The organism is Lacibacter sp. (assembly GCF_057361365.1).
This window is the reverse complement of record NZ_JBMQSG010000005.1, coordinates 114,447-320,487: the sequence shown is the minus strand read 5'-3', so window position 1 is coordinate 320,487 and position 206,041 is coordinate 114,447. Positions and strand designations below refer to the sequence as shown.

Here is a 206,041-nt window from a genome sequence, read left to right as displayed (position 1 = left end):
TAGGTTTTATGGATTGGCCATTCTTTTTTGCGTTGCTTGGTTTCATTCTCAGCTTCGGTTTTCTTTATTCAGTGTTTGCTATTTTAATGGAAGTTCTTACCTATAATCAATACCGAAAGCGAAAAGAGATTTTCAGTTTAATACTTACTGCTTTTCTTGAGCCTTTTATCTTTCACCCATTTGTTGTTTGGAGCGCAGTACGGGGAAATATTGATCTTATCCGAAAGAAAAAATCATGGGGTGAAATGACAAGACAAGGATTTGCCGGAAAGAAAAAAAATTAGAATCTTCTTCCATAGCCAACTGATCCATAGAGTTGATTACCGAAAGTAGATGGCAGGTATTCATCCCGTGAATAACCAAGCGCAAACTGCAGAATATTTTTTTGCTGCATCGATTTCTTAATCCCCACAACAATCCGGTTGGAGTGTAATTGTTGGTTCGTAGTAAACTGAATATTTCTTGTTTCATCGGGCGATACTCCCGTACCATATTGCAGCCAGGCATAATCGTTCATTTCACCAAAATACCTGCGTGCTGTAAATAGCCCTGCGAAGTTGAAACCGTTATTATCGCTCAGGAAACTTCTTGCCTGTAAAAACCAATTGCCGGTGTAATAACCAACACCTGCAACGCCGATCCATAAATTCTTATCAAAGTATAGATAACGAAAACCTCCTTCAAGTTCGATACTTTTCGGAATATTTACATACAACGAATAACCTGCACGAAACTTTGGAAAAACGGGCATGTCTGCTGAATAGCCAACACCTACATAACTATAAACGTTCTTTGAGAATTTGGGATATGCTTCCAGTTCGCCTTGCCAGCCATTTTGTGAAAGCCGGTTTGCATAATTCAAGCGGCCAAGGATAGCTGCTTTTTTTGTTTCGTGTTTGTATTCAAGCCCGGTAATATGCCAGTCGCTGGCAAATTGTTTATCAAAATGAAAATATTCATACTGAACTGTGAGCGTGTTCTTAAAAACGATGCTATCTGCTTGTTGCGAAGCAGCGACGAAAGGTAGCAGCAAAACCAAAAAGGCAAATGAATAGTTTCTCATACACTTACGGAATAAATAAAGATAAATCTTATCCTGTTACTGCTGTGTAGTAGAAAATAGAAAAGCTTTATTGAATCAATTCTGCTCAATATACTCTTGTAACCTGGCAGTATTCAGAATCTGCGTTTTCTTGCCATCGGTGGCAATTGCTTTTTCTGCTGTGAGTTCATTCATGATCCTGAACAGCGATTCATAAGTAGTACCGGTATAAGAAGCAAGATCCTGTCGGCTGATGGCAAGATTGAGATAGCCATCTTTATCTTTTCCGAATTTATTCTGCAGGTAAAGCAATGCATTGGCAATACGTCCCTTTACATTCATGTGTGCAAGGTTGCGCATACGTTTTTCTGATTCTTTCAGCTCAGCTGCAAAAAACATTAATAAGTTGTATTGAAAATCGGGATTGGTACGCAGCGTACTGTTGAAAAAAGAAAGATCGATATAGCAAACATCAGTTGGCTCCATTGCTGTTCCTGACACAGGATAAACAGTATCGGCACCCAAACCACGGTGACCAACAATATCACCATCTCTTGCAATACGAAGAATAAGTTCCTTCTCATCACTCCAGCGTTTATGCACCTTTACCAGTCCTTTGCTGATAAAGTACATGCCTGTTACTTCTTCGCCTTCAATAAAGAGTTGTTCGCCTTTTTTAAAATGAAAACTTTTGCGGTTGGCATCAAGTGCAGGTAGCCAATCGTGTTGGCATTGTTTGCACATGGTACAGCTTTTCAGGTCGCAGTTCTTTTTGTTTTGCTTCATTCTTTGGTTTTCGTGTTTGCTGCTGCAAAGTAACAGTAAACAGTGGTTGGGTACGTCACAAAAATCGCTTTTGGAAAAGCTGTCCGTTCGTTTGTTCGCTTATAGCAGATGAAAGTAAAGATGGATGAAGTTTTACCACTTCACCAACAATGATGATGGCCGGGTTGCTCATCTCTTCATAACTGGCTTTGAAAAAAATATCTTTCACTGTGCCAATTACTATCTTTTCGTCTTTTGTTGTACCGTTCTGAATGATGGCAACAGGTGTGTCTGCTTTACCATGACTTCGGAAAATATCCATGATGGCTTCCAGTTTACTCATGGCCATTAATATAATAACGGTGGCGCTTGACTGAGCCGCCAATTGTATATCGGTTGATATTTCACCGGAACGGGTAGTGCCGGTTGTTACCCAAAAACTTTCATTAATACCACGACAGGTAAGAGGGATCATTTGCGAAGCAGGCACTGCAATGGCACTTGAAATACCGGGTATCACTTCAACATCCATTCCAGCTAGTCTTGCAGTTTCAATTTCTTCCTGGGCACGACCAAAAACAAACGGGTCGCCACCTTTTAAGCGGACCACGGTTTTATATTTCTGTCCATATTCTACTATCAATGTATTGATTTCTTCCTGCGACAGAGCGTGGCAGCCATACCGCTTCCCAACAAAACGCTTGATGCAGGAAGGGGAGGCATAATCCAGCAGCGCCTCGCTGGCAAGGGCATCATATAATATTACATCGGCCCGTTCCAAAGCACGTATAGATTTTATTGTAATAAGTTCCGGATCGCCTGGTCCGGCACCAATTAAGAGCAATTTAGCCTGAGTCATAAAAATTAAATTAAAATATATGTGACTGAAATCATGTTTCGTTTAATAAAAATACAAAAAATAGGCTTAATTTCATGACAGAAATCATTTAATAGACTACTGAGTGTTCATTTTGCCATAAAAAATATTAAATGATTAAATATTTTAATACGATTGTTTGCTACCATTATTGTTACACTTAAACAGTAAGATTATGAAAGTGGTAGTAATTGGAAACGGCATGGTGGGTTACAAGTTTTGCGAAAAGCTTGTAAAAAAGAACGCAGCCGGTAATATCTCCATCGTGGTTTTTGGAGAAGAAGTAAGACCCGCTTACGACAGGGTTCATCTTAGTGAGTATTTCGCTGGTAAGTCTGCCGACGATCTTTCCCTCGCCCCAAAGGAATGGTATAGTGAAAACGGTATTGTGCTGCATCTTTCTGATCCGGTGGTTTCTATCGACCGGGAAAAGAAAACGGTGTTCTCACACGCCGGTCTCACTGAGTCGTACGATTATCTCATTCTTGCTACCGGTTCGGCAGCATTTGTTCCTCCCATTCCCGGTGTAGAAAAAGAAGGTGTATTCATCTACCGCACAATTGAAGATCTGGAGCTGATGACTGATTGGGCGAAGAAGTCGAAGAAGGGTGCAGTGATCGGCGGTGGTTTGCTGGGACTGGAAGCTGCTAAAGCCATGCTCGATCTTGGTGTTACGGATACGCAGGTGATAGAATTTGCTCCACGTCTTATGCCTCGTCAAATTGATGACGCAGGTTCAAGATTATTAAAATCAAAATTAGAAGACCTCGGTCTTACAATTCATACATCAAAAAACACCACTGCTATTAATGGTGACGATGCGATTAGCAGCATGAGTTTTTCTGATGCCTCTTCATTTGATGTGGACATGCTCGTGATCTCTGCTGGTATTAAACCAAGAGATGAATTAGCAAAAGCTGCTTCATTGGAAGTTGGTCCACGTGGAGGAATTACCGTTAACGACAGCTTGCAAACATCCGACCCTTTCATTTTTGCTATTGGTGAATGTGCCTTACATAAAGGAATGATCTATGGTTTGGTTGCTCCCGGTTATGAAATGGCCGAAGTTGTAGTAACTAAATTAACTGGAGGTGAAAAATCATTTACCGGTTTTGATATGAGCACGAAACTGAAACTGATTGGTGTTGATGTTGCCAGCTTTGGTGATCCGTTTGTGAGTGGCGATGGTATAAGAAGTATTGTATTTGATGATAGCGTGAAAGGTGTTTACAAACGTATTAATGTAAGTGCCGACGGGAAAGAATTATTAGGTGGAATTTTAGTAGGCGATGCTGAGCAATACAATATGTTGTTGCAAACCTGCAAAAACAAAGTGGTGTTGCCTCCAAATACAGAAGATGTTATTCTTGGTGCAAGAGGTGGTGAAGGTGACGGTGGTGCAGGTGTAACAAGTTTACCTGACGATGCAGTGATCTGCAGTTGCGAAGCGGTAACAAAAGGAGCAATTTGCGAATCAGTTGTATTGGGTTACGAAACTGTTGATGGCATTAAGAAATGTACCAAAGCAGGAACAGGTTGTGGTGGTTGTGTGCCAATGGTGAAAGATCTGATGATCCATACCATGAAAACACAAGGCAAGGTTGTTCGTAATGTATTGTGCGAACACTTTGATTACAGTCGCCAGGAATTATTTGATCTCATCAAAATAAATGATCTGCGTACTTACGACGCAGTACTGGATAAATTTGGTAAAGGTGATGGCTGTGAATTATGTAAACCACCAGTTGCATCTATTCTTGCAAGTTTGTGGAATGAAGTGATCCTGAAAAAAGGAAATGATACAGCACAGGATAGTAATGATCGCTTCCTTGCAAATATTCAAAAGGGTGGAACGTATTCTGTAGTTCCTCGTATTCCCGGTGGAGAAATTACACCTGATAAATTAATTGTGATAGGACAGGTTGCGAAGAAATATAATCTCTATACAAAAATTACCGGCGGTCAACGTATTGATCTGTTTGGTGCACATCTGAGTGATCTTCCAAATATCTGGGAAGAATTAATTGAAGCCGGTTTTGAAAGCGGACATGCTTACGGTAAAAGTTTACGTACAGTAAAAAGTTGCGTAGGTAGTACTTGGTGCCGATTTGGATTGCATGATAGTGTAAGTTTTGCGATCAGAGTTGAAGAACGTTATCGTGGTCTCCGTTCACCACATAAATTAAAAGGTGGTGTGAGTGGATGTATACGTGAGTGTGCCGAAGCACAGAGTAAGGACTTTGGTATTATCGCTACAGAAAAAGGCTGGAACCTCTATGTGTGTGGCAACGGTGGTAGTAAACCTCAACATGCATTGTTACTTGCTTCCGATATTGATGAAGAAACATGTGTGAAATATCTCGATCGTTTCTTAATGTTTTATGTAAAAACTGCTGATCCGTTAACACGTACAGCTACATGGTTAAATAAGATGGAAGGTGGTATTGATTATCTGCGTTCAGTTGTTGTGCATGATGCATTAGGCATGAATGCGGAGTGGGAAGCTGCGATGGAAAACCATGTAAACACTTATGAGTGTGAATGGAAAGCTGCGATTGAAACGCCTGAATTACGCAAACGCTTTAATCACTTTGTAAATGCACCTGAAGTGAAAGATCCAACAGTGGTGTTTGATCCAATGCGTGAACAGAAGCGTGCGAAAGAATGGAAATAAAGATTTTTGGTTTTGAATAATACGGTTGCCGCCATATAGAAAATTGCTTTTAACCTCCGAATAATACTCCAAACGAATTTTCGATGATTGATTGCTAAGGCCCCAATGGCCACTTTTCTGCGATTGCCTGCATATAAAAAAAGGAAGCTCTAGTCTGTTGTGTAAACACTTGTTTCATCAGCAGGTATTATTAACTCCTTTAAGTACTAAATATATGATCGCAGAAAAAACAATTACCTGGTTTGCTGCCTGCAGAGTATCAGATGTTCCTGCAAACGGTGGCGTGTGTGTAAAATACAACGACACACAGATTGCACTTTTCCATTTTACACGGAGAGATGAGTGGTATGCCACACAAAACGAATGCCCGCATCGTCAGCAAATGGCGTTGAGCCGTGGTATGATCGGTACACAAAACGAAGAACCGAAAGTTGCCTGCCCCTTTCACAAAAAAACATTTTCATTGGTTACAGGCGAATGCCTGAGTGGCGATGAATGCGCTATTAAAACCTACGAGGTGAAAGTGGAAGAGGGCATGGTCTACATCGGCATTGAAGATTAATAAAACATTATTTCAAAACCAAAACTGAAGAATAAATGAAGAGAAAGTAAACTAATTATTCAGCAAAGCTGAAAAAAATAGCCCGGCAGATGGCAGTCTAACCGGGCCGTATGATTCCAGGATTTATCACCTTAAAATCGACCAAAATTAACATGAAAAATTTTAAAACAACACGAATAATCTTTTTAAGCTTGATGCTACTCGCTTATTGCACAACAAAGGCACAGTTTACATTATCAGGCCAGCTCCGCACACGTACTGAAGTGCGTAACGGTTTGGGCAACCTTGTATTGAAAGGTTCGAAACCCGCCGTGTTCACTTCACAACGTACAAGATTGAATTTTGGCTATAAATGGGACAGGTTAACTTTTGGTGTGGCGGTACAGGATGTTCGTGTTTGGGGACAGGATGCATCTACTATTTCAAATGCAGATGGTAACCGTTTTATGCTGCACGAAGGTTGGGCAGATCTTACATTGTTCAACGTTGCAGATACTACCATCAGAGCAAAAGGTATTGACCTGATGAGCCTCAAAGTAGGTCGCCAGGAATTAATTTATGATGATGTTCGTTTGATCGGCAACTTAGATTGGTTGCAACAAGCCCGCCGTCATGATATGGCATTGTTGAAAACAGTTCACAAAGGATGGCAGATCGACATCGGTTATGCGTTCAATCAAAACACAGATGCATTTGGATATACAGGAACAGGTTATGTTCCATCCAATGTACCTGCTTATGTAAAAAACTCATTGGGTACGTTAGTTCCAACACCTGCAGGTATGTTACCAATGGCAACAGCGGGCAGTGCAAGTAATAACAGCAGCAAAACAGGTGCGCCTGTCTGGATGAATCCTCCCACAACAAATGGTGGCAACCAGGATTACAAATCATTTGCAAGTTTGTATATCAGCAAAAAAATTAAGCAGACTAAATTCTCTACTCTTTTCTTCAATGATAATTTCGGTAAGTACAAACTTGATTCAGCAGGCAGTGACGCCACAGGTTATGTATATGGTCGTCGTTTTGTTTCATCAGGCGCATCAGATGCGTTCAATTATAAAGGAACCAATCAACGTTATACGTATGGTTTAATGATCAACCAAACAATGGGTAATGCATCCGGTTTTGGAAAGATCGCATTCCAGGGAGCATTCTATGCGCAAAGTGGTAAGAACCGTGATGGCGTGAAAATGAAAGAAGCCTATCACTATGCATTGTCTGCAACTTATCAAAAAGGAAAGATCAGCGTAACACCGGGTTATGAATTCTTAAGTGGTAACGATGCAACAACTGCAACAGATGAAAAGTTTGATCCATTATATGGTACACCACATCGTCATTGGGGTTACATGGATTACTTCTATGTTGGTACAGGTTCACCGGCAGGTGGTTTAAAAAATCCTTACCTCAAAGTGAAATACACAGGCACGACTTTAACAGCCGGCGTTGATTTTCACTTGTTCTCTATTGACAAAAACATGAAGAGAGCTGATGGCTCCTTCATTGGAAAAGATCTTGGTAACGAACTTGATTTCCAGTTGAACTACAACATGAACAAGTTCACCAATATAGAATTGGGTTATTCAATCATGAAAGCAACCGGCAGCATGGCTATTGCAAAAGCACAGGCAACAACTGATGCAGCAGCAGCTAATTACAGGAAAACAGGCAATTGGTTTTATGCGATGATTCGTTTCTCGCCTGATTTCTTTTACGCAAAGCCGGTAGCAATTAAACAGTAATGATGTGATGAATGAACAGAAGAGGTAATGATTAATAACACTTAAAACGACAAACAAATGAAACTCTCAATAAAAAAACTGGTTCTTTTTTCAGCAATGGCGCTGTTGCTTACAGGCATGTTCGCCTTTAAGCTTTCTACGCCTTCACGTAAAATAAAATTGGGGTTTATTCCTCTTACCGATTGCGCACCGCTGGTAGTGGCAAAAGAACTCGGACTCTTTGCGAAGTATGGAGTGGATGTGGAACTTGAAAAACAAGCATCATGGGCAGTGGTACGTGATAAACTTCTGAATGGTGAATTGGATGGTGCACATTGTTTATTCTCAATGCCACTTTCAGTTTATACAGGTGTTGGTGGTAAAGCAGGTTCAGAAATGAAAATCGCCATGGTGTTAAATAACAATGGACAGGCAATCACCTTATCAAAAGATTTTTGCGGACAGGTTGGTTTTAAACAAGTGAACAAAGCCGCTGCTGCAGTTAAAACAATACAGGGAAGAAAGGAAGTAACCTTCGCCCAAACATTCCCCGGCGGCACGCATGATATCTGGTTACGTTACTGGATGTCGGCTGCAGGTATCAATCAAAAATCAGTTGGTATCATTACCATTCCTCCTCCGCAAATGGTAGCGAACATGCGTGTTGATAATATGGAAGGGTATTGTGTGGGTGAACCATGGAATGGTGTTGCAGCTGCACAGAACATCGGCTTCACACATATTTCAACACAGGATCTCTGGAAGAATCATCCTGAAAAAGCATTGGTTGTGAACTCAGCTTTTGCTTCAGCTAACAGAGAAGATCTGAAGAAAATAATGAAAGCAATTGTTGAAGCGTGTAAGTGGCTCGATGTAATGAGCAACAGATCAAAGGCTGCTTCATGGCTTTCCAAACCAAATTATGTAAACGCTCCTTTGCAGGTAATTGAAGCAAGATTGAAAGGTTCATACGATCTCGGTTGCGAGTTGGGTGTTCAAAAGTATAAAGATGATTACATGACGTTTTATAACAATGGTATTGTAAACATGCCGAAGAAATCATACACAGCATGGTTTCTTGCACAGTACGTTCGTTTTGGTTATTTAAAAACTGAACCGAATTACAAAGCCATTGCAGAAAAGTTGGTGTTGGACGATCTGTTTGCAGAAGTAGCAAAAGAAATGGGTATACCGGTGCAAACTGATATGCAGGTGATCAAAACAAATTTTGATGTGGCATTTGATCCAAACAATGTATCGGCTTATTTGAAGACAACAAAACATTAAAAAAGGTGAGTGGTCAGTGGTGAGTTGGTAGTAATGAATCACCGCTGACGATCACAATAAAATATTTACGATGAAAAATTTCTTTTCCATAAAAACGCTTCTTTCAGCGGTCTACTTTTTAGGTGGGCTTGCGCTGATGGGTGGTATATGGGAATTAATTGCAGCTATCACTAAACATGAGATCCCAACACCGGCAATGACTTGGGAAGTGTTTAAGGAAGTCATGCAAAATCCCATGCAGAACGATCCTGATTATAAAGGCATCGGTGTAAAATTGATCAGCTCGCTAAGCCGTGTAGGAATTGGTTTTGGGTTTGGCAGTTTATTCGCTATCCCAATTGGTTTAATCATGGGTTCAAATAAAATTACCATGAACATCATTAATCCAATGGTGCAGATCCTTCGTCCTGTTTCGCCATTGGCATGGTTCCCGTTGGGTCTTGCCATTTTCCAGGATTCACCACAGGCCAGCATCTTTATGATCTTCATTTGCTCATTGTGGCCAACACTGATCAATACAGCATTTGGTGTATCACATATTCCGCAGGATCATAAAAATGTTGGAAAAGCATTTGGTTTCTCCCGCTGGAAATACATTACAAAAATTGTGTTGCCTTATACATTCCCACACATCTTAACCGGTTTGCGTTTGTCAATTGGTGTGGCATGGATGGTGATTGTAGCAGGAGAGATGTTGTCTGGTGGTATGGGGCTTGGATATTTTGTTTGGGAAGAAGGATTTAATGGTGGCAGTGTTGCAAAGATCCTAGTAGCCATCATCATCATTGGTATTGTTGGGTTATTGCTCGACAGAATTTTTATGGCTTTGCAAAAGCGTTTCAGCTTCGCAGCATAAAACTTAAAACGGATGTTTATGAATAAGAAAAATATAACAACAGCTTTACTGGTAGCAGTGATCGTTGGAACTATTCTGAATATAATAAACAGCTATGAGGTGATCATGAACGGAACATTTACAGGTAAGAACATGCTCAGGATCATGCTTACTTACATTACACCGTTTTGTGTGTCGCTTTATTCATCAATAAAAGCTACAAAGCAAAAAGCATGAACGGTGTGATAACAGAAAACGAAATTTTAAATTCTTAACTGAAAAGTTATGGCAACAACATTAGAACTAAGCCCACGGGTGGTTGAAATAAGCAAGACAGATACTGCTGAGGCAAGCAGTATTGAAATAAATAATGTAACCGTAAGCTTTAAAACACCAACAGGTGTTTATACAGCTGTAAAAGAAATTTCATTGAACGTAAGGAAAGGAGAGATCGTTGCACTCATCGGTCACTCGGGCTGTGGTAAATCAACACTCATGGGCACGATCAGTGGCATGGTGAAACCAACATCAGGTGAAGTGATTGCCAATGGAAATGTAGTTTCAAAACCCGGCCCCGACAGAGGCATTGTTTTTCAAAACTATTCCTTGCTTCCCTGGTTGAGTGTTTATAGTAATATCTACGAAGCTGTTGACGCAGCGTTGAAAGATAAATCAGCAGCAGAGAAGAAAGCATTGGTTGAAAAGAATTTGAAGATGGTGAATCTCTGGTCGCACAAAGACAAACTGCCCGGGCATTTGTCAGGTGGTATGAAACAACGTGTGGCTATTGCACGTGCATTCGCCATCAACCCTAGTATTCTTTTGCTTGATGAACCATTTGGTGCATTGGATGCTTTGACCAAAAGTAATATGCATGTAGAGTTATTGAAACTCTGGAATCTTGATAACAGGGAAAAAACAATTGTGATCGTTACACATGATGTGGAAGAAGCAATTTTCTTAAGCGATCGTGTAGTGGTGATGAACAATGGTCCGGCTGCAACTATAAAAGAAATTGTAGATGTGCCGTTGCCAAGACCAAGAAATAAGAAAGACATTGTTCATGATGAATGTTATATGGCCATTCATGACAGGTTATTAAGCCTGCTGATCGATAAATTTTCAATCAACGATATACATTAATTCATTCTAACACTTAAACAACAGCTGATGTCTCAAGCAACATTACAACAACCACTAAGCAAACTCAATATCTTTTCATTGAGTGGTGTACAAATGAGAACCTTCCATATTACATGGCTTACATTTTTTGTTTGCTTTTTTGGATGGTTTGGTTTGGCTCCTTTAATGCCAACTATTAAAGAAGACCTGCATTTAGATAAGTCACAAATCGGAAACATTGTGATTGCATCTGTGTCAGGAACCATCATTGCTCGTTTGCTCATTGGTCGTTTGTGCGATACCTGGGGGCCACGCAAAACATACACTGTGTTGTTGTTGCTTGGCGCAATTCCGGTATTGGGTGTTGGTTTGGCGCAATCGTACACGTCGTTTTTGTTATTCCGTTTAGCGATCAGCGTAATTGGTGCGTCATTCGTGATTACACAGTTTCATACATCCATGATGTTTGCGCCAAATATTAAAGGCACAGCAAATGCAGTTGCTGGTGGTTGGGGTAATCTTGGTGGTGGTATCACCAACATGGTGATGCCGTTGATCTTTGCAGCCATTGTTGGTTTTGGTTATACCAAAGGAGAAGCATGGCGTTATGCGATGATCGTTCCCGGTGTAATGATGTTGGTTGTTGCATTTTTGTATTTCCGTTATACAAAAGATACACCTGCCGGTAACTACGATGAAATTCAACGTGAAGTAAAAGTAAAAACCAAAACTGATTACAGCGTTTTGAAAGACTGGAGAGTTTGGTCACTTGCATTAGCATATTCTGTTTGTTTTGGAATGGAAATTACATTCGACAATATTGCGGCACTTCACTTTGTGCAGGAGTTTAAATTATCACAAAGCAGTGCAGGTTTTTGGGCCGGTGTGTTTGGTTTCATGAACATTTTTGCACGTGCACTCGGCGGCATCTTTGCAGATAAGGTTGGCAGAAAATATGGCATGCGTGGTAAAGGATTATTACTTGCTGCTGTATTGTTGCTTGAAGGTGCAGGATTGATGTTGTTTGCGCAAGCCGGTTCATTTACGATGGCTATCATCTCCATGATCTCTTTTGCATTGTTTTTGAAAATGGCGAATGGTGCAACATATGCTATTACTCCCTTTGTAAATGAAAAGAATGTTGGTTTGGTGAGTGGTATTGTTGGTGCAGGTGGTAATGTCGGCGGTATGTTGTTTGGCTTCCTGTTTAAAAGTAAAAACATTACATACGTTGATGCATTCGGTTATATCGGTATGATCGTAATGGGTGTATCGTTATTGGTATTGGTAACAAGATTTACGAAGAAAGAAAAAGTGGCAGAATTGAATGTGGCGTTGGAGAACGCAGCGTGATGATTTATTAAAGATTGTCTGCAAATAAAAAAGTAGCGTGAAGGAAACGAATGAACATACTATGGATCTAAACAGCGCAGGAAGTACTGCAGCTAACCTTACCACCTGTTGTTATTGTGGTGTGGGTTGCGGTATTGTTACCAGTAAAGATAAATTGGGTCGTTTGCATGTGGAAGGCGATAAGAACCATCCCGTAAACAAGGGTATGCTTTGCAGCAAGGGAATGAACCTGCATTATACTGTGAATGATCGTACAGATCGTTTGCTTTATCCCGAGATGCGTTACAACCGTAACCAGCCCCGTCAACGGGTTACATGGGATACAGCATTGGAACGCACTGCAAAAGTGTTTGCAACATTAATTGAAAAGTATGGTCCTGATTCGGTTGCATTTTATGCATCGGGACAATGTTTAACAGAAGAGTATTATGTGATCAATAAACTCATCAAAGGATTTATTGGCAGTAATAATATCGATACCAACTCCCGTCTTTGCATGAGCAGTGCGGTAGTTGGTTATAAAATGAGTTTGGGTGAAGACAGTGTGCCGGTGAGTTATGATGATCTTGAATTAGCTGATGTAATTTTTGTAGCCGGTGCAAATCCTGCCTGGTGTCATCCCATTTTATGGAGAAGAGTTGAAGCTGCCCGTGAAAAAAATCCCGATCTAAAAATCATCGTCAGCGATCCACGCAAAACACAAACCTGTTCTATTGCCAATGTGCATCTTCAATTAAATCCTGGAACGGATGTAACACTGCATCATGCAATAGGTCGTGTATTGATCGAGAACGGCGATATTGATCTTGACTTCATTGCTAATCATGCAGAAGGCTTTGAAAAATACCGTGACACTGTATTTGAACGCACCATTGCTGAAGCAGCGATCATTTGTGGTGTTGCTGAAAAAGATATTCGTTTAGCAGCTTCTTATATTGGTAAAGCGAAAGGTTTTATTACCATGTGGACGATGGGCTTGAACCAAAGTGTAATTGGTGTGAACAAAAACCTTTCACTCATCAACTTAAATTTAATTACTGGACATATAGGAAAACCAGGCTCTGGTCCGTTATCGTTAACAGGTCAGCCAAATGCGATGGGTGGAAGAGAAGTAGGTGGCTTGTCGAATTTATTACCTGCCCATCGTGACCTGTTAAACCCTGAACATCGTGCTGCAGTAGAAAATTTCTGGGGTGTTGCTCCGGGAACGATCGCTGCTAAACCAGGTCTCACTGCTACAGAAATGTTTGAAGCGTTGAATGATGGACGATTAAAAGCCATCTGGATACTTTGCACCAATCCGCTGATCAGTTTGCCTGATGTGCGCATGGCAGAAGAAGGATTGAAGAAAGCAAAGTTTGTGGTAGTACAAGACGTCAGCAATCGCCCCGAGACAATCAGGTATGCCGATGTGCTGTTACCTGCAGCGTCATGGACTGAAAAAGAAGGAACCATGACGAATGCAGAGCGGCGCATCAGCTATCTGAATAAAATTATAGATGCACCGGGTGAAGCGTTGCCCGATGCTGAGATCATTTGCCGCTTTGCAAAAAAGATGGGCTTCAACGGTTTTGATTACAACAGCTTCGCCGAAATTTTTGCAGAACATGTTGCACTCACTGCAGGTACCAATATCGACATGAGTGGATTGAGTTATGAAATTCTGAAAGAGAAACGTTCAGTGCAATGGCCTTATACTTCTTCATCGGAAAGTTATGGCACCAAACGCTTATTTACTGATCGTAAGTTTCATACGCCTTCGCAAAGAGCCATCATTCACTCCTTCAATGATGAGAATCAATCAGAAAAATTAAGCCCTGATTTTCCATTGGTGTTAACAACAGGTCGCATCCGTGATCAGTGGCATACCATGAGCAAAACAGGGAAAGTAAATAAACTCAACAAGCATATTTCAGAATCGTTTTTAGAAATTAATCCTGATGATGCAGCTGAACGCTCCATTAAAGAAAATGATCTGGTGGAGATTTTTAATGGCAGAGGTAATGTAAGGGTGAAAGCAAAATTCACAACCGATATTAAGAAAGGTGTTGTGTTCTTGCCGATGCATTGGGGTAAAGTATTGAACAGCGATTTGAACAGGGCGAATAATCTTACTAATAATTTGGTTGATCCCAAAAGTAAAGAGCCCGATTTTAAATTCTCTGCTGTTGAAGTGAAACTTCATAAGAAAGCAAAACAAAAAATTATTGTGGTGGGTGCAGGTGCAGGCGCCTGTGGTTTTGTACGGAGCTATCGCATGATCAATACAGATGATGAAATAGAAATTTTCAGCAAAGAAGATTTCCCGTTTTACAATCGTGTATTGCTGCCTGATTATATCAGCGGTACGTTGCAATGGCAAAACCTGGTGAAGATGACTGATGCAGAAGAATATGATTACAATATCAAACTGCATCGTGGTGTAAGTATTGCTGAAATTAACAGGGAACAAAAAACAGTAACTGATAACAAAGGAAATATTCATCAGTACGATGTGTTGTTATTGGCAACAGGCAGCCGTGCAGCAATGTTGCGTGATGTGCCTGCGATGCAGGGCATCTTTACCATGCGTAGCAGAACCGATGCGGATAACTTCAAGTATCATGTTGATCCTGCGAAAGGAAAAGTAGTGATTGTTGGTGGTGGTTTGCTGGGGATTGAATTGGCGGCATCACTTCGTGAAGTGGGAGTGGAAGTAACCATTGTGCAACGTATCTCCCGTTTGATGGATCGCCAGCTTGATCCGTTGGGAAGTCAGTTGCTGCACGAAGAGTTAACGGATAAAGGTGTTGATATTTATTATAACGATGAGATTGAACGTTTCCTTGGCGATACAACGGTTACAGGTATTCGTTTAAAGAGTGGTTTGCTTATCGATTGCCAGGCAATTGTGATCGCTATCGGTACTGTGCCGAATATTGAAATTGCAAAAGCAGCTGGTATTGAGTGCAAGCGTGGAGTAGTGGTTGATGAATATCTGCAAACAAATGATCCATCTGTATTTGCTATTGGTGAAATTGCAGAGTTCAAAGGTTTTCTCTATGGCATTACTGCTGCGGCTGAACAACAGGCAGAAATTGTTGCACGCTATTTAGGTGGCGATATTTCCAATTACTATTCAGGTTCATTGCTCATGAATATTTTGAAAATGCATGGCACGGAGCTTTGTTCATTGGGTGAAGTGGAATGTCCGGATGATCCTGCTTATGAAGAAGTGGTGTTTATTGATAAGGCCAAACGCTATTACAAAAAATGTATCATTCACAATGATCGTTTGATCGGTGCCATTTTAATTGGTGATAAGAGTGAGTTCCTTGAATACCGAAACCTCATTGAACAGAAAATGGAGTTGAGTGAAAAACGGTTACAGTTATTACGTTCAGGTAAAGCGCCGGAACCTGTCATTGGTAAACTGGTGTGCAGTTGTAATAATGTGGGTGAAGGAAATCTCATCAACAAAATAAAAGAAGGTTGTAAAGATCATTTGCAATTATGCCAACTCACCGGAGCAGGTATGGGTTGCGGTAGTTGCAGACCGGAAGTAAAAACGATCCTTGAAAACAATCTTCATTCAAACCTAAAAGAAACAGCGCTGGTAGAAAAATGAAAAACAGTTCAACCATAAAGATCAATTTCCGTGGCGGTATTATATCGCCCGGTGATCTGTACAATATACTGGTCGCTGCTACCAAAGTGGGCATTCGTCATGTGAGTTTTGGTTTGCGTCAGCAATTGCTGATCAGTGTTGGTATTGAAGACAGGCAAACATTTTTGGATGAATTGGATATGATCGATATTGCATACGAAGTGGGGAATGTCCAATATCCAAACATTTTGAGTTCATATCCTGCAGAAGAAATTTTCATCAACAATACCTGGCTGAGCGAAGGTGTGTACAAAGATATTTTTGATGGCATCGACTATCAGCCAACATTAAAAATCAATGTAAGCGACAGTAACCAGAGTTTTACGCCGATGCTCACCGGTAATATCAACTGGGTGGCTGCAAAAGAGTCTGCACATTTCTGGCATTTGTTCATTCGTTTCCCCAAGACAAATGTTATTTACGAATGGGATCACTTGGTGTACACGAATGATGTTGCAAAAGTGTCGAAGGAAATTGAAGAGATCATTCTCCATCACCGTGATCGGTTCTCTGACAATACCGAAGCGCAAGGCGAAACATTAATGAAGCTGGTGCACACAGATCGTTACATTACGAAGCCTGTTGAAAAGCCCGTTCAGTTGCCGGCATTTAATCTACCATACTACGAAGGTTTCAACAAGTATAACAACAATAAATACTGGATGGGTGTGTACAGGAGAGATGAGTTGTTCAGTGTTGATTTCCTGAAAGAAGTGTGCAAGCTTTGTTTGGAGACCAAGATCGGGCAATTGTGCTCAACGCCATGGAAAAGTATTATTGTAAAAGGAATTGATGAAAAAGATAAACTTAAGTGGAGTTTGTTGCTGGATAAATATCACCTCAATGTGCGCCATGCAGCCAACGAATTGAATTTCCAGGTGGAAGATGATTGCAGTGAAGGATTGGCGTTGAAAAACTTTTTGGTGAAACAATTGAATAATGAAGACACACGCACATTTGGTCTTTGCTTTGGTATTAAAACAAGAAGCAAGAGCGAAGTGTTCAGTAGTATACTGGTGAAACGCAAACCCTTGTTGAAACTATTCGGTTGGGAATTGTTGTATGTGTACGATATTCTTTGTGCGAATGATTTCAACCCGAATGCACGTACGGGATTTGTGTTCAGCAGCAACAATCCGAAATTTTTACTCTCTGAACAATTGCGTCGTTCAGTCAATGCATTTTACCAGAACCGTGAAGGCAAGCTTGCACTTGTTGAGAAAGTGTTGCCTGTTAAAAAAGAGGTGGAGAAGAAACCCGCCGCACAATATGTTCATCAATGTACTGATTGCTTAACAGTGTATGATGAAACAGTGGGCGAACCTGAAAATAATATTGCAGCAGGAGTAAAATTCGAATCACTACCCACAGATTATTGTTGCCCTTTATGTGATGCAGGCAAAGAAAGCTTTACAAAAATTGAAAAATCGAAACTGGGTTTACAAACCGTTTAACTCAGCATGTGCATTAAAATTGCGGAAGCAGGTTTTCTGTGCATCGTTCAATTGAATGCTGAACACAGTCAAATGGTCAAGCATAAATTTCATGCTGTGCCTTGTTAAAGATCCGTTTTGTAGCATGTCGAAAATAGTGGCAAGTCCTTTTGCAGTATAGATGGCACATAATGGTTCAGGTTCATGATCGTTCATAAACACATACGCATCATAACCTGGGTTTTGTTTATAAGCAGCAGAAAGTTCTTTGATCAATAGTGGTTCCATTAACGGCATGTCGCAGGCAAATACAAACAGGTCTTCTGTGTTAAACTGCAAATGCGCACTCAACACACCCAGCAATGGCCCATGCAATTGTAACGTAGCAGCATCAACAAACAGATCATCTGCAGCAAACACTTCTGCATAATCATTTAACTGTTGCCTGTTCACAGAAAGTTTTACAGGAATACCTAGTATGCTGAGTTTATCAACAGCAGTTTGCGCCCATGTGTTTGCTTCGAGCTTTAATAACCCTTTGTCGCTGCCCATTCGTGAGCTTTGTCCGCCGCAAAGTATAATACCCGTCATAGCAAAAATGAATTAGAGTGAACTCTGGTGATGAGGTTTTGTATCAGCATGCCCAAGACTTTTACCCGGACTTACAATATCTCTCACCACCTGCTTCAATTCTTTGATCTCAGGAAAACCGCCATAAGTTTTACGGTTGAAAATTTCTTTTCCATCAATGGAGATATGAAAATCGCCGCTTACTTCACTTGGTTGCAGTGTAACGCCCTTCAATTCATTTTCAAAAGTCGTGAGTAATTCCTGTGCGATATAAGCAGAACGCAAGAGCCAATGACATTTCGGACAGTATTCAATGACAATAACAGGTTTCATTTAGTATAGTTGATTGTTAAGGATAAAAGAGCATTATAAAATTACTGTTATTTTATTCGGGTAAAAATTATTCTTTGCAGTAAAACCAAAGCTGGTAGTCGTTTGCAAATACTGTAATTTTAGGCATGCTTTCGATCAGTCGTTTATATGTGTATCCCGTTAAATCGCTTGGTGGACTTGAGCTCAGCTCGGCCACTTTAACCGACCGTGGGTTTGAGTACGACAGGCGATGGATGTTGGTGGGAGAAGACAACCGGTTTCTAACACAACGAGAATTTCCACGCATGGCTTTGTTGCGTACAGCTATTGATGCAAATGAATTGATCGTGTCTGAAAAAGGAAACAACACAGACAGGATTCATCTCAATTTAAATCCAACAGGCAGCGGCCTGGTAACTGTGCAGATTTGGGATGATGTGTGTGAAGCAATTGAAATGAGCAAAGAGATCAATGATTGGTTTTCGCACAAACTGACGATGCCCTGTAAGCTGGTGTATATGCCTGATGAAAGCAAACGCAAAGTTGATGATGATTATATCATGAACAACGATATCACTGGTTTCTCTGATGCCTTTCCGGTGTTAATGATTGGCCAGGCTTCATTAGATGATCTCAACAGCCGTTTGGAGATACCTGTGCCAATGAATCGTTTTCGTCCGAACATTGTTTTCACAGGGGGTGATCCTTACCAGGAAGATACCATGCGTCATTTTCAGATCAACGGGATCGACATGTTTGCAGTAAAGCCCTGCGCAAGATGCGTGGTAACAACCACCGACCAGGAAACAGGCGTAACAGCAAAAGAACCGTTGAAAACATTGGCAACCTATCGCACGGGAAATAACAAAGTATATTTTGGTCAGAATATTTTATATAAACAGCAGGGAATAATTACAGTGGGAGATGAGTTGAAAGTGGTGGAAACAAAAGAAGCATTGCAGTTGAATGCCTGATCATATCTCAATAAAAAGAATAACATGTTGATCGATCAATATAACAGGGTGCATAATTATTTACGGATATCGTTAACCGATAACTGCAATCTACGTTGCTTCTATTGCATGCCGGAAGAAGAATACGAGTTTACGAAGCAGGCAAACCTGATGCAGGCCGATGAAATTGAATCACTGGCAAAAACATTTGTACAACTCGGTGTTAATAAAATTCGCTTAACCGGTGGTGAACCGTTGGTGCGAAAAGATGCAGCGGACATTATTCTTCGCTTAGCAAAGTTGCCCGTTAAACTTACACTCACCACCAACGGTACAAGATTGCATGAGTTTGTCGATGTGCTGGAACAAGCAGGTGTGCGTTCGCTCAATGTAAGTCTTGATACGTTACAGGCTGCCACTTTTCAACATCTTACAAGAAGAGATCAGTTTCAAAAAGTGATAGATAATATTCAATTACTCATCAATCGCAACTTTCATGTAAAAGTAAATGTGGTGGTGATGAAAGGGTTGAACGATGGCGAGATCAACGATTTTATTGCATGGACAAAAGATACGCCTGTGCATGTTCGCTTTATTGAGTTTATGCCATTCAGCGGTAACCAATGGACAAGCAACCAGGTATTCACCTGGCAACAGATTTTACAGGTAGTAGAGCAACAATATTCATTTTTTCCCCTGAAGAATGAAGAACACGATACAGCGAAAGGCTACATCGTTCCAGGTCATACAGGAACTTTTTCTGTCATCAGCACCATGAGTGCTCCTTTCTGCAGCAGTTGCAACCGCATGCGTTTAACAGCAGATGGTAAAATGAAAAACTGTTTGTTTGCAGAAAAAGAAATGGATCTGCTTGCTGCATTACGCAGAGGTGAAGATGTAACTGAACTCATCAAACAAAATATTGTCTCCAAAGCAAAAGAACTGGGTGGACAATTCACCGCAGACTTTGAACACATCAACGCAGAAACCATTCATAACAGAAGTATGATTGGGATTGGAGGCTAGAAGAACGGTGGTAATTAAACTTTATCTCTTGCTTCAACATTCGTATTTACCAACGAATTCTGTCAGGCTTTGGGGAATTTATTGCTCACCTTTTATTTTGAAGCATAATTGAAGCTGTTATTATTTAGCCGACCTTAGGAATTCTTCTTACAGTTTATTGGCACAATCTTTAAAATAGTTAAGGTGCTGGTTTATTTCCATCAGTAAAAAAATCATTATGGGTTGGATGTATATTATCGGTGGTGTTTATCTCCTTATACTGCTGGCTGTTTGCCTTCGTATTATTTATGAAACACGGAGTGCTACCAAAACAATGGCCTACCTGCTTTTAGCAGTTTTTCTCCCCGTAGCTGGCATTATCTTCTATTTGTTGTTTGGTGTTAACTTTTGGAAAACAAAAGCGTACAGCAGTAAATCGAAAGAGGATGAAAAGTTGTTGAAACATTTGAAGAAGGAGATGAAAATATATGATAGTGAAACAGTTCTTCCCGCAGAATTGCCGGATGAAAGCAGGGAACTTGCAATGATGCTGCAAAAGGAACTTCGCAGCCCACTCACCAGAAGAAACAAATTGAAACTGTTGATAAACGGCGAAGAGAAATTTCCTGAAGTGCTGGAAGCGATCCGTAATGCGAAACACCATATTCATATTCAGTATTACATTTTCGCACAGGATAATATTGGTGAACAAATTGAAGAGCTGCTGATAAAAAAAGCAACTGAAGGTGTACGGGTACGTTTTATCTATGATGATTTTGGAAGCCCGAATATTAAAAAGAGGATTGAAGAAAGAATGCGAAAAGCAGGCATTGAGATTTATCCTTTTCAAAAAGTAATGTTTTACCTGTTAGCAAACCGGTTAAATTACAGAAATCATCGAAAGACGTTGATCATAGACGGGCAAACTGCTTTTACGGGTGGAATAAATGTGTGTGATAAATATATCAATAACGGACAACAGAAATTATTCTGGCGTGATACTCATCTTCGGATCGATGGGCCGGGTGTTTTTTATTTACAATATCTTTTTTTAACGGACTGGAAATTTTGTTGTAATAAGGATGTAGCACTTGACGAATTTCAATTCCAGGCCCCGGCAACACACAAGGAAGACAGCTTTCTGCAGGTTGCAGCCAGTGGTCCTGAGTCAAAACAACCTTCTGTATTGTTTTCGTTATTGCAAGCCATCTTCCTGGCGAAAAAGGAAATTCTTATTACCACTCCCTATTTTATTCCCGGCGATAGCATTTTGGAAGCATTAAAGATTGCAGCCTTAAGCGGGCTTTCCGTTAAATTATTAGTACCGGGTGTATGTGATTCTAAACTGGTTAATGCAGCGTCAAAATCTTATTATGAAGATTTGCTTTGCGCCGGTGTTGAAGTGTATGTATACCAAAAAGGATTTGTACATGCCAAAACATTGGTTGCGGATGGTCACCTTTCTATTATCGGAACAGCAAATATGGATTACAGAAGTTTTGAATTAAATTTTGAAGCAAATGTGTTGATATACGATCGGCCATTTGCACAAGAGTTAAGATCTGTTTTTTACAAAGACCTTGAAGAAGCGGAGCAAATTGACAAAGATGAATGGTGCAAGCGGCCGGCTCATGTACAATTGCCTGAAAGACTAGCCAGATTGTTTTCACATGTTTTGTAATCTTACATCCTCAAATTCTGTGCTCTTAATTCAGCGTCCTGTATTCATTTGGCGATACGCCTGTTTTTTGTTTGAACAATCGTGTAAAATGCTGCGGATATTTAAATCCTAATTCATACGCTATTTCACTGACTGTTTTACTGTGATCAAATATTTTTTCTTTGGCGATATCGATCATCTTCGATTGAATATATTCCTGCGCTGTTTTACCTGTTTCTTTTTTGATGAGGTCGCCAAAATAATTGGCCGACAAATTCAATTCACCTGCACAATAGGCAACAGACGGCAAGCCGATAGTTTGTGGTTTATCCGACTGGAAATATTCATTCACTAAATTTTCAAATTTCTCCAGGATGCCTTTATGCGGATTGTCCCTTGTAATAAATTGACGATCATAAAAACGGAGACAATAATCTAAAAACAATTCAATATTCGATACAATCAATCGCTTACTGTGTTTATCGATACTTTGCTCCAGTTCGTATTCAATTTTTGAAAAGCAATCGAGAATGATTTTTCGTTCACGTTCAGATAAATGCAATGCTTCGTTCGATTGGTAGCCAAAAAAACTATAATCCTGGATATGCCTTCCTAACGATGTGCCGTGTATCAGATCGGGATGAAAGATCAGTCCATAACCTTTGGGTTGATATGTTTCGCCGTTGCTCTTTGCGCCTGCGATCTGTCCCGGTGCAATAAAAACCAATGTGCCTTCCTGATAATCGTACGTATGCCGGCCATATACCAAATCGCCGCATACCACATCTTTTAAAATGATTGTATAAAAACCGAAATACATCAGGGAACCTTGCCGTGGGGCCGCTTTTGAAAAATCAACCACACTCACCAGCGGATGTCTGGTTTCGTTATTGTTGAAAACATTATAATCGTTGATGGTTTCAAATCTTCGCATCTCATTCATAGCAAAACATTTTACGCTATTAAAGTTACAGCTTTCCTTATCTGTTACCCAAACACCACTTACAAAACAGTAATCTTGGTAGGTGAAACAGTAATCTGTATACCCAACAAGCGTTTTAATGGGTGACCTTTACAGCATAAGTAAAGATTGCATCACGCAAAAAATATGCGGATTAAAACTGTCATCATGAAAAAATTATTATTTGGTTGTACGCTGCTTTTATCAACCGTCTTGTTTGCACAAAACAACACAACATCTGGTCCGCTCGTACAAACTGCTTCAGGCATTGTACGTGGTGTTACAGAAGGAAAGGTCTCCAGCTTTAAAGGAATTCCATACGCAGCAGCACCGGTAGGTGAATATAGATGGCGACCGCCACAACCTGTAAAACCATGGAAGGGAGTTCGGGATGCCAGTAAATTTTGTGCAGATTGTCCGCAGGCGGCATTTCCAAGAGGTGCCGATTCAATCGCAAAAACATCAGCAGAAGATTGTCTTTTTCTCAATATATGGACACCTGCAGGAACTAAGAAAGATGCGAAACTTCCTGTGATGGTGTGGATCCATGGTGGTGCATTCGTTTTTGGAAGTGGCGCACTCAACGATTTTTCCGGATCGTCATTCACTGATAATGGAGTTATACTGGTGAGTATAAATTATCGCCTGGGCCGACTCGGCTTTTTTGCTTTTCCTGCACTTGGTGTTGAGCATCCGCAGGAGTTTAAAGGAAACTATGGTTACATGGATCAGATCGCTGCACTTAAATGGGTACAAACGAATATTGCTTCATTCGGTGGCAACCCGGGTAATGTGACCATTTTCGGTGAATCTGCAGGTGGCGTATCAGTTCATTCACTCCTCACAATTCCATCTGCAAAAGGTCTCTTTCATAAAGCGATTATTGAATCAGGTGGTGGCAGAGATGGTGTTTTGACCGGCAGACCAATACAGAAAGAGAATGCAGATACTTATTATCCCGTATCGGCAGAAACCATCGGCGTAAACTTTGCAAAAAGATATGGAATAGAGGGGACCGATGCGATTTCATTAGCTAAACTTCGGGGTTTAACCGTTGCACAAATTGTTGATGGAGGACAGGAAAGCAATGGCCCCGGTGGACCAGCTACTTATTCCGGACCTATACTCGATGGTAAGTTGGTTGTTGAAACGGCAGAGAGCGCTTATAAAGCAGGCAGACAGCCAAAAGTGCCGATTATCATTGGATCGAACAATGCAGAAGTGCCGGCAGGTTTTGTGAATGCACGCACAAAAGATGAACTATTAAATTTATTCGGCAGCATGAAAGCAGAAGCAAGTAAAGTGTATGATCCTGATGGTACTACCGAATTTGCAAAGATACTCACGTTTGTGAACACAGATAAAGTGTGGGCAGAACCGGCCAGGTTTACTGCTACTGCTTTTACTGCCAAAAAAACACCAGCCTTTGTTTATCTTTTTTCATACGTATCACCTTCCATGCAACAGATGATGCGTTATGGTGCAGCGCATGCATCTGAAATTCCTTATGTGTTCAATAACCTGAGAAGTAGAAACGGCGCAACTATTCCTGCTAAAGATTATGAAGTGGCAAAAATGATGAACAGCTATTGGACCAATTTCGCAAAAACAGGCAATCCCAATGGAAAAGGATTGCAGCAATGGCCTGTATATAATGCTGAAAAAAATGAGATACTCGAATTTCGATCTGATGGCTCAGCCGTAGGCGCAAAAGATCCCAATAAGGCTAGGCTTGATGTAATTGAAAAAGCAGTTACATCAGGTAATTTAAAATAATTGATTGTTGCAGAAGGCAATTGCTGGTATCAGGAATCTTGGTAGATAAATCAGTAACCTGTATACCATAAAAGTGTAGAAATAGTAAAACCTTTGCAGGACATAAAATAAAGAATTATGCAAATGCTGAGATTGAATAACGGAGTTGAAATGCCCGTTTTAGGATTTGGTGTTTTCCAGGTAACAGACCTGGCAGAATGTGAACGAAGTGTGGTGGATGCTATTGAAACCGGTTATCGTTTAATTGATACGGCTGCATCTTATAGAAATGAAGAAGCAGTTGGCAAAGCAATCAAACTAAGCGGCGTAGCAAGGGAAGAGTTGTTTATTACCACAAAAGTATGGATACAATCAAACGGATATGAAGGAACAAAAAAGTCATTTGAACGTTCGTTGAAACAATTGCAAACTGATTACCTCGATTTATACCTCATGCATCAACCAATGGGTGATGTGTATGGAACATGGAGAGCAATGCAGGACTTGTACAAGCAAGGAAAAGTGCGGGCAATTGGAGTTAGTAATTTTCATCCCGACAGACTGATTGATCTGATTGTTCACAACGAAATTGTTCCCGCTGTCAATCAGATTGAAACGCATCCTTTTCATCAGCAAATTGAAACACAAGTATTCCTGCAGGAAAATAATGTACAGATCGAATCATGGGGACCTTTTGCTGAAGGCAAGAATAATATTTTTCAGAATGAACTGCTTGCTTCTATCGGCAGCAAATACAATAAAACCATTGCACAGGTAATTCTTCGCTGGCTCACGCAAAGAGGAGTAGTGGCTATTCCGAAATCGGTTCGTAAAGAAAGAATGGAAGAGAATTTCAACATCTTTGATTTTGATCTGAGTTTCGATGATATGGAAGCAATCAAATCGTTGGATACAAAAACAAGCAGCTTCTTCGACCACCGTGACCCTGCGATGGTAAAGTTTTTAGGTACACGTACAATTGAAGAATAATCACTATAAAATTAAATCATATGCAAAAGAGAATATTAGGAAATAGCGGATTGGAAGTTTCTGCATTGGGTTTGGGTTGCATGGGCATCAGCTTTGGTTATGGTAACGTGATGGATAAACAGGAAGCAATTAAACTGATACGTGCCGCTTACGAAAAAGGAGTTACGTTTTTCGATACGGCTGAAATTTATGGCCCCTTCACGAATGAAGAATTGGTGGGTGAGGCGTTAGAACCATTCCGGAAAGACGTTGTAATTGCAACAAAGTTTGGATTCAAGACAGGAACAACGCCAGGTGTGGATAGCCGTCCTGAAAATATAAGGGCTGTAGCAGAAGCATCATTGAAACGGTTAAGAACAGATGTGATTGATTTGTTTTATCAGCATCGGGTTGATCCGTCAGTTCCTATTGAAGATGTGGCAGGTACGATGAAGGAATTAATAAAAGAAGGGAAGGTGAAACATTTTGGATTGTCTGAAGCAGGTGTGCATACAATTCGTAAAGCACATGCAGTACAACCGGTAACTGCATTGCAAAGTGAATATTCATTATGGTGGCGTGAACCTGAAGAGGAAATATTGCCAACATTGGAAGAATTAGGTATTGGCTTTGTTCCTTTCAGTCCCTTAGGTAAAGGATTTCTTACAGGTAAGATTGATGAGAATACAACATTTGGTGCAACTGATTTCAGAAACACAGTACCCCGTTTTTCAGAAGAGAACAGAAAGGCGAACTACGCTTTGATCGATCTGCTTGGCAACATTGCGAAGAATATGAATGCAACTCCTGCACAAATTGCTTTAGCATGGTTGTTGGTACAAAAGCCATGGATCGTTCCTATTCCAGGTACAACAAAATTGCATCGCCTGGAAGAAAATATTGCATCAACTGATGTTGTACTCAGTGAGGAAAATTTGAGCGAAATAAGTAATGCGCTTTCAAGAATCACAGTTCAGGGTAACCGTTATGGTGAACAGTCGCAAAAGCTCATCAACCGATAAATGATGTTATGAGCATTCACTTTCATGTGATCGATATTTAAGGGACTAAGTATTCAAATGAAAGAAAGAAGAACATATTTTGTATTGATTTTAGCAACCTGTTTGCTTTTGTGCGGTTGTACAACAGCGCAAACTCCATCGACTGAACTTGACAAGGTGCTGAAAAATAAAAACGTGTTGATCGTTTACTTATCAAGAACAAAAAACACAAAAGCAGTAGCAGAGATCATACACAAACATACAGGTGGCACATTGGTTGAATTGGTGTTAGAAAATCCTTATCCGGAGAATTACAAAGCAATTGTAGAACAGGTGGCAAATGAAAATGCGACCGGATTTCTGCCACCACTGAAAACTAAGATCGACAGTATCCATAAATACAATGTAGTATTTATTGGATTTCCCACTTGGGGAATGCAGTTACCGCCACCCATGAAAAGTTTTTTGACTCAGTATGATCTAAGCGGAAAAACAGTTATCCCGTTTAATACAAATACTGGATATGGTGTGGGAAGTAGTTTTGAAACTGTAAAAAAATTATGCAGGAACAGCAAAGTCTTGGAAGGGTTCTCTACAAAAGGTGGAATTGAAAGAGACGGTGTTTTGTTTGTAATGGAAGGTGACAAGGAAAAGCAGGTAGAGGCTGAATTAACGAGGTGGTTAGAAAAAACGCTGAAAGCGTTGTAAGTATCAATTTGTAAATATTTAAATACAACAATATGAAATTAACGATGCTCGTTTTATGTTTTTTGTTTGCAACTATGCAATACTGTACTGCGCAACAAACAAAACCAATTCCTTCAGCTGCAGAGCAACAGCTGATTGATCTTTCCAAACAAAAATGGCAATGGATGTCAGATAAGAATGCAGATTCGTTATCGATTCTCTTTCATGAAAAATCCATGTTTGTACACATGGGCGGAACCTGGGGAAAGCAACAGGAAATTAATGTGATTAAAAGCGGCGGCATCTGGTACAAGCAAGCGGAAGTATACTCCGTGTCTGTAAACATCATCGGCAATACAGCAATCCTGTTAAACGATATCGACTTAGTAGCGGTTGTTGGAGGAAACGAAGTAATCAATCCTTTTATGGTAACGGAAGTATATATCAAAGAAAATGGAAAATGGACGATGGGTTCGCTTACATTTTCAAAGTTGATGCGACCTGTTAAAATGACGGGCACTAACAAATAACCGACAGATTTAAATCAATATTTTAAAACTGTCAACTGTAGAAAATATATTATTGAATCAATAAAAAATAGCTGTATGAAAGGATCAATTGCGTTAATCTGTTTTTTACTCATCACGTTTACGATGGGTTGTTCATCTCAAAAAAACAGTTCTTCTGCTGCGGGTAATGCAAACTCTCAGCAGGAAATACTCAATCTGTCAAAAGAGAAATGGCAGTGGATGGCAGATAAGAATGTAGATAAGCTGACTTCACTTTTTCATGATCAATCGAAATTTGTGCACATGAGTGGCACATGGAAAAAAGCCGAGGAACTGGAGATCATTAAAACAGGAAGCATCTGGTATAAAAAAGCTGATGTGCATGATGTTGCAGTTGAAATGGTAGATGATGTTGCCATAGTCTGGAGTCGTATTACACTCACGGCAGTTGTTCGTGGTGCAGATGCCGTAACTGAATTTACAGTTACCGAAGTTTATAAAAAACAAAGTGCAAGCTGGAAACTATTAGCGTTAACGTTTAGCAGTGTAAGAGACACTCATCAAATTAAGCATTAGAAGTAATTGATCACAAAAGAAACTTGTATGCGCACAATTAACTCTTTCATAGTTCTGGTATTGTTTGCCTCATCTATTATAAAGGTGAGTGCTAAACCATTGGTGCATACAAATGAACACCTGGATAAGAAGCAGCAGAGCATTGTTATCATTTCATCTCTTACCGCAAAAGGAAACCTGGTACAATTACAGAAAGCTTTGCACGATGGATTAGACGCTGGTTTAACTGTAAATCAAATCAAAGAAGTTATTGTTCATCTATATGCATACTGTGGATTCCCACGCAGCATAAGAGGTTTGCAGACTTTTATGGAAGTGCTTAAAGAACGAAAAACAAAAGGTATTACTGATAAAACAGGAAACAATGCTTCACCCATCGCTAATGACAGCAGCAAATACGAACGTGGCAAAAAGATTTTAGGAGAACTTACGAACACAAAACAACCTGATTCACTTAGCGGTTATTCTGCCTTTGCGCCGGTAATTGATACTTTTCTGAAAGAGCATTTGTTTGCAGATATTTTCGAACGGGATGTTTTAACCTATGCTCAACGGGAGCTGGTAACCATTTCGGTACTCAGTGCCATTGGAAATGCAGAACCCATGTTGAAATCGCATTTATCCATTTCTCTCAATGTGGGGCTATCTCCTCAACATTTACATGAATTCGTCAACATCATTTCAGTAACCATCGGTAAAAAAGAAGGGGATACTGCAGGAAAAGTGTTGGAGGAAGTGTTGAAAAAGTAATGGTGGAGTTTTAAATTTTTTAGCAATGAAAAAAATCGCATCTATATTTTTAGTAACAATGTCAATGGTAGCTACAATTAAAATCAAAGCACAGACTACTCAGCAAGTGAAACAGCAAAATCCTTTTACACTTGTGTACGATGCTGCGATTACAAAAAATGAAAAAGGAAAAGTAAATATTCATCCTGTTACCTATAAACTGAACGGGATCGATATTGCTGCAAATATTTATACGCCTGCCAATTACGATTCGTTAAAAAAATACCCGGCAATAGTGGTAGCACATCCTAATGGCGGTATAAAAGAACAGACGGCGGGATTATATGGTCAACGTTTGGCAGAAGCAGGTTATATAACGATTGTTGCGGATGCTGCATGCCAGGGAGCAAGCGGCGGTACTCCCCGTCATACAGATAAACCATCAAGTCGTATTGAAGATATTCATGGCATGGCTGATTTTATTTCGCAATACGCAGGCGTTGATGCAAACCGTTTAGGTGTTCTTGGTATTTGTGGAGGTGGTGGTTACACGTTAAAAGCAGCTCAATCAGATAAACGGTTTAAAGCAGTAGCAACACTCAGCATGTTCAATTCAGGCGAAGTAAGACGTAATGGTTTTCAGAATTCACAGATAGGTACTATCCAGGAGCGTTTACAGAAAGCATCTGACGCACGTGCGCAGGAAGCTGCAGGTGGTGAAATAATGTATGCTGGTGTGGCAAGTGTTACCGATGAAGAGATTGCGAAGACCTCAACTGATCTGTATCGTGAAGGGTTTGTGTATTATTACAGAACGCATGCCCATACAAACTCTACTTTTTTATACACGATGAGTAGCCTGCTTGATTTGATGACCTGGGATGCCATTACGAATATGGAATTAATTGATCAACCCTTATTAATGATAGCCGGCAGCAAAGCTGATACAAAATATATGACTGATGAAGCATTTAAAAAAGCAACCAATGCAAAAAGCAAAGAATTGTTTTTAATTGATGGAGCAACTCATATACAAACCTATTGGAAGCCGGAGTATGTATCACAAGCCGTAAATAAATTGCTGAGTTTTTATCAATCCAATCTTTAATGCCTGCAACATGAAACTTAATCTTAGTTATATACTGCCGCTATTATTATTCGCTTTCGCAGCATGTAAGAACAAAGAGGAAATGAATCACTCAAAGAACGAAAACACACTTGTTTTTCCGAAAGGGGAAAAAATTACGAATGATAATTTTACAGGCAATGCCTATTTACAAATGCTTGTTGCTGCCGACAGTCTTAATGCCATAGCAGTGGGTAATGTTACTTTCGAACCGGGTGCCAGGAGCAAATGGCATTTACATCCGGCCGGACAAATATTATTGGTAACTGATGGCGTAGGTTATTACCAGGAAAAAGGTCAACCTAAAAAAATACTTCGCAAAGGAGATGCGGTAAAATGCCCGCCAGATGTACCACATTGGCACGGAGCAAGTGCCGACAGTGCTTTTGTTCAACTTGCCATCACCGGGAGAGAAAAAGGTGAAACAGTTTGGCTGCAGGCCGTAACAAACGAAGAGTATCACAGTAATAACAGGTAAGAAAACCTTCAATCAATTTCCGTTAATCTTCCTAAATCAGTCATTCATGTAATTGAAATGGTTTTATGCTTTCATGTTTTGAAGAATAACTAATTTCCCTGAAAGTATTCTATTTATGAAAGATGCGCCATCGGAAATTGATGTGCAATTTATTGAGTCGGATGAACCACCTACCGGTTTAGGAGAACCGGGATTGCCGCCTGTGGCACCAGCGCTTGCCCATGCAATCTTTGCAGCAACGGGGAAACGATTACGCAAGTTGCCATTTGCTGAACAGTTAGGTTAAATGAACTTCAACTCATGCTTAATCAGTAATAATGGTAGGCAAATCAGTAATCTGTATACTAATCAAACAGAAAAAATAAAGAATTTAGTGCGTGTGTGTTATTGGATCATTTCAGCCTTTGTTTTACAGTTCGGCTGAATTCCCTGATTACACATTCAACAAATCAATTTTCAACAACGAACATAGAACAGGTTGCATGTTGTAATTGAACAGCCTATTGCTTTAAAAAGTAGTTAACTTTCATAAACGTATTTCGCTATGCCAGTAATTAGTTTGAACATAAAGCATAAAACTTTTTCGATTGGTGTGGATATTGCGGTATTCAGGCTATCATGCAGCACTTGCAGCTAAGAGAGGCAATTAAAACCACAGCTAAACAAAAAAAGATACGACGACGCAATTATAAATTTTAAAGTCATCAACAATGGGAAAGTTCAAAACCGATTATAACAGAAGAACATTTTTAAAATCATCCTTTCTTGCAGGTGGTGGATTGATGATAAGCTTTAGCGGATTGGCAGAATTCAGCCTCGATGATAAAATAAATCCCGCCGACTTGCCTGAACAATGGAATGAAATAACCGGCTATATCAAAATTACCCCCGATAATATCATAAAAATTCTGAATCCTAATCCGGAGTTTGGTCAGAATGTGATGACCTCTCTACCCATGATCGTAGCTGAAGAGCTGGATGTAAACTGGGAAAAGGTTGTGATAGAAATGGGGTATCATGACAATGTAAAACTGGGTCCACAGTTTACAGGTGGAAGTAATTCTGTGCGCATGTATTGGAAGCCATTGCGTGAAGCAGGTGCAGCTGCACGCCAGATGTTGATAACCGCTGCTGCAGAAACATGGTCTGTTCCTGCTGAAGAAATAACAACGAAAGCAGGAATGCTGTATCATGAAAAAACGGGCAAGTCGGGAACCTATGGCGAATTTGCATCAAAAGCATCGGGTATTCCAATACCCAAAGGAATGAAGCTAAAAGATCCAAAGGATTTCAAGATCGTTCGTAACTCAAAGAAAAATGTGGAGGGTGCAAAAATTGTAACCGGCAAACCTCTTTTTGGAATAGATTATAAAGTGGATGGCATGTTGATCGCAATGATTGAACATCCACCGGCTTTCGGGATGAAACTAAAATCGTTTGATGCAGCTCAATCGTTGAAAATGCCTGGCATCAAAGATGTGTTTAGTATGAAATTGTATGCAGATGATTTTGAGCAAGGTGGTTTCGATACCCGATCATTCAATGATCTGTTAGTGGTTGTTGGTAATACAACATGGGAAGTGATGAATGCCCGCAAGAAATTAATTGTTCAATGGGAACCGGCAGGTGATACGAAGAATACGATGGCAGGTAGGGGTGGGAAAAGAGAAGTTGTTGTTCCGGGCGAACTTGAAACTACGAGTAAGCAGTTCGAAAAAATGAAAGAATATGCAAAGAAGCCTGCTCAACTATTAAGAAAAGACGGAGATCCAGAAACAGCTTTTAAAAATGCAGCTCAAGTTATAGAACGCACCTACAACGCACCGTTCTTAGCACATAACTGTATGGAGCCAATGAATTTTTTCGCTCATGTTACTGATGAAAAAGCTTTAGTGGCCGGACCTTTGCAAGCACCCGGTTGGAGTGAACCTACTCTTGCAAAATTGTTGAACCTGCCAGCCGACAAGATCGAGATACAGATGACACGTATGGGTGGAGGCTTTGGTCTCAGGGCATATGGACATTATATCTATGAAGCAGCGCTTATCTCTAAAAAAGTAAAAGCTCCTGTAAAACTTGTTTACAGCAGGGAAGATGATATGACGTACGGCATCTATCGCCCCATGTACACAGCTACTTACCGTGCTGCGTTGGATGCAAATAAAAACCTGATTGCATTTCATATAAAAGGTGGTGGTATTCCCGAACATGCAATTCATGCAAACCGATTTCCTGCAGGTGCAGTTGATAACTATTTAGCAGAGAGTTGGGAGATACCTTCCAATATCACCATTGGTGCCTTTCGTGCACCACGATCAAACTTTAATGCGGCTGCAGAACAATCTTTCCTTGATGAAATAGCAGAAGCAATGGGCAAAGATCCAATTGATCTCCGGTTAGAAATGTTGAAGCGTGCAAAAGAGAATCCTGTTGGTAAAAACAATGAGTACGATGCCGATCGATATGCAAGTGTTTTAAAATTAGTAAAAGAAAAATCAGGATGGGGTAAGCCGGAAAATAAAAAGTACAGTCGTGGTGTTGCTGCTTATTTCTGTCACGCTTCTTACGTTGCACATGTGGTGGATATCGTAAAGAGAGATGGACAACCTTATGTTGAACGGGTGTTCAGTGCAGTGGATTGTGGAATAGTTGTAAATCCGGATGCAGCAATCAATATGATCCAGGGTGCTGTTGTTGATGGAATTGGAAATGCTCTTTACGGAGGGTTAACGCATAAAGATGGTGTTACGGAACAAAATAATTTCCATCGGTATAGAATTATACGAATGCATGAAGTGCCAAAAAAGATCGACGTTCATTTTGTACAGAATGATATTGATCCAACCGGATTAGGCGAACCACCTTTTCCTCCTGTATTTGGAGCAGTAGCAAATGCATTGTATAAAAGCACAGGTAACCGGTTTTATGATCAGCCCTATATTTCGCAATTGAACAAAAACAGCAAGGCTTAATTAAAACTATTCATCATTATTTATCTTACAAGTATGATCACATTAACTATTAATAAGAAAAACTACAATGTAGATGTAGATCCTGAAACACCTTTGCTATGGGTGCTTAGAGATACCATTGGTCTTGTGGGAACGAAGTATGGTTGTGGTGTTGCACAATGTGGTGCATGTGTTGTTCATTTGAATGGTGAAGCAGTTCGTTCATGTGTTACAAAAGTGAGCCGGGCAGTTGGACAAAAAGTAGTGACCATCGAAGGCTTGTCAGAGAAAAATGATCATCCTTTACAAAAAGCGTGGATTGAATTAGATGTTTCTCAATGTGGGTATTGCCAGGCTGGACAGATAATGTCGGCAGCAGTTCTTTTGAAAGAAAATAAAAATCCAACTGAAAAAGATATTGATGCGGCAATGTCTGGTAACATTTGTCGCTGCGGAACCTATCTGCGAATTCGCAGTGCCATTCAATTGGCAGCAGATATTCAACAGAAAGGGAAATAAGATCGGTTACGATTAAATTAATTTTTTATGAAGCAGCATATGGAGTTTAAAACACGCTATTTTCTTCCTGTAAAAAAGATAAGTGTTGTAGGAATTATTCTTTTAGTGATCATCGTCACTAGTTTCAGACTAAAAAATGAACCAGCAAAGAATGAGTTCTTCAAGAAGGATAGTGCAACATCTGTAAAAGCTTTTATGGATGTGTATAAAGTTTTGATGAGCCCCCGTTGTATGAACTGTCATCCCGCAGGTGATGTTCCATTACAGGGAGACGATAGTCACATACATGCGATGCTACCGCAAAGAGGTAAAGATGGCAAAGGTATTTATGCGATGAAATGTGGTAATTGTCATCAACCAACAAATCTAGAAGGATTAAACAAACCTCCGGGAAATCCAAACTGGCATTTACCTCCTGCAACCATGAAAATGGTTTTCCAGGGAAGAACAGCAAGCCAGTTAGCAAAACAAATAGTGAATCCAAAAATAAATGGAAACAAAACATTGCAGCAGTTAATTGAACATGCTGATGATAGTTTGGTAAAATGGGGATGGGACCCTGGTGAAGGACGTACTGTACCACCGCTAAGCCACGAAGAATTTAAAAAAGCATGGATCACCTGGATCAAAACAGGTGCTTATGCTCCAGGCAAAAAATAATTCCGTCTTTTAAATAAATGACAAAAGAAATTACTGATATAATAAAAGCATTTAAAACAGCAGAGCAGGCAGGCCGACAAACCGCACTTGCTACTGTTGTGTATGTGGAGGGTTCTTCTTACAGGCGGCCTGGTGCCCGTATGCTGGTGGAAGAAGATGGACGAATGACCGGTGCTATCAGCGGAGGATGTTTGGAAGGCGATGCATTACGGAAAGCATTGCTGGCTATTCATCAACAACAAAACAAACTTGTTACGTATAATACATTGGATGAAGAAGATGTTGAGTTTGGTGTGCAGTTAGGCTGCAATGGTATTGTTCATATATTATTTGAACCGATTGATCCACAGGATGCAAATAATCCAATTGCATTGCTGGAGCGTTCGCAGTTGTACAGAAGAGAAACTGTTTTGGTCACCTTGTTTTCATTGAACAACTTTCATGCTCATCAACCCGGTACTTGTTTTTTTCTTGATGCAGAAACTTCATACAGCAAATTAGATGAGGCGGGATTAAAAGCAATTGTGCATGAAGATGCATCTGCTGTATTGAATGCAGGTTCATCGTTCATCAAAGAATACAGTGCGTTTGAATTGACTGCCTTTGTTGAATTGCTGCGGCCATCCATTTCATTGATCATTGTTGGTGCAGGTAATGACGCATTTCCTTTAGTTGAAATGACGAAGGTGTTGGGTTGGCAGATAACAGTTGCAGACGGACGATCAACCCATGCGAATGCACAACGTTTCCCTAACGTACATCAACTGCTTACCGGAAAACCCGAAGAGATCATCAAACAACTTGTGATAGATGAATGGACGGTGTTTTTGTTGATGACGCACAATTACAAGTATGATTTGGCAATGATGAAACTGTTGTTGCAAATCAACTGCAGGTACATCGGTACACTCGGGCCAAAGAAAAGGTTAGAACGAATGTTTGCCGAGTTAAGCGATGAAGGCATTACTATTACAGACGAACAACGTGCAATGATCCATGGCCCTATTGGACTCGACATTGGTGCAGAAGCTGCCGAAGAAATTGCATTGTCTGTGCTGGCAGAAATAAAAGCGGTGTTTGCTGAACGCACAGGAGGGTTTTTGAAAAACCGTTCAGTTAGTATTCATGCACGCAATGAATTGGAAGTACAGAAATTAAGCAGCAATGGCAGATGAGCAAATGCATACAAATAATACAGGCGTCATTATACTCGCTGCAGGCGCATCTTCACGATTAGGTTCTCCCAAACAATTATTAAGTTTTTCAGGTGCAACATTATTGCAACACTCCATTGAAGCAGCTCAATCATCTGACGCTTCCTCCGTTATTGTTATTTTAGGTGCTAATGCAGATCTAATTAAAGCTGAAATCAATCTTACAACAGCACATGTGGTTGTAAATACTAATTGGAACGAAGGAATGGCTTCGACAATTCATTTTGGTTTACAAACGTTGGTTGAAATGCAACCGCAAACTGACGCTGTAATTTTTATGGTGGCCGATCAGCCATTTGTAACAGCAGAGTTATTAAATAATTTGATGGAATTGAACAGAAAAGAAAGGAGTAGCATTGTTGCAAGTAAATATGGAACTACTTTTGGAACGCCTGTTTTATTTACCAAACCTTTCTTTCCGGAACTGATGGAGTTAACTGGTGATGTGGGAGCAAAGAGCCTGGTTCGAACGTATATGAACGAAGCTGCTTTTGTTTCTTTTCCGAAAGGAGAGATTGATATTGATACGGTGGAAGATTATAAAAATCTTTCGAACGGATAATTCAAAGTACGCTCCGTCTGACGTCCTCGTCTGACGGAAAATTCAGCAAACAATGATTACTGTAACAGAAGCAAAACATATTATTTCGAATAACGTAACAGCCTTAAAACCTGTTGCGCTTCCGTTATTACAGGCAAGAGGGAAAGTGTTGGCTACAGATGTGTTTGCAACAGTTGATATTCCTGCGTTTCCACAATCAGCGATGGATGGCTATGCATTTGCATTTGATGATCTGCAAAAAGAATTAGTGATTGCAGGAGAGATGGCCGCAGGCAGTTCTTCATCGGTTGAAGTTGCAGAAGGAAAGGCTATCCGCATTTTCACTGGCGCACCTGTTCCCGAAGGTGCAGATACAGTTGTGATGCAGGAAAAAGTAAAAACAGAAAACGGCGTATTGATCATTGAAGATGATAAACTGCAACGCAACAGTAATGTTCGTCCGGTAGGCTCAGAAATAAAAGCAGGTGAACTCGCTTTGCCAAAAGGAAGTTTGCTTACTGCAGCTGCCATTGGTTTTTTAGCAGGCATCGGCATCACCGAAGTTGAAATAATTCCTGATCCTGTCATCAGCATCATTCTTACCGGCAACGAATTACAGGAACCGGGCAAACCATTGTCGTACGGACAAGTGTACGAATCCAATTCGTTTGGTTTAACAGCAGCATTGGAATCGCTGCATATTCCTGTTCATCGCATGTATAAAGCAGCAGATGATATAGAAGTATTAACTGCAATCCTGCAACAGGCATTGCATGAAAGTGATCTTGTATTACTTACTGGTGGCGTAAGTGTGGGTGATTATGATTTTGTATTGCAGGCTGCAGAAAGATGTGGAGTAACGAAACAGTTTCATAAAATAAAACAACGTCCCGGTAAACCATTGTTCTTTGGTACAAAAGAAAATAAACTTGTATTTGGTTTACCTGGTAACCCATCATCCGTACTTACTTGCTTTTATGAGTATGTTACAGAAGCATTAGCTCATCAAACAAAACGTCCGTTGCAATTGAAAGCAGTGCAAACCACGCTGGCAAAGGATTGCATCAAACCACCGGGACTTACACATTTTCAGAAAGCATACTACGACGGACAAACTGTGTTACCCTTAACAGCGCAGGAATCGTACAAACTAAATTCATTTGCAACAGCCAATTGTTTACTGGTGCTGGAAGGAGAGAAGGAAGAGTACAAAGCAAACGATCCTGTAACCATTCATCTTTTACCTGTTTAAGTACAATGGATTTTATTTATCTGTTTTATATTCTACTATTCCTGGTTGCATTTTTATATGCATCCGTCGGGCATGGTGGTGCCAGCGGTTATTTGGCATTGATGGCTATCTTCAGCATTGCGCCCGATGTAATGAAACCCACAGCGTTACTGTTGAATTTATTTGTATCGCTTACATCCTTCATACAGTTTTATCGTGGTGGCTATTTCCGGATGAAATTATTTCTGCCTTTTGCATTGGCATCGGTGCCATTTGCTTTTATTGGTGGACTAATTACGATTGATGCTTCTATTTATAAACAGATACTTGGCTGGTTATTGTTGTTGCCTGTGATGCGTTTTTTGTTCTTCAGCAATATCCAGGTCGAAGAACAAAAGAAATATTCATTACTGCTTGTAATTGCAATCGGCGTAACCATCGGTTTTTTGTCAGGGTTGATTGGTATCGGCGGAGGTATTATTTTATCGCCTGTTTTATTATTGCTGAGATGGGCTGATATGAAACAAACAGCAGCCATCAGCGCCCTGTTCATTTTTGTTAATTCACTTTCAGGATTAGCTGGACAGTTAACGAAAGGCATCCATTTTACAACAGACATGTACTTATATGTCGTCATTGCTTTTGTCGGCGGTTTAGCCGGTGCTTATTTCGGCGCTGTTAAAATGAAACAGGTTGTTTTAAAATATACGCTTGCAACGGTCTTATTGGTGGCTGCAGTAAAATTGATTGTTACAAGTATTTAAACAAGGAAGGAATAAATTTGCAGTAAATGATCACTGTTTTATTTTTTGGAAAACTGGCAGAAATAGCAGGCCCAAAAGCCGAACTGCCGCTTATTGCTTCAACCGATGCATTGTTGGAGCAATTGCGTTTACAATATCCTTTGCTTGCTTCCGAAAAGTTTATTGTAGCTGTTGATAAGAAAACGATCACCGGAAATACAACACTCAACGATCATTGCACCGTGGCTTTACTGCCGCCATTTTCTGGAGGATAAACATGAACAGCGACCGCATATATGAACGTTACCAACGCCAGCTGATCCTGAAAGGATTTGGTGCAGAAGCACAACAGAAACTGTTGTCGGCTTCTGTATTGGTGATTGGTGCAGGTGGATTGGGTTGCCCTGTGCTGCAGTATCTTGTTGCAGCAGGTGTTGGCAGCATTGGCATAGTGGATGATGATGTTGTTGCTCTTTCAAATCTGCATCGGCAGGTTTTGTACAATGTGCAGATGGTTGGGAAGTCGAAAGCAGTTTGTGCAGTGGAAGTATTGAAGCAATTGAATCCGCAAGTGAAGTTTACAGTTTACAACGAACGGTTAACAAACAAAAATGCTGCTGCTATTCTTGCAACTTTTGATGTAATTGTTGATGGCTCTGATAATTTCGCTACCCGTTATCTGGTGAATGATACTTGTGTGTTGCTGAAGAAGCCATTGGTGTACGGTGCTATTTCACAATACGAAGGACAGGTTGCAGTATTCAATGTTGAACATAAAAATGAACATTCAGCTAATTACCGAGATCTGTTTCCGCATCCTCCAAAAGAAGGAGAAGTTTTAAACTGTGCAGAAGCAGGTGTGTTGGGCGTATTGCCCGGTATCATCGGCAGCATGATGGCGAATGAAACTATTAAGCTGATTACAGGAACTGGTTTATTACTATCAAACAAACTGTTGACGTATAATACACTCAACAATCAAACCTATGAACTGGAGTTGAGCAAAGCTTTAGAAACAGCATCACTGATTCCATCTTCAATAGAAGCACTGCAGCAAACCGATTATGAATGGTTGTGCAACAATTCAGTTGCTGTAAATGAAATTGATATCGCTGCATTTAATGAAATGATCGCAGAAGCAAAATCGGCAATTGTTGATGTGCGGGAGAAGGATGAAGAACCTGTTGTAACAGAATTCAGCCATATGCAGATTTCGTTAAGCCAGTTACTACAACATGCAAGCTGGTTAACGGAAGATACAATTGTTGTCTTTTGTTTATCGGGCAAACGAAGTGCGGCAGCGGCCAAACAGCTGACAGATTTATTTGGCGACTCGAAAAAGATCTATAGTTTAAAAGGCGGTATTCAGCAATGGATGCAGCAACAAAAACAAACCATGTAATGGAACGTAAGCCTAAAAATATATTTACGCAAGGTGCAATTTCTACTGCATTTATTGCAGACAGTATTGCCAAACATAGCAGTAAAACAAATATTGGAGGTCACAGTATTTTCTTAGGACAGGTTAGAGCCGACGTAATAGATGAAAAGAAAGTAGCAGCGATTGAATACACAACGTATGAAGAACTGGCTTTAGAAAAAATGCACATCATTCGAGAAGAAACGTTTGCGAAGTATGAACTCACCTGCATGCATGTGCATCATAGCTTAGGTAAGGTTGCAGCAGGAGAGATCTGTTTGTTTGTGTTTACATCATCTGCACATCGTCGCCCCGCAATTGACGCTTGCAATGAAGTTGTGGAACGCATCAAAACAGAACTGCCGGTTTGGGGAAAGGAATTATTTGAAGACGAATCACATCAATGGAAAGTAAATCAATAAGCAATGGTCGATATCACACATAAATCAACAACCTTGCGGGAAGCAATTGCATCAGCAACTCTTACAGTTTCCAAACAGGAAACCATTGCTGCTATTCAAAACAAAACTGTTCCTAAAGGCGATGTGTTTGAATTTTCACGTGCAGCAGGTTTACTCGCCATCAAAAAAACAAGCGATGTAATTCCTGATTGTCATCCGTTGCCTGTTGAGTTTGCATCCGTTAAACATGAAATAGATGGATTAAGCATCCGCATTTTTGTTGAGGTACATACCATTTATAAAACAGGAGTGGAAGTGGAAGCCATGCACGGTGCAGCCATCACCGCATTAACGATGTACGATATGCTGAAGCCATTGGATAAAGGCGTTGAGATTTCTTCTATCAAACTGGAAAGCAAGAAAGGTGGTAAAACAGATTTCAAAGATGAACTGAAAGACAGCATCCGTACAGCAGTAATTGTTTGTTCCGATTCTGTTGCAGCAGGTACAAAAGAAGATAGCAGCGGCAAAGCTATTCTGCAAAAACTGCAACAGCATCAACTGAAAACATCGGTGTATGAAATTATCCCCGATGAGTTCGATGCGATTCAAAGCAAAGCCAAACAATACAGCGAAGAAGGATATAATTTAATTCTTTTCACCGGTGGTACAGGTCTTTCGCCGAGAGATATTACACCGGAAGCTATTCAACCATTACTCGATCGGGAAATACCCGGTATGATGGAAGCAGCACGCAACTATGGTCAGCAACGCACACCGTATGCAATGCTGTCGAGAGGTGTAGCAGGTTTCATTAACAACTCACTTATCATTACTTTACCCGGCTCAACCAAAGGTGCAGCAGAAACAATGGATGCATTGTTTCCTTATGCGTTGCATTTGTTTCGTGTGGCAAAGGGCATGCGTCATGAGTAAGAAATAGGCTTTACGTTGCCCGCAACAGCCCGTTTATGCCTGTTTTTGCCGGAATAAATGTCATTTTAACCAATAAAAAATGACGTTGGGTGTCACAACTTTTTTTCGCTCAAATCCTTTGCAGGTAAGACTTTCAGAAAAATAAAATCCTATTTGCCGTCATAAAAACATGCGCATCTTGATTTGATGGCTAACCGCCGGTCCGATAATTTTACATCATCAAATCAGCAGAAAAGCAGCAAAAAGAAGAACAGCAGCTGATTTGAAAGCTCTACAGACAAATTATTAGAACTCTTTTTTTATATGGCAAGCAATCGTTAACGGTCAACTGTTTCTACAGATGACCTTTTTCTTTTTATAGACCTTTTCTTTTTTGTTTGTCGTCCATCTCCTGCAGCAAACAACCAAATTGAAACTTTTCCAACAAACCTATTTATAGAATAAGTTTGCATCAGGTATGCTGCAATCAACGGCACACGCTTTTACTTCATGAATTCAAAATATATTGCTGCAGGTATTGGATTTGCGTTATTATGGTCATCGGCAGCAGCGGCTACAAAAATTGCCTTACAATCAGCTCAGCCATTTGTAATAGCAACAGCACGTTTTTTTATAGCGGGAATAGTGATGTTGTTTCTTGCGCATTTCATCTGGCGTAAACGCTTACCACAAAAAAAAGAATGGATCTTTCTTGCAGTATATGGTTTGCTCAACATCAGTCTTTACCTCGGATTATATGTGGTGGCAATGCAGGAAGTTTCCGCAGGTTTGGGGAGCATGGCGGTAGCTGTAAATCCCGTGCTCATCAGCATTCTTTCTGCTTCCTTATTCGATCATAAAATGGGAGTGAAACATTGGCTTAGTTTATTGCTTTGTAGTGCAGGAGTTGTTGTAGCTGCATGGCCTTTGTTACAAAGCAGTTTTGCAACAGTAAATGGTATTCTCATCATGTTGGTGAGTATGCTGGCTTATTCTGCAGGCGCCATTTATTTTGCCCGCACAAAATGGAACGATCTGCATATACTTACGATCAACGGATGGCAAACATTAATCGGTGGTGCCTTCCTTCTCCCGGTATTGGCATTCACTTATAAAAGCGAGCTCAACCATTTCGATTTTCATTATTTAGGTGGTGTTTTATGGCTGGCTGTTCCTGTATCAATTGGAGCTGTTCAATTATGGCTATGGTTGTTGAAACGTAATGCAGTTACCGCTTCCTACTGGTTGTTTCTTTGTCCCGTTTTCGGGTTTATTATTGCGGCCATCAGTTTAAAAGAACCCATCACCCTGTTCACAGCTGCCGGCGTATTACTGGTAACAATCGGACTTTACCTGGTGCAGAAGAAAGGCGCAGCTGTAAAAAATTAGTAAAGGGTCCCCCAAATTATTACTGAACCCTCAACTTCCTTTTCAATCCGGCAAGGTTGTTTGGTATTTCCTGATGAAGCAAAAGAGTCTAAAATTTACACGATCACCCCACTCTTCACAGAAAAAAATAAAAACTTCTATAATTTTTTTAAGAAGTTTCAAAAGTTTCCCTACTTTAGTTCTGCTGTTTAAAGCGATTGCCCCCAAATGCTGCTTAAAAATAACCGTTACAAAAGACAGATCCAGAAGCATCTCTACTTTGAGAAAGAGCTTTCCTGCGCTGATCTGAGTCTGTTAACAGATAAAAGTCTTCCCCTAACAACGAGGGTATTGAACGAGTTAATTGAAGATGGAGCCGTAGTTGAATCTGGTTATGCCAGCTCCACAGGTGGCCGTCGGCCGTTGGTGTATTCGCTTAAAGCCGATATGCTTTATATTGTTTCGGTAGCCATGGATCAGTTGGTTACACGCATTGCAATTCTCGATATGCAGAATAAGTATGTGTTGGAGCCACTGCGCATCGAACTTCCGTTAAGCAATAACCCAAAGGCATTAACCGAACTTACCCAACACATCAACAGTTATATTCTTGCTTCCGGTATTTCTAAAGAATCCATTGCAGGTATTGGCATTGGTATGCCCGGTTTTGTTGATGTTACCAAGGGCATCAATCATTCGTTTCTAAAAACCGATGGTAACAGCAGCATTGTGAGCTTAGTTGAAGCTGCGGTGGGTGTACCCGTATTTATTGATAATGATTCCAGTTTAATAGCATTAGCCGAATTAAAATTTGGCGCAGCCCGTAGCAAACAAAATGTGATGGTGATAAATGTGGGCTGGGGTATTGGCTTGGGTATGATCATGAAGGGAGAACTCTTTCGTGGCAACAATGGTTTTGCTGGCGAGTTCAGTCATATTCCTCTTTTTACCAATAATAAAATGTGTTCGTGCGGTAAAAGCGGATGTCTTGAAACAGAATCATCATTATTTATTGTTACTGAAAAAGCCATTAAAGGTTTACAGGACGGAAAAGTGTCAAGGCTAAAAAACCTGAAGCTTGAACATGCAGAAGATTCATCAAAAGAAATTATGGATGCTGCTGTAAAAGGCGATAAATATGCCATTGAATTACTGTCGGAAGCCGGCTATAACATCGGTCGTGGTATCGCAATTCTTATTCATTTGCTTAATCCAGAACTGATCATATTAAGTGGTCGTGGTTCTGTGGGAGGAAAAGTATGGTTGGCGCCCATACAGCAAGCGATCAATGAACATTGTATTCCGAAAATTGCAGAGAATACACAATTGGAAATTTCATCATTGGGATTCCAGGCTGAACTGATTGGTGCTGCTTCGTTGGTCATGGATCATTTTGATGCTGTTGACAAACGTAAAACCAAAAGTACAGGTAGTGAAATAAAACTATAAATACACCTTGTTTAAACATCCATTATCCCTTTGTCTTTTTTATTTTTTAAACCCAATAAACAAACTGCAATGAAAATGTTGCTAAAACGATTGCTGCTGTATGCTGTAGCAGCGATGTGCTTTATCGAGGTAAATGCACAGGAAAAAAGATCGGTTACGGGTACGGTTCGGGATGTAGAAGGTAATCCTGTTCCAGCCGCAACTGTTACTGAAAAAGGAACCTCCAATTCTGTTACAACAGATTTAAAAGGTGTGTTCTCGATTAATGTTGCATCTTCTGCAACGCTCGTCATCTCTTCAGTTGGCTTTAGTGATCTGGAAGTAAAAGCCACTTCAACTAGCATAAGTGTTGAGCTGCAATCTGCATCGAAAGAATTGCAGGGTGTAGTGGTAACAGCTCTTGGCATCAAACGTCAGAAAAAGTCGCTGGGTTATGCAGTGCAGGAAGTGAAAGGCAGCACGCTTGTTGATGCACGTGAACCAAATCTTGCTAATACACTCACTGGTGTGGTTGCAGGTTTACAGGTTGTGCGTTCAAGTAATGGTCCCGCCGGTTCATCAAAGATTATCCTGCGTGGTAGTAATTCTCTTACAGGGTCAAACCAACCATTGATTGTGGTTGATGGTGTACCTGTTGATAATTTCACCGGTGGCAGCAATACCGATTACTGGAATCCTTCGTTGGATTATGGTAATGGTTTGGCGGATTTAAACCCCAGCGATATTGAATCGATCACTGTATTGAAAGGACAAACAGCCGCTGCGTTGTACGGTTCACGTGCAGGTAACGGTGCTATTCTTGTTACAACCAAAACAGGTAAGAAACAAGCTGGTCTTGGAATGTCGTTCTCAACAACGCTGGGTTTTGAAAGTGTATTCACAAATCCAGAAATGCAGAGTGTGTTTGGACAGGGAAATAACGGAACTTTCGATGCAACGACAGGTGCAAACTGGGGACCAAAGATCACTGGTCAACAGGTAACGAACTGGAATGGCAAACCTGAAAGTCTTGCTTATCAAAACAACGTTAATAATTTCTACGATAAAGGTTTCAACCAAAACTATAACCTCACTTTCCAGCAACAGTTCAACAATATTTCGATATACAGCTCTTTCAACCGTTATGAAGATAAGAGCATGATACCTGGTGCAAAACTGCTGCGTCATAACTTTACTACCCGTAGTGTAGCAAAATTTGGCAGAGGCGATAAGTGGACAGCTGATATGAAAGTGCAATACTCCAACACAATGGCTCAAAACCGACCATTGGCTGGTAACAACACAAACAACGTTGCAAGATTGTTGTATACTTTCCCCATTTCGCTTGACATTACTCAGTTTAAAGCCGGCACCGATCAATACGATAATATGATTTGGTGGAATAATGCAGGTTCAACTGTAAATCCCTATTGGAGAAGTAAGAATGCCTTGAACCAGGATAGCCGTGACCGTTTTATCCTTACTGGTTCATTAAAATACGATATCGCAAAATGGTTAAGTGCTGAAGTAAAAACAGGGGTTGATATGTACACCAATAATTACATTACAAAAGTAAGAGCTGGTAGTCCTATTGCAACCAATGGCCGTTATGGTACAGGGAAATCGGTTTTTTCTGAAGCAAACTACAGCGGTATGTTAACAGCTAAGAAAGATAATTTGATTTCGAAGCTTAGTGCAAATGCCATGATTGGTGGTAATCTTATGCTCCGTAAAGGTTCAGGTATTGATGGTTCTGCAAATCTTGTTGTACCAAACCTGTTCTCCTTAGGCAATGCGGTTGGTAATCCTTCAATTTCAGAATGGATAAGCGAAAAACGTATCAACTCTGTGTTTGGAACGGCAGGTGTTAACTGGGATGAATATCTCTACCTTGATGCGACTTTCCGTAACGACTGGTCTTCTGCACTAATAAAAGCGAACCGTTCATATTTCTATCCCTCAGTAAGTGCTGCAGTTGTGGTTTCTGAGCTGCTTGAGAGAAAGAATGTAAATATGCCATCATGGTTTAACTACGCAAAGATCAGGGGATCATATGCTTCAGTAGGTAATGATATGGATCCTTATCAACTCTACAATTCTTATTGGATCGGTCGTGATCCGAATAATGCTACTACTGCAGGTCGTAACAATATATTGTTTGACGAGAACGTAGTGAATGAGCTCATTAAATCAAAAGAAATTGGTGCTGAATTGAAATTCCTCGGTAGCCGTGTAACAGTTGATTTCTCTTTGTATAAAAACAATGCAACAAACCAGTTGATCAATTTGCCGCTTGATGCAACAAGTGGATATAATTTTAAGAAGATCAATGCCGGTAACATTCAGAACAAAGGTTACGAGATCATGGTTGATGCACGTGTGATCAACAAATCAGATTTCATTTGGAATGTTTCAGCAAACTTTTCTCACAACGATAACTCTATTATCGATATTCTGAAAGATTCAGGAGTAACAAAATATCAGTTGGGTGGCTTTGATAACATGTCCATTACCGCAACTGCAGGTGAAAAATACGGGGCTATCTATGGTACAACGTTTAAGCGTGTAACAGATGATAAGAGTCCTTACTATGGTCAGCTTATCCTTAATGGTACAACAGGTTTACCACAGCTTGGAGAATCAAATGTGTTCCTCGGTAATCAACAGGCTTTTGGTTTATTAGGTGTTACCAACACATTCGGTTACAAAGGCATTACGCTTTCGTTCCTTGTTGATGCACGTTTTGGCGGTAAAATGTTCTCTTCAACCTTAGCGGCTATGCAGGCAAACGGTAGTGCAGCTGAAACTGTTGTAAATGGTGCAAGAGAAAATTTTGTAGTTCAAGGTGTAGTACCTGATGGTGCTGGTTACAAAGCAAATACCATTTCTGTAACTCCGCAGAACTATTGGACAGCTGTTTCAACCACAGGTAATCTTGGAATTATTGAAGCTAACATTTACGATGCAAGCAACGTTCGTTTAAGAAATGTGCAACTCTCTTATCAATTGCCAAAATCATTCTTGTCGAAAGCTCGTATTCAAAAAGCAACTGTGGGTGTTTCATGCAACAACGTATGGCTCATTTCAAGTCATATGAAAGGATTAGATCCTGAATCAGTTTTTGCAACAGGTACAAATGCATTAGGTTTTGAAAATGCAAGTCCACCCACATCAAGAACAATCTTGTTTAACCTCACACTCAATTTCTAATTCGATCAAACGATTAATATGAAAAAAATATTTATCACAACAGGAATGATGCTGGCGATGGCTGCAACCATCCCTTCCTGTAAAAAATTCGATAGCCTTACAGTAAGTCCTACTGCAGCTACATCTGAGCAGGTGCAGGTAGAATACTTGCTTACCAACTCAATCGTAGGTGCACAAATGGATCCGCATATTGCAGAGCGTGTATTTGTACTCTACTGGCGCAACGCATCTCATCAACAATTGGGTAGTACCATTGCTATAGGTAGTGACGATGATGGATGGTCAAGCGATTATTACCGTTACATTTCTGAATGGTTAAATAATGCAAATGCAGCCATCCAGGTGGCAAATGAAAAAATTGCAGCCGGCAACATCAAACCTTATACAAATAACCTGTTGCAGATGTCACGCATCTGGAGAGCTTATTTGATGAGTGAAATGTCTGATAACTTCGGTCCTATTCCAATCAACGGTTTCCAGGGTACAAACCCAACTTTCTCTGATGTAAAATCGGTTTACTATTTCTTGCTGGATGAGTTGAAAGATGCATCCGCAAAATTAGAAACAAGTGTTACTGCAAAACCGTCAGATGCAAACGGCGATCCTGCTTATGGTTACAGTTATGCAAAATGGAAAAAGTATGCTAACTCAATGCGCATGCGTTTGGCTATGCGGTTGAGCGAAGTGGATGTGGCCAAAGCAAAAGCAGAATTTGAAGCCGCAGCAACAGGTAGCGACTTTATCGCATCTGCTGCAGATTTCTTCCAGGTGCAGGAAAAAGAGGGTTGGGATCCGTTAACAGGTGTAATGAGTCGTGAGTGGAATGCACAGATCCTTTCTGCTTCTTTGAATAATCTTTATACGGGTTTAGGCGGTATTCAATCATCAGCTCAGCTGGCGGCTTCTTATCTTCCTTCAATTAAACCAGCCAATTATGTTGGGTTACGTTTGGTGGATCATTTTCCAACAACAACCAACAATCCCGTTGCTCCTTATTGGATGGATGGATTACCAAACACAATTGACCCAAGAGCATACAAAGCTTTTGCAATTCCCGGTGATTTTACTGATCCTGGATTTTGTTTCTATCCTTCATATGCTACTGACGCAAGTATAACTAACCGCACATTAGCTGCCGGTGGTGCATCAAATGTTGCCGTGAATATAAATGCAACCAATACATTTAATGGTTACAATGGTGGCGATTGGGGTGCAAAGGGTGGAAGAAATACTGTGAGAGCATGGGCTGGTGCAATGCCTCGTTTAAAACAACCATTTAGAAACAGTAAGAACAAGCGCATTTTCTTTGCTTCATGGGAAACTTACTTTTTACTTGCAGAGGCTGCAGTAAAAGGATGGAGTGTTCCAATGAGCGGACAAGCTGCATACGAAAAAGGTATTGAAGAAAGTTTTGCATACTGGGGTGTAAGTTCAAACTTCGCTGCGTATAAAGCATCAACTGATTACAACAGATGCGGCACATCAGTAAGCTGGACGCACACTGCGGAACCTGCAGCGAGTTACACCGCAAACTATGTAGATGGTTATACAAACACACCTGGTACTGCAACTATTCTTTATCCTGTAAATACCATGTATAAAAATGGTACAGTTAAGAATGACCAGTTGAATAAAATCATCACACAAAAATACATTGCACAAAACCCATGGTTGCCACTAGAGTCATGGAGCGATCACAGAAGGCTTGGACTTCCTTTCCTGGAAAATCCATGTGTTGAAAGTGGATCATTGCCTAACAACCCTGCATTAACTTCAGCTACTTATATGACCAATGCAGCAAACTTCTTCCCTCAACGATTGAAATATCCTTCTGGTTTGAAGAACAGCAATGCTAAAGGTTATACACAGGCTGTTGCTGCGCTGGGTGGTGCAGATAATTTGTTTACATCACTTTGGTGGGCAAAAAAATAAAACATAGCTTGAATCTATAGGTAAGATGTAAATTTTTTAAGGAATTACTATAGGTCATCGCCAAAAGGAAGACCAGCTGAATGGTTGGTCTTCCTTTTAAAAATCTATAAATAAAAAGCATGCAACGAATCCGGGTTACATATTATGTATTGTGGCTTTTGATTGGTGCTTCTGCACAAATAGGGTATGCTCAACACAAAGAATATTATCCCGATCCTGACACTGCCATTCAACGCAGGTTGGAAGAATGGAGAGATCTGAAGTTTGGATTGCTCATGCATTGGGGAACTTACAGTCAGTGGGGTATTGTGGAGAGCTGGAGTATTTGTCCTGAAGATTTGGGATGGGCTACTGGTGCAAGAAAAAAAGGTGTTGCAGATAATTACTTTGACTATGTAAAAGCGTATGAAAAACTGCAAACAACATTTAATCCAGTAAAATTCAATCCTGAAAAATGGGCTGCGGCTGCGAAAGATGCGGGCATGAAGTACATGGTGTTTACAACAAAACATCATGATGGGTTTACAATGTTCGATTCGAAGTTTACTGATTACAAGATCACGGATAAAGCAACGCCGTTTTCGAGTAATCCAAGAAGTAATATTACAAAGGAAGTGTTCAACGCATTTCGTAAAGAGCATATGTGGATCGGCGCTTATTTCTCAAAGCCTGATTGGCATACAGATTATTATTGGTGGAAGCAATTTCCACAGAGCGACCGTAACCCAAGTTATTCCGTTCAGAAATATCCTGAGCAATGGGAAAAATTTACAGATTTTACACATAATCAGATTAACGAACTGGTAAGTGATTATGGCAAAGTAGATATTCTTTGGCTTGATGGTGGTTGGGTGAGAAAGAAAACAGATGAAGAAGTAAAAACAGAAATGTTTGAAGTGTACGAAGGCAGCAGATGGGCTCGCAATCCGCAAAGCCAGGATATTAATATGCCTGAGCTTGTAAAGAAAGTGCGTGCAAAACAACCAAAACTTATTGTGGTAGACAGGGCTGTGCCGGGAGAACAACAAAATTATTTAACGCCTGAACAACATATTCCTGAAAACGGATTGCCTTATCCATGGGAAACATGTATGACGATGGCGAACAGCTGGAGCTATGTTCCAAATGACCAATACAAACCAACAAATGAAATAATTGAAAAGCTGGTTGATATTGTAAGCAAAGGAGGAAATTATTTATTGAACATTGGGCCAAGTCCCGAAGGCGAATTTGATCCTGTTGCTTACGACCGCTTAAAAGAAATAGGAGTGTGGATGAAGTTGAATGGTAATGCCATTTACGGTACACGTATGTACAAAATGTTTGGCGAGGGAGATAATATTCGTTTCACACAAAGCAAAGATGGAAAAATATTGAATGTTTTCCTATTCAACTATCCGCAAGGGAATGTGCATATCAAGAATATTTCACTCAACACGAAGTCAACTGTTAAGTTGATAGGTAGTAGCCAGAAGTTGAAATGGAAAACTGGTAGCGAAGGATTGGATATAACATTACCGGCTTCGTTAAAATCCGTGACAGATCATGTGTGGGTATTGCAGGTGCAGTTATAAATTACTTGTACGCAATCAGTATATCGAACTCATTCCTATGGAATAGTCAATTCTCATAATCAGTAGTTTTAGCATACAAAACTATACGGCCGGCCATTCCTGGCTGGCCTCTTTTTTAAAACCTGTATGCGTTGGCCAATTATTTTTTATGAACAGAAAATTTTTGTTTTCGCTTCTACTCGGTTTTTTTGTTTTCGGAACAGCATTATCACAATCTACTGCTCAAAAAATATTACTGCACCAAAACTGGCAATTTAGCCAGCAGAACAAAAACAAATGGTATGCTGCCAAAGTTCCCGGCACAATACATACAGATCTTCTCTACAATAAACTTATTCCCGATCCTTATTACAGGGACAATGAAAAGAAACTTCAATGGATCGGCGAAACAAATTGGGAATACAAAACATCCTTTCAAACAAGTGCTGCTGTTTTACAAAAGAAAAATATTGAACTGGTATTTGATGGATTGGATACGTATGCTGATGTGTATCTCAATGGCCAACTTCTTTTTTCTGCTGATAACATGTTTCGCCAGTGGAAAGCTGATGTGAAAAAATTACTCAAACCCAACAATACGTTATTGATCCGTTTTGCATCTGCAAAAAACAAAGTTGATTCGATTGCAAAATCGAAGCTGCCATTTGTATTGCCCGACAATGCAAGAACCTATGCCCGCAAAGCACAATATCATTTCGGTTGGGATTGGGGGCCGACATTTATTACCTGTGGTATCTGGAAAAACGCATACCTCGAAGCGTTTAATGAACGAGCTGCAGAAAAACAGTTTACTGCAGTCAATAAAGTTGAACTGGTGCAGGAGCCTGATCAATACGGTAAAACATTTTATTTTAAAATTGATGGCAAGCCGGTATATATGAAAGGAGCGAATTATATTCCTTCCGATATGTTTACTTCACGCTTAACAAAAGAAGACTATCGTAAAATTTTAATGCTGGCAAAAGATGCCAACATGAATATGCTGCGTATATGGGGCGGTGGTATTTATGAAGACGATGTGTTTTACGATTTGTGCGATGAACTGGGGATTTACATCTGGCAGGATTTTATGTTTGCCGGCGCAATGGTACCCGGCGATGAAATTTTTTTCAACAATGTTAAAGAAGAAATCAAATATCAAATAAAGCGTTTGCGTCATCATAAATCAATTGTGGTGTGGTGTGGAAATAATGAAGTGGATGAAGCATGGCATCAGTGGGGATGGCAAAAGCAATTCAGTTTGCATGGACAGGATTCTGCAAGAGTTTGGAATGATTATGTGCGTTTGTTTCGTGATAGCATTGCGGCATGGGTAAATGAGTTTGATGGCACAAGACCGTATGTGAGTACATCACCAACAAATGGATGGGGCCGTGCAAAAAGTATTACAGAAGGCGATAGCCATTACTGGGGTGTTTGGTGGGGACTGGAGCCGGTAGAAATTTTTGAGCAAAAGACCGGTCGATTCGTAAGCGAATACGGCATGCAGGCGATGCCCAACTATAGCAGCATTGAAAAGTTTACGTTGCCGCAGGATCGTTTTCTGTTTTCAGATGTCATCAATCATCATCAGAAAGCCGGTAATGGCTTTCTGAAAATTCAATCGTACCTGCATCGTTATTTTATCGATTCAACCAAATTGAAACAACTCTCATTACAAGATTATACTTATCTCACACAATGTTTGCAGTACTACAGTTTTAGAAATGCAATTGCTATTCATCGCAGCAAAGAACCTTACAACATGGGTACGTTGTTGTGGCAGTTGAACGATTGCTGGCCGGTTGCCAGCTGGAGCATTACCGATTACAGTCGTGAACCAAAGGCTGCATGGTATGCAGTAAAAGAAGCGTATCGTGATGATGTAAAACCGGTAAGAGACAGTGTGTATCCAAAAGATCTTAAGTTAAAGAAACCTTCGTTTACAATCAGGCATGAAGGGGAAAACCTGTTCAGCATTTTAAGCAATGTGGATGCGAAATATGTGTACCTGTACAAACAGCAATTTTTTTTTGATATCGACGATAATTATTTTGATTTGAAAGCAGGTGTAAAAAAATATCTAGATGTGAAGAACAGGTATTTCTCAACAAAAGAAATTCCAACGATCAAAATCAAGTCGCTTTTTGATGTGTTAGGAAAACGATAAAGAAAAATTAGTCAGTTAAAATATATTGTGATGAAGAAATTATTGCTTGTGGTTGTATTGCTTGCTTCGGTAAAAACGCATGCTCAGCAAAAAACAGATGCTGTGGCTATTAAAGAGAAGATGCAGTGGTTTGCCGATGCCAAGCTGGGTATTTTTATTCATGCAGGTATTTATGCGGTAAACGGCATTGACGAGTCTTGGAGCTTTCACAACAAAAAGATCAGCTATGCCGATTATATGAAACAGCTGAAGGGATTTACGTTGAAGAATTATGATCCTGCTGCATGGGCCGATCTCATACAGGAAAGCGGTGCAAGATATTCGGTGATCACCACCAAGCATCACGATGGTGTTGCGATGTACGATACGAAAATGAACAAGCTGAGTAGTGTACAGGCAACACCTGCAAAAAAAGATATGATCAAGCCGTTCTTTGAAGAGCTGCGCAAACGCAACATCAAATGCGGTGCTTATTTTTCATTGCTCGACTGGAGCCACCCTGATTATCCCGGTTTTTTAAACGACAGTAGTCGTTACAAAATCGCCAATGATTATGATCGCTGGAATCGCTACCGTTCTTTTTTTCAAGGGCAGATCAAAGAGATCAACACCATGTTCAAACCCGATCTCTGGTGGTTTGATGGTGATTGGGAACGCAGTGCAGAAGAATGGGAATCGCAAAAAGTAAGAAACTTGATTTTAGCAGGCAATGCCAATGCAATTATCAATGGTCGCTTACAAGGCTATGGTGATTACGAAACACCTGAACAGAATTTTCCGGTAACAAGACCCAAGTTCAACTGGTGGGAATTGTGCATGACCACCAATGATAACTGGGGCTTTCATCATGATAACAACTGGAAAACGCCTTATGAAGTAATCAGCATTTTTGTTGATGCAGTTTCAAATGGTGGTAATCTGTTGCTTGATATGGGACCAATGGAAGATGGAACCATCCCTGCTGAACAGGTGAATGTGTTGAAAGAACTGGGTGCATGGAACAAACGTAACGGTGAAGCGATCTTCAATACCATTGGTGGTATTCCGATGGGACATTTTTATGGTCCAACAACATTATCGAAAGATTCCTCAACGTTGTATTTATTCCTGCACGGAAGTTCGGGTGGTAATATCATGATCAAAGGACTGGATAATAAAATTCAGGACATCGCTGTGCTGGGCAGTAATACAAAACTCACACACAAGATCGTTGGCAAAATTTCATGGAGCCATGTGCCCGGTCTTGTATATGTAAATGTTCCGCAAAATGCATTGGACAAGTACATCACTGTTGTAAAAGTAAAACTCGATAAGCCGGTGAAGCTTTATCGTGGACAGGGAGGTTTTAATTAAGAATCGTGAATGAAACCCTGTCAGCGGTTGAAAACCCTGACGGCGGTTGAGTTGAGTTTAAAATTGTTTTATGAAAAGGAAAATTATTCTCTTTAGTTTATTAGTAGCAAGTCTTTATGGTTTTTCTCAAACAAATTATGCAAAGCTTGTTAATCCGTTTATTGGTACAGGTGGGCATGGGCACACGTATCCCGGTGCAAGCATGCCGTTTGGTATGATGCAATTAAGTCCGGATACAAGATTGGAAGGATGGGATGGCTGTGGTGGTTATCATTACAGCGACAGTATTATGTATGGATTTTCGCACACACATTTAAGCGGCACCGGTATTGCCGATTACTGCGATGTGTTGCTGATGCCGTTTACAGGTGAAGTGAAATGGAAGAACAGTGAGTACGCATCAACCTTCTCACACAAAAGCGAAAAGGCACATGCAGGTTATTACGAAGTGTTGTTGAAGAAACACAACATCAATGCGGCACTCACTACATCTTTTCGTTCAGGTATGCATCAGTATACATTTGATGCAGCTGCAACAGAAGGTAAAGTGTTACTCGATCTAAAACACAGGGATGAAGTACTGGAATCATCTTTTGACATAGTCAACGAATATGAAGTAAGAGGTATGCGCCGCAGCAAAAGCTGGGCAACTAATCAGATACTTTACTTCCACATGAAATTTGAAAAACCGATCAAAGAGTTTGGCATTGCGTTGAACGATGTGTTGCAAAACAACATCCGTTCTGCCAGCGGTAAAAACATCAAAGCCTATTTCAGCTTTGATGTAAGCAGCGATAAAGCTGTGCAGGTGAAAGTTGGTATTTCAGGCGTAAGCATGGAAAACGCAAAGCTTAATCTCGACACTGAAATTCCACATTGGAATTTTGCAACGGTAAGGCAACAGGCAGAAGATGAGTGGAATAAAGAGCTGGGTAAGATTGAAGTGAAAGGTGGTAGCAAGGATCAACAGGTGGCTTTTTATACAGCGCTTTATCATGCTTCACTTGCACCGAATATTTATACTGATGTCAACGGCGAATACCGTGGTACAGACTTGAACGTGCACAAAGCTGATGGATTTACTAATTACTCCGTGTTTTCGTTATGGGATACACATCGAGCCTTGCATCCGTTGATGTCGATCATTAATCAAAAAAGAACAGCCGACTGGATCAATACATTTTTAGCACAATACAAACAAGGCGGCATGTTGCCTGTGTGGGAGCTGAGTGGTAATGAAACCTTTTGTATGATCGGTTATCATTCTGTACCCGTTATTGTAGATGCGTATCAAAAAGGAATCAAAGGGTTTGATACGAAGCTGGCATTGGAAGCAATGACGAGCTATGCAGAAAGCAGCCGTTATGGGTTAACGCAATACGGTAGACAAGGTTTTGTAAGCAATGATTACGATCATGAAAGTGCATCGAAGACAGTGGAGTATGCCTATGATGATTGGTGCATTGCTGAATTTGCCAAATGGATCGGTAGTGAAGACGTCGCTAAAAAGTATGCAGCACGTGCATTGAACTATCGGAATCTCTTCGATCCTGCAACGTATCATATTCGTGGTAAAGTGCAGAGCTTTTGGTTTTCGCCATTCAATGCAACGGAAGTCAATAACTTTTTTACGGAAGGGAACTCATGGCATTATTCGTTTTCTGCACAACAGGATATTGATGGCTTGATCAAATTATACGGCGGCAAAGAAAATTTCTTACGCAAGCTGGAAGAATTATTTACAACAAAGCAAGCTATGAGTGGCAGAGACCAGCAAGATGTGACGGGACTCATTGGCCAATATGCACATGGCAACGAACCAAGTCACCACATGGCTTATTTGTTCAACTATGCAGGCAAGCCCTGGCGCACGCAGGAACTCATTCATAAAATCTGTACAGAGTTTTATCCCAACAATCCCGATGGTTTGATTGGTAACGAAGATTGCGGGCAAATGAGTGCTTGGTTTGTTTTGAGTGCAATGGGTATTTATCAACCAACACCCGGCAGTGGTGTGTATGTATTGGGTACGCCGTTGTTTGATGAAGTGAAAATTCATTTAGAGAATGGCAAAACGTTTTCCATCACTGCAAAGAACAGAACAGCGAAAAACTTCTATGTAAACAATGTACTGTTGAACGGTAAAGCACATGCAGCTACGTTTATCAGGAATACAGATGTGGAGAATGGTGGTGAATTGATTTTTGAAATGAGTGCAACGGCCAACAAAACACGTGGCAGCAACAAAGCAGATATTCCTTCATCGAAAGTAAATGATGAACAGTTTGTTGCTGTTCCGTTCTTTCAGATGAATACGAATAAATTCAAGAATAGTGTGTCGGTTACACTGAAACATCTTGATCCGAAAGTTGAGATATATTATGCAATTGTAAATGGAGAAGCAAAGCCTAAGTTTATCCGTTACGAAAAGCCGTTTGCGATTACTGAAACTGCAAATGTAGAATTGTTTGCAAGCAAGAATGGCAAACAGAGCGGACGAATTGCACAGAAGTTTTACAAAGTGCCCGGCGACAGAAGTGTTACTGTGCTGAGTGAAGTGCATCCCATGTACACTGCAGGAGGTAAAGATGCATTGATCGATGGAATTGTTGGTGATGCCAACTGGAAAACAGGCGACTGGCAAAGCTATTATGCAAAAGATTTTGTGGCGATCATCGATCTGCAAAAAGTAAGACCCGTAAAATATGTTGGCATCAATGTGTTGCAGGAAGTAAGTCCGTGGATCGTTTACCCGAAAGAAGTGGTATTTGAGATCAGCAACGATGGTAAAACCTATAAACCTTTAACAACGGTTGTCAATAAAATTTCAACAGATTCAAAAGGGCCGGAAGTACAACAGCTGGGCACCAATGTAACTGCAACCGCACGTTACATTCGTGTGCGTGCAAAAACAGGCGGACAGTTACCTCCATGGCATGAAAGTGCAGGATCGCCTACGCACATTTTCATTGATGAAGTAATTGTGAAATAAATTCAAACCACAACTATCATATCGAGTGGTATATAATTTTGTTTGAACATCCGTTCAACCGTTTGCACTGTTTCAGCTATTGCTAAGCAAACCGTTTTATTTACATTTATCAGAATAATAAAAAGAAGTTATGCGTATTGCGTTCGGTATTTTTTTGCTATTGGTAATTGCTTCTGCACAGGCACAAAAAGTGGAGAACATCATTATTGTTACAACCGACGGCTTACGTTGGCAGGAGGTTTACAGTGGAATGGATTCAGCTATTGCCAACAATAAAAAGTTTCATCGTGGCGACAGCGATTATATCTATAAACATTACTGGGCTGCACCAGCAGAAGAGCGTCGTGCCAAACTGATGCCATTTGTATGGAGTACTATTTCAACAAAGGGACAATTGTACGGCAATCGCAAGTATAACAACTATGTAAACAATGCCAATCCTTATTGGTTTAGTTATCCCGGTTATAGTGAAATCATGACAGGCTATGCAGATACAGCGATCAACTCCAATGATTATAAACCGAATCCTCATGTAACATTACTCGAGTTCCTACATCAGCAACCAAAGTATAAAAATAAAGTAGCGGCGTTTGGTGCATGGGAAGCATTTGATCGTATTTTAAATGAAGAGCGTAGTGGCATTCCTGTGGCTTCGGCTTTTGATACCATTGTTGGGAAGAATCTTACAACAGAGCAAAAGCAAGTGAACCGCATGCTTGTCGATTCTTACAAACCATGGCATGAAGATGAATGTTTGGATGTGTTTACGCATTATGCTGCATTGTCAACATTAAAAGCTGCAAAGCCAAAGGTGTTATACATTGCTTATGGCGAAACAGATGAGTGGGCGCATGCAGGTCAATACCGTTCTTATCTTGATGCTGCTCACCAGGTAGATGCATGGATCAAACAACTATGGGAGTTTGTGCAAAGCAATCCCGACTATCGTAATAAGACTGCTATTTTTATTACTACTGATCATGGCCGTGGCGATGCAATAAAAGCAGAATGGACAAGCCACGGTAGTTCCATTAAAGATGCTTCTGAAATTTGGTTTGCTGTGATGGCTCCGGGTGTAGCGGCTAAAGGTGAAGTGAAGGTCAATCAGCAATTTTATCAACAACAGTTCGCACAAACGATTGCAAAACTTCTGGGAATAACCTACAAAGCAAAGCATCCGGTTGCTGATGCAATAAATGAAGTGCAGAAATAATTTCTATTCGAAAATGCGTGCGAAATGATTCTCCAGGTGGTTACGCATGCCATTCCGGAATTGTTCAGGTGTTCCGTGTTCTAATATTTCCACCAACTCTTTGTGCGACACGAACGTTTTCAATGCTGTTTGTTTTTTCAGCAAACCACTGTTATGTACATAATCAAACACAGGTAATAACATCTTCTGGAATTTTTTCATTGTCTCGTTACCTGTTATCTCGTACAACTTCCCGTGAAAGGCAATTTCATGTTCAACATTAAATAAATGATCTTGTGCAGCTGGCGGTTCGTTGGCAACAATTTGTTTTAATTCTTTTATATCGTCTTTTGTTATACGGTGAAAAAGAAAATCTGCCATACCAATTTCCAGCACCAAACGAATTTCGAACACTTCCTTTAATGTGCCTGGGTCGAGTATGTGTGGGTTCATACTCTTACTAAGGTTTCCGAATATATCGGGACTTGTAATAACTGCACCTTTCTTTTTCTTCGACTCGATTAATCCCATCATCCGCAAACGAAGTAAGGCTTCACGGATAACCGTACGACTCACACCAAGCGCCTCTGCCAGCTCAATTTCTTTGGGAATGCTATCGCCAACTTTTAGCTTTTGTTGCTGTAAAAGTTCCACCAGGTTGGCTTCCACTTTATCCACCAGGCTGCTGGTTTCAATGGTTTTCAAATGGCCGTTCAGAAGTGTTTTCGACATATTATGTAGTACTTAATGTTGTAAAATTAGACAAAATCAGTTCATCGTTTCCAGAATTTCCTTTGATTACTAATCACTTAAAAATACAGAAAAGATTTTTTTGTTGGATTCAGTTAAATGCTGTTAACTTTATTATGTCATACATAATACAAAAATAAACAAATCTTGCTGTATGAGATCATTATTGCTGCTAGGGTTAATGCTGATAGGCTCTCTCCTTTCAATTGAGGCATCAGCTCAAACTGTAAAAATTTCAGGGTTAGTGTTATCAAAGGATGATAATGCCGCTGTACCCGATGTTTCGGTTACCGTAAAAGGAAAAGGAACCGGAACCAAAACAGGAGCCGATGGTCGTTTTAGTATTGATGCCGCTATTGGCGATGTGCTTGTCTTTTCTTCTGTAAGTTTTATTGCACAGGAAGTAAAAGTTGAAACTGCTGGTGACCTCACAATTGCTCTTTCACCATCTGCTTCAAAGATGGATGAAGTGGTGGTAGTGGGTTATAGCACACAAAAAAGATCAAAGATCACAGGATCTGTAAGCAAGCTTGACCCAAAGGTGCTGCAAACAGGTGTACGATCAAATCCTGCTTCTGCATTGGCCGGAACTATTCCGGGTTTGCGTGTGCAGCAAACATCCGGTCGTCCGGGTGCAGTGCCCAGCATTGTGTTGCGTGGTGGTACTAATTACAATGGCACAGGTTCGCCATTGATTTTGGTTGATGGACTCATCCGTGCTGGTTTCTTTGAAGTAAACCAGGAAGACATTGAATCAATGGAAGTATTAAAAGATGCTGCTGCAACTGCTATCTATGGTGCACGTGCGAACAATGGTGTAATTCTCATCACTACCAAAAAAGGTAAAGCAGGTACATCAAAAATTACAGTAGGTTCAAAAGTGGGTGTTAACCGTTTGAATTTGCCGTTTGAATTTTTGAATGCGAGAGATTATCTCTACTATTCAAGAAATGCAGTGAAGACGTCAGGTGTTTATGATGCTTCACGTTTATCTCAATTAACTGCTGCTGGCCCGTTTGGTACTGGTAACAGTTATCTTGACGGAAGCGGTAATGTTATTGATGGAAACGTAAACTCACTTGGTGTTTGGAGTACAATGAAGCTCAATAATACCAATCGCCATAAACTCAACGATGGTTGGGAAACAATGATCGATCCTGTTAACGGAACCGATACACTCATCTTCCGCAACTTTAATTATAAAGATTACGCTTTGCGTGATTATAGTTTAACGCAGGATCATAACGTATCGATGAGTGGCGGTAATGACAAAGGAAAATATTACGCAGGCTTTGGTATGTACGATGAAAAAGGTTTGCCGATTAATACATTCTATCGTCGTTTCACATTTGTGTTGAACAGCGAATACAAAATTCGTCCGTGGTTGACTTCGTTTTCAGGTTTAAACTTTGCAAATGCAAAATGGCGTGATCCTGTTACCAATTCAGAAGGTAACTATCTTTCACGTTCATTGGGTGCGCCTCCAACTATGCGTGGCTGGAACGAGAAAGGTGAATTGCTTGTTGGTCGTGATGTAGGCGATGGTAATCCATTGGTGAATGATGCGAAATTCATTCGTAATAACAACAGTGATAAGTTTACACTTTCACAAGGATTCAGGATTGATCTCTTGAAAAATCTTTGGCTGAAAACAAGTGCCAACCTATTTTATGATGAAGGTTTCAACGAAAGTTTTAACAGGGATTACCTGCAAAGCCCTGGTAATATTAATCGTACACGTTCTTCATCTGCATCGTTTGGCCGTAGCATCAGTCAAACTTATAATGCAGTATTAAATTACAACGGTAGCTTTGGTGACCATGACCTCGATGTTGTTGCCGGTTCTGAATACTACGATATTTATTCGTATGGTGTTTCTGCATCAGGTTCACAAGCTCCTTCAGATGATTTTCTAGATCTGCAATACGTTCGTCGTGATGCAACAGTGCAACCTTCAACAGATTCTTATCATTCAAGAGAACGAATTCTCGGGTTCTTTGGAACAAGTACTTATCAATACAAATCAAAATATCTTTTAACTGCAACAGTACGTGCTGATGCTTACTCAAAGCTGCTTGATAATCGTTGGGGCACTTTCCCCGGCGTGTCAGTTGGTTGGAATTTGCACAAAGAAAATTTCTTTGATGTAAAATGGATCAATGCATTAAAGCTACGTGCAAGCTATGGACAGAATGGTAACGTGAGTGGCATCAGTGCTTATGGTTTACAGGGTGGTTACAGTGTGAACCGTTACAACACGTCAACCGGTTATCTTTTCTCAACACCTCCATTCCCTGATCTTTTGTGGGAACGTTCATCAACTTTTGAAACGGGTGTTGAAGGAAATATTCTTGGCAAGCTCGATTTCACTGTTGCTTATTACAAGCGTATCACATCAAATAAAATTTCGAGCTTCAATTTGCCTGCAACATCCGGTATTACCAGTTTAACAACTAATAACGGTAGCATGCAAAACCAGGGTGTGGAAGTGGATGCAAATTATTCCATCATTCGTAAAAAAGATTGGCAGGTTGATGTGGCTGCAAACTTTGCTTACAATGCAAACAAAGTATTGAAACTTCCAAACAACGGTTTAGAAAATAACAGGCAGGGTGGTTTCCAGATATGGGATCCTTCACAAAAAAGAATGGTGTGGGTTGGTGGCACACAGGAAGGACAAGATCCGAACGTTGCATATGCTTATGTGGCTGATGGATTGTATCGCTCACAAGCCGACCTTGACGCACATGCAAACCGTGTTGATCTGAATGGTGCAAAAGTTCTGTTAGGTACAGGAAAGTATGCAGCGCTTACAACAGCACAACGTGCCAATTATTTTCCTGTAGCGTTGGGTGATGTTAGATGGAAAGACATCGACAACAACGATACAATTGATTTTCGTGATCGTGTTTATATGGGTCGCACCGTTCCTCGTTTTACCGGCGGCTTCTCAGCTTCTGCACGTTGGAAAGGATTATCAGTAAGTGCACGTTTCGATTATGCGTTGGGCTTTGTTGCATATGATGGTCCACGTGCATGGTTCATGGGTAACGCACAAGGTACATTCAACACCATTAAAGATGTATATGATACATGGACACCAACAAATGTGAATGCTAAATACCCAACTTACTATTGGGCCGATCAGTTGTTTAAAAATAATGTGCTGCGTGAATCAAGCATGTTCTATAAGAAAGGCGACTACCTCGCATTGCGTGAGATCAACATCAACTATGCATTGCCACAACGTTGGGCAGGGGCTATCAAAAGCCAGGGGGTCAATCTATCGCTTACAATGCAGAATGTGGCATACTTAAGCAAAGCAACATTGTATTCTCCTGAATCGGGAAGCATTGCTAACTCAGCAGCAGGTGCTGGTGGTTATCCGCTACCACGCATTATCATATTTGGTGCACAGGTAACTTTTTAATTCATTTCAATAGTTATAAAGATGAAAAAGATTTTAAATGGTTTGTTCTTGCTTGCAACTATCGTTTCGATGAATGCCTGCAAAAAATTAGATCTGGCGCCGGAAGATTATTACGCCAGTGGAAACTTCTGGAAAACAGCTGCACAGGTTGATGGTGCAATGGTTGGTTTGCATAACCAGTTAAGAAGTTTTCAGTTTACGTTTTTCAATTTAGCTGAATTGCGTGGAGGTGTATTTAAAGATGCAACAGGTGCAACTGGTACATCATCACTCAACTCTGCAGCAATTATTCGCCAGGATCTGCGTGAATCTGCACCAGGTATTTCAAGTTGGGCTGGTTTGTATGGTCCTATCTTCCAGGTAAACCTGTTTATCTACAATGTAGAGAAAGCAGAATTTTTACCTGAAGCTGATAAAAAATATTATCTCGGGCAAGCATATGGTCTTCGTGCATATTATTATTTTCATTTGTATCGTACCTATGGTCGTGTGCCGGTGGCAACAGAACCAAAAGTGTTGACCAATACTCCAACTTCTGCAGAGCAGGCATATCTTGCCCGAACAAAAACAGAAAAAGAAACATTGGATTTTATTAAAGCAGATGTAGAGAAATCTGTAACGAACTTTAATGCAAACTATACAACAAAGTTTAGTAAAGCAATGTGGAGTTTGCTGGCAACACAAATGTTGAAAGCAGAAGTGTATTTGTGGAGTGCAAAAGTAAAGATCGATGGTGCTGCTCCAACAACTACAACAGCTGATCTTGCAACTGCACGTTCAGCTGTGGAAGATGTAATTGCACGTACGTCTAAGATCAACAGTTTTGCAGATGTGTTTAAATATTCAAACAAGGGCAACAACGAAGTGATCTTCGCATTACGTTTCCAGGTAGGTGAAGCAACAAACAACTACGGACAGTTCATTTATGCGCAAACAGATCCGATGAGCAGCTTTGTTACTGTAGGTGGTGCGCCTTTAACTTCTGACCAGGCTGGTGCATCAGCTGCCGATCCATTGAAAGTTGCAGGTGGTGGTACGATCATCCGTTACGAATACAAATATGATCTGTTTGCGAAATATGATACCGCAACCGATCTGCGTGCAAGAGCAACCTTCTTTGATTTCTATCGTACACCAACATCAACTGCAACCAACAAATTTGTAAACCTGCGTAAATTCTTAGGAACAATGGATGGCACCAACAGGAGTTTTGCAGATGATGTGCCGGTATATCGTTGGGCAGAAGCATTGTTGATCCTTGCAGAAATTAAGAACAAGCAAGGACAAGATCCTTCAACTGAGATCAATGCAGTTCGTCAGCGTGCTTACGGAACTAATCCGTACCCTGTGTATGCAAATGCAAGTTTCGAAGCAAATGAAATTGCCATCTTTGAAGAAAGAGGAAAAGAATTTGTGGCTGAAGGAAAACGTTGGTACGATCTGCGCCGAATGCAGGATGCAACAGGTGATCCGCTTGCATTCAGAACGGATCTGCCATTGGTGGGTGTGCTTACAAAAGCAACACAGGAGTATAAATTGTTATGGCCCATCGATAGAACAACACTCAACCAGGATCCAACACTTGAACAAAATCCAGGTTACCCAGGCACGTAATTCAACAATCGTTTAGTTAGTAATAATCAGCAGTTAGTTTATCCGGGAGTATTCCTGCTCCCGGTTTTAAAATCTTTTGTAAATTTTATAACTCAACCGGGTATATGAATAGAAAATATTTAGAAGGATTGATTGCCGCACCATTTACTCCCATGCAGAAAAATGGTTCGATTAATGTTTCAATCATTCCCGCATATTATCAAATGTTGAAAGCAAACGGCGTGAAAGGTGCGTTCATATGCGGATCAACAGGCGAAGGTGTTTCTTTATCATTAATTGAAAAGAAAGCCGTGGCAGAAGCATGGGCTGCCGTAACAAAAGACGATGCGGATTTTATTGTAATGCCTTTGCTGGGCGGTACTTGCTTAACCGATTGTAAAGAACTGGCATTGCATGCACAAGAAATTGGTTTGGATGCAATTTCGTTTACAGCACCTTTTTATTTTAAACCGGCATCGGTTGAAATACTTGCAAACTGTTGTAAAGAGATCGCAGCCGTTGTTCCTGATATGCCGTTTTATTATTATCATATTCCGGTGTTGACAGGTGTGGGTTTCCCAATGCTTGAATTACTAAAAGCTGTGGATGAACTGATCCCCAACTTCGCAGGCATTAAGTACACGCATGAAGATTTTATGGATTTTCTTTCCTGTATGAATTTTAAAGATGGCAAGTATGATATGCTGTGGGGCAGAGATGAGAATATGTTGCCTGCATTGGCATTGGGTACAAAAGCATCGGTAGGAAGCACTTTTAATTATGCAGCACCTTTGTATTACGATCTGATCGATGCATTTAATAGTGGCGATTTGAAAACGGCAAATGCACTACAGCAAAAGTCGATTGATATGATTACATTGTTAGGAAAGTATGGTGGCATTGCAACAGGTAAAGCCTATATGAAATTGCTGGGTATCGATTGCGGCGAGTTTCGTTTACCTGTAAAAAATATGACTGCAACAGAATTTGAATTATTTAAGAAAGACGTTGAGCAAATAGGATTCAATAATTTTTCATCACGCTTACAAACAGCAGTGAATGTATAGATCATAATGGGTCGCTTACACATACCGGTTTTTTTCTCTCTCATGTTTTTTACTGCAACGATATATGCACAGAAAAAACAGGAGCTGAAACTGCAATGGACGATTGCAGCTGAGCTGCCTGTTGACAAAAACGAACAAAGTTCATTAGGCTTTGCCGGAATGGTTGCAGGTGTGTATAAGAATAAATTGATTGTTGCAGGTGGTGCAAACTTCCCTGACACAATGCCATGGAATGGCGGGAAGAAAATGTATTACGATGATGTGTATGTGTATGCAAAGAAGGGAAGTGGTTTTGTATTGCAGCAGAAAACTAAATTATCTTTTTTAATTGCTTATGCTGCAAGCTGCACCACAGAAAAAGGAATTGTAGTTGCAGGTGGTGAAAATGAAAATGGTTTAAGTAGGAAAGCATACCTGCTTAGGATTAGAAACAATGATGTCATTGTGAATTCATTGCCTGATCTTCCCATTGCTTTAACCAACGCTGCTGTTACTTCATTTCAAAATAAAATTTACCTGGCGGGTGGTGAAACTGCAACTGAGGCAAGCAATGCATTCATGGTTTTGGATATAGCTGATCTTTCAGCAGGATGGCAAAAATTGCCTCAGCTTCCAAAACCGCTTTCGCATACTGTATTACTTACACACAATAATAAAATTTACCTCGCAGGTGGCCGTAAGAAGAACAGCAACGGCATCAGCGATCTTTACAGCTCCGTTTTTGAATTCAATATCCTCACTAATCAATGGACAGAAAAACAACCGTTACCTTATGCATTAAGTGCAGGTACGGGTGCGGTCTATCAAAATAAATTATTGTTGTTTGGTGGTGATAAGGGAGCAACCTTCCATCGCACAGAAGAATTGATTGCTGCCATCATCAGCAGCAGCAATGAAAACGAGAAACAACGTTTAACGGAAGAAAAAGCAAAACTACAGGCAAGTCATCCCGGCTTTAGTAGCGAAGTGTTGGCATATGATATTGCAAACAATACATGGCAAAGCATCAGCAACATTCCTTATGCAACACCTGTAACAACCACAGCCGTGCAATGGAATGATTGTTTTATTATACCAAGTGGTGAAATAAAAGCAGGTGTACGTTCACCATATATCTTACGTGTAAAACCAACATCTAAATAATGAAGAACTCGAAATCATATCCATGGATCGTTGTTGGTTTGCTTTGGGTAGTAGCCTTGCTCAATTATATGGACAGGCAAATGCTCAGTACCATGAAGCCATCGATGATGCTGGATATTGAAGAGTTGCAAACGGCCACCAACTTCGGCAGACTCATGGCTATCTTTTTATGGATCTACGGTTTTATGAGTCCTGTTGCAGGTATGATCGCTGATCGCATCAATCGTAAATGGCTCATAGTTGTAAGCTTGTTTGTGTGGAGTGCTGTTACATTGGCAATGGGTTATGCAGAAAATTTCAATCAACTCTATTGGCTTCGTGCAGTCATGGGCGTTAGTGAAGCCTTGTATATTCCCGCCGGCCTCTCACTAATAGCCGATTACCATAGCGATAAAACAAGATCTCTTGCCATCGGTATTCACATGACCGGTTTGTATATGGGCCAGGCATTGGGCGGCTTTGGTGCAACCATTGCATCAGCATTCTCCTGGAAAACTGCTTTTCATACCTTTGGATTGATCGGTATTTGTTATGCAGCTGTGCTAATGCTCTTCCTGCATGAAAAGAAAGTGCGTAACAAAACAGAGAATGCAATTGAAAAACCTTCCATTACAAAAGGACTTGCATTACTCTTCAGCAATATTTCTTTCTGGATCATCTTATTATATTTCGCAGTGCCAAGTTTACCCGGCTGGGGCGTAAAGAACTGGCTACCTACTTTGTTTGCAGAAAGTTTGCAAATCGATATGTCAAAAGCAGGCCCGCTTTCAACCATCACCATTGCAGCTTCCTCTTTTATCGGTGTCATCATCGGAGGAATTTTGTCTGATCGTTGGGTTCAAAAAAATATTCGTGGCCGTATATACACCAGTGCTGTCGGATTAGGGTTAACCATTCCTGCATTGTTGTTCATAGGCTTTGGTCATTCATTGTTCAGTGTTATTGGTGCAGCATTTTGTTTTGGATTTGGTTTTGGGATGTTCGATGCGAACAATATGCCCATACTTTGTCAATTCGTATCATCGAAGTACAGGGCAACAGCATATGGTTTGATGAATATGGTGGGCGTATTTGCAGGCGCATTCATTACTGATTGGTTGGGTAAATCAACCGATGCAGGAAACCTGGGAAAAGATTTTGCAATGCTCAGCGGTATTGTTGCATTCGCTTTAATTATACAGTTGTTGTTTTTAAAACCAAAAGCAACAGCTGTAACAGAAGAATAACTAATCATCAGTTTTAAAATAAAAAAATGAAACGATTTTGTTTGAGTGTTTTTTGTTTGTTGATTACAGCTACGGTTGTATTGGCGCAAACTGCACCGGTTACCGTATTTGAATCAGGAAAAGAAGGACATAAGAGTTACCGTATTCCTGCTATTGTTTCGTTGAAAGATGGGACCTTGCTTGCATTTGCAGAAGGCCGTGTAAACAGTGCAGGCGATTTTGGTGACATCAATATTGTACTGAAACGCAGCACAGATCATGGGAAAACATGGACAGCTATCCAAACTGTTGTGAACTATGATAATCTGCAGGCAGGCAATCCTGCGCCTGTTGTTGATGAAACAGATCCCTTGTATCCGAAGGGAAGAGTGTTCTTGTTTTACAACACCGGTAACAATCACGAAGGTGAAGTACGCAAAGGAAAAGGTTTGCGTGAAGTGTGGTTCAAAACATCAACTGACGGGGGTGTAACATGGAGTGAAGCAGTTAACATTACCACACAAGTACATCGTCCGAAACAACCGGCTACAAATGCTGCTTATAATTTTAATGAAGACTGGAGAAGTTATGCCAATACTCCTGGTCATGCAATGCAGTTCAGTACTGGTTTGTACAAAGGACGGATTTTTGTTGCAGCAAATCATTCTGCAGGTGAACCCTTGAAGCAGGCAGAAGATTACAAAGCACATGGTTTTTATACCGATGATCATGGAAAAACATTTCATTTAAGTGAAACAGTTGATCGTGTTGGCGGTAATGAAGCAATGGCAACGCAGATTTCCGGTAGCCGTTTAATGATGAATATTCGTAACCAGAAAGGCGATGTGCGTGCAAGATTAATTGCTATCAGTAAAGATGGTGGCGCAAAGTGGGATAGTGTTTATTTTGATAACAACTTACCCGATCCTGTTTGCCAGGGAAGTATTTTAACTGTTGGTAAAAAGAAAGGGAAACATATTGTTGCATTCTGCAATGCAGCCGATACAAGGAGCAGGGATAATCTTACACTACGCATCAGCTACAACGATGGCATTACCTGGAAGAAAAGTATTGTGATTGATTCAACAGGTAAACGGGATAATACGGCTTACTCTGATATCGTCAGTATTTCGAAAAGGAAGATCGGTATCCTCTACGAAAAAGATAATTACGCAAAGATCATTTTCACAATTGTAAAGTGGAATTGATTGGTCGAAAGAAATAAGAACGCAACATGGTTTACACAACAAACGATTTAGCTGCTCTTCGTGATTTTTATCAAAAGCAGTTACTCAACGATACTGTTCCATTCTGGTTTCCCCGTTCATTCGATCAGGAGCATGGAGGTTTTTTATTGATGCGTGACGCAGATGGTTCACTCATTGATCATGATAAAGCAGTGTGGATACAAGGCAGGGCTACATGGCTGTTATCAACTTTGTATAATACGGTTGAGAGAAAGCAGGAGTGGCTCGATGGTGCTAAACTCGGGTATGAATTTCTCAACAAACATTGCTTTGATGTTGATGGGCAAATGTTCTTTCATGTAACACGTGATGGTCAACCCATCCGCAAACGTCGTTATTTCTTTTCAGAAACATTTTATGTGATTGCCGCAGCTGCTTATGCCAAAGCAAGCGGCAGTGAGGAAGCGGCAAACAATGCAAGAAGAGTATTTGGTGAATGCATTGCTTATGCAAGTGGCGAAAAGAAACTGGAGCCAAAGTTCATCGGTACAAGACCAGCAAAAGGAATTGGTGTGCCGATGATCATGATGAATACGGCACAACAGTTAAGAGAGTTGATCGGTGATGAGCGTTGCGATGAATGGATCAGCAAATGGATCACAGATATTGAAACTTACTTCGTAAAGGACGATATTAAATGTGTGATGGAACAGGTGGCTCCTGATGGCAGCATCATTGATCATATTGATGGACGAACACTCAATCCCGGTCATGCCATTGAAGGTGCATGGTTTATTTTACATGAAGCCAAACATCGCAATAACGATCAGCATCTCATTGCACTTGGTTGTAAGATGCTTGATTATATGTGGGAGCGTGGTTGGGATAAAGAACATGGCGGCATTTTATATTTCCGGGATGTGTACAACAAACCTGTGCAGGAATATTGGCAGGATATGAAATTCTGGTGGCCGCACAACGAAGTAATCATTGCCACATTGCTCGCTTACTTAATGACGGGCAATGAACAATATGCCCAATGGCATAAGCTTGTGCATGATTATGCGTACAGTCATTTTCACGACAAAGAGCACGGGGAATGGTTTGGTTACCTGCATCGTGATGGAAGCATTGCACAAACAGCTAAAGGAAATTTATTCAAAGGTCCGTTTCACCTGCCACGGCAGGAATGGTATTGCATGCAATTATTGAACGAACACCTGCAAATAAGCAAAGATCTTGCGCATACGGTTGAGCATTCAGCAAACAGAAATAATGCATAGTTTCATTCTGCAATTTTTAATTGTTCTCATCAATGAAAAGATTGTCATTCAGTTTACTTTTTTTATTTCCCATTGTTGCCACCGCTCAGTTTTCGGTGGCAACAGTTTTTTCAAGCAATATGGTGTTGCAAAGAGATGAGCCCATTGCTGTGTGGGGCAAAGCTGCACCCGGAGCTAAAGTTGAGGTAAGCATTTCTGCAAATAAGAAAATAATTGTTGCAGCTGCTGATTCTTTCTGGATCGTTTATTTACCGAAGCAGCCTGCAAGTTTTCAAGCACAGTCATTACACATCAGCAGTGGTGATACTGCAGTGCATTTCAATAATATTTTAATGGGAGATGTATGGCTTTGTATTGGGCAGAGTAATATGGAATGGCCAATGCAAAGGGAGCAACATTACCAAAAGGAAAAAAACATGCAACTCGCACAGCTTCGTTTTTACAATCCATGTTATGCAGGAAAAAATATTTTCGGCACTGCATTTACTGATTCTGTTGTCCGGCGGTTGAATGTGCAGCATTTTTACAATGGCAATTGGCAGCCATGCAATAGTGAATCAATCAAAACAATGAGTGCGGTGGCTTATTATTTTGGTAAGCGTATTGTAACGGAAGCAAATGTTCCGGTTGGTTTGATCAATTTATCAATCGGCGGAGCGCCGCTTGAAACATTTATCGATGCTGCTGCATTATTGCAAAACAGAAAGTTTGCAGCAAAAGTAAAAGGCGATTGGTTGTTAAATGAAACCTTACCAGTTTGGGTTAAGGAAAGAGGACAACAAAATGTTGGTTCGAAAAATAATGTACCAACTGATGCAAGCGGTAAAGCTCATGCATATAAACCGGGCTTTGCTTATAAAGCAGGAGTAGAACCTTTGCTTCGCTTAGCGATCAAAGGTGTTCTCAATTATCAGGGCGAAAGCAATGCGCAGGAAATAGAAAGGGTTGAAGAGTATCCTGCGTTGAGTGCATTATTGATAGATGATTACCGTAAAAAATGGAAGCGTAATCTGCCGTATTATTTCGTGCAGTTGTCATCAATTGATACTGTTCATTACAAAGGGCATCTGTGGCCGCAGTTCCGGAATGAACAACGGAAGATGCTATCGCTTATAGCCAACAGTGGGATGGCTGTTTGCAGTGATGTGGGTGCGGCAAATGATGTGCATCCCCCCAATAAAAAAACAGTTGGGGAGCGTTTGGCAAGATGGGCTTTGCATCAAACCTATGGCAAAAAAGAAATCGTTCCTTCAGGTCCGTTGCCAGTGAAAGCAATTTATAAAAACGGGCAGGTGATTATTTCTTTTCAGTATGCAGAAGGTTTGCAAGCAAAAGACAATGAAAGCGTGAAAGGTTTCTCCATTAATGGAAAAGAATTATCTGAAGTACTCATTCATAATAAACAGGTGTTAGTGAAATTGAAACAAAAGCCTGCCTATATTTATTATGGCTGGCAACCATTCAGCAAAGGAAATTTGCAGAATGCTGAACAACTGCCTGCTTCCACCTTTAAACTAAAAGTTGAATGAATAAGTTTTTGATTGCTTCAGGTGTTTTTATTTTTTCAGTACTTGTAAGTGCAGCACAACGTAACGATGTAACTATCCGCTTTAATGCCCCCGCTACACATTTTACTGAAAGTCTGCCTTTAGGTAATGGCCGGCTTGGTGCAATGATGTTTGGCGGTACAAAGAAAGAACGGGTTGCGTTGAACGAAATTTCGTTGTGGAGTGGTGGTCCGCAGGATGCGGATAATGAAAATGCGTACCAGTTTTTAAAGCCGATCCAGGATTATTTACTGGCGGGTGATAACAAAGCAGCACAGGATCTGTTGCAAAAAAAATTTATTTCAAAAGGAAAAGGCTCGGGACACGGTCGTGGTGCTAATGAAAAATATGGTGCTTATCAAACCATGGGCGATCTGTTCATTAGCTGGAAAGACAGTAATGCTGCTGTAACAAATTACAAACGTGTGCTTGATATTGAAAAAGCAGTGGCTACCACAACCTTTACTCGTAATGCTGCAACGTTTACTGAAGAGATCTTTACTGATTTTGTTAATGATATTACCTGGGTGCGTTTATCATCAACCAAAAGGAATAGCATCAATGTTGTTTTGTCGCTCTACCGGAAAGAAAATGTAGAATACAAAACAAAGAAGAACACTTTGGCGATGATGGGACAATTGCCATCTGGTGCAGATAAAGGAATGCAGTTTGTAACTGTTGCTCAGCCAACTGTAAAAGATGGAACAATCAAACAGGAAGGCAATCAATTAGGAATTGAAAATGCATCAGAGTGCTGGATCAAAATTTCATCGGCAACCAATTACGATTATGCAACAGGTACTCTTTCTAATGAAGATATTTTCGAAAAAGTATTTACTTACATTGAAAAGACAAAACAACTTACTTACACTGCAGCGCAACAAAAAAGTACAGCAGCTTATCAGCAACTCTTTAACCGTTGCCGTTGGACGACGCCCGATAGTAAACCTGCAACTTCGTTAACTACCAATCAACGTTTGATCAATTACAACAAGGGTGAAGAAGATCTGCAACTGCCTGTTTTGTATTTCAACTTCGGAAGATATTTGTTGATCGGTTCTTCTCGTCCGGGTTTGTTGCCTGCAAATCTGCAAGGACTTTGGGCTGTGGAATATCAAACACCATGGAACGGCGATTATCATCTCAACATCAACATACAAATGAATTACTGGCCGGCAGAGTTAACCAATCTTGGTTCACTTGCTGAGCCGATGCATCGTTTTACTTCTTCGCTTGTTGCGAACGGAACAAAAACTGCAAAGGCCTATTACAATGCAAACGGTTGGGTGGCGCATGTAATCAGTAATCCGTGGTTTTTTACATCACCGGGCGAAGGTGCAAGTTGGGGTTCTACACTTACAGGCGGTGCATGGTTGTGCGAACATATTTGGGAGCATTACCGATTTACAAAAGATACTGCCTTCTTAAAAAAATATTACCCGGTATTAAAAGGTGCTGCACAGTTTTTACAATCTATTTTAATTAAAGAACCAACTCATGGCTGGTTGGTAACAGCACCATCAAACTCTCCCGAACATGCGTATAAAATGCCCAATGGTTTTGTAGGCAATACTTGCATGGGGCCAACAATGGATATGCAGATAAGCAGAGAATTGTTCAATGCGTGTATCAACGCTTCAACTATTTTAAATACCGATCAGAAATGGCGGAATGAATTAGAAAATACAGTAGAGCAATTAGCGCCCAATCAAATTGGTGCAAAAGGTGATTTGAATGAGTGGGTGAATGATTGGGAAGATGCAGAGCCGCATCATCGTCATGTGTCGCACTTATATGGTTTACATCCTTACGATGAAATTTCAATCAGGAAAACTCCGGCACTGGCAGAAGCTGTAAAGCAAACATTGTTGCAACGTGGCGATGCTGGCACAGGGTGGAGCATGGCATGGAAAGTAAATTTCTGGGCTCGCCTGCACGATGGTGAACATGCATTGCAACTCTTCAAACAATTGGTAAAACCTGTTGCCGGAGATGATGGTATTAAGATGAGTGGTGGCGGAACATATTCGAATTTGTTTTGTGCACATCCGCCATTCCAGATCGATGGCAATTTTGGCGCAACAGCCGGGTTAGCAGAAATGTTGCTGCAAAGTAATGAAGAAGAAATAGAATTACTGCCTGCTTTGCCAGCTGCATGGCTCACAGGAACAATAAAAGGTTTGTGCGCAAGAAATGGTTTTGACGTAAGTATGGATTGGGAAAATGGAAAGTTGGTTTCTTGTTCATTGATATCAAAAGCGGGAAATGATGTTACGGTATTGTATAAAGGGAAAAGTATTCGCCTGAAAACGACGAAAGGAAAGACCTACAGGTTTATGTTGAACGATTTTAAATAGAGAATTGTAATGAAGAGATTGTTGTTTGCTGTTGCTTTGTTATTATATATTCAGTCGAATGCGCAGGTGAAGTTGCCGACACTGCATGATAGTTTGTTCTCCACTTATTATCATCAACGGGTGACGTTCTTTAAATCAATGCCGCAAACAAAAGATGAAATTATTTTCCTTGGTAATAGTATTACTGATGGATCAGAGTGGGCACAACTGTTCAACGATGTGCGGATGAAGAACCACGGTATCAGCGGCGATGTAACGGCGGGTATATTGCATCGCTTACCTGTTGTTACGAATAGAAAACCTGCAAAGATCTTTTTGCTCATTGGCACAAACGATCTTGCAAGGAATATCAGCAGCGATAGTTTGCTGAAGAATATGTTGCTCATCGCTGATTACATAAAACAACAATCGCCTAAAACAAAATTGTATGTGCAGAGTATTCTACCGGTGAACGAAGTATATGGCAAATTTGCAGGACATACAAAGAATACTGAACTCATTAAGAAAGTAAATGGGCAGTTGAAGATAAATGCTGCGGCTCATCATTATGAATATGTTGATCTGCACAGTGCGTTCAGTAACGAAAACGGAAAACTGAAACCTGAATTAAGCAACGATGGTTTGCATCTGATGGGCAATGCATACCTGTTATGGAAGCACATCATCTATCCGTATGTGTACGATATGCAGCCAAAACCTGCATTGATTCCGCAGCCTCAGCAATTACAATGGAAGCAGGGAGCGTTTACTTTGTACAACTGTAAAACAATTGTAGTGAAGGATAAAAGGCTGCTGAACGAAGCAATGCAACTGCAGCAATATCTTCAATCGATCGGTTGGGAAATGAAGTTGGCAGAAAAAGTAACTACAGACGAATCGTTTATTGAAATAGGATTAGGAAAAGTGAAGTCAGCACAACATGAAAACGAAGCTTATCAACTGGATGTAAATGAAACAAGCATTAAGCTTATCGCCAATACTGTACATGGTATTTTCAATGGCATTCAAACATTGAAGCAATTGTTGCGCAGCGGAACGATGATCGATGCAGTGAGTATTACTGACTGGCCTGCCTTCAGCTGGCGTGGTTATATGATCGATGTGGGAAGGAATTATATGTCGATTGCTTTACTGAAACAGCAGATTGATGTAATGGCTGCCAACAAATTCAACATTTTTCATTTTCATGCAACAGAAGATATTGCCTGGCGCATTGCCAGCAAACGATATCCGCAACTTACTGCGCCTGAACACCTGCTGCGGAACAAGGGCATGTACTACAGCGAAGCAGAGATCAAAGACTTGATCAACTATTGCAAAGAACGCCATATCACATTTGTTCCCGAGATCGATATGCCCGGCCATAGTGCAGCCTTTAAACGTGCGATGAAAACCGATATGCAGAGTGACAGTGGGTTAATCATTGTAAAAAATATTCTCAAAGATTTTATTACCACTTATGATGTGCCCTACATTCATATTGGTGCAGATGAGGTAAAGATCACTAACAAAAACTTTGTTCCCGAAGTAACAGCCTACATCGAAAGTTTTGGCAGGAAAGTGATCGGCTGGCAACCCGGTGGTAATTTCAGCAACAGTACCATTCGTCAACTGTGGATGGATGACAACGCACATCTTTCTTCCAATAATCAAATTCAGTTTATTGATTCGAGGCATCTGTACCTGAATCATATGGATCCGCTGGAAGCTGTTACAACCATCTTCAACCGGAAAATAGCAGACAAAGAAAAAGGCGATGCCACAACACTCGGCGGCACCATTTGTATGTGGCACGACAGGGCAGTAAGTAAAGAAGAAGATGTACTCAACATGAATCCTGTTTATCCTTCGATGCTTGCATTTGCTGAACGTAGCTGGCAGGGTGGAGGTGTTGATGGTTGGGTAGCAAACATCGGCGAACCAAATACTGCAAGCGCAAATGCATTTGCTGCATTTGAAAATCGTTTGCTCGATCATCAGCAACAATATTTTTACAATCTTTCATTTCCTTACACAAAACAGTCGCATCTTGTTTGGAAATTGTTCGGGCCATTTGATAACAAGGGTGATTTGTCCAAACAGTTTGCAGCGGAGCAAAAAGGTTTTGATGCGAATACAACAAAACCAACATTTGAACAAGTCGGGGCAACAGTAGTACTTCGTCATTGGTGGGCATCATTGATCAAAGGTGCAATACCCAACGCAGAAGACAGCAGTACCTGGTATGCCACAACAAAAATCTGGAGCGATGAAGATGGTGAACAACCATTCTGGATCGGCTTTAATAATTTATCACGCTCTCCTGCAACGGATGCGCCGCCAGCAAATGCTTGGGATAATAAACAAAGTTCAGTGTGGGTAAACGGCCAATTAATTCCTCCACCGAAATGGAAACATGCGGGACAAAAAGGAAACAGCGAATTGCCATTGGCAGATGAAGGTTATGAATATCGTACACCGACAATAATTTTTTTAAAAAAAGGTTGGAACACCGTATTGATCAAAGCACCAGCTGGGAGCTTTAAAGGGAAAGACTGGCAGAATCCTGTGAAATGGATGTTTACGTTTGCACCTCTTCAATTTTAAGCAGGAAATCAACAAATGATCACTCACAAATCAACAATGATTTAGCGGTTGTAAGTAATTGCATATTTTTGATGCAATTACTGATACGTGAAGAGACTGTCGAAGCTTAATTTTTACTCCATTCTGTTACTTGCTTGTGTGCTTGCCATAGCAGAGGTATTTGCACTTCCACCCATTACCCGATTAGGTATTGAAAAAGGACTTTCCAATAATTCAGTGCGGGTTGTATACCAGGATAAAAAAGGGTTTATCTGGCTGGGTACGTATGATGGTTTAAATCGATACGATGGAAGTGAGTTTAAAGTTTTCAGGAATAAACTGAACGATAGCACATCGTTGCCACATAATTATATTTACTCCATCCACGAAGATGCAGATAATAATTTATGGATCGGATCGGGGCAGGGTATTGTTAAGTATAATCAAACCTATTCAAATTTTTCTCCGCTATATGGCTATCCCTATTTAGCAAAGCAACCAGTGAAAATTTCCATCAATGCAACCTCCATAAAATCGGGGCAGGATGGTTCGTTGTTACTTGCAACAAATGGCTGGGGATTGATGATCAAAAAGAAAGAAGATCAGTATGCAAGGGAAGTTCCGTTACTGATAGGTAATCAAAAATTGAATGGCTATAATGTAAGAGATATTCTTGTTGATAAGGAAAAGGTATGGGTATTTGTTTCGGGCAGAGGCTTATGTTTGTACGATGCAAAGCTTGGCCAGGTTGTATTGGTCAGTACGGATGTTAAGCAAGCTAATTGTATGTTGCAAAACAAAGCAGGCCAGATCTGGATTGGTGGTGAAAGTGGTTTGCATTTGTTTGATCCCAATGCAAAAAAATATATACGGAGTTACACTGGCCGCAACAACGAGTTAAGTTCGCAGGATGTCATTACAATTTGTTTCGATAAGCAAGATCAACTGTGGATAGGTACCGATGGTGGTGCTATCAGCATTCTAAATACTACAACAAATACTTTCTCTTACATCAATTCAGGTGATGAAAAAGACCAGGTATCAAGCGAAGCGGTTTATTCTATTATCCGGGACAAGGAAAACCGCATGTGGATTGGCACAATCAAAGGCGGCTGTAATGTATTTGATGAGCAGAAGAATAATTTTATTACAATAACAAGTGATCCGCACAAATCAAATACACTGTCGATCAATTTCATTTATTCTTTTTTTGAAGATAAAGCTGGCGATATTTTTATTGGTACAGAAGGTGGTGGACTAAGCATCTGGAATCGTTCTTCAAATACATTTAGAAATTATCGTCATCAATCAGCAAATCCATCTTCCATCAGTCACAATATTGTGTCAAGCATTCTGCAGGATCATACAGGCGCATTATGGATGGCAACGTATGGCGGCGGCATCAATCGTTTTAACAAAGCATCCGGGAGCTTTGAACGTTTTCGTTGCATTAATAATATAACTGGTGAAGAAAATCGAAATGCCTGGTTGTTGTACGAGGATAAAGCAAAAACACTTTGGGCTACTACATTTATTAATGGGCCGCTTTATTATTTTGATCGCACTGCTAATCGCTTTGTTGTGTTCGATCAGCAGGTGAATGATCTTGTTTCAATATTAGAAGATAGTAAAGGGCAGCTATGGGGCGGCAACACTGTTTCATTTATTCGTATCGATCGAAAAAACAAGCAGCATAAATTCTATAATCTCGGTAAACCTGTCCGTGCAATTTTTGAAGACAGTAAAAAGAATTTATGGATTGGACTTGAAGGTGGCGGATTGGTTTTGTTTGACGAGGCAAAAGGAGTTATTATAAAACGTTATTCATCAGCCGATGGTTTAAGTAATAATGCTGTGTTGAACATTGAAGAAGATGCAAAAGGTTTTTTATGGCTTAGTACATTTAATGGTCTTTCAAAATTCGATCCTGCAAATAGTAGCTTCAAAAATTTTTATGAAAGCGATGGATTGCAAAGTAGTCAGTTTTCTTACAATGCTTCTTATAAATTACGTTCAGGTGAAATGTTATTTGGCGGCATAAGTGGTTTTAATGTTTTTGTTCCCGAAAAAATTTCAAGTCGCACATTTACGCCACCGCTGCAAATCACGAATATCCTCATCAATAATAAAACCGTAGCTGAAGTTAGCGACTATATAAAGGAAGGGAAAAATTCAGACGTTTCTGAGTTGCGTGTTCCATTTAAAGAAGCTGTGTTGTTGTTTGAGTTTACAGCATTGGAATATACATCGCCGGAAAAAATTTCTTACGCTTACTTTCTTAAAGGCTGGGATAAGGATTGGAACTATTCCGGCAATATCCGCAATATCAACTATAATAATATCAGCGAAGGAAATTATAAGCTGCATATTAAAAATACAAATGCCAACGGTGATTGGAATACAAATGAAACTGTTTTGTCCATCACCATTTTGCCACCCTGGTACAGGAGTATTCTTGCTTATATCATGTATGCGTTGATCGCCGGATCGATTATTTACTTGTCTTATCGCTACCGTATTCAGCAAACTGATCTGAAGTATAAAGTGAAGATCGCACAGCTTAATGCAGAAAAAGAAAAAGAAGTGAATGAAAAACGCCAGTCGTTCTTCACAAATATTACGCATGAATTCCGAACGCCTTTAACACTTATCATCAACCCGATAAAAGATCTGTTGAAGCGTGATGAGAATAAAGATGAGAAAGATGAATTGAATGCGGTGTATCGTAATGCCCGCCGTTTATTAAGTTTAGTTGACCAGTTGCTTCTGTTCAGAAAAACAGAAAGTGAAACCGGGAAGCTGCAAGTGACCGCCATCAATTTTTACGACCTTGCACACGATGCGTATTTGTATTTTAAACAACAGGCCAAAACACGACAGATCGATTACAAATTTGAATGCAGCAATCAATCATTAGAATTGTTTGCCGATAAACCGAAACTGGAGATCGTATTATATAATATACTGTCCAACGCATTTAAGTATACACCCGATAAAGGAAAGATCACATTTAGAATTGAAGAGAAGGGTGATAAAATTGTAAGTAGCGTATCAGATAGTGGCCAAGGCGTTCCTGCTCATATTGGTAATAAAATATTTGATAAGTTTTACCAGGTGAGTGAAGATAATGTTCCAACAAAGCCGGGATTTGGGATTGGGCTTTACCTCGTAAAGCAATTGGTGGAAGAGCATCACGGTCATATTCATTATACCAGTAAAGAGGGTGAAGGCACCAGCTTTGTTATTGAACTGAAAAAAGGGAAGGCGCATTTCGGAAATCTGGCCATACAAGATCATATTGCTGCTCAGGAAAACACATTGTTGGATGAGATCAGTGCAGGAATGGAACCCATTGTTGCAGAAAAGAAAATTGGCAGCGATGGACTTGAATCGGTGGTGAGCGAAAGACTTTCGATTCTCATTACCGATGATAATGAACAGCTCCGAACTTACCTGGCGCAGGTGTTCAAAGGAAGTTTTATTGTTTATGAAGCGAAGAGTGGCGAAGAAGGATTGAAAATGGCAAAGCAAATATTGCCCGATGTGATCATCAGTGATATGGTAATGGAAACGATGTCGGGTATCGATTTTTGCAAGATTGTAAAAGAAACCCCGGCACTTAGTCATATACCTTTTATATTAATAACAGGAAGTTTCTCGCCTGAATCGAAGTTGAAGGGCATTGAGGCAGGCGCCGATGATTATATTACCAAGCCTTTTGAAAAGGATATGTTGGTGGCGAGGGTACAAAGCCTCATCAAAAAACAGGAAAATCTTCAGAAATACTTTTACAACGAGATCACCCACCAGCAAAACACGCTCAATATTTCAGGTGAGTACAAGGAATTCCTGGAAGCCTGTATAGCAGCCGTTGAAAAAAATCTCGATCGGGACGAGTTCAATATTCAAACCCTGGCAGCGGAAATGGGCATGAGTCATAGCAAACTTTACAAAAAGATCAAAACCATTTCTGGCCAAAGCGCCAACGCTTTTATCCGGTTCATCCGGTTGCGCAAGGCTGCCGAGCTCTTCATTAATTCCGACTACAATGTGAACGAAACGGCATTTTATGTGGGCATCAAAGACATCAAATACTTCCGGGAGCAATTTGCAAAAACCTTCGGCATGAAGCCATCGGAGTACATTGAAAAGTACCGGAAAAGCCTCGGAAAGAATTATAAGCTTAACGAAAAAGTAAAAAAAGATTAGCCTGGATCTCACACAATAGGCCAAAGTAATTTTCGTCATTTACCCCCATTTTTCAGTCTGAAATCCGAATTTACCCCCTTTTTATACCATAGAATCCCCCTTTTACCCCCTTCACAGCAGGTAATTTTAGCCTCAGCTATTTTCTAAAACTGATTGCTAATTAATTAACTGCCGTATGAGATTGTTAAATTCTAAATCTCCGGGTTTTGTCCGGAACCATCGAGAGCGATGCTCCACCGCTTTGCCCATTTTCTCTCATTTACTTTTTCATAAGCCCTTAAACCCTTCGATTATGCCAATGTTACCAAAACGGGCGACACTGCTATGCACATGCCTATCGCTGATAAGCATGGGAACTTTTGCCCAGACTGCTGAGAAAAAAGACAGCCTTCCAAAACAGCCGCCGGTACAATTGATCTACAGTACGGCAAGGCCTCACTTAACTGCAGCTTCAACTGAAGCGCTCTATTCGAAAGACATTTTAAAGTCGCCGGTGACCAGTGTAAAAAGTACACTAACAGGTCGCATGGCCGGCCTTTATTCCTTCCAGGGTTCTGGTCAGCCAGGTGCCGATGGAGCCTCGCTTTCACTTCGTGGCTTTGATCCGCTGGTGATCATTGATGGAGTGGTAGCCAATCTTTCCATCTTTAACCTCGATGATGTTGAAAGTGTAACGCTGCAAAAAGATGCACTCAGCACGGCCATGATGGGTGTTCGGGGAAGTAATGGTGCTTTGCTCATCACCACGAAAAAAGGCAAACCGCAAACTCAAAGCATTTCATTCACGGCACAAACAAGTTTTCAAAAACCGCTGGGGGCGCCGAAAACATTGAATGCTTTTGATTATGCTACCTTATATAATGAAGCGCTCAGCAATGATGGTTTGCCATTACGTTACACACAAGCGGATATTGATGCATTTAAAAATGGTACAGATACTTACGGCCATCCGGATGTTAACTGGAGAGAGCAGGTAATAAAGTCAAGTTCACGTTTCGATCGCTATTCATTAAATGCTTCGGGTGGTAATGGTTTTGCACGTTATTATGTTTCATTGGAACATGTAAATCAAACAGGATTTTTTGTAACCTCCGATATTAATAAGTATAACACCAACAACAATTTTAAAACCTATGTTATCCGCAGCAATGTTGATATCAATGTAAATAAGTCATTGACTGGTGGTATTTATTTATTAGGACGTATCCTCAGCGGTTCAGAACCTGGTTCAACAACTGGTTCGATCTTAGGCGCATTGGTCAACACACCTAACAATGCGTATCCTGTTTACAACGCAAATGGATCTTTTGGCGGTAATAACCAATTTCAGAATAATATTCTGGCGCAAACCATTGGTTCGGGTTATCGCTTAAACTACAAGCGTGATATGCTGGCCAACTTCTACCTCAAACAAAAACTTGATGGTATTACGCCTGGGTTATGGGTACAGGTGAAAACAGCTTTTAATGCCAATTTATCTGAAGATATAAACCGCAGCAAAACATATGCTGTGTATCAAATGATCACCACAACAAATCCTATTAGTTATAATTTATATGGTGTTAATGGTGCGCAGGCAAATGGTAATGGTATTGTTTACCAGGGCCGCAGCAATTATGCAGAGTTGTCGGCAGGTTATGACAAAGTGTTTGGCGAAAAGCACGGTGTAAATGCGTTGGTGCTTGCTAATAACGATAACAGTGTTAGCGGTGGCGATCTTCCTTATACCATCAGTGGTATTTCAGGTCGATTTGCTTACAACTTCAAAGAGAAATATGTTTTGGAAGCTGCATTTGGTTATAACGGGTCGAATCGTTATCCGCCGCAAGGTGATTTCAAACGTGCTTTCTTCCCTGCTGTTGGTTTAGCATGGAATATGGATCGGGAGAAATTTATGTTGCAACAGAATTTCATCAGTCGTTTTAAATTATATGGTTCGTTAGGAAAAACAGGTTGGGATGATCCTGGTTACTTCACGTATTACCAACGTTTCTTTGATGCAAGCAGCGTGTACTTTGGTACTTCTGCCGGTTCGCAAACGGCTATCACCGAACAGCCTTTGGCAAATCCGAATATTGATTTTGAAAAGTCAACAAAGTTCAATGCAGGTGTTGATGCTGCTTTCTTACATGATCGTTTAACATTCTCCGCTGAATATTTTAATAATAAGTATTACGATCTGTTGCAGATTCGTGGACGCAGCACAACTATTCTTGGAAACGATTATCCAAGAGAAAATATTGGTACAAACCGTTACACCGGTGCTGAGTTTAAATTAGGCTGGCAGGAAAAAACCAGCAGCGGTTTACAATACTTCGCATTAGTGAATACAAGTTTGATCCGCAGCAAAGTAATTTTTACCGATGAAGTTTTTCGTCCTTACTACTGGATGAAGCGTACAGGCTGGCCTGTTGGTCAAACTTTTGGTTATATCGCTGATGGATTTTTTCAAACGCAACAAGAGATTAACAGCCGTGCAACAACTGTTGGCTATACACCACAATTAGGTGATATTAAATACAAGGATCTGAACAAAGATGGTGTTATTGATCAGTTGGATGTAACACAGATCGGCCGCAAGTTTGCTCCGTTGCTGTTCTTTGGTTTATCACTTGGTGTTGAATACAAAGGATTTGATTTTAGTGCACTTGTTCAGGGCGTAACTAATCGTGATGTATACGTTGGTGGTTCAAGCATCTGGGCATTTCAGAACAATGGTTTTGGACAGGCTTATGAAAATAATCTTAACCGTTGGACACCGGCCACAGCTGCAACGGCAACTTATCCCCGTTTAAATATTGGTAGTAACGGTAACAACCATGCGCAATCATCTTTCTGGTTACGCAATGGCGATTACGTTCGTTTAAAACAAATTGAATTGGGCTATAGCGTTCCGCAGGCATGGTTAACACGCATCAAGCTCGATCAGATTCGCCTGTTTGCAAGAGGATTTAACCTGTTCACATTAAAATCGAAGGAGTTGGATGATCGTGATCCCGAAGTGATCAGCGCATTCAGTTACCCCATGCAACGCCTGTTCAACTTTGGTATAAACATTAAACTGTAACACACTGCTATATGAAACTAAGAAACATAATTTTTAAAAGTGCTCTTTGCGGTTTGCTGCTGGTGATGCTATTTACCAACAGTTGCAAAAAAATTGAAACGGTACCCAAAGACTGGTTTGGTTCTGATCTTGTGTTCGATACATTAGATCGTCTCGGTACAGTTGCTGCATTTAACCTGAATGATCTTTACAATTATATTCCCGGCGGCTTCAACCGCATTGGTGGCGATTTTTTAGATGCTGCAAGTGGCGATGCAATTCCCAGTCGTAACAATACATTGGTTGAATATTATACTAACCGTCGTGTAAGTGTGGTGAGTAATCCTGATCCTTATTGGTCCAATAGTTATGCAGGTATACGCCGCACAAATATTTTCATGCAAAACATCAACAAGGTTCCTATTGTTGAAACCGATCAAACAACAATAACTAATGCTAAGCTTACACGCCAGTATTGGAGAGCTGAAGCACGTTTTATTCGTGTGCTGATGTATTTTGAATTATTAAAACGTTATGGTGGCGTTCCGCTCATTGGAGATAAAATTTTTACGCTGGATGATAACTTACAAATACCACGTAATACGTTTGAACAAGTTGTCAGTTACATAGTAAGTGAGTGCGATGTTGTAAAAGATAGTTTACGCAAAGAAGCCATAGCAGATGGTGATTGGGGACGTGTACCACGGGGTGCAGCCATTGCATTAAAATGCCGTGTGTTGCTGTATGCAGCAAGTCCTTTATATAACGGAGGTGGTATTGAAACCGACCCCGTGAAAAAAGCACTGGGGGGTTACGTAAGTTACGATGCCAACCGCTGGAATGCGGTGATTGCAGCTGCTGAAGAATTACGTAACCTGAATTACTATAAACTCAATGATGCAGGTACTCCCAACTTCTTTGCTGCAACATTTACAACAAAGAAGAATGCAGAGATCATTCTTGCAAAACAAAGTGCTAACAGCACCAATTTAGAAAATTCACAGGCACCTGTTGGTTTTGCTGGTACAGCAACAAGCCAGGGCTTAACAAGTCCCACACAAAATCTGGTTGATGCCTTTTCAATGTTGAATGGACAACAACCTTTTAATGCTGATGGAACGATCAATGTGGCATCAGGCTATAGTGCAACCGCTCCTTACACAAATCGTGATCCCCGTTTGGATGTAACGGTGTTTCGCAATGGTTACAGTTGGTTAGGTCGTACCGTAGAAACATTTGAAGGCGGCCGTGATAAACCAAATACTTCTACAACGGCAGTGCAAACCAAAACAGGTTATTACCTGCGTAAGTTCCTTGGCAACTTTCCAACCGGTTCTACTTATTCAAACCAAAGCCACAACTTTCCGTTGTTCCGTTATGCAGAAACATTGTTGAATTATGCAGAAGCATTAAATGAAGTTGGTCGTGTGGAAGATGCGGTAACGCAAATTGGTTTGATCCGGAAAAGAGCGGGCATTACTGCTGGCGCCAATTCAAGATATGGAATCAGGGTAAGCATTACACAAGATGAAATGCGTCAACTCATCCGTAATGAACGCCGCATCGAATTAGCATTTGAAGAACATCGCTTCTGGGATATACGCCGTTGGAAAACTGGAGCTGTTGACCTGGCCACACCTGTTTATGGAATGCGTATTACTTCATCAGGAAGTACGTTTACGTATCAGAAGGTTCAGGTTGGTACACTTCTGTTCGATCAGAAATTGTATCACATGCCCATTCCTTATGATGAGATGATCAAAAACCTTGCACTCATTCAAAATGAAGGATGGTAATCATTCAAACTAACAGCTTAAACTAAGAACAATGAAAAAAATATTTTATATACTCTTTATTCAACTGCTTGCCATGGCGCAATTGCAGGCGCAGAGCAGAGTTGTTACAGGTGTGGTTACAGATACCGCCGGCCCAATCGTTGGCGCAAGTGTTGTTGAAAAAAACCTCAGTAGCAACGGTACCGTAACCGATGCTAATGGCCGGTTTTCGATTACGCTGAAAGGAAAAAGTAACATGCTTATTATCACAGGTGTTGGTTATTCTGAAATGCAGGTAAATGTTGCCAACCGTTCTGATGTTAGTGTTACGCTTTCTTCAGATGCCGGTGGATTGGAAGATGTAGTAATTGTGGGTTATGCCAAGCAAAAGAAAGTAACCTCAACAGGATCGGTGAGTAGCGTGGCAGGTAAAGAACTAAGAGAAAATCCTTCAGCAAGTTTGCAGAATACATTAGCAGGTCGTTTGCCGGGTTTCTTTTCTGTCCAGCCATCGGGAAGGCCAGGTGCTGATGGCGCACAGTTTTTTATTCGTGGACAAAGCTCATATAATGGCGGAGCAAATTCACCCTTGATCATTGTTGATGATATCGAATTCAGTTATGATCAGTTTGCAAGACTTGATCCAAATGAAATTGAATCATTGAGTATTTTAAAAGATGCATCTACTACTGCAGTGTATGGTGTTAAAGGTGCAAATGGTGTGGTGGTGATTACAACAAGAAGGGGTAAAATAGGTGCACCTAAAATTTCTGCACGTTTAGAAACAAGTTTGCAACAGCCTACACGTATTCCAAAATACCTGAACGCATACGAAACAGTTTCTTTATACAACCAGGCGCAGATGAATGATAATAAAGTAAACCCTGTTGTTGGCTTTACTCCACGTTTTTCACAAACCGATCTGGATCATTATAAAAACGGAACCGATCCTTATGGTCATCCTTCTGTTGATTGGTACAGTACATTGTTTAAACAATTCAGTAAACAATACAGGGCCAACTTCGATATCAGCGGTGGTACGGAACGTGTAAAATATTTCGTTTCGCTTGGTGGATTGTTTCAGGATGGTATGGTGAAAAATTTCAGCAAATCCCAAGATGTAAATGGTAATTATTATCATATGCGTTACAACTATCGTAGTAACCTCGATATTAAAGTAACAAACAGCACCGATCTGCGTCTTGATCTTTACGGAAACATTGGCGAGATCAATACCCCAAATGTGGGAAGTCCCTTTGGTTATAACGATGTGTTTTATGAATACAGTAGTTTCTATTCGTTAGCACCATTTGCATACCCGGTTTACAATCCTAACGGAACCTATGGTTACAGCACATGGCAGGTGAATGGTGGTTATAACAATACTGCTTATAACACAAATAACATTGTAGGTCGTTTAACGATGTATGGTTATAACCGCAATTATGAAAACAACATCAACTTAATTACAACAGCTACTCAAAAACTTCACTTCATTACAAAAGGTCTTACGTTTAAAACGACAATAGCTTATACAAGTAATTATGGTTATTCGAGAAGTATGACAAGGGACCAATTCCCTTCCTTCATTCCTGCTTATGATGCAGCAACATCAACTTACACTTACGCACCAAGAGATCCTAACATCTATCGTGTGCGTCGCTTCTTCAGCGGCTATAGTGCAGGGTCAACCATTCGTACATTAACAGTGCAGGGTATTTTCAATTACGACAGAACATTTGGCAAACATCATCTTTATGGTCTTGCACTTGTGAGCCAGGGAACTGATCTTCGCTCAAGTTCTAATGCAGTTTATAATTTTATTCCAAATAACTATCGTGGTTTTACTGGTCGTATTGGTTATAACTATAAAGAGAAGTACCTGTTTGAATTTAACTCAGCTTATAACGGATCAGATCGTTTTGCAAAGGACAATCGTTTTGGATTGTTCCCCGCTGTATCTGCCGGTTGGAATATTTCGAAAGAAGACTTTCTTAAAGATGCAATGCGTAATGTAAACAACCTGAAACTACGTGCGTCTTATGGGTTGGTTGGTAACGACAAACTGGGAAGTGGGTTTAGCTATTATTACTTACCAACATGGAGCAATTCAGGTTCTATCAACTTTGGAACAGTAAGTAACAACTTTAATGGCATTCGTGAAGGTACACTTGGTAACGACCAGGTTACCTGGGAAAAAGAAAAGAAACTGGATATTGGTTTAGACTTTGGCCTGTTCGGTAATAAATTCTTTGGTACAATTGAATACTTTAAAAATCAACGTTACGATATCTTAACAACACGTGGAACTGTATCGGCAGTGATCGGTCAGGGTTTGCCACCGGTAAATCTTGGTATTGTTGATAACGCAGGTTACGAAATTGAACTGAATTACAACGGACGCATTGGCAACGATTTTCAGTATCGGTTAAAAGCAACTTACTCTGTTGCAAAAAATAAAATTATTTTCCAGGATGAGCCAACATTCGCCAATGCTTACCAGGCTTACACAGGTCATAGCATCGGCATGCAACGTGTGTATCGTTGGATAGGTTATTACAAGGATAGTGCAGATGTTGCCAACAGTCCTAAAACTGCACAGCAGGCTTATCCCGGCGATTTGAAATATGCTGATCTGAATAAAGATGGTAAGATCGATGGTTTCGACCAGGAAGTAACCGGTTATTCAAATGTGCCTAATACAACTTATGGATTCCAGCTGGGCTTTACTTACAAAGGATTTTCTGTAAATACATTTTTCCAGGGAGCAATGAATTTTAATGTAAGAGCAGTGGCTGAAGCTATTCGTCCATTCTCATCGAACCTGCAGGAAATTCATAAATATTCATGGACACCTGAGTTAGGAGATAATGCACGCTTCCCAAGATTAACGTTAGGTGCAGGTGTAAGTGATGCGCTTGGTTTTCCATCAACGTTTTATTTTATCTCGGGGAATTACCTGCGTTTGAAAACAGCTGAGATTGCTTACACAATTCCACAAAAATGGATAAAGCGTTTAAAGGTGGAAAATATTCGTGTTTATTCAAATGGTTACAATCTGTTTACATGGACAAAGCTTGATAAGTTGTACGAGTTCGATCCGGAGATCAGCACTAATACTGATCGTACGATCTATCCTCCGCAGCGTACAGTGAACTTTGGTGTAAGTATTACTTTTTAATTCAATCCGAAATCATTAAGATATGAAGAAGATATTTTGTTTAATTGTTTTGCTCGCAGGCTTACAGGCTTGTAAAAAGCAAAATGCATTTCTCGATGGGCAGGCGATCACTCTCAGTGAAGAACTTGTATTTACCGATAGTGCAAGAACCATGGCTTTTTTAACGGGCATCTATTCCGACATTGCTTTTAGTTTTAACAAAGGCCGTTGGGATTCGCATGGTAATACGGAACAGGCAACCGATGACGCTGAGTATACATTGTCAGGCGTTGCACAAATTGCAGTGATTTTGTACAACGGTTCTATTTCTCCCACAACGTACAATACAAGAGGTATTGTTGGTGATTTTTGGACTACGCCTTATACCAATATCAGGAGAGTGAATCTTATGTTGGCAAAACTTTCATCAACTCCCTTGTCGGCATCAATGCAATCAAGAGTGAAAGGAGAGATCATGTTTTTACGTGCATGGTATTACACGCAATTATTGATCGCCTATGGTGGTGTGCCTGTTGTTGGTGATAAAGTGTATGCAAAAGACGATCTTATTAATTTGCCGAGAGAAACCTTCGCAAATACAGTAAAATATATTTCGGAAGAATTGGATAAAGCGGCTGCATTGTTACCAGCTGTTTATGCTGATGATATTGATTATGGTCGTGTAACAAAAGGTGCCTGCCTTGCACTAAAGTCAAGAGCATTATTGTATGCTGCGAGTCCTTTGTTCAATGGCGGCTGTATCATTCCAGGTCATCCTGCTGAAGCTCTTGTAAGTTATCCTGCCGCAAGTAGTTCGCATTGGCAAGCTGCTGCAGATGCCGCACAGGCTGTTATTAACACGGGTACTTATTCATTAATGGTTGATAATGCTACCAAACCTGGTTATGGTTTTTATAATGTGTTCCTGCAACGTGTAAACCCTGAATACATTTTTGGATACTACCGCCCGGCTAACAGGGACTTTGAAGGTTTTTATAATCCACGCACAAGAGGTGGAAGCACCAACCGTTCACTGCCCACGCAGGATCTTGTTGATTGTTTTCCTATGAAGAATGGATTACAACCTTTAAATGCAGATGGAACTGTGAATGCTGCATCAGGTTACAGCCCAACAAACCCTTATGTTAACCGTGATCCCCGTTTTAATAATTCAATTATCTACAACGGTTCAAATTATTTCAATGCAACGGGTGGTCTTTCGCCTGTGTATACATTTGTAAATGGAACAGGAACAATACCTGCGCCGGTTGCAACACAAGATGCATTTGATGTAGGTACAACCACTGGTTATTTCAGTCGTAAAATGTGCGACTCAATGATCAGTGCAAACAGTAGTGCTAATACAAACAGGGCATGGCCATTGATTCGCTATGCGGAAGTTTTATTGAACTATGCAGAAGCAATTAATGAAGCAGGACAAACTGCATTGGCATATCCAAAGCTTGTTGAGTTGCGTCAGCGTGCAGGTATTGATCCGGGTGCGAATAACATGTATGGTTTGAAAGAAAACATGACCAAAGAAGAAATGCGGGAAGTGGTGCGTAATGAACGCCGGATTGAATTGGCATTTGAAGATCATCGCTGGCACGATATACGTCGTTGGAAAATTGCAATGGTTACGAATAACCAGTTTAACAAAGTGATGAAGATTACCAAGAATTCAAATGGTACATACACTTACGAACGTAGGGAGTCAATCCGTCGTCATAACTTCCGTCCTGAAATGTATTTGATGCCATTGCCCGATGCAGAAATTAATAAGATGCCGGCTATGTTGCAAAACCCTGGTTGGTAAAATTTAATTCAGATGAAGTTTAAGAATTACCTGTTACTGTTTCTTTTTGTTCAACTTAATTGCTTTGCAAATGCACAATCAACTGCAGTAAAGATTGTGAATGTGGGCGAAGGCTGGGCAGGTAATTCTGTTAATACGGTTGTGTTTCGTAAGAATTCGTTGGTAACACATAAAGACATTCAGTTTATCAGTTATTATGATGCTGATGGTTTTGTGGTATTGGGCAAACGAAAATTGGGTGAACAAACCTGGCAATTGAAACGAACTGCATACAAAGGCAATATTAAAGATGCACATAACAGCATCAGCATTGCAGTTGATGGTAAAGGTTATTTGCACATGGCATGGGATCATCACAATCATCCTTTGCGATATGTACGAAGCAAAGAACCATTGTCACTTGAGTTAACGGAGAAAATGCAAATGACAGGCAAGGATGAAAGCAAACTGAGTTATCCTGAATTTTATCATTTGCCCAATGGCGATCTGTTATTCTTTTATCGTGATGGCGGATCGGGCAATGGCAATTTGATGATGAACAGGTATGATGTTGCGACACAACAATGGAGTCGTGTGCAAACAAACCTGATTGATGGTGAAGGAAAGCGTAATGCTTACTGGCAGGCATGTGTTGATGCAAAAGGAGCCATTCATGTATCGTGGGTGTGGAGAGAAAGTCCGGATGTGGCAAGCAACCATGATATGAGTTATGCGCTGTCGAAAGATGGTGGACGTACATGGCAAAAATCAACCGGTGAAGTTTACCAATTGCCGATACGCATGTCAACAGCAGAAGTTGTTTGTACAATTCCGCAAGGCAGTGAACTTATTAATCAAACATCCATGACAACGGATCCGGATGGTAATGCTGTTATTGCTAGTTACTGGAAAGGAAAAAACAATGTGCCGCAGTACAAGATCATCAGCAGGTCTGCAAAAGGATGGATTGTAACTGATCTTGGTTTTCGCTCTACTGATTTTAGTTTGAGTGGTGCCGGTACCAAACAAATACCGATTGCAAGACCGCAGGTGTTATGCGCAGGTAGCGGAAAGAAAAAACAGATCGTTCTGGTTTTTCGTGATGCAGAACGTAGCAATAAAGTTTCTGTTGCATGTGGTACAGGGCAGCAAAAATCAAACTGGAAAATATTCGATCTTACCACTAATGGAGTAGGAGCATGGGAGCCAACGTTCGATACTGAATTGTGGAAAGTAAAACAACAGTTGCATTTGTTTGTGCAACAGGTTACTCAGGCCGATGCTGAAGGCGTGGTGAATACAAATCCACAAATGGTACAGGTAATTGAATGGCGTTTAAAAAAATAATGTAGCTGCATGAAAAAAGTAATTCATAATAGAGGTTTGATGATTGCTGTTGGATTGGTGCTCACCATCAGTTCCTGCAGTTCAACAAAGCAAGCTGCGAAAACAGTAGTAAAGGCTGTTGTGTTAAACAGCATTGAAAAAGCAAATACATATTGGCAAACAACAAACCCTGTGCATGGTCGTGCATTTTGGGATAATGCTGCTTATCACACAGGCAACATGGAAGCCTATGCATTAACAAAAAACGAAACCTATAAAAATTATTCAGAAGCATGGGCCATCAAAAACGAATGGAAGGGGGCAAAGAGTACGAACAAAGCAGAATGGAAATTCAATTATGGCGAGAAAGATGATTATGTATTGTTTGGCGATTGGCAGATCTGTTTTCAAACTTATATCGACTTGCATAACCTGCAACCAAACGAACAGAAAGTTGCACGTGCAAAAGAAGTGATGAGCTACCAGGTAAGCACCGCTGAAAATAAATACTGGTGGTGGGCCGATGGTTTGTACATGGTAATGCCGGTAATGACGAAGATGTACAAACTCACCGGTGATAAAATTTATCTCGACAAGCTGTATGAGTATTACTCTTATGCCAACAGCATTATGTACGATGCAGAAGAAAAGATCTATTACCGTGATGCGAAATATGTTTTTCCAAAACATAAAACTGCCAGTGGTAAAAAAGATTTTTGGGCACGTGGCAACGGTTGGGTGTTTGCAGGTTTAGCGAAAGTATTGCAGGACTTGCCGAAAGATGATGCGCATTACAATGAGTACGTTGAGAAATTCAAAGGCATGGCTGCTACTTTAAAAAATTACCAGCAGGCAGAAGGACATTGGACAAGAAGCCTGGTGGATACTGCACAGTCGCCGGGTTACGAAACAAGCGGCACTGCATTTTTCACCTACGCCTATTTGTGGGGAATGAACAATGGTTACTTAGATAAAGCAACATATAAAACAACTGCATTAAAAGGCTGGAACTATTTGCAAACAATAGCACTGCAGCCCGATGGAAAAGTTGGTTATGTGCAACCAATAGGTGAGCGAGCCATTCCCGGACAGGTAGTCGATAAAAACTCTACGGCAAACTTTGGCGTTGGCGCATTCCTGCTTGCTGCCTGCGAAATGGTTCGCTTTACAGAGAAAAGAAAATAACAAGAGAAATTTCATATCAGCAGTTAATCGTACACCGGCTGTTTCTACAGCTGGTTTTTTCTTGTGTTGTATGAACTGATATGCCTGCTGAAGTCAAACAGGTGATGGCGGTCAGGAATATCTACCCGAAAAGTCGACTAATGCAAAACCGCTACAGAAATCAGGAAAATTAAGGTGAAGAATATGAGTTTGCCCCCTAAATCCTATCATTTATCCCCCCTGGAAAACTCCCACTTGCTCCCAAATTTGAATGTTGATTTTTTCAACAATGATTGTTAAGACGTGAAAGATCTCTCTTTTTTTAACTCTTAAAATTGCTGTCATATGGCACAAAACTACTGCTCCTTTTTCCGGGCTGCCTTCCGGGAAAATAGTCTAAGGCATCTTTTTACACTGCTCTTATTATGTACACTTCCGTTTTGTTTATCTGCGCAGGACAAAACTGTAAGCGGCGTAATTACTAATTCAGAAACCGGTGAACCTGTTGCTGCGGCCACCGTAGCCGTAAAAGGCAAAAACACTTCGGTTATTTCTGATGCGCAAGGTTCTTTTAAAATTAAGGCCGATGCAGGTGATGTACTCCACATCTCCAGTGTTGGATATTCCGACCTCGAAGTGGCGGTTCCAGCTCAGGATGAAGTAGTGCAAATCAGGCTTGTTGCATCAAACAAACAACTCAACGAAGTTGTGGTTGTAGGTTACGGTACAAAAAAACGTTCTGATGTTACCGGCTCGGTTGTGTCAGTTCCTAAAAGTCGTTTGGAAAGATTGCCTGTTACAAACGTGTTGCATGCAATTGAAGGTTCTGTTGCCGGTGTTAACATCAGCCAGGGTTCATCAGTTCCCGGTAGCTCGGCTGGTATTTTGGTACGTGGACAAAATTCTATCTCGGCAAATACATCACCACTTATTGTTGTTGATGGAATCCCTTTCAACAAATCGGGCGGTATTACTAATGATATCAATCCAAACGATATTGCTTCTATTGAAGTATTGAAAGATGCATCTGCCACCGCCATCTATGGTATGAATGGTTCAAACGGTGTAATTCTCATCACTACAAAAAGAGGTACCACCGGAAAACCTGTTATTCGTTATAGCGGTTACACAGGTGTCGATAATGTTGTGCAAACGCTTACACCATTAAGTCCTGAACAATACGTACAGAAGTATACTGATTATAAAACGCAGGTTCCTACTGCGCCACAAACAGTATTGTGGAATGCGTATGAAATTGCCAATTACAACGCAGGTAAATCTGTTGATTGGTTAAATGAAGTAAAAAGACAAGGTGTTATCCAGGATCATAACTTAAGTATTTCCGGGGGTACTAAAGAATTTAAGTATTTCCTCTCTGGTGAATATTTGAAACAACTCGGTGCGGTAAAAGGTTACCAATACCACCGTGCAAGTGTGCGTTCAAATATGGATATCAACCTTACTGATTATTTATCAGTGGGCACATCATTATTTTATGCCAACAATAATTACGATGGCGGAAGAGCAAACTTTTACCTGGCTGCAGCCATGAGTCCTTATGGAACACTTCGCAATGCAGCAGGCAATTATGAAATTTTCCCCATGAATCCTGAACTCTTGTATGAAAATCCGTTGCTGGGTTTGAATACAGAAAGGGTCGACAGAAGCAATAACCTGAACGGGAATGCATATGCCGAAATTAAGTTCAATGGTGTATTGCAAGGTTTAAAGTACAGGTTGAATGTTGGTACAAATTATATTACAACACGTGCCGGTTCTTACCGTGGACGTAATGCAAATAATACAATTGGTAGTGCAAGTACTTCAAGTTCCGAAACCAATAGCTGGGTAGTAGAAAATATATTGACCTATGCGAAAAATTTCGGTGTGCACCATTTTGATTTCACCGGGTTGTATAGTGCACAGCAAAGAAGATATTTTACATCAAGCGCAGGTGCCACTAATTTCATTAACGACGAACTGGCTTTTTATAATCTTGGCGCAGGTGCAACCCAAACTGCAGGTTCATACCAGGATAAGTACAACATTGCCTCCCAAATGGCAAGGATCAACTATACTTATAACAGTAAGTATTTGTTAACCGTAACTGCCCGCCGTGATGGTTCATCGGTAATGGGTGCTAACACAACAAAATATGGTGTGTTCCCTTCTGTTGCCCTTGCATGGAATATTTCAAATGAAGATTTCATGGGTAAAGCAAAATTCATCAACAACCTCAAACTTCGCACATCATACGGACACACAGGTAACGAAGCCATTGGTGTTTACGGAACGGTTACCACCGATGCATCTGTTCGTTATCCTTTCAACGGTACAAGTACCATTGGTGTGTTGGCAAGTAATCTGGGTAATGCTAACCTGCATTGGGAAACATCTAAAACATTCAACGTAGGTGTTGATTTTGGGTTGCTGAATAATCGTATTAACGGCTCTGTTGATTTTTATAATACAAGAACAAGTGATATCATCCTACGTCGTAACCTTCCTATCATTACTGGTTACAGCAATATCTTCGACAATCTTGGTATTACGCAAAACAGAGGTGTTGATATCGTCATCAATTCAGATAATATTTCTACGAAGGATTTCAAATGGCAAACCACTGCCAACTTCGCCACCAATAAAAACAAGCTCATTGATTTGTATGGCGATAAAAAAGATGATCTTGGCAACAGGTGGTTTATTGGTCAGCCAATTGGTGTGATCTATGATTATAAAATGGCCGGTGTATGGCAGGTTGGTGAAGATCCAACAGGATGGGATGCTGGTGCAAAACCTGGCGACTTGAAATTTGCTGATACCAATGGCGATAAAAAAATAGATGGCAACGACCGTATCATACTTGGTCAAACTGCACCTAAATGGACAGGTGGTTTAATTAATACATTCTCTTATAAAAATTTAAGTCTTACCGTTTTCATTCAAACAGTACAGGGTGCTATTAAAAATAATGTTACCCTTACGTATGCTGATGAAGCAGGGCGTATGAATATTCCTGTTGAAACGGGATACTGGACAGCTGCAAACAAAAGCAATACAAGACCATCGCTTGGTTATACAAATACAAAAGGGTATGGGTATGCATCTGATAACAGCTTTACAAGAATAAAAGACGTTTCACTCAGCTACACATTTGGTAAGAATGTATTGGATAAGATCAAACTCGGAAGTTTAACCGCTTACGTGAGTGGCAGAAATCTTTACACGTTTACAAACTGGATAGGTTGGGATCCTGAACACAACTATTCGTTCAGAGGTTCAGGCGACTGGACAAATAACTATCCCATTACAAGACAGTTTGTATTTGGTTTAAATGTAACACTCCGTTAATTGATCATTTAAAACTATTACGATGAAAAAAACATATTTAATTATATCGTCTGTTATTGCAGGCTGCCTGTTGATGTTAAGCTCCTGCAAGAAAACATATTTAGATGAAGAAGTGTTTTCGGCCTATTCGCCGCAAACCTTAAATGACTCATTAGGCTTTGAAGCATCAGTGATTGGTTTGCATAATCATTTAAGTACTTTCTTTAGTTACAGCGATCCGCAGGGATGGCCAAGTGTGTGGCATGCAGGAACAGATATTGCATTGGTGCCACCAACACAGAGACAAGGAATTGAAATTCCTTATTATGACTACACCCAGTTGATACCCACTGATGGTGCAGCTTCATTTACATGGGGCTGGGCATACCGTATGATCAATAATGCAAACATTATCATCAAAACAATTGAAAGCGGAAACATTGGTGCAATGACGGCAGCCAATAAGAATAGTGTAAATGCAGAAGCAAAATTTTTCAGAGCCTATGCTTATAATATTCTGGCAACTTGTTTTGGGAGAGTTCCATTGGTAACAGAACCATTAACAGCTCCTAAAACAGATTTTGTACGTACGTCACTTGATAGCGTAAACAATCTTATTATCGAAGATCTTGTGTATGCGGGTGCCAATTTACCTGAGCCTGGTGCAGTAAGTTCAAAATTAAATGCAAACGGCAAGCCTATTGCACGTGCGAATAAATACCAGGCAATGCAGTTGCTGGCAGAAGTTTATTTAAGAGCCAACAAACCTGCTTTAGCAGAAGCACAATGTGATTTAATTATCAATAGCGGAAAATTTGCGTTGTCAAATAGTCGTTACGGTATTAAAGCTTCACAACCCGGCGATGCTTTCAGTGATATGTTTTGGTACGGCAATCAACGCAGGTCGCAAGGCAACAAAGAAGCCATTTGGGTGATGGAATTTGAAAACCCTGCTACAGTAGTTGGAGGAATTACTAATAACCCCCAACAGCGTCGTAATTGGGGAGCTGCCTATTACCAGATAAGTGGTATGATCATTTGTGATTCATTGGGTGGTCGTGGTATTGCCCGTATGCGATTAACAAATTGGGTTGTATATGATCTGTATGAAGCAAACGATATGCGCAACTCACAGTTTAATCTGCGCAGGAAGTTTTATTACAACGATGCAACTAAATCTAACTATGGTCAACAGATTCCTTATGTAGGTGCCGATACCGTGTTTAAAATTTGCCCGCACACTACAAAATGGTTCCAATACGATCCGAACGATGTGTTTGGTTTTGCCATGATCAAAGATTTTATCCTGATGCGTTTGGGCGAAACTTATTTATTAAAAGCAGAAGCACAGCTTAAACAAAATAATACTGGTGGCGCTGCAACAACCATTAACGTGATTCGTGCAAGGGCTAATGCAACGCCTGTTACTGGTGCACAGATCAATATGGATTTCATTCTTGATGAAAGAGCAAGGGAATTACTTGCAGAAGAAAACAGGAGAATGACATTGATGCGTACAGGTACATTGGTTGAAAGAACAACACGATTGAACGTGCAAACAATCAACCCCGTTGTAGGTCTTTTACCAAAGCATTTATTAATGCCAATCCCACAAACAGAAATTAATTTGAATAAAGATGCTATCCTGGAACAAAATACAGGATACAATTAAGCAGTAGTTTTTGGGTAACAGCCGGGGAATTTATGTTCCCTGGCTTTTTTCTCAATAAGAATAATTAAAAGAAATATCCTATATCACTTAAGACCGTTGAAGAAATCACATTCTATTTAAGCCGAATTATTTTTTGAACTACCTGATAACCATTTAAGATGAAAGTTGGAATGAGCCAAAGAGTATTCTCTACATTTTTTTGTATTTGCATTTCCGTCGGAACAATTTTTTCACAAGCTACTGTACAGAACGATTGGGAAAACCCCCAGTTGATTGATGTTAACAAAGAAGCCTCACATGCTTCGTTTATATTGTTCAGTTCGCAGCAGGATGTTGTTGCGGATGATTACAGTAAATCGCCGTTTCATCAATCGTTGAACGGCACATGGAAGTTTAGCTATGTAGATAAGCATGCCGACCGCATCAAAGATTTTTATCGTACCGATCTCAATACATCAGCATGGAAAGAAATTGCAGTGCCTTCTAACTGGGAGTTGCAGGGCTTTGGTGTTCCTATCTACACCAATATTGTTTATCCGCATCCGAAAACGCCTCCTGCTATTGGTGATAATAATCCCGTGGGTACCTACCGCAAAGAATTTACAATTGCAGATAACTGGAGCGATAAAGAAGTGATCCTGCATTTCGGTTCTATCAGTGGTTGTGCATTCATTTATGTGAATGGACAAAAAGTTGGTATGACCAAAGCGTCTAAAACCGCAGCAGAGTTCAACATCACCAGCTATTTACAGAAAGGAAAGAATCTGTTGGCTGTGCAGGTGTTTCGCTGGCATGATGGAAGTTATTTAGAAGACCAGGATTTCTGGCGCTTCAGTGGTATTGAACGCAATGTGTTTTTGTTTGCGATGCCAAAAGCAACAGTGTGGGATTATTTTTTAAAAGCAGATCTCGATGCACAATACAAAAATGGTTTGTTTAGTGCAGATGTGGACGTTCGCCAGTTTGCAGGTAACAATCAAAGCAACGGTACGCTTACCGTAGAGTTATTTGATAAGCAGGGCAAGAAAGTGTTTTCGCAAAAGAAAGATTATGTGTTAGGTAAAGACAGTGTTCAGAAAGTTTCTTTTGCAGGCACAATTAAAAATGTATTGAAATGGAGTGGCGAAACGCCGAACCTTTACAACTGCGTAATCACAAATGTTACAGGCAAAGGCATTGTAACAGTTACTCATACCGGAACAAGAATCGGTTTCCGTAAAGTGGAAATTAAAAATGCGCAACTGCTGGTGAATGGTATGCCTATCGAAGTGCGTGGTGTAAACCGGCACGAACATGATGCGGTAACAGGCCACACCACTTCAAAAGAATTAATGCTGAAAGATATTCAACTGATGAAGCAGTTCAATATCAATGCAGTTCGTTTATCGCATTATCCCAATGATCCGTTGTGGTACAAACTCTGCGATGAGTATGGTTTGTATTTGGTGGATGAAGCAAATATTGAAACTCACGGCATGGGTGCTGAGTTCCAGGCATGGTTCGATAAAGCAAAACATCCTGCTTATTTAGCAGAGTGGGCACCTGCACATATGGATCGTATCAAACGCATGGTTGAGCGTGATAAGAACCATGCATCCATCATCATCTGGAGTTTGGGTAACGAGTGTGGTAACGGTCCGGTATTTCATGATGCATACAAATGGATCAAAGAAAGAGATAACAGTCGTCCGGTGCAATTTGAACAGGCAGGTGAAGACTGGAATACAGATATTGTTTGCCCGATGTATCCACGTGTGAATCACATGAAACGTTATGCGGATGATAAAACAAAAACACGTCCGTACATTATGTGCGAGTACTCGCATGCAATGGGTAACAGCAATGGCAACTTCCGTGAATACTTCGATATTATCCGCAGCAGTAAACACATGCAGGGAGGTTTCATTTGGGACTGGGTTGATCAGGGTATTGAAACAAAAGACCTGAATGGGAAAACATTTTATGCATACGGTGGTGATCTGGGTGCGTTCTACTGGCAGCACGATGAGAATGGTGTGGCTGATGGTTTAGTGAGCAGCGACCGTACACCTGATCCCGGTTTGTATGAAGTAAAGAAAGTGTATCAGCCGATCGATTTTTATGCAAAGGATATTGCAAAAGGAATCATCACTATAAAGAACCGTTTCGATTTTACCAATACCAATCATTACAACTTTGCTTATACATTATTACGCAATGGAGAAATCGTTCATGTGGGTGTATTTAAAGCAGATGTGTTACCGCATTCAGAAAAAGATATCACGCTTGAGCTGCCTGCAAACAAAATGAACGATGATGCAGAATACATGCTCAACGTTGTTGCAACAGTTTCACATCAATCAGCAACGCCGGTGTTGTCTTTTGGTCATGTAATTGCCAATGAGCAGTTTGCATTAAAAGGAAATTATTTCCAAACCATCGTTGCAGCAAAATCTGAGTTGCAGATCAAAAAAGAAACCGATAAGATCACGTTCCAATCTGGCAACGTTAGTGGTGAAGTTGATTTGAAGCAAGGTGCTATCCGCAACTACCGTATAAAAGATGGTATGCAGTTGGGTCGTTTCCCTGAACCTTATTTCTGGCGCTCTCCAACCGATAACGATTTCGGTAACGGTATGCCATGGAACTTAGGTGTATGGCGCAACGCACATCAAAACCGAAAAGTGAAGAGTGTGAAAGCAGGCGAGCAAACTGCTGAAGGTCTTGCTGTAAAAGTAGAATATGAATTAACAGGCATTGCTGTTCCTTACACCATTGATTATTTAATTCAGAATGATGGCAGTATTAAAGTAACCGCATCAATGGATATGACAGGAAGAGATCTCCCTGAACTTCCACGCTTCGGTATGCGTATGCAGTTGCCTTCGCAATTTGATAGCTTGCGTTACTACGGTCGTGGTCCATGGGAAAATTATATCGATCGTAAGGAATCATCATTATTAGGTGTGTATGCTGATAATGTGAGCAACCAGTTTTATGGTGGCTATATTCGTCCGCAGGAGAGTGGTAATAAAACCGATGTGCGTTGGTTCACCTTAACGGGCCGTCGTGGTAATGGTTTGCGTTTTGAAGGTGTGCAGCCGATCAGCTTTACAGCCATCAATCATTCGGTTGAAAGTCTTGATCCGGGTTTAAGCAAAAAGCAACAGCACCCAACAGATCTTGCTCCGGATAGAAATGTTTACCTGAGCATCGATCTGAAACAACGTGGTGTTGGTGGCGATGACAGCTGGGGTGCTTTACCACACGATCAATATCGTTTACTCGAAAAAAAATACAGCTACAGCTATATTATTCGTTTGTTGAATTAGTTTTAGTACATCTATTCAAAATTTGTGTCCTTTATGTATGTTCTGTGTTCTTCGGGGTAACAGGAATGCATAAAGGACACCGATTTAAGAGCAACTCATAAATCGTTTTTTAATTATGGTGATTCGTTACAGCATTTATACCAGTTTCATTTTGCTTATTGTTGCCTGCAACAGGCACACTGCTGCAAATTCGAAACAAACAACCGTTACCACAGATGGTTATACATTAGTGTGGGCCGATGAGTTTAACAGCAAAGGCAAACCAGATACAGCTAATTGGAAACATGAGTATGGTTTTGTACGGAATGAAGAATTACAATGGTATCAACCGGAGAATACGTTTTGCGAAAACGGTTTGCTGGTAATTGAAGCAAGGAAAGAAAACAAACCAAATCCACGCTATCAGGAAGGATCGAACGACTGGAGAAGAAAACGAAAAACGATCGACTATACTTCTTCCTGCATCATTACAGCAGGTAAACAGCAATGGTTGTATGGTCGTTTTGAAATGCGTGCACGCATTGATATACGAAGTGGGTTGTGGCCTGCATGGTGGACATTGGGTGTAAACAAACCTTGGCCCGGCAATGGTGAAATTGATATTATGGAATACTACCGTGGAAAGTTATTAGCGAATATTGCCTGCCTCGGCAGCAACCGCAAAGCAGAATGGTACAGTAATACATTCAATATCGATTCGCTTGGTGGAAAAAAATGGGCCGATGAATTTCATGTGTGGCGGATGGATTGGACAACGGATTACATTGCTTTGTTTTGCGATGAGCAATTGTTGAATAAAGTAAATGTTGATGCATTGGTAAATAAAGATGGCAGCAATTTTAATCCCTTCAGGCAACCACATTACATGTTACTCGATCTTGCTATTGGCGGAATGAACGGAGGCGATCCTTCGTCAACCCCTTTCCCAAACAGGTTTGAAGTGGACTATGTGCGGGTATATCAGAAAAAATAAAACATATAATAAACAACGATGACTGTCAACTATAAGCAGGGATTATTCTTTCTCTTTATTGCAGTGAGTTCATTTGTAACTGCTCAAACAAAAAAAGCAGGTCCAAAAGAAAATTACACGGCCTACCTGTTTACTTATTTTACCGGCAATGCAAAAGTCGAAGAGCAGATCTGTTTTGCCATCAGCAAAGATGGATACAACTATCGTTCATTGAATAGTGGTAAACCTGTTATTCAATCGGCTGCTATCAGCGAAACAGGTGGTGTGCGTGATCCGCATATTTTGCGTGGTGCCGATGGTAAAACATTTTACATGGTGGTAACGGATATGGTTTCTGCCAATGGCTGGAGTTCGAACCGTGCAATGGTATTGTTGAAATCAACGGATCTTATTAACTGGACTTCTTCTGTTGTTAATATTCAAAAGCGTTTTGCAGGACAGGATAGTTTGCTGCGTGTGTGGGCACCGCAAACCATTTATGATGCGGCTGCAAAAAAATACATGATCTATTTTTCGATGAAGCACGGCAACCAGCCCGATATCATTTATTATGCGTATGCCAATAAAGATTTTACCGACCTGGAAGCAGAACCGAAGCAACTGTTTTACAGTCCGGATAATGCAGCCTGCATTGATGGCGACATCGCAGAGAAGGATGGTAAATTTTATTTGTTCTTTAAAACAGAAGATCGTCATCCCGGAATTAAAATAGCCGTGTCTGATAAACTGACTGGCGGTTATCAAATGCAAAGCCCCGATTATGTGCAGCAAACAAAAAGCCCGGTTGAAGGTGCAGGCACATTTAAGCTGAACGATGGCAGTGGTTTTATCCTGATGTATGACATGTACACCAGCGGTAAATATCAGTTCACTAAAACAAAAGACTTAAAAACATTTACAGTTGTTGATGAAGAAGTGTCGATGAATTTTCATCCACGTCATGGAACGGTGATGCCGATCACAACTGCAGAAGCTGAACGTTTAATGAAGAAATGGGGAGCTGCAGAAGATGTGCTGGGTAATGCCACATCAAAACAAATCAAGAAAATCAACACAAGAGTTGATACGTTGAATAAAACAGTTTATCTATCGGTAAAGCCGGGAACGAATTTGAAAGCATTCAATCCTTCTTTCAGAATATTACCTGCAACAACAGTTACACCTGCAGCACCACAGGATTTTTCGAAAGGTGCGGTTAAGTATGTGGTGAATATTAAAGGACAACAACCGCAAACATGGAAAGTGATTGCAAAAGAAAATCATAATCCTGTACTCGAAGGTTATTTTGCTGATCCGGATGTGTTATATTCTGAAAAAACAAAGAAGTATTACATCTATCCAACAAGCGATGGATTCAACGGTTGGTCAGGAACTTATTTCAAAGCATTCTCATCTGCGGATTTAGTGAACTGGAAAGATGAAGGAGTAATCCTCGATTTGAACAAAGATGTAAGCTGGGCTAAACGCAATGCATGGGCGCCTAGCATTATTGAAAAGAAAGTGAACGGTCAGTACAAATACTTTTATTATTTCACTGCGGCACAAAAGATCGGTGTAGCTGTTGCTGATGATCCTGCAGGTCCGTTTGTGGATATGGGTAAGGCATTGATCGATAAAAAACCGGAAGGCGTAAGAGGCGGACAGGAAATTGATCCCGAAGTATTCACTGATCCGCAAACTGGAAAGAGCTATTTGTATTGGGGCAATGGCTACATGGCTGTAGCAGAGTTGAATGAGGATATGATTTCACTGAAGCAGGAAACGTTAAGTACAATTAAAGTTGACAGAACCTTTCGTGAAGGAACAACTGTGTTCTATCGCAAAGGCACTTACTATTTCTTGTGGAGTGAAGATGATACACGCAGCGAAAACTATCGTGTGCGTTATGGTACATCCAATTCACCAACCGGCCCCATTACAATTGCAGTGAATAATTTAGTAATTGCCAAAGATCCTTCAACAGGTATTTACGGCACAGGGCACAATTCTGTTTTACAAATACCCGGTAAAGATGAATGGTATATCGTGTATCACCGCTTCAATTATCCAAAAGGAATAACCATGGGCAGTGCTGCAGGTTTTAACCGTGAAGTGTGTATCGATAAAATGGAGTTCAATACCGATGGAACGATCAAGCAGGTAACGCCTACACATGAAGGTGTGAAGCCCATTCAATAATTTCAGCAAAACAAAAATACAATTGCTCAATGCCTAGATTATTTGCCAGTATCATTCTTTTGTTTATGCTTCATGGAAATTGTTTTGCACAGCAGAACAGTTTGCAAACATTTCCGTTGCGTGATGTGCGTTTGCTCAACAGCCCGTTTAAGCAGGCACAGGAAACAGATAAGAAATATATTCTGTCGATGGATATGGATCGTTTGCTTGCTCCTTTTTTAAGAGAGGCGGGCATTGAAACAAAAGCCATCAGTTATCCCAACTGGGAAAACAGTGGATTGGATGGGCATATCGGTGGACATTATATTTCCGCATTGGCAAATATGTATGCAGCAACAGGTGATGCAGAAATCTTACGTCGGTTGAATTACATGATCGATCAGTTGGAGAAATGCCAGCAGAAAGATGCGGATGGGTATGTTGGCGGCATACCCGGCGGTAAAAAAATGTGGCAGGATGTGGCTGCAGGAAAAATTAATGCCGGAGGTTTTTCATTGAATGATAAATGGGTGCCGCTGTACAATATTCACAAGCTGTATGCAGGGTTGATTGATGCATATACCATTGCAGGTAATCAAAAAGCAAAAACAATTCTTGTAAAACTTGCTGATTGGTTTTATACCATTACTGCAAAACTGAGTGATGAACAATTGCAGACGATACTCCGAAGTGAACATGGCGGCATGAACGAAGCGTTTGCAGATGTGGCAGCTATCACCGGCGATAAAAAATATCTGGAGCTTGCAAAACGCCTCTCACACAAAGTCATTTTAAACCCGTTGCTGCAGCAGAAAGATGCACTCAACGGATTACATGCTAATACACAAATACCGAAAGTGATCGGCTTTATGCGTATCGCATCACTCGGCGGCGACAGTAGCTGGGCCAACGCTGCCAACTTTTTCTGGAATACCGTTACTCAACATAGAACTATTTCCATTGGCGGCAACAGCGTACGGGAACATTTTCATCCTGCCAACGACTTCTCTTCCATGATCGATACCAAGGAAGGACCGGAGACCTGCAACTCCTACAACATGCTTAAGTTGTCGAAGCAATTGTTTTTATCACACCCTTCTGCACAATACATGGATTACTACGAACGTACCATGTACAATCATATTCTTTCATCGCAACATCCTGATGGAGGCTTTGTTTATTTCACACCCATTCGTCCGAGACATTACCGTGTTTATTCGCAACCGCAGATGGGTATGTGGTGTTGTGTGGGAACAGGCATGGAAAATCATGGAAAGTATGCAGAGTTGATCTATGCACACAATGAAAAAGACCTGTATGTTAATTTCTTCATCCCTTCTGTATTGAATTGGAAAGAGAAAGGTTTGCGGGTACAACAGCAAACATCATTTCCAGAAAGTGAAGTAACGGAACTGAAGATCACGATCAGTAAACCGCAGCAGTTCGCTATTCTGTTCCGTTATCCATCGTGGGTAAAAGACGGTGAATTAAAAGCATACGTCAATAAAAAAGAAGTAACAGTAAAACGGAATGCAGATTCCTACGCATCGGTTACACGTATGTGGAAGACGGGTGATGTGCTTTCGATAAAATTACCCATGCAAATTAAAGCAGAGTTTTTACCCGACAGTTCATCATGGGTTTCGTTTGTTCGTGGACCGATCGTATTGGCTGCAGCAACAGACACAACCGGATTGAAGGGTTTGAAAGCAGATGACAGCCGCATGGGGCATATTGCTAACGGTCCGCTGTACCCGATAGAAGACGCACCGATGATTGTAACTGCTGATAAGAACAGTATCACTTCATTGCAGCCGGTAAAGGGCAAGCCGTTGACTTACACTGCTGCATCACTGGTTTATCCTGCGAAGTACAAGGATCTGCAATTGGTTCCTTTTTATAAAATTCATGACAGTCGTTATATGTTGTACTGGCGTTATGCAACACCTGCACAACTGGAAACAATCAAGGACGAAATCCGTAAGCGGGAAGAAGTGAGACTGGCATTGGAAAAAATAACAGTCGACCAGGTTGCACCGGGCGAACAGCAACCGGAATCGGATCATGCATTCAAAGGCGAGCAAACAGACGCCGGTGTGCACAAGGATCGTCACTGGCGTACTGCAAAAAAATGGTTCAGCTATGAATTAAAGAATGCCGATGCACTGGCACGGACATTACGTCTTACTTACTACGGCATGGATCGAAATCGTTTGTTTGATATCTACATCAATAATGTGTTCATTCAAACAGTTGAGTTGAATGGTGCAAAAGGCGATCAGTTTTTTGATGTGGATTATGCATTGCCGGCAGAACTCAGCACAGAAAAAGTACTCACGGTAAAATTTGTAGCGAAAGAAAATTCAATTGCAGGCGGCGTGTATTATGTACGCTTGCTGAAATAAAAAATCATGTAAAAGCAGACAGATGGGAAAAGGATTACTGGCTTTATTGTTTGTTGTATCAGTTGCAGGTGCATTTGCACAGCAACCCGATTCTGTTTTTGTAAAAGGATATGCCACGGGTAAAAACGATCACAAAAACGGATTACACATTGCTTATAGTTTTGATGGTAAGAACTGGATCAGCATCGGAAATGAATTCTCTTTTTTACGAAGCGATTACGGCCGATGGGGTGAAAGTAAAAAAATGTACGATCCCGTTTTGGTACAGAACAGCAAGAGCGAATGGGCCTGTTACTTTTTTACAGAAGCAGAGCACAAAGTAGTGGGCGTTGCTTATACCAGTGATCTGCTGTTGTGGAAACCACAGGATTATTTTCTGTATGATGAAGTGAAAACAAAGTTTCCTGTAATCAGTAAAGCGTTGAGCAATACTGCTGTTATTCATAAGCAACCGTGGAGTTTTGTTCAGGCGTTGATCAATCATACCGACCTGCAAGCATACCACAACATGCAATACGGTGTAACAGCGCAAAGTTTCGCAGAAAAAAATGCAGGACTGAAACTGGTGAATGTTTCATTATCGATCAACATGGAAAACAAAAAGAAGATCAGCGATAAACTCGTTGGTGTTTTTTTTGAAGATCTGAACTACGCTGCTGATGGCGGTTTGTATGCAGAGCTGATCCAGAACCGGGGCTTTGAATATTCAGCAAAAGACAGAAGAGAATGGAACAGCGCAAGCTTTTGGAAAAGCAGCAAGGGAAAAGTGCAGATAGAAAGTAAAGAACCTGTTCATGCAAATAATCCGCATTATGCAGTACTGCAAAAAGACGAGCAGTTGCAGAACGAAGGTTTTGATGGCATTGCAGTTATAGCAGGAGAGAAATATGATCTTTCTTTGTTTGCTCGCTCAGCCAACAAAGGAAGTTTATCCGTTGTGTTAACAGACAGTAACGGTGCGAAAGTTTCAAACGAAATAGCAATTGCAGTAAACAACTCAAGTTGGAAACAATATCAATATGTATTCACTGCAAATACTTCCGTGAAACATGCACGGCTTTTAATCACTGCAAAAAAACAAGAGACAGCTGTTGATGTTATATCTCTCTTTCCACAAAAAACATTTAAGAACAGGAAGAATGGTTTAAGAGCAGACCTTGCTCAAGCCATCGCCGATATTAAACCACGCTTTATGCGTTTCCCAGGTGGTTGTTTGGCGCATGGCAATGGCATCGATAATATTTATCGTTGGAAAAATTCCATTGGCAAACTGGAAGAGCGTAAACCCGATTTTAATTTATGGGGTTATCATCAAACAATGGGGCTTGGTTATTACGAGTACTTCCAGTTTTGTGAAGACATCGGTGCCGAACCATTGCCTGTACTTGCAGCCGGTGTTCCCTGCCAGAATTCAAGTCATCATCATCAAACAGGCATTGCTGGTCAGCAGGGTGGTATTCCGCTGAATGAAATGGATGCATATATCCAGGACATTCTTGATCTGATCGAATGGGCCAATGCAGATAATAAAACATCATGGGGCAAGCTGCGTGCAGCAGCGGGGCATCCTGCTCCTTTCAATTTAAAATACATCGGCATCGGTAATGAAGACCTGATATCGGAAGTGTTTAAAGAACGCTTTGCTATGATCTACAAAGCCATTAAAGCAAAGTATCCTGAGATCACAGTCATTGGAACAGTAGGTCCTTTTTACGAAGGAAGTGATTATCGTTTCGGATGGGACTTCGCATCAAAGCTGGATGTACCAATGGTGGATGAACATTATTATGTACCACCAGCCTGGTTGATCAACAACCAGGATTTTTATGACAAGTACGATCGTAAAAAATCAAAAGTTTATCTGGGTGAATATGCAGCCCATGTAAGAGGGAGGCCGAATAATATGGAAACTGCATTGGCTGAAGCATTGTATTTGTGCAGTGTTGAACGAAACGGGGATGTGGTTGAAATGACTTCTTATGCACCATTGCTGGCAAAAGAAGGCCACACACAATGGAACCCTGATATGATCTACTTTAACAACAATGAAATAAAACTTACACCGGGTTATGAAGTGCAAAAGATGTTTGGTAACAATGCCGGTGATGAATACATTGAAAGCAGTTTTGTTATCGATAATAACAATGCTGATGTACAAAAACGTATTGCAAAGTCGGTTGTAAGAGATGCAAAGACAGGTGACTTGATTGTAAAGCTTGTCAATCTTCTGCCTGTTGAAACAACAGTAGATTTCAAAGAATTCAATCTTGGCAATTACAAGATCGAAAAAAAAGTATTGCATGGTAATCCTGATGATAAAAATGTACAACCTATAACAGCGAGTGATCCTGTGCAGAACAACAAATTGGTTTTGCCGAAATATTCTTTTACGGTAATACGGATAAAAAATAAATAATTCAACCTGTAGTTTTCAAATGAAAAAGTTCTCTATCGGGTTGCTGTTTGCAGTTGTGTGTTTACAAACAATTGCGCAGAGCAACGTGCATAACCCTGCTTACACAACACAGGTAAACGGAAAAACTGTTTTTAAATTAGATCAACCTGATTTTAAGAAGAGCCCGTTGACAGGAATGACGAGAAAGCATTGGAAAGATGCTGCGTTGTATTTGCTTGAAGGTGCGTTCAGTTATATTCATTCGCTGGATGATCCGATGAAGTTTCCCAAACAGCCGGGCAAAAGTTATCCGAGAAGTGAGTCGCAGGTGCCAACAGAAAAACTGGAAGGACTTGTACGTACGTTGTTCATAGCTGCTCCGTTGTTGAAAGAAGATTCAAATCTTGTTATCAATAATATTAAGGTTGCTGATTATTATCGTCACCAGATATTGAATTTGCTTGATCCCAAACACCCATCTTATATTAAACCGCAGGCGAGGGGTGGTGGTCCCAGCCAGATACTGGTTGAGTTTGGTGCATTATCTGTATCGATGTTTTATGCGCCGGAAGTATTGTTCGATCCATTGAGCAAAGAACAGAAAGATAAACTCGCTGCAACGATGATCAGTTACGGCGATGGCAAAACTGTTGGCAGTAACTGGAAGTTCTTCAACATTTTTGTATTGAGCTTTTTCAAAAGCAAAGGTTATGAAGTGAATGAAAAACTGTTGATCGAATACCTCGATAAATCATTGGCGCACTACCGAAATGATGGTTGGTACAACGATGCACCTGCTTATGATTACTATAGCATGTGGGCCTTTCAAATGTATGGCCCTGTTTGGAGCGAATACTTTGGCAAGAAATATTATCCTGAGTATGCAGCGAAGTTCATGCACAACTTCAGCGATGTAAAAAACAATTATCCTTATTTGTTTAGCCGTGATGGTAAGATGGTGATGTGGGGAAGAAGCATGAGCTACCGTATTGGCTCGATTGCACCGTTTCCATTGATGGGTTATGAGAAAGATCCAGCGATCAATTACGGTTGGATGCGTAGAATAGCTTCAGGAGTGATGTTGCAGTTTTTGCAGCATCCTGATTTTATGCAGGAGAATGTGCCAACGCTTGGTTTTTATGGTTCCTTTGAACCCGCTGTGCAACCGTACAGTTGCAGAGGTTCTGCATACTGGATGGGCAAAGCATTTGTTGCGTTGATGATCCCTGAAGACAATCCTTTCTGGACAGCAACAGAAAACGAAGGCGCATGGGAAAAAGAATTGAAGAAAGGAAATGTGTATAATAAATACCAAGACAGTTCGCATATCCTCATCACCGATTATCCAAACATTGGTGCAAGTGAAATACGAGCATGGTGCAAGGTGAAAGCCATTGGTGCCAACGAACCTTTCCGTGCAAGTGAAAATTACAATCGTCTTTCGTACAACAGTGCATTTCCCTGGCAGGCAGATAGTGTTGCCGGTGTTGTTGCAATGAATTACATCGTCCTCAACAAAAAGAACGAATGGGAGCCGCTTCGTTTATATGACTTCAAAAAGTTTGAGAAAGGCATTTATTACCGCAATGCAGTTGTTGAAACAAACAGCAACATTAAATTTCAACTTGCCGATATGCCATTGCCGAATGGTATTCTTCGTGTAGATAAAGTGGTAAGTGATACGGTAACGGAAATTCGTCTTGGTCACTACGCACTACCACAATTAACAAAGCCCATCAAAACTATTACACGAAAAGTAAAAGGCTACACTGCAACTATTATCGATAACGGCGAATATCAACTTGCATTAGTTCCTGTGAAAGACTGGAAGAGTGCCAAAGCAATTGCTACAACAAATGTGCATCCGCAGAGTAAGGAAAGCATGGTCATCAACAGCACACAGCAACTCGATCCAAAAAGGGAAAAAGTATTTGTTACACTGATGTTGTGGAAGAAGAGTGGTGAGAAATGGACGGAAGAGGAGTTGGTGCCTGTAACGAAAGTAAATGTCACAACAGGAAAGGTGGAAGTGAAAATGAAAAGTGGAGGTGTTTTGTTTGATGTGAATTGATAAATGAAGTAATTAACAAAAAGGCGATTCAATTTGAATTGCCTTTTTGTTTTGTAAAAAGTAAAAAGCCACCCGAAGGCGGCTTTTAAAGCTGTGGAGAGTATCGGGGTCGAACCGACGACCTCTTGCATGCCATGCAAGCGCTCTAGCCAACTGAGCTAACCCCCCAGTGGGCAGCAAATATAGCAGTTTTTGCAAAAGAAAATCATTCAGCGTTTTGCCCTTATCTTGTGCTAACGATTGTATTTTCTTAAAACTTTAGCTGTATGGATATTCAGTTCAATAAGAACGAGGATCAAATGAAATTATCGCTCACCGAAATGCGGAAACGTCTGCAAAAGATCTATGAAGGAGGCGGTAAAAAATCTATAGAAAAACAACGTGAGCGGAATAAATTAACAGCTCGTGAACGCATTGAATATTTGCGTGATGCTGATAAACCATTTATTGAGATCGGTGCATTTGCAGGTTATGAAATGTATGCAGACCAAGGTGGTTGTCCGGCTGGCGGAACCGTTGCCGGTATTGGTTATGTCAGAGGGCGACAGTGTGTGATCGTAGCCAATGATCAAACAGTAAAAGCAGGAGCGTGGTTTCCCATCAGTGGTAAAAAGAATTTGCGCTTGCAGGAAATTGCTATGGAGAATCGGTTGCCTGTTATTTATTTGGTGGACAGTGCAGGCGTGTTTCTTCCAATGCAGGATGAAATTTTTCCGGATAAAGAACATTTTGGTCGCATCTTCCGCAACAATGCACGCATGAGTGCAATGGGCATCACTCAAATTGCTGCCGTGATGGGAGCATGTGTTGCCGGCGGTGCTTACTTACCCATCATGAGCGATGAAACCTTAATGGTAGAAGGAAATGGTTCTATCTTTTTAGCTGGACCTTACTTGGTTAAAGCAGCTATTGGTGAAGATATTGATGCAGAAACATTAGGTGGTGCTGTTACGCATACAGAGTTAAGCGGCATTGCTGATTATAAATTCAAAACCGAGCAGGAGTGTTTAGATGAAGTAAAGAAGTTGATGAGTAAACTTGGTGAAAAAAAGAAAGCCGGTTTCGATCGTGTTGATGCGAAGCTTCCAAAAAACAAAGCTGAAGATCTGTATGGTTTATTTCCTACCGATGGGAAGCCTTATGATATGCTCGAAATTATTGAACGGATCGTTGATGACAGCGACTTTGATCAATTCAAACAGGATTACGGTAAAACCATTCTTTGTGGTTATGCCCGTATTGATGGCTGGGCAGTTGGAATTGTTGCCAATCAACGAACTATTGTGAAGAATAAGAAAAACGAAATGCAGTTGGGTGGTGTTATTTACAATGATAGCGCCGATAAAGCTGCACGCTTTATTCTCAATTGTAATCAAAAGAAAATTCCATTGGTTTTTTTACAGGACGTAACGGGTTTTATGGTTGGCAGCCGGAGCGAACACAGCGGTATTATTAAAGATGGTGCGAAGATGGTAAATGCTGTAGCCAACAGTGTTGTGCCTAAGATCACTATTGTAATTGGTAATTCTTATGGTGCCGGTAACTATGCCATGTGCGGCAAAGCTTATGATCCTCGTTTTATTTACGCATGGCCTACTGCAAAAATTGCGGTGATGGGTGGCGAACAGGCTGCAAAAACATTATTGCAGATACAGGTGGCAGCGATGAAGGCAAAAGGAAAAGAAATAAGTGCTGAAGATGAAGCTAACCTGCTGAATGAAATAAAAGGTCGTTATGATACGCAAACAACTCCTTACTATGCAGCTGCACGGTTATGGGTAGACGAAATCATTGATCCTGTTGAAACAAGAAAAGTGATCAGCGAAGGAATTGCGGCGGCAAACAATAATCCAGACATAGATGATTTGAAAGTGGGAGTCTTCCAGGTGTAAATCAGATTAAATTGTATTCTTAAAAAGATGAGAAGTTGTTCAGTATTTTTTTTATTCTGTTTCCTCTTGTTTGGATGTGTCATTACTTCACCCGATAGAACCAATTTAAATGTTTCGCATTACAATACCGAAGTCAAAAACTATCACTCTGTTTTGATTGTTTACAGCGGCACCTCGGTTGACCGTGTGATATTTGATAATGTGGCCAATGAACTGATGAATAAATTTCAAAAGTTAAATGTGGTCGTTTACAATCGGTTTGTTACTGACGCAGCGATCATTTCCGCAAAAAACCTAACCGTTCTTGCAAAAGAAGTGGGAGCAGAATCCGTGTTTGTTATTGTTCCAATGAAAACAGCACGTGTGGCTGAGTATTACAGTTACCATCCGGGATTTGAAACCCGAAAAGCAAAGGCAGGGCAAATTGCTTCGTTAGAATTATATGATGTGGACGACTTCCAAAAACCAGTTTGGGGGGCGAGATTCAATATTTACGTTACTGTTGATCACAAACGGAGCTACAAAAAAATGGCCTCCAGGATTATCGCAAGTCTTCAGCAAAATGCTGTTTGGCAAAAAAGGAAAGCTGTAAAATAAAAAAGCGCCGGAAATATGCCGGCGCTTTTTTATTTATTTTTCTAAAACTATTAAGCCTTAGCTATGTTGGTTTGTTTTGCTGTTATCAATGCATAACCACCAAAAAACATTGTACAAAAAACCACTGTGGCATAAACGCTATTTGCGTAAAAAGGAATACCGTCAGTTAAAGTGAGCATCAAACCTTCCATAGTTTTTGGATGACCATAACCACCTCCACCAAGCCACACGAGGAAATTGCTCACAAAAAAATATACAGTTGGTCCAGCCAATGCACCTAAGCCAATTTGCCAAACTTTCTTCTGATTAATAAAGAAGCCAATTACAGTTAAACCCGCAAATAAAATATAGTTGGTTAATTGTCCGCCATAAAATCCTTTAATAGAAGACAAACCTACGCTGTACAAAACCTGGTACAATGCATCACTGATAAACATGCTTAAAATCGGTAAGGCAAATGCATATTTTTTGTCCTTTATTACTGAGCCGGCAAACAATGCAATTGCAATTTGTGGTGCAAAGCCGAATGGACGATTCGGTAATATACGGTACAATGCTGCCACCGCTACAAGTGCAATTAAGGAGAAAAGGAATGTTTTATTCAGCTTCATAATTTCTTATTTGAGCAGCAAAAATAGCCAAAAACAGCTGCCAACCGTTCATTTTTTATGTGTTGTTTTCCCAATATGTGGATAAGCCATAAACCGTTATTTTAGCTGATGGCAAAACACCTGGAAACTGGCAGACAGGGAGAAGAGTTAGCAGTTGAATGGCTACTGGCGCAGGGTTTTGCAATCCTGCATCGCAACTGGAAGTTTTCTTACTTTGAATTAGATGTCATTGCCTCAAAAGATAGTATTCTTCATTTCATTGAAGTAAAAGCAAGAACCACTGACACGTTTGGTTATCCTGAGGAAGGTGTTACTGCAAAAAAACTTGAACGACTGATGAATGCCGGCGAAGAATTTTTGTATCAACATCCTGAATGGAATAGAATTCAGTACAACATTCTGAGCATCCGCCTGCACAGATATAAAGCACCTGAGTATTTCTTTTTGGAAGATGTGTCTTAGCCGATAGCCTGTAGCCGATAGTTGGTAGCCATTACTACTCACGACTAAAAACTACCAACTATCGGCTTGGATTAATATTTCGGATTAACACCAGTATAATTATAAGGCGTAATTGCACTTAATTCTTTCTTCACCTCTGCACTTACTTTTAATCCTTTAATAAATATATGCATTGATTTTTGTGTGATAGCAGCATTTCCTCTTGTTAATTCTTTTAATGCTTCGTAGGGGTTTGGATAGTTTTCCCTGCGAAGGATTGTTTGAATAGCTTCTGCCACAACGGCCCAGTTATTTTCAAGATCCTGTTTGATCTTGTCTTCATTCAGCAACAGTTTATTTAACCCTTTATCAATTGACTTTAATGAAAGGATAGAATGTGCAAACGGAACGCCGAGGTTGCGTAGTACCGTTGAATCTGTTAAGTCACGTTGCAATCTGGAAACCGGGAGTTTGGCCGATAAATGTTCGAACAACGCATTAGCGATACCAAGATTACCCTCTGCATTTTCAAAATCGATGGGATTTACTTTATGCGGCATGGCGCTACTGCCAATTTCACCTTTTTTGATCTTTTGTTTAAAGTAATCCATCGATACATAAGTCCAGATATCACGACATAGATCAATGAGAATCGTATTAATGCGTTTGATGCTGTCCATTTGTGCAGCAAGATTATCGTAATGTTCAATCTGCGTAGTGTATTGCTGACGTTGCAAACCAAGTTTTGTTTCAACAAACTCATTACCAAATTTCACCCAGTCTTTTTTCGGAAATGCAACAAAGTGTGCATTGAAATTTCCTGTAGCACCACCAAACTTTGCTGATGTTGGTAATGCCGATAATTGTTGTAACTGATTTTCCAAACGTTCAACAAACACCATCATCTCTTTACCAAGTTTGGTGGGGGAAGCTGCTTGTCCGTGAGTGCGGGCAAGCAAAGGAATATTTTTCCAGTCCTTTGCAAACCCTTTCAATTTTAAAATAAGTGTTGAGATGCCCGGTAATAATTCATTTTCCAATGCTTCTTTCCATGATAAAGGGATAGATGTATTGTTGATGTCTTGTGAAGTAAGTCCAAAATGTATCCATTCTTTCAAATGATCAAGCTTTAATGCCTCAAGCTCACGCTTTAAAAAGTATTCAACTGCTTTTACATCGTGGTTGGTAATGCTTTCAAGATTTTTGATTTCCTGCGCCTGTGCCACGGTGAAATTTGTCACAACATCTTTTAGCGACTGTTGCTGTTGTGCCGTAAGCTTAAAGAATTTCTTTTCAGCAAGAAACAGGAAATATTCAATTTCAACCAATACACGGTAACGGATAAGTGCAAACTCTGAGAAGTAAGCATCAAGTTGCTGTAATTGGTTTCGATAACGTCCGTCGACCGGGGAAATAGCTGTAAGATTCTGAAGTTCCATTATGCTGGTTTAAAATACAATGGTTCAAGTTTTAAAGTGGCTCATAACAGCGAAATATCTTTCCCTGTCAACTTCTAACCTTAAACGTTGTAACTGCCGTTAATTTAGTTTCTTTGCAGCGCAAAAGTAAATGAATTGAAGAAGATAAAAATTGGTGCGGTTAGTTATTTAAACACAAAACCAATGATGTATGGCATGCAGACCGAGGCGTTTCTGCAAGACCATGAGCTGGTACCCGATTACCCGGCTAAGGTGGCTGACATGTTGAAGGCTGGGGAAGTTGACGTGGCCCTTGTGCCAGTTGCGTTACTTCACGACCTTCCTGACTATTATATTGTGAGTGACTATTGTATAGCTTCAGATTTTGAAGTGGCTTCCGTTTGTTTGTTCAGTGAAGTGCCGGTGCATGAACTCACAACTGTTTATCTCGATTATCAGAGTCGTACATCGGTGGCGCTCGCCAAACTACTCATGAAAGAGTTTTGGGGCATTTCGCCTCAGCTGATCGATGCAAAGGATGAAAGCTATCGTACAAAAATTGAAGGCACAACGGGCGCTGTTGTAATAGGCGACAGAGCTTTAGAACAACGTCGCTTATCCACCTATATCTACGACCTTGCAGCGGAGTGGCAGGCAATGACCCATTTGCCGTTTGTATTTGCTGTGTGGGTGAGTTTAAAACCCATGAGCAAAGAATGGATCGATCGTTTTAATGCTGCTCATGCGGTTGGTTTTTCCTTCATTGATGAAATTGCCGAACAGCAAAAATATCCTGTTTACGATCTGCGTAAATACTACACGCATAACATCAGTTATTTGCTCGATGATAATAAACGAAGAGGAATGGAAAAGTTCCTCGCATTTTTAAATGCGTAATGTTTTATTTTTAAACATGCCTGTTAAGCAAATGCATAACATTTCCCGTTTTGCTCTTGTATTCCTGTTCTTCTGCTTTGCGGGGTTTCTTCGTGCACAGGAATTAAGATATTCGTTTAAAAATTACACACCGTCGGATGGGTTACCAAGTTCTGAAACATACCAGGCATTGCAGGATCGGAATCATTATATGTGGTTTGCCACCGACCATGGAGTAACCAGGTATAATGGTTATGAGTTTGAAACTTTTAATCTACCTGACAATTCCATCATGGGATTGTATGAAGACTGGAAAGGAAGAATTTGGGTATTTACTTTTTCAGGCCGATTGTTTTATTATGAAAAGGGGAAATTTAACAGTTATAAATGGAATGATCAATTGGTGACAACAATTACGCCTGGAGTAATTCATTCAATTTATGTTGATAGTACTGACAAGTTATATATATCGTCCACAGGTCCTTTCTTCATAACGGTAACAAATAAGGGAATTGTAAATCATGAAATTAAGCTAAGCAGTGTTGCAAGATTCGAAGCTTTTGAGATTGGGGGAGGTGATTTTTTTTTACGAACTACTGCCTTTCCAGGAAGGTTTCACGTTCCTACGCTTGGGTTTTATGACAGCTTGAGTGAGGTTAGCATTTCTGTAAATAAACAAAAGTTTTTTATTAGGTTACCACAAGTGATACAGCATGAACGTTGTCATATTAAGAAACTCTCCGATGGTCGACTGATAATGTATACGAAAGACGGTTATTGTTTGATAAGGTCTTCTAAAGATTATGAATTTATCAATACTCCCTACACGGTAGATGATGTAGAAGAAATTGAGGGAAATTTCTTCATGGCTACAGACAAAGGTTTAAATATTGTAAATAGCAAAGGGGAAACAATTGAAAAGTATCTTAATGATATCCATGTTACTTCAATTGAAAAAGATTATGAAGGGGGATTGTGGCTCACCACTCATACAAATGGTGTTTATTATCTTAATCATTTCAAAATAAGGCACCTTTCCGCAAAGGAGGTAATTGTAAACAAACGGTTTAATGTTGTTTATAAACTTAAAGATTCGTCCATCTTGGCGGGCACGCAGGGGAATGAATTAATCAGGTTTAAAGAATTTGTTTATTATCAAACCAAGCAGTTGAATTTGAAAAATATTGTTTCATTTCAACAAATCCGCCCCGATTTTGTATTGGTGGGTGGGTCAGTGGGATGGTTTGGCTCACGCATTTGGGAAGAATATAAAGAGACTAGACCTCAACCTTTCACTTACTTTCAAGTTCCCAATAATTCCAATTTCCTTATTAAGGACAGTGTCTTGTATAGTGGCATCACATTGTCTGTGCTCGAATATAAACTAGGACATTTTAAGGATCATTATAACGATATAAAACAAGCCTTCCGTACAGCTAAATTGTTTTTGGAGCTGGATGGATCAATACTGGTGGGAAACCATTTTGGACTTTGGCGGTACAACGACGGCCGGTTGAAGCCTTACGATTCAACAAAAAAAATATTAAGCTCCCGAATAACTGATATTGCTTATTACCAAAAAAAGATTCTTTGTCTTTCCACAAGGGGAAATGGATTGTTGGTTTTTGTAAGTGACAGTATTTACCAGGTAAAGCAGGAAAATGGGTTAGTAAGCAATAATCTGAGGAAAATATATGTTGATAAGGATAATATCTGGTTAGCTTCAAACAACGGTATTTCTATAGTAACGATTCAATCGTTACAACCTTTTCGTTATGCTGTTAAAAACATTACAGTACAGGATGGATTACTATCAAATGAAATAAATTCAATAATAAAAAGCGGGAGTAATGTTGTTATAGCCACAAATAATGGTGTCTCTTTTTTAAACCCCATGGCGGTGATGGCGAAACAAGAGCCTCAACTTCCTCTACTCATTAAAGAAATTAAAGTTGACAACACAGTTGTGGATTGGTCAATGCTTATGAACCTAGGGTACCGGAAACGCAATATAAATATCAGGTATGAAGCATTAAATTACAGTGCTTCCGGTAAGAATAATTATCGTTACAGGCTATTGGGATACGATAGTAACTGGGTTTATACCAACACCCGGGAAATTCAATTCAATCAATTACCTTATGGGAGTTACAAGGTAGAGATACAAGCAAAACGTGAACACGATAGTTGGAATGAGGCCGCAAGTTTTATTCAACTACCGGTAGTGTGCACTGCTCCATTTTGGGCTACAACCTGGTTTTGGATTGTTGCTTTCTCCTTGTTAATGTTGTTTGTTATTCTTTTCTTCAGAAAAAGGATCAATGAAATTAAGGCGAGGCAAAAACAACAAGAAGAGCTGAAACAAAAGATCAACGACACTGAACAGATGGCGTTAAAGGCACAAATGAATCCGCATTTCATTTTTAATAGTCTTAATTCCATACAGCAATATGTGATTGAAAGCGATGTGGAAGGTGCTAATAAATTTATATCAGGGTTTTCAAAGTTAATTCGCCAAACGCTTGAGTTTTCTTCAAAAGAATTCATTGCCCTTGACGAAGAAGTAAGTTATCTATCTACTTATCTCGATTTGGAAAAAGCAAGGATGGAAAGCGCATTTAAGTATTACGTGAATGTAAAAACGCAGCAGCCATCTTCTTTACTTGAACTACCGCCTTTGCTGTTGCAGCCATATGTGGAGAATGCCTTGCGGCATGGCATCAGGTATCTCAAAAAAAATGAGGGAATCATTTCACTTTCGTTTATTGAGCAGAATGGTTTTCTTGAATGTATTATTGAAGACAATGGTATTGGCAGAAAAAGAGCAATGGAGCTAAAAGCTGAAAATCCAATCGAGTATCAATCACGTGGTATGTCATTAACAGCCGAGCGCATTGCCTTGTTAAACGAAGGAAGGGAAAGAAAGATTGAGGCCATAATTGAAGACTTGAAAGATGAGGAAGCGAATGTTGCGGGCACTAGAATAAGAGTATTGTTCCCGGTTTAATTACGGGTTATGAAATCGTTATGAAATTGTAGCTGCAATTATTCCTTAGATTTACCCTTGGCAATATATTTGCGTATGGAAAGCGACGCTTTCCTGCATAAAACGAATAATTAGGTGCATATGGTGAAAGTATTAACTGTTGATGACGAACCAAAGAATCTCCGGATTATTAAAGAATTACTCCGTTTGTATTGTCCCAACGCTGTGCACATAGGCGAAGCTGACAATATTGAAACAGCACGACAATTAATCAGCGAGTTGCAACCCGATCTTGTATTGCTCGATATTGAAATGCCGCACGGCAATGCGTTTGACCTGCTCGATAAAATAATGCCAGTCAATTTCGAAATTGTATTTGTTACCGCATTTGATTCCTATACACTTAAAGCGTTCAAATATTCCGCCTTGGATTATATTCTTAAGCCTGTGAATATTGAGGAACTGAAGGCTGTAGTTACCAAGGCTGAACAAAGAGTGAATCAAAAAAATATTAACCAGCAATTGAACTTCCTGTTGCAAAACATGAAACAGCCAGCAACTGTTTTGCAAAAAATCGCTATCCCCACTTTCAAGGATCAACTTGAATTTGTTGAAACAGGCTCAATCCTGTATTGCGAAGCAAGCGGAGCTTATACATTTATTTTTACTGAGGGAGACCATAAGCTTGTTTCGGCTAAAAGCCTGAAGGATTACGAAGAAATACTTCCTGAAAGCATTTTTTTCAGGTTGCATCACTCACATCTCATTAATCTCAACAAAGTGAAAAAATATCATAAGGGCAGAGGAGGAGAAGTGGAGATGGAAAATGGTGTGTTCCTTGAAGTTGCCACCCGCAGAAAGGATGAATTTTTGAAAAGGATTGGTTACTGAACCCCAATATCGTCACAGTTATAGCTTTATCTGCACGGGTATAAATTCGGTCGTTTTTAGCGGAGATGTTTGATATAATAAGGGTAGTTTTGCCTACCTATAGTTCACATGGCCGTTGTTAACCCCTCCCTGTGAAAAACTCCTATACCTTATCGTACCAGTGTTACAATTCCATTTCTTTTAATTACTCCACAAGCATTATTTGCACTGATCACATAGCTGTACACTCCAGGGATTTGGGGCACAGCGTTAAAATTTCCATTCCAGCAATTAGCAGGATTTGTAGTATAGAAAACCCGCTGACCCCACCTGTTGTATATGCTGAACTCGAGTTGCGTTACCAGTCCCCAGTAGTAAATACCGAAACAATCATTTAAACCGTCGTTGTTTGGTGTAAATGCATTTGGCATCAAATAATTGCCCGAATTATTAGCTGTGACCAGGACTGTAATACTATCGGTGTTGCTACAACCGTTGCCATCTTTTCCTGACACAATATATGTTGTAGTTGTAAATGGCGATGCAATAGGGTTTGATATGCGTGGGTTATTTAACGTGACTGAAGGTGTCCAGGCATATTGTGCGGCGCCTGTAACATTTAGATAGCTGTTGGCTGTACTGCAATCCACATCATTTGATTTTGATGTTGTGAGACTTGGTAATGGATTAACCGCAACAGTTGTAGTATGAACTTCAGAATTATTACAAAGAGTATCAGTAATAATTACATCATAAACCGTAGTGGTTGTTGGGAAAGCATACGGATTAGCGATGTTGTTATTGGATAGGGACGACGTTGGATTCCAATTATAAATATGCCCCCCTGTGGCATTTAACTGCAAACTGTCTCCAACACAAAGTTGCGAAGAGGCATTAACAGTAAAAGAGCCCGGCTGTTTAACATCCACTCTTATAGAATCCGTACTGCTGCAATTATCGGCATTTGTAACTATTACTTTATAGGTTGTTGCTATAACCGGTGTGGCAATAGGATTAGAAATACTGTTATTGCTCAATGAATTTATTGGCGACCAGCTATAGGAGCTTCCCCCGCTTGCACTTAATTGGAGACTGCTGCCGCTGCAGATCAATGTATCATTCGAAAGAATTATTGTTGGATTAGGCTTAACGGTTACGGTAATACTGTCTTGAGCCGTGCAACCGAAACTATTAGTGCCAGTAACAACATATTTGGTTGTAGAGGTAGGATTAGCAATCGGGTTTGCAATTTGATAGTTGGATAATCCGCTTGCGGGAGACCATATATAACTTGAAGCACCTGAAGTTGAAATTTGCATCGGTGAACCTATACAAATAGAAGAATCAGAACTGGTGTTGATTTTTGGACTGTCTACTGTAATTTTTACACTGTCTCTTGTTATTATGATTGGCGTAAAAGAAATGTCATCTAAAGCAAAATCATTACCTGTGTAAACCTGGTTTTGGTTTACAATTGAAATGGTTGCTGATGTGTTGTTCCCCGAATTCCATGTAGTATAAAATCTATCCCAAATACAACTCGTATTGTTTGCATTAAAAATCGGTCCAAGGGTCGTGCCGTTGATTGAAAACTGGAGACTTGCAGGATTTACGCTTGTAATATGTTGCAGCCAGGTTTCAAATGCATAATTGGTGTTTGGCTGCACAGCAACTGTTTGTGACCAAACCGTTACATTAACGATCTCTGCACCATTAACAAGTAACATATTGCCATTGCTTCCTGCGCCGGTGTGGTCATTGCAAGCTGCCATTTGGGGATGCCATGCCAATACGCTATTGCCTACCGAATAAACTCCAGCATTAAAACCTGATGAAGGTGAATACAAATAATCAGATGTAAATCCGCTATTGCCTGCTGAAAAATTGCCGTTCACAACGAGATTGGCACCTTTTTTTTCTGACGTGAGATAATATGTAATATTAGCTTTGGACGATGTTACAGGATTTTGACTGAAAGGATCGCTCAAATTTGTAGTTGGCGACCAACAATATGACAAAGCGGGTGCGGCATTTAATTGTTTGGTACTTCCAATGCATATCGTGGTGTCAGAAGTTAAAACGGATTGATTGTCATTTTGAACAGTAGCTGAAAATGTCTTTCGAACTGTATCCGAACAAGTGCCATATTTCTGAATCATTGTTACGGTGTAATTGCCGGGTATTGCGTAAGTATGAGCTGCAGTTGATGATCCGGCTGCAGTATTTGAATCTCCAAAATCCCACGAAATACTTTGATAACCTGTGCTGGTTGTTGAAAAGGTGATCTGGTTTGGGTTGCAAACGTTTTGTTTAAACGAAAAATCATTTTTTTGTGTACATATATTAATAGCACAAGTATCTGCAACAAAGGTGCACGTTGGATTTGTGGCATTTATTGTAGCGTTGCCACCTAAACTACCATTCCATGCTGCATTACCTTGTTTGTTTAGGAGGTTGTCAAACGTATAATAAGCCAGCAGCCCCGTTTGTGTTGTAGGAGCCGGCAGAGAAGTTTTCATGAAATTTTTGATTTGTGCCTGGCTCCTGGCCACATTCCATATTCTCACTTCGTTGATATAGCCGATAAGATTTGTATTGTAGAACAGTGCATCGTAAAGTCCGATTCGGGTTTGATGATTATTTTGGAACATGTTTCCTGTTGCAGGAACGCTACTCATAAGGTACCCATTTCTATAAAATTTTAGTGAACTGCCATCATACACCATCGCAGCATGATAGACTTTGTTCAATTCTATTTCACAAATTGGTGGTGTTGTGAAATAACCGTTTGTTGTAGTTATCTCAGCGTTATTAGGGCGTAAAAGATAATTTACGTCGACGGGGTCGACGTGTTTAGAGACTAAATCTCCGGCCCAATTGTAACCATTCGAGTAAGGTGCAGTTCTGCTAAAAAGCGCTTCAACAGTTATAGTATTACCGGGTACATCCAAGTCGCCCACATTTACATAAGATTGATAGGTGGGTAAGTTTAACCAGTTGTTGCAGGGAGTTTGCAGTACTTGGCAACTACCTGCAATAGATTTTACTTCATCATCATTGATAACCCTGTTATAAATTCTTACATCATCCAGTTTACCTTTGTACCAATCTCCAAAAGATTCTCCTTTTTTGCCAAATACTATTCTTGAACTTCCGTCTTGTAAAATGAATTTTGTTTGAGACAGGTCTGAAGATTCAAGAATTCCATTAACATACAGTTTCCACACTCCGTTTTTATACGTACTGATTATATTGTACCAACAAGGGTTTGGATTTAATACAGTAGTGCCATTCAGAATGTGTGTGTATGCGTATCCACTCATTGCTTTATAGTCAAAGATGTAAGTGCCATAGTTCCATTGCGACCTTGTGAAGTCGGCGTGCAAAGGTGCTTTTACAACAACAGCTTGCGCTGGCCATGTATAGCCGAGATCTGGAAGAACCCATACAGATATAGAAAAAGAATCCTGCGGCTTAAAATCGTAAAGATTTGAAAACGGAAGTTGAATATAGGAATTGAGGCCATTGAAATAGTAGGCACTGTTTGGAGTTCCGTTTTTGTCTGTTGTTAATGTTACATTGCTGGTGGTCCCGTTGATATTATTTCCACTTGCATCATTACTATTGCCAGAAAAAGGATAATGGGCAATAAGACCTTGAGATAAATTTACCTGGGAAAAAATGGGATTTGCAAAAAGGCACAGAAGGAAAAAGCATAGGTAAGCCCGCAATATTTTCGCCATAAACAAATTTAAAATGTGGTATTGTTTTTATAAGGATACAAAGATTTATAAGGGTAAAATTGGTTGTAAAATAATCAATTGACAAACTTTAAACGTAGGTTTTAACGAAAGAAAAATAAAATCACAGTTATTCCTTTTATATACACAGTTATCCGTTTTTTCTACATCTCTTTGTTTACATCTTGACTTATTTCCCGGTGACTTTTGTCTAAAGTCAGGATTGGGTGAGTGGAGGTAAATGTTATTTTGTTTTGTTGGAGCTTGGGCGGGCAACTAATGGAACATTCCTGTGCTTAAATAAACTGAGCTTGGAAATTGAAGATGAAAGCATGAAAAGCTTACGACCGAGTAGTCGGTTTTGAGTATTTATGCTTTACAGTTGCTGCGAAAATATGGAGGCGATTTCAGGGGACGCTTGCTATACACGGGGAACTCATGTTTCACAATAATATTTAACGGGTATTGATTGCCAACAAATATCTTTGCCGGAAACCTAATTACCGGAAATATGGCAGAAACCTTGGGGATGCTTTGCGATAAACTTACAATAGTAAAACTGAAGGAATATCATTCAGAAGATCCGCAACGGCTGGAAAGCCTGGCTAAACAAGCCGCTCAGCTGCAGCAGGAAATGGACGAATATGTGCAGGCTGCCATCATTGGCGATATCCCAAGGGAAAAACTAACATTTGCCGCCAACAAGGTGTTTAAACAGGAAGGGAACGAAGTGAAAGAGGTTACAGGTGCCATTGGAAGTTTGTTTTTTCAACTGGCAGATGTCAATTGTCGGCTTTGGCATGAAGTGGAAAAGGGATACGATATCGAAAATATTCCAGTGGAAGAAAAAGATGGTCTTATCAAGCAACTGGCTGTCCTAAACCTTGAACGCAATAAATGTATTGATGCTATTGATCTCAAGTTTGTTGAATTGATTCAATCTAAAAAATAAGTTTGTATGCATGTTAGAAAGAGAACAACCTGCAGGGTTTGCGGTTCATCTTCTTTAACTCCCGTAATCGATTTAGGACCCCAATATTTACAGGGCTCGTTCATAAAACCGGGTAAGGAAATGCCTTCTACCCGTAAGATCAACTGTTCATTGGTTCGTTGTAATCCCCAGCTAGATGAAAATGCATGTGGCTTATTGCAAATGGAGCACAGTGTTCCGCCCGAAATTTTATATGCCGCCTATTGGTACCGCAGTGGTACAAATGCAACCATGCGCAATCATTTAAAAGGAATTGTTGATGAAGCCTCGTCCCTGGTAAAAAAAGGCAAAGGAAACGTTCTTGATATTGGCTGTAATGACGGCACGTTGCTCAATTATTATCCTGACTCATTTGAAAAATATGGTTGCGACCCCAGCGATGTGGCGCAGGAAGTAAAAGGTGCCAAAGTAGTTCAAGATATTTTCCCTTCTGCTGAGTTAAGCAAAGTGATGGGTGATGCAAAGATGGATGTGATCACTTCCATTGCTATGTTTTACGATTTGGAAGACCCTGTCGCCTTTGTAAAAAATATTAAACGCTCATTATCTCCGGAAGGTATTTGGATTTTTGAAATGAGCTATATGCCTCACATGCTTGAGCTGGATAGTTACGATACTATTTGCCATGAGCATTTGGAATATTATAGCCTTGCAGTTCTGGAAAAGATTGCAGCAATGGGTGAAATGAAGATTTTCAAAATCAGCTTTAACGATATTAACGGTGGTAGTATTCGTTGCTTTGCCACCCATTCAGAAAGTGGTTTATATCATAGTCTTGATGATCATCATATGATGAATGAAATACGACAAAAGGAATTTGATCTTGAACTTGACACAGATAAACCATATATCGCTTTCCAATACAGGATTGAAAAAGTAAAAGATGATCTGCATAATCTTTTAGTTGATTTAAAAAGACAAGGCAAGAAAGTTCACATCTATGGTGCTTCTACCAAAGGCAATACCATTTTGCAATGGTGCGATATAAATAATATGCTTGTTGAATACGCTGCCGAGCGTAATCCTGATAAATATGGCGCTTCAACATTGGGCACGAATATTCCAATTATCAGTGAAGCTGAAAGTCGGGCAATGAACCCAGATTATTACCTGGTGTTGCCCTGGCATTTTAAAACTGAATTTCTTGAAAGGGAAAAAGAGGCTTTGGAAAAAGGAACAGGTTTTATTTTCCCTATTCCTACAATTGATATTTATAAAAAATCCTGAGCTGAATAGTTTTTCATGAATTTGTCAAGGATAATCACCAAGTTTAAGAAAGCAACGGATAGCATTCAACTGCGTTCTAAAGTAAGCTATTCGCAAAGTGGTGAAGATTTGATTGCCGATTATTTTTTTGAGAGTATTGGCATCACACAACCTAGCTATATTGATATTGGCGCAAATCAGCCGGTGAAAGGAAATAATACCTACTTGTTCTACTTGAAAGGAAGTAAAGGAATTTGCATTGAACCTGATGTAAGCCTGATATCGTCGTTAAAAAAAGCACGACCTCGTGATGTTATTTTGAATATGGGCGTTTCTGTTACTGTTGCCGCCGAGGCAGATTTTTATTTTTTTGATGGCCACTACAATGCATGGAATACTTTTTCAAAAGAAGATGCCGATAAAAAGAGTAAGGAATCAGGTATTGCTTTTCGTCAATCAAAAGTACAATTAGAAACCGTTGAGAATATTGCTGAAAGGTATGCCTTTCAGAAAGTGAATTTTATTTCGCTGGATGTAGAAGGGTTGGATCTTGCTATTTTGAAAAGTATCGATTTTAATAAGATCAGGCCGGAGTTGCTTTGCGTGGAAACAATCGAGTTTTCATTGAATAATAATTTGAACAAAAACCAGGAAATCATCAGTTACATGTTGACGCAGGGTTACCGTGTATATGCCGATACGAACCTGAATACTTTGTTTTGTCGCAACGATATATTTCAATAAGATGAAAGCGATCATATTTGGAGCTAATGGACAGGATGGATTTTATCTTCAATCTCTGCTTCAACAGCAGGGAGTAGAAGTGATAGGTATATCACGCAATGGTAATTATTTAAAAGCCGACATAACGAAATTCGATGAAATGCAATTGTTGGTAAAAGAACATCAGCCTGCATTTATCTTCCATTTAGCCGCCAACTCTACTACACGGCACGAAGTTATGTTTGAAAATCATCAAACTATTTCAAGCGGCACATTGAATATATTAGAAGCGGTACGACTTCATTCGCCGCATACAAAAGTGTTTATTTCAGGAAGCGGGTTGCAATTTGTTAATCACGATCAACCGATAAAGGAATCAGATCCTTTTGAAGCTAGAGATGCTTATTCTGTTAGTCGAATTCAATCCGTTTATGCGGCCAGGTATTTTCGCAATAAGCATGGCGTGAAAACTTATGTAGGCTATTTCTTTAATCATGATAGCCCGAGAAGATCGGAGAGGCATGTGGCACAAAAAATTGTAAAAGCAGTTAAGCGAATCTCTTCTGGTAGTGACGAGCGTCTTATCATTGGCGACATCAAGACCATTAAAGAATGGACGTTTGCTGGTGATGTAGTAGAGGCTATTTGGTGTCTTGTGAACCAGGATAAAGTGTTTGAAGCCAATCTTACTTCGGGGATTGGTTATTCAATTGCCGATTTTCTGGAAGAATGTTTTTCGCTTGTGGGAAAAAACTGGAAAGATCACGTGGATATTGAAAAAGGATTTGAAGCAGAGTATAAACAGTTGGTTTCAGATGCATCAGTCATACAGTCATTGGGTTGGAAACCTAAAACATCCTTAAAGCAGTTAGCACAACTCATGTTACAGCAAGCATGATTAAACAAACAAAAATTGCACTTATCCAACTTTTCTCAAATGGAGATTGCTTATTTGCCACAACTGTAGCCCGGCAAATTAAACATGATCAACCTGGGTGTGAATTGACATGGATCGTTTCGTCGAAGTGTAAGAATTTGCTGCACAATAATCCCGATATTGACATTATAGAAGAGGTTGTTATTTCAGATGTTTTGGAGAATGAAAAAGTCTTTGAACGAGTGGTAAAAGATGCTTTAGAAAAAAAGAGCAAGGGATTGTACGAAGAGGTAATAATACCTCAGTTACTTGGTAGAAACATGAAATATTATGATGGCACTATTTGTTCATCTATTTATCGGAGTTCAGGCTTGAATATTACGGTGAAAACGGCACCGGTTTTAGTTTTATCGGCTGAGGAAAAAGAAGCTGCGGAAAATTTTGCCCGGCAACATCAATTAACAACATTTCAAAATGTTGTGTTGTTTGAATGTGCGCCGCAAACAAAGCAACTGCACCTAACCGACGAGATCATCTTTGACTATTCACAAAGAATTTTAAAGGAACCCGGCACTTGTGTGATCTTGTCAGGCCCGAGATCCTACAACTTCAATCATCCCAATATCATTGATGGCAATACATTGTCCATTCGTGAAACGGTTGCCTTAACACATTACTGCTCTTTGTTACTGGGCTGTTCCAGCGGTATCAGCTGGGCTGCAACCAGCATAGCGGCAATGCCCTTGCCGATGGTGCAAATATTAGCTCCTGACGCTTACTATTTCAATCCTGTTTCACTAACTTTTAAAAAATTTGGTAAGCCTGCAGATAGATTAATTGAATTGATTCATTTCGATAGCTCAAAACTGGAAAAAGTATTTAGTGATATATTTCATAAAGGATTTGCAGAAGCGCAAAAGACGCATAATCAGTATGTGAAACCCCAGTTCCGATTGTATCGGGGTATTGTTCATCAGTTTTTAAAAAGGGGACAATTGTCTGAAATTGCTACTTTCGTCCGGGTTAATATCAAAGAAAATGGGTTCAATATTTCAATGTTGAAATATATGTTCATGGGCCTTTTATTATTTCCTATTCAAACGATCGTTGATCAAACAAAAAAGAATTGAACGCCATTTTTACCATAGTTGCAAAGAATTATACAGGGCTTGCACAAGTGCTGGAGTCGTCCGTGCGTAAACATACGGATGCCGATTTTTTTGTGATCGTGGCAGATGAATGGAATGATGCAGCGCATTTGCAGCAATCGCTTCAAGCAAACATACTTGTTGCCAGGGATGTTTTGAATATTTCTGCGACGGAGTGGGAGCAAATGGCTTTTAAGTATAACCTGGTTGAATTTTGTACAGCAATTAAGGCGGCAGGCTTTGCGTATCTTTTTACAAAAGGATATGATAAGCTACTTTATTTCGACCCCGATATATTTGTATTTAATCCACTCCAGGAAATATTTGATCAGTTAAATAACACATCCATTTTAGTAACTCCGCATATTCTCAATATACAAACCCCGTTTAAAGGCAATTACGAGGATTATTTGTTTTTACTGAATGGTACTTTTAATCTTGGTTTTATTGGTTTGAAGAAATCGATAGCGACAGAAAGTTTCCTGAAGTGGTGGCATCATCGTTTAGTAAATCATTGTTTTTTTGATAATGACCAGGGCACAGCTACTGATCAAAAATGGATCAATTTACTCCCCGCTATTTTTACCGATGATCAATATTGTATTTCCCGCCATCGGGGTATGAACGTTGCTCCCTGGAATTTTCATGAGCGAAAAGTAGTGGTAGAGAACGATGTTTATTATGTGCAGAATAGAGATGAAGGGAATGCAGACAAAACTCCATTGATCTTTGTTCATTTCTCCGGCTACGACTATTCTCAAATTGGCAGCGGACAGGTTGTGCATAAGAATGAGATGAAAGACTATGCTGATCTTCAACCCGTATTTGAAAAATACGGTGAAGTTTTGGCAGGTAGTCAATTTAAAGCTTATGTTGGTTTAAAGTATTCATATAATACATTCGATAATGGAACAGGTGTTTTGAGTTTGCATAGGAGAATGTATCGACGTTTGTTGGAATTGAATTTGGCAAAAGGGAATCCTTTCTCCACTAAGCAGGGAACCTATTTTTCACAATTGCAGAAAAAAGGATTACTAGACCACTCACCAGTATCTGCTGACAAGGTGACCAACAAATCGGTTAAAAATTTCAGTAAGAAGTTCGCTTATGTACATTTGTTCTTTACCATTGTAAAGAAGATTATCGGCATACGCAGGTATAGTATGCTGATTCGATTCTTCCGCAGATATTTTACTGAAGAAAACCAGGCATTTCTTGTAGAAAATGAAGCAGGGAAAACATTAAGATAAGCATGTTTGAAAAAATATTTTATCGTCTTTTCAAATACCCGCTTTTCAAACTTCAGTTAGGAAGTATTGGAGCTGGCAGTAAATTGCTGCAACCAACTATAACGGGGGGCAAAAGAATATTTATCGGCAGAAATGTTTTTGTACGAAAAAATACATGGCTGGCTGCAGAACCCGTTACTGGTGATGCTAATTGCAGGTTGGTGATCGGCGACGGAACCTATATCGGCAACAACTGTCACGTGTATGCTTCTTCATTAGTTGAAATTGGCAGCAAGGTATTGATCGCTGATAAAGTTTACCTGAGCGACAATGTACATTCATACGAAAATATTGCTGTCCCAATTATTGATCAGCGGGTAAAACAAATAAACCCGGTTGTTTTAAGGGATGGTTGCTGGCTGGGAGAAAATGTATGTGTGATTGGTGCTGTAGTAGGAAAGAATAGTGTGATAGGAGCTAATTCCGTTGTTACTAAAGATATACCTGATTATTGTGTGGCAGTTGGTAGCCCGGCTGTTATCATCAAGCGTTATAATTTTGATACAAAGCAGTGGTGCAAAACAGATAAAGAAGGTCAATTTATTTAAATGAGCAAACGTAAAGTTTTAATTACCGGCGGTGCTGGTTTCATTGGGTCGAACCTGGCGTTGCATTTGTTGCAAAAGGGGTACGAGGTAACGGTGCTGGATAATCTATCCGAGCAGATACACGGTGCTGATGCTGAAAAAACTTCTCCTTTATATCGTTCAATAAAAGATAAAGTTCAATTTATAAAAGGAACAGTTACATCTGTTGATGATTGGAAAAAAGCAATTGCTGATAGTGAAGTGATCGTTCATCTTGCTGCTGAAACAGGTACGGGTCAGTCGATGTACCAGGTGAGCAAATATGTGGATGTGAATATTGGCGGGACAGCCATTATGCTCGATTTGCTGGCAAATACCAAAACCAAGGTTAAGAAAATTGTGATCGCTTCCTCTCGTGCTATTTACGGTGAAGGAAAATATATATCGAAAGAGTTAGGTATTGTTTATCCCGAACATCGCACTGCTGCTTCAATGGATGCGGGAAAATTTGAAGTGACGCATCCCGGTGCAATAAGTCCGTTGCAATTAACGGCAACAGATGAGGAATCTAAAATTCATCCTTCATCGGTATATGGAATTACAAAGTATAACCAGGAGCAAATGGTGATGACTGTTTGTTCTTCTATAGGTATTGCCGCTGTAGCCTTTCGTTACCAGAATGTGTATGGGCCGGGTCAATCGTTAAGTAATCCTTACACAGGTATACTTTCAATTTTTTCTACCCTTATCAAAAACAATAAGGCCATTAATATTTTTGAAGATGGCAAGGAGAGCCGTGATTTTATTTTTATTGATGATGTGGTAAAGGCAACTTTTCTTGGAATGGAAAAGGATGAAGCAAATGGCCAGGTGTTTAATGTGGGAACAGGAGTTGCTACTACCGTTGAAGAAGTAGCTTCTTTGTTGGTTGACTATTACAATGTAAAGGTTCCTTTAAAGGTAAGTGGTAATTATCGCTTAGGCGATATTCGTCATAATTATGCTGACATATCTAAGATCAGCCAGGTACTTGGATTTTCGCCCGAAATTGATTTTAAAACTGGTATAAAGAAATTTACTGATTGGGTGAATGAACAAGAAATACAAAGTAGTAAGTACGACGAATCGATTCGGGAAATGAAAGCAAAAGGCTTAATGAAATGAGCATGGCGAAAATTGGATTAGTTACCGTATTGTTTAAGAGTGATGAAGTATTAGACGGATTCTTCAAAAGTGTATCGAAACAAACACATAAAGATTACATTCTGTATCTCGTAGATAATTCGGTAAATGAACAATCAAATAAAGTAATTGGTGATTGCTTGCAGAAGTATCCTGTTACTGCATGCATGCATATCAAAAACCCTGGTAATGAGGGCGTGGCAAGAGGAAATAATATTGGTATTCAGCAGGCGCTTAATGATGGGTGCACACATGTTCTTATTCTCAATAACGATATTGAAATTGAGCAGGAAACTGCATTTGCTTCTCAATTGCTGTTGGCGGAAAAAGGAGAGAAGATAATTGTTCCCAAAATTTATTACCCCGACAGAACTATTTGGATGGCGGGTGGAGAAATGAATAATTGGCGGGCGCTCGGTTTGCACTACGGTTTCAACAAACCTGATGCAGAAGAATACAATGTTCCGAAATACATTACCTACGCACCTACCTGTTATATGTTGGTTGAAAGAAGCGTGTTTGATAAGGTAGGCATGATGGATGAAAAATATTTTGCCTACTATGATGATACTGATTTTGTTTTCAGGGCATGTGCTGCTGACTACAAATTATATTACGACCCAACTGTAACGATCATACACAAAGTATCTCATTCATCGGGTGGCGATTCTACATTTTATATTTATTACTCCAACCGTAACAAACTATATTTTATAAGAAAGAATTTTTCAGGTTTTCTGAAATACTTTGCTATCTGTTACACCTTTATCACCCGTATTTTTTTCTGGTTACGATTCACAAAACAGCAACGAAAGAAATTAGTAGAGGCTTTAAGAGAGGGTATGGTTTATCCCGTTTAACTAAACTGTCGTGATGGCGCTGACTACATGCTTAGCTATATGTTGCCAGTTGTAGTAGTTATAATAGTCAGCAGGAGTATTGGATTGCTTTTGTGCAGTTTTTTCAATTGCTTTTGCAAACTCATCCCAGTCATTATCATCTACTAAAATTAATTTATCAACTGTTACAGAAAGTTCGATGCCAGTAGCGCCGGTTTTGGTTGAAACAACGGTTGTGCCACAAGCAATAGCTTCTATCATTTTTGTCTTCACACCTCCGCCACTTTGCACAGGGTTAAGAAACAAATCTGCAGCTTTAAAGTAAAGATCAATATCATCAACAAAGCCTGCATAATAAACCTGCTGAGTATTCCATGCTTTCAATTCATTTAATTCAGCTGGTAAACGTTTGCCTGTTACGAGGATATTATATTGAAGCCCTTTCTTTTGCAATAGAGGGTTTATCTGCTCAAGTATTGCCCTTAATGCATCAAGATTTGGCTTGTAATCAAGCAAACCATTAAATAAGAAAATTGGTTGAGCGGTATCAAGTTTATGAATCTTACAAACTTTTTGTTTGCTTTGCAGTTTGTCAGCAGGCATTTGTTTCTGCGTTATGCCATAAGGAACAACAACACATTTTCCAGATGAGAGATTGAGCTTTGTGATCATCCATTGCCTGTCGTCTTCTGTTATGCAAAATATTTTATCGGCTTTGCGTAAAACAAAACTTTCATACCATTTTAAAACGGGCCACCAGCTCTTATTTAATGTCCTGAAGCGTTCGTACTCGATATTGTGAGTATGCACAATAAGGTTCACCTTGCAACTCATTTTTAACACTAATCCAAGCCAACCGAGATAAGGGTGCTCAATGATCACAGTGTCTATCTGTTCTTTGTTGATCAGTTTTTTGATGCGAAAGAAGGATCCGATATCTACATAGCGAAAACGACTCTTTTTTAAAACGGGATGCAAAGTATAAGTGTCAGCAAGCTTATTATCATTGTCTGCAGTGCCTGCAACATGCAAAACGCATTGCTCACCCAAATAATGATTGAAATGAGCAATGAGTTTTTGTCCGCCGGAGAAATAGGGAAGATAAGAATAGGGGACAATATTCAACACCTTCTTCATCTTATCGCTGCTTGCTTGTTTTCCAAGCCATGAACAAGCCGCCAAGTACGATCAAATAAACGAGCAATACAGAAATATAGGATAAGGTATTGCCCAACTCATATGATTTTGGTTCGAAGCGGAATTCAATTTTATGTTTACCTGAGGGAACTGCTAATCCCCGCAGCGCATAGTTTGTTTTAACGATCTCAGCTTTTTTGCCATCGATAAATGCATTCCATCCTGCCGTGTAATATACTTCACTGAATACGGCAAACTGGTTTGTTGCTGCATTAGATTCATAGAGAATAATATCATTTTTATTTTCGATCAATTGGATGCTGGCGGTAGAATCGGCATTGGGTTCGCTTGTGATCAATGATTTGAATTTTGTTTGCACCACTGCTGTATCACGGAGGTTGGTGCTATCAAGCGCTTTCATTTCTTCTTTTCCATTTGCTACGTACTTAATTCCTTTTACAAACCATACCGGGCCAAATGCGCCTGGGTTGGTTTGTGCAATTGGTTGACCGTTCTGCGGGTTCTGCACAATAACATATTTTGTATTGAGCATATTCAGCACTTGTATATTGTTTCTTCCTATTTGGTGTTCAATCAGATCCTGGTAGATCTGCAACTTAGCAGGATGATAACCTCCAATAGAATTGTGATGATAAGCTGTTACTGACTCGTTGGTAAAATCAACAGTTGTATTTAATACACGATAATAACCTTTATCCTGTTTGATCATCTTATCAGCTTCCGTCATAGCAAATGAGTTGTCAAAATCAGAAGGCTCAACAAAATTGCTGTCGTTCAAATAGCGTTTGCCAACGGATAACAAATCGATGGAGCTTAATGCAAGCAAGATCAACATGGCAGGTAATGGTTTCAGCTTTTTATTTCCTGCCAACCAAAGCACAACCAATGCTAATGCCATAAATAGAAGCGAGCGGAAAAGATCGCCTGCAAACAATCCTTTGCGATCAGCCTGTATAGCCGTGGTGAAACTTTTTCCAAATTGTTCAGCCTGCTGCTGCATGTCAGCCGTTGGTTGCTGTCCTTGACTCGTTGCCTGTTGAAGCATGGCGCTCGCCATACTTTCCTTTAAACGGGCATCAGCTGGTGAAACATAATCAAATGAAAAATAGAGAACACCAAGTATTGCTGCCACAGCTACAGCTGCAATAGCTGTTTGTTTAAATACTTTTTTAATTCGCTCAGCACTGTTGTTACCAAACAGTAAATTATTAACAGCAATTACCGCAAGAATAACAAAACAGAGTTGCGGCATTACTAAACCCATTGACGGGGCACGGAATTTTTTATACAGGGGAAGATAATCGAAAAGAAAATAGTTAATGCTTTCCAGGTTTTTACCCCACGCCAAAATAATTCCAAAGAAGCCTGCTGCAAACAAGCTCCATTTAAGCCAGCCTTTTTCAAAGAACATCGCAAAAAGAAAAAGTAACATTAACACTGCACCAAAATAAACCGGGCCGGAAGTTGGTTGTTGTTGTCCCCAATATGAAACGCCATTTGCATATTGCAATGCCTGGTCTTCAGGATAACCAACTTTTTGTATTTCATCTGCAAACTGCGAAGTTTTATATTCATGACCACCGTTGCTGCCACCATAAATGCCCGGAACAAACAGGGTAAACGTTTCAGCAATACCTACACTGTATTTAAATGCATAGTCTTTATCTAGCCCACCGCTTGTTGTATTTTTATCAGTTGTTTCTTTTAACTCACTTACACCACCACGCATACTCTCTTTTGCATATTCCCATGTTGTGAGCATACCCATGGCATTTGTTCCCAACGTGATAATCCCAATGATCGCTGCAATAGCTGTAGCTTTTAAAGCAGTTGTGATTTCCTTTTTCTTAAAACTGTCAATAAAAAAGCCAACAGTAATAACACCTAAAATCAAGATAGTATAGTAAACAATCTGTAAGTGATTTGTGCCAACTTGCAAGGCGAGTCCTGTTATTAAAGCCACACTACCTAGCCACCACTTCTTTTGGAACAACAATAGTAAACCTGCAACTGCCAAGGGAGCATAACCTATAGCAAGCATTTTTGTGTCATGCCCTGCCCCGATAATAACGGGGTCGTAGGTTGAATATGCATACGACAATGCGCCCATGATCGCTATCCAAGGATTTATTCTCAGTACCAGTGCTAATAAATAAAAACAGATGCAAGCCAGGAAAAAGAAGTTGATAGGTTTTGGCAAGCCTAACGTAAATACATAGGTGAATAATTGTAACGAAATGTTGTGGGTTCCTTCTAACGCTATCTGGTAGGTTGGCATGCCGCCAAACATGCTGTTTGTCCACTTAGGGAAATGACCAAGCTGTTCCTTTTTTTCAAACGACTGTTGCGCCATTCCTCTCCAGCCAATATTATCATGAGCATTCAACACCTGTCCATCTAGCGCAGGCTTACAGTAAATGACTGCCACAATAAGGAAAATAACCACTGCAATAATGTGAGGTAACAACTTTTTGAAATCAAATTTCATGTGAAGATTTTTTATTTCTTTTTGCCTATGTAATTGCGATCTAAAATTTTCAGTTTCAGTGAGGCAAAATAATGGTATTTTGGGGGATTGACAGCATTTTTAACGGTATGAACGGATTTTTGTTTTTCAGCAAGGTGGCCTTTATTCTCAATGTATTATTCTTTGTTTCCGTAGGGTTTCAGTATGTGCGTGTTGATCTGCCACAATCGGCGGCTTCTGTATTGGTAATTGGCGGATTATTCCTGAGTTTGATTGTGAACCTTTTTATCAACACCTGGTTTATTGTGCTGCTAATAAGCAATAAAATTGAGCTGAAAATGAAAAGTATTTTCTTTATAAATCTTCTGGTGCTTATCATTCAATTATTCATCTTTTTTATATGATCAGGCAGATACTTTCCGATAAATCAACCAAACTGTTTCTTGTGCTGGGTGGATTCTTTATTGCTAATGCGCTTATTGCAGAGATCATTGGTGTGAAGATATTTTCTTTGGAAAAAACGCTTGGATTTAAGCCAATGGACATAAACCTGTTTGGAAATGCATTGTCGGTGAACCTAACAGCGGGTGTTTTATTATGGCCTGTGGTATTTATCATGACCGACATTATCAACGAATATTACGGGATGAAAGGGGTTCGGTTCCTGTCATACCTGACTGCAGGCTTAATTACGTTTGCGTTTATTATTTTCTTTTTTGCGATGCGACTTACACCCGCCGATTTTTTTATTACAAGCAAACAGGGTAGCGGTGTGCCGGATATGGAAAAAGCCTATAACAGTGTGTTGGGCCAGGGCGGATTTATTATCATCGGTTCATTAACAGCTTTTATTCTGGGTCAGTTGATCGATGTGTTTATTTTTCATCGTATTAAAAAAGCAACAGGGGAGAAAAACATTTGGCTAAGGGCAACCGGATCCACACTGGTGTCTCAATTTATCGACAGCTTTGTCGTTTTGTTCATTGCATTTTATATCGGCACAAGAGTGAATCAGCAGGGAAATGATTTTGTATGGCCAATGAGTTTGTTCCTTGCAGTTGGTCTTGTGAATTATATCTACAAATTCATTGTTGCAATTGTTCTTACACCGGTTATCTATCTGATTCATGGTGTCATCGAAAGATATCTGGGGCATGAAAAAGCTGCTGAGATGAAACAAGCTGCAATGGGGGATTGAGGAGGGGTATTCTTATTCGCATCTCGACTACGCTCGATGCATTAATCAACTTCCTTCGACTCCGCTCAGGACTCAATGTTTCTCCTTCAACATTTTGGCAACTACCTTGTCAATAGGAAGCGTAAGTATATCATCGTTGAAATTATCCCAATCAATTAAACGGATTACTTCTGATTCTCCCATGGGATTTGCTACTTGTTGGGGCGTAAAGTCGAAAGGTATTGTTTTAAACGGGAGTGTGATTGGCTCCAATGGTTTTACATAATAGTAGATAGATAATATCTGGTGTGCGTTATTGAATGCACTTTGTTGGTAAAAATCAGTTGTGTATAAATGATCGCCTATTTCAGAATCAATAAACAGCTCTTCTTTTATTTCACGTTTTAAACAATCTCTCGTGCCTTCGCCAATTTCTAACCCACCACCCGGAAATTTAGTAATGTAAGCGCCACGAATAAACTCATCACTCACTAATACTTTTTTATCATCGGTCATTATAATGCCGTAAACACGAACAGTCAGTGTCATAATTATTCAGCTATTAAAATAGTTTCTTTCTTAAGAAGTAAATGCCCAGCAGCAGTGAAAGGCCAAGCGATATTAAAATAGGAAAGTAAAATGCAAAAGCAGAATGGGCGCCGGGTATAGGTACATTCATACCATAAATACTTGCCACCAACGTAGGCAATTGCAACATCACTGTAACCGAAGTTAAACGCTTCATCACCTGGTTCTGGTTGTTGCTGATGATGCTGGCAAATGCATCCATCGTGGAGCTCAGGATGTTGGTGTAGATATTGGCCATCTCCAATGCCTGGCTGGTATCAACAATAAGATCCTGTAAAAATTCATCTTCCTCTTCGTTCAACGAAAGGAAATTGGTGCGTTGCATTTTCATCAACAGCATTTCATTACTTCGAAGTGCCGTTACAAAATATACAAGGCTCTTCTGTATACGCATCAGGTCGAGCAATTCTTCATTCCTGTTGGCATCATACAATTTCTGCTCTAACAAATTTCTTCGGTGATTGATCTCTTTCAAAAACTCCATGTATGCCTGCACCACTTTTTCAAAGATCTTCAACACCATCATATTCCGTTTATCCGGATGACGGTTTTGAAAAGTGTTCAGGAATTTTTTGATGGCACCATTATCAAACGAGTTTACCGTTACGATCTGGTTATGTGTAAGAATAATACAAATAGGAATGGTGATGTAAAATGCATCGCTATCGTTAAAGGAATTGTTTTCTGTTGGCGTTTTAATCACGATGAGCTTTACGTTATCCTCCAGTTCATAGCGGGAACGTTCATCAATATCCAGTGAGTCGGTTAAAAAGTCAAGGGGAATATCTAATGAATCTGCAATTTCTGTAAACTCCTCCTGCTTCAGCGGTGGTACAATATTTACCCACGCACCTGATTCAGGTCGTTCGATGGCAAGTGTTTTGCCCTGTTCGTTTTTGAAGAATTGCAGCATAGCGGCGCAAAGGTAAGTGGCCGCCCCTAATCCACGGTTGAAAATTCGATGGCTTCGTTTTTCCTGTGACGGATGGTTTTGTAATGATGCGTGTTATGAAACAGGTTAAAATAAAGTAGTTCACGGATGGTAATAAGACCCAGTACAGGGTGTGGTACCTGGTAGTTGTCCATTGAATCATCTTCCCAGTAATATCTTATTTGGTCGAGAAATTTGGTGCAGATATGTTCAAACCGAAGAATGAGTTTTTCTTTAGCGCCTTTCTCTTCTTTAATAATGGGGATGTACCGCTTATCTTGTTCATAGCCTTTATCGAGTTGTTCGTAATAAACCTGTAACAACTCCTCGTATGAACGTGATGCATGATCGGCTTTACCAAATTTCCATTTTAAAAAGAATTTTGGCGCAAACAAACCAAGCCAGCTTTTATGAAGACTTAACGAAAGGTGCTCAAGATTTTCTGCAACAGACCATTGCTCTGATTTATAAAAAAACAGAGATTCATCCATTTGCCGGCACTGCTTGACGATGTCGTCAATGGTGTTTTCAGCATGGCTGATGATCTGAAATTTGTTTAAATGATAGCGTTTGGCAATCATCGGGTGCTGGGTTAGGGTTTAGGATTTTGGATTAAAGTTCGATCGTACCCGAGAAGACAAATGTGGCGGGGCCACAGAGCCAAATGTTTTCGAAAGACGAGTCGGATTTTTTTTCAAACTTCACTTTCAATTCTCCGCCCGGCGTAAGGATCTTTTTTTCCTGTTGCCCGATAGTGTTGCTGCTGGCTGCTATTGCTGCTGCTGTAACACCTGTACCACAACTCAGGGTTTCGGCTTCTACACCCCGTTCATAAGTACGTACGCTGAGAGCATCGTCGTGAAGCTGAACAAAATTAACATTGATACCCACTTCTGAAAAAGGGGGTGAATAGCGAATGCGTTTGCCTTCGTCAAAAACTGCGGTTTTTGCGATATCTTTTTCCCAACGGATGTAGTGAGGTGAACCTGTATTCAAAATAGTATGGTCTTCAAATTTTTGCACCTGGTCAACGTCTTTCATCTTCAGTTCAACCCAGCCATTTTCTTTTACCAATGCTTCGTGAAACCCGTCTGTAGCAAGGAATTCAGCCGTTTTATCAATCACACCCTGGTCTTTGGCAAAGGCCACCAAACAGCGCCCGCCGTTGCCACACATGCTACCTTCTTTGCCATCGGCATTATAATAAACCATTTCAAAATCATAGCCTTCTTTGAGTTGCAGCATCATTAATCCATCGGCACCAATGCCAAATCTGCGGTTGCACAAATAGGCTATTTCTACGCTGGTTAATTGCGTAAAATTACCAGCACGATTATCAAGAATAACGAAGTCGTTGCCAGTGCCCTGGTATTTATAGAAAGGGATGGTCATGGATCAGTTTAATGTTTGATGTTTTAAGTTGAAGGTTAAAATTACAACTTATTAAACTGATGCTTGTTTGTTGGAGTGCCTGAGAAAGTTAAATCAGATGCTTGCAACGATCTCCAGTGATTTCTTAATAAGATTTTCAACTGCTGCACCGCCATCCTTACTGAATTCCTTCTTAACACGGTTGGCTACTATGGCGCTGATAGAAAGACATTGATGCCCCATCATTTTACCGAGGCCATAAATGGCAGAAGTTTCCATCTCAAAGTTGGTAATTCGGTGCTGTCCAAATTGAAATTGTGTTAGTTGATCGATGAGGGCTGGGTTGGAGAGACCCAAACGCAGTACTCGTCCCTGCGGTCCATAAAAACCGGGGCAGGTAACAGTTATACCATGATGGTAGCCCTCCACGAAATGTTTGAGCAATTGAGAGCCAGCTCCTGTAATGTATGGGTAAGATAAACTGTCTTGCAGTTGCGTGTGAGTAGTAAAAGCCTGCAGCAATTGTTTTTCTTCTTCATTATTATCATGGCGATAGAAATGCATGAGGTTGTCGATGCCCAGGCCATGTGTTGAAACCACAAACCCGTCAACGGGAATGTCAGCTTGCAAAGAGCCCGAAGTACCAAGCCTGATAATATGGAGTGAAGTCAATTTAGGTTTGATGCTTCTTGTTGCGAAATCAATATTCACCAAAGCATCAAGTTCGTTCACCACAATATCAATATTATCGGGGCCGATGCCTGTAGATACTACGGAAATGCGTTTGTTGCCGATATAGCCGGTGTGTGTAATAAATTCACGGTGTTGCAGTGTATGTTCAACCTTGTCAAAATGTTTGGAAACTTCTTTTACACGATCGGGATCGCCAACGGTGATAATGGTGTTGGCCAATTCATCAGGCGTTACATTCAGGTGGTAAACTGCACCTCTGTTATTGATGATCAGTTCACTTTCTGCAATTCTTTGCATAGTTCTTTGGGAGTATTTACCCGAATATACTACATTTGCACCTCACAAATTGGTCCTGTGGCCGAGTGGCTAGGCAGAGCTCTGCAAAAGCTCGTACAGCGGTTCGAATCCGCTCGGGACCTCCAAAAAAAATAAAAAGCGTTGGAAAACTTCCTGCGCTTTTTCTGTTTAAAGATTATGCGTTATTCAAATTACATTGGTATTGCTGCAGGAGTGTTAATGATCATTGCAGCCACGTTTACCTGGATATATATACCCTCGATCAATGCAACATATTCAGGTTTTGGATCAGCCACATTTAATAAGTTTGGTAAGCCCGCAATGATGAATGTGATTTTGCTTGTGATTGCATTTGTTTTATTTCTCGTGCCGAAATTATGGGCCAAGCGTGCCAACACTTTTGTTGGTGCTATCAACTTTGCCTGGGCTTTGCGAAACCTTTTACTACTTTCTACTTGTCGCAATGGTGAATGTCCACAAACTACTGCATGGCTTTATGTTTATTTTGCCGCATCTATTGTGGTGTTGGTAATGACTGTATTGCCTGATATGAAAGTGATTGAAAAAAAGAATTAGGAATTTGGATTTAGTAATTTGAAATTAGGTAAGGCAGGTCTGCACAAAAAACATTCGCTAATTCCTAAATCCAAATTCCCAATTCCAATTTTAAGCTGCACTCACCGCCATCGGCTCTGATTCATTCTCCTCTTCCGGATTTAATTCCACACGATGAAGAATATCTTTCAATGTTGCAAAACGCTGGATCATGTAAGGAACCGTATCAAGCCCGCTGACAAATTTTAGAATGTAAGTGTAGATCCCGATCATATCACCGGCTTGTAAGGTTTTGCCATTCACAGCTGAAACAGTAAGTAATGAAGCTGTAATGATCAGCATCACCAATAATTCCATCACACCAAAATTCCATGCTTCCTGGTCGCTTATCTTAATTTGCCATTTACGGAGTTTGTTATAATGTTCATTAATACGTAATGGATTTTTTGTCGCCAGCACATTGATCTGTTGTTCCAGTTCATCGTTCTTTAATTTGTTTAATCGACGCATGCGTTTGCCATAGAAATAGCTTGTAATAGTAACCGGTATCAGCATCAATAAACAAAGTAGCACTACTTGTGTATCATAAAAGAACAAGAGGATCATTGAACCGACAATATTATAGACCGCTTCAATTATATAGTTCAGATCAAATTCGAGGAAATCAATAAATTCTCTTGACAGCGTTGAGTGAGCACTCATCTTTGACAAGTCTTTATTCTTATGCCGACTCATCAATTTTACCACAAGCGATGTATAGATTTCGGAATAGGTGCGTGAGTCGTAACGATGACGGATAGTGCCGGTAATTACCCAAAGTAAATGAGCCGCAACTAGAAATATCAAACCATGATAAGAACCTTTGATGAGATCATTAACTGCTTCACCAAGAAAGTAAGGACGCAGTAATAAACCCAGCATCTCTACGGCAAACAACGAGTAGGTGAGCAGTAATTTATACTTGTACTTTTTTACAATGGTTTGGATAACCCACTTCCCGGGCATAACAATTCCTTTCTTTTAAATTCAAACGATAGACTGTGCAAAATCACCGGCGTTTAGTGAAAGCTTAAACTTCTTGATAGCCGGCAAATGGATTAGTAGAATGGCAAAGTTAGGCCGGTAGCTTGTCAGTCTTGACTGTTAATTTGCTCCTTCAGTGTGACAGAATTGCCCTTGGCACCTGAAATAATTTTCCGGCAATTTGGCGCACCGCACTGGCATTCAAATGTTTCAGCCGATTCATTAAGCAGATCGGCATAGTCTAAAGTAAGCTCTTCGCCGGGTAAAATGGGGTAGAGCGCCACCAGGTTAAGACCTTTGTAAGCAGTGTTAGGTCGGCAGGAATGGTTTTGAGGAGCCCATTCCGAAGGGTTGTTGTCCCATAATATGTAAACTTCGGTGCTAAGCGGAACGGCGTAGTGTTTAAATAACAGCTTTTCTTCAGGCAGCCAGTTTTCTCCAATGAAGCGTTTTGTTACGATCCGTTGCGGACGTTCCTCACCCTTAAAGATCACTTCGCCTTCAGGAATATTAGTAGTTGCATAAATGCCAAAACCTGCAATGGAGTTGCCCTTCATTAAATATTTCTTCTGCCGCCGTTTATGTCGGGCAATACCTTCTTCAATGATGTGCTGCAGAAAACCTGCTTGTCCAATACCATCAGCTTTAATAATATAATCAGCACTGCCTTCGTATCCGTCGGTATAAAAAACAGAACAGGTGAAGTTGACTTCCAAAAAGAAAATTGTGCCTGCATCATTCATGCGAAAATCCATACGTGCATAACCAACGCCGCCAAAACTTCTGAATATGCGTTGTGCGGCTTCCGTTAGTTGTTGCCTGATGGCTGCATCTGTCACCGGTATATTACTTTCAGGATGCAGTTCCGAAGTTTTAAGTGCGTAGGTTTTAAATGTTCTTCCTTCAGGAAAAATAAATTCTATTGGCTGAAACACTCTGCATTTCTTTTCATTCTTCGCATCGGCTGCAACAAGCACAGTGAATTCTCTACCTGCAATGTATTCTTCAACCAGCAGTTGAGGATATTCTTTTAATACTGCCGTTGCTTTCTGTTGCAACTCTTCAATTGAATGACAAACTGAATATTCATCAATACCCAAACTATCACCAGCTTTCGATGGCTTGACAAACAACGGAAACTTGAGATGCTTTACTTGTTGTTCCAATTGATCAACAGTATCGACCAATGCATAGTTAGCTGTAGCCACACCTTCGGTATAAGCCACATACTTCATCAATTCTTTTGGTGGATCGTATAGTAATGTGTTTGGGCCAGTGAATGGAAGATTCAGTAATTCCAAAGTATAGATCACATCAATGGAAGGTACTTCCCATTCAAGATAACCCTCACAGAGATTTACAAAACAATCATAACCCTTCTTGCTTAACTCCAACAACTGTTTATAGGTGGTGAGTTTGTTCAGCAAAACATGATCGAACTCAACATCGGGAAGTAAGTGTGATAAGTTTCTTGCAGGATCGTAATATTGATAATCAACAGCAGAAGTAGAATAGTCGGGTTGCAGTACACAGATCTTCATAAACCAATCATGCTGTTAACGCACAGCCACTGCCTTTTTTTGTTTTTTGTGATGACGCTGCATAGCGTCTTGTAAAATATGCAGAATTAAACTGGAGTAGGATTGATTGCTTAATCGAACAATGGCGCCGATGGAAGTATAATTTTCATCTTCACTTAATCCGCATTGAGCATTTACTTCCAGTACATAAAGTTTACCAGTGGCCTTATCCATACGAATATCGATACGGCCGTAACCCGTTCCTCCAACTGCACAGTAAGCTTTCCAGCTCAGGTCCATGATCTTTTTCTGCAAGCCGATTGGCGGCAGATGGTATTGATAAAAATCTTCAAACTCACCGATGGGTTTTTCCTGTTCATAGGTTTCCCATAAACGGTCGAAGGATAAAAATTTTTCAGTATCTGGTAAATCTTTATGAAAAATTCGTTCAACAGGTGGGTACACTCTTCTGCTTCTTGGTGATTGATATGAGCCGGAAAGAAATACCGTGTACTCAGGGCCATTAATGAATTCTTCAGCTACCAATCCGCCAAACGAAAAATCCCAGCCACGGTAACCATCAAACAGTTCTTTCACCAATGCTTTCAGTTCATCATCATTATGCACCACGTTCTTTACACCGAGGCCCATGCTTCCGCCACTGACCGCAGGTTTCACGATCATAGGCGTTCCAACGTAGTTGCAAATGCCTGCAAGTTTTTGTTTGGCATGATGAATGGGAACCCACTTTGCATGAGCAATGCCTGCCTTATCAAACAACTCCTTCATAATGATCTTTGAAGTAGTGTTATCGTAAAACGGAACATCAGCACCGGTATAAATAAGTTGCTTTTCCTTTAAATAATGAATAACAGAAACACCAGGAGTTCCGTTCACTTCATCACCATCACATAAATTCAACACAACGGGTGTTTGATAAGATGTGGTGGCCGCAATATCATCAATTACTATTCTGAAGTTTTCCTGTGTAACAGGTTGCCATTTCCAATTCAATTGTAACTCTTCAAAAACCTTTGTGTATTCATCAATGCTTTGGGTGAAATCATAATAGTAATCGATGTTGGCATCATTGGTTTGCAGATGAGGAGCCAGTACCCAAATGAAGAGCGGATGATTAGTTGAGGGAAGTGATGGGAATTGGTTTGAAACCATAAGTAAATGTAGAGTATTAATCGTTTATTTTATTCACTTTGGATGCAATAAATGCGGTTAAACGATAATGCTTCAAAGTATCTTTTGATAGTTCTTTTGCACCTTTTATTATGCCAATACAATTTACTTCACCGCAATGACATGCAAATGGCTCAGCCATGAACCATTCTGTTGATGGATAGAAGAACGTAAACTCATCGCCGGGAGCAATGTTACGTAATGCTTCCAGTTGCATAGTGCTTGTATTGAAGAATGCATTGGGATTGCAGCTGTGATTGATGTATTGCAAAAATTCCGGTTCAAGAATAATGTGTTCGTGTTCGTTTACCTGCACCGTATAACGGGAAGGTTCTGCATGAATTTCGCTTGATCCGAATTTGCTGATAACATCACCAGCCTGGAATGGTTTTACAGCGATCAGCAACTTATGATTGCTTTCCTGCTGCAAGTGTACATCGGCAAAACCATAATGACCGGTAATAGTGGTTGATGGGAGGGTTGTTGTACTCATGGGAGCGTTTTAAGTGATAATGATTTGAAATTAATTAATTGATTCAATAAACCATAGATGCTTTGATGAATGTTGAATGAATGTGAATAAAGAACAATGATCAACTATTAACATCAACTTGTTTTAATATCACTTATGCATTGATTATGCCATAAAAAACAAAACCCGTTTCAAAAACTGAAACGGGTTTCTATTATAGTTGTAATATAATCTTACATGTGTTGCTCGATCTTCTTAACAAAGTTGCCTTTTGGCTGGGCTCCTACTAATTTGTCAACTACCTGACCGTTCTTCACGAAGAGGATAGCAGGAATAGAAGTAATACCATAGTTCATGCTCACTTGTGGATTTTCGTCAACATTTACTTTGCCCACTTTTACCTTACCATCATATTCTTTGCTGAGTTCTTCAATAACCGGCCCGATAGCACGGCAAGGTCCGCACCATTCTGCCCAGAAATCGATTACACTAAGTTTATCTGAACTGATCACTTCACTTTGGAAGTTTGCATCTGTAAATTGGAGTGCCATAATTTATATCCTTTAATTTTTTATTGAAATGAAGGGACAAATTTAAGTCCATTCCGGCGAATCTGATGTTATGTCATTATCCACAGTTGTTCACAAGTAAAAATCAGTATGTTGTACTACAAGTTTTGACAGTTAAAAGGACGTTAACTGAAGTTTCAGCAGACGATAATTAAGGAAACCGGAGCGGATTCAGGCTTTTTTCGAACAATCGTTAATATTTGAAAGCGGCCGTTTTGCTACCTGTCGGCATCGAGTTTCGGCGTTACTGGATGGCAGGGCTCAATAGTTTTTGACATGAATTAGTGTGGTAAGACTTTGCTTTTCTGTCAACGGTTTTTTTGCTTAACCAGTCCCAAATTTTTACACCGCCATTTATTGAACAATGCATACGATAGCGAATAATAAAAGCTGATAGAAATGTAATGCCGCCGATAAAAATGATTGCTGCATTAATATTAAAAAGATCGGCAATAATACCTGTAAGCAGTGCGCCGAATGCATAACCAAGATCTCTCCATAAGCGAAACACACCTAAGCTTTTTGCCCTGTCTTTGGGATGTGTGTTTTCAGCAACGGTTGCAAGAAAAGTGGGGTACACCATTGCAGTGCCCCATCCAAGAACAGAAGCAAGTACTACATAATGAAGCAAAGTGTCTGCCCATATCAACACAAACAATGCTAATGCCTGTAAAAACATTCCAGTGTACAACATGTCTTTCTTGCAAAACTTATCAGCCATTGCGCCTGTGATCAATTGACCTGCTCCCCAAACAGCAGGATATATTGCTGTAACAATACCGATTTCTCCAATAGTAAATCCTTTTGTTGCAAGAAGGATAGGGAAGATGCCCCATACCATACCATCATTAAGATTGTTTACAAGACCAGCTTGTGTTACTGCGCCTAAATTTTTATTCTTCCAGGTAGTATCCCAAAAAATATTTTTTAACCGTGGCGTGTTATTGGTCTCTGCTTCTTTTGATGCGTGTGCTATGGTGTCCTTTACTAAAAAGATGCTTGCCAGTAATCCCATAACAACCAATACAACACCTGCATAAAACGGATAAGGCCTTATACCATACTCACCAGCGATCCATCCGGTAAAAAAAGCCATCAATGCAACAGACACGTAACCGGCAAATTCATTTAGGCCCATTGCAAATCCCCGCTGCTTTTCACCCACAAGATCGATCTTCATTACCACTGTGCTGCTCCATGCCAGGCCCTGGTTAATGCCTAATAAAATATTTGCAGGTATTACCCAACTCCAGCTTGGTGCAAACATGAGTATGAATGGAACAGGAATGCCGATGATCCATCCTGCGATCAGGAGATTTTTGCGGCCAAACTTGTTGGCCAACGTTCCTGCGTAATAATTAGTAATGGCTTTAACGATGCCAAAAACTATAATGAATGAAAGAATAGCCGTTTTTGCAGCAATCGCAAATTCCTTTTCAGCTATTTGCGGAAGTATGGAACGTTCAAGCCCGGCCATACCACCAACAAAGCCATTGATGATCACCAGTAATGTAAATTGTTTCCAGTTTTCTTTTAATCCTAACCTGATCTGCTCCATATGTTCAGTTCAGGCAAAGTTGTAACGATCACTCAACTATTCTTTTAACATATGATAAATAATCAGCGTTGGGAACGGATGCGACTGAGGCTTACTTGTGTAATACCAAGGTAGGAGGCGATATATTTTAGTGGCACACGTTTAATAATATTCGGTGCTTCGGTAAGTAATGCTTTATAACGCTCTTCAGCTGTGTGAAACTGCAACGCTTCAATGCGGTTAACAGTTTCAACATGACTTGCTTCGAATATTTTCCTGAACAGGCGTTCGATTTCAGGAAACTGGTTATACAATTGAAATAATTTATTAGCATCAATGGCAACGATCTCCGCATCTTCTAATACCTGGATGGCTTTGCGGCTCGGCTTGCCGGTAAACAAACTTTCAACTCTAACAAGAATATTATTTTCAAACGCAAAACTTTCAGTTATATCAATATCATCTTTGTAATAATAAATGCGGGCAATGCCTTTATTGAGAAAGTAAATGGTTTTACAAGTATGACCAATCGCCTGCAGGTCTTTATTTTTCTCAACATTTATTACACGACAGATATCCATGATGGCATCGATTGCCTCATTGGAAAGCGGACTGAATGATTTGAAATATTGTAAAAGTTGTTGCATGGCCTGTTATCAATTCATATGCAATGTTGCCAGCTTTATACTTTTTGTTTTACTGTCGGTCCATGCAAAGATCAGTTGATTGCCAGCTTTTGTCATTTGTGGAAAGCCACTTGAACGTGCATCCGATGATTCGGCAATAATAACGGGTTTTGCTTTAGTACCATCTTTCTTCACCTTTACTACTTTAATGGTTGCGCCTTCCATCCAGCTTACTACTGCTGTTGTTTCGTTCATCATCACTACATCTACACGGCCAATTGTTTTGCCTTCGTTAATGCGTACAGGAGTTTTAAAGGTTACACCTCCGTCTTCTGAAAAAACAAGTTTCACTTCACCATTGTTTTCTTTCATGGAAAACCATGCAATCGCTAAGTTGTTGCCAACAGCATCGGCTCTTGGCCCGTTAACGGGACAACCTGCAATTTTCCATTCATCAGCAAAGATGGTTTTTGGCTCTGTCCATGCACCATTTACATAACGAACGATCGACATATCCCTGATCTCTTCTGCTGAACGATCTCTGTACACAACAATTGGTCCATTGCCGGTAATAGCAATACTTGTTTGGCAGCAATCGCAAATGCGACCATCAAGTTCCCATTCCTTTGTTTTCTTTCCTGTTTTATCAAGCAATGCGCCACGCAGCGTCATTTCGCCGTGATGCCCTTCATGGCCGCTGTGATCGCCTTCCATGGCAGCTTTTCGTCCATCGAGCCAGGCTGCCACAAACTGATCGTTATACGGAACAATGGATACAAAACCATGCTCGGCTTTTTTGCCATCATCATGAAGTGTTGTTGGCTGGCTCCATGTTTTGCCTCCATCAGCCGATGCAACTAATTTGATATCGTACGTGAATTTTGCTGTATCACTTTTTTCTAAAAAATGCGCAAGCATATTGGTATTTGCATCCGAAGAAAGAACAGGATAATCGGCCCAGTTCACAAACCAATTGTTACCGCCGCTGATAACTGTGGGCTGCGACCATTCACCATTGTTCAGTGTTGCAAAACGAAGTGTTGATGCTTTCCCTTTTTTCTCTACCCATGATAAATGCACAAGGTTTTTTGCATCGGTAAAGAGATAAGGTTCGGCACAGGAATCACCGGCTGGTGAGTTTAGCAACACTGGTGCTTCAGCTCTTTCTTTCTTTTGTTCAGAACAGGATGCCAATGTTGTGGCAATCATGAGTACACTAAAAAGTTTTCGCATGCTTTTATTTGCTGTTGTTGATGATGTTGATGTTTTGTTTGGTATCCCATTTCCGATATCCCATTTCATTAAACACACGCTTACCTTTTGAATCAAAGATGAAAGTGGTGGGTATCGTCATAATATCTAAGGTTTCAAAATTGTCAACTTTCACATAGTGAAAAGGGAACGACATTTTTTCTTTGAATGATTTTATTTCATCTGCCTCTTCCGTTGAAGCAAACAAAAACACAACCTCATCTTTGTTTACTTTTTTCATGGCATTTGCAATGGATGGCATTTCCTGTATGCAGGGTTTGCACCAGGTGGCCCAGAAATTTAGAAAGATAGTTTTGCCTTTATATTGATTCAAGTCGATAGGAGAGCCATCCAGTTCAGTAAGTTTGATTTTATCAAGCTCAGATTTCGTTTCTGTTTTAACTGCAGGTTTATCTGGTTTCTTATCTGCTGCATTTTCTTTACATGCAGAAAGCAATAACAATAGAATAACTGATAATTTATAAGGATAATTCATTTGCTGTTTTTTACGGATCGCTAAAGCTGTACAATAATACTTACAATTTGGTTTAATGGTTATGCCCCGCCATTGGATCGGCTCCTTTTTTAAATACATATTCACTATGCAAAAGGTATGCGCCACTAATCACCACAACATCGCCGGCTGTTAACCCCGATTTTATTTCAATGCGATCATTGCTTTCCAATCCTACCTGCACCATTTTGCTTTTAAATGAATGCCCGCCGGTTTTGATCCACACTGTTGCGCCTTTGCCATCTCTGATCACTGCGTCAATGGGTAAAGTGAGCGTTTTGCGTTGAGTGCTTTTCAATACCACATAAGCAGGCATGCCGGGTTTTAATTGATTGCCGACATTCGGAATAGATACACGGATAAGATTGATCCTTGTATCTGGATTGATCTCAGGGTTTACAAATTCAACACGTCCTTTAATTTCTTTGTCGTCCATATCAGGTAACTGTACAGTTGCTATTCCGTTGAGGTCAATTTCTGAAAGTTGTGATGTATACACTTGTGCCTCGGCCCAGAGCGTTGAGAGATCAGCCAGCTTTACAATTGTTCCTCCTTCCGTTACATAATCGCCTTCACGAATATCAAGCGCAGTAATATAACCTGATGCAGTACTGTAAAAGGTTGTAAGAGGAGAAGACTTTTTTGTTTTCGCCAATTCGTTGATGTGTGCTTCACTCAATCCCCACAGCAGTAATTTGTTTTTGGCGCTTTGCAATAACTGTTCAAAGTCGATAGCTGTTTCAGTTGCAAATGTTTTCTTCTGTTCCAATGCAAGCAGGTATTCCTGTTTGGCATTGTTGAGATCTTCGCTGTAGATGGCATATAACGCTGCACCCTTGCTTATATAATCCCCGAGATTTTTGAAATGGAGTTTTTCTATTCTGCCCATTACTCTTGAACTCACAGAAGATGTTTTCATCTGATCGAAATTCAGACTGGCAGTTAATACCAACTGATCACCAATAGTTCCGCTGCGGATCGTGTCGGTTTGTATATTGCCCAACTGTATCTGCTGATCACTTAATTGTATTTCATCTTTTTTATCTCCATTGCTTTTCTTCACGGGTGTAAGATCCATTTTACAAATGGGGCATTTGCCCGGCTTTTGTTCCACTACCTGTGGGTCCATGGAGCAGGTGTAGTATACATCGATCTCGGTTTTAGTAATTGCTTTGTTCTTGCAAGATGCAAGCAATAGACAAAAGGCAATAAGCAATAAGCAAACTGATGCCTTTCCTTGCCAATTGCCAATTGTCAATTGCCTATTAAAGACTGATGTATTTTGTTCTTTCATCTTAATTACTGTTTTACTTTAATGAAGCTTTCACTATCCATTAAATATTGTGCATTCACGGCAACAGAATCGGTAGCTGTTAATCCGCTGATGATTTGAATATGTTCGTCATGCAAAATACCGGTGTTCACTTTATGTGCTTTAAAGCCACCATCCACTTTATGAAACACCACTTTATCTAACCCAAGCGATAACACAGCTTCTTTTGGCAGCCAATAGGCATCTTTTGAATTGCCATTGATCACCGCTCTTACCTGGCTGCCGATCGGAATTTTTAAGCTGCTGTTATTGAAGTACACTCTTGCTGTTAAGGTCTTACTTTCCTTCCGGTAGAAGGGTTCAATAAAATCAATACTTGCCCGGAAACTTTTCGTGGGTGCTGTCTCAGGAATAATGTGTACACTGTTTCCTTTTTTAACCAGGCCCTGGTTGTCGCCAAAAATATTGAGCAGTGCCCATGCCTGATTTGGGTTATACACAATGAAAACCGATTGACCTTTGTTGATATACATCCCTTCTTTCAATGAAAGTTCTTCCGTTAATTGAGAGATGTCTTTCATTTTTTCGGATGACGTATTCATAGAAGCGCCGGCTGATTCATGAATATGTCCGCTGTAATTACTGTAAGCGGCAATAGTAAATGATGCTTGTTTTGTTTGAACAACTCGTTGTAATTGCTCGCTACTCATGCCAAGCAGTAATAATTTTTGTTTTGCTGATTCAATGAAGGTTTTATTTTCCGGATCATTCTTCAACAGGAATAATAAATTCTGTTGAGCCGTTAAAATCTCCGGACTGTAAATGTCCATGATGCGTTGACCTTTGCTGATCTTCTGGTAACGATGACGCACATACAGCTTTTCAATACGTCCACTCACTCGTGCTGAAATAGTTCCAACTGCTCTTGTATCGTAAGCAATTGTTCCTAACGCTTCGATGTTGATATGCTCCTCTTTCTTTTCAATGGTTGTAACCCGAATAGATGACACCACAAACTCATTGGTTGGCTTGAGCAATGCATCCAAACCAATTTCTGCTGATGCGCTGCCACCTGTTTCTTTTTTTACCAGATCCATTCCACAAATGGGGCAGGAGCCGGGTTTGTCTTTAATGATCTCAGGATGCATGGGACAGGTATATTCTACTGCTGCAATTTCATGATCATGATCTTGCTTCATGACAGGTTGTTCCATCTTCACCAATTCCATTCCGCACTTGGGGCAAGTGCCGGGCTTATCGCTGAACACAGAATCCTGCGGCATCGGGCAGGTGTACATCGCCGTTACCTTTTCCTTATTGTGATTAGTATGCTTCTTTTCGTTTTTACACGAAGCAATGAACAGCAGCACAAAAGCTATAAATAAGAACACAGCCTTGCTTCTTACTATTTGCCTGTTGCTAACTGCCAATTGCCTATTGGTTATTTGTAAATTCATTTTCGTTCAATTAAACGTTCAATCGTTACTTGCAGCTTCAATGCCTGGTTAAGCAACTCCGTATATTCCAGTTGAGTCATGTACAGTGTTTCCCATGCATCATACAGCATAAACAGCTCTTCTGTGTTTTGCTCATAACCCAGCTGCATGGTTTTGTAATTATTCTTTAATGCAGGAATAATATTTTCATCATACAGCTTCAATTGTTTTCGTTTTAGATCAAGTTCGTTCCGCATGCCGTAAGCCATACCACTGTATTCGTTCAACATCATTTCTTTTTGTGATTGCAATGCGCTTGCTTTCCATTTCAAACTTTCCACATTTGCTTTACTCATTTTCGACGACCATTTGGTAAGCGGCAGTTTCACCATGCCCATTAATGAAAACTGCATGGGTAATCCGCCAAAGCCAAACATGTGCTCGTAGCGAATACCAAACTGTGGCTTTAGACTTTGCCTTTCTGTTTCCTGTTTAAGCCAGGTAAGTGTAATGTCTTTATCAATTGCCTTGAGATCACTTCGATTATTGTAAAGCAGTGTACTGTCGAATATCAATGATGAATAATCATTCAACTGATAAGTTGTATCAATATCAAAATTGATCATCGCATTACGACCCATGAGTGAGTTGATACGAATGCGTTTTTCTTTAATGTCGCTTTCAAACATCAACCGCATATTCTGCACATTACCCAATGCCGCTTTCGCTTTGTAGTAGGCACTGATCTTCTCCAATCCATTCTTATAACGTATCTCAGCATTTTTGATCATGAACTCAAGCAGTTTTTCATTCTGATCAAGAATGGCCAGTTTCTTTTTTAAGATGATCCATTCGTAATAAAACTGTTTGGCATCGTTGATCAATTCATTAAGCGTAGCATTCTTTTTTTCTTTTTCAACTGAAGACATGGCTTCCATATACTTCGCATCTGCCGTTTGCTTTTGTTTATTGGGGAACATTTGCTGCCCACCGATCATATACTGGCCCATACCTTCTTTAAACCCACCCATGCCATCATCCATCTTTTTCCACAAGCTTGGGTTGTAGGGTGTCATCCATAATCCACTGCTGAACTCAGGCGGCATCCAGCTCTTTGCACCTTTTGCTGCTTCATCCATTGAACGGATCTCATTGTTGTACATTCTTACAACAGGATGCCATACGGTGATGCTGTCAATGATGGCATCTAGTTTCATTGTTTGTGCGTGGCTGTTCAATGCAGCAAGGACAAACATTAGAGGAAGTAGTTTATTCTTTAACATCGATCAAATCAATTTTACCGTTACGTTTTAATTCCCGTTCTTTTATCATTTCAAAAATCACGGGTGTTATCAGCAATACATAAATGGTGGAAGAGATGGTGCCGCCGATCAATGGAATAGTGATGGGCTTCATAATATCACTTCCTACACCGGTTGCCCAGAGAATAGGGATCAAACCAAACAAACCAACAGAAACCGTCATGAGTTTTGGTCTTAACCTTTTTACGGAACCTTCCATTACATATGCACGAATGATGGCGGGAGTAAGTGTTGCTTTTGAATTGCCATGCTTTGCCACCATGTTCTGCATGGCTTCGTTGAGATAGATGGTCATGAGCATAGCTGTTTCAATGGCCATTCCAAACAACGCAATAAAACCAACAGCAACTGCCACCGATAAATTAATGCCGTAGAAATAAACCATAAATACACCACCGATCAAGGCAAAAGGAACTGTGATCATGGTGATGGCTGCTTCTTTAAATGAATGATAGGTGAAGTAGAGCACCATGAAGATGATGACAATCACAATGGGCATGATCATCGTTAATGTTCTGTTTGCACGGATCTGATTTTCCCATTGGCCACTCCATTCTAAAAAATATCCTTTCGGAAGTTTGGTGATCATCTGGTTTAATTTTTCCTGTGCTTCTTTCACTGTACTGCCCAGGTCTCTTTCACGCACATTAAACAACACTGTTCCTCGCAACATTGCATTTTCTGAATTGATCATCGGTGGACCATCACTCAACTGTATATCTGCAACTGCTTCAAGTGGTATTGGACCGAAATCCATTGTCTGCACCTGCAAACGTTTCAATGCTTCGAGGTTGTTACGGAAATCTTGCCCGTAGCGTGCATTCACCGAAAAACGTTGACGGCCTTCAATGGTGGTTGTCAGCTTCATGCCACCCAACGCACTTTCAACAACAGCATTTACATCATCAATACTTAATCCGTAACGACCGATCTCTTCACGCTTCACTACAATGTCAATGTATTTACCACCGGTGATCGGCTCTACGTATAGATCTTTCACACCATCAATTCCCTGTAATTGTTGTTTGATGGTTTGTGCAAATGCATAGATACTGTCGAGGTTTTGACCGTATACTTTCAATCCAACATCGGTACGAATACCTGTTGAAAGCATGTTGATACGGTTGATGATGGGCATGGTCCAACCATTAGTAACACCGGGTATCTGCATCTTTGCATTCAGCTCATTGATGATGGCATCTTTCGTCACGTTATTACGCCATTCACTTTTTGGTTTTAAGAGAATGATGGTTTCAATCATGCTGATAGGAGAGTTGTCGGTTGCAGTATTTGCACGCCCTGCTTTCCCCAAGACATGATCTACTTCAGGAATAGAACGGATGAGTTTATCCTGCACCTGCAACAAACGTTTTGCTTCCGAGTTGGAAACATCGGGCAATGTAACAGGCATAAACAATAAGGAACCTTCATCAAGCGGCGGCATAAATTCTGAACCTAATCTTGTCATCATTACAACGCCAATTGCCAAAGCCAGGATGTTTACAGCAATCGTGGTTTTACGCCAACGTAAACAAAACTTTAAAACGGGCGAGTAGATTTTTTCTAACGTGCGTGTAATAGGGTTTGCACTTTCCGGTTTTAATCTTCCTTTTAATAAAAGTGAGATCAACACCGGTGTTAGTGTGATGGCAAGTACTGCATCAATGAGCAAGATGAATGTTTTTGTCCATGCTAATGGATGAAACAGTTTGCCTTCCATCCCTGTTAATAAAAACACAGGTAAGAAAGATGCCACCACAATAATGGTGGAGTAAAACACACCCGGGCCCACTTGCTTCGAGGATTTTTCGATGATGCCCATCGTTTCTTCTGCAGTTAACGGATCTTTTTTTCGTTTAAATAATTTCATGCGTTTCTTATTGTGTGTTTTCTTTTGCTAATTGTTCTTCGCTGATGTGCCGGTAAGCGTTCTCCACCATTACAATACCATCATCCACCACCACACCAATGGCCAATGCAATGCCTGTTAACGACATGATGTTGGAAGAAATGCCAAACATTTCAAGGAAAATAAAACCTGCTGCAACTGAAATGGGTAATTGAATAAGAATGATGAGTGCACTGCGCCAGTGAAATAAAAACAACAATACAATAATGGAGACAGCGATCATTTCTTCGATGAGTGTTCCCTTAACTGATTCAATCGCTTCATGTATCAGTTCGCTTCTGTCGTAAGAAGTTTTGAAGGTTACTCCTTCGGGTAATCCTTTCTCTACCTCTTTCATTTTTTCTTTTATCGCTGCAATAACCTTGTTGGCGTTTTCATTGTAACGCATCACCACAATACCACCAACTACTTCGCCTTTACCATCTGCATCAAAAATGCCGAGACGCAGATCGCCACCCATTTGTACCGAACCAATATCTTTCACACGCACCGGAATGCCGTTGTAATTTGAGATGGCAATATGCTCTACATCGTTTTTGTTTTTGATATAACCCAGTCCACGTATGATGTACGCCATATCGGCCATTTCAAATTTTCGTCCGCCCACATCGTTGTTGTTGCTTTTTACTTTGTTCATTACATCCATCAGGGAAATATTGTAATACTGCAACTTCACCGGGTCGATCACCAATTGATATTGTTTTTCAAAACCACCAAACGATGCCACTTCTGCAACGCCAGGTACTGTCTGCAATGCAAACTTTACATACCAATCCTGCAATGCACGTTGTTCACCCAGATCCATTTTCGGTGCATCAAGATGATACCAAAAAACATGGCCAACACCTGTGCCGTCAGGACCAAGCGAAGGCGTTACACCTTGCGGCAATAAAAGTTGCGCAAAATTCAAACGTTCCAACACTCTTGTTCTCGCCCAATAGATATCAACGTTGTCTTCAAAAATCACATACACAAAACTCATCCCGAACATCGAAGAGCCACGGATGTTTCTGATTTTCGGAATGCCTTGCAGGTTACTCACCAGAGGATACGTAACCTGGTCTTCGATCACCTGCGGGCTGCGGCCCATCCATTCAGTAAAAACGATTACCTGGTTTTCACTCAGGTCAGGAATGGCATCAATAGGATTTTTGTTAACGGAATATATGCCGTAAGCAAACAGGCCTGCTGCCACCAACAGCACCACAAGCCTGTTGTGTAAAGCGACCTCAATTATTTTCCGAACCATAGAATTTTATATTACAATAGATAATATGCAATGGTTAATAGGCAATATGCAATAGACAATGGTCAATTGAAAACTGTTTTGCTAATTGCTTATTGACAATTGCTGTTAGTGATGGTGTTCTTTTTTCTTGAGATCCATGCCGCACTTGCTGCACTTGCCGGGTTTGTCACTGGTAACATCTGCGTGCATCGGACATACATAGTGATTCATTACTTCTGTCTTCATTTTTTCTTTGGTGGACATGGTAAGACTCATTCCGCATTTGCTGCAGGTGCCGGGTTTATCGCTTGTAACATCAGCATGCATCGGACAGCTATACGTTTTTGTTACCGTTGTTTTCATTTGCTCTTTTTTCGACAGTTCGAGCTTCATACCACAAACGGGACAATTGCCGGGTTTCTTTGCTGCAACACTATCGTGCATCGGGCATGTATATAATTGTGGGTGTTTAGCATTGTCTTTTTTGCCTGCTTTTGATTGTGCAGATGCTGTTATTGCTAGGATGGAGAATACCGCCATCAACAGTACGTTCATGATTTTCATTTTGTAAAAATTTAAAAGTTGAGAAATAAAAGATGGGCATAGGGAAATGCCAATAGCCCGGCAAATAATATGGCCCGGCTTCTACTAAAAGACGATCTTAAATACGGAAAACACAGTTACGGATATACAGTGAAGTGTTATCCGTTAGTGGTGGTGCATTGCTGCGTGGGTTTTCTTCTGTAATAGAAGAATGCAGCTGTTGTGTAAAAGAAATAAATGCAACGGGTAATGCGGTTGCTACCAGTTGCATAGTTTGGAATGATTCAGCAATTTTCTGATCTTTTTCCAGTTTGATCTGCTTCTGCTCATCTTTACAGCAATCGTTTTTGCCCTTGCCGTCTTTTTCCATTCCGCAATTGTCGCAGGTCTTCGATTCATCATGACCAATGCTCCAGTTTACCAGATTGCCCATACAGTAATGCAACTGCACGGTAGCACCACTGGCAGTGCCGATATAAAGAATGGATAATATAGCTACAATGAGCTTTTTCATGTTTGCAGAATAAAGGTAGTCAGTATTACATTAAAAACAACATAGCAATACTCATGATTATCATCAGCCCGTCTTCCATAATGGTAATAGTACTCATGGGCAGATTGAAGACAGCGCCCAAACATGCACAACGGATCTTGCGTTTGTTCAATACACTTTGCAACACACCAATGATGCTTACGCCCATTACCACTAATGTGATCCAGTTTGTTAATACAGGATTGAAGTTAATAGCGAAGGCAATACCCAATGCTAATTCAACAAAGGGATAGATATAACCCCAGCTGCGGAAACGCTTCGCAATAAGATCATACATCGAATAGCTGTCGGCAAACCCCTGCAGGTCTAACAATTTAAAGAAGGAAAAAATGAGAAAGAATCCGCTCATGAATACCTGCATAAACTGCATGCTGTTGATGCTGCTGCCTGTCCATGAAAGCAGAACGCTTAATACAGTGATGTAACCGAAAATAAGCAGGATGGGTTTGTAAGTGGCCAGCCAGCTCTTTGTTTGTTCGGCAGTTTCGTTGTGATTTGTTGCAGCGATCTGGTATTTACTATCGCTGCCACCAATGGCTGTTTGAAATGTGCTGAGTGCAATATGCTTCTGCATTTCAATGGTAGCTGTATTCGTGTTTTTCGAAACTTCTACCGATAAAACATCGGGCACAGAAAGCAGTTTGCTTTTTACTTTGGCTTCGCAACTGCTGCAGGTCAAGCCGGTTAGGCTGTAATTATGTGTCATAGCAATTTTGTTTATACAAAGCTATTACCACTGCCAGTCGGGGCTGTTACAGAATCATGGATTCCATTTACACTATTTAAAGTTCTTCGATATTCCTGCGTTTGTTTTCTTTCAGCGATTTAAAGAAAGTAGGAGTGAGGCCTGTTTGTTTTTTGAATTGACTGGAGAGATGAGCAACGCTGCTGTAACCAAGTTCAAACGCAATTTGAGAAAGCGACAACTCATCGTACATCAGCAGTTCTTTTACTTTCTCAATTTTTTGTGCGATATAATATTTCTCGATTGTTGTTCCTTCCACTTCTGAAAACAGGTTGCTGAGATAACTGTAGTCGTGGTGAAGTTTTTTCGAAAGATGAGCAGAGAGATTTTCGTTTAGTTCTTCTTTGTTATGATGGATCAGTTCAATGATGATTGTTTTGATCTTATCGATGATCTTGCTTTTACGGTCGTCGATGAGTTCAAAGCCCAGCTGTTTAATATTGTCGCTGAATTGCTGTAGTTGCTTTGCTGCTGGTTCTTTCTTTAATTCCACTTCACCCAATTGAACATTCAAAGGTTGAATGCCGGCTTTTTCAAGTTCAGAATGCACTACCATTGTGCAACGGCTGCAAACCATATTGCGGATGTAAAGTTTCATGATGTAATGATTTTAATCCTGGGCTTGTTGATCGCAGTATTGTCCAAGCGGGTTATTTAATGTGTATTTTTTAGCCCAAAAAGCCCATTGTTCTTTGCTTCGCCAGTCAATTAACTTTAGATGCGATATTTGTTCCTCATCAATATTTCTTGTCGTGCGTATTTGTTTGCCGAATTTAAAGTTGTCTCGTCTTTCTTTTGGGATCAATGATGGGTCCACGTCTAAATAGTATTCCAGTAAAATCACTTCCTGCAACGCAATCGTATTACGCAACTCGTCGTTCTTTGATATTATATTATCTTCCGAAAAGTGAATGCAATCTTTTAAGAAATAGATGCTCTTCCATAATTCGTCCTTAGAATATGGTAGTGATTGATACGATTTGTAAAAAGCAGCATTGCTACTATTATTTTTTGAAATAACCTCTAATTTGGTTAAAGCACTTGAAATCGAATTTTTAGAATTTAGTATATTGGGTGCCGAGGGTTGGGAACTTACCGTTACTTCGAATTGACCTTTCTCATTCTGTTTCATACGATAGAAAGCGAGAAATCCTTTGATTGATAATAAAATAGAAATGATGGCGGTTAAAATAAATACAATCCAGTTCCATTCTTTAGTCCATATCATTGATATGCCGCTCGCTAGTGATGAAATTATTATTAACCCCATAGTTTGAGCGAAGATGAAGTAGGCAGTTGTATGAGGATATTTTTCTTTTTGAGTATCCATATTCTAATGTGGAATAAAAAATTAGGCATGCACAACAGTAACATTCAGTTCAGGTTTATCCAACAGGAACAAAGCCATCTCATCATTCATTTCAAAGCCTTTTTCTACTGTGTACATTCCTACTTTCCAATTGTCCTTTGGTTCGTATAAATTGAATTTGAGATTACTCTTGCCCGGATTTTTCTTTACGTTGCTTTCCATAAAGCTCACCATTTCTTCGGTAAGGAATCGTGGTTCAATATCAACAATGAGTTGCTTGGTCATGGTACGTTTTACTGTTTCGAGCAGCAAGACCTGGTTGATCTTGAATTCAAAGTCATCGTCTTTATTCCAACGTGTTTTAAAAACGCCAGTTACAAATACAACAGCACCTGGTGTAAAATGATCTTTGAATTTTACAAAGTCTTCACCAAACAAAGCAAACTCGGTGTTACCTGTGTAATCTTCGATCATGCAAATACCAAACTGCTTTCCTGTTTTTGTTACTCGTTGCTGGTGACTGGTAACAAGACCTGCCAAACGGAATGTTTGAAATGGATTTGCATGCAGCAGGATCGCTTCTTTAAATTCATTGAAATCACTAAGAGGCGTGATCTTGTAATGCTGCATTTCAAATTTGAAATGATCTAAAGGATGACCACTGATGAAGATACCTGTGATCTCTTTTTCATGATCAAGTTTCTCGGTTAATGTCCACTCTTCACAGTTCATGATTTTTGGCGTTGGAATTTCCATCATCATGCTTTCGCCAAACAAAGTGTTGGTATTGCTCTGCACATTCGCCTGGAAACGGTTTCCGAATGCAATGATACGTTCAAGTGTATTCACAGTATCACCCGGCATTATATGAAAGTATTGTGCACGATGGTATTCTTTGAAGCAATCGAACGCACCACCGTATACCAAACTTTCTAATGATTTTTTATTCACCGTACGTTGGTTCACACGTTTAATAAAATCAAACACATTTTTATAAGGTCCTTTCTTTTCACGTTCTTCAATAATACTATCAATAGCTGCTTCGCCTACACCTTTCAATCCACCCAAGCCAAAACGTATTTCACCGGCTTTGTTCACGGCAAAACCATTTTGCGACTCATTGATATCCGGACCAAGTACTTTAATGCCCATACGTTTACACTCTTCCATAAAGAAGGTGATCTTTTCAATAGCACCGGCGTTGTTCAACACCGCACTCATATATTCTCCGGGATAGTGTGCTTTTAAATAAGCAGTTTGGTAAGCTACAAATGCATAACAGGTAGAATGCGATTTGTTGAATGCATATTGAGCGAATGCTTCCCAGTCGGTCCATATTTTTTCAAGTTTGTCTGCAGGATGGCCTTTAGCAGTGGCCCCATCCACAAACTGCTTTTTCATTTTATCAAGAACTGCTTTTTGTTTTTTACCCATTGCTTTGCGCAATACATCGGCATCTCCTTTTGTGAAGCCGCCAATTTTTTGGGCGAGCAACATTACCTGTTCCTGGTAAACAGTGATACCATAGGTTTCCTGCAGGTATTCTTCCATCTCAGGTAAATCGTAAGAGATCGCTTCTTTACCATGCTTACGATCAATAAAGTTGGGGATGTACGCAATAGGCCCCGGACGATACAAAGCGTTCATGGCAATAAGATCTCCAAACTGATCGGGCTTTAATTCACGCAGGTATTTTTGCATACCCACGCTTTCAAACTGGAACGTACCAATGGTTGAACCGAGTTGATATAAATGAAATGCTTTTTCATCATCAAGCGGAATATTGTCAATTTCTATTTCAACGCCATGATTTTGTTTGATGAGCTGCAATGCATTTTTAATGATGCTGAGTGTTTTCAACCCAAGAAAGTCCATCTTGATTACACCCGCTTCTTCAATTACACTTCCTTCAATTTGTGTTAACCACAGTTCGGATTCTTTTGATGTACAAACGGGAATTAATTCGGTAAGATCTTTTGGTGCAATGATGATACCTGCAGCATGAATGCCCGTGTTACGAACAGATCCTTCTAAGATCTCTGCTTCATGTAAAATTCTTGCAGGCAGATCTTCACCACCGTACACCTGTCGAATACGTTTTACCATTTCCAATTCATCCGGACCAAACGCTTCTTTTTCTGCTAAACTTTTTTCACCTGTGAATGGCGCATGCAACACACGTTTCAATGAAACGCCGGGACGTTCGGGAACCAGTTTTGATAATGCACGACTTTCAGCCAACGGCAAATCCATTACACGGGCCACATCGGCAATACTACTTTTCGCCGCCATTGTACCATAGGTAATGATCTGTGCTACCTGCGCCTTACCATATTTATCAACTACATAGTCAATTACTTTTTGACGGCCTTCATCATCAAAATCCGTATCAATATCCGGCATTGATTTACGATCGGGGTTCAGGAAACGCTCAAACAGTAAATTATATTTAATGGGATCGATATTGGTGATACCGATACAATAAGCAACTACACTTCCTGCAGCCGAACCACGCCCCGGCCCAACAAACACACCCATATCACGACCAGCTTTAATAAAATCACTAACGATCAAAAAGTAACCGGCGAAGCCCATTGTTTTGATGGTAAACAATTCAAAGTCGATACGTTCTCTTGTAGTTTCTTCTATTTCATGATAACGTTCTTTTGCTCCGATATAAGTAAGATGTTTCAGAAACTCCCATTGGTTCAGGTTGGCATCATCATGCACCTGGAATTCTTTGGGAATAGGAAAGGCCGGAAGTAGAATATCTTTCTTCAGGTTCAGTACATCTATCTTGTCCACTATTTCATTGGTATTGTCGATGGCTTCAGGCACATCTTCAAATACCTTTTTCATTTCGGATGTTGTCTTAAAATAGAATTGATCGTTGGGGAATGCAAAACGTTTGTTTTTCACATTCACATCATCATCAGAAAATTCACGCAGTGCAGGAGTGCTTTGTTTTTCACCGGTGTTAATGCACAATAAAATATCATGCGCATTAAAATCGGTTTGATCAACATAGTGCGAATCGTTACTTGCAATAACTTTTACATCGTACTTTTTTGCAAATTTTAAAAGCACTGCATTCACTTTATCCTGCTCAGCCATGCCGTGTCGCTGAATCTCCACGTAATAATCTTTCTGGAAAATATTTAACCACCATTTGAATTCATTCTCTGCATCTTCTTCACTTTTATTTAAGATCATTTGCGGCACCATTGCCCCAAGGCAGCAAGTAGTTGCAATCAATCCTTCATGGTATTTATGGATCAGTTCTTTATCGATACGAGGATACTTGCTGTACATACCTTCAATAAAACCAAGGGACGTAAGCTTTACTAAATTTTTGTAGCCTTGCTCGTTCTTTGCCAACAACACCTGGTGAAAGCGACTATCACGCTGTTCTTTGCTGAACTGTTTGATGTGCCGGTTTTCTACCAAATAGAACTCGCAGCCAACAACCGGTTTTACTTTCAGCGATCCATCCTCATTTTTATGTTTATAAGCTTCGGCTACAAACTGGAAAGCCCCGAACATATTTCCGTGGTCGGTAATAGCCAAGGCCGGCATGCCGTCACTAATGGCTTTGTTATATAAGGAACCGATGGAAGCCGCTCCATCGAGCAAAGAATATTGAGTGTGAACGTGTAAATGGGAAAATTTGCTCATAGTTGTAAAAGGTATAATCGTATCTCGACTGTGCTCGATACTTTCGGGTGACGTCCTTCGACTCAGTTCAGGATGGTCAGGCGTCAAATTTCGTTGTTCTCATTTGAAAAAAAAGAAATAAGAAATCCACAAAAACAGCGTTTAAGATAAAACTGCGGGTGAAAATTTGTCAGCAAGCCCGCAGTAACTATCTTTAACGGATAGACGATTTGGCTCATTTCTTGCTGAAAAGGCCCGACGTCGCTACTTTTGCGCCGTTGAAAAAATTCAATTCCATGATTAGACATTTGCTTACATACTTGTCTGCCATCCTACTGCTCACCAGTTGCAGTGCGGTAAAGAATGCGTTTCAACAGAAACAATCTACAGCCGCAACGTCGACAGAAGAAAAAAATGAAGTACGCCCCGAATACAAACGGGTGGGCGGCAATTCTTCCTCTTCGGCTAAGCAAACAGGTATTTTTCAAACCAAAGATGTTGCTTCGTACAGCTCCTCACTCGAATTATTTTCGCTTTCTCAATTTAAATATGCCATCCGTCTCGATGTGCCTGTTGAAACTATTCTGAACAAACCCTTGTATGAATTGATTGATAATTGGTGGGGCACGCCTTATCGACTGGGGGGCACTACGCAAAAAGGGATCGATTGTTCGGCTTTTGTTCAAACTTTGATGGTTGGGGTGTTTGCCATGCAATTGCCACGTACAGCCCGTGAACAGAAAGAAGTGAGTGCCTGGATACCGATGAATAATTTAAAAGAAGGCGACCTGGTGTTTTTTAATACAAGAGGTAGTGTATCGCACGTAGGCGTGTACCTGCACAATAATAAATTTGTACATGCATCCACATCTGGCGGGGTGATGATCAGTGATCTGAACGAAACGTACTGGAGCCGGAAATTGCTGGGAGCAGGGCGGGTATTACAAAATAGTTTCCCCAAACCATAAGCATTATCTTTGTAACGAACCTGGCTTCAACTTAACTTGAAGCCTTTTTTATTTTATGTTGACCAAACGCATTATTCCCTGTTTAGATATTAAAGACGGTCGCACGGTAAAAGGCACCAACTTCGTCGATCTGCGTGATGCTGGCGATCCGGTTGAACTGGGTGCTTTGTACGCTCAGCAAGGTGCAGACGAACTCGTATTCCTCGATATTACGGCAACGGTTGAAAAACGTAAGACCTTGAGCGAACTGGTGAAGCGAATCGCCCGTCATGTAAATATTCCGTTTACGGTGGGTGGCGGTATCAGCACAGTGGATGATATGAGCATATTGCTTAATTCCGGTGCCGATAAGGTGAGTGTGAATACTGCTGCGTTTAAAAATCCTCAACTCATAAATGATATTGCGTTGGCTGCCGGCAGCCAATGCTGTGTGTTAGCTATTGATACCAAGAAGGAGGAAGATGGCGAATGGTATGTGTATTTAAATGGCGGCCGCACAAAAACGGATATAAAATGTGTTGATTGGGCAAGACAGGGTGTTGATCTTGGAGCTGGTGAAATATTGCTTACAAGTATGAACAATGATGGGACCAAACAGGGCTTTGCGCTGGATATTACCAAGAAACTGTCGGTTGAATTACCAATTCCTGTAATTGCCAGTGGTGGTGCGGGAACAATGGAACATTTTGCAGATGTGTTTGAGCAGGCCTATGCCGACGCCGGGTTAGCAGCCAGCATTTTCCATTTTAAAGAGATTGAAATTGCTGATCTGAAAGCATATTTGAAGGAAAGAAATGTTGCGGTAAGGGTTTAGCTTTGCTGCTGAAAAAAGGACAATAGAATTTATAAAGTACAAGAGTGCGACGCCAATGCAGTTGAGAAATGCGAAAGTGATCGCTTCATAAAAAACATATAGTGAAACCAGACTTTTCAAAATACCACGACGGACTGTTACCAGCCATTATACAGGATTATAAAACCAGCAAAGTATTGATGCTGGGTTTTATGAATAACGAAGCATTTATTAAGACCGAAGAAAGTGGCAAGGTGACGTTTTATAGCCGTAGTAAGCAACGGCTTTGGACAAAGGGCGAAGAAAGCGGTAATTTTTTAACAGTGAAACAGGTGCTGCTGGATTGCGACCAGGACACCTTGCTGATCAAAGCTGAGCCTGCTGGTCCCACTTGTCATACTGGTGCAGATACTTGTTGGGCTGAAAAAAATCACAGTGATGACTTTTTATCGTATTTAGAAGAGATCATTGAGCTGCGCAGAAAAAGCACCGATGGAAAAAGCTATGTGAAAAGCTTGTTTGATAAAGGCATTAATAAAATTGCCCAGAAAGTGGGAGAGGAAGCAACGGAAATTATTATTGAAGCAAAGGATAATAATGAAGAGCTTTTCTTAAACGAAGGAGCTGATCTGCTCTTCCATTTTATCGTTTTATTAAGGGCGAAAAATGTTTCTTTGCAGGATGTGATTTACGTGTTGAAACAGCGTCATTCGCATGCAGATTAAAAGTATGAAGTTAATTGTAACGATATGTTTGATGTGTTGTGCTGCTTTGCAATTGCAGGCACAACAACCATTTGAAATTAAAGGAACTATCCGTGGCGCAAAAGATAATGCCAAAGTGAGTTTGCGCATGGATGGACAAGATGCCGAAACGCTTGCTGAGGCAACAATTATTAAAGGTAAGTTTGAACTGAAAGGTACCATCACCGAAACAGCATTGTATGTGTTAACTGTTGAAGGTGGTAAACAAAACCTGGGTATTTTTCTTGATCCTTCTGTTGTAACAATTTCAGCACACGTTGATTCATTGCAAAGGGCTGTAGTGAACGGTTCGAAAACGAATTATGACTTTGTGCAATTCCGTCAACAGTTTGATCCTTATTTCATGAAGCTGGATGCTTATGGCAAACAGCTGCAGAACCCGGCTTTGCAGGGTAAGCAAGATTCTATTTATAATTTAGTGCGCAATCTTGTAACAGAGATCAACAGTACAGCGGATGCATATATTTTGAAAAATAATTCTTCTGCAGTAACGCCTTTGTTGTTGTATGTGATCTATAGTGTTTTTCAACAAGCAGATGTGTTGGATTCGAATTATGCCAAGCTTACAGAAGTAGCACAAAAGAGTTTTTACGGACGCATGGTTGGCAATATTGTAAAAGATAACAAGATAGGTGCTATCGGTACAGATGCGATTGATTTTACGCAAGCGGATACATCGGGTACTCCTGTTACGTTGCAATCTTTTCGTGGTAAATATGTGTTGGTTGATTTTTGGGCAAGCTGGTGCGGCCCTTGCCGTATGGAGAATCCTAATCTTGTTGCAGCTTATAATAAATTCAAAGCAAAGAATTTTACAGTGTTGGGTGTGTCACTTGATCGTGACCGCAACAAGTGGCTTGAAGCAATTGCCATAGATGGTTTAACATGGACACATGTAAGTGATCTGAAACATTGGTCGAATGAAGCTGCAAGGATCTACAAAATATCTTCTATTCCGCAGAACCTGTTGATTGGTCCTGATGGTAAGATCATCGCAAAGAATTTAAGAGGCGAAGAGCTACGAATGCGTCTCGAAGAATTATTCAAATAATATTTAGTTCAATGATAAAACAACTCTTGTTTGTCTGCAGCCTGTTTACAGTTGCTACTGTATTGGCGCAGGATAAAAAAGTTATCGTTAATGGTACATTGCCCGCTTACACTAAAAAGCATAATGTGTTGCTTAGCTGGAATAATGGCAATGGTGCAGAAGAAGCTAAACTTGTTGATGGGAAATTCAGCATTAATACTGAAGTGAGCGGACCAATGCTGGCAACCATCAGTATTGAAGAATCGAATCCTGCTCCCGGCAAAAAGTTCAATATGGCGGAATACCGCAAAAACAATCTCACCCTTTTTTTAGATGAAGGAACCATTACCATCGCTTCCAAAACCGGACTGAATGATGCGGAAGTAAAAGGCTCAGCTATTGTAAATGACTACTACAAATACCAGCAGCAAACGAAAAGTTTAACTGAGCTTGAGAATAAGATCGGGGATCTGTATTACGGTTACGGGCAGGCGAAAAACATGAAAGCAACGAACACGTTGATGGAAATGTTTAACCTGCACCAGGAACTTGTGCACGCAGAACAGTTGAAGTTTGTGCAGGGCAATCCGTCATCGCCCATTGCATTGTTTATGGTTGAGCAGGCTTTAGGTATGGATATGGACGCAGCGAAAGCTGGTCCGATGTTTTTGTTGTTGAGTGAGCAATTGCGTACATCAGCAAAAGGAAAAGAGTTGCAGGCGCAAATAGAAGTTGGGAAGAAGTCGATGATAGGAGTTACTGCCCCTGACTTTTCGCAGCCCGATGCTAATGGAAAATCAATTAGTCTTTCTTCCTTTAAGGGGAAATATGTGTTAGTTGATTTTTGGGCTAGCTGGTGCGGCCCTTGTCGTGCAGAAAGTCCGAATCTTGTAAAAGCATACGAACGGTTTAAATCAAAGAACTTTGAGATTTTCGGTGTATCGCTTGATCAGACAAAAGAAAAATGGATCAAGGCAATTAAAGATGATAACTATACGTGGCCACAGGTTGGTGACTTGAAAGGTTGGGAAAATGAAGCAGCACGGCAATTTGGGATCATGGGTATTCCGTTTAACATGATCGTTGATCCGAACGGAGTAGTGGTAGCAAGAAATTTAAGAGGTGAGGCATTGGAGAAGAAGCTTGAGGAGATACTTAAGTGAGGTAAAAGGGATAAGGTTGAAGGTAAAAGTTAAGCGTCAGCTAAATTCTATGCGAATTTTTAATTCAATAATCGTTCCGCTTCTTTGTATGTCATCCTGTAATCAGGAAATAGAAATTACCGGCCATTGGCGACCAGCCGATTCATTCAAATCAGGTCAGGGGTTAAATAGTAAGACTCCGGAATTCAGAGATTTAATACTTAATAGTGATTCGAATTTTATTTCTGTGGGATTTGATCAGCAACCAATGGAGACTGAGGGTTGGAATAACGGAGCTACACACAAAGGGAAATGGAGTTTTGCGAATGGTATTCTTTCACTAAAAATTGAAGGCGGCGCTTCTCGTCCTGTAAAATTTAAAGTTCTGAAAGTAACAAAAGGTGAGAAGATATTGAAAAGTGAGTTTATGAGTTCAGTTGAATTTAAATTAATACGACTAAAGAACTAGTAATAAAAAAGGGCAATCATCGATTGCCCTTTTTTATATGTCATCAACTTTTTAGTTTACTTGTATTTCGCTTACGAATAACCAGGCTTTGTTGCCCGCACCCGCATTGCCTTCTGCAATTGTTCCCTGGTTCTTTACAGTTACTTTAATGTAACGTGCAGTGGTTGCCGGAATATCAAGACTTATTTTGTTATCAGTACTTTGTTTTGTTTCACCTACGGTAGTAAAATTGCTCCCATCATTACTTGTTGCAACGATCATAGCCGCTGCCGGCCAAATCCAACTTGCTTTTTGTTCAAATGTATGAGCTGTGATATTGCTGAATGATTGCTGGCTGCCAAGATCAATGATGGCATCGCAATCTGATCCACTAAATCCAAGAAACTCACTGCTGCGACCCAAACCTTTATCATTCACAACTCCGTTTACGAGTGTAAATGCTCCATCGCCGGGATAGCTTTTAGAAGCCGGATTCGTAATGCTTATTTTTTTACCAGTCGATTTACTGAAGGTGAACGTTTGTGAAATAGAGTTAAGGATTTTATTATCGATCTGCAATTTGCTGTTGAACGAAGTTGATTTACTGATCACTAAAGGATCACGATAAGGAATATCTTTTTCACCGAATGAATAGAAAATTTTTCCATTGTTTGCAGTGGAAGAAACTGAAAGCAACAAGCCAGTGTTATCGGCTGAAGGTTTAATGCTTGCCTGTAAATCGAAATAAGCTTTGCTGTAATTGGCTTTCCACAAATCGTAACGTTTTAATTGCTGCATTAAACGTTTTTCAAAATCTTCTTTATTCTTCTTTTCTTTTGCCGTCCACAATACTTCGCTTAACGCTGCCATGCGTGGAAAGATCATGTATTCGATCTTGCTTGTGTTATTCATGTATTCGGTCCAAACATTTGCCTGCGCACCACGAACATATTTTCCTTCTTCTGCAGATAATTCTTTTGGTACCGGATCGTATGCATACACTGCTTGTATTGAATTATAACCGCCAATAGTTACTGAATCTTCGTTTCTGGTTTGACTATGATCGAAGTAAACAGGGTTACCCGGTGTCATGATCACAAAATGTTTTTCCTTTGCCGCAGCAATACCACCAGCTTCACCACGCCAGCTCATCACTTGTGCATTGGGGGCTAAACCACCTTCGAGAATTTCATCCCAACCAATAATTGTTTTGCCTTTTGCATTCAGGTATTTTTCAATACGCTGAATAAAATAGCTCTGCAGTTCATGTTCATCTTTCAGGTTCAGATCTTTCATGCGTTTCTGGCAATTCGGACATTGTTTCCAATGTGTCTTCGGACATTCATCGCCACCAATATGCACATACTTCGAAGGGAAGAGTGCAATTGTTTCATCCAGTACATTTTCCAAGAACTTAAATGTTTCTTCTTTACCCGCACAAAACACATCATCAAATACGCCCCATGTTTCCTGCACTAATTTTATGCGTCCGTTCTTTTGTTCTTCAACACTTTTTTTCGAGATCATGTTTGCAGGAATCGGTGTAGGCTTTTCAGGAAAGCAACTCAACCATGGATATGCAGCAATGGCTGCACCACCATGACCGGGCAATTCAATTTCAGGAACAACGTCCACGAAACGGCTTTTTGCATAGGCAACCACTTCTTTAATTTCCTGTTGTGTGTAAAATCCTTCGTGAGATTTGTTATCACTTCCTTTACCGGGATATCGACCAATGATGGTTCCGTTACGTTTGCTACCGATAGTCGTTAACTCAGGATATTTTTTTATCTCAATGCGCCAGCCCTGATCTTCCGTTAAATGCCAATGAAATGTATTGAGTTTATGTAAGGCGAGGTAATCAATATATTTTTTAATGAACCAAACGGGCTCATAATGACGACCAACATCCAGATGCATACCACGATATTCAAAACGGGCTTTATCGAATATTTCAACATATGGAATTGCAGTAGTTGAAGTTCCCCCAACCGGTAATAACTGGATTAGTGATTGTATTGCATGAAAAGCTGATTCATCAAAGTTTGCTTCAATGCGCACACCACTATTGTTTACGATTAAACGATAAGCCGATGCTCCACCTGTTGGCATACGTGTGGGAAACAATGTAATATCTGCTTTACTCCCCTTGGCAGCAGGAACTACTTCAATTCCATAATACTTTTTCAGGTATTCGGAAAGATAACTGGTTAGATTATCTGTTTGCTTCCCATTGTTCTGAAACAAATTTGAAACCGTAATTTTCTTCTTGAGCGTGTAAGTTCCTTTCGCCGTTTGTTTTACTTCAAGCGGTTGCGGAATAATATTAATCTCCTGGGCTGAAGACCCAAAGGCGCTACAAACAAGCAGAATCGATAAGAATTTTTTCATTAGTCGTTCTAAATTTTAAATAAAGGTTGTTGAGGGAATAATTATTTTAATACCGGCAACACAATGTTCGATCCGTTTTTAGTATCGTGCCATATTTTAATGTTACTCTTGATATAGTCTTTTGGATTTGCGTCGTAAATGTTTACAAACTGTTGAGGGTTGCGATCAACCAACGGAAACCAGCTGCTCTGTATCTGTATCATAATACGATGACCTTTTTTGAATGTGTGTGCAACGTCAGGCAATTCAAATTTTACGTTCTCTACTTTATTAGGTGTAAACGCAACAGGAGTTTCAAAGCTGTTACGGAAACGTCCACGCATTACTTCGCCACGCACCAGCATTTGGTAATCGCCCATTGGATAACTACCGCCACCTAACCGACCTGCTGCTGTAGTTGCACCTGGATAAGTAAAATCGCTGGGAAATACATCGATCAACTTCACTACAAAATCAGCATCAGTAGTTGAAATGCTTGTGAGCAGATCCGCAATCACCGTTCCGGCAAGTGTTATATCATCCGCTAATATTTCAGTTTGAAAAGAAAGTACATCAGTACGACGATTAGCAAAGCGCTGGTCATCCGTCATGTAAGCAATGGTTCTGCTGAAATGTACATCTTCTGTATATGGAACAGGTTTTGCCGGATCACTTACGTATTCCGTATAAGCAGATGATGTTGTTGATTTGTTCCACGTTAAGCCGCCATTTGGCTGCAAATACAATGGAGTCATTTTTACATTTGCTGCCGGCCATTGTGTAAACTTGCGCCATTGATTTTCACCTGTAAAAAATATAGTTGCTTCAGCCAGTTGATCAATATTTGCTTTGCCTTCAAGATGATGCATGAAGAAAGGCAATTCAATTTCATTTTGATAATAGGTAGATGTGTTGCTACCGAAATTTACATTCCCCAAACTGCTTCCATCGGCCCGGCTCCATTGCCCATGATACCATGGCCCCATCACAATACGATTGTTATTCTTAGCTTTCTTTTCAATGGCTTCATAGGTACGCCATGCACCAAAACAATCTTCTGCATCAAACAAACCACCAACAACTAATGTTGCTGTGTGTGTTGGTACATTGTTCACGAAGTTGCGGATGTTGCGGGCTTTCCACCATTCATCATAGTTGGGATGTTTATACATTTCATGCCAGAAAGCAATACTGTCGCCGATAAGTGTTGCAAGATTTTTTGTTGATCCTGCTTCTAAATAAAATTTATAAGCATCTCTTGTTGGGAATGTAAAGCCTGCTGAACCCACTGTTGTTGGCTTTGGTCTTGGTTTTCCAAAGGATGAATAAAATGCAAATCCATCCATTTGAAAGAACGCACCGTTGTGATGAAAATCATCGCCCATGAACCAATCGGTAACAGGTGCCTGCGGACTAACAGCCACCAGCGATGGATGATTACTTAACGCTGCAATAGTTGAATAGAATCCCGGATAAGAAATGCCAAAGATGCCCACCTTTTTATTGTTGTTGGGAATGTTTTTTGTCAACCAATCGATTGCATCATAGGTATCACTTGCTTCATCAAATTCAGTTCCTTTTTTAGTTGGGTTGAAAGGACGTACATCAACAAATTCACCTTCACTCATCCAACGGCCCCGCACATCCTGTATAACGATGATATAATTGCGACGCATATAGTAACGCCACTGGTTATCCCAGAAAGCCTTGAAATTATTTTCGCCATATGGTGCGCAAGAGTAAGGGGTTCGATTCATTAGTATAGGGTGAGCCTCGCTGTTATTTTTGGGTGTGTAAACAGCGGTGAACAGTTTAATTCCATCCCTCATGGGAATCATGATCTCTTTTTTATTGTAGTTATCACGTATCCATGCAGAGTCCTGCGGATGGAGTGTCTGGGCACCCACTGAGAAAAAAATGATGAGTGATAATGTTGTTAATGCCAGTTTTCTCATGCTTACGATTTAGGCTTGAAAGTTATCGATTTTGGTTGAGATCGGTCCACCGGTTATATATTCGGTACAATCGGTTGCACAGGGAAATAACTCATTCTGCGAATGATTGATCAGCAATCACATTCCATTTTCCCGGCCTTAATTTGAGTAGTGAAATTTTTGAAGCAATAAATGCTTCTTGAAAGTTAAGTTTTTCAAAATGTGCCCAGGCTTTCATAAAATCGCCGGGCTTTATATCCCTGTTGGCGATGGTTACATGGGGGTGAAAAGGACGGTCATCGGGTTGAATGATGCCACGAAAAGGAATGATAAAATGATCTTCAGTTGCTTTTCGTAAACTACCAAGCGAAGGATTTTCTTCAACGGATGCAAAAATGACTTTATTTCCGAAGTGTGAAAAGTGTTTTAGTTGAATAGTGAAAGGCTGAGTAGATTTTTGAATTGTATGCAATGTTTTTATCAGCAATTGCTCTTTTTCATTATCCAGCCAGAAAGGTGGAATTAATGTGATGTGTGCAGAAGATTTTAATGCAACTGTGCAACCAAAGCGGTCACGCATCCATAACTTGTGCTTCCGAATTTTTTCATCTATTGCAGCGGAACAAAGTACGGCAACATAGTACATGTTATGTGTTGCGGCGTTCATCACTAAAACAACTTTGGTATTTCGTTGATGCAGGTGACAATACTCATCCACAACATGACAACCACAACCAGCCATCCGCTCCATAATAACCATTGCGGATGTTTATAGCCTTGTAATTGTTTTCTCGTCATCACCCATAACATTAAGCCTAATGAAAAAGGAAGAATAAAACCATTGAGTGTGCCTACGATCACCAGGATGAAAACCGGCTTGCCCCATAATAAAAAAACAGCTGTTGACAATAAGATAAAGCTGATGATCACCAATCGCTGTTGCTTATCAAAAAAAGGATGTAATGTTTTTAAAAAGCTTACTGAAGTAAATGCAGAGCCAACAACGGATGTAATTGCCGCACTCCACAACACAATACCAAACAGTTTGTAACCTAATGTGCCTGCTGCCGCCTGGAAAACAGATGCAGCAGGATTATCAGCATTCAGTTGAAAGCCTTGATTTAACACGCCATACACTGCAAGAAATAATAAGATGCGCATACAGGCTGTTAAAACAATTCCGCTTACTGCACTTTGCTTTACCTGTTTCATGGTAAGCTCCGCTGATCTTTCTTCGAGCAGGCGATGTGCACCTGCAAATGTTATGTAGCCACCAACCGTACCGCCCACCAACGTAACAATAGAAGTGAAGTTGATAGTTGATGGGATGAATGTACGATGTACAACTTTTTCAAACGGTGGTTCTGCATAAAACACAACGTATAACATAAGAACCAGCATGAGAATGCCAAGGATCTTTACAAACAAGTCCATCGACTTTGCAATGTCTTTCGATAAGAAAATAACAATAGCAATTACTGCGCTGATAATGCTGCCAGTTTCAACTTTTACGGGGAATAAGATATTTAATCCCAAACCAGCGCCAGAAATGTTTCCAATGTTAAATGCTAATCCTCCCAAACAGATGAGTATAGTTAAAGCATGACCACTGTTGGGAACTACTTCATTTGCTAATTCACTGCCACGCTTGTTATTCGCTACCAGTATTTGCCAGATGTTGAGTTGAGCTATAATGTCGATTATAACAGAAATAATAATGACAAAACCCATGCTTGCCATTAACTGTTGTGTAAAAACAGTTGTTTGGGTAAGAAAGCCCGGGCCAATGGCAGAAGTGGCCATTAAAAAAGCAGCGCCGATGCCGGCACTGTTTGCAATTCTTTTAGTTGATGGGTTTGATGTCAACCTGGTTTTGTTTTAAATGTTCAACAATTGCTTTGCAAAATTCTACTGCATGTTTACCATCGCCATGCAAACAAATAGTATCTGCAACAACAGGAATTATTTTGCCGGATGTAGTGACCACTTTTTGTTGCTGTATCATGCGTAATGCCTGTTCAACTGCTACATCGATTGATTCGATCATTGCATTCTGTTGCGATCTTGGTGTTAAACTTCCTTCATCAGTATACGTACGATCAGCAAACACTTCATTAGCTGTTTGTAAACCTTTTTGTTTAGCCGCTTCAATGGATAAGCTGCCACTTAATCCAAACAAAATAAGTTGTGGATTGACTACATGCACCGAATTGGCAATTGATTCTGCAATAACAAGGTCTTTCGCCGACTGATTGTACAATGCACCATGTGGTTTTACATGTGTAAACTTTGCACCCAGTTGCTTTGCAGTTTTATCGATCAATTGTAATTGTGCAATAACCAAGTCAATGATCTCTGTCGTTGTCTTATGCATTTCAGTTCGTCCGAAGTTTTCTTTATCGGGCCATGAAGGATGTGCACCGATATTTACGTTATGCTCCAGGCATAATTCAATTGTTCGCTTCATCGTATCCTCATCACCTGCATGATAACCACACGCAATATTGGCGCTACTAATGAGCGGAATGATCTGCTCATCGGTTAAAAGACCTTCACCTAAATCGCAATTAAGATCGATTGATTTCATGCTATTCTTTGGTCGGTACGATCGCAGACCGTTAGACCATTTATAGTTTTGATTGCAACATGCCTGCTATTCGATTCAACTTATCCACTTGTTGCATGTAAATATTCTCTGCTTCCTGTAAACTTACAATTTGAAATTGAATTGAATCACCCGGTTTTTTTTGCGCCAGCAACGAAAGATCAGCAGCGCAAACCTGCGCAATACGTGGATAGCCGCCAACTGTCTGCGCATCGGCCATCAATATGATCATTTCTCCCGATGGCGTTAACTGAACAGTTCCTTGTGTTACAGGTGAAGAAATAATTTCACAATTCTTATTGGTCTTTAATATTTTTTCATTTAACCTGTAACCCATGCGGCTGCATTGAGATCCAATACTGAAAGAAGCTTTTGAGAAAATTTGTGTGGATGTATCATCGAGGTAACTCCATTCAATGCCACGTAAAACACGAATAGTGTTACTTGTAAATGAAGAATGCTCAATGTTTATTTCAACTGTAGCTCCCGCTTTTAAAATTTTGAACAGTTGTTGCTGTAAAGTAGTTAAGGTATTGTGCTGCATCAAGCTGTCTTCTTTCCTTAATGATCTGCCTTCATAACCTCCGGCTTTTATCAACAGGTCAGTTGAGCGGCTATCAAGAAATTCATCCGCATCAAAACCACCAGCAACGGCCAGGTACAAAATAAAACCCGGAAGTTGTTGCTTGCATTCAACTATTGCTCCAGCAGGAATAAATAATGGTTGGTTGATCGGTAATGGATATTCCTTTAATTGCGGCTGTAAACCGCCGCCAGTAAAAGCAACGAGTGTGTCTTTAATAAAACGAAAACGATGTGGCGATTGCGTCATCTCCAATACAGTTGCGGTTGTTTCATTGCCGACAAGCGTATTGGCTAATTGTATTGCATACCCATCCATTGCACCAACCTTACTTATGCCAAACTGCAGATGATTTGAACGTCCTGTGTCCTGCAGCGTTGTTAAGAAACCGCATTGTTCAATTTGAATAATTTGTTTATTCTCGTCAGATTTTTTAGTTGAAAGAGAAAGAAGTGTTTTTGAATTTCGTTCGACGAAGTTGCGTGTCGTATTGTATGTTTCAAACTCATCTTTTGTTATTGGCTTGAATTTTACTTCGTCACCGGCTTTTAATAAAAATGGATTGGAACAATTGCGATCAAATAGATGCAGTGGTGTTCGGCCGATGATATTCCAGCCGCCGGGTGTGGCAAATGGATAGATACCTGTTTGATTTCCTGCAATAGCAACGGAGCCAGGTTCTATTTTTAGCCTTGGCTGCGTTTTGCGTTGTGTAAAAATGCGTTCATCCACAATGCCCATATACGGAAAGCCGGGGGTAAACCCGATCATGAACACTTTGTATGTTTTGCCTGAATGAATACTGATCAATTCTTCAACTGATAACTTCAGGCTATCTGCAGTTGTATTAAGATCAGCTACAAATGCAGGGTGGTAACAAACGGGTATTTCGACAAATGATCCTTTGTGAGAAAATTGAGTGGTTGTATTTTTTTCAAGTGTGGCCTGCAATATCTGAATTACTGTTGCTGAAATAGTTTCATTTGTTTTTTCCACTTCAACAGGATTGTAATAAACAGCAAGCGTTGTATAAGCTGGTACTGTTTCAATAAATCCGGGAAAAGATTTGCTTTCGATAACCGCTTTAGCCTGCATTACAAGTGTATGCACTTCTTCATTTATCCTGTCACCAAAGGAAAGGAGGATTGATGATTCATTAAGTGGCGTAAACTTTATGTTTTGCATGCAACATGAAAATACGAACTAAACAAAAACGCTCCTTAAGAAAGGAGCGTTCTGTTTATCAGCTAAATTGATTTTATTAATCAACTACTGTAAGTTTAATAAGATTTGTTGGCAGGTGAAGATGCACCGGCGTACTACCTGTGTTTACTACAATATCACCCGGGTTTACAAATCCTCTTTCTTTTAAAATATTGATCTGGTCGTTAATGATATCATCAACGCTGATCTCTTCTGAGTAATAAAATGCACGAACACCCCAGCTAAGACTCAACTGGTTTACCAATGTGCGTTCTTTTGTAAAGATGAACAATGGTGCTTTCGGACGGAAGCTGCTCAGCATAAAACCAGTATATCCACTTTGTGTCATACCGATCAGTGCCCTTGCATTTACATCTTTTGCAATTTCACATGCATTATAACAAATTGCGTCGCTTAAGAAAGAAGGAGAGTGTGGCTGCGGTTTCAAGTCTTCTTCACGATCGTAACGATAGTAAGAACTTCCTTCAACCTCTTCAATGATCTTTACCATTGTTTCAACTACCAATGAAGGATGATTACCTGTGGCTGTTTCGCCACTCAGCATCACCGCATCAGCACCTTCCATTACAGCGTTGGCAACGTCGGTGATCTCACTACGATTTGGTTTTACACGATCGATCATACTTTCCATCATCTGTGTGGCAACGATCACCGGTTTTGCACGGTGAATACACTTACGGATGATATCTTTTTGGATCAAAGGCACTTGTTCAACCGGAAGTTCAACACCAAGATCACCTCGTGCAATCATGATGCCGTCGCTTTCGATAATGATATCACGAATGTTGGCAACTGCTTCAGGCTTTTCAATTTTTGCGATGATCTTGCTTTTGCTCTTGCGTTCATCCAGTTTGTTACGAAGGATGATAATATCTTTTACATTACGTACAAACGAAAGTGCTACCCAATCCAATTCCTGGTCAATGATAAATTCTAGATCCGCAAGATCTTTATCTGTTAATGCCGGCAGCGAAATTTTTGTATCGGGTAAGTTGATTCCTTTTTTAGAAGACAATTTTCCTCCTAACGTAACCTGCACCTGCACATCATTATCACGGGTAATGCCAACAACTTTTACTTCGAGTTTGCCATCATCAATAAGAATAATATTACCTGCCTTTACATCTTTGTGAAGGTTGGGATACGATACGTAAATACGATCTTTATTACCAACTAATTTCTCGTTGGTGAATGTTAAGATGTCGCCTTCTGCAACTTCAATAGCGCCGTTTTCCATTTCCCCAACACGAAGCTTAGGACCCTGGAGATCGCCAAGTATAGCAATATTGTACGGTTCTGTTTTATTGATGGTACGAATGTGTTCAATAATCTGTGCTTTATCTTCATGCGCACCATGCGAAAAGTTCAAACGAAAAACGTTTACACCTGATCTTACAAGATCAAGTAGTTTGTCGTACGTATCGCAGGCGGGCCCAACTGTTGCAACGATTTTTGTACGATGGCTCGTGTGTCTTTTACCTGCTTCTTTATCCATCTCCTGGTGTAAATATTTTCCAACGTTCTTAGACATAATAAACTTTTTGGGTGGTTAAGTTAATCGATCAAGTGTGTCATGAGTAAGCATGTTCTCGCAGCTTCTTAACTCGCAAGAATCTTCACAATCTTCATCCATTCATCACTGATCCGTTGTTTTGCTTTTACAGCTTTATCAAGCGGTGTGAAATGAAGTTTATTGTTCATAATACCGATCATGGTATTGTGTTTTCCTTCTATTAAAGAATCAACCGCTGCATACCCCAATCGGCTGGCAATTAAACGATCGAGACAAGTAGGAGAACCGCCACGTTGAATATGGCCGAGAATACAAACTCTTGTATCAAGATGAGGAAGACGTTTTTTAATGATAGCGGCTACTTCGTTACCACCACCTGTTTCATCACCTTCAGCTACTACGATCATATTCACCAGTTTTTTACGACGCTCTTTTTCTTCAAGCGAATCGACTACCAGTTCAAGATCGGTTTTTGTTTCGGGGATGAGAATATGTTCAGCGCCAGTAGCAATACCACTGTGTAATGCAATATAACCTGCATCACGCCCCATCACTTCAATAATGAAAAGACGGTCATGTGCATCGGCCGTGTCACGAATTTTATCAATTGCCTCAATGGCTGTGTTTACAGCCGTATCAAAACCAATAGTGAAATCGCTGCCTGCAATATCTTTATCAATGGTGCCTGGTAAACCAATGCAAGGAATATCAAACTCATTAGAAAATTTTTGAGCGCCACGGAAACTTCCATCGCCCCCAATAACCACGAGGCCATCAATGCCGTGTTTCTTTAAGTTGTCGTAGGCTTTTTTTCGTCCTTCGGGTTCAAAAAAATCTTTACTTCTTGCTGTCTTAAGGATAGTGCCGCCCCGTTGAATAATATTTGCCACACTGCGGCTGTGCATGGGAACAATGTCATCGTCGATCATACCCTGGTATCCCCGCATGATACCAAACACTTCCATATTATGATAGAGACCGGTACGTACCACTGCACGAATAGCAGCGTTCATACCCGGCGCATCACCGCCTGAGGTTAAAACACCAATCTTTGTAACTTTTTTGCTCATTATAAATCAATTAGTAGAGTAGGGGCGCTGATCATTGGTTATACCGGAATACAGATAGTTCCGATTTTTGAAGAGCCAAAATTAAGGAAATGCGATGATAACGCTTGTTCGCTGCCATTTTCAAACGTTTGCAATACAATTCATTAATACAGAAACTCAAAGACAGTAAGGTTTTGCGTGTTTTTTGTGGAAACAGGAATTTTTGAAAATCACTATTCTTTAAAAGCATTTCCTATGTTTATTTTTCATTGTTTGTGAGTCATATGTCATTCGCCCTGAGAAATTCTCATCGCAATTGGTGAAAATTACCCGATAATTTTTAGGGCTCATTTCATATATTCAGTCAGCAAATAGTTTGCACATCAACCGGGTAATGAAACAGCAAATCCACACTACATGAAAGTGTTTGTAACAGGTGCCAACGGGCTTTTAGGTCAGCATCTTATTCGTCAGTTGGTTGACGAAGGAAAGTTTGTGATTCATGCCACAGGGAAAGGCCCCAGCCGTTTATCGTATGGTGAAAAAAATGGAGTTACCTATCACCAGCTCGATATCACTGATCACAAAAAAACACAAGCGTTGGTTGAAAAAGTTTCACCACATATTTTAATTCATGCTGCTGCTCTAACCCAACCCAACGATTGCCACGCCAACAAAACTGACTGCTGGAAAATAAATGTGGCTGCCACCAGAACATTGTTGAATGCAGCAAAGAAAACCCGTTCCTATTTTATATATGTAAGCACCGATTTTGTTTTTGACGGGAAAGAAGGACCATATGATGAGAGTGCCACACCAAATCCTGTAAATAATTATGGTGAAAGTAAATTACTGGCAGAAAAGATGGTGGCGATGAGTGGTTTGCATTGGGCTATTGTAAGAACAGTTTTGGTGTATGGCGGAAAAATTCCTGGGGGCCGGCCAAATTTTATACAGTGGGTAAAGGATAAGTTAACTGCGGGGGAGCGAATAAAAGTGGTGGATGACCAGGTTCGCACACCAACTTATGTAGAGGATCTTGCAAAGGGAATTATCCTGGTGCTCATGAAACATGCAAAGGGTATTTATCATATTTCAGGGAAGGAAACCTGTACTCCCTATCAAATGGCAGTTACTATTGCCAATCTCTTGCAGCTCGATGAGGCTTTAATTGAGAGAGTAACGGCGGCTTCTTTTGCTGAACCGGCCAAACGTCCACCCAAAACAGGCTTTATTATTACGAAGGCTGTAAAGGAACTAGGTTATGTCCCCGTAAAATTAGAAGATGGTTTAAGACGGGTGTTTGGTATTTAACGGAACTTTGCAGCAGTGTTACGTAATAAATTATGAAGCGCATAGTTGTATATGCCAATAAGGAGGTGCATAAGGCCACCTCTTTGCTGGAACTATATGTTTCTGGCATGGATGAAGAAGTGCTTCATCAATTAAGAATAAGTCTTAAAAAGCTAAAATCAATCCTCCACTATTTATATACCCTCTTTCCTAAAAAGACAAAACCGGTACGGAAAAAACTTCAGCTTATTTTTCAAGCGGCAGGTTCTCTTCGTGAATTACAATTGCAAATTAAATGGCTGCAAACAAATGGATGTGATGCTCTAATTGAAGCAGCCGGGTTACACCGAGAGGTAACGGAAGAAGAGTTTTTATTTGTGAGCCGCAAAAATGATTTTAAAAAAATATTGGTGCAAGCGGGAGATAAGCTGGAGAAAATCATGACCAATCACCGGCTGCATGTAATCACCTATGTTTCTTTACTAAAAGAGGAGGTTAACCTGTTTGCAGCGAGTGAAACTAAGGAGCAATGGCATAATCGTCGTAAACAAATAAAACAATTGTTATACGCTTTGCATTGGCTGAAGAAGGAGGAGAGACTAAAGCTATTGCCTTTGCAATTATATAAACAGTATGATTGTTTGCAGGAAATGATTGGCCAATGGCATGATGCAACCGAACGGGAAACAAAATTGCAGGGAGAATTGTTATACTTACACACTGAACCAACAGTGAACCTGCAATACAACCTTTGTATTCTTCAGTTAAAAAATGAACAGCAGGATTGCGAAAAAAAGATCACGCAATTGCTTTCAAACAAATAACAAACAGGTTGCCGTTTATCATTAAAAAGATGCGCAAACGTGTGATCTGGGTTTAAGGTAAGCAAAAACGACTAACTTAGTTTTTTTAAAGAAGCTGCGTGAGAAAACTGATCGCTATATTTTTTCTTATTCCCGTATTTTTTACCCAGGTAGGTTATTACTTCATGTATTCTTTTCAGCAGAAACAGCTGAGGCGTGAAATGAAGAAAGAAATATTTGCAGGCATACCTCTTTCAGAATTGGAATTGATCGATCCGTCAACAGCGGGAACTAGTTTTCAGTGGAAAGAAGAAGACAAAGAGTTTTATCTGCACGATGAGATGTATGATATTGTAAGCACAAAAGAGATCAACGGAAAAATTTATTACTACTGCATTAACGATAAGAAAGAAAAAAAATTACTCAAAAATTTTACTGATGCTGTAAGAGGTAGCCATCACGGGCGAAATGGCAATAAGCAAGGCAAGCAGGTCATTAAATTTCAATTGCCTGTATTTGTACTTTCGAAATTACCTGATGATGTTGCCGGTTTAGTTATCGACCTGCCTTCTTTTGGTTCGCTCGAACAGCACCTCGTTTCAATCTGCAGGGAGATCAACGATCCTCCACCTAAAGCTTAATTGTTTCTTTTATTGCTGTACGTATTACGTACAAAATTTCCTATTTGTTTTACGGTTACAGGCTACATGTTGCTTTGCCGTAACTGTTGCTCAGTACCTGTTGCATTTTTTTGAAGCATCGGATGTATTGCGCTATTAAATCTGCACAGAAGAATGCAGGAGTTCATTTATTCTATTCTGAATGAAAGGGTATCCTGTGTATTCTGTTGCTCCAACTAAATTCTATAATGATGAAACAAATTTCTTTATTTCTGTTTTCTATTAGTTTATCCATATCTGTTTTTGCACAAACTTCATTACAAGGGAAAGTAACAGATATTGTTACCGGCAAACCACTGACTGGAGCTACGGTAACTTTTGTGGGTGGCGCCACCAGTACTGATAAAGACGGACAATTCCAGGTGAACTGTAGCAAAACTTCGAGAGTTACTATATCTTTTGTTGGATATGAAACGTACACACAGATCATTCGTAACTGTGATGCCGGGTTAACAATTGAATTAAAACCTGCCGGGCTGTCATTGGAGGAAGTAGAGATTACCGCTACCTCTGCAGGCAATAAATCAATTCTTTATCAACCTGCATCCATTGCCAAATTATCACCGGTTGAATTGAAAAGAGGAACCGGGTTGTTTTTAGATGATGCCATTCAAACAAATGTTCCGGGTGTTATGATGAACCGCAGAAGTGTATCGGGTGGTCAGCAACTGAATATCCGTGGTTATGGAAATGGATCAAGAGGTACACGTGGTATCAGCAGCAATTTCGACGGACAAGGCTACAAAGTTTATCTTAACGGTATTCCTGTAACCGATGCAGAAGGAATCACCACGTTTGATGATATTGATTTTGGCAGTGTAGCCAATGTTGAAATTGTGAAAGGTCCATCGGGTACATTGTATGGCTTGGCCATTGCAGGTGCGGTGAATCTGCGTACCAAACTTGCTCCTGCAGGAAGAACATCAGTAAGCCAGGAAGTAATGATAGGTAACTATGGGTTACAACGTTACACAACACAGCTTGCTGTTGGAAAAGAGCGTTCTTTTTTGCTGGTGAATTACGGTCATCAGAAATCAGATGGATTTTCTATTCACAATAAATCAAAAAAGGATTTTGTAAATGCCATTGGCGATTTTCAGTTGAATGAAAAACAAAGTCTCAGCACGTATGTTGGTTACAGTAACAGTTACGATGAACGTTTGGGTGAGTTAACCTTAACCCAGTGGCAAAACAATGATTACTCAGGCAATCCTGAATACATTAAACGCAATGCACACAGCAACGTTATTACGTTCCGTTCGGGTTTATCGCACACGTACAAATTCAACAGTCACATTAGTAATAGCACTGCAGTATTTGGAACAGGATTTACAAGCAATGCCAGCAGCGCCGGTGGTTGGACGGATAAGAACAGCATCAACTATGGGTTGCGTTCTGTTTTTACAACAGGTTTTTCATTTGAACACGGCATATCATTGAACGGTGTTACAGGTGTTGAATTGCAACGGCAGGATGGACAAACTATCGGCTACAACATGAAAGCTGATCCTAACGATCCCAATCCCGGAACATTTACCTATGGTGTTAGCCCGTATTGGATTACCAATGCCAACACATCCAATACTGCAGTTATCAGTAAAACAAGTTCTTTATTTACACAATGGACATTGGGTTTGCCAAAGGATTTTTCTGTTACTGCCGGTATTGGCGTAAGCGATATGCATATATCGCTTGATGATCGTTTTAATGCGGCTATTGCAACCAGACCTGCACATTATGCAAAGTCATATACAGGAATGGTATCACCACAGGTATCGCTGAACAAAGTATTCAGTAAAGAATTTTCGCTGTATGCAACTTACAGCAAAGGATACAAATCTCCTGTAAGTTCATATTTCTATATTACTACGCCAGCAGTTACCACACCTGCAACGCCTGCTACGGGTCGTGTAAATGAAACATTGAAACCAGAAATCGGTTCGCAATATGAATTGGGTGCAAAAGGAATAACGTTGAACAAACGACTTACTTATGAGTTAGCCTTTTTCTATGCAACATTTAGAAACAAAATGACGGCCGTTGCTGTACAATCACCTGCTTCCCCCAATACTACTTTGTATTCGTACATTGTAAACGGTGGAGAACAGTTGCATAAAGGAGTGGAAGCGTTAGTAAAATATACAGTTGTTCAATCAAACACTGGTTTTATTGCAGAGGTTCGCCCGTTTGCAAACGTTGCTTATTCCGATTTTAAATATGGCGATAATTTCAAGATCCAGAAATCGGTAACACAAACCGAAGACTATAGTGGAAAAGCGGTAGGCGGCGTTCCAAAGATCACTGCAAACATTGGCGTGGATGTAACGATGAAATATGGTTTGTATGCAAATGTTACTTACAACTACAGAGATAAAATGCCCATCACGTCACTCAACGATTATTATGCTCCTGCTTATAATTTGTTGAATGGAAAGATCGGTATTCAGCAAAATCTTGGTAACCATTATGAAGTGGAAGCTTATGCCGGTGCAACAAACCTCACCAACAGCAAGTATTACCTGATGGTGTTTGTGAACCAATTGCCTGATGCATATATCCCTGCTCCAAAAACAACCAATTTCTTTGGTGGTATCAATCTAAAATATAATTTTTAATGTTTGTTGCGGGCAGCTTCGTTGTCCGCAACATTTTTTTTCAACACAAGCTTATTGATATGAAGAGAATAGTTTTATTGATTGCGGCAGCGGTGTTATTTTTTTCCTGCGGCCGTTTTGGTAACAAAGAAACGGGCGACAAAAAAGAGCAACGGATTGTTTGCTTATCGAAGCACTTAACTGAAATGTTATTTGCTTTGGGCAAGGGTAGCCAGATCGTTGCGGTTGATCTCAGCAGCACTTATCCCGACAGTGCGAAGTTGTTGAAGACGGTTGGCTATCACCGTGCATTAAGTCCGGAGGCAATTATTGCAATGGCACCTGATCTTGTGATTCACAGTAATGATATTGGTCCGGAGAATGTGCTGCCGCAAATAACAAAAGCAGGATTAAATGTAAAAGCATTTGGCGGAGCTAACACGGCCGACAGTGCAAAACTATTACTGAAAGAACTGGGCGTTTATTTTGGAGCGGAAGCAAAAGCCGATTCGCTTATTAAAGCAATGGATGCTTCTCTGCAACGTGCAAACGATTCATTGATTGCAATGCAAAATAAAGACACGCCGAATGTAATGGTGATCCATTTTGGCCGTGCAAATAATATTTATTTTGTTATGAGTGGACGAAAAGGAGTAGCAGATAAAATGATTATAGCGGCAGGTGGAAAAGTAACAAGTTACGATGCAAAAGGTGCACGACAGATCAGTGCTGAAGCTGTTGCAACTGCCAATCCCGATATCATCATTGCTACGGATTACGGCTTTGATAAAATGGGCAGCATGGAAAAATTCATCAGCGATGTGCCGGGTGTTGCACTTACCAATGCAGGAAAGAATAAACGTATTGTTCGTTTTGAAGAACATGATCTCATTTATTTTGGTCCACGTACAGGCGATAATATTATTCATCTAATGCAATTGCTGCACAGTAAAACCAATGTTCAGAAATAGCCGCTATGTGCTTCCGCTTTTGTCGGTGCTTTTATTGTTTACACTGATTGCCTGCATAGCATTCGGCGCAGTAAATATTCTTCCTTCCGAAATGTTATCGGCATTGCAGCATTTGTTCAGTGGAAAAGATCCTGAAGGAATTTATGAATCGGTGTTTATGCAATTGCGTTTGCCCCGTGTATTGCTATGTGCCATTACCGGTGCTGTACTTGCAGTAAGCGGGGTATTGATGCAGGGGTTATTTCGTAATCCAATTGTGGAGCCGGGGCTTGTTGGTACAAGTGCAGGTGCTGCTTTTGGAGCATCGTTTGTTTTTGTGTTGGGTGTAAACATTAGTCCGGCTCTTAAAGCAGCCATTGGTCCTTTGCTGGTTCCGCTGTTTGCTTTTATAGGTGCATTGCTTGCAACCTACATTGTGTACAGGTTATCAAAACATACCAAACATGTATCGATCATTTCATTGTTGTTGGTTGGTATTGCTGTGAACGCAATTGGTTTAAGCGGAACAGGTTTTATGAGTTATATCGCAAGAGATCCGCAGGCAAGAAGTATTACGTTCTGGAATTTAGGAACGTTCTCAGGTGCTTCATGGATGCAGGTGTTGATTGTTGCAACGGTGTCGTTGTTTATTTTCTTTATGGTGTTGCGGTATGCCAAAGAGTTGAATGCGTTGTTGCTGGGCGAAGAAGAGGCAGGATACTTAGGTGTTGATGCAGATAAATTAAAACGACGCATCATGTTGATGAATACAGCAATGGTGGCATTGGTAACTGCTTTTGTTGGTGTCATTAGTTTTATGGGTTTGATTGTGCCGCATATTCTTCGTTTACTGATTGGAAGTGATAATAAAAAACTGCTGAAGTCATCGATGTTGCTTGGAGCGATCTTGCTTTGCCTGGCCGATCTGCTTGCAAGATTATTACTTGCGCCAGCTGAAATACCTATTGGTATCATCACTTCATTTGTAGGAGCACCGGTTTTTATTATTCTTCTTAAACGATTTAACCTGCTGCAACAAAAAGGAGGTGCCGATGCTTAAGTTGGAGCAGATCAGTTTTTCCATTGCTGATAAACAGATATTGAAAAATGTAAGTGCTGTTTTTCAACCGAGCGAAGTAACGATGATCCTTGGCCCGAACGGATCTGGTAAATCAAGCCTGTTGAAAATTTTCAGTGGCACTGTTAAAGACTATGAAGGAAGTGTTCGGTACAACGGTATCGACATTCAACAAATAAAACAACAGCAGCTGGCGAAAATACGTGCAGTCATGAGTCAGCAACCCGAGCTTAGTTTTCCCATGCCGGTAGAAGAAGTTGTGATGATGGGCCGTTATCCGCATTTTGAATTTAATCCATCATCGCAGGATAAGCAGATATGTAATAAGGTGATGGAGCAGTTACAACTTGACAGCTTTCGTAACCGAAATTATCTTACACTGAGTGGTGGTGAAAAACAACGGGTGCAGTTTGCAAGAGCATTGGTGCAGTTAAAAGAAACAGCACAAACGGAACAGTGTTATTTATTCCTTGATGAACCGCTCAACAATCTCGACATCCGTTACCAACACGAGTTTTTAAATGATGCGGTGGCTTTTGCCAAACAGCCTGCTACAGTTGTAGCAGTTATGCACGATCTTAATCTTGCATTGCAATATGCCGATCAGTTGATTTTTTTGAAAGAAGGTGAATTGATTGCTGCGGGTAAACCGGGAACTGTTGTAACAGCAGAGCTGGTGCAGCAGGTGTTTTCAGTTAAGAGCCATGTTATGCAAAATCCATTGAACGGAAAGCCGATGGTGGTTTATTATTGATTGTATTACGCCCTCGTCTAACAAGAGGGAATTGCAATTTACTTCAATGGTAAAAACACCTCCGCCATCATACATCTTGCACTGCCACCGCCATTTGTTTCAATAGTTGTAAGATCGGAGTGAATGATGGGATTATAACTTTTCAGTTCCTCAATTTGCCTGTGAGTTAAAGCATTGTATGCCTGGCTGCTCATCACCAAATAACGTTGGCCCTCTTTATTTTGTACCTGCAACATATTGCCCGCAAAGCGATTCATTTGTTCATAAGAAATTTCAATGATTGCTTTTCCGCTGTCGGAGATTGTATCAAACACTTTGTCCCGTTCTTCTGTGTCACGAATACTGTCTAAACAAATCACTACATACTCATCGGCCACACACATCATAACATTGGTGTGGTAGATCTCACTACCTTTTTCATCCATACTGTAAAAACTGCAGGGAGTATAATCCATCTGGCTGCACCATTCTTCTAATACAGTTTTATCGGTACGGGGCGAAAGGCAGGTGTATGCAATTTTATTATCCCTGTCTAACACCATGCTACCTGTCCCTTCCAAAAAATGATCTTCGCTTTCTTTCGAAGTCAAATCTATTTTATTCTTCACTTCAAATTTTGCAGTAATTGTATCCAATACATGTTGTTTGCGTTCGGCTCTTCTGTTCACTGCATACATCGGATAAAGTACAATACTTCCATCGCCATGAAAACTGATCCAGTTGTTAGGGAAGATGCTATCTGGTGTATGTGGCTCAGCTGTATCATGAACAACTGTAACATCAATACCTGCTGCAATTAATTTTTGTACAAAACCATCAAACTCAGCTTCGGCTTTTTCTTGTGCATTATCGTTGCTGCCTTCTTGCTGAAACGCATTGTTCACTGCCGTTTCTGCATTAAAATCAAAGGCAACTGGTTTTATCATTAATATATGCGAGGTTGTTTGCATTCTTTCAATTTGAAAATTAGTTGATTGGGAAATTTACCCTTCGACTTCGCTCAGGATTGTCGTTGACTAAGCATCTTTAAACTCTCAACTTAGAACTCAGAACTTATTTACAACTGATCTCTCAATAACGGCATACTCATACAATGGCTGCCACCTCTTGCTCTAGACAGTTCAGCACTCGGCAATAAGATCAATGTATTTTCAATCATTTCGGGATCAACACCATTTTCAAATTGCTCAAATGCTTCAGCGGTGGTGAGTACATTAAAGCCGGCTTCTTTAAAACCTTCAGCCGTTTTATCGTTACGATCATAGCCGATCACCACGCCTTCTTTTAAAGCCACCACGTTACAACTATCGGTCCATTGTTCACGTTCATCGTGCGGAAAAATATTATTACCACTGTAAATGATTCGTATATCATTTGGCTCTACGCCAAAATCTTCAATACTGATCTGCCGCAATAAAGACTCGATACCAGTTACACTTTGTGGCATACTATAATCTCTTGTGCGCACATAAGGTTCTTTCGCAGGTTTGCGAAACTGCAGAATCTCTACCTGCTCCATCTCAAGTTGACGGGGATTGTGCGAAAGTTTATTGACATAACTATGCCTGCTGATATGTTCCGCCCTCAAAATACGTTCGCTGAAACGGCCATACAAAACCCACACATTTCGTTTTACTTGCGTGAAGATGGTATCGATATGCATTTGAGCACGGTTCTTTGGAATTTTTACAACCGAAATTTTTTCGATGCCGAGTTCAGCTTTGCTGAACAAGGAATGTACAATTTCATTTACGGCGCTGCTGCTGGTCCGAATACTGCAGCCGATTACAAAATGTTTTGGGTGAATCATCATAACATCGCCGCCTTCAATGGTGATAATGCGGTGTTTGCGTTCTTCTTCTTCATATAAAAAGAAATCGCTTTCTTCAATGATCTCCATTACTTTTTGCGGTTCAGTTTTAAAGAAATGGTAGAGCGATAAAAATTTGGTAAGCAAAGATTCTCTTCTTCTTGCCACTGTCGCCATACGACTCAGAAGAATGTGGTCTTTCACCATAATGCCAATGTCACGGGTAAAAATGAAGTTGGGAATAGGTGGGAAGATGTATTGATCTTCCTGCGTGCCCATTGCTTCGGCAGGTAAAATACCGGTGATGAAAATTTTTGCAAGCAGCGCTGCATCATTGATATTTTCTAAGACCTGCTGTATGGCATAACTCGATTCTTCGTAAGAACAAATCGCAGAGATCAACCGCAGTTTTACTTTTTCATCTTTAATGATCTCGGCCAGCAATTGCTGTGTGTCGAGAACTTTATCGCTATTGAAATATTCTTCTTTGCCCGGGATATAACACCAGGATCTTTTATCGGCATCAGCGGTTTGCTGATACTTGTTGATATAGTTTACTTTTTCTCTATCTAGGAAATACAACAACAGCTTTACATAGTGATTGTATTCCTTTTGCATACTATTAAGATGGACGATATCATCATACAGGTTATCCGCAAAAGTTCCGGGGATGATCTTGCCAATTCCGCCATCTGGGCTATGGATTACTAATTTTCGCAATCGTCCTAATTCATTTTCAACGTAATAATTATGTTGAGCCATAAAAGAATATTTAATGATAAGTGTTTAGTGATTGAGTAAAATGAACCGGAATCGCTCAACTGGTAAAGAATTCATTCGGCATAAAAAACAGACAGCAATGTGAATGCTCTCTACACAGTTAACAAGTTAGGAATAAAACGAATTAGTAATCAGGTAGACTGCCTTCACCTGCAGCGATCAGGTTGAGGAAATATGGCAGCAAATTGTTTGTAGTGATATGTTTTTGTAAAAACATACTGCAAGATAGTGAATTTAGGACTCTTTAGGTATGGCATGTTTATCATACATCCACACTTTTAGCAGGCGGCAACATAAACATGGCATACCTTTTTTACGTTAAGTTTTATACTCAATTCCAATCAACTCAAAAAACACCTGCTCATTCATTTCTTTTACTTCGCCTGGTTTCAAGTCACCCAGCTTTAAATTTCCAATAGAAATACGGATCAAACGTAAACAACGACGGTGAATAGCCAAACACATTTTTCGCACCTGGTGGAATTTACCTTCCGTCAATGTCATCAGCATCCAGGTGTGCGGATATTGTTGCCGCACATCATCCATGTACAAATAATGATCTTTTACATTCTCTACAATTTCAATTGATGTGGGAACTGCTTTATAATCTTTATCTGTTGTTAAAGGAATTTTTACCCCGGTTTTTAATTGTTCCAGTAATTCCGGTGTAACAATATTCTTTACCATAACGAGGTAAGTGCGTTCATGTTTTTTCTTTGGATCAAACAATAAACGGGTTACTTTTTTATTGGTAGTGAGTAGTAGCAAGCCTTCTGAATGATTGTCGAGTCGCCCAATGGCATGTGTGCCTTCAGGAAAATCAAAATCAAGATCACCCAGTAACCGCACATCATGCGAACTGATGAACTGCGAAACCATGTTGTATGGCTTGTTAATGATGAAATAGCGGTGTGGAGTAGTTGACATGTAATTGGCTGCAAGATTACGCCTTTTGCTGATAGACCATTGCTGCAGGTATGCCATGTCTATCACACTGTGTAATGAAGGGCAGAAAGTAAGATAGACATGACATACCTAACTCCAACTTTCCAAAATCTTAAACCTCACAAACATATCCTCGCTATACCATTTCTCTTTTCTGGTTTTCTGTATTACATCGGCATGTTTGGGCATTTTGTAAGCAAACTGTTTCATGTGTTCTTTGCTTTGCCAAATAGAAAAAGTGGCTTGTTTTGTCCACGGATTTTCGCCAATGCCTACCGAAAACTTGAAACCATCAGCTTTGCGCATTTCGTTTGATACAGTTTCAACATGTTCCCAAAAACGGGAGCGTTTATCGGTATTGATGGTCGCCCGTGTAAGTACAGCAATTGGTCCTTCATAGTCCGATTTTGCCGGAAGATGTCCAAAAGCTTGTTTCCCGTCCCAGCTGCCATGTCCCTCGATAGGCTCGAGTAAAAATGTTCGGGTTTGGCAACCGAAAAAGCGCCACCATTCCGGAATAAAGTTTCCGTAGGCCAACTGATGCAGTTTCGCCTTATCGGTGAAGCCGGTCAGTTCTGACTTTTCCATCACTACCAAAACGCCCCATTGCTCCCAGTCGGGTTTTTTGCTGAAAGTGCCGCCTTTGCCACATCCAAGCAACTTGGAAAACCTCACTCTGCGGTTCAGCAAAAGCGGTAAACGGTGCAGTGCCATAGCCAGCAAAGCAAAGTAGATAAGTCGTTTTTTGTAGTGTATAAGCGTTAAAACTGCCTGCATAAATTCCAATTAAGCATAAAGTTGCTATATGACAAGCGAAACCCTTCACTTGTTGAAAACCTCCGATAAACTGTTGATAAGAAGCAAAAAGGGTAAATTTTGTTACAATCTTAATCCCCTATATTTGTCGCCTTCCTAAATTGAAAAATAGTGCGTTTAAAGAGCTTAGAAATCAAGGGTTTTAAAAGTTTTGCCGATAAAACTGTGGTTAGTTTTGATGAGGGTGTTACCGGCATCATTGGCCCCAATGGCTGTGGCAAGAGTAATATTATTGATAGTATCCGCTGGGTAATTGGTGAGCAAAAGATCAGTCATCTCCGTAGTGAAAACCTCGAGAGCCTTGTGTTTAATGGTTCAAAAACAAGAAGCGCTTCGGGTTTGGCCGAGGTAAGTCTGACGTTTGAAAATACCCGTAACCTGCTGCCTACCGAATTCAGTACCGTAACTGTTACCCGTAAATTTTATAAAAGTGGTGAAAGTGAATATCGTTTGAACGACGTGCAATGTCGTTTGAAGGATATCCAGAACCTTTTCCTCGATACCGGTGTAAGTACCGATAGCTATGCCATCATTGAATTGGGTATGGTGGACGATATTATCAAGGATAAAGAAAACAGCCGTCGACGCATGTTGGAACAGGCTGCAGGCATCACCATCTACAAAACAAGAAAGAAAGAAGCGAAGAATAAACTGGATGCAACCGAACAGGATCTGGCACGTATTGAAGATCTGTTGTTCGAGATCAACAACCAGTTAAAAACGTTAGAGAACCAGGCCAAGAAAGCGGAGAAGTATTACGAGATCAAAAAAGATTATCGTGAAGTGAGTATTGAGTTGGCGAAGGCTGCTCTCGAAGGTTTCAATCTCACCTGGAAAGATCTGAATGAACAGCACGATGCTGAAGTAAATAAAAAAGTGGAACTGGAAGCAAAGATCGCTACTGAAGAAGCAGCGATTGAGCAGGAGAAAGTTGGTTTTATTGAAAAGGAAAAAGAACTGCAAACCATGCAGCATGCGTTCAACGATATGCTGCAGACATTACGTAGCAAAGAGAACGATAAAAACCTGGCGCAACAACGTTTGCACTACCTGAAAGAAAAAGAAACAAGTCTTAAAGATTTTATAGCCAAAGCCGGCGGACAATTAAAAGGAATTGAAGAGAGCATTGAGTTTACTCAACTTCAGATAACAGAAGAAGATACAAAACTGAATGATCTCGGTTCGCAACTCGATGGTTTGCGCAGTGCAGTTGAAAGCACACGTAAAGTGTTTGATGAAAAGCGTAGTGGCATCGATGAACTTCGCAAAGAGAACCAGGCTATTCAACGCAGCCAGTTTGAAGCAGAAAAGAATGTAGCTGTTGGTGAAACAACCGTACAAAACCTGCAACGAACCATTTTCCAGTTAAAGGAAGAGCAGGCCAACCGCAAACAACAACTGCAACAACTCGAAGAAGAAAAACAAAACAAAGAATACGAGCTCACAAACTGTCGTGAAGAATTGCTGCAGTTACAAGAGCAACATGCTTTCACCAAAGACCAGATATTGCAAACACAATCGGCTTTGGAAGGTTTGCGCAATCAACTGGCTGATGAAAACAGAAAGCTCGATTCAAAAAAGAATGAGTATGACCTGTTGAAGAGTCTGGTGGATTCAATGGAAGGCTATCCCGACAGCGTAAAGTTCTTACACAACAATCCTGAATGGAATGTTGAATCACCACTGTTGAGTGATGTGATCTATTGTAAAGAAGAATACAGAACAGCCATTGAAAATCTGCTGGAGCAATACCTCAACTACTACGTTGTGGGTAATATGAGCGATGCATTGAAAGCCGTTCACCTGTTACATGCCAACCAGAAAGGAAAGGCCAACTTCTTCATGATGGATCAGTTCAATGGTCAGCAGGTGTTGAATGAAATCCCTGCAGGAACTATTGCTGCATTAAGTGTTGTTGAAGTGGATGCAAAATATCAATCGCTTATCAACTATTTATTAGGACAAGTAGTAATTGCAGACGATGAAAATAATCTGCCAACCGGTTTCGATGGAGTAGTACTGGAAAAGAGCGGTAAGTTCTTCAAAGGTAAATATGCATTGAGCGGTGGTAGTGTTGGTTTGTTTGAAGGAAAGAAACTCGGCCGTGCAAAAAATCTTGAACGTTTACACGAAGAGATCCTGGCACAGGAAACAATCGTGCTCGATCTGAAGCACACCATCCAGATGCGCCATAACGAAGTGATCGGTTTTAATGAGCAGTTGAAAGAAAATGCCATTAAAGAAACTGAATCAACTATCAATCAACTGGTGAACCAGGTGTATGGTATTGATAACCGCATGGAGAACCTGCGTGGCATGGAAGCCAATGCAGTAAAGCGTTTAGAAGATCTCGAAATTCAACAGGAAGAAATTCACGAGAGCCAGCAACAGCACCGTGATGACCTGGATAAATACAATACGCAGTTAGATGAATTGGCTGGTCGTTTAGAAGTAATTGAGCAGGAGTTTGCATCTGCTGAACGTTCTTACAGCGAAGCCAATCAATCGTACAACGATTATAACCTTAACGTTACACGCCAGCAAAGCAAAGTAACATCGTTGAAGCAGGAACTGGAGTTCAAACAAAACCAGTTGATGGATCTGCAATTGCAGTTAACCACCAACTCAGCTGCATTGGATGAAGCTGCCAGCCAGATCAACGACAGCGAAGCAATGTTGCTGGATGCACAGGATGGATTGGTTACTTTGTTACAAAACAAAGAAGCTGATGAACGTAAGTTGAACGAAGCAGATCAGTTCTATTACAACCTTCGAAATGCATTGGGCGAAAAAGAAAGTGAACTTCGTCACAAACAAAAAGAGAAAGAGCAGGTTGATCATTTGCTCAACGAAATAAAAGATAAACTCACCGATCTTAAACTACAGTTAAGCGGTACCAAAGAACGTTTGCTGGTTGAGTTCAAAGTAAATCTTGAAGAAGTAATTGAAGAAGAACGCACAGGCGAAGAACCTTTGGAAGAATTGCAAGCCAAAGTTGATCGCATGAAAAAACGTTTGGAAAACCTGGGTGAAGTAAACCCAACAGCTATTGAAGCATTTGAAGAAATGCGCAAGCGTTATGAGTTTATTCTTGAACAAAAGAATGACCTGGTAACTGCAAAAGAATCGTTGTTGCAAACTATCCAGGAAGTGGAAGCAACGGCCAACCAACGTTTCCTTGAAACCTTTAACCAGGTACGGGAGAATTTCCAGAAAGTGTTTAAAGCGTTGTTTACAGAAGAAGATACGGCTGACATGGTGCTGGAAAATCCGGAGAATCTTGCTGAAACAGGTATCGACATCATCGCAAAGCCAAAAGGTAAACGCCCGAGCAGTATTTCGCAATTGAGTGGTGGTGAGAAAACATTAACAGCAACTGCCATGTTGTTTGCGATCTATCTTATCAAGCCTGCTCCGTTCTGTATTTTGGATGAGGTTGATGCGCCATTGGATGATGCCAACGTAGGTAAGTTCACCAATATGATCCGCCAGTTCAGTAATAACTCACAGTTTATTATTGTAACACACAATAAACAAACAATGGGTGCTGTGGATGTGATCTATGGTGTTACTATGCAGGAAGCCGGTGTAAGTAAACTGGTGCCTGTTGATTTCAGGAATCTGAATTAATTCATTGTAGCGATAAGTGAAGAGCCGAAGCAATTGCCTCGGCTCTTTTCATTTACACTAATGGTTCAGAATCGGGCTTAATTATACAACAACAGTTTATCAACGATTTCATTTAATTGTTCGGTGTTTTCAAACACATAACTTTCGCCGGCTTCTTTCAATAATTTTAAATTTCTCTTCGATACATTATCCATTTCAGGTGACGCCGTTTTAAGATCGGGCTCAATACGGTAGTAATCTTTTTTGTCTTCATCATCCAATGTATCCCACATACGAACAAGATGATAATGTACGGTTTCACTATTACCACTCATCATGATATCAATCAATACAGGTAACCACTTGATTAATCCTGCATTTCTCAATTGTTCAAATTCGTATTTCCTTTTGCTGCTGCCAGTGCCAATACTAATAAGCAACATGTCTTTTGCTGCAGGTCGGTTTGGTTTTGGTAACTGGTATTTTCCATAAAGCACTCTGTCTTCACCAAAGTTTAATCCTCTTGCTTCACTGTATGCACAAAGCGCAGGATTATTTACAAACACACCGCCATCAATTAAGTATTGTGGCGCTTCACTTAAACTATAAATCATGGCTGGTTCAAAATAAGTAGGGGCGGCGCTTGTAGCTCTTGCCACATTTCTGATTTTAAAATCACGCACTTCACCACCAATTTTTCTTGAATTGGCGCTGTTAAAAAAAGCAGCTCTTCGTTCATAAAAATTATAGGCAGTGATCACACATGGTTTAATCATTTGGCTCAGGGTTGTATCTCCAAGATAATCCTGCAACAGATGTTCAAGATTATCGGAAGGAAAACTTTCGTTCCAGAAACTGAAATTTTTAAACTGTTGCCAGAAATTTTTATTGAAGATTTTATTACCATGCTGCATATAAAGTTCAACAGCATCAGTTGCAGAAAATTTTGCCCTGCCGGTTTCTTTCTCATCGGGCATCAGGTAAATGCTGGTAAGGATGCCTCCTGTGCTGGTGCCTGCAATCATATCGAAATATTCACCAATCTTTGCATCCTTATTTCCTGTAACTGCACGTATTCGTGTTTCAAGATATTCGACTATAGTGCCTGGAATAATACCCCTTATGCCACCTCCATCAATACTGAGTATCCTCACTTTAGAACTACTGCGGTTGCTCATGGTTAGGTTTGTTTGCAGAAAAATACAAACAACAGATTAAAAATAAAATACCTCTTTACGGTGTGTTTGTACAGCCATCATTTGCGGGAATTACGGTATTGGCTTTGTTTATTTGGCTTATTCGTTCGATATTCGGTTTCTAAAATTACTGCATGCAACGTATCAGCTTGTTTCCGGGAACATTTGACCCTATCACTGTTGGCCACCTGGATATTATTTATCGTTCACTTGATCTGTTTGACAAAGTGTATATCGGCATTGGTCGTAATGCAGCAAAGGTTCCGATGTTTAGTGAAGATCAACGAATCAGCTGGATCAATGAAATTTTTAAAGATGAGCCAAGGGTTAAGGCTGTTTTCTACGAAGGGCTTACTGTTGATTGCTGTAAAAAAGTAAAAGCTAAATTTATTCTGCGTGGTATCCGTTACGTGAATGATTTTGAATACGAGAAAGCTATTGCTGATATGAATCGCAGTCTTGATCATGATATTGAAACCATCTTTCTTACCTGTTTGCCGCAATATACTTCTGTTGCATCTACTCTTGTGCGTGATGTAATACGCAATGGCGGCGATGCTTCACCATTTTTACCGGCCGTAGTAAATGAAACTGTATCAAGTCAAAAGCTAGTGTGATGAAAGAAAGTATCTGGTTCAACAATAATTTATCTGCCGAAGAGTTGACAGCTTTATGCGGTCGCACCATTGCTGAAGTACTTGACATCAGGTTTATTGAAACAGGTAACGATTTTATCAAGGCAACCATGCCTGTTGATCATCGCACACATCAGCCGTATGGTTTACTGCACGGTGGCGCCAGTTGCGTGCTGGCAGAAACGTTGGGTAGCATTGCGAGTGGCCATGTAATTGATCCCGAAAAATTTATAGTTGTTGGAATTGAGATCAACGCCAATCATATCCGTTCGGTACGAAGCGGATTAGTAACAGGCATTACCACGCCCATTCACATAGGCGCAAGTACACATGTGTGGGATATAAAAATTTATGATGAGCGTGAGAAGTTGGTTTGCGTCAGCAGGTTAACTGTGGCCATTCTGAAAAAGCCGTCGTAATACACGCCATCTGTCTTCTGTTTTTTCTGCTGCCTGTTTGTTTTGTAACTTACTGTACTTTCTTTAGTAAAATATAACCAACATGAACTGGCATCACCTACCGGCCGATGAGGTAATTGAATTGACTGGCTCTTCAGCAAATGGAATTGATTCTGACAGTGCAGCACTCAAGCTGGCCGAACATGGCCCTAACGAATTACAAGAGAAAAAAAAGAAGCCAGCCTGGGTTTTATTTCTTCAGCAGTTTAAGGACTTTATGATACTGGTATTGATAGCAGCTGCTATCATTGCTGGTTTCGCCGGTGATCTTACCGATACAATTATCATTATGGTGATTGTAGTGCTGAATGCCGTTGTTGGATTTGTGCAGGAGTATCGTGCTGAAAAAGCAATGGAAGCACTAAAGAAAATCGCTGCCTTGCAGGCACAGGTTTTACGCAATGGTAAACCTGTTACACTTGCATCGTCAGAATTAGTGCCCGGCGATCTTGTATTGCTTGAAGCAGGTAACGTGGTGCCTGCCGATCTGCGTTTTATTGAAACCTTCAGTTTAAAAATTGATGAGTCGGCCTTAACAGGCGAATCTGTTCCTGCTGAAAAAACGGAGAAGCGAATGGAGGAAGTTGATATTCCTATCGGCGACCGTTTAAATATGGGTTTTAAAAGTACATTGGTCACCAATGGTCGTGCAAAAGGAATTGTGATTGCTACAGGCATGCAGACAGAGATCGGTTTAATTGCACGCATGTTACAGCAGGATGAAGTAGCAACACCTTTGCAAAAACGCATGGCCGATTTTGGCCGCAAGCTTTCTTATATCATTCTTTTTATCTGCCTGCTCTTGTTTGTCATTGGTTTGCTGCGTGGCGAAAAGCCATTGAACATGCTATTGATCTCTATTTCACTTGCTGTTGCTGCAATACCGGAGGCTTTACCGGCGCTCATCACCATTGCCTTAGCAAGGGGAGCAAAGCGACTGGTAAAAAAGAATGCACTCATTCGGAAGCTACCTGCTGTTGAAACGCTGGGATCAGTAACATACATCTGTACAGATAAAACCGGCACACTTACGCAAAATAAAATGAAAGTGGTGCAGGTGAAGGCTGATGAAGGCAACGAATTTAAGATTGAAAGTTTATCGTTACTGGATGCAGCCATGGCATTGAATCATGATGTGAAAGAATCGGATAACAATACATTGCTTGGGGATCCAACTGAACTTGCTTTGGTTGAATATTTTAATGAACAACATCCTGAACAATTATTCAATGCTGTACAATCTGCATTACCACGTATTGCAGAATTGCCATTTGATTCAGACAGGAAATGTATGACAACAGTTCATAAGTATAACAATCAATTCCTGGTGATTTCAAAAGGTGCTGTTGAATCTGTTACAGCTGCATTAAAGCAAGGCAATGATGACAGCGCAATTTTAAAACAGGCTGAGGATTGGGCTGCTGATGGCATACGTGTAATTGCATTTGCTTATAAATGTGTTGATACGTTGCCCGAACCTTTTACCTATGAATCCGTAGAAACAGAATTAACATTTGCAGGATTGACCGGTATGATCGATCCGCCCAGAGAAGAAGCGAAGCTGGCCATTGAAGAATGTAAAGCTGCAGGAATTCGGGTGGTGATGATCACTGGTGATCATCCTGCAACAGCATCAGCCATTGCAAAACAGATTGGCATCCTAACGAAAAAAGATATTGTGATGACGGGTAAGGAGTTGAAAGCAATTGCTCCAGAAGATTTTGATGAGCAGGTAGAAAAGATAAGAGTATATGCACGTGTATCACCCGAACAAAAATTGCATATTGTAAAAGCATTGCAGGGAAAAAATCATTTTGTTTCCATGACGGGTGATGGTGTAAATGATGCGCCTTCACTTAAGTCATCAAATATTGGTGTGGCCATGGGAATTAATGGTACCGATGTAAGTAAAGAAGCTGCACACATGATCTTGCTCGATGATAATTTCGCAACCATTGTTAATGCAGTGAAAGAGGGTAGAAGGATTTATGACAACATACGCAAGTTTGTAAAATACATTATGACTTGTAATGGTGCAGAAATATGGACGTTGTTTCTTGCGCCTTTAATTGGATTGCCTATTCCATTATTACCCATTCATATTCTCTGGATCAACCTGGTAACAGATGGTTTGCCGGGTCTTGCATTGGCAAGTGAAAAAGAAGAAAGGGATATTATGAAAAGGCCACCACGCAGCACTACGGAAAGTTTATTTGCCGATGGTATCAGTTATCATATCGTGTGGGTTGGTTTGTTAATGGCAGCAGTAACATTAGGCATACAGGCCTGGAGTATAAATCATAGTGGGGCTCATTGGCAAACAATGGTGTTTACTGTTTTATCGTTAACGCAGTTGGGCCATGTGCTGGCCATAAGAAGCGAAAGGGAATATTTATTTAAGCAAGGCTTATTCAGCAACAAAGAATTGCTGGGAGCTGTAATGCTTACGTTTTTGTTACAGCTAGGTGTAATCTATTTGCCTTTTGCAAATGAAATTTTCAAGACGCAACCACTTACCATAAACGAACTCATCATTTGCATTGCAGCATCGGCAGTTGTTTTTCATGCAGTGGAACTGGAGAAATTCATCAAGCAAAAATTCTTTAACAAAAAAACAGTGAGGTAGGGACACGAAAAAGCCGGTAACAACGGCATCCTTTTTTATCATTTGTCGTTACCGGTATAGAAGACAATCGTTTGAAATAGGGGATTAATTACAGCACAATTACGCTGTTGCTGCCGCCAAAGGCGTTTGGTTGTTGTTCATCGGCTTCGGGTTCGTTTACCCATTCAATAGCGTTCACCAAGTATTTGAATTCGTGCTTGGTTTCTTTTGGTAAGTTCACTTCGGCACTAAAAGTTCCGTCTTTCTTTTTGCTCATGATCACAGCATTTTGCCAATCGCTGTTCAAGCCCAGAATTTCAATGGTTTCAGCATTTTCAACTTTAAATGAGAATTTCACTTTGCAGTAATCTTTTGTCTTGAAGTAAGTTTTTTGTACCATTTTTCTTTGTTTAAAGTTTTAAGTGTTCTGTCAAACATCGGGCAGTTTTTCAGTTAAGCAGTTGCTGAGATGTTGACATGGAATAAATATTCCCGCTCTTTATACCTGAATTAGAAAAAAGTAACCCTCTGAAAGCCTTATCTGGCTTCATTCTTATTCACAACTAACGGCTGTTATGTGAATAAACCTCAGCGAAGTAATTTGTTTTTCGCCGTTTCTTCCCTGATCATTTCACCATAACCCATTTTCCTGGCCAATGCGGTTACAGCCATGGCAATTCGTTTGGCTTTTGTAGGTTCTGTTTTTGCACTATCGATCCATTTGCTGAAATAACGCTGGTGCGAACCGGTGAGGCTGTTAAAATATTGCAATGCCGCTGGTTCATCGTTGAGGCAGTCCATAAAATCTTTGTTGATTTGAAAAACACTGTTATCCGCTGCAAGTTTCACATTAACGGTGGCTCCTTGTCGCTTGGCAATTGCTTTCCGTACATCAGCATTCAAGGCCATAATAAATTTGCCCCCGCCAACAGGGTAGAGAGGCATTTGTTTAAATGAATAAGCATCAAGCTTGCCTTTTACTTTAAATTCTTTCCTGTGGCCGGGTTTTAGTTGTTCAGGAATACCGTCGGGAATTTCAATAATGGTCCAACCGGTTTTTTCTCCCATCATTTTGTATTTGTGAATAACAGCTGTAAACTGGATCATATGCTTGTTATGAAAATTACCAGGCTAATTTATGCCAAAAGAGAAAATAATTTAAAGAGGTTCTACGCCTAAAGAAAACCAGGATAAGGCACTTTTAAATCATTTGTTAAGAACATCACGAAGAAGCAAGTAATGCACATTATTTTCCGCTGGCATGGTTATTGTTTTTCTTGTGCAGAACTTCGTACGAACCGCTCAACCCCATCTCCAGGTATGTATTTCTGAAAGATATCTTTCTCTGAAAGAATCTGTGCATGTGTATAGTTACTGAAACTATAGTGCTGCATGTTTTGCTCTTACGTAATCAAGTATTATCAAATTAATAAATTCAACACAATGAAAAAGATTTTTCTTTCTTTTACCACAACAGCATTCTTTATGATTGCTTCTATTGTAACTGTTAAAGCACAAGTTGACTCATCTGCACCTGTTACTCCACCAACGCCTCCTCCACCAGCGGTTGCTACCTCTGATATTATTGGTGTTGCTACTGGATCAGTAGATCATACAACTCTTGTTGAAGCAATTAACACGGCCAACGTACTAAAAGTATTTCAACTCAACGGTCCTTTCACCGTGTTTGCACCAACAAATGCAGCATTTGAAAAAATCCCTGAAGCAGATCGTAAGAAATTGATGAAGAATAAAGCTGAGCTTGCAAAAACTTTGAAATATCATATAGTAGGTGGCACATGGAATTCAACCAACATCATGAACGCAATTAAATTTGGTAACGGTGTTGTTGAACTGCCAACATTAAGCGGAAGCAAACTGCGAGCAACAGTGGAAGATGGTAAAGTAAAACTAACCGATGAAAATGGCAACTCAATGTATGTAACCAATGCCGATATACTGGCAACTAACGGTATCGTACATATTGTTGATGGCGTGGCCATGCCAATGCATCAAACAACAGCAGCGAAACAGTAATGGTTCCTTTATAGCTCAGAAGCCCCGCCTTATTTGGCGGGGCTTTCTTTTTTTACTGAACTAATAAATCCGTTACTTTTATTGCATGACTCTGCTTGTTACAAATATCAAACACTTGCTGGGTGTGCATGAAGAGAATGTATTGCTGCGTGGAAAAGCACTGGCTATCTTACCGGTTATTCACGATGCTTACTTGTTGATCAATGATGGTTTGATTGCTGCCTATGGCGAAATGAAAAATCTTGGAGCGTGGGCGGATAAGATTGAGCAACGCATGGATGCAAGTGGTCAGCTTGTATTACCAACCTGGTGCGACAGTCACACACATTTGGTATTTGCTGCCAGCAGGGAAGATGAATTTGTTGATAAACTGAAAGGCATGAGTTATGAAGCTATTGCTGCAAAAGGTGGTGGTATTTTGAATTCAGCAAATAAGTTGGCGAAACTTTCAGAGTTAGAATTGCTACGGCTTGCATGGGGCCGATTAGAAGAATTGATCACACTTGGTACAGGTGCCATAGAAATAAAAAGCGGTTACGGGTTATCGGTAGAAGCAGAGTTAAAAATGCTCCGTGTTATTCAACAGTTAAAAGAAACATCGCCCATACCGGTTAAAGCAACTTTTCTTGGAGCACATACATACCCTTTGGACTATCGTGATAATCATCAGGGCTACATTGATCTTATCATTAATGAAATGTTACCAGTGATTGCTGATGAAGGTCTTGCCGATTTCGTTGATGTGTTTTGTGAGAACGGATTTTTCTCCGTTGCTGAAATGGAACAGATCTGCAATGCGGCCATGAAATACGGTTTAAAGCCAAAGCTTCACATCAATCAACTCCATAGTATTGGTGGATTACAGAAAGCGGTTGAGCTGAACGCTATTTCTGTAGATCACCTGGAAACAATGACCGATGCTGATGTGGAGAGCCTTGCTCAATCAAACACAATTGGAACATTGTTACCCTCGGCAGCATTTTTCCTGCGAATGCCTTTTCAGCCTGCGAGACAATTGATCGATGCCGGTGCTGCTATTGCAATTGCCAGTGATTTTAATCCCGGTTCATCGCCCAGCGGCAACATGAATCTTGTAGTGGCCATGAGCTGCATCGGCATGAAGATGTTGC

157 protein-coding genes, 2 tRNA genes and 1 pseudogene (1 of these 160 running past the window's edge) are annotated in these 206,041 nt (G+C 40.3%); 107 read left to right on the top strand and 53 right to left on the bottom strand.

The window, feature by feature from the left end; translation table 11 throughout:
- Positions 1-284 (top strand): annotated as a pseudogene (locus tag ACO1QW_RS03330) (glycosyltransferase family 2 protein); the annotation flags it as partial.
- Here the strand turns inward: ACO1QW_RS03330 and ACO1QW_RS03325 are convergent.
- The 3 genes from ACO1QW_RS03325 to cobA all read right to left on the bottom strand — a co-directional run bounded on the left by ACO1QW_RS03325 (position 281) and on the right by cobA (position 2,666).
- A complete protein-coding gene (locus ACO1QW_RS03325) occupies positions 281-1,063 on the bottom strand; it encodes a YaiO family outer membrane beta-barrel protein (protein WP_486255662.1) in 783 nt (260 codons plus the stop codon). The pseudogene ACO1QW_RS03330 and the gene ACO1QW_RS03325 overlap by 4 nt on opposite strands.
- Positions 1,064-1,138: 75 nt before the next feature.
- Positions 1,139-1,828 (bottom strand): Crp/Fnr family transcriptional regulator, encoded by a 690-nt coding sequence (locus tag ACO1QW_RS03320; protein ID WP_486255660.1) that lies wholly within the window; start codon positions 1,826-1,828, stop codon positions 1,139-1,141.
- A gap of 55 nt (positions 1,829-1,883) precedes the next feature.
- Entirely contained in the window at positions 1,884-2,666 is a 783-nt protein-coding gene (gene cobA, locus ACO1QW_RS03315; RefSeq protein ID WP_486255658.1) for a uroporphyrinogen-III C-methyltransferase, read from the bottom strand.
- Positions 2,667-2,859: 193 nt separating this feature from the next.
- Here cobA and nirB point away from each other — a divergent pair, with 193 nt between their 5' ends.
- The 10 genes from nirB (at position 2,860) to ACO1QW_RS03265 (ending at position 17,341) form a co-directional block, all read left to right on the top strand.
- A complete protein-coding gene (gene nirB, locus ACO1QW_RS03310) occupies positions 2,860-5,358 on the top strand; it encodes a nitrite reductase large subunit NirB (RefSeq protein ID WP_486255656.1) in 2,499 nt (832 codons plus the stop codon).
- A 214-nt stretch (positions 5,359-5,572) separates the two neighbouring features.
- A complete protein-coding gene (gene nirD, locus ACO1QW_RS03305; RefSeq protein WP_486255654.1) occupies positions 5,573-5,920 on the top strand; it encodes a nitrite reductase small subunit NirD in 348 nt (115 codons plus the stop codon).
- Positions 5,921-6,072: 152 nt separating this feature from the next.
- Positions 6,073-7,665, top strand: a complete 1,593-nt coding sequence (locus ACO1QW_RS03300) for an alginate export family protein (RefSeq protein WP_486255652.1) — start codon at positions 6,073-6,075, stop codon at positions 7,663-7,665.
- Positions 7,666-7,722: 57 nt separating this feature from the next.
- Positions 7,723-8,931 (top strand): CmpA/NrtA family ABC transporter substrate-binding protein, encoded by a 1,209-nt coding sequence (locus tag ACO1QW_RS03295; RefSeq protein ID WP_486255650.1) that lies wholly within the window; start codon positions 7,723-7,725, stop codon positions 8,929-8,931.
- A 70-nt stretch (positions 8,932-9,001) separates the two neighbouring features.
- Positions 9,002-9,787 carry a nitrate ABC transporter permease gene (gene ntrB, locus ACO1QW_RS03290; RefSeq protein WP_182805909.1) on the top strand — a complete coding sequence of 262 codons (786 nt, stop codon included), beginning with the start codon at positions 9,002-9,004 and terminating at the stop codon, positions 9,785-9,787.
- Positions 9,788-9,805: 18 nt separating this feature from the next.
- Positions 9,806-10,003, top strand: a complete 198-nt coding sequence (nrtS, locus tag ACO1QW_RS03285; protein ID WP_486255648.1) for a nitrate/nitrite transporter NrtS — start codon at positions 9,806-9,808, stop codon at positions 10,001-10,003.
- Positions 10,004-10,051: 48 nt separating this feature from the next.
- Positions 10,052-10,909: an ABC transporter ATP-binding protein gene (locus ACO1QW_RS03280; RefSeq protein WP_486255647.1), complete on the top strand. Its 858-nt coding sequence runs from the start codon at positions 10,052-10,054 to the stop codon at positions 10,907-10,909.
- Positions 10,910-10,936: 27 nt separating this feature from the next.
- On the top strand, positions 10,937-12,241 hold the full coding sequence (locus ACO1QW_RS03275) for a NarK family nitrate/nitrite MFS transporter (protein WP_486255645.1): 1,305 nt from the start codon (positions 10,937-10,939) through the stop codon (positions 12,239-12,241).
- 61 nt (positions 12,242-12,302) lie between these two features.
- Positions 12,303-15,848: a molybdopterin-dependent oxidoreductase gene (locus ACO1QW_RS03270; protein ID WP_486255643.1), complete on the top strand. Its 3,546-nt coding sequence runs from the start codon at positions 12,303-12,305 to the stop codon at positions 15,846-15,848.
- Complete coding sequence (locus tag ACO1QW_RS03265) at positions 15,845-17,341, top strand: rubredoxin (RefSeq protein ID WP_486255641.1); 1,497 nt, start codon at positions 15,845-15,847, stop codon at positions 17,339-17,341. The genes ACO1QW_RS03270 and ACO1QW_RS03265 overlap by 4 nt, the downstream gene beginning before the upstream one ends.
- Here ACO1QW_RS03265 and mobA read toward each other — a convergent pair.
- Positions 17,327-17,911, bottom strand: a complete 585-nt coding sequence (gene mobA / locus ACO1QW_RS03260) for a molybdenum cofactor guanylyltransferase (RefSeq protein WP_486255639.1) — start codon at positions 17,909-17,911, stop codon at positions 17,327-17,329. The two genes, ACO1QW_RS03265 and mobA, sit on opposite strands and share 15 nt — an antisense overlap.
- Before the next feature lie 12 nt (positions 17,912-17,923).
- Positions 17,924-18,223, bottom strand: coding sequence for an Rdx family protein (locus ACO1QW_RS03255; protein WP_182805920.1), 300 nt, complete (start codon positions 18,221-18,223; stop codon positions 17,924-17,926).
- A 125-nt stretch (positions 18,224-18,348) separates the two neighbouring features.
- On the opposite strand from ACO1QW_RS03255, the gene ACO1QW_RS03250 reads away from it, so the two are divergent.
- The 3 genes from ACO1QW_RS03250 to cls all read left to right on the top strand — a co-directional run bounded on the left by ACO1QW_RS03250 (position 18,349) and on the right by cls (position 21,841).
- Entirely contained in the window at positions 18,349-19,176 is an 828-nt protein-coding gene (locus tag ACO1QW_RS03250) for an MOSC domain-containing protein (protein ID WP_486255637.1), read from the top strand.
- Positions 19,177-19,200: 24 nt separating this feature from the next.
- Positions 19,201-20,181, top strand: a complete 981-nt coding sequence (gene moaA / locus ACO1QW_RS03245) for a GTP 3',8-cyclase MoaA (RefSeq protein WP_486255635.1) — start codon at positions 19,201-19,203, stop codon at positions 20,179-20,181.
- A gap of 217 nt (positions 20,182-20,398) precedes the next feature.
- A complete protein-coding gene (cls, locus tag ACO1QW_RS03240; RefSeq protein WP_486255634.1) occupies positions 20,399-21,841 on the top strand; it encodes a cardiolipin synthase in 1,443 nt (480 codons plus the stop codon).
- 25 nt (positions 21,842-21,866) lie between these two features.
- Here the strand turns inward: cls and ACO1QW_RS03235 are convergent, their stop codons facing one another.
- The gene (locus ACO1QW_RS03235; RefSeq protein ID WP_486255632.1) at positions 21,867-22,763 is read right to left on the bottom strand and encodes a helix-turn-helix domain-containing protein; all 897 of its coding nucleotides are present in this window, start codon (positions 22,761-22,763) and stop codon (positions 21,867-21,869) included.
- Positions 22,764-22,949: 186 nt separating this feature from the next.
- Between ACO1QW_RS03235 and ACO1QW_RS03230 the strand changes: the two genes are divergently transcribed.
- The 30 genes from ACO1QW_RS03230 to ACO1QW_RS03085 all read left to right on the top strand — a co-directional run bounded on the left by ACO1QW_RS03230 (position 22,950) and on the right by ACO1QW_RS03085 (position 58,425).
- Positions 22,950-24,557: a carboxylesterase/lipase family protein gene (locus ACO1QW_RS03230; RefSeq protein WP_486255631.1), complete on the top strand. Its 1,608-nt coding sequence runs from the start codon at positions 22,950-22,952 to the stop codon at positions 24,555-24,557.
- A 117-nt stretch (positions 24,558-24,674) separates the two neighbouring features.
- On the top strand, positions 24,675-25,526 hold the full coding sequence (locus ACO1QW_RS03225; protein ID WP_486255629.1) for an aldo/keto reductase: 852 nt from the start codon (positions 24,675-24,677) through the stop codon (positions 25,524-25,526).
- Between the two features lie 20 nt (positions 25,527-25,546).
- Complete coding sequence (locus ACO1QW_RS03220; protein WP_486255627.1) at positions 25,547-26,527, top strand: aldo/keto reductase; 981 nt, start codon at positions 25,547-25,549, stop codon at positions 26,525-26,527.
- A gap of 57 nt (positions 26,528-26,584) precedes the next feature.
- Positions 26,585-27,214 carry a flavodoxin family protein gene (locus tag ACO1QW_RS03215; RefSeq protein WP_486255625.1) on the top strand — a complete coding sequence of 210 codons (630 nt, stop codon included), beginning with the start codon at positions 26,585-26,587 and terminating at the stop codon, positions 27,212-27,214.
- 32 nt (positions 27,215-27,246) lie between these two features.
- Positions 27,247-27,723 carry a nuclear transport factor 2 family protein gene (locus ACO1QW_RS03210; RefSeq protein ID WP_486255623.1) on the top strand — a complete coding sequence of 159 codons (477 nt, stop codon included), beginning with the start codon at positions 27,247-27,249 and terminating at the stop codon, positions 27,721-27,723.
- A gap of 75 nt (positions 27,724-27,798) precedes the next feature.
- Positions 27,799-28,278 (top strand): nuclear transport factor 2 family protein, encoded by a 480-nt coding sequence (locus ACO1QW_RS03205; protein ID WP_486255621.1) that lies wholly within the window; start codon positions 27,799-27,801, stop codon positions 28,276-28,278.
- Between the two features lie 27 nt (positions 28,279-28,305).
- The gene (locus ACO1QW_RS03200) at positions 28,306-29,028 is read left to right on the top strand and encodes a carboxymuconolactone decarboxylase family protein (RefSeq protein ID WP_486255619.1); all 723 of its coding nucleotides are present in this window, start codon (positions 28,306-28,308) and stop codon (positions 29,026-29,028) included.
- Positions 29,029-29,053: 25 nt separating this feature from the next.
- Positions 29,054-30,115 (top strand): alpha/beta hydrolase, encoded by a 1,062-nt coding sequence (locus ACO1QW_RS03195; protein WP_486255617.1) that lies wholly within the window; start codon positions 29,054-29,056, stop codon positions 30,113-30,115.
- A 10-nt stretch (positions 30,116-30,125) separates the two neighbouring features.
- On the top strand, positions 30,126-30,611 hold the full coding sequence (locus ACO1QW_RS03190; protein WP_486255616.1) for a cupin domain-containing protein: 486 nt from the start codon (positions 30,126-30,128) through the stop codon (positions 30,609-30,611).
- Positions 30,612-30,726: 115 nt separating this feature from the next.
- Complete coding sequence (locus ACO1QW_RS03185) at positions 30,727-30,897, top strand: hypothetical protein (RefSeq protein WP_486255614.1); 171 nt, start codon at positions 30,727-30,729, stop codon at positions 30,895-30,897.
- Between the two features lie 424 nt (positions 30,898-31,321).
- Positions 31,322-33,583, top strand: a complete 2,262-nt coding sequence (locus ACO1QW_RS03180; RefSeq protein WP_486255613.1) for a xanthine dehydrogenase family protein molybdopterin-binding subunit — start codon at positions 31,322-31,324, stop codon at positions 33,581-33,583.
- 33 nt (positions 33,584-33,616) lie between these two features.
- On the top strand, positions 33,617-34,081 hold the full coding sequence (locus ACO1QW_RS03175) for a (2Fe-2S)-binding protein (protein ID WP_486255611.1): 465 nt from the start codon (positions 33,617-33,619) through the stop codon (positions 34,079-34,081).
- 27 nt (positions 34,082-34,108) lie between these two features.
- Positions 34,109-34,741, top strand: coding sequence for a hypothetical protein (locus ACO1QW_RS03170; RefSeq protein ID WP_486255609.1), 633 nt, complete (start codon positions 34,109-34,111; stop codon positions 34,739-34,741).
- A 17-nt stretch (positions 34,742-34,758) separates the two neighbouring features.
- Positions 34,759-35,916: an XdhC family protein gene (locus ACO1QW_RS03165; protein ID WP_486255608.1), complete on the top strand. Its 1,158-nt coding sequence runs from the start codon at positions 34,759-34,761 to the stop codon at positions 35,914-35,916.
- The gene (locus ACO1QW_RS03160) at positions 35,906-36,517 is read left to right on the top strand and encodes a nucleotidyltransferase family protein (protein WP_486255606.1); all 612 of its coding nucleotides are present in this window, start codon (positions 35,906-35,908) and stop codon (positions 36,515-36,517) included. Before ACO1QW_RS03165 ends, ACO1QW_RS03160 begins: the two co-directional genes overlap by 11 nt.
- Before the next feature lie 52 nt (positions 36,518-36,569).
- Positions 36,570-37,748, top strand: a complete 1,179-nt coding sequence (locus tag ACO1QW_RS03155; protein ID WP_486255605.1) for a molybdopterin molybdotransferase MoeA — start codon at positions 36,570-36,572, stop codon at positions 37,746-37,748.
- A 5-nt stretch (positions 37,749-37,753) separates the two neighbouring features.
- Positions 37,754-38,491, top strand: coding sequence for a sulfite exporter TauE/SafE family protein (locus tag ACO1QW_RS03150; RefSeq protein ID WP_486255604.1), 738 nt, complete (start codon positions 37,754-37,756; stop codon positions 38,489-38,491).
- A 26-nt stretch (positions 38,492-38,517) separates the two neighbouring features.
- Positions 38,518-38,745 carry a MoaD/ThiS family protein gene (locus ACO1QW_RS03145; protein WP_486255603.1) on the top strand — a complete coding sequence of 76 codons (228 nt, stop codon included), beginning with the start codon at positions 38,518-38,520 and terminating at the stop codon, positions 38,743-38,745.
- A 2-nt stretch (positions 38,746-38,747) separates the two neighbouring features.
- Entirely contained in the window at positions 38,748-39,872 is a 1,125-nt protein-coding gene (moeB, locus tag ACO1QW_RS03140; protein WP_486255601.1) for a molybdopterin-synthase adenylyltransferase MoeB, read from the top strand.
- Positions 39,872-40,312 carry a molybdenum cofactor biosynthesis protein MoaE gene (locus tag ACO1QW_RS03135; RefSeq protein ID WP_486255600.1) on the top strand — a complete coding sequence of 147 codons (441 nt, stop codon included), beginning with the start codon at positions 39,872-39,874 and terminating at the stop codon, positions 40,310-40,312. Before moeB ends, ACO1QW_RS03135 begins: the two co-directional genes overlap by 1 nt.
- 3 nt (positions 40,313-40,315) lie before the next feature.
- Complete coding sequence (moaCB, locus tag ACO1QW_RS03130; protein ID WP_486255598.1) at positions 40,316-41,227, top strand: bifunctional molybdenum cofactor biosynthesis protein MoaC/MoaB; 912 nt, start codon at positions 40,316-40,318, stop codon at positions 41,225-41,227.
- Positions 41,228-41,716: 489 nt separating this feature from the next.
- Positions 41,717-42,595 (top strand): DMT family transporter, encoded by an 879-nt coding sequence (locus ACO1QW_RS03125; protein ID WP_486255596.1) that lies wholly within the window; start codon positions 41,717-41,719, stop codon positions 42,593-42,595.
- A gap of 207 nt (positions 42,596-42,802) precedes the next feature.
- Positions 42,803-44,023: an ROK family protein gene (locus ACO1QW_RS03120; RefSeq protein WP_486255594.1), complete on the top strand. Its 1,221-nt coding sequence runs from the start codon at positions 42,803-42,805 to the stop codon at positions 44,021-44,023.
- Between the two features lie 69 nt (positions 44,024-44,092).
- Positions 44,093-47,212, top strand: coding sequence for a SusC/RagA family TonB-linked outer membrane protein (locus tag ACO1QW_RS03115; protein ID WP_486255592.1), 3,120 nt, complete (start codon positions 44,093-44,095; stop codon positions 47,210-47,212).
- A gap of 18 nt (positions 47,213-47,230) precedes the next feature.
- A complete protein-coding gene (locus ACO1QW_RS03110) occupies positions 47,231-49,144 on the top strand; it encodes a SusD/RagB family nutrient-binding outer membrane lipoprotein (protein WP_486255589.1) in 1,914 nt (637 codons plus the stop codon).
- Between the two features lie 119 nt (positions 49,145-49,263).
- A complete protein-coding gene (locus ACO1QW_RS03105; RefSeq protein WP_486255587.1) occupies positions 49,264-50,718 on the top strand; it encodes an alpha-L-fucosidase in 1,455 nt (484 codons plus the stop codon).
- A 148-nt stretch (positions 50,719-50,866) separates the two neighbouring features.
- A complete protein-coding gene (locus ACO1QW_RS03100) occupies positions 50,867-52,867 on the top strand; it encodes a glycoside hydrolase family 2 protein (RefSeq protein ID WP_486255585.1) in 2,001 nt (666 codons plus the stop codon).
- A gap of 30 nt (positions 52,868-52,897) precedes the next feature.
- Positions 52,898-54,220 carry an alpha-L-fucosidase gene (locus ACO1QW_RS03095; RefSeq protein ID WP_486255583.1) on the top strand — a complete coding sequence of 441 codons (1,323 nt, stop codon included), beginning with the start codon at positions 52,898-52,900 and terminating at the stop codon, positions 54,218-54,220.
- Between the two features lie 70 nt (positions 54,221-54,290).
- Entirely contained in the window at positions 54,291-57,212 is a 2,922-nt protein-coding gene (locus tag ACO1QW_RS03090; RefSeq protein WP_486255581.1) for a GH92 family glycosyl hydrolase, read from the top strand.
- A 130-nt stretch (positions 57,213-57,342) separates the two neighbouring features.
- Entirely contained in the window at positions 57,343-58,425 is a 1,083-nt protein-coding gene (locus tag ACO1QW_RS03085; RefSeq protein ID WP_486255580.1) for a sulfatase-like hydrolase/transferase, read from the top strand.
- Between the two features lie 3 nt (positions 58,426-58,428).
- Here ACO1QW_RS03085 and ACO1QW_RS03080 read toward each other — a convergent pair whose 3' ends face one another.
- Positions 58,429-59,136: a FadR/GntR family transcriptional regulator gene (locus ACO1QW_RS03080; RefSeq protein ID WP_486255578.1), complete on the bottom strand. Its 708-nt coding sequence runs from the start codon at positions 59,134-59,136 to the stop codon at positions 58,429-58,431.
- A 172-nt stretch (positions 59,137-59,308) separates the two neighbouring features.
- Between ACO1QW_RS03080 and ACO1QW_RS03075 the strand changes: the two genes are divergently transcribed.
- The 25 genes from ACO1QW_RS03075 to ACO1QW_RS02955 all read left to right on the top strand — a co-directional run bounded on the left by ACO1QW_RS03075 (position 59,309) and on the right by ACO1QW_RS02955 (position 111,320).
- Complete coding sequence (locus ACO1QW_RS03075; RefSeq protein ID WP_486255576.1) at positions 59,309-62,584, top strand: SusC/RagA family TonB-linked outer membrane protein; 3,276 nt, start codon at positions 59,309-59,311, stop codon at positions 62,582-62,584.
- A gap of 21 nt (positions 62,585-62,605) precedes the next feature.
- Positions 62,606-64,198 (top strand): RagB/SusD family nutrient uptake outer membrane protein, encoded by a 1,593-nt coding sequence (locus ACO1QW_RS03070; RefSeq protein ID WP_486255573.1) that lies wholly within the window; start codon positions 62,606-62,608, stop codon positions 64,196-64,198.
- Positions 64,199-64,302: 104 nt separating this feature from the next.
- Positions 64,303-65,244, top strand: a complete 942-nt coding sequence (locus ACO1QW_RS03065) for a dihydrodipicolinate synthase family protein (protein WP_486255571.1) — start codon at positions 64,303-64,305, stop codon at positions 65,242-65,244.
- A 6-nt stretch (positions 65,245-65,250) separates the two neighbouring features.
- The gene (locus tag ACO1QW_RS03060) at positions 65,251-66,387 is read left to right on the top strand and encodes a Kelch repeat-containing protein (RefSeq protein ID WP_486255569.1); all 1,137 of its coding nucleotides are present in this window, start codon (positions 65,251-65,253) and stop codon (positions 66,385-66,387) included.
- The gene (locus ACO1QW_RS03055; protein ID WP_486255566.1) at positions 66,387-67,613 is read left to right on the top strand and encodes an MFS transporter; all 1,227 of its coding nucleotides are present in this window, start codon (positions 66,387-66,389) and stop codon (positions 67,611-67,613) included. Before ACO1QW_RS03060 ends, ACO1QW_RS03055 begins: the two co-directional genes overlap by 1 nt.
- 26 nt (positions 67,614-67,639) lie before the next feature.
- Positions 67,640-68,800 carry a sialidase family protein gene (locus ACO1QW_RS03050; protein WP_486255564.1) on the top strand — a complete coding sequence of 387 codons (1,161 nt, stop codon included), beginning with the start codon at positions 67,640-67,642 and terminating at the stop codon, positions 68,798-68,800.
- 26 nt (positions 68,801-68,826) lie between these two features.
- On the top strand, positions 68,827-70,062 hold the full coding sequence (locus tag ACO1QW_RS03045) for an AGE family epimerase/isomerase (protein ID WP_486255563.1): 1,236 nt from the start codon (positions 68,827-68,829) through the stop codon (positions 70,060-70,062).
- A 32-nt stretch (positions 70,063-70,094) separates the two neighbouring features.
- Positions 70,095-71,591 carry a sialate O-acetylesterase gene (locus tag ACO1QW_RS03040; RefSeq protein WP_486255561.1) on the top strand — a complete coding sequence of 499 codons (1,497 nt, stop codon included), beginning with the start codon at positions 70,095-70,097 and terminating at the stop codon, positions 71,589-71,591.
- Positions 71,588-73,966, top strand: a complete 2,379-nt coding sequence (locus tag ACO1QW_RS03035) for a glycoside hydrolase family 95 protein (protein WP_486255559.1) — start codon at positions 71,588-71,590, stop codon at positions 73,964-73,966. The genes ACO1QW_RS03040 and ACO1QW_RS03035 overlap by 4 nt, the downstream gene beginning before the upstream one ends.
- 9 nt (positions 73,967-73,975) lie before the next feature.
- Positions 73,976-76,552, top strand: coding sequence for a family 20 glycosylhydrolase (locus ACO1QW_RS03030; protein ID WP_486255557.1), 2,577 nt, complete (start codon positions 73,976-73,978; stop codon positions 76,550-76,552).
- Between the two features lie 87 nt (positions 76,553-76,639).
- Positions 76,640-80,740: a hybrid sensor histidine kinase/response regulator transcription factor gene (locus ACO1QW_RS03025; protein ID WP_486255555.1), complete on the top strand. Its 4,101-nt coding sequence runs from the start codon at positions 76,640-76,642 to the stop codon at positions 80,738-80,740.
- A gap of 349 nt (positions 80,741-81,089) precedes the next feature.
- Positions 81,090-83,807 (top strand): SusC/RagA family TonB-linked outer membrane protein, encoded by a 2,718-nt coding sequence (locus tag ACO1QW_RS03020; RefSeq protein ID WP_486255553.1) that lies wholly within the window; start codon positions 81,090-81,092, stop codon positions 83,805-83,807.
- Positions 83,808-83,818: 11 nt separating this feature from the next.
- Entirely contained in the window at positions 83,819-85,582 is a 1,764-nt protein-coding gene (locus ACO1QW_RS03015; protein ID WP_486255551.1) for a RagB/SusD family nutrient uptake outer membrane protein, read from the top strand.
- A gap of 31 nt (positions 85,583-85,613) precedes the next feature.
- The gene (locus ACO1QW_RS03010) at positions 85,614-88,742 is read left to right on the top strand and encodes a SusC/RagA family TonB-linked outer membrane protein (RefSeq protein ID WP_486255550.1); all 3,129 of its coding nucleotides are present in this window, start codon (positions 85,614-85,616) and stop codon (positions 88,740-88,742) included.
- Between the two features lie 22 nt (positions 88,743-88,764).
- On the top strand, positions 88,765-90,537 hold the full coding sequence (locus tag ACO1QW_RS03005) for a RagB/SusD family nutrient uptake outer membrane protein (RefSeq protein ID WP_486255548.1): 1,773 nt from the start codon (positions 88,765-88,767) through the stop codon (positions 90,535-90,537).
- 12 nt (positions 90,538-90,549) lie between these two features.
- A complete protein-coding gene (locus ACO1QW_RS03000; protein ID WP_486255546.1) occupies positions 90,550-91,863 on the top strand; it encodes a BNR-4 repeat-containing protein in 1,314 nt (437 codons plus the stop codon).
- A 9-nt stretch (positions 91,864-91,872) separates the two neighbouring features.
- On the top strand, positions 91,873-93,027 hold the full coding sequence (locus ACO1QW_RS02995) for a glycoside hydrolase family 88/105 protein (RefSeq protein ID WP_486255545.1): 1,155 nt from the start codon (positions 91,873-91,875) through the stop codon (positions 93,025-93,027).
- 324 nt (positions 93,028-93,351) lie between these two features.
- Positions 93,352-96,357 (top strand): SusC/RagA family TonB-linked outer membrane protein, encoded by a 3,006-nt coding sequence (locus ACO1QW_RS02990; protein ID WP_486255543.1) that lies wholly within the window; start codon positions 93,352-93,354, stop codon positions 96,355-96,357.
- Between the two features lie 22 nt (positions 96,358-96,379).
- A complete protein-coding gene (locus tag ACO1QW_RS02985) occupies positions 96,380-98,008 on the top strand; it encodes a RagB/SusD family nutrient uptake outer membrane protein (RefSeq protein ID WP_486255541.1) in 1,629 nt (542 codons plus the stop codon).
- Positions 98,009-98,166: 158 nt separating this feature from the next.
- Positions 98,167-101,319 carry a beta-galactosidase, LacZ type gene (lacZ, locus tag ACO1QW_RS02980; RefSeq protein ID WP_486255540.1) on the top strand — a complete coding sequence of 1,051 codons (3,153 nt, stop codon included), beginning with the start codon at positions 98,167-98,169 and terminating at the stop codon, positions 101,317-101,319.
- Between the two features lie 115 nt (positions 101,320-101,434).
- Positions 101,435-102,292, top strand: a complete 858-nt coding sequence (locus ACO1QW_RS02975) for a glycoside hydrolase family 16 protein (protein WP_486255539.1) — start codon at positions 101,435-101,437, stop codon at positions 102,290-102,292.
- Between the two features lie 18 nt (positions 102,293-102,310).
- On the top strand, positions 102,311-104,470 hold the full coding sequence (locus ACO1QW_RS02970; protein ID WP_486255538.1) for a glycoside hydrolase family 43 protein: 2,160 nt from the start codon (positions 102,311-102,313) through the stop codon (positions 104,468-104,470).
- 29 nt (positions 104,471-104,499) lie between these two features.
- Complete coding sequence (locus tag ACO1QW_RS02965; RefSeq protein WP_486255536.1) at positions 104,500-106,854, top strand: beta-L-arabinofuranosidase domain-containing protein; 2,355 nt, start codon at positions 104,500-104,502, stop codon at positions 106,852-106,854.
- 22 nt (positions 106,855-106,876) lie between these two features.
- The gene (locus tag ACO1QW_RS02960) at positions 106,877-109,270 is read left to right on the top strand and encodes an alpha-L-arabinofuranosidase C-terminal domain-containing protein (RefSeq protein WP_486255534.1); all 2,394 of its coding nucleotides are present in this window, start codon (positions 106,877-106,879) and stop codon (positions 109,268-109,270) included.
- A gap of 19 nt (positions 109,271-109,289) precedes the next feature.
- The gene (locus tag ACO1QW_RS02955; RefSeq protein WP_486255532.1) at positions 109,290-111,320 is read left to right on the top strand and encodes a DUF2264 domain-containing protein; all 2,031 of its coding nucleotides are present in this window, start codon (positions 109,290-109,292) and stop codon (positions 111,318-111,320) included.
- A 94-nt stretch (positions 111,321-111,414) separates the two neighbouring features.
- Here ACO1QW_RS02955 and ACO1QW_RS02950 read toward each other — a convergent pair.
- Positions 111,415-111,488: transfer RNA gene (locus tag ACO1QW_RS02950), tRNA-Ala, on the bottom strand.
- Between the two features lie 98 nt (positions 111,489-111,586).
- On the opposite strand from ACO1QW_RS02950, the gene ACO1QW_RS02945 reads away from it, so the two are divergent.
- Positions 111,587-113,212, top strand: coding sequence for an acyl-CoA carboxylase subunit beta (locus ACO1QW_RS02945; RefSeq protein WP_486255530.1), 1,626 nt, complete (start codon positions 111,587-111,589; stop codon positions 113,210-113,212).
- Positions 113,213-113,428: 216 nt separating this feature from the next.
- The gene (locus tag ACO1QW_RS02940) at positions 113,429-113,809 is read left to right on the top strand and encodes a hypothetical protein (RefSeq protein ID WP_486255528.1); all 381 of its coding nucleotides are present in this window, start codon (positions 113,429-113,431) and stop codon (positions 113,807-113,809) included.
- Between the two features lie 50 nt (positions 113,810-113,859).
- Here ACO1QW_RS02940 and ACO1QW_RS02935 read toward each other — a convergent pair whose 3' ends face one another.
- On the bottom strand, positions 113,860-114,420 hold the full coding sequence (locus ACO1QW_RS02935) for a DUF6580 family putative transport protein (protein WP_486255527.1): 561 nt from the start codon (positions 114,418-114,420) through the stop codon (positions 113,860-113,862).
- A 108-nt stretch (positions 114,421-114,528) separates the two neighbouring features.
- On the opposite strand from ACO1QW_RS02935, the gene ACO1QW_RS02930 reads away from it, so the two are divergent.
- Positions 114,529-114,882 carry a YraN family protein gene (locus tag ACO1QW_RS02930; protein ID WP_486255525.1) on the top strand — a complete coding sequence of 118 codons (354 nt, stop codon included), beginning with the start codon at positions 114,529-114,531 and terminating at the stop codon, positions 114,880-114,882.
- A 71-nt stretch (positions 114,883-114,953) separates the two neighbouring features.
- On the opposite strand, the gene purB is transcribed toward ACO1QW_RS02930, so the two are convergent.
- Positions 114,954-116,300, bottom strand: a complete 1,347-nt coding sequence (gene purB / locus ACO1QW_RS02925; protein ID WP_486255523.1) for an adenylosuccinate lyase — start codon at positions 116,298-116,300, stop codon at positions 114,954-114,956.
- A 135-nt stretch (positions 116,301-116,435) separates the two neighbouring features.
- Here purB and ACO1QW_RS02920 point away from each other — a divergent pair, with 135 nt between their 5' ends.
- The 3 genes from ACO1QW_RS02920 to ACO1QW_RS02910 all read left to right on the top strand — a co-directional run bounded on the left by ACO1QW_RS02920 (position 116,436) and on the right by ACO1QW_RS02910 (position 121,032).
- Positions 116,436-117,176, top strand: coding sequence for a menaquinone biosynthetic enzyme MqnA/MqnD family protein (locus tag ACO1QW_RS02920; protein ID WP_486255522.1), 741 nt, complete (start codon positions 116,436-116,438; stop codon positions 117,174-117,176).
- A gap of 31 nt (positions 117,177-117,207) precedes the next feature.
- Positions 117,208-120,162, top strand: coding sequence for a ligand-binding sensor domain-containing protein (locus ACO1QW_RS02915; RefSeq protein WP_486255520.1), 2,955 nt, complete (start codon positions 117,208-117,210; stop codon positions 120,160-120,162).
- A gap of 120 nt (positions 120,163-120,282) precedes the next feature.
- A complete protein-coding gene (locus tag ACO1QW_RS02910; RefSeq protein WP_486255518.1) occupies positions 120,283-121,032 on the top strand; it encodes a LytR/AlgR family response regulator transcription factor in 750 nt (249 codons plus the stop codon).
- 149 nt (positions 121,033-121,181) lie between these two features.
- Here ACO1QW_RS02910 and ACO1QW_RS02905 read toward each other — a convergent pair whose 3' ends face one another.
- Positions 121,182-124,754 (bottom strand): LamG-like jellyroll fold domain-containing protein, encoded by a 3,573-nt coding sequence (locus ACO1QW_RS02905; RefSeq protein ID WP_486255516.1) that lies wholly within the window; start codon positions 124,752-124,754, stop codon positions 121,182-121,184.
- A gap of 508 nt (positions 124,755-125,262) precedes the next feature.
- On the opposite strand from ACO1QW_RS02905, the gene ACO1QW_RS02900 reads away from it, so the two are divergent.
- The 9 genes from ACO1QW_RS02900 to ACO1QW_RS02860 are packed head-to-tail and all read left to right on the top strand — an operon-like array spanning position 125,263 to position 133,554.
- Positions 125,263-125,703 (top strand): hypothetical protein, encoded by a 441-nt coding sequence (locus tag ACO1QW_RS02900; protein ID WP_486255514.1) that lies wholly within the window; start codon positions 125,263-125,265, stop codon positions 125,701-125,703.
- Positions 125,704-125,709: 6 nt separating this feature from the next.
- On the top strand, positions 125,710-126,969 hold the full coding sequence (locus ACO1QW_RS02895) for a class I SAM-dependent methyltransferase (protein ID WP_486255512.1): 1,260 nt from the start codon (positions 125,710-125,712) through the stop codon (positions 126,967-126,969).
- A gap of 15 nt (positions 126,970-126,984) precedes the next feature.
- Positions 126,985-127,692 (top strand): FkbM family methyltransferase, encoded by a 708-nt coding sequence (locus ACO1QW_RS02890; RefSeq protein WP_486255510.1) that lies wholly within the window; start codon positions 126,985-126,987, stop codon positions 127,690-127,692.
- A gap of 1 nt (position 127,693) precedes the next feature.
- Complete coding sequence (locus tag ACO1QW_RS02885) at positions 127,694-128,569, top strand: GDP-mannose 4,6-dehydratase (protein WP_486255508.1); 876 nt, start codon at positions 127,694-127,696, stop codon at positions 128,567-128,569.
- The gene (locus tag ACO1QW_RS02880; RefSeq protein ID WP_486255507.1) at positions 128,566-129,678 is read left to right on the top strand and encodes a glycosyltransferase family 9 protein; all 1,113 of its coding nucleotides are present in this window, start codon (positions 128,566-128,568) and stop codon (positions 129,676-129,678) included. Before ACO1QW_RS02885 ends, ACO1QW_RS02880 begins: the two co-directional genes overlap by 4 nt.
- Positions 129,675-130,946, top strand: a complete 1,272-nt coding sequence (locus ACO1QW_RS02875; RefSeq protein WP_486255506.1) for a glycosyltransferase family protein — start codon at positions 129,675-129,677, stop codon at positions 130,944-130,946. The genes ACO1QW_RS02880 and ACO1QW_RS02875 overlap by 4 nt, the downstream gene beginning before the upstream one ends.
- A gap of 2 nt (positions 130,947-130,948) precedes the next feature.
- On the top strand, positions 130,949-131,533 hold the full coding sequence (locus ACO1QW_RS02870) for an acyltransferase (protein WP_486255504.1): 585 nt from the start codon (positions 130,949-130,951) through the stop codon (positions 131,531-131,533).
- A complete protein-coding gene (locus ACO1QW_RS02865; protein WP_486255503.1) occupies positions 131,534-132,676 on the top strand; it encodes an NAD-dependent epimerase/dehydratase family protein in 1,143 nt (380 codons plus the stop codon).
- A 2-nt stretch (positions 132,677-132,678) separates the two neighbouring features.
- Positions 132,679-133,554 (top strand): glycosyltransferase family 2 protein, encoded by an 876-nt coding sequence (locus tag ACO1QW_RS02860; protein WP_486255501.1) that lies wholly within the window; start codon positions 132,679-132,681, stop codon positions 133,552-133,554.
- On the opposite strand, the gene ACO1QW_RS02855 is transcribed toward ACO1QW_RS02860, so the two are convergent.
- Together ACO1QW_RS02855 and ACO1QW_RS02850 are read right to left on the bottom strand one after the other, a co-directional pair.
- Complete coding sequence (locus ACO1QW_RS02855) at positions 133,555-134,670, bottom strand: glycosyltransferase family 4 protein (RefSeq protein ID WP_486255499.1); 1,116 nt, start codon at positions 134,668-134,670, stop codon at positions 133,555-133,557.
- A gap of 1 nt (position 134,671) precedes the next feature.
- Complete coding sequence (locus ACO1QW_RS02850; RefSeq protein ID WP_486255497.1) at positions 134,672-137,179, bottom strand: YfhO family protein; 2,508 nt, start codon at positions 137,177-137,179, stop codon at positions 134,672-134,674.
- A 107-nt stretch (positions 137,180-137,286) separates the two neighbouring features.
- Between ACO1QW_RS02850 and ACO1QW_RS02845 the strand changes: the two genes are divergently transcribed.
- Positions 137,287-137,562, top strand: a complete 276-nt coding sequence (locus ACO1QW_RS02845) for a hypothetical protein (protein ID WP_486255496.1) — start codon at positions 137,287-137,289, stop codon at positions 137,560-137,562.
- Positions 137,559-138,356: a queuosine precursor transporter gene (locus tag ACO1QW_RS02840; RefSeq protein WP_486255495.1), complete on the top strand. Its 798-nt coding sequence runs from the start codon at positions 137,559-137,561 to the stop codon at positions 138,354-138,356. Before ACO1QW_RS02845 ends, ACO1QW_RS02840 begins: the two co-directional genes overlap by 4 nt.
- Before the next feature lie 72 nt (positions 138,357-138,428).
- On the opposite strand, the gene ACO1QW_RS02835 is transcribed toward ACO1QW_RS02840, so the two are convergent.
- From ACO1QW_RS02835 to ACO1QW_RS02815, 5 genes are all read right to left on the bottom strand, one after another.
- A complete protein-coding gene (locus tag ACO1QW_RS02835) occupies positions 138,429-138,884 on the bottom strand; it encodes an NUDIX hydrolase (protein WP_486255493.1) in 456 nt (151 codons plus the stop codon).
- A 13-nt stretch (positions 138,885-138,897) separates the two neighbouring features.
- Positions 138,898-139,836, bottom strand: coding sequence for a magnesium transporter CorA family protein (locus ACO1QW_RS02830; protein ID WP_486255491.1), 939 nt, complete (start codon positions 139,834-139,836; stop codon positions 138,898-138,900).
- A gap of 26 nt (positions 139,837-139,862) precedes the next feature.
- The gene (locus tag ACO1QW_RS02825) at positions 139,863-140,435 is read right to left on the bottom strand and encodes a DinB family protein (protein ID WP_486255489.1); all 573 of its coding nucleotides are present in this window, start codon (positions 140,433-140,435) and stop codon (positions 139,863-139,865) included.
- A 31-nt stretch (positions 140,436-140,466) separates the two neighbouring features.
- A complete protein-coding gene (gene dapF, locus ACO1QW_RS02820) occupies positions 140,467-141,246 on the bottom strand; it encodes a diaminopimelate epimerase (protein ID WP_486255487.1) in 780 nt (259 codons plus the stop codon).
- A gap of 93 nt (positions 141,247-141,339) precedes the next feature.
- Positions 141,340-142,215 carry a nucleoside phosphorylase gene (locus ACO1QW_RS02815; RefSeq protein ID WP_486255485.1) on the bottom strand — a complete coding sequence of 292 codons (876 nt, stop codon included), beginning with the start codon at positions 142,213-142,215 and terminating at the stop codon, positions 141,340-141,342.
- Positions 142,216-142,266: 51 nt separating this feature from the next.
- Here ACO1QW_RS02815 and ACO1QW_RS02810 point away from each other — a divergent pair.
- Together ACO1QW_RS02810 and ACO1QW_RS02805 are read left to right on the top strand one after the other, a co-directional pair.
- A tRNA-Cys gene (locus ACO1QW_RS02810) sits at positions 142,267-142,340 on the top strand.
- A 52-nt stretch (positions 142,341-142,392) separates the two neighbouring features.
- Positions 142,393-142,791 (top strand): hypothetical protein, encoded by a 399-nt coding sequence (locus ACO1QW_RS02805; RefSeq protein WP_486255484.1) that lies wholly within the window; start codon positions 142,393-142,395, stop codon positions 142,789-142,791.
- A 90-nt stretch (positions 142,792-142,881) separates the two neighbouring features.
- Here the strand turns inward: ACO1QW_RS02805 and ACO1QW_RS02800 are convergent, their stop codons facing one another.
- The 20 genes from ACO1QW_RS02800 to dnaE form a co-directional block, all read right to left on the bottom strand.
- Positions 142,882-143,775, bottom strand: coding sequence for an ABC transporter six-transmembrane domain-containing protein (locus ACO1QW_RS02800; protein WP_486255482.1), 894 nt, complete (start codon positions 143,773-143,775; stop codon positions 142,882-142,884).
- Between the two features lie 125 nt (positions 143,776-143,900).
- The gene (locus ACO1QW_RS02795) at positions 143,901-145,334 is read right to left on the bottom strand and encodes an SET domain-containing protein-lysine N-methyltransferase (RefSeq protein ID WP_486255480.1); all 1,434 of its coding nucleotides are present in this window, start codon (positions 145,332-145,334) and stop codon (positions 143,901-143,903) included.
- A gap of 15 nt (positions 145,335-145,349) precedes the next feature.
- On the bottom strand, positions 145,350-146,486 hold the full coding sequence (locus ACO1QW_RS02790) for a D-alanine--D-alanine ligase family protein (protein ID WP_486255479.1): 1,137 nt from the start codon (positions 146,484-146,486) through the stop codon (positions 145,350-145,352).
- A 16-nt stretch (positions 146,487-146,502) separates the two neighbouring features.
- Entirely contained in the window at positions 146,503-146,997 is a 495-nt protein-coding gene (locus ACO1QW_RS02785; protein ID WP_486255478.1) for an SET domain-containing protein-lysine N-methyltransferase, read from the bottom strand.
- A 212-nt stretch (positions 146,998-147,209) separates the two neighbouring features.
- Entirely contained in the window at positions 147,210-147,527 is a 318-nt protein-coding gene (gene trxA / locus ACO1QW_RS02780) for a thioredoxin (RefSeq protein WP_182806069.1), read from the bottom strand.
- Between the two features lie 262 nt (positions 147,528-147,789).
- A complete protein-coding gene (locus ACO1QW_RS02775; protein WP_486255476.1) occupies positions 147,790-149,103 on the bottom strand; it encodes an MFS transporter in 1,314 nt (437 codons plus the stop codon).
- A gap of 62 nt (positions 149,104-149,165) precedes the next feature.
- Complete coding sequence (locus ACO1QW_RS02770; RefSeq protein WP_486255474.1) at positions 149,166-149,729, bottom strand: Crp/Fnr family transcriptional regulator; 564 nt, start codon at positions 149,727-149,729, stop codon at positions 149,166-149,168.
- 9 nt (positions 149,730-149,738) lie between these two features.
- Entirely contained in the window at positions 149,739-150,941 is a 1,203-nt protein-coding gene (locus ACO1QW_RS02765) for a sialidase family protein (protein WP_486255472.1), read from the bottom strand.
- Between the two features lie 4 nt (positions 150,942-150,945).
- Positions 150,946-151,455, bottom strand: coding sequence for a TlpA family protein disulfide reductase (locus ACO1QW_RS02760; protein ID WP_486255471.1), 510 nt, complete (start codon positions 151,453-151,455; stop codon positions 150,946-150,948).
- Positions 151,456-151,507: 52 nt separating this feature from the next.
- Positions 151,508-152,767: an efflux RND transporter periplasmic adaptor subunit gene (locus tag ACO1QW_RS02755; protein WP_486255469.1), complete on the bottom strand. Its 1,260-nt coding sequence runs from the start codon at positions 152,765-152,767 to the stop codon at positions 151,508-151,510.
- Between the two features lie 5 nt (positions 152,768-152,772).
- On the bottom strand, positions 152,773-154,203 hold the full coding sequence (locus ACO1QW_RS02750; protein ID WP_486255467.1) for a heavy metal-binding domain-containing protein: 1,431 nt from the start codon (positions 154,201-154,203) through the stop codon (positions 152,773-152,775).
- The gene (locus ACO1QW_RS02745) at positions 154,200-155,438 is read right to left on the bottom strand and encodes a TolC family protein (RefSeq protein WP_486255465.1); all 1,239 of its coding nucleotides are present in this window, start codon (positions 155,436-155,438) and stop codon (positions 154,200-154,202) included. The genes ACO1QW_RS02750 and ACO1QW_RS02745 overlap by 4 nt, the downstream gene beginning before the upstream one ends.
- Before the next feature lie 13 nt (positions 155,439-155,451).
- On the bottom strand, positions 155,452-157,374 hold the full coding sequence (locus ACO1QW_RS02740; RefSeq protein WP_486255463.1) for an efflux RND transporter permease subunit: 1,923 nt from the start codon (positions 157,372-157,374) through the stop codon (positions 155,452-155,454).
- A gap of 7 nt (positions 157,375-157,381) precedes the next feature.
- Entirely contained in the window at positions 157,382-158,662 is a 1,281-nt protein-coding gene (locus tag ACO1QW_RS02735; RefSeq protein WP_486255462.1) for an efflux RND transporter permease subunit, read from the bottom strand.
- Positions 158,663-158,767: 105 nt separating this feature from the next.
- Positions 158,768-159,196, bottom strand: coding sequence for a heavy metal-binding domain-containing protein (locus ACO1QW_RS02730; RefSeq protein ID WP_486255460.1), 429 nt, complete (start codon positions 159,194-159,196; stop codon positions 158,768-158,770).
- Positions 159,197-159,302: 106 nt separating this feature from the next.
- Positions 159,303-159,698 (bottom strand): HYC_CC_PP family protein, encoded by a 396-nt coding sequence (locus ACO1QW_RS02725; protein WP_486255458.1) that lies wholly within the window; start codon positions 159,696-159,698, stop codon positions 159,303-159,305.
- Positions 159,699-159,723: 25 nt separating this feature from the next.
- Entirely contained in the window at positions 159,724-160,443 is a 720-nt protein-coding gene (locus ACO1QW_RS02720; protein WP_486255456.1) for a heavy-metal-associated domain-containing protein, read from the bottom strand.
- Positions 160,444-160,519: 76 nt separating this feature from the next.
- On the bottom strand, positions 160,520-161,080 hold the full coding sequence (locus ACO1QW_RS02715; RefSeq protein ID WP_486255455.1) for a helix-turn-helix domain-containing protein: 561 nt from the start codon (positions 161,078-161,080) through the stop codon (positions 160,520-160,522).
- Between the two features lie 12 nt (positions 161,081-161,092).
- Positions 161,093-161,812, bottom strand: a complete 720-nt coding sequence (locus ACO1QW_RS02710) for a hypothetical protein (RefSeq protein WP_486255453.1) — start codon at positions 161,810-161,812, stop codon at positions 161,093-161,095.
- Positions 161,813-161,833: 21 nt separating this feature from the next.
- Positions 161,834-165,466, bottom strand: coding sequence for a DNA polymerase III subunit alpha (dnaE, locus tag ACO1QW_RS02705; RefSeq protein ID WP_486255451.1), 3,633 nt, complete (start codon positions 165,464-165,466; stop codon positions 161,834-161,836).
- A gap of 275 nt (positions 165,467-165,741) precedes the next feature.
- Here dnaE and ACO1QW_RS02700 point away from each other — a divergent pair, with 275 nt between their 5' ends.
- The 6 genes from ACO1QW_RS02700 (at position 165,742) to ACO1QW_RS02675 (ending at position 170,611) form a co-directional block, all read left to right on the top strand.
- The gene (locus ACO1QW_RS02700; protein ID WP_486255450.1) at positions 165,742-166,413 is read left to right on the top strand and encodes an NlpC/P60 family protein; all 672 of its coding nucleotides are present in this window, start codon (positions 165,742-165,744) and stop codon (positions 166,411-166,413) included.
- A gap of 55 nt (positions 166,414-166,468) precedes the next feature.
- A complete protein-coding gene (gene hisF, locus ACO1QW_RS02695) occupies positions 166,469-167,227 on the top strand; it encodes an imidazole glycerol phosphate synthase subunit HisF (protein ID WP_486255449.1) in 759 nt (252 codons plus the stop codon).
- Between the two features lie 101 nt (positions 167,228-167,328).
- Positions 167,329-167,931: a bifunctional phosphoribosyl-AMP cyclohydrolase/phosphoribosyl-ATP diphosphatase HisIE gene (gene hisIE / locus ACO1QW_RS02690; RefSeq protein WP_486255447.1), complete on the top strand. Its 603-nt coding sequence runs from the start codon at positions 167,329-167,331 to the stop codon at positions 167,929-167,931.
- Entirely contained in the window at positions 167,921-169,021 is a 1,101-nt protein-coding gene (locus ACO1QW_RS02685; RefSeq protein ID WP_486255445.1) for a redoxin domain-containing protein, read from the top strand. The genes hisIE and ACO1QW_RS02685 overlap by 11 nt, the downstream gene beginning before the upstream one ends.
- A gap of 11 nt (positions 169,022-169,032) precedes the next feature.
- Positions 169,033-170,163 carry a redoxin domain-containing protein gene (locus ACO1QW_RS02680; protein WP_486255443.1) on the top strand — a complete coding sequence of 377 codons (1,131 nt, stop codon included), beginning with the start codon at positions 169,033-169,035 and terminating at the stop codon, positions 170,161-170,163.
- Between the two features lie 88 nt (positions 170,164-170,251).
- Positions 170,252-170,611 (top strand): hypothetical protein, encoded by a 360-nt coding sequence (locus ACO1QW_RS02675; RefSeq protein WP_486255441.1) that lies wholly within the window; start codon positions 170,252-170,254, stop codon positions 170,609-170,611.
- A gap of 51 nt (positions 170,612-170,662) precedes the next feature.
- Here the strand turns inward: ACO1QW_RS02675 and ACO1QW_RS02670 are convergent, their stop codons facing one another.
- The 8 genes from ACO1QW_RS02670 to pfkA form a co-directional block, all read right to left on the bottom strand.
- Positions 170,663-172,981 carry a glycoside hydrolase family 20 protein gene (locus ACO1QW_RS02670; RefSeq protein ID WP_486255439.1) on the bottom strand — a complete coding sequence of 773 codons (2,319 nt, stop codon included), beginning with the start codon at positions 172,979-172,981 and terminating at the stop codon, positions 170,663-170,665.
- A gap of 41 nt (positions 172,982-173,022) precedes the next feature.
- Entirely contained in the window at positions 173,023-174,915 is a 1,893-nt protein-coding gene (locus ACO1QW_RS02665) for a CocE/NonD family hydrolase (RefSeq protein WP_486255438.1), read from the bottom strand.
- 91 nt (positions 174,916-175,006) lie between these two features.
- Positions 175,007-175,540 carry a 2'-5' RNA ligase family protein gene (locus tag ACO1QW_RS02660; RefSeq protein WP_486255437.1) on the bottom strand — a complete coding sequence of 178 codons (534 nt, stop codon included), beginning with the start codon at positions 175,538-175,540 and terminating at the stop codon, positions 175,007-175,009.
- 23 nt (positions 175,541-175,563) lie between these two features.
- Positions 175,564-176,760, bottom strand: a complete 1,197-nt coding sequence (locus ACO1QW_RS02655; protein WP_486255435.1) for an NRAMP family divalent metal transporter — start codon at positions 176,758-176,760, stop codon at positions 175,564-175,566.
- Positions 176,738-177,481, bottom strand: coding sequence for a 5-oxoprolinase subunit PxpA (locus tag ACO1QW_RS02650; protein WP_486255434.1), 744 nt, complete (start codon positions 177,479-177,481; stop codon positions 176,738-176,740). The genes ACO1QW_RS02655 and ACO1QW_RS02650 overlap by 23 nt, the downstream gene beginning before the upstream one ends.
- Positions 177,482-177,521: 40 nt before the next feature.
- Positions 177,522-179,267, bottom strand: coding sequence for a 5-oxoprolinase subunit PxpB (gene pxpB, locus ACO1QW_RS02645; RefSeq protein ID WP_486255432.1), 1,746 nt, complete (start codon positions 179,265-179,267; stop codon positions 177,522-177,524).
- Positions 179,268-179,343: 76 nt separating this feature from the next.
- Positions 179,344-180,837, bottom strand: a complete 1,494-nt coding sequence (gene pyk / locus ACO1QW_RS02640; RefSeq protein WP_486255430.1) for a pyruvate kinase — start codon at positions 180,835-180,837, stop codon at positions 179,344-179,346.
- A gap of 68 nt (positions 180,838-180,905) precedes the next feature.
- Positions 180,906-181,889 (bottom strand): 6-phosphofructokinase, encoded by a 984-nt coding sequence (pfkA, locus tag ACO1QW_RS02635; protein WP_486255428.1) that lies wholly within the window; start codon positions 181,887-181,889, stop codon positions 180,906-180,908.
- Positions 181,890-182,285: 396 nt separating this feature from the next.
- Between pfkA and ACO1QW_RS02630 the strand changes: the two genes are divergently transcribed.
- From ACO1QW_RS02630 to ACO1QW_RS02600, 7 genes are all read left to right on the top strand, one after another.
- The gene (locus tag ACO1QW_RS02630; protein ID WP_486255426.1) at positions 182,286-183,182 is read left to right on the top strand and encodes an SDR family oxidoreductase; all 897 of its coding nucleotides are present in this window, start codon (positions 182,286-182,288) and stop codon (positions 183,180-183,182) included.
- Between the two features lie 32 nt (positions 183,183-183,214).
- The gene (locus ACO1QW_RS02625; RefSeq protein WP_486255425.1) at positions 183,215-183,985 is read left to right on the top strand and encodes a CHAD domain-containing protein; all 771 of its coding nucleotides are present in this window, start codon (positions 183,215-183,217) and stop codon (positions 183,983-183,985) included.
- 98 nt (positions 183,986-184,083) lie between these two features.
- A complete protein-coding gene (locus tag ACO1QW_RS02620; protein ID WP_486255423.1) occupies positions 184,084-184,605 on the top strand; it encodes a hypothetical protein in 522 nt (173 codons plus the stop codon).
- 230 nt (positions 184,606-184,835) lie between these two features.
- Entirely contained in the window at positions 184,836-187,259 is a 2,424-nt protein-coding gene (locus ACO1QW_RS02615; protein WP_486255421.1) for a TonB-dependent receptor, read from the top strand.
- Between the two features lie 59 nt (positions 187,260-187,318).
- The gene (locus ACO1QW_RS02610) at positions 187,319-188,209 is read left to right on the top strand and encodes a heme/hemin ABC transporter substrate-binding protein (protein WP_486255419.1); all 891 of its coding nucleotides are present in this window, start codon (positions 187,319-187,321) and stop codon (positions 188,207-188,209) included.
- Complete coding sequence (locus ACO1QW_RS02605) at positions 188,196-189,248, top strand: FecCD family ABC transporter permease (protein WP_486255417.1); 1,053 nt, start codon at positions 188,196-188,198, stop codon at positions 189,246-189,248. Before ACO1QW_RS02610 ends, ACO1QW_RS02605 begins: the two co-directional genes overlap by 14 nt.
- Positions 189,241-190,020: a heme ABC transporter ATP-binding protein gene (locus ACO1QW_RS02600; protein WP_486255415.1), complete on the top strand. Its 780-nt coding sequence runs from the start codon at positions 189,241-189,243 to the stop codon at positions 190,018-190,020. Before ACO1QW_RS02605 ends, ACO1QW_RS02600 begins: the two co-directional genes overlap by 8 nt.
- 38 nt (positions 190,021-190,058) lie before the next feature.
- On the opposite strand, the gene ctlX is transcribed toward ACO1QW_RS02600, so the two are convergent.
- From ctlX to ACO1QW_RS02580, 4 genes are all read right to left on the bottom strand, one after another.
- Positions 190,059-190,970, bottom strand: coding sequence for a citrulline utilization hydrolase CtlX (ctlX, locus tag ACO1QW_RS02595; RefSeq protein WP_486255413.1), 912 nt, complete (start codon positions 190,968-190,970; stop codon positions 190,059-190,061).
- A 107-nt stretch (positions 190,971-191,077) separates the two neighbouring features.
- The gene (locus ACO1QW_RS02590; RefSeq protein WP_486255411.1) at positions 191,078-192,592 is read right to left on the bottom strand and encodes an arginine deiminase family protein; all 1,515 of its coding nucleotides are present in this window, start codon (positions 192,590-192,592) and stop codon (positions 191,078-191,080) included.
- A gap of 336 nt (positions 192,593-192,928) precedes the next feature.
- Complete coding sequence (locus tag ACO1QW_RS02585; protein ID WP_486255409.1) at positions 192,929-193,594, bottom strand: pseudouridine synthase; 666 nt, start codon at positions 193,592-193,594, stop codon at positions 192,929-192,931.
- A 51-nt stretch (positions 193,595-193,645) separates the two neighbouring features.
- Positions 193,646-194,332, bottom strand: coding sequence for a spheroidene monooxygenase (locus ACO1QW_RS02580; RefSeq protein WP_486255408.1), 687 nt, complete (start codon positions 194,330-194,332; stop codon positions 193,646-193,648).
- Between the two features lie 150 nt (positions 194,333-194,482).
- Between ACO1QW_RS02580 and smc the strand changes: the two genes are divergently transcribed.
- On the top strand, positions 194,483-198,001 hold the full coding sequence (gene smc / locus ACO1QW_RS02575) for a chromosome segregation protein SMC (protein WP_486255406.1): 3,519 nt from the start codon (positions 194,483-194,485) through the stop codon (positions 197,999-198,001).
- Positions 198,002-198,078: 77 nt separating this feature from the next.
- Here the strand turns inward: smc and ACO1QW_RS02570 are convergent, their stop codons facing one another.
- On the bottom strand, positions 198,079-199,158 hold the full coding sequence (locus ACO1QW_RS02570) for a patatin-like phospholipase family protein (RefSeq protein ID WP_486255404.1): 1,080 nt from the start codon (positions 199,156-199,158) through the stop codon (positions 198,079-198,081).
- A gap of 152 nt (positions 199,159-199,310) precedes the next feature.
- On the opposite strand from ACO1QW_RS02570, the gene coaD reads away from it, so the two are divergent.
- The 3 genes from coaD (at position 199,311) to ACO1QW_RS02555 (ending at position 202,895) form a co-directional block, all read left to right on the top strand.
- Positions 199,311-199,793, top strand: coding sequence for a pantetheine-phosphate adenylyltransferase (gene coaD / locus ACO1QW_RS02565; protein ID WP_486255402.1), 483 nt, complete (start codon positions 199,311-199,313; stop codon positions 199,791-199,793).
- Positions 199,793-200,230, top strand: coding sequence for a hotdog fold thioesterase (locus tag ACO1QW_RS02560; protein WP_486255400.1), 438 nt, complete (start codon positions 199,793-199,795; stop codon positions 200,228-200,230). The genes coaD and ACO1QW_RS02560 overlap by 1 nt, the downstream gene beginning before the upstream one ends.
- Positions 200,231-200,312: 82 nt before the next feature.
- On the top strand, positions 200,313-202,895 hold the full coding sequence (locus ACO1QW_RS02555) for a calcium-translocating P-type ATPase, PMCA-type (protein ID WP_486255398.1): 2,583 nt from the start codon (positions 200,313-200,315) through the stop codon (positions 202,893-202,895).
- Between the two features lie 88 nt (positions 202,896-202,983).
- Here the strand turns inward: ACO1QW_RS02555 and ACO1QW_RS02550 are convergent, their stop codons facing one another.
- Together ACO1QW_RS02550 and ACO1QW_RS02545 are read right to left on the bottom strand one after the other, a co-directional pair.
- Positions 202,984-203,274 (bottom strand): isoamylase early set domain-containing protein, encoded by a 291-nt coding sequence (locus ACO1QW_RS02550; RefSeq protein ID WP_486255396.1) that lies wholly within the window; start codon positions 203,272-203,274, stop codon positions 202,984-202,986.
- 188 nt (positions 203,275-203,462) lie between these two features.
- A complete protein-coding gene (locus tag ACO1QW_RS02545; RefSeq protein ID WP_486255394.1) occupies positions 203,463-203,981 on the bottom strand; it encodes a YdeI/OmpD-associated family protein in 519 nt (172 codons plus the stop codon).
- A gap of 336 nt (positions 203,982-204,317) precedes the next feature.
- Here ACO1QW_RS02545 and ACO1QW_RS02540 point away from each other — a divergent pair, with 336 nt between their 5' ends.
- Both ACO1QW_RS02540 and hutI read left to right on the top strand, forming a co-directional pair.
- Positions 204,318-204,911: a fasciclin domain-containing protein gene (locus tag ACO1QW_RS02540; protein ID WP_486255392.1), complete on the top strand. Its 594-nt coding sequence runs from the start codon at positions 204,318-204,320 to the stop codon at positions 204,909-204,911.
- Positions 204,912-204,996: 85 nt separating this feature from the next.
- Positions 204,997-206,041, top strand: partial view of an imidazolonepropionase gene (gene hutI / locus ACO1QW_RS02535; RefSeq protein ID WP_486255390.1) — the 5' portion only. Its footprint extends 197 nt past the window's final position; the window shows 1,045 of its 1,242 coding nt (coding positions 1-1,045); its start codon is at positions 204,997-204,999; its stop codon lies off the right edge, out of view.

Bases quoted from the DNA above. Each gene is read 5' to 3' on its own strand.
- ACO1QW_RS03325 (WP_486255662.1), bottom strand. From the start codon at position 1,063: ATGAGAAACTATTCATTTGCCTTTTTGGTTTTGCTGCTACCTTTCGTC.
- ACO1QW_RS03320 (WP_486255660.1), bottom strand. From the start codon at position 1,828: ATGAAGCAAAACAAAAAGAACTGCGACCTGAAAAGCTGTACCATGTGC.
- cobA (WP_486255658.1), bottom strand. From the start codon at position 2,666: ATGACTCAGGCTAAATTGCTCTTAATTGGTGCCGGACCAGGCGATCCG.
- nirB (WP_486255656.1), top strand. From the start codon at position 2,860: ATGAAAGTGGTAGTAATTGGAAACGGCATGGTGGGTTACAAGTTTTGC.
- nirD (WP_486255654.1), top strand. From the start codon at position 5,573: ATGATCGCAGAAAAAACAATTACCTGGTTTGCTGCCTGCAGAGTATCA.
- ACO1QW_RS03300 (WP_486255652.1), top strand. From the start codon at position 6,073: ATGAAAAATTTTAAAACAACACGAATAATCTTTTTAAGCTTGATGCTA.
- ACO1QW_RS03295 (WP_486255650.1), top strand. From the start codon at position 7,723: ATGAAACTCTCAATAAAAAAACTGGTTCTTTTTTCAGCAATGGCGCTG.
- ntrB (WP_182805909.1), top strand. From the start codon at position 9,002: ATGAAAAATTTCTTTTCCATAAAAACGCTTCTTTCAGCGGTCTACTTT.
- nrtS (WP_486255648.1), top strand. From the start codon at position 9,806: ATGAATAAGAAAAATATAACAACAGCTTTACTGGTAGCAGTGATCGTT.
- ACO1QW_RS03280 (WP_486255647.1), top strand. From the start codon at position 10,052: ATGGCAACAACATTAGAACTAAGCCCACGGGTGGTTGAAATAAGCAAG.
- ACO1QW_RS03275 (WP_486255645.1), top strand. From the start codon at position 10,937: ATGTCTCAAGCAACATTACAACAACCACTAAGCAAACTCAATATCTTT.
- ACO1QW_RS03270 (WP_486255643.1), top strand. From the start codon at position 12,303: ATGGATCTAAACAGCGCAGGAAGTACTGCAGCTAACCTTACCACCTGT.
- ACO1QW_RS03265 (WP_486255641.1), top strand. From the start codon at position 15,845: ATGAAAAACAGTTCAACCATAAAGATCAATTTCCGTGGCGGTATTATA.
- mobA (WP_486255639.1), bottom strand. From the start codon at position 17,911: ATGACGGGTATTATACTTTGCGGCGGACAAAGCTCACGAATGGGCAGC.
- ACO1QW_RS03255 (WP_182805920.1), bottom strand. From the start codon at position 18,223: ATGAAACCTGTTATTGTCATTGAATACTGTCCGAAATGTCATTGGCTC.
- ACO1QW_RS03250 (WP_486255637.1), top strand. From the start codon at position 18,349: ATGCTTTCGATCAGTCGTTTATATGTGTATCCCGTTAAATCGCTTGGT.
- moaA (WP_486255635.1), top strand. From the start codon at position 19,201: ATGTTGATCGATCAATATAACAGGGTGCATAATTATTTACGGATATCG.
- cls (WP_486255634.1), top strand. From the start codon at position 20,399: ATGGGTTGGATGTATATTATCGGTGGTGTTTATCTCCTTATACTGCTG.
- ACO1QW_RS03235 (WP_486255632.1), bottom strand. From the start codon at position 22,763: ATGAATGAGATGCGAAGATTTGAAACCATCAACGATTATAATGTTTTC.
- ACO1QW_RS03230 (WP_486255631.1), top strand. From the start codon at position 22,950: ATGAAAAAATTATTATTTGGTTGTACGCTGCTTTTATCAACCGTCTTG.
- ACO1QW_RS03225 (WP_486255629.1), top strand. From the start codon at position 24,675: ATGCAAATGCTGAGATTGAATAACGGAGTTGAAATGCCCGTTTTAGGA.
- ACO1QW_RS03220 (WP_486255627.1), top strand. From the start codon at position 25,547: ATGCAAAAGAGAATATTAGGAAATAGCGGATTGGAAGTTTCTGCATTG.
- ACO1QW_RS03215 (WP_486255625.1), top strand. From the start codon at position 26,585: ATGAAAGAAAGAAGAACATATTTTGTATTGATTTTAGCAACCTGTTTG.
- ACO1QW_RS03210 (WP_486255623.1), top strand. From the start codon at position 27,247: ATGAAATTAACGATGCTCGTTTTATGTTTTTTGTTTGCAACTATGCAA.
- ACO1QW_RS03205 (WP_486255621.1), top strand. From the start codon at position 27,799: ATGAAAGGATCAATTGCGTTAATCTGTTTTTTACTCATCACGTTTACG.
- ACO1QW_RS03200 (WP_486255619.1), top strand. From the start codon at position 28,306: ATGCGCACAATTAACTCTTTCATAGTTCTGGTATTGTTTGCCTCATCT.
- ACO1QW_RS03195 (WP_486255617.1), top strand. From the start codon at position 29,054: ATGAAAAAAATCGCATCTATATTTTTAGTAACAATGTCAATGGTAGCT.
- ACO1QW_RS03190 (WP_486255616.1), top strand. From the start codon at position 30,126: ATGAAACTTAATCTTAGTTATATACTGCCGCTATTATTATTCGCTTTC.
- ACO1QW_RS03185 (WP_486255614.1), top strand. From the start codon at position 30,727: ATGAAAGATGCGCCATCGGAAATTGATGTGCAATTTATTGAGTCGGAT.
- ACO1QW_RS03180 (WP_486255613.1), top strand. From the start codon at position 31,322: ATGGGAAAGTTCAAAACCGATTATAACAGAAGAACATTTTTAAAATCA.
- ACO1QW_RS03175 (WP_486255611.1), top strand. From the start codon at position 33,617: ATGATCACATTAACTATTAATAAGAAAAACTACAATGTAGATGTAGAT.
- ACO1QW_RS03170 (WP_486255609.1), top strand. From the start codon at position 34,109: ATGAAGCAGCATATGGAGTTTAAAACACGCTATTTTCTTCCTGTAAAA.
- ACO1QW_RS03165 (WP_486255608.1), top strand. From the start codon at position 34,759: ATGACAAAAGAAATTACTGATATAATAAAAGCATTTAAAACAGCAGAG.
- ACO1QW_RS03160 (WP_486255606.1), top strand. From the start codon at position 35,906: ATGGCAGATGAGCAAATGCATACAAATAATACAGGCGTCATTATACTC.
- ACO1QW_RS03155 (WP_486255605.1), top strand. From the start codon at position 36,570: ATGATTACTGTAACAGAAGCAAAACATATTATTTCGAATAACGTAACA.
- ACO1QW_RS03150 (WP_486255604.1), top strand. From the start codon at position 37,754: ATGGATTTTATTTATCTGTTTTATATTCTACTATTCCTGGTTGCATTT.
- ACO1QW_RS03145 (WP_486255603.1), top strand. From the start codon at position 38,518: ATGATCACTGTTTTATTTTTTGGAAAACTGGCAGAAATAGCAGGCCCA.
- moeB (WP_486255601.1), top strand. From the start codon at position 38,748: ATGAACAGCGACCGCATATATGAACGTTACCAACGCCAGCTGATCCTG.
- ACO1QW_RS03135 (WP_486255600.1), top strand. From the start codon at position 39,872: ATGGAACGTAAGCCTAAAAATATATTTACGCAAGGTGCAATTTCTACT.
- moaCB (WP_486255598.1), top strand. From the start codon at position 40,316: ATGGTCGATATCACACATAAATCAACAACCTTGCGGGAAGCAATTGCA.
- ACO1QW_RS03125 (WP_486255596.1), top strand. From the start codon at position 41,717: ATGAATTCAAAATATATTGCTGCAGGTATTGGATTTGCGTTATTATGG.
- ACO1QW_RS03120 (WP_486255594.1), top strand. From the start codon at position 42,803: ATGCTGCTTAAAAATAACCGTTACAAAAGACAGATCCAGAAGCATCTC.
- ACO1QW_RS03115 (WP_486255592.1), top strand. From the start codon at position 44,093: ATGAAAATGTTGCTAAAACGATTGCTGCTGTATGCTGTAGCAGCGATG.
- ACO1QW_RS03110 (WP_486255589.1), top strand. From the start codon at position 47,231: ATGAAAAAAATATTTATCACAACAGGAATGATGCTGGCGATGGCTGCA.
- ACO1QW_RS03105 (WP_486255587.1), top strand. From the start codon at position 49,264: ATGCAACGAATCCGGGTTACATATTATGTATTGTGGCTTTTGATTGGT.
- ACO1QW_RS03100 (WP_486255585.1), top strand. From the start codon at position 50,867: ATGAACAGAAAATTTTTGTTTTCGCTTCTACTCGGTTTTTTTGTTTTC.
- ACO1QW_RS03095 (WP_486255583.1), top strand. From the start codon at position 52,898: ATGAAGAAATTATTGCTTGTGGTTGTATTGCTTGCTTCGGTAAAAACG.
- ACO1QW_RS03090 (WP_486255581.1), top strand. From the start codon at position 54,291: ATGAAAAGGAAAATTATTCTCTTTAGTTTATTAGTAGCAAGTCTTTAT.
- ACO1QW_RS03085 (WP_486255580.1), top strand. From the start codon at position 57,343: ATGCGTATTGCGTTCGGTATTTTTTTGCTATTGGTAATTGCTTCTGCA.
- ACO1QW_RS03080 (WP_486255578.1), bottom strand. From the start codon at position 59,136: ATGTCGAAAACACTTCTGAACGGCCATTTGAAAACCATTGAAACCAGC.
- ACO1QW_RS03075 (WP_486255576.1), top strand. From the start codon at position 59,309: ATGAGATCATTATTGCTGCTAGGGTTAATGCTGATAGGCTCTCTCCTT.
- ACO1QW_RS03070 (WP_486255573.1), top strand. From the start codon at position 62,606: ATGAAAAAGATTTTAAATGGTTTGTTCTTGCTTGCAACTATCGTTTCG.
- ACO1QW_RS03065 (WP_486255571.1), top strand. From the start codon at position 64,303: ATGAATAGAAAATATTTAGAAGGATTGATTGCCGCACCATTTACTCCC.
- ACO1QW_RS03060 (WP_486255569.1), top strand. From the start codon at position 65,251: ATGGGTCGCTTACACATACCGGTTTTTTTCTCTCTCATGTTTTTTACT.
- ACO1QW_RS03055 (WP_486255566.1), top strand. From the start codon at position 66,387: ATGAAGAACTCGAAATCATATCCATGGATCGTTGTTGGTTTGCTTTGG.
- ACO1QW_RS03050 (WP_486255564.1), top strand. From the start codon at position 67,640: ATGAAACGATTTTGTTTGAGTGTTTTTTGTTTGTTGATTACAGCTACG.
- ACO1QW_RS03045 (WP_486255563.1), top strand. From the start codon at position 68,827: ATGGTTTACACAACAAACGATTTAGCTGCTCTTCGTGATTTTTATCAA.
- ACO1QW_RS03040 (WP_486255561.1), top strand. From the start codon at position 70,095: ATGAAAAGATTGTCATTCAGTTTACTTTTTTTATTTCCCATTGTTGCC.
- ACO1QW_RS03035 (WP_486255559.1), top strand. From the start codon at position 71,588: ATGAATAAGTTTTTGATTGCTTCAGGTGTTTTTATTTTTTCAGTACTT.
- ACO1QW_RS03030 (WP_486255557.1), top strand. From the start codon at position 73,976: ATGAAGAGATTGTTGTTTGCTGTTGCTTTGTTATTATATATTCAGTCG.
- ACO1QW_RS03020 (WP_486255553.1), top strand. From the start codon at position 81,090: ATGGGAACTTTTGCCCAGACTGCTGAGAAAAAAGACAGCCTTCCAAAA.
- ACO1QW_RS03015 (WP_486255551.1), top strand. From the start codon at position 83,819: ATGAAACTAAGAAACATAATTTTTAAAAGTGCTCTTTGCGGTTTGCTG.
- ACO1QW_RS03010 (WP_486255550.1), top strand. From the start codon at position 85,614: ATGAAAAAAATATTTTATATACTCTTTATTCAACTGCTTGCCATGGCG.
- ACO1QW_RS03005 (WP_486255548.1), top strand. From the start codon at position 88,765: ATGAAGAAGATATTTTGTTTAATTGTTTTGCTCGCAGGCTTACAGGCT.
- ACO1QW_RS03000 (WP_486255546.1), top strand. From the start codon at position 90,550: ATGAAGTTTAAGAATTACCTGTTACTGTTTCTTTTTGTTCAACTTAAT.
- ACO1QW_RS02995 (WP_486255545.1), top strand. From the start codon at position 91,873: ATGAAAAAAGTAATTCATAATAGAGGTTTGATGATTGCTGTTGGATTG.
- ACO1QW_RS02990 (WP_486255543.1), top strand. From the start codon at position 93,352: ATGGCACAAAACTACTGCTCCTTTTTCCGGGCTGCCTTCCGGGAAAAT.
- ACO1QW_RS02985 (WP_486255541.1), top strand. From the start codon at position 96,380: ATGAAAAAAACATATTTAATTATATCGTCTGTTATTGCAGGCTGCCTG.
- lacZ (WP_486255540.1), top strand. From the start codon at position 98,167: ATGAAAGTTGGAATGAGCCAAAGAGTATTCTCTACATTTTTTTGTATT.
- ACO1QW_RS02975 (WP_486255539.1), top strand. From the start codon at position 101,435: ATGGTGATTCGTTACAGCATTTATACCAGTTTCATTTTGCTTATTGTT.
- ACO1QW_RS02970 (WP_486255538.1), top strand. From the start codon at position 102,311: ATGACTGTCAACTATAAGCAGGGATTATTCTTTCTCTTTATTGCAGTG.
- ACO1QW_RS02965 (WP_486255536.1), top strand. From the start codon at position 104,500: ATGCCTAGATTATTTGCCAGTATCATTCTTTTGTTTATGCTTCATGGA.
- ACO1QW_RS02960 (WP_486255534.1), top strand. From the start codon at position 106,877: ATGGGAAAAGGATTACTGGCTTTATTGTTTGTTGTATCAGTTGCAGGT.
- ACO1QW_RS02955 (WP_486255532.1), top strand. From the start codon at position 109,290: ATGAAAAAGTTCTCTATCGGGTTGCTGTTTGCAGTTGTGTGTTTACAA.
- ACO1QW_RS02945 (WP_486255530.1), top strand. From the start codon at position 111,587: ATGGATATTCAGTTCAATAAGAACGAGGATCAAATGAAATTATCGCTC.
- ACO1QW_RS02940 (WP_486255528.1), top strand. From the start codon at position 113,429: ATGAATAAATTTCAAAAGTTAAATGTGGTCGTTTACAATCGGTTTGTT.
- ACO1QW_RS02935 (WP_486255527.1), bottom strand. From the start codon at position 114,420: ATGAAGCTGAATAAAACATTCCTTTTCTCCTTAATTGCACTTGTAGCG.
- ACO1QW_RS02930 (WP_486255525.1), top strand. From the start codon at position 114,529: ATGGCAAAACACCTGGAAACTGGCAGACAGGGAGAAGAGTTAGCAGTT.
- purB (WP_486255523.1), bottom strand. From the start codon at position 116,300: ATGGAACTTCAGAATCTTACAGCTATTTCCCCGGTCGACGGACGTTAT.
- ACO1QW_RS02915 (WP_486255520.1), top strand. From the start codon at position 117,208: ATGCATAACATTTCCCGTTTTGCTCTTGTATTCCTGTTCTTCTGCTTT.
- ACO1QW_RS02910 (WP_486255518.1), top strand. From the start codon at position 120,283: ATGGTGAAAGTATTAACTGTTGATGACGAACCAAAGAATCTCCGGATT.
- ACO1QW_RS02905 (WP_486255516.1), bottom strand. From the start codon at position 124,754: ATGGCGAAAATATTGCGGGCTTACCTATGCTTTTTCCTTCTGTGCCTT.
- ACO1QW_RS02900 (WP_486255514.1), top strand. From the start codon at position 125,263: ATGGCAGAAACCTTGGGGATGCTTTGCGATAAACTTACAATAGTAAAA.
- ACO1QW_RS02895 (WP_486255512.1), top strand. From the start codon at position 125,710: ATGCATGTTAGAAAGAGAACAACCTGCAGGGTTTGCGGTTCATCTTCT.
- ACO1QW_RS02890 (WP_486255510.1), top strand. From the start codon at position 126,985: ATGAATTTGTCAAGGATAATCACCAAGTTTAAGAAAGCAACGGATAGC.
- ACO1QW_RS02885 (WP_486255508.1), top strand. From the start codon at position 127,694: ATGAAAGCGATCATATTTGGAGCTAATGGACAGGATGGATTTTATCTT.
- ACO1QW_RS02880 (WP_486255507.1), top strand. From the start codon at position 128,566: ATGATTAAACAAACAAAAATTGCACTTATCCAACTTTTCTCAAATGGA.
- ACO1QW_RS02870 (WP_486255504.1), top strand. From the start codon at position 130,949: ATGTTTGAAAAAATATTTTATCGTCTTTTCAAATACCCGCTTTTCAAA.
- ACO1QW_RS02865 (WP_486255503.1), top strand. From the start codon at position 131,534: ATGAGCAAACGTAAAGTTTTAATTACCGGCGGTGCTGGTTTCATTGGG.
- ACO1QW_RS02860 (WP_486255501.1), top strand. From the start codon at position 132,679: ATGGCGAAAATTGGATTAGTTACCGTATTGTTTAAGAGTGATGAAGTA.
- ACO1QW_RS02855 (WP_486255499.1), bottom strand. From the start codon at position 134,670: ATGAAGAAGGTGTTGAATATTGTCCCCTATTCTTATCTTCCCTATTTC.
- ACO1QW_RS02850 (WP_486255497.1), bottom strand. From the start codon at position 137,179: ATGAAATTTGATTTCAAAAAGTTGTTACCTCACATTATTGCAGTGGTT.
- ACO1QW_RS02845 (WP_486255496.1), top strand. From the start codon at position 137,287: ATGAACGGATTTTTGTTTTTCAGCAAGGTGGCCTTTATTCTCAATGTA.
- ACO1QW_RS02840 (WP_486255495.1), top strand. From the start codon at position 137,559: ATGATCAGGCAGATACTTTCCGATAAATCAACCAAACTGTTTCTTGTG.
- ACO1QW_RS02835 (WP_486255493.1), bottom strand. From the start codon at position 138,884: ATGACACTGACTGTTCGTGTTTACGGCATTATAATGACCGATGATAAA.
- ACO1QW_RS02830 (WP_486255491.1), bottom strand. From the start codon at position 139,836: ATGCTGCAATTCTTCAAAAACGAACAGGGCAAAACACTTGCCATCGAA.
- ACO1QW_RS02825 (WP_486255489.1), bottom strand. From the start codon at position 140,435: ATGATTGCCAAACGCTATCATTTAAACAAATTTCAGATCATCAGCCAT.
- dapF (WP_486255487.1), bottom strand. From the start codon at position 141,246: ATGACCATCCCTTTCTATAAATACCAGGGCACTGGCAACGACTTCGTT.
- ACO1QW_RS02815 (WP_486255485.1), bottom strand. From the start codon at position 142,215: ATGCAAAGAATTGCAGAAAGTGAACTGATCATCAATAACAGAGGTGCA.
- ACO1QW_RS02805 (WP_486255484.1), top strand. From the start codon at position 142,393: ATGCGTTATTCAAATTACATTGGTATTGCTGCAGGAGTGTTAATGATC.
- ACO1QW_RS02800 (WP_486255482.1), bottom strand. From the start codon at position 143,775: ATGCCCGGGAAGTGGGTTATCCAAACCATTGTAAAAAAGTACAAGTAT.
- ACO1QW_RS02795 (WP_486255480.1), bottom strand. From the start codon at position 145,334: ATGAAGATCTGTGTACTGCAACCCGACTATTCTACTTCTGCTGTTGAT.
- ACO1QW_RS02790 (WP_486255479.1), bottom strand. From the start codon at position 146,486: ATGGTTTCAAACCAATTCCCATCACTTCCCTCAACTAATCATCCGCTC.
- ACO1QW_RS02785 (WP_486255478.1), bottom strand. From the start codon at position 146,997: ATGAGTACAACAACCCTCCCATCAACCACTATTACCGGTCATTATGGT.
- trxA (WP_182806069.1), bottom strand. From the start codon at position 147,527: ATGGCACTCCAATTTACAGATGCAAACTTCCAAAGTGAAGTGATCAGT.
- ACO1QW_RS02775 (WP_486255476.1), bottom strand. From the start codon at position 149,103: ATGGAGCAGATCAGGTTAGGATTAAAAGAAAACTGGAAACAATTTACA.
- ACO1QW_RS02770 (WP_486255474.1), bottom strand. From the start codon at position 149,729: ATGCAACAACTTTTACAATATTTCAAATCATTCAGTCCGCTTTCCAAT.
- ACO1QW_RS02765 (WP_486255472.1), bottom strand. From the start codon at position 150,941: ATGCGAAAACTTTTTAGTGTACTCATGATTGCCACAACATTGGCATCC.
- ACO1QW_RS02760 (WP_486255471.1), bottom strand. From the start codon at position 151,455: ATGAATTATCCTTATAAATTATCAGTTATTCTATTGTTATTGCTTTCT.
- ACO1QW_RS02755 (WP_486255469.1), bottom strand. From the start codon at position 152,767: ATGAAAGAACAAAATACATCAGTCTTTAATAGGCAATTGACAATTGGC.
- ACO1QW_RS02750 (WP_486255467.1), bottom strand. From the start codon at position 154,203: ATGAATTTACAAATAACCAATAGGCAATTGGCAGTTAGCAACAGGCAA.
- ACO1QW_RS02745 (WP_486255465.1), bottom strand. From the start codon at position 155,438: ATGTTTGTCCTTGCTGCATTGAACAGCCACGCACAAACAATGAAACTA.
- ACO1QW_RS02740 (WP_486255463.1), bottom strand. From the start codon at position 157,374: ATGAAATTATTTAAACGAAAAAAAGATCCGTTAACTGCAGAAGAAACG.
- ACO1QW_RS02735 (WP_486255462.1), bottom strand. From the start codon at position 158,662: ATGGTTCGGAAAATAATTGAGGTCGCTTTACACAACAGGCTTGTGGTG.
- ACO1QW_RS02730 (WP_486255460.1), bottom strand. From the start codon at position 159,196: ATGAACGTACTGTTGATGGCGGTATTCTCCATCCTAGCAATAACAGCA.
- ACO1QW_RS02725 (WP_486255458.1), bottom strand. From the start codon at position 159,698: ATGAAAAAGCTCATTGTAGCTATATTATCCATTCTTTATATCGGCACT.
- ACO1QW_RS02720 (WP_486255456.1), bottom strand. From the start codon at position 160,443: ATGACACATAATTACAGCCTAACCGGCTTGACCTGCAGCAGTTGCGAA.
- ACO1QW_RS02715 (WP_486255455.1), bottom strand. From the start codon at position 161,080: ATGAAACTTTACATCCGCAATATGGTTTGCAGCCGTTGCACAATGGTA.
- ACO1QW_RS02710 (WP_486255453.1), bottom strand. From the start codon at position 161,812: ATGGATACTCAAAAAGAAAAATATCCTCATACAACTGCCTACTTCATC.
- dnaE (WP_486255451.1), bottom strand. From the start codon at position 165,466: ATGAGCAAATTTTCCCATTTACACGTTCACACTCAATATTCTTTGCTC.
- ACO1QW_RS02700 (WP_486255450.1), top strand. From the start codon at position 165,742: ATGATTAGACATTTGCTTACATACTTGTCTGCCATCCTACTGCTCACC.
- hisF (WP_486255449.1), top strand. From the start codon at position 166,469: ATGTTGACCAAACGCATTATTCCCTGTTTAGATATTAAAGACGGTCGC.
- ACO1QW_RS02685 (WP_486255445.1), top strand. From the start codon at position 167,921: ATGCAGATTAAAAGTATGAAGTTAATTGTAACGATATGTTTGATGTGT.
- ACO1QW_RS02680 (WP_486255443.1), top strand. From the start codon at position 169,033: ATGATAAAACAACTCTTGTTTGTCTGCAGCCTGTTTACAGTTGCTACT.
- ACO1QW_RS02675 (WP_486255441.1), top strand. From the start codon at position 170,252: ATGTCATCCTGTAATCAGGAAATAGAAATTACCGGCCATTGGCGACCA.
- ACO1QW_RS02670 (WP_486255439.1), bottom strand. From the start codon at position 172,981: ATGAAAAAATTCTTATCGATTCTGCTTGTTTGTAGCGCCTTTGGGTCT.
- ACO1QW_RS02665 (WP_486255438.1), bottom strand. From the start codon at position 174,915: ATGAGAAAACTGGCATTAACAACATTATCACTCATCATTTTTTTCTCA.
- ACO1QW_RS02660 (WP_486255437.1), bottom strand. From the start codon at position 175,540: ATGTACTATGTTGCCGTACTTTGTTCCGCTGCAATAGATGAAAAAATT.
- ACO1QW_RS02650 (WP_486255434.1), bottom strand. From the start codon at position 177,481: ATGAAATCAATCGATCTTAATTGCGATTTAGGTGAAGGTCTTTTAACC.
- pxpB (WP_486255432.1), bottom strand. From the start codon at position 179,267: ATGCAAAACATAAAGTTTACGCCACTTAATGAATCATCAATCCTCCTT.
- pyk (WP_486255430.1), bottom strand. From the start codon at position 180,837: ATGTCTAAGAACGTTGGAAAATATTTACACCAGGAGATGGATAAAGAA.
- pfkA (WP_486255428.1), bottom strand. From the start codon at position 181,889: ATGAGCAAAAAAGTTACAAAGATTGGTGTTTTAACCTCAGGCGGTGAT.
- ACO1QW_RS02630 (WP_486255426.1), top strand. From the start codon at position 182,286: ATGAAAGTGTTTGTAACAGGTGCCAACGGGCTTTTAGGTCAGCATCTT.
- ACO1QW_RS02625 (WP_486255425.1), top strand. From the start codon at position 183,215: ATGAAGCGCATAGTTGTATATGCCAATAAGGAGGTGCATAAGGCCACC.
- ACO1QW_RS02615 (WP_486255421.1), top strand. From the start codon at position 184,836: ATGAAACAAATTTCTTTATTTCTGTTTTCTATTAGTTTATCCATATCT.
- ACO1QW_RS02610 (WP_486255419.1), top strand. From the start codon at position 187,319: ATGAAGAGAATAGTTTTATTGATTGCGGCAGCGGTGTTATTTTTTTCC.
- ACO1QW_RS02605 (WP_486255417.1), top strand. From the start codon at position 188,196: ATGTTCAGAAATAGCCGCTATGTGCTTCCGCTTTTGTCGGTGCTTTTA.
- ACO1QW_RS02600 (WP_486255415.1), top strand. From the start codon at position 189,241: ATGCTTAAGTTGGAGCAGATCAGTTTTTCCATTGCTGATAAACAGATA.
- ctlX (WP_486255413.1), bottom strand. From the start codon at position 190,970: ATGCAAACAACCTCGCATATATTAATGATAAAACCAGTTGCCTTTGAT.
- ACO1QW_RS02590 (WP_486255411.1), bottom strand. From the start codon at position 192,592: ATGGCTCAACATAATTATTACGTTGAAAATGAATTAGGACGATTGCGA.
- ACO1QW_RS02585 (WP_486255409.1), bottom strand. From the start codon at position 193,594: ATGGCATACCTGCAGCAATGGTCTATCAGCAAAAGGCGTAATCTTGCA.
- ACO1QW_RS02580 (WP_486255408.1), bottom strand. From the start codon at position 194,332: ATGCAGGCAGTTTTAACGCTTATACACTACAAAAAACGACTTATCTAC.
- ACO1QW_RS02570 (WP_486255404.1), bottom strand. From the start codon at position 199,158: ATGAGCAACCGCAGTAGTTCTAAAGTGAGGATACTCAGTATTGATGGA.
- coaD (WP_486255402.1), top strand. From the start codon at position 199,311: ATGCAACGTATCAGCTTGTTTCCGGGAACATTTGACCCTATCACTGTT.
- ACO1QW_RS02560 (WP_486255400.1), top strand. From the start codon at position 199,793: ATGAAAGAAAGTATCTGGTTCAACAATAATTTATCTGCCGAAGAGTTG.
- ACO1QW_RS02555 (WP_486255398.1), top strand. From the start codon at position 200,313: ATGAACTGGCATCACCTACCGGCCGATGAGGTAATTGAATTGACTGGC.
- ACO1QW_RS02550 (WP_486255396.1), bottom strand. From the start codon at position 203,274: ATGGTACAAAAAACTTACTTCAAGACAAAAGATTACTGCAAAGTGAAA.
- ACO1QW_RS02545 (WP_486255394.1), bottom strand. From the start codon at position 203,981: ATGATCCAGTTTACAGCTGTTATTCACAAATACAAAATGATGGGAGAA.
- ACO1QW_RS02540 (WP_486255392.1), top strand. From the start codon at position 204,318: ATGAAAAAGATTTTTCTTTCTTTTACCACAACAGCATTCTTTATGATT.